This is a genomic window from Aquimarina sp. Aq78 (assembly GCF_900299525.1).
Lineage (GTDB): Bacteria > Bacteroidota > Bacteroidia > Flavobacteriales > Flavobacteriaceae > Aquimarina.
The window spans coordinates 57672-288357 of sequence record NZ_OMKA01000031.1; the positions used below are offsets into that span (position 1 = coordinate 57672).

At 33.7% G+C, this 230686-nt stretch carries 204 protein-coding genes, 2 tRNA genes and 2 riboswitches (1 of these 208 running past the window's edge); of the genes, 122 read left to right on the top strand and 84 right to left on the bottom strand.

The features are described from left to right. Positions 1–367: 367 nt before the first annotated feature. A complete protein-coding gene (locus tag DG435_RS23365) occupies positions 368–1108 on the bottom strand; it encodes a hypothetical protein (RefSeq protein ID WP_106790685.1) in 741 nt (246 codons plus the stop codon). A 1-nt stretch (position 1109) separates the two neighbouring features. Then, complete coding sequence (locus tag DG435_RS23370) at positions 1110–1694, bottom strand: RNA polymerase sigma factor (RefSeq protein ID WP_106790686.1); 585 nt, start codon at positions 1692–1694, stop codon at positions 1110–1112. Positions 1695–1832: 138 nt separating this feature from the next. Here DG435_RS23370 and DG435_RS23375 point away from each other — a divergent pair, with 138 nt between their 5' ends. From DG435_RS23375 to DG435_RS23385, 3 genes are all read left to right on the top strand, one after another. Further along, positions 1833–2510, top strand: a complete 678-nt coding sequence (locus DG435_RS23375) for a glycerophosphodiester phosphodiesterase family protein (RefSeq protein ID WP_106790687.1) — start codon at positions 1833–1835, stop codon at positions 2508–2510. Continuing rightward, the gene (locus DG435_RS23380) at positions 2507–3718 is read left to right on the top strand and encodes an NAD(P)/FAD-dependent oxidoreductase (RefSeq protein WP_106790688.1); all 1212 of its coding nucleotides are present in this window, start codon (positions 2507–2509) and stop codon (positions 3716–3718) included. Before DG435_RS23375 ends, DG435_RS23380 begins: the two co-directional genes overlap by 4 nt. 164 nt (positions 3719–3882) lie before the next feature. After that, entirely contained in the window at positions 3883–4671 is a 789-nt protein-coding gene (locus DG435_RS23385; protein WP_106790689.1) for a hypothetical protein, read from the top strand. Between the two features lie 82 nt (positions 4672–4753). On the opposite strand, the gene DG435_RS23390 is transcribed toward DG435_RS23385, so the two are convergent. Both DG435_RS23390 and DG435_RS23395 read right to left on the bottom strand, forming a co-directional pair. Next, complete coding sequence (locus DG435_RS23390; protein ID WP_024772465.1) at positions 4754–5323, bottom strand: TetR/AcrR family transcriptional regulator; 570 nt, start codon at positions 5321–5323, stop codon at positions 4754–4756. A 26-nt stretch (positions 5324–5349) separates the two neighbouring features. Next, complete coding sequence (locus DG435_RS23395; RefSeq protein ID WP_106790690.1) at positions 5350–5823, bottom strand: TspO/MBR family protein; 474 nt, start codon at positions 5821–5823, stop codon at positions 5350–5352. Positions 5824–6106: 283 nt separating this feature from the next. Here DG435_RS23395 and DG435_RS23400 point away from each other — a divergent pair, with 283 nt between their 5' ends. From DG435_RS23400 to DG435_RS23410, 3 genes are all read left to right on the top strand, one after another. Continuing rightward, entirely contained in the window at positions 6107–7192 is a 1086-nt protein-coding gene (locus DG435_RS23400) for a diphosphomevalonate/mevalonate 3,5-bisphosphate decarboxylase family protein (RefSeq protein ID WP_159025408.1), read from the top strand. 149 nt (positions 7193–7341) lie between these two features. After that, positions 7342–8277, top strand: a complete 936-nt coding sequence (locus DG435_RS23405; RefSeq protein WP_106790691.1) for a mevalonate kinase — start codon at positions 7342–7344, stop codon at positions 8275–8277. A gap of 12 nt (positions 8278–8289) precedes the next feature. Next, a complete protein-coding gene (locus tag DG435_RS23410) occupies positions 8290–9198 on the top strand; it encodes a geranylgeranylglycerol-phosphate geranylgeranyltransferase (protein WP_106790692.1) in 909 nt (302 codons plus the stop codon). A 57-nt stretch (positions 9199–9255) separates the two neighbouring features. Here the strand turns inward: DG435_RS23410 and DG435_RS23415 are convergent, their stop codons facing one another. Beyond that, positions 9256–9600 carry a hypothetical protein gene (locus tag DG435_RS23415; RefSeq protein ID WP_106790693.1) on the bottom strand — a complete coding sequence of 115 codons (345 nt, stop codon included), beginning with the start codon at positions 9598–9600 and terminating at the stop codon, positions 9256–9258. Positions 9601–10053: 453 nt separating this feature from the next. Here DG435_RS23415 and DG435_RS23420 point away from each other — a divergent pair, with 453 nt between their 5' ends. Together DG435_RS23420 and DG435_RS23425 are read left to right on the top strand one after the other, a co-directional pair. Continuing rightward, positions 10054–11007 carry a carbon-nitrogen hydrolase family protein gene (locus tag DG435_RS23420; RefSeq protein WP_106790694.1) on the top strand — a complete coding sequence of 318 codons (954 nt, stop codon included), beginning with the start codon at positions 10054–10056 and terminating at the stop codon, positions 11005–11007. A 51-nt stretch (positions 11008–11058) separates the two neighbouring features. Next, positions 11059–11943 (top strand): pseudouridine synthase, encoded by an 885-nt coding sequence (locus DG435_RS23425; protein ID WP_106790695.1) that lies wholly within the window; start codon positions 11059–11061, stop codon positions 11941–11943. Positions 11944–11955: 12 nt separating this feature from the next. On the opposite strand, the gene DG435_RS23430 is transcribed toward DG435_RS23425, so the two are convergent. The 8 genes from DG435_RS23430 to DG435_RS23465 form a co-directional block, all read right to left on the bottom strand. Continuing rightward, positions 11956–12783 carry an alpha/beta hydrolase gene (locus tag DG435_RS23430; RefSeq protein ID WP_106790696.1) on the bottom strand — a complete coding sequence of 276 codons (828 nt, stop codon included), beginning with the start codon at positions 12781–12783 and terminating at the stop codon, positions 11956–11958. Positions 12784–12796: 13 nt separating this feature from the next. After that, complete coding sequence (locus tag DG435_RS23435; RefSeq protein ID WP_369872391.1) at positions 12797–14086, bottom strand: mannosyltransferase; 1290 nt, start codon at positions 14084–14086, stop codon at positions 12797–12799. Between the two features lie 107 nt (positions 14087–14193). Next, complete coding sequence (locus DG435_RS23440) at positions 14194–15666, bottom strand: cellulose synthase family protein (protein ID WP_106790698.1); 1473 nt, start codon at positions 15664–15666, stop codon at positions 14194–14196. After that, positions 15666–16358, bottom strand: a complete 693-nt coding sequence (locus DG435_RS23445; RefSeq protein WP_106790699.1) for a glycosyltransferase family 2 protein — start codon at positions 16356–16358, stop codon at positions 15666–15668. The genes DG435_RS23440 and DG435_RS23445 overlap by 1 nt, the downstream gene beginning before the upstream one ends. Then, complete coding sequence (locus tag DG435_RS23450; RefSeq protein WP_159025409.1) at positions 16359–16841, bottom strand: toxin-antitoxin system YwqK family antitoxin; 483 nt, start codon at positions 16839–16841, stop codon at positions 16359–16361. It lies immediately after the preceding gene. Between the two features lie 153 nt (positions 16842–16994). Further along, entirely contained in the window at positions 16995–18596 is a 1602-nt protein-coding gene (locus DG435_RS23455) for a 4Fe-4S dicluster domain-containing protein (protein ID WP_106790701.1), read from the bottom strand. 78 nt (positions 18597–18674) lie between these two features. Continuing rightward, positions 18675–19976 (bottom strand): NAD(P)/FAD-dependent oxidoreductase, encoded by a 1302-nt coding sequence (locus DG435_RS23460; RefSeq protein WP_106790702.1) that lies wholly within the window; start codon positions 19974–19976, stop codon positions 18675–18677. Between the two features lie 277 nt (positions 19977–20253). Then, entirely contained in the window at positions 20254–21783 is a 1530-nt protein-coding gene (locus DG435_RS23465; RefSeq protein WP_159025410.1) for a T9SS type A sorting domain-containing protein, read from the bottom strand. Between the two features lie 251 nt (positions 21784–22034). On the opposite strand from DG435_RS23465, the gene DG435_RS23470 reads away from it, so the two are divergent. The 4 genes from DG435_RS23470 (at position 22035) to DG435_RS23485 (ending at position 26068) form a co-directional block, all read left to right on the top strand. Next, positions 22035–22745, top strand: coding sequence for a DUF547 domain-containing protein (locus DG435_RS23470; RefSeq protein WP_106790704.1), 711 nt, complete (start codon positions 22035–22037; stop codon positions 22743–22745). Positions 22746–22851: 106 nt separating this feature from the next. Next, positions 22852–23766 (top strand): hypothetical protein, encoded by a 915-nt coding sequence (locus tag DG435_RS23475; protein WP_106790705.1) that lies wholly within the window; start codon positions 22852–22854, stop codon positions 23764–23766. Positions 23767–23810: 44 nt separating this feature from the next. Continuing rightward, a complete protein-coding gene (locus DG435_RS23480) occupies positions 23811–24812 on the top strand; it encodes a glycoside hydrolase (RefSeq protein WP_106790706.1) in 1002 nt (333 codons plus the stop codon). Continuing rightward, the gene (locus tag DG435_RS23485) at positions 24809–26068 is read left to right on the top strand and encodes an FtsQ-type POTRA domain-containing protein (RefSeq protein WP_106790707.1); all 1260 of its coding nucleotides are present in this window, start codon (positions 24809–24811) and stop codon (positions 26066–26068) included. The genes DG435_RS23480 and DG435_RS23485 overlap by 4 nt, the downstream gene beginning before the upstream one ends. Before the next feature lie 79 nt (positions 26069–26147). On the opposite strand, the gene DG435_RS23490 is transcribed toward DG435_RS23485, so the two are convergent. Beyond that, positions 26148–26342, bottom strand: a complete 195-nt coding sequence (locus tag DG435_RS23490) for a hypothetical protein (RefSeq protein ID WP_106790708.1) — start codon at positions 26340–26342, stop codon at positions 26148–26150. 314 nt (positions 26343–26656) lie between these two features. Between DG435_RS23490 and DG435_RS23495 the strand changes: the two genes are divergently transcribed. Together DG435_RS23495 and DG435_RS23500 are read left to right on the top strand one after the other, a co-directional pair. Further along, complete coding sequence (locus tag DG435_RS23495; RefSeq protein ID WP_199852605.1) at positions 26657–27070, top strand: nuclear transport factor 2 family protein; 414 nt, start codon at positions 26657–26659, stop codon at positions 27068–27070. Between the two features lie 173 nt (positions 27071–27243). Further along, positions 27244–28221: an alpha/beta fold hydrolase gene (locus tag DG435_RS23500; protein ID WP_106790710.1), complete on the top strand. Its 978-nt coding sequence runs from the start codon at positions 27244–27246 to the stop codon at positions 28219–28221. Positions 28222–28293: 72 nt separating this feature from the next. Here the strand turns inward: DG435_RS23500 and DG435_RS23505 are convergent, their stop codons facing one another. The 12 genes from DG435_RS23505 to DG435_RS23560 all read right to left on the bottom strand — a co-directional run bounded on the left by DG435_RS23505 (position 28294) and on the right by DG435_RS23560 (position 40242). Next, entirely contained in the window at positions 28294–29004 is a 711-nt protein-coding gene (locus tag DG435_RS23505) for a TIGR04283 family arsenosugar biosynthesis glycosyltransferase (protein ID WP_234387016.1), read from the bottom strand. A gap of 248 nt (positions 29005–29252) precedes the next feature. Beyond that, positions 29253–30002, bottom strand: coding sequence for a DUF547 domain-containing protein (locus DG435_RS23510; RefSeq protein ID WP_106790712.1), 750 nt, complete (start codon positions 30000–30002; stop codon positions 29253–29255). 378 nt (positions 30003–30380) lie between these two features. Continuing rightward, positions 30381–31289 carry a DUF547 domain-containing protein gene (locus DG435_RS23515; protein WP_106790713.1) on the bottom strand — a complete coding sequence of 303 codons (909 nt, stop codon included), beginning with the start codon at positions 31287–31289 and terminating at the stop codon, positions 30381–30383. Between the two features lie 203 nt (positions 31290–31492). Beyond that, complete coding sequence (locus DG435_RS23520; RefSeq protein WP_106790714.1) at positions 31493–32998, bottom strand: hypothetical protein; 1506 nt, start codon at positions 32996–32998, stop codon at positions 31493–31495. A 181-nt stretch (positions 32999–33179) separates the two neighbouring features. Then, a complete protein-coding gene (locus DG435_RS23525; RefSeq protein WP_106790715.1) occupies positions 33180–34298 on the bottom strand; it encodes a histidinol-phosphate transaminase in 1119 nt (372 codons plus the stop codon). 135 nt (positions 34299–34433) lie between these two features. Next, on the bottom strand, positions 34434–35552 hold the full coding sequence (locus DG435_RS23530; RefSeq protein ID WP_106790716.1) for an inorganic phosphate transporter: 1119 nt from the start codon (positions 35550–35552) through the stop codon (positions 34434–34436). A gap of 150 nt (positions 35553–35702) precedes the next feature. Then, complete coding sequence (gene arsM / locus DG435_RS23535; protein ID WP_106790717.1) at positions 35703–36671, bottom strand: arsenosugar biosynthesis arsenite methyltransferase ArsM; 969 nt, start codon at positions 36669–36671, stop codon at positions 35703–35705. A 97-nt stretch (positions 36672–36768) separates the two neighbouring features. Then, positions 36769–37581: a purine-nucleoside phosphorylase gene (locus DG435_RS23540; protein ID WP_106790718.1), complete on the bottom strand. Its 813-nt coding sequence runs from the start codon at positions 37579–37581 to the stop codon at positions 36769–36771. A gap of 9 nt (positions 37582–37590) precedes the next feature. Further along, on the bottom strand, positions 37591–38196 hold the full coding sequence (locus DG435_RS23545) for a TIGR04282 family arsenosugar biosynthesis glycosyltransferase (protein WP_234387017.1): 606 nt from the start codon (positions 38194–38196) through the stop codon (positions 37591–37593). 1 nt (position 38197) lies between these two features. Further along, a complete protein-coding gene (locus DG435_RS23550) occupies positions 38198–38689 on the bottom strand; it encodes a rhodanese-like domain-containing protein (RefSeq protein ID WP_106790720.1) in 492 nt (163 codons plus the stop codon). An 18-nt stretch (positions 38690–38707) separates the two neighbouring features. Then, positions 38708–39775, bottom strand: coding sequence for an arsenosugar biosynthesis radical SAM (seleno)protein ArsS (gene arsS, locus DG435_RS23555; protein WP_106790721.1), 1068 nt, complete (start codon positions 39773–39775; stop codon positions 38708–38710). A gap of 131 nt (positions 39776–39906) precedes the next feature. After that, positions 39907–40242, bottom strand: coding sequence for an arsenosugar biosynthesis-associated peroxidase-like protein (locus DG435_RS23560; protein ID WP_024771685.1), 336 nt, complete (start codon positions 40240–40242; stop codon positions 39907–39909). A 281-nt stretch (positions 40243–40523) separates the two neighbouring features. On the opposite strand from DG435_RS23560, the gene DG435_RS23565 reads away from it, so the two are divergent. Then, a complete protein-coding gene (locus tag DG435_RS23565; protein WP_106790722.1) occupies positions 40524–41534 on the top strand; it encodes a LacI family DNA-binding transcriptional regulator in 1011 nt (336 codons plus the stop codon). Positions 41535–41568: 34 nt separating this feature from the next. Next, positions 41569–43272, top strand: a complete 1704-nt coding sequence (locus DG435_RS23570) for a glycerol-3-phosphate dehydrogenase/oxidase (protein ID WP_234387018.1) — start codon at positions 41569–41571, stop codon at positions 43270–43272. Between the two features lie 6 nt (positions 43273–43278). Here the strand turns inward: DG435_RS23570 and DG435_RS23575 are convergent, their stop codons facing one another. After that, a complete protein-coding gene (locus tag DG435_RS23575) occupies positions 43279–44160 on the bottom strand; it encodes a phosphatase PAP2 family protein (RefSeq protein ID WP_106790723.1) in 882 nt (293 codons plus the stop codon). A 98-nt stretch (positions 44161–44258) separates the two neighbouring features. Next, positions 44259–45143: an AraC family transcriptional regulator gene (locus DG435_RS23580; protein ID WP_106790724.1), complete on the bottom strand. Its 885-nt coding sequence runs from the start codon at positions 45141–45143 to the stop codon at positions 44259–44261. 95 nt (positions 45144–45238) lie between these two features. Here DG435_RS23580 and DG435_RS23585 point away from each other — a divergent pair, with 95 nt between their 5' ends. From DG435_RS23585 to DG435_RS23640, 12 genes are all read left to right on the top strand, one after another. Beyond that, the gene (locus DG435_RS23585) at positions 45239–45652 is read left to right on the top strand and encodes a DUF983 domain-containing protein (protein ID WP_106790725.1); all 414 of its coding nucleotides are present in this window, start codon (positions 45239–45241) and stop codon (positions 45650–45652) included. Between the two features lie 11 nt (positions 45653–45663). Continuing rightward, on the top strand, positions 45664–46488 hold the full coding sequence (locus DG435_RS23590) for an AraC family transcriptional regulator (protein ID WP_106790726.1): 825 nt from the start codon (positions 45664–45666) through the stop codon (positions 46486–46488). Positions 46489–46589: 101 nt separating this feature from the next. After that, positions 46590–47321 (top strand): isochorismatase family protein, encoded by a 732-nt coding sequence (locus tag DG435_RS23595; protein WP_106790727.1) that lies wholly within the window; start codon positions 46590–46592, stop codon positions 47319–47321. A gap of 179 nt (positions 47322–47500) precedes the next feature. Next, positions 47501–48604 (top strand): AraC family transcriptional regulator, encoded by a 1104-nt coding sequence (locus DG435_RS23600; protein ID WP_106790728.1) that lies wholly within the window; start codon positions 47501–47503, stop codon positions 48602–48604. Positions 48605–48685: 81 nt separating this feature from the next. Further along, positions 48686–51094, top strand: a complete 2409-nt coding sequence (locus tag DG435_RS23605) for a TonB-dependent receptor (RefSeq protein ID WP_106790729.1) — start codon at positions 48686–48688, stop codon at positions 51092–51094. A 5-nt stretch (positions 51095–51099) separates the two neighbouring features. Then, on the top strand, positions 51100–51972 hold the full coding sequence (locus DG435_RS23610; RefSeq protein ID WP_106790730.1) for a DUF4249 family protein: 873 nt from the start codon (positions 51100–51102) through the stop codon (positions 51970–51972). Positions 51973–52072: 100 nt separating this feature from the next. Beyond that, positions 52073–52681 carry an alpha/beta hydrolase gene (locus DG435_RS23615; protein WP_106790731.1) on the top strand — a complete coding sequence of 203 codons (609 nt, stop codon included), beginning with the start codon at positions 52073–52075 and terminating at the stop codon, positions 52679–52681. Positions 52682–52687: 6 nt separating this feature from the next. After that, the gene (locus tag DG435_RS23620) at positions 52688–53563 is read left to right on the top strand and encodes a hypothetical protein (RefSeq protein WP_159025411.1); all 876 of its coding nucleotides are present in this window, start codon (positions 52688–52690) and stop codon (positions 53561–53563) included. 102 nt (positions 53564–53665) lie between these two features. Then, entirely contained in the window at positions 53666–54841 is a 1176-nt protein-coding gene (locus tag DG435_RS23625; protein WP_159025412.1) for a S41 family peptidase, read from the top strand. Positions 54842–55052: 211 nt separating this feature from the next. Next, a complete protein-coding gene (locus DG435_RS23630) occupies positions 55053–55748 on the top strand; it encodes an intradiol ring-cleavage dioxygenase (RefSeq protein WP_106790876.1) in 696 nt (231 codons plus the stop codon). A gap of 140 nt (positions 55749–55888) precedes the next feature. Beyond that, positions 55889–57637, top strand: coding sequence for a helix-turn-helix domain-containing protein (locus DG435_RS23635; protein ID WP_106790734.1), 1749 nt, complete (start codon positions 55889–55891; stop codon positions 57635–57637). A gap of 140 nt (positions 57638–57777) precedes the next feature. Beyond that, a complete protein-coding gene (locus DG435_RS23640; protein WP_106790735.1) occupies positions 57778–58908 on the top strand; it encodes a T9SS type A sorting domain-containing protein in 1131 nt (376 codons plus the stop codon). A 155-nt stretch (positions 58909–59063) separates the two neighbouring features. Here the strand turns inward: DG435_RS23640 and DG435_RS25745 are convergent, their stop codons facing one another. From DG435_RS25745 to DG435_RS23645, 3 genes are all read right to left on the bottom strand, one after another. After that, the gene (locus tag DG435_RS25745; protein ID WP_159025413.1) at positions 59064–59237 is read right to left on the bottom strand and encodes a hypothetical protein; all 174 of its coding nucleotides are present in this window, start codon (positions 59235–59237) and stop codon (positions 59064–59066) included. 58 nt (positions 59238–59295) lie between these two features. Continuing rightward, complete coding sequence (locus tag DG435_RS25750; RefSeq protein ID WP_159025414.1) at positions 59296–59469, bottom strand: hypothetical protein; 174 nt, start codon at positions 59467–59469, stop codon at positions 59296–59298. 318 nt (positions 59470–59787) lie between these two features. Then, complete coding sequence (locus DG435_RS23645; RefSeq protein ID WP_074407250.1) at positions 59788–60360, bottom strand: hypothetical protein; 573 nt, start codon at positions 60358–60360, stop codon at positions 59788–59790. 336 nt (positions 60361–60696) lie between these two features. Here DG435_RS23645 and DG435_RS23650 point away from each other — a divergent pair, with 336 nt between their 5' ends. Together DG435_RS23650 and DG435_RS25755 are read left to right on the top strand one after the other, a co-directional pair. Beyond that, positions 60697–62397, top strand: coding sequence for a response regulator transcription factor (locus DG435_RS23650; RefSeq protein WP_106790736.1), 1701 nt, complete (start codon positions 60697–60699; stop codon positions 62395–62397). Between the two features lie 129 nt (positions 62398–62526). Next, positions 62527–62703: a hypothetical protein gene (locus DG435_RS25755; RefSeq protein WP_159025415.1), complete on the top strand. Its 177-nt coding sequence runs from the start codon at positions 62527–62529 to the stop codon at positions 62701–62703. A gap of 56 nt (positions 62704–62759) precedes the next feature. Here the strand turns inward: DG435_RS25755 and DG435_RS23655 are convergent. Then, a tRNA-Phe gene (locus DG435_RS23655) sits at positions 62760–62832 on the bottom strand. A gap of 98 nt (positions 62833–62930) precedes the next feature. On the opposite strand from DG435_RS23655, the gene DG435_RS23660 reads away from it, so the two are divergent. From DG435_RS23660 to DG435_RS23695, 8 genes are all read left to right on the top strand, one after another. Beyond that, complete coding sequence (locus DG435_RS23660; RefSeq protein ID WP_106790737.1) at positions 62931–63662, top strand: type III pantothenate kinase; 732 nt, start codon at positions 62931–62933, stop codon at positions 63660–63662. After that, positions 63659–64903, top strand: coding sequence for a hypothetical protein (locus DG435_RS23665; protein ID WP_106790738.1), 1245 nt, complete (start codon positions 63659–63661; stop codon positions 64901–64903). The genes DG435_RS23660 and DG435_RS23665 overlap by 4 nt, the downstream gene beginning before the upstream one ends. A 20-nt stretch (positions 64904–64923) precedes the next feature. After that, positions 64924–66294 (top strand): M48 family metallopeptidase, encoded by a 1371-nt coding sequence (locus tag DG435_RS23670; RefSeq protein ID WP_106790739.1) that lies wholly within the window; start codon positions 64924–64926, stop codon positions 66292–66294. Between the two features lie 26 nt (positions 66295–66320). After that, the gene (gene lptC, locus DG435_RS23675) at positions 66321–66851 is read left to right on the top strand and encodes an LPS export ABC transporter periplasmic protein LptC (RefSeq protein ID WP_106790877.1); all 531 of its coding nucleotides are present in this window, start codon (positions 66321–66323) and stop codon (positions 66849–66851) included. A 9-nt stretch (positions 66852–66860) separates the two neighbouring features. Further along, on the top strand, positions 66861–67055 hold the full coding sequence (locus DG435_RS23680) for a hypothetical protein (RefSeq protein WP_369872392.1): 195 nt from the start codon (positions 66861–66863) through the stop codon (positions 67053–67055). Between the two features lie 3 nt (positions 67056–67058). After that, on the top strand, positions 67059–68327 hold the full coding sequence (locus DG435_RS23685) for a hemolysin family protein (RefSeq protein ID WP_106790741.1): 1269 nt from the start codon (positions 67059–67061) through the stop codon (positions 68325–68327). Between the two features lie 13 nt (positions 68328–68340). Beyond that, the gene (locus DG435_RS23690; RefSeq protein WP_106790742.1) at positions 68341–69033 is read left to right on the top strand and encodes a lysoplasmalogenase; all 693 of its coding nucleotides are present in this window, start codon (positions 68341–68343) and stop codon (positions 69031–69033) included. Positions 69034–69179: 146 nt separating this feature from the next. Further along, complete coding sequence (locus DG435_RS23695) at positions 69180–71306, top strand: peptidylprolyl isomerase (RefSeq protein WP_106790743.1); 2127 nt, start codon at positions 69180–69182, stop codon at positions 71304–71306. A gap of 88 nt (positions 71307–71394) precedes the next feature. Here DG435_RS23695 and galE read toward each other — a convergent pair whose 3' ends face one another. Both galE and DG435_RS23705 read right to left on the bottom strand, forming a co-directional pair. Then, positions 71395–72411: a UDP-glucose 4-epimerase GalE gene (gene galE / locus DG435_RS23700; RefSeq protein WP_106790744.1), complete on the bottom strand. Its 1017-nt coding sequence runs from the start codon at positions 72409–72411 to the stop codon at positions 71395–71397. Positions 72412–72453: 42 nt separating this feature from the next. After that, complete coding sequence (locus tag DG435_RS23705) at positions 72454–72909, bottom strand: GAF domain-containing protein (RefSeq protein ID WP_106790745.1); 456 nt, start codon at positions 72907–72909, stop codon at positions 72454–72456. A gap of 195 nt (positions 72910–73104) precedes the next feature. On the opposite strand from DG435_RS23705, the gene DG435_RS23710 reads away from it, so the two are divergent. Together DG435_RS23710 and DG435_RS23715 are read left to right on the top strand one after the other, a co-directional pair. Next, on the top strand, positions 73105–73659 hold the full coding sequence (locus DG435_RS23710) for a DUF3347 domain-containing protein (RefSeq protein ID WP_159025416.1): 555 nt from the start codon (positions 73105–73107) through the stop codon (positions 73657–73659). Between the two features lie 194 nt (positions 73660–73853). Beyond that, positions 73854–74618, top strand: coding sequence for a M15 family metallopeptidase (locus DG435_RS23715; RefSeq protein WP_234387019.1), 765 nt, complete (start codon positions 73854–73856; stop codon positions 74616–74618). A 102-nt stretch (positions 74619–74720) separates the two neighbouring features. On the opposite strand, the gene aceA is transcribed toward DG435_RS23715, so the two are convergent. Continuing rightward, entirely contained in the window at positions 74721–75998 is a 1278-nt protein-coding gene (aceA, locus tag DG435_RS23720) for an isocitrate lyase (protein ID WP_106790747.1), read from the bottom strand. A 32-nt stretch (positions 75999–76030) separates the two neighbouring features. Beyond that, entirely contained in the window at positions 76031–77629 is a 1599-nt protein-coding gene (gene aceB, locus DG435_RS23725) for a malate synthase A (RefSeq protein ID WP_106790748.1), read from the bottom strand. Between the two features lie 192 nt (positions 77630–77821). On the opposite strand from aceB, the gene DG435_RS23730 reads away from it, so the two are divergent. Next, positions 77822–79321, top strand: coding sequence for a helix-turn-helix domain-containing protein (locus DG435_RS23730; RefSeq protein WP_234387020.1), 1500 nt, complete (start codon positions 77822–77824; stop codon positions 79319–79321). Between the two features lie 129 nt (positions 79322–79450). Here the strand turns inward: DG435_RS23730 and groL are convergent, their stop codons facing one another. From groL to miaB, 7 genes are all read right to left on the bottom strand, one after another. After that, entirely contained in the window at positions 79451–81088 is a 1638-nt protein-coding gene (gene groL, locus DG435_RS23735; RefSeq protein WP_106790749.1) for a chaperonin GroEL, read from the bottom strand. A 122-nt stretch (positions 81089–81210) separates the two neighbouring features. Then, entirely contained in the window at positions 81211–81486 is a 276-nt protein-coding gene (gene groES, locus DG435_RS23740) for a co-chaperone GroES (RefSeq protein WP_024771712.1), read from the bottom strand. A 155-nt stretch (positions 81487–81641) separates the two neighbouring features. Further along, positions 81642–81971, bottom strand: coding sequence for a preprotein translocase subunit SecG (secG, locus tag DG435_RS23745; protein WP_106790750.1), 330 nt, complete (start codon positions 81969–81971; stop codon positions 81642–81644). A 7-nt stretch (positions 81972–81978) separates the two neighbouring features. Beyond that, on the bottom strand, positions 81979–82935 hold the full coding sequence (locus tag DG435_RS23750; protein ID WP_106790751.1) for a hypothetical protein: 957 nt from the start codon (positions 82933–82935) through the stop codon (positions 81979–81981). 51 nt (positions 82936–82986) lie between these two features. Next, positions 82987–83493 carry an LptE family protein gene (locus tag DG435_RS23755; RefSeq protein WP_024771715.1) on the bottom strand — a complete coding sequence of 169 codons (507 nt, stop codon included), beginning with the start codon at positions 83491–83493 and terminating at the stop codon, positions 82987–82989. A gap of 5 nt (positions 83494–83498) precedes the next feature. Beyond that, on the bottom strand, positions 83499–84764 hold the full coding sequence (locus DG435_RS23760; RefSeq protein ID WP_106790752.1) for a sigma-54 dependent transcriptional regulator: 1266 nt from the start codon (positions 84762–84764) through the stop codon (positions 83499–83501). Between the two features lie 48 nt (positions 84765–84812). Continuing rightward, positions 84813–86258 carry a tRNA (N6-isopentenyl adenosine(37)-C2)-methylthiotransferase MiaB gene (miaB, locus tag DG435_RS23765; protein WP_106790753.1) on the bottom strand — a complete coding sequence of 482 codons (1446 nt, stop codon included), beginning with the start codon at positions 86256–86258 and terminating at the stop codon, positions 84813–84815. 134 nt (positions 86259–86392) lie between these two features. Between miaB and DG435_RS23770 the strand changes: the two genes are divergently transcribed. The 8 genes from DG435_RS23770 (at position 86393) to DG435_RS23805 (ending at position 96917) form a co-directional block, all read left to right on the top strand. Further along, positions 86393–87181 (top strand): hypothetical protein, encoded by a 789-nt coding sequence (locus DG435_RS23770; protein WP_106790754.1) that lies wholly within the window; start codon positions 86393–86395, stop codon positions 87179–87181. A 108-nt stretch (positions 87182–87289) separates the two neighbouring features. Beyond that, entirely contained in the window at positions 87290–89791 is a 2502-nt protein-coding gene (gene topA / locus DG435_RS23775; RefSeq protein ID WP_106790755.1) for a type I DNA topoisomerase, read from the top strand. Positions 89792–89799: 8 nt separating this feature from the next. Next, positions 89800–90963 carry a formimidoylglutamase gene (locus DG435_RS23780; protein ID WP_106790756.1) on the top strand — a complete coding sequence of 388 codons (1164 nt, stop codon included), beginning with the start codon at positions 89800–89802 and terminating at the stop codon, positions 90961–90963. 110 nt (positions 90964–91073) lie between these two features. Then, positions 91074–92447, top strand: a complete 1374-nt coding sequence (gene gldK, locus DG435_RS23785; RefSeq protein WP_106790757.1) for a gliding motility lipoprotein GldK — start codon at positions 91074–91076, stop codon at positions 92445–92447. Between the two features lie 78 nt (positions 92448–92525). Next, the gene (gene gldL, locus DG435_RS23790) at positions 92526–93152 is read left to right on the top strand and encodes a gliding motility protein GldL (protein WP_106790758.1); all 627 of its coding nucleotides are present in this window, start codon (positions 92526–92528) and stop codon (positions 93150–93152) included. Between the two features lie 52 nt (positions 93153–93204). Further along, complete coding sequence (gldM, locus tag DG435_RS23795; RefSeq protein WP_106790759.1) at positions 93205–94752, top strand: gliding motility protein GldM; 1548 nt, start codon at positions 93205–93207, stop codon at positions 94750–94752. A gap of 19 nt (positions 94753–94771) precedes the next feature. Next, the gene (gldN, locus tag DG435_RS23800; RefSeq protein ID WP_024771724.1) at positions 94772–95662 is read left to right on the top strand and encodes a gliding motility protein GldN; all 891 of its coding nucleotides are present in this window, start codon (positions 94772–94774) and stop codon (positions 95660–95662) included. Positions 95663–95870: 208 nt separating this feature from the next. Then, a complete protein-coding gene (locus tag DG435_RS23805) occupies positions 95871–96917 on the top strand; it encodes an FAD-binding oxidoreductase (RefSeq protein WP_106790760.1) in 1047 nt (348 codons plus the stop codon). Here DG435_RS23805 and DG435_RS23810 read toward each other — a convergent pair. Continuing rightward, positions 96912–97298 carry a DUF983 domain-containing protein gene (locus DG435_RS23810; protein WP_106790761.1) on the bottom strand — a complete coding sequence of 129 codons (387 nt, stop codon included), beginning with the start codon at positions 97296–97298 and terminating at the stop codon, positions 96912–96914. The two genes, DG435_RS23805 and DG435_RS23810, sit on opposite strands and share 6 nt — an antisense overlap. 57 nt (positions 97299–97355) lie before the next feature. Here DG435_RS23810 and DG435_RS23815 point away from each other — a divergent pair, with 57 nt between their 5' ends. The 6 genes from DG435_RS23815 to DG435_RS23840 all read left to right on the top strand — a co-directional run bounded on the left by DG435_RS23815 (position 97356) and on the right by DG435_RS23840 (position 106173). Then, positions 97356–99278: an ABC-F family ATP-binding cassette domain-containing protein gene (locus DG435_RS23815; protein ID WP_106790762.1), complete on the top strand. Its 1923-nt coding sequence runs from the start codon at positions 97356–97358 to the stop codon at positions 99276–99278. Positions 99279–99446: 168 nt separating this feature from the next. Then, positions 99447–100613: an efflux RND transporter periplasmic adaptor subunit gene (locus tag DG435_RS23820; protein WP_106790763.1), complete on the top strand. Its 1167-nt coding sequence runs from the start codon at positions 99447–99449 to the stop codon at positions 100611–100613. Between the two features lie 2 nt (positions 100614–100615). After that, positions 100616–103843, top strand: coding sequence for an efflux RND transporter permease subunit (locus DG435_RS23825; protein ID WP_106790764.1), 3228 nt, complete (start codon positions 100616–100618; stop codon positions 103841–103843). Then, on the top strand, positions 103815–105185 hold the full coding sequence (locus DG435_RS23830) for a TolC family protein (protein ID WP_234387021.1): 1371 nt from the start codon (positions 103815–103817) through the stop codon (positions 105183–105185). Before DG435_RS23825 ends, DG435_RS23830 begins: the two co-directional genes overlap by 29 nt. Positions 105186–105727: 542 nt before the next feature. After that, a complete protein-coding gene (locus DG435_RS23835; RefSeq protein WP_106790766.1) occupies positions 105728–105910 on the top strand; it encodes a CPXCG motif-containing cysteine-rich protein in 183 nt (60 codons plus the stop codon). 190 nt (positions 105911–106100) lie between these two features. Continuing rightward, positions 106101–106173: transfer RNA gene (locus DG435_RS23840), tRNA-Met, on the top strand. Between the two features lie 196 nt (positions 106174–106369). On the opposite strand, the gene folE is transcribed toward DG435_RS23840, so the two are convergent. Both folE and DG435_RS23850 read right to left on the bottom strand, forming a co-directional pair. Continuing rightward, positions 106370–107032, bottom strand: coding sequence for a GTP cyclohydrolase I FolE (gene folE / locus DG435_RS23845; RefSeq protein ID WP_106790767.1), 663 nt, complete (start codon positions 107030–107032; stop codon positions 106370–106372). A 10-nt stretch (positions 107033–107042) separates the two neighbouring features. Then, entirely contained in the window at positions 107043–107447 is a 405-nt protein-coding gene (locus tag DG435_RS23850; protein WP_255409700.1) for a MerC domain-containing protein, read from the bottom strand. A gap of 100 nt (positions 107448–107547) precedes the next feature. On the opposite strand from DG435_RS23850, the gene DG435_RS23855 reads away from it, so the two are divergent. Genes DG435_RS23855 through DG435_RS23865 form a run of 3 tightly spaced genes read left to right on the top strand, consistent with a single transcriptional unit; the run spans position 107548 to position 109815 of the window. Beyond that, positions 107548–108180 carry an ATP-binding cassette domain-containing protein gene (locus tag DG435_RS23855; protein ID WP_106790768.1) on the top strand — a complete coding sequence of 211 codons (633 nt, stop codon included), beginning with the start codon at positions 107548–107550 and terminating at the stop codon, positions 108178–108180. Between the two features lie 41 nt (positions 108181–108221). After that, a complete protein-coding gene (locus DG435_RS23860) occupies positions 108222–109379 on the top strand; it encodes an FtsX-like permease family protein (protein ID WP_159025417.1) in 1158 nt (385 codons plus the stop codon). Continuing rightward, positions 109372–109815, top strand: coding sequence for a hypothetical protein (locus DG435_RS23865; protein WP_234387022.1), 444 nt, complete (start codon positions 109372–109374; stop codon positions 109813–109815). Before DG435_RS23860 ends, DG435_RS23865 begins: the two co-directional genes overlap by 8 nt. A 97-nt stretch (positions 109816–109912) precedes the next feature. On the opposite strand, the gene DG435_RS23870 is transcribed toward DG435_RS23865, so the two are convergent. The 11 genes from DG435_RS23870 to DG435_RS23920 all read right to left on the bottom strand — a co-directional run bounded on the left by DG435_RS23870 (position 109913) and on the right by DG435_RS23920 (position 120977). Then, complete coding sequence (locus DG435_RS23870; RefSeq protein ID WP_106790770.1) at positions 109913–110995, bottom strand: DUF563 domain-containing protein; 1083 nt, start codon at positions 110993–110995, stop codon at positions 109913–109915. Positions 110996–111183: 188 nt separating this feature from the next. Next, entirely contained in the window at positions 111184–112002 is an 819-nt protein-coding gene (locus tag DG435_RS23875) for a hypothetical protein (RefSeq protein ID WP_199852607.1), read from the bottom strand. Between the two features lie 12 nt (positions 112003–112014). Beyond that, positions 112015–112968 carry a DUF5829 family protein gene (locus DG435_RS23880; protein ID WP_159025418.1) on the bottom strand — a complete coding sequence of 318 codons (954 nt, stop codon included), beginning with the start codon at positions 112966–112968 and terminating at the stop codon, positions 112015–112017. A gap of 48 nt (positions 112969–113016) precedes the next feature. Then, positions 113017–114429, bottom strand: a complete 1413-nt coding sequence (locus DG435_RS23885; protein ID WP_106790773.1) for an alkaline phosphatase — start codon at positions 114427–114429, stop codon at positions 113017–113019. 254 nt (positions 114430–114683) lie between these two features. Further along, positions 114684–115172: a hypothetical protein gene (locus tag DG435_RS23890; protein WP_159025419.1), complete on the bottom strand. Its 489-nt coding sequence runs from the start codon at positions 115170–115172 to the stop codon at positions 114684–114686. A gap of 47 nt (positions 115173–115219) precedes the next feature. Next, positions 115220–115693, bottom strand: a complete 474-nt coding sequence (locus DG435_RS23895) for a hypothetical protein (RefSeq protein ID WP_106790775.1) — start codon at positions 115691–115693, stop codon at positions 115220–115222. Between the two features lie 36 nt (positions 115694–115729). Beyond that, positions 115730–117154, bottom strand: a complete 1425-nt coding sequence (locus tag DG435_RS23900; protein ID WP_106790776.1) for a DUF3526 domain-containing protein — start codon at positions 117152–117154, stop codon at positions 115730–115732. A gap of 2 nt (positions 117155–117156) precedes the next feature. Next, positions 117157–118563: a DUF3526 domain-containing protein gene (locus DG435_RS23905; RefSeq protein ID WP_106790777.1), complete on the bottom strand. Its 1407-nt coding sequence runs from the start codon at positions 118561–118563 to the stop codon at positions 117157–117159. Beyond that, positions 118560–119276, bottom strand: a complete 717-nt coding sequence (locus DG435_RS23910) for an ABC transporter ATP-binding protein (RefSeq protein ID WP_106790778.1) — start codon at positions 119274–119276, stop codon at positions 118560–118562. Before DG435_RS23910 ends, DG435_RS23905 begins: the two co-directional genes overlap by 4 nt. Positions 119277–119287: 11 nt before the next feature. Next, positions 119288–120505, bottom strand: a complete 1218-nt coding sequence (locus tag DG435_RS23915) for a GTP-binding protein (protein WP_106790779.1) — start codon at positions 120503–120505, stop codon at positions 119288–119290. 157 nt (positions 120506–120662) lie between these two features. Further along, positions 120663–120977, bottom strand: a complete 315-nt coding sequence (locus DG435_RS23920; protein ID WP_106790780.1) for a hypothetical protein — start codon at positions 120975–120977, stop codon at positions 120663–120665. Positions 120978–121548: 571 nt separating this feature from the next. On the opposite strand from DG435_RS23920, the gene DG435_RS23925 reads away from it, so the two are divergent. Next, complete coding sequence (locus DG435_RS23925; protein ID WP_106790781.1) at positions 121549–122043, top strand: hypothetical protein; 495 nt, start codon at positions 121549–121551, stop codon at positions 122041–122043. Positions 122044–122189: 146 nt separating this feature from the next. On the opposite strand, the gene DG435_RS23930 is transcribed toward DG435_RS23925, so the two are convergent. The 10 genes from DG435_RS23930 to DG435_RS23975 form a co-directional block, all read right to left on the bottom strand. Then, positions 122190–123212: a hypothetical protein gene (locus DG435_RS23930; RefSeq protein WP_106790782.1), complete on the bottom strand. Its 1023-nt coding sequence runs from the start codon at positions 123210–123212 to the stop codon at positions 122190–122192. Positions 123213–123270: 58 nt separating this feature from the next. Next, on the bottom strand, positions 123271–123798 hold the full coding sequence (locus DG435_RS23935; RefSeq protein WP_106790783.1) for a hypothetical protein: 528 nt from the start codon (positions 123796–123798) through the stop codon (positions 123271–123273). 70 nt (positions 123799–123868) lie between these two features. Beyond that, positions 123869–124921, bottom strand: coding sequence for an ArsO family NAD(P)H-dependent flavin-containing monooxygenase (locus DG435_RS23940; RefSeq protein ID WP_106790784.1), 1053 nt, complete (start codon positions 124919–124921; stop codon positions 123869–123871). A 12-nt stretch (positions 124922–124933) separates the two neighbouring features. Next, positions 124934–125113 carry a hypothetical protein gene (locus tag DG435_RS23945; RefSeq protein WP_106790785.1) on the bottom strand — a complete coding sequence of 60 codons (180 nt, stop codon included), beginning with the start codon at positions 125111–125113 and terminating at the stop codon, positions 124934–124936. A gap of 56 nt (positions 125114–125169) precedes the next feature. Continuing rightward, positions 125170–125709 (bottom strand): sigma-70 family RNA polymerase sigma factor, encoded by a 540-nt coding sequence (locus DG435_RS23950; protein ID WP_106790786.1) that lies wholly within the window; start codon positions 125707–125709, stop codon positions 125170–125172. Beyond that, entirely contained in the window at positions 125681–126862 is a 1182-nt protein-coding gene (locus DG435_RS23955; RefSeq protein ID WP_106790787.1) for an MFS transporter, read from the bottom strand. Before DG435_RS23955 ends, DG435_RS23950 begins: the two co-directional genes overlap by 29 nt. Next, complete coding sequence (locus DG435_RS23960; protein WP_159025420.1) at positions 126853–127038, bottom strand: hypothetical protein; 186 nt, start codon at positions 127036–127038, stop codon at positions 126853–126855. The genes DG435_RS23955 and DG435_RS23960 overlap by 10 nt, the downstream gene beginning before the upstream one ends. An 85-nt stretch (positions 127039–127123) precedes the next feature. Beyond that, positions 127124–128488 (bottom strand): NAD(P)-binding domain-containing protein, encoded by a 1365-nt coding sequence (locus DG435_RS23965; protein WP_199852609.1) that lies wholly within the window; start codon positions 128486–128488, stop codon positions 127124–127126. Between the two features lie 141 nt (positions 128489–128629). Next, complete coding sequence (locus tag DG435_RS23970; protein ID WP_106790789.1) at positions 128630–129337, bottom strand: LytTR family DNA-binding domain-containing protein; 708 nt, start codon at positions 129335–129337, stop codon at positions 128630–128632. After that, complete coding sequence (locus tag DG435_RS23975; protein WP_106790790.1) at positions 129337–130416, bottom strand: sensor histidine kinase; 1080 nt, start codon at positions 130414–130416, stop codon at positions 129337–129339. Before DG435_RS23975 ends, DG435_RS23970 begins: the two co-directional genes overlap by 1 nt. Positions 130417–130556: 140 nt before the next feature. Here DG435_RS23975 and DG435_RS23980 point away from each other — a divergent pair, with 140 nt between their 5' ends. The 33 genes from DG435_RS23980 to bluB all read left to right on the top strand — a co-directional run bounded on the left by DG435_RS23980 (position 130557) and on the right by bluB (position 177370). Then, positions 130557–132827, top strand: a complete 2271-nt coding sequence (locus DG435_RS23980; RefSeq protein WP_106790791.1) for a GH92 family glycosyl hydrolase — start codon at positions 130557–130559, stop codon at positions 132825–132827. 10 nt (positions 132828–132837) lie between these two features. After that, positions 132838–134661 carry a sodium:solute symporter family protein gene (locus DG435_RS23985; protein ID WP_106790792.1) on the top strand — a complete coding sequence of 608 codons (1824 nt, stop codon included), beginning with the start codon at positions 132838–132840 and terminating at the stop codon, positions 134659–134661. A 39-nt stretch (positions 134662–134700) separates the two neighbouring features. Next, positions 134701–135669, top strand: coding sequence for a glycoside hydrolase family 130 protein (locus DG435_RS23990; RefSeq protein WP_106790793.1), 969 nt, complete (start codon positions 134701–134703; stop codon positions 135667–135669). 11 nt (positions 135670–135680) lie between these two features. Then, on the top strand, positions 135681–136784 hold the full coding sequence (locus DG435_RS23995; RefSeq protein ID WP_106790794.1) for a carbohydrate-binding family 9-like protein: 1104 nt from the start codon (positions 135681–135683) through the stop codon (positions 136782–136784). 1 nt (position 136785) lies between these two features. Then, positions 136786–137889: a putative glycoside hydrolase gene (locus DG435_RS24000; RefSeq protein WP_106790883.1), complete on the top strand. Its 1104-nt coding sequence runs from the start codon at positions 136786–136788 to the stop codon at positions 137887–137889. A gap of 57 nt (positions 137890–137946) precedes the next feature. Beyond that, positions 137947–140199: a GH92 family glycosyl hydrolase gene (locus DG435_RS24005; protein ID WP_106790795.1), complete on the top strand. Its 2253-nt coding sequence runs from the start codon at positions 137947–137949 to the stop codon at positions 140197–140199. An 8-nt stretch (positions 140200–140207) separates the two neighbouring features. Then, on the top strand, positions 140208–141218 hold the full coding sequence (locus tag DG435_RS24010) for an isoaspartyl peptidase/L-asparaginase family protein (RefSeq protein WP_106790884.1): 1011 nt from the start codon (positions 140208–140210) through the stop codon (positions 141216–141218). A gap of 91 nt (positions 141219–141309) precedes the next feature. Beyond that, positions 141310–143631 carry a family 20 glycosylhydrolase gene (locus tag DG435_RS24015; RefSeq protein WP_369872393.1) on the top strand — a complete coding sequence of 774 codons (2322 nt, stop codon included), beginning with the start codon at positions 141310–141312 and terminating at the stop codon, positions 143629–143631. A gap of 18 nt (positions 143632–143649) precedes the next feature. Continuing rightward, positions 143650–145002 carry an alpha-L-fucosidase gene (locus tag DG435_RS24020; protein ID WP_106790797.1) on the top strand — a complete coding sequence of 451 codons (1353 nt, stop codon included), beginning with the start codon at positions 143650–143652 and terminating at the stop codon, positions 145000–145002. A 43-nt stretch (positions 145003–145045) separates the two neighbouring features. Continuing rightward, positions 145046–147382: a GH92 family glycosyl hydrolase gene (locus DG435_RS24025; RefSeq protein ID WP_106790798.1), complete on the top strand. Its 2337-nt coding sequence runs from the start codon at positions 145046–145048 to the stop codon at positions 147380–147382. A gap of 64 nt (positions 147383–147446) precedes the next feature. Further along, the gene (locus tag DG435_RS24030) at positions 147447–149753 is read left to right on the top strand and encodes a GH92 family glycosyl hydrolase (protein ID WP_106790799.1); all 2307 of its coding nucleotides are present in this window, start codon (positions 147447–147449) and stop codon (positions 149751–149753) included. A gap of 374 nt (positions 149754–150127) precedes the next feature. Continuing rightward, on the top strand, positions 150128–153241 hold the full coding sequence (locus DG435_RS24035) for a SusC/RagA family TonB-linked outer membrane protein (RefSeq protein WP_106790800.1): 3114 nt from the start codon (positions 150128–150130) through the stop codon (positions 153239–153241). Between the two features lie 117 nt (positions 153242–153358). Continuing rightward, positions 153359–155260, top strand: a complete 1902-nt coding sequence (locus DG435_RS24040) for a SusD/RagB family nutrient-binding outer membrane lipoprotein (RefSeq protein ID WP_106790801.1) — start codon at positions 153359–153361, stop codon at positions 155258–155260. Positions 155261–155551: 291 nt separating this feature from the next. After that, positions 155552–156988 (top strand): MFS transporter, encoded by a 1437-nt coding sequence (locus DG435_RS24045; protein WP_106790802.1) that lies wholly within the window; start codon positions 155552–155554, stop codon positions 156986–156988. A 10-nt stretch (positions 156989–156998) separates the two neighbouring features. Beyond that, positions 156999–157898, top strand: coding sequence for an ROK family protein (locus tag DG435_RS24050; protein WP_106790803.1), 900 nt, complete (start codon positions 156999–157001; stop codon positions 157896–157898). A gap of 190 nt (positions 157899–158088) precedes the next feature. Further along, positions 158089–160032, top strand: a complete 1944-nt coding sequence (gene nagB / locus DG435_RS24055; RefSeq protein WP_106790804.1) for a glucosamine-6-phosphate deaminase — start codon at positions 158089–158091, stop codon at positions 160030–160032. A gap of 57 nt (positions 160033–160089) precedes the next feature. After that, positions 160090–160917 (top strand): endonuclease/exonuclease/phosphatase family protein, encoded by an 828-nt coding sequence (locus DG435_RS24060; RefSeq protein WP_106790805.1) that lies wholly within the window; start codon positions 160090–160092, stop codon positions 160915–160917. Positions 160918–161681: 764 nt separating this feature from the next. Continuing rightward, a complete protein-coding gene (locus tag DG435_RS24065) occupies positions 161682–161921 on the top strand; it encodes a hypothetical protein (protein WP_106790806.1) in 240 nt (79 codons plus the stop codon). Between the two features lie 582 nt (positions 161922–162503). After that, positions 162504–162659, top strand: coding sequence for a hypothetical protein (locus DG435_RS25760; RefSeq protein WP_159025421.1), 156 nt, complete (start codon positions 162504–162506; stop codon positions 162657–162659). A gap of 32 nt (positions 162660–162691) precedes the next feature. Then, complete coding sequence (locus DG435_RS24070; RefSeq protein WP_106790808.1) at positions 162692–164671, top strand: sensor histidine kinase; 1980 nt, start codon at positions 162692–162694, stop codon at positions 164669–164671. Between the two features lie 253 nt (positions 164672–164924). Further along, the gene (locus DG435_RS24075) at positions 164925–166880 is read left to right on the top strand and encodes a tetratricopeptide repeat-containing sensor histidine kinase (RefSeq protein WP_106790809.1); all 1956 of its coding nucleotides are present in this window, start codon (positions 164925–164927) and stop codon (positions 166878–166880) included. A 12-nt stretch (positions 166881–166892) separates the two neighbouring features. Beyond that, positions 166893–167561, top strand: coding sequence for a response regulator transcription factor (locus DG435_RS24080; protein ID WP_106790810.1), 669 nt, complete (start codon positions 166893–166895; stop codon positions 167559–167561). A 287-nt stretch (positions 167562–167848) separates the two neighbouring features. Next, positions 167849–168418: an RNA polymerase sigma factor gene (locus DG435_RS24085; RefSeq protein ID WP_106790811.1), complete on the top strand. Its 570-nt coding sequence runs from the start codon at positions 167849–167851 to the stop codon at positions 168416–168418. A 96-nt stretch (positions 168419–168514) separates the two neighbouring features. After that, complete coding sequence (locus DG435_RS24090; protein ID WP_106790812.1) at positions 168515–169183, top strand: TetR/AcrR family transcriptional regulator; 669 nt, start codon at positions 168515–168517, stop codon at positions 169181–169183. Next, complete coding sequence (locus DG435_RS24095; RefSeq protein WP_159025422.1) at positions 169183–169524, top strand: hypothetical protein; 342 nt, start codon at positions 169183–169185, stop codon at positions 169522–169524. The genes DG435_RS24090 and DG435_RS24095 overlap by 1 nt, the downstream gene beginning before the upstream one ends. A gap of 149 nt (positions 169525–169673) precedes the next feature. Next, positions 169674–171269 carry a SulP family inorganic anion transporter gene (locus DG435_RS24100; protein ID WP_106790885.1) on the top strand — a complete coding sequence of 532 codons (1596 nt, stop codon included), beginning with the start codon at positions 169674–169676 and terminating at the stop codon, positions 171267–171269. A gap of 11 nt (positions 171270–171280) precedes the next feature. After that, positions 171281–172129 carry a universal stress protein gene (locus tag DG435_RS24105; RefSeq protein ID WP_106790814.1) on the top strand — a complete coding sequence of 283 codons (849 nt, stop codon included), beginning with the start codon at positions 171281–171283 and terminating at the stop codon, positions 172127–172129. A 5-nt stretch (positions 172130–172134) separates the two neighbouring features. After that, positions 172135–172761, top strand: coding sequence for a carbonic anhydrase family protein (locus DG435_RS24110; RefSeq protein ID WP_106790886.1), 627 nt, complete (start codon positions 172135–172137; stop codon positions 172759–172761). 174 nt (positions 172762–172935) lie between these two features. Continuing rightward, positions 172936–174027 carry a cobalamin biosynthesis protein CobW gene (gene cobW / locus DG435_RS24115; protein WP_106790815.1) on the top strand — a complete coding sequence of 364 codons (1092 nt, stop codon included), beginning with the start codon at positions 172936–172938 and terminating at the stop codon, positions 174025–174027. 45 nt (positions 174028–174072) lie between these two features. Continuing rightward, on the top strand, positions 174073–174657 hold the full coding sequence (locus DG435_RS24120) for a cob(I)yrinic acid a,c-diamide adenosyltransferase (RefSeq protein ID WP_106790816.1): 585 nt from the start codon (positions 174073–174075) through the stop codon (positions 174655–174657). Positions 174658–174662: 5 nt separating this feature from the next. After that, positions 174663–175355, top strand: a complete 693-nt coding sequence (gene cobI, locus DG435_RS24125) for a precorrin-2 C(20)-methyltransferase (protein ID WP_159025423.1) — start codon at positions 174663–174665, stop codon at positions 175353–175355. Further along, positions 175352–176707 carry a precorrin-3B C(17)-methyltransferase gene (cobJ, locus tag DG435_RS24130; protein WP_106790818.1) on the top strand — a complete coding sequence of 452 codons (1356 nt, stop codon included), beginning with the start codon at positions 175352–175354 and terminating at the stop codon, positions 176705–176707. Before cobI ends, cobJ begins: the two co-directional genes overlap by 4 nt. A gap of 6 nt (positions 176708–176713) precedes the next feature. After that, positions 176714–177370 carry a 5,6-dimethylbenzimidazole synthase gene (bluB, locus tag DG435_RS24135; protein WP_106790819.1) on the top strand — a complete coding sequence of 219 codons (657 nt, stop codon included), beginning with the start codon at positions 176714–176716 and terminating at the stop codon, positions 177368–177370. A gap of 142 nt (positions 177371–177512) precedes the next feature. Here bluB and DG435_RS24140 read toward each other — a convergent pair whose 3' ends face one another. After that, positions 177513–178976: a PepSY-associated TM helix domain-containing protein gene (locus DG435_RS24140; protein WP_106790820.1), complete on the bottom strand. Its 1464-nt coding sequence runs from the start codon at positions 178974–178976 to the stop codon at positions 177513–177515. A 103-nt stretch (positions 178977–179079) separates the two neighbouring features. Continuing rightward, positions 179080–181419: a TonB-dependent receptor gene (locus tag DG435_RS24145; protein WP_106790821.1), complete on the bottom strand. Its 2340-nt coding sequence runs from the start codon at positions 181417–181419 to the stop codon at positions 179080–179082. Between the two features lie 103 nt (positions 181420–181522). After that, positions 181523–181713, bottom strand: a riboswitch (cobalamin riboswitch). A 202-nt stretch (positions 181714–181915) separates the two neighbouring features. On the opposite strand from DG435_RS24145, the gene cbiE reads away from it, so the two are divergent. From cbiE to DG435_RS24265, 23 genes are all read left to right on the top strand, one after another. Then, complete coding sequence (gene cbiE, locus DG435_RS24150) at positions 181916–183112, top strand: precorrin-6y C5,15-methyltransferase (decarboxylating) subunit CbiE (RefSeq protein WP_106790822.1); 1197 nt, start codon at positions 181916–181918, stop codon at positions 183110–183112. 123 nt (positions 183113–183235) lie between these two features. Beyond that, entirely contained in the window at positions 183236–183559 is a 324-nt protein-coding gene (locus tag DG435_RS24155; protein WP_106790823.1) for a hypothetical protein, read from the top strand. Between the two features lie 174 nt (positions 183560–183733). Next, positions 183734–184741 carry an NAD(P)-dependent oxidoreductase gene (locus tag DG435_RS24160; protein ID WP_106790824.1) on the top strand — a complete coding sequence of 336 codons (1008 nt, stop codon included), beginning with the start codon at positions 183734–183736 and terminating at the stop codon, positions 184739–184741. Next, positions 184738–185751: a glycosyltransferase family 2 protein gene (locus DG435_RS24165; RefSeq protein ID WP_106790825.1), complete on the top strand. Its 1014-nt coding sequence runs from the start codon at positions 184738–184740 to the stop codon at positions 185749–185751. Before DG435_RS24160 ends, DG435_RS24165 begins: the two co-directional genes overlap by 4 nt. Positions 185752–185845: 94 nt before the next feature. Then, positions 185846–187702: a precorrin-4 C(11)-methyltransferase gene (cobM, locus tag DG435_RS24170; RefSeq protein ID WP_106790826.1), complete on the top strand. Its 1857-nt coding sequence runs from the start codon at positions 185846–185848 to the stop codon at positions 187700–187702. Continuing rightward, positions 187699–188433: a precorrin-6A/cobalt-precorrin-6A reductase gene (locus DG435_RS24175; protein WP_106790827.1), complete on the top strand. Its 735-nt coding sequence runs from the start codon at positions 187699–187701 to the stop codon at positions 188431–188433. Before cobM ends, DG435_RS24175 begins: the two co-directional genes overlap by 4 nt. Positions 188434–188656: 223 nt before the next feature. Next, positions 188657–189754: a cobalt-precorrin-5B (C(1))-methyltransferase gene (locus tag DG435_RS24180; protein ID WP_106790828.1), complete on the top strand. Its 1098-nt coding sequence runs from the start codon at positions 188657–188659 to the stop codon at positions 189752–189754. Further along, on the top strand, positions 189751–190464 hold the full coding sequence (locus DG435_RS24185) for a hypothetical protein (protein WP_106790829.1): 714 nt from the start codon (positions 189751–189753) through the stop codon (positions 190462–190464). The genes DG435_RS24180 and DG435_RS24185 overlap by 4 nt, the downstream gene beginning before the upstream one ends. 67 nt (positions 190465–190531) lie before the next feature. Then, positions 190532–190984, top strand: coding sequence for a tRNA (cytidine(34)-2'-O)-methyltransferase (locus tag DG435_RS24190; protein WP_106790830.1), 453 nt, complete (start codon positions 190532–190534; stop codon positions 190982–190984). Positions 190985–191041: 57 nt separating this feature from the next. Continuing rightward, a complete protein-coding gene (locus DG435_RS24195; protein WP_106790831.1) occupies positions 191042–192706 on the top strand; it encodes a VWA domain-containing protein in 1665 nt (554 codons plus the stop codon). Between the two features lie 26 nt (positions 192707–192732). Beyond that, positions 192733–194028 (top strand): cobyrinate a,c-diamide synthase, encoded by a 1296-nt coding sequence (locus tag DG435_RS24200; protein ID WP_106790832.1) that lies wholly within the window; start codon positions 192733–192735, stop codon positions 194026–194028. Next, positions 194019–197765: a cobaltochelatase subunit CobN gene (gene cobN / locus DG435_RS24205; protein ID WP_106790833.1), complete on the top strand. Its 3747-nt coding sequence runs from the start codon at positions 194019–194021 to the stop codon at positions 197763–197765. The genes DG435_RS24200 and cobN overlap by 10 nt, the downstream gene beginning before the upstream one ends. Positions 197766–197915: 150 nt before the next feature. Continuing rightward, on the top strand, positions 197916–198578 hold the full coding sequence (locus DG435_RS24210) for a hypothetical protein (protein ID WP_106790834.1): 663 nt from the start codon (positions 197916–197918) through the stop codon (positions 198576–198578). A 263-nt stretch (positions 198579–198841) separates the two neighbouring features. Further along, positions 198842–199282: a hypothetical protein gene (locus tag DG435_RS24215; RefSeq protein WP_106790835.1), complete on the top strand. Its 441-nt coding sequence runs from the start codon at positions 198842–198844 to the stop codon at positions 199280–199282. Positions 199283–199556: 274 nt separating this feature from the next. After that, positions 199557–200372 carry a helix-turn-helix domain-containing protein gene (locus DG435_RS24220; protein WP_106790836.1) on the top strand — a complete coding sequence of 272 codons (816 nt, stop codon included), beginning with the start codon at positions 199557–199559 and terminating at the stop codon, positions 200370–200372. 75 nt (positions 200373–200447) lie between these two features. Continuing rightward, the gene (locus DG435_RS24225) at positions 200448–200945 is read left to right on the top strand and encodes a VOC family protein (protein WP_234387025.1); all 498 of its coding nucleotides are present in this window, start codon (positions 200448–200450) and stop codon (positions 200943–200945) included. 162 nt (positions 200946–201107) lie between these two features. Then, positions 201108–201536 (top strand): hypothetical protein, encoded by a 429-nt coding sequence (locus DG435_RS24230; protein ID WP_106790837.1) that lies wholly within the window; start codon positions 201108–201110, stop codon positions 201534–201536. Positions 201537–201728: 192 nt separating this feature from the next. Beyond that, positions 201729–202484: a hypothetical protein gene (locus DG435_RS24240; RefSeq protein WP_106790838.1), complete on the top strand. Its 756-nt coding sequence runs from the start codon at positions 201729–201731 to the stop codon at positions 202482–202484. A gap of 190 nt (positions 202485–202674) precedes the next feature. After that, positions 202675–204000, top strand: coding sequence for a dicarboxylate/amino acid:cation symporter (locus DG435_RS24245; protein WP_106790839.1), 1326 nt, complete (start codon positions 202675–202677; stop codon positions 203998–204000). Between the two features lie 57 nt (positions 204001–204057). Further along, on the top strand, positions 204058–204639 hold the full coding sequence (locus DG435_RS24250; protein ID WP_106790840.1) for a fibrobacter succinogenes major paralogous domain-containing protein: 582 nt from the start codon (positions 204058–204060) through the stop codon (positions 204637–204639). 191 nt (positions 204640–204830) lie between these two features. Continuing rightward, a complete protein-coding gene (locus DG435_RS24255) occupies positions 204831–205376 on the top strand; it encodes an RNA polymerase sigma factor (protein ID WP_106790841.1) in 546 nt (181 codons plus the stop codon). Beyond that, positions 205373–205789, top strand: a complete 417-nt coding sequence (locus DG435_RS24260) for a hypothetical protein (RefSeq protein WP_106790842.1) — start codon at positions 205373–205375, stop codon at positions 205787–205789. Before DG435_RS24255 ends, DG435_RS24260 begins: the two co-directional genes overlap by 4 nt. 14 nt (positions 205790–205803) lie before the next feature. Continuing rightward, positions 205804–206022 (top strand): hypothetical protein, encoded by a 219-nt coding sequence (locus DG435_RS24265; protein ID WP_106790843.1) that lies wholly within the window; start codon positions 205804–205806, stop codon positions 206020–206022. A 136-nt stretch (positions 206023–206158) separates the two neighbouring features. Here the strand turns inward: DG435_RS24265 and DG435_RS24270 are convergent, their stop codons facing one another. Continuing rightward, entirely contained in the window at positions 206159–207025 is an 867-nt protein-coding gene (locus DG435_RS24270; RefSeq protein WP_106790844.1) for a winged helix-turn-helix domain-containing protein, read from the bottom strand. A 181-nt stretch (positions 207026–207206) separates the two neighbouring features. Here DG435_RS24270 and DG435_RS24275 point away from each other — a divergent pair, with 181 nt between their 5' ends. The 5 genes from DG435_RS24275 to DG435_RS24295 all read left to right on the top strand — a co-directional run bounded on the left by DG435_RS24275 (position 207207) and on the right by DG435_RS24295 (position 212571). Beyond that, a complete protein-coding gene (locus DG435_RS24275; RefSeq protein ID WP_106790845.1) occupies positions 207207–207812 on the top strand; it encodes a hypothetical protein in 606 nt (201 codons plus the stop codon). A gap of 175 nt (positions 207813–207987) precedes the next feature. Further along, the gene (locus DG435_RS24280) at positions 207988–209055 is read left to right on the top strand and encodes an AraC family transcriptional regulator (RefSeq protein ID WP_106790846.1); all 1068 of its coding nucleotides are present in this window, start codon (positions 207988–207990) and stop codon (positions 209053–209055) included. Between the two features lie 63 nt (positions 209056–209118). Beyond that, positions 209119–210267 (top strand): NAD-dependent epimerase/dehydratase family protein, encoded by a 1149-nt coding sequence (locus tag DG435_RS24285; protein ID WP_106790847.1) that lies wholly within the window; start codon positions 209119–209121, stop codon positions 210265–210267. Positions 210268–210770: 503 nt separating this feature from the next. Further along, positions 210771–211898 carry an AraC family transcriptional regulator gene (locus DG435_RS24290; RefSeq protein ID WP_106790848.1) on the top strand — a complete coding sequence of 376 codons (1128 nt, stop codon included), beginning with the start codon at positions 210771–210773 and terminating at the stop codon, positions 211896–211898. 103 nt (positions 211899–212001) lie between these two features. Next, entirely contained in the window at positions 212002–212571 is a 570-nt protein-coding gene (locus tag DG435_RS24295; protein ID WP_106790849.1) for a hypothetical protein, read from the top strand. 84 nt (positions 212572–212655) lie between these two features. Here DG435_RS24295 and DG435_RS24300 read toward each other — a convergent pair whose 3' ends face one another. From DG435_RS24300 to DG435_RS24345, 11 genes are all read right to left on the bottom strand, one after another. Continuing rightward, positions 212656–213105, bottom strand: coding sequence for a hypothetical protein (locus DG435_RS24300; protein WP_106790850.1), 450 nt, complete (start codon positions 213103–213105; stop codon positions 212656–212658). A gap of 1 nt (position 213106) precedes the next feature. After that, positions 213107–213703, bottom strand: coding sequence for a superoxide dismutase (locus DG435_RS24305; RefSeq protein WP_106790851.1), 597 nt, complete (start codon positions 213701–213703; stop codon positions 213107–213109). A gap of 3 nt (positions 213704–213706) precedes the next feature. Further along, positions 213707–213883 carry a hypothetical protein gene (locus tag DG435_RS25765; RefSeq protein ID WP_159025424.1) on the bottom strand — a complete coding sequence of 59 codons (177 nt, stop codon included), beginning with the start codon at positions 213881–213883 and terminating at the stop codon, positions 213707–213709. A 343-nt stretch (positions 213884–214226) separates the two neighbouring features. Further along, positions 214227–215165, bottom strand: a complete 939-nt coding sequence (locus DG435_RS24310; protein WP_106790852.1) for a sirohydrochlorin chelatase — start codon at positions 215163–215165, stop codon at positions 214227–214229. A 168-nt stretch (positions 215166–215333) separates the two neighbouring features. Continuing rightward, positions 215334–216056, bottom strand: coding sequence for a uroporphyrinogen-III C-methyltransferase (gene cobA / locus DG435_RS24315; protein ID WP_024771433.1), 723 nt, complete (start codon positions 216054–216056; stop codon positions 215334–215336). Between the two features lie 41 nt (positions 216057–216097). Continuing rightward, the gene (locus DG435_RS24320) at positions 216098–216913 is read right to left on the bottom strand and encodes an NAD(P)-binding domain-containing protein (RefSeq protein ID WP_106790853.1); all 816 of its coding nucleotides are present in this window, start codon (positions 216911–216913) and stop codon (positions 216098–216100) included. Further along, positions 216900–217721: a ferredoxin gene (locus DG435_RS24325; RefSeq protein ID WP_106790854.1), complete on the bottom strand. Its 822-nt coding sequence runs from the start codon at positions 217719–217721 to the stop codon at positions 216900–216902. Before DG435_RS24325 ends, DG435_RS24320 begins: the two co-directional genes overlap by 14 nt. Before the next feature lie 99 nt (positions 217722–217820). After that, positions 217821–218009, bottom strand: a riboswitch (cobalamin riboswitch). 12 nt (positions 218010–218021) lie between these two features. After that, positions 218022–218546, bottom strand: a complete 525-nt coding sequence (locus tag DG435_RS24330) for an AAA family ATPase (protein WP_106790855.1) — start codon at positions 218544–218546, stop codon at positions 218022–218024. Continuing rightward, positions 218546–219472 carry an adenosylcobinamide-phosphate synthase CbiB gene (gene cbiB / locus DG435_RS24335; protein ID WP_106790856.1) on the bottom strand — a complete coding sequence of 309 codons (927 nt, stop codon included), beginning with the start codon at positions 219470–219472 and terminating at the stop codon, positions 218546–218548. Before cbiB ends, DG435_RS24330 begins: the two co-directional genes overlap by 1 nt. After that, entirely contained in the window at positions 219454–220476 is a 1023-nt protein-coding gene (locus DG435_RS24340; protein WP_106790857.1) for a histidinol-phosphate transaminase, read from the bottom strand. Before DG435_RS24340 ends, cbiB begins: the two co-directional genes overlap by 19 nt. After that, positions 220473–221915: a cobyric acid synthase gene (locus DG435_RS24345; RefSeq protein ID WP_234387026.1), complete on the bottom strand. Its 1443-nt coding sequence runs from the start codon at positions 221913–221915 to the stop codon at positions 220473–220475. Before DG435_RS24345 ends, DG435_RS24340 begins: the two co-directional genes overlap by 4 nt. 192 nt (positions 221916–222107) lie before the next feature. Between DG435_RS24345 and DG435_RS24350 the strand changes: the two genes are divergently transcribed. Next, positions 222108–223733 carry a tetratricopeptide repeat protein gene (locus tag DG435_RS24350; protein ID WP_106790859.1) on the top strand — a complete coding sequence of 542 codons (1626 nt, stop codon included), beginning with the start codon at positions 222108–222110 and terminating at the stop codon, positions 223731–223733. Positions 223734–223929: 196 nt separating this feature from the next. Here DG435_RS24350 and DG435_RS24355 read toward each other — a convergent pair whose 3' ends face one another. The 3 genes from DG435_RS24355 to DG435_RS24365 all read right to left on the bottom strand — a co-directional run bounded on the left by DG435_RS24355 (position 223930) and on the right by DG435_RS24365 (position 228158). After that, entirely contained in the window at positions 223930–226596 is a 2667-nt protein-coding gene (locus DG435_RS24355) for a TonB-dependent receptor (RefSeq protein ID WP_106790860.1), read from the bottom strand. Between the two features lie 17 nt (positions 226597–226613). Further along, positions 226614–227519 carry a FecR family protein gene (locus tag DG435_RS24360; protein ID WP_106790861.1) on the bottom strand — a complete coding sequence of 302 codons (906 nt, stop codon included), beginning with the start codon at positions 227517–227519 and terminating at the stop codon, positions 226614–226616. 117 nt (positions 227520–227636) lie between these two features. Next, positions 227637–228158: an RNA polymerase sigma factor gene (locus tag DG435_RS24365; protein WP_106790862.1), complete on the bottom strand. Its 522-nt coding sequence runs from the start codon at positions 228156–228158 to the stop codon at positions 227637–227639. A gap of 600 nt (positions 228159–228758) precedes the next feature. On the opposite strand from DG435_RS24365, the gene DG435_RS24370 reads away from it, so the two are divergent. Continuing rightward, positions 228759–230686: the 5' portion of a T9SS type A sorting domain-containing protein gene (locus DG435_RS24370; protein ID WP_106790863.1), read on the top strand. 1303 nt of this gene lie beyond the right edge of the window; only the first 1928 of its 3231 coding nucleotides appear in the window; the start codon lies at positions 228759–228761; its stop codon lies off the right edge, out of view.

Consider the following 230686-nt stretch of genomic DNA (forward strand, 5'->3'; position numbering starts at 1 on the left):
AACGTGTTTGATGATAACATTCATAATTGTTTCTTTAGAGTGAAGATTGAATTATTAGATTAATCAATATATATGGGGTTCATATATTTATGTCACGACATATCATTTTGTTACCTCACATACCTTATTTTTTTATAGGTAAGATTCTTAGAGTTTGATTAGTGCTAAATATTTTATTTTGAAGACTATAGTTGTGAGTGTGGTATGTCAAAAAAACAAGTGTTTCGACATCTCGTTGCGAGAAGGATGAGATATAAAAAGATTAGGTTTTATAGGGTTATACTAACCTTATTTCAGTGTCCTTTTGAGGTCTGTAAAGTCTAGTTTTAGGTGAATATAGATAAATAGGTAGTGCTGCAAATAATCTCTATTTTTTTTCTAAGGCTGTAAGTAGTCTTGTAGCTTTATCTTTATATGCTCCGTTATAGGTAATGATTTCTTTAAGCAGTGGAATGCTTTTTTCAGGAGTGTTTAATTTTAAATAAGTGAGTGATAAATACCATTTGGCAATTTCATAATACTTACCACTACTTTTAATATCTTTAAACAAAGAAGCCGCTTTTTCTTCCTGATCAATATTTAAATAACTATTGCCCAGATATAATTGTAGTTGGCTATCTAAATTTGGATGTTTTTCCAATACAACAGCTACAGAATCATAAGCGCCTTTAGCATAATTTTTTATAATGCTGTGCATTTCATTATTGGTATTACCTCGCATTGCATCTTCTACAGGAAAGGGCTCATAATAAACACCATATAAATCTTGAGTATTATGCTGATTGGTATATGTATACCAGAATAGCATTCCTACACCCAATAGTATTGCAATAGATGCTGCAATTTTCCAATAGGAAGGAGAAGATACCGGAGCAGGAGGATGGCTCTGTTCTTCTTTGATAGTAGCACTGATTTGCATTAATTTTTCTTTAAAATCCAAAGTATCCTTATCACTTAAGGTTTTATGCAAAACTCTGTGTTTTTCAACTTCTTCTTGCAGTTCTGGATTAGCAATTAATTCTTTTTCAAAAGCTATTGCTTCTTCTTTAGGTAACGTATGTGCAAGATACCCTTCTATTTTTTCGAATATTTCTGGAGTTCTTTCCATACTATGATCCTTTTTCAGGGTTTAGTTGTAATTCGAGATAAGCATGATCCTTTTCGATCATTTCGATTAAGTATCGTTTACATTCGAATTTTTTCTTTCGGGTATATCCTTCAGAATATCCAGTGATACGTGCAATATCTTTCATACTGTTTCCTTGAAAAATTAAGCTCAGTACTTCACGACATGCATCACTTAGTTTTAGGAAATGTTTACGATAGACATGCTCTCGTTCTTTATGTTCTATGTCTTGGATAACTGTAGGGGTAATTATTTCTGCATCCTCAGGTAATTTTTCGGTGATGATCATTTTTTTGTTTTTTCGTAATCTGTTTCTCCACATATTTTTACAAATTCCATAAAAATAGGTTCGTAATGAAGAATGTAAATCCAGAGAATCTGTTTTTAATTTCTGATATACCAAAATCAAAGCATCCTGAAACACATCTTCTGCATCTTCTTCATTACCTGAGTTTTGTAGAATATATTGCCTTATGTAAGGTAGGTTTTTTCTATAAAACGTAGTAATGATAACCTCATTTCCGGCGACGATGCCTTCCAGAATTTTGCGATCCTCGGTAGTATTCATAGGTTCATGTACTATAATAACAGATTGTTACCTTTGGGTGATGTTAAGTTGTTGTAAAAATAACAATTTTAGTTTCTTTGGGAATAATAGAATAACATATAATTAAGAATATAAAATTATAAATAAAAAGGCTAACTCATGAAAATATTCGGACATCGTGGCGCGGCTGGCTTAGTTGCCGAAAACACATTAGAATCTATCACCGAAGCTTTGCAGTATAAGGTAGATGGTATCGAGATTGATGTGCATTGTTGTAAAAGTGGAGAATTGGTAGTTATCCACGATGAAACCTTAAATAGAACCACCAATGGAGCAGGAAATGTGTCAGAATATACTTTGAAGGAGTTGCAACAGTTTGAAACAAAAGAAGGGTTTACAATACCGACATTGCGCGAAGTGCTGGATGTGATTAATGGGCAATGTGAACTTAATATAGAATTGAAAGGCAAAAAGACTGTCCTGCCTATCATTAGATTACTAGAAGAATATATCGAAAATACAGATTGGGAATACGATCATTTTATAATTTCTAGCTTTGATCATTCACAGTTATTCGAACTAAAAGCAATTACCACTAATTTTAAGATAGGTGTGCTAAGCGAAGTAAATACGATTGAAGTTTTATCTATAGCAGAAGCATTAGAAGCATTTTCTATACATCCTCCAATTTTCTCACTAACCCAGGATGAGGTGAATCTTGCAAAAGACCAGGGATACAAGATATATGTATGGACCGTAAATACAGAAACGCAAATGGAACAATCAAAATCATGTAAAGTTGAGGGTATCATCACAGATTTTCCGAATTTTGCATGATGGATTATGATTTAATAATTGTTGGCGGTGGTGCAGCTGGTTTTTTTACAGCTATTAATGTGGCAGAAAATGACCCAAAACTAAAAATAGCTATTCTAGAACGAGGAAAAGAAGTGTTGTCCAAAGTTCGTGTATCTGGTGGTGGACGATGCAATGTAACTCATGCAGAATTTATCCCTAATGAGTTAAGCAAAAACTACCCCAGAGGAGAAAAAGAACTCAAAGGACCTTTTCATACTTTTATGACAGGTGATACGATGGATTGGTTTGATCGTCGTGGAATAGAACTTAAGATAGAGGATGATGGCAGAATATTTCCGGTTTCAGATTCTTCAGAAACGATTATCAATTGTTTTTTGTCAGAGGCAAAACGATGTGGAGTTGAAATTTTAAAAAACCATGCGGTTAAAAATTTCTATCAAAAAGATGAACAATGGTTCGTAGAAACCAGTCAGGGAAATTTTGTTACTACAACACTAATGATTGCTACCGGGAGTAATCCAAAAATCTGGAAAATAGTTCAGGATTTAGGACATCAGACTGTCGATGCGGTTCCTTCACTATTTACCTTTAATAGTAAAGACCCAAGAATTGTGAATCTGCCTGGTGTAGTAACAAATGCCTCAGTACAGGTTAAGTATTCAAAATTATCGAGTGAGGGCCCATTGTTAATTACACATTGGGGGATGAGTGGCCCGGCAATTTTAAAACTTTCGGCCTGGGGAGCTATAGAACTCAATGCATGCCAGTATAATTTTGAAATCATAGTGAATTGGCTTCAGAACTATTCACAGCAGGAAATTTTTGAGGAACTTAAAGTGCTCAAAGATCAACATCCAAAACAGCAAATCTATAAATACACTCAATTTGAATTACCAAAAAGACTTTGGCAGAGTTTAATTTTGGCTTCGGAAATAAAAAATGATACCCGTTGGGCCGACGTGAGTAAAATTCAGCTTAAAACACTGTCAGAACAGCTTACTCAGGGAGTTTTTAAAGTAAAAGGGAAAAGTACATTTAAAGAAGAATTTGTAACTGCAGGTGGAATTGATCTTAAAGAAGTTAATTTTAAAACTTTTGAAAGTAAGAAGTGTCAGAATTTATATTTTGCAGGAGAGGTATTAAATATAGATGCTATCACAGGAGGGTTTAATTTTCAGAATGCATGGACCGGAGCTTTTATTGCAGCAAAAGCGATAACATCCTGATAGTTTTCCGAAAAAAAATGAGGTATACTGCTACTATTAGGAACCCAAAAACAGTAATTAAACTATTGGAATTAAGTAATTTGAGTTAGAGAATAGTGTGTTATTATTAGCGATCGTGAGTAATTTTTCGTATCTTAATAAAGTTTAACTAATACCCCATCACTATGAAAAAAATTACTTTTATTCTTACCCTTATATTTTTATTTAGTAGTGTTTACTCAGTCAAAGCATTTAGTGAAAAAGATCCCATAAAAAAGTTATTGGTGGATTATATAAATAAAATGAATGCATTAACTCAGGGAACCCAAAAAGAAGATGTACTGGATTTATTTGACGAAAAATACAGAGGAAATACTGTGTACGTTAATCTATCAGGAACATTAGTGAGAAAAAACTATACTAAAAAAGATGTCTCTGTTCAATTAAGTGATATTATTGATGATGATAATTATCAATTTAGATTAACCATAGATAAAATAGTTTTCCAAAGTCAGAAAGAAAGAGCAGGAACTATTTCTGCAGTTATCAATTTTGAATCATTTGTCGATAAAAAACTCGCCGAAAAAGGAACCATGCTAATGGATGTGGTTGCTATACGGATTAATGGCGGATGGAAGATTGTACAAAATAATATGGTTCGGGTCTCTGAAGCAAAAGATATAGGAGAATGTGTTTGCTATTTTTATGAGAAAGGCACTACTAAGTTTATTGCTGAGGTATATTTCCCGTCTGGACTCGAATATAGCCAGGAGCTTAATGCTTTTCAAGTTATGGTCAAAGACAAAAAGCGCATTGTTAAATCTGATAGTAAAGAGTATTATTGGAATATAAATACAGGAAAACTTACCTATAAAGGAGGGTTAATCGGGCAAACGAGTAACTCTCGAAAAGCAGTGGAATTTGTACTTAAGAACCGATATAAAGAATCTTGTGTAAATATTGTATTTAATTGAATTTAGTAAAAATACTAAGTTAAACACATCCTGCTGAAAAGCGGGATGTGTTTTTTATACTAATTTTATCTATTAATTTGTATTAAATAATTGTTTGATCCTTCAAAAAACCTCTCCAGGAGATCTCAATAGCTTGATTGATATGTTTTTCTTGTAATTTTACTTGCTCATTCTCATGAATCTTTACTAATGATACCACATTACCAAAGAAGAGCTCTTCCATAATCAGGGTGTTATAAGATTTAAACATCTTTTGTTTTACCCCTTTTTTAAAATAGCTTTCGATTTCACCATAGTATTGCCTTGCTTTATCCTTTAAGGATTGAGGAATTTCTGGAGAACGTGCAATCTGTTCAGAAAATATAAAAGCAAGAGGGTTATTGACAAAATAATAAAATAGATTGAGCCACATCACAGTAAATTGTTTCTTTATATCGTCTTCTGGAATATTACGCATGACGACCGTACCAAAATCCTGGGTAAGCATCAAATAGAGTTCTGTAATAATCTCTTCTTTGTTTTTGAAATGGTGATATACTGTTCCGTTTGCTACGCCCGATTCTTTAATAATTTGAGAAAGAGAAGTGGCATGGATGCCTTGTTTAGTTATTAATTCTAGAGTAGTCTGTAAGACTATTGCTTTTTTACTCATAAAAAATCATATTCCTTATTCCTGGTTTAATTTAGTTGCCATATGCCAAAATTTAATGCAGTCGCAAAAGCAACCCAAACAACATAAGGGATAAGTAGGTAGGCAGCGGTAGAATTTACTACGGTAAACCATTTAATGGTAAACAGCAATAGGATAAATAGGGCAATTATATCCAGTAATGCAATCAACGGGTTTTGTAATCCAAAGAAAAAAATAGACCACGCAGCATTGAGTAACAATTGAAACCCAAAGTGATATAACGCAGTTTTTACCCATTTATGATAAAAGCCTTTGCTCCAAACAATTCCAGCTGCAATTCCCATCATAATATACAGCAGAACCCACATTGGTCCAAAAATCCAATTTGGCGGAGTAAAAGAAGGTTTGTTTAAAGCAGCATACCAAGTATTAACAGAGGTTTGAGTAGCAATACTACTCAAAAAACCGATTAAACCACATATCAATACCGCAATACCAATCCGAAATAACTTTTTTTTCATTGAAACAAGTTAGCACAGTACTAAAATAGCAATTTATTTTTACTACCAATGCGCTTAAACCTGCTTTATGCATTAGAACTTTGTGATGAAACTTAAAAGCACATTACAGACTCGTGTTTTCTTAGTTTTTGTATTACCTCATTATGGGTAAATCCAGATTAAATTAAAAAACAAAGTGAAGCGATAATGTTTGAAATAATTTTGATCTATACTAGATTTTCTAATGCATAAGACGGGTTAAAATATACGATACACTTATCTTTGCTCAAAATCATTGCATACTATGACGGATTATCCAGAATTTACCTCACCTATAGTTTCAAATTTACCTGAAGAAGGTATGGTAACTTGCACCTCACCCAGTAATATTGCTTTAGTTAAGTATTGGGGTAAAAGACCAGTGCAATTGCCAGAAAATGCATCGATTAGTTTTACGCTGGATAATTGTAAAACAACAACCAGTTTAACGTATAAAAGACGAGATAGTGTAGAGGAAGGTTTTGATTTTGAACTCTTTTTTGAAGGAAAACCTAAACCAGATTTTAAACCTAAGATCCAAAGTTTTTTTGAAAGGATTCAAGAATATCTCCCTTTCCTCAAACTATATACATTCAGAATAGAAACCAGTAACACATTTCCGCATAGTAGTGGGATTGCATCATCAGCTAGTGGGATGAGTGCACTGGCATATTGCCTGATGCAGTTAGAAAAAAAGATAAACCCAGGTATTTCGGATTCAGAATACCTTCAGAAATCTTCATTTTTGGCTCGTTTGGGTTCGGGGAGTGCATGTCGAAGTATAGAAGGGCCTGTTACCGTTTGGGGAGAACATCCAGATCTAAGTGGAAGTAATGATGCGTATGCAATACCATTTCCGTTTCCTGTGCATCAAAATTTTGATGACTATCAGGATACAATTTTGTTAATTGATAAAGGAGAAAAACAAGTAAGTAGTACTGTTGGTCATAATTTAATGCACGGTCATCCCTTTGCAGCAAAACGATTTGAACAAGCAACTGGTAATATTGCTAAATTAAAAGAAACATTAATTTCGGGAGATTTAGATGCTTTTATCACGGTAGTAGAAAGTGAAGCATTGACACTACATGCAATGATGATGACTTCTTTACCTTATTTTATATTAATGAAACCTAATACGTTATCTGTAATTCATAAAATTTGGGAGTATCGTGAAACAACAGGGTCTAAAGTTTGTTTTACGTTGGATGCTGGAGCAAATGTTCATGTTTTATATCCAAATACAGAAAAAAATCAAGTTTTAGATTTCATTACCAACGAGTTAGTTGCGTATTGTCAGAATGGGCAGTATATTTGCGACAAAATAGGATTAGGTGCAAAAATAGTGTAACTTTATCCTAGTAAGGCGACAAATTAGATATAACTATTTATAGAGATCATGAAATCGACTCGGTTAAAAAAATCGTTAACCATACAAGGTAATGATTATTGTAATCGTCAAAGATTTCATTTAACCTCTAGAACAATATATATAAATAGATGAAAGGACCGTTATTTTATTCTAAAATACTTTTGTTTGGAGAATATGGTATTATTAAAGACTCTAAAGGTCTTTCTATACCATATAATTTTTTTAAAGGTGCATTAAAAGTGTCAGAAACACCTGATGAAGAGGCTGTACAATCAAATGAAAACCTTAAGAATTTTGTAACCTATCTTGAAGAAATTCAGGATAAAGGAGTCGTAAAGTTTGATTTCGAGAAGCTTCATTCTGATATCAATTCTGGGATGTATTTTGATAGTAGTATTCCTCAGGGATATGGAGTTGGTAGTAGTGGCGCATTAGTAGCCGCTATTTATGATAAATATGCAGCTAACAAAATTACAGTATTAGAAAATCTTACCCGGGATAAATTATTAAAACTCAAAGAGATTTTTGGACTTATGGAATCTTTCTTTCACGGAAAGAGTTCTGGTCTGGATCCATTAAATAGTTACCTTAGTCTACCTATTCTTATTCATTCTAAAGACAATATTGAGCCGGCAGGAATTCCTTCGCAAAGTGTAGAGAATAAAAAAGGTGCCGTTTTCTTATTAGATAGTGGCATTGTTGGTGAAACTGCACCAATGGTTAGTATTTTTATGGAAAACATGAAGCAAGAAGGTTTTCGTAGTATGCTCAAAAATCAGTTTGTAAAATATACAGACGCTTGTGTAGATGATTTCTTAAAAGGAGATGTTAAATCCCTGTTCTTTAATATAAAAGAGCTTTCTCATGTGGTTTTGGATAATTTTAAGCCAATGATACCAAAGCAATTTCATACATTATGGAAACATGGTATAGAAACTAATGACTACTATCTTAAGCTATGTGGCTCTGGAGGCGGTGGTTATATTTTAGGATTTACACAAGATTTTGACAAAGCACAGGCTTCGCTTAAGGATTATAAGTTAGAGGTAGTATACAATTTTTAATAAGCATTTGTTATGCTTACCAGAAAAAACAAACTCATTTTTCTCAAGTTATTGAGTTTATTTTCTGTCGTTAGAGGATATAACATCTTGATTATTGTATTTGCACAATATCTTACCTCAATATTTATTTTAGCACCTCAGATCAGATTACGACATGTTCTTCTGGATCCCAATTTATTTGTTATTGTATTAGCTTCTGCTGGTGTGATTGCGGCGGGGTATATCATTAATAATTTTTATGATAAAGAAAAAGATCTAATTAATAGACCACAAAAGACCATGCTGGATCGATTAGTGAGTCAACGTACTAAACTTACAGGGTATTTTGTCCTTAATTTTCTTTCTGTAGTATGTGCCAGTTATGTTTCTTTTCGGGCAGTTGTTTTTTTTTCTTTATATATTTTTGGGATATGGTTCTATTCCCATAAGCTAAAGAAGTTTCCAATAATAGGAAATATTATTGCTTCTCTATTAGCAATAACCCCATTTTTTGCTGTATTCATTTATTATAAAAACTTTGATGAGGTTATTTTTGTTCATGCAACATTTTTGTTTTTGATGTTGATCATGAGAGAAATGATTAAAGATTTAGGAAATTTAAGAGGAGACCTGGCCCAGAATTATAAAACGATACCTATTGTGTATGGTGAATTAGTCTCAAAAAGAATAGTAAGTGTTTTGGTTTTGGCTTCTTGTGTTCCTATTTATTTACTGCTCACTCGATATGAGATAGGGTTTATGTACTTGTATTTTTATGCATGTATTGTACTTCTTTTTGCATTTTTATTTGGTATATGGAGATCAGAAGGAAGAACACATTATGTTTGGTTGCATAATATTTTAAAACTCATTATTGTTGCAGGAACATTTAGTATTATCTTGATTGATGTACATATGATCCTAGATAGAATTCTTTGGTAAAAAAAAGCAGCTGTAAATTCATACAACTGCTTTCTTAATAATGTATAGGCAGAAAGTTTATACTCCTTCTGGCTTTAAAATTTTTAAAGAAATCTTAAATACTTTATTTCCTATGTTTGCTATTTTTGAATCTACTTTTTTGTAGTTCAATCTTGATTTTACGAAACTTTTTACATTAAGATCTTCTGAATCTACGGTTAAAACGACAATCTCTCCTTCACCATTTAAAGTAAATTCGATATTTGCTTTAAGTTGTTGTTTGTCTAATTTGATTTCTGGACTCTCTAAAAGAGTTGCAATTTGCTTTCTTAATTGTTGTTCTGAATTAATAGGATTGTTTGAGGCAAAAATTTGCGTTGATCCTAATACGAATACTGCGAATAAAATTGTTAACTTTTTCATTTTTTTATGTTTTAAGATTTGAGTTTAAACTTTTTATTTGTTTTAATTGTACAGGACAAATGTAGAGTCGAATACTCCATTATTTTTGTTTTTCGTTTTATTAGAATGTATTACAATGATTACGATTATGTTAAAAGGGACATGTTTTAACGTAAATTAAACTTTGCAGAATAAATACTTTTTATATGTTTACTTTTTAGGAATGGATATAAAATTGGTTATAGAATAGTGAATCCTTAGTTTTTGTATCATTATAGTGCCAATTTTTAGGTTTTTAGTAGAGTTCTAATGTTACCATAAGGTTAAAATAAGGTTTTACCATATTACTTTTCTGACATTTAATGTGTTGTAAATCAATTTTTTATATGTTAACTGTTTGTTAGTCGTATGTTGGCAATCTCTTAAAAACACGTGATCATTAAGAATAAAAATTTATATCATTAATACATTTTCATGAAAAATCAATTACTAACAGTTGCATTGGCCCAAATCTCTCCGGTTTGGTTAGATAAAATGGCTACAATTAAAAAAATTGAAAATTCTATTACTGAGGCAGCTTCTAAGAAAGCAGAGCTTATCGTTTTTGGAGAATCGTTGTTACCAGGTTATCCGTTTTGGGTATCACTAACAGATGGCGCAAAATTCGACAGTAAGATTCAAAAAGAAATTCATGCGCATTATGCCCAGAATTCGATTGTTATCGAAAATGGAGATTTGGATACCATATGCGAACTTGCTGCCAAATATAATATTGCAATTTATTTAGGAATTATTGAACGACCAATGGATCGGGGAGGACATAGTTTATATGCATCATTGGTATATATTGATCAAACGGGAGAGATTAGATCTGTACACCGTAAATTACAACCAACATATGAAGAACGATTAACCTGGGCCCCGGGAGATGGTAATGGATTGTTGGTACACCCATTAAAGGCTTTTACTGTTGGAGGATTAAACTGTTGGGAGAATTGGATGCCTTTACCCAGAGCTGCATTATATGGTCAGGGAGAAAACTTACACGTATCGGTATGGCCGGGGAGTGATTATAACACCAAAGATATCACTCGTTTTATTGCCAGAGAATCTCGTTCATATGTGATTTCGGTTTCTAGTTTGATGCGAACGGAAGATTTTCCTAAATCTACTCCACATTTGGATGAGATTTTAAAGAAAGCGCCTGATGTTTTAGGTAATGGTGGCTCATGTATTGCCGGTCCCGATGGAGAATGGGTGATGGAACCTGTAGTAAATCAAGAAGGACTCTTAATCGAAACCTTAGATTTTAACAGGGTATTACAAGAGCGTCAGAATTTTGATCCTGTTGGACATTATTCGAGACCAGATGTGACCCAGTTACATGTAAATCGAAAGCGTCAAAGTACAGTTAGGTTTGATGAATAATAGTTGTTGTACCTATGCTTTAAACAATTATCTTTGCACAAAATTTAAGATATGAGTCGTGGAGATAATTCTGGTAAAGGGAAAACTAGCAGAAAACAGGAAGGAAAAGGAAAGAGCAAGTCAAATGCAAATGATAAAGGTAAATCTAATTATGGAAATAAACCTTATGTGAGGGGTAAGGCATTAGCAAAAAAAGCTAGTAATGCAGCACCAAAAAAACTCTCTGATTCTGATGAGATAAGGCTTAATAAATATGTAGCTAATTCTGGGGTTTGCTCCAGAAGAGATGCCGACTTGTATATTAAAACAGGAAGCGTATGGGTAAATGGTAAGCCCATTACCGAAATGGGATATAAAGTAAAACTTACCGATGAAGTTAAGTTTGATGGACGACTCATTACTCCTCATAAAAAAGAATATGTGCTTCTTAATAAGCCTAAAGGTTTCGTAACCAGCACTAGTCCCGAAAAAACTAAAACGGTAATGGATCTAGTAGCAAATGCATCTAAATCTGTGTTAAAACCGATAGGTAGACTAGAAAGAAATACAACTGGGTTATTACTCTTTACCAATGATGTAGATTTAGAAAAGAAACTAACACATCATAAAAGTGGAGTTCGTAAAATATTTCATGTAGAATTAGAACGTAATCTAAAATTTGAAGATCTTCAAAAGATAGAGAAAGGAATCAAATTAGAAGAAGGTTTTATAAATGTAGATGAAATCTCTTATATAGAAGGTGCTTCTAAAAATGAAATTGGGATTCAGTTACAATCTGCTAAAAATGGAATTATCCATAAACTATTCGAACACCTTAATTACAGTGTTGTGAAATTAGATAGAGTAATCTTTGCAGGATTAACCAAAAAAGATTTACCTCGTGGCCACTGGAGAATACTTACAGAACAAGAAGTGATTAACCTTAGGATGATGTAAAGAATTTACAATTTAATACTGCTCTAACAAACCTTTTAGCTCATCGTAGTATTGCTTTGTGATATAGATACCATTATGACCAGCACCCTTGATCATTGTATGTTTGATTTTATCTGGATATAATGCTTCTAGTCGTTTAGAGTTTTCTTCTGGTTTGATTAGAAAGTCATGAGTGCCATGAAAGATTCGAATAGGACAGGTAACATCTTTTAAGAATTTATAGGAAGGAATCTCATAATTGATAAGCATTTTTGGCACCGGAGCAATACTTGCTATAAAATCATTCCAGGCATAGTATGGGGCTTCCAGTATAAGGAGTTTTGGGTTGTTTTTTGCTGCAGTATAGGCGGCAAACCCCGTTCCTAGAGAAAACCCTAAAACAATAATGTTTTTTTCATCATATCGTGTTTTTGCATAGTTATAGACTTTTTGGGCATCGTTATATAGTTCTGATTCTTCTTCGTAAAAACTATCACTTTTTCCATATCCTCTGTAATCGACAAATAGAATGTCAAATTTGTTTTCTGTGTATAAAGAAGCACGTCTCCCCCATTCATGAATTGCTCCGGCATTACCATGAAAATATAAAATAAGACCTTTACTGGTAGTATCTGTTTTAAAAAGCAATGCATTAAGAGTAATATCTTTTTCTACTTGAATATTGATCTCTTCAAAAGGCTGGTCAAAAGAATATACATAGTTTTTTTCCAAAATTTTTGGGTTAAAGAAAAAACGCTCTTGTCTTAGATATAAAAACAGGTATCCAGAAAGAATCAGGATAACAATAAATACTATAAATCTTGCAAATCTACGACCTATTTTCCTGAAATTAATTTTCAAAATTGATATGCTTTTATGAGTTGTTTTTTAATGTATTATGGATTCTATTTCGATAGGCCTTTACAATCTCTATACTAAAGATAGTAAAAACAAAAAGATACTCAAGCCCTACCATCCATAGGTTTTCTTTAAAATCAGGATGAAGATACGCGGTGTAGCTAAAAATAACGACAAAAGACCAAATAATCGGAAATCTGTAATTTGTAAATACACAAAGTGATAGCGGAACAGCTATATACCAGGGATGTACCGTAGTCGATAAGAAATAGTAGATACAAATACCTAAAAGCATACCTGTAATTAGTTGTAGAGTGCTTCGATTGTTTCTAAAGAAGGTTAGGGCTAAAAGAAACACTATGACTATCAGGGGTAAAATTTTACCAGTAGTCTCAATGATATTCCACCCTACAACTTGATATCCAATCCAACGAATAATAAAGTAAATACTGGCATTAAATTCGAAAGTCTGAAACCAAAGGGTAATTGTTTTGCTAAAATTAGCTAAGAATTCTCCAGATAAGAAAGGAGCAAAAATTAGAAGGCATGTACCTATAATTATACTATAAAAACCAATTAGTTTTGGTAGCCCAATAGTAAAACTGGATTTATTGACCCCTTTTTGTTTATCAAGAATAAATTTCTGAAAAAATAAAGGTAAAAATAATAGAGGGATTAGTTTCACCGAAACAGAAAGTGCCAGGACAACCGCAGCCCAGTACCAATAGCCTTTATGTAAAAGATATAATGACCATATGATAAAAAATACCATAACAGCTTCAAAATGAAGGTTACCTGTAAGTTCTATAATGATAAAAGGATTAAGAATATACCAGAAGATTCTTTCCTTGGGTAGATTAAATGATTGTAATAACTTTCTTCCGAAGAAAAATGTACCGATATCTGCTAAGATGATAAGTACTCTAAATACCATTGCAGACCCTAAAATACTTTTACTGGCAAACAAGGATGCGATAAAGTAACAAAACTGACTTACGGGAGGGTAATTAGTATAATGACTTCCGTTAAGTGTTCCCATGCCAGTATATAATTCCTGTGCTTGCGCAATTGGAGCATCTCCTTGTGCTATCCATACCTCGGGAAGAGATAAATAAGGATTAAAACCTTCTAAGAGCATACGCCCATCCCATATAAATCGATAAAAATCCTGGGATAAATTGGGTATGGCAAATAAAAAGACCACCCGAAATAATAATGCAGTAATGGCCAGTAGTTTCCAATTACCAGGGTTGAGTTGAATGATTTTATAAGAAACAAAAAATAGGGCAGTCCAAAGACTGATCATTTTAATAAAATCTGTTCGCTCTAACTGATAAGAAAAACTCCAGTAAAAAAGTAAGCCAGCAACAATAAGGAGGATGGAAAATCGATTATATTTCCATTGCTGAAACATTAAAATTTAGATGTTACAGATTTAAAGAATACAAATCCAAATCCAAGAAATAACATGATGTGAAACAAGAATAGTCCAAAATCCTGAAGTTCAAAAGCACTGTATAAAGCAAAACCAAAATATCCCATAAGTAATGCTTCTATAATAGTGTTTCCAGAAATATTTTTGTTAATATATTTATTTTCTTTCCAGGAACCTTTGAACGACTCGATATTAAATTTTGGAGTACGTATAAATTCACTTTTTTTCCCAAAATGACCTTCAAGAACTGCCATAGAATTATGAACAGAGAAGCCCATTGCAATAGAGAAAAAAGTAAAGAACATTTTTATGTATTCCATAAAATTCCAGAACCCTTTACCATGAATCTTTTTAAAAGTAAACCAGTAGCAAAAGAAAAATATAACAGTACTTAAGGCAAAAAATGCAATGACATTAAAATACCAGCTAAATAATGGATTACTATTTTTAATATACATTACCGGAACACTTAATACAGCAACCAATAATACTAATAAGAACATACTACTGTTCAATAAGTGAAAAAAGCTATGAAACTTGGTTTTAAAAGGAACGGTTTTGTCTTTAAGCATTTTCCAGTACAACTTCTGAAAATTCTCTGCAGCACCTTTATTCCACCTAAATTGTTGTGATCTGGCCGCACTAATAACTACAGGTAATTCTGCTGGAGTCTCTACTTCTTCAAGATATTTAAACTTCCACTTTTTTAATTGTGCTCTATAACTTAAGTCCAGATCTTCGGTTAATGTATCTCCTTGCCAGTTTCCGGCATCTTCAATACAAGTCTTTCTCCAAACACCAGCTGTACCATTAAAATTAATAAAGTGATCCTTATAATTACGACCTACCTGCTCCATAGTAAAATGAAAATCCAAAGCAAATGCCTGAATTTTGGTAAGCATTGAGTAATCTCTATTAATATGTCCCCATCGGGTTTGTACTACACCTATATTTTGATCTTTAAAATATGGGATAGTTTGCAGTAGCCAATTCTTACCAGGTAAAAAATCTGCATCAAAAATGGCTATATATTCACCTTTGGCAACTTTAAGTCCTTCTTTTAGTGCTCCGGCTTTAAATCCGGTTCGATCTTCACGGCAAATGTGTTGTATGTCTAAACCTGTTTGTTGTAGCTTTTCTATATGTGCAGCAGTAGTAATAACAGACTCATCTGTAGAATCATCCAATACTTGGATCTCTAATTTATCTTTTGGATAATCAAGTTCGGCAATGTTATCCAATAAACGATCCATTACATATAATTCATTATATACTGGTAACTGAACAGTAACATGCGGAATTTCTTCTTTTTTAGAAAAATCAAAAGTAGGTGAATTATCGGCTTGCTTTCGAGACTTCAGGTAGTTAAAAAGTAGATTCAGCTGCGCCAGACTATACATAAATATGATTAGTAAGGCTAGTGTGTAGGTTATGATGATAGCAATATCCATTACGTAAAGCTATATTTAAAAATCCAACTTAAAATCTTAACGCCTGCAAATATAGCACCTTTTATGGTTCCTGAAACTTTTGAGACACCAATTCTCTTTTTGTAATGCACCGGGACTTCGGTATAGTTATAACGTTTCTTTAACACTTTTAATTGCATTTCTACAGTCCACCCATAGGTTTTATCGATCATCTCAAGGGCTAATAGTTTATCATACTTAATGGCTCTAAAAGGCCCGAGATCTGTGAATTTTGCACCAAAAAAAAGTTTCATTAATCCTGTCGCCAACCAGTTTCCGAAAATTTGAGGAGATGTCATAGAACCTGCTTCCCGTAGATGTTTGACTCTAGATCCAATAACTAAATCCATATTTTGATCTATAATAGGTGCAACTATTTGAGTAAGCTCAGCAGGATAATCACTATAATCACCATCTAAAAATACGATGATATCTGGTTTAACATCTTTTGATGCTATATATTCCATTCCTTTCAGACATGCATAACCATATCCTTTTTGCTTTTCTTTTAGCACGGTGGCTCCTGCTTTTTTTGCAACATTTTCGGTTTGATCTGTAGAATTATTGTTCACCACAATAACCTCAGAAACGATATCCGGAATTTCTTTGATTACATGTGCTATGGAATCTTCTTCGTTAAAAGCAGGTATGATTACGTTTATAATAGGAGGCATTTATAAGGAAGCGTTAGGATTGTCTCTTTTAAAACTAAAAATATCAGTCCACTCACCGGTTTTCTTATCATTGATATAGCGTTCGGCTTTAAAAAGTTTGTTGTTTTTATACAATAGACAGTATCCTTCTTTTTTGTTATTTTTATATTGATATTTTCGAGTTATTTCGGCTGCAATATCGTAAATAATCCACCATTTCTCGGCTTTATCGTTTACAAAATGCCCTTCTTTCAACAATTTACTGTTTTCTGAATAAAAATACCAGTATCCATTTTTTTTGTTATTTCTGAAATGTCCTTCTTTTGATACTTTTCCATTAGGATGATAAAAATGCCAAAAATCTACCTTGTACTCTCCTGATTTCCACCCTTCAGCTTTAAGTATACCATTAGTATAATATTCATAATGATATTCTTTTTGAGCTATGATTTGATTTCCAGAAAAGGAAAACATAACTAAAAGGATACAAAGCTTTTGAATCATGGTTACAGTTTTATATGAACTCTTAGACGAAAACAAATATTCATACTAACATTTTTTTTAATTATTTGATTAAAAAAAGCCATATCAGAGTTGGATTCTAGATATGGCTTTTATTGTGTATAGTATATATTCTAACTCAATTTGATTTGAGAATTACTTTTTATTTACAAAATCCATCAAATCTACATCGTTACCTAGTAAAATTTCATTAGAATTGATACGGCCGTCTAATGTATCATTCTCTAGTTTTAGTACTCCACGTGGGCAAACTGCAGAACAAACTCCGCAACCTACACAGCTGGATCGCACTATATTTTCACCTTTTTGGGCATATGCACGTACATCAATTCCCATTTCGCAATAGGTAGAGCAATTCCCACAAGATATACATTGCCCCCCATTGGTGGTAATTCTAAATTTAGAAAATAAACGTTGTTGAAACCCAAGAATTGCAGCCATAGGACAACCAAATCTACACCATGCCCGGTTACCCAAAATAGGGTAGAAACCAGTACCGATAACACCAGAAAATATAGAACCAATATATAGTCCGTATGCAGATCTAAGGCTTCCGGATTTAATAAAAAACACTTCGTTTGTAGTACCGGTATAATGCATTACCAGGAATGAAATTATGATAACAAAGTATCCAATCGCACCGTATCTGGCATCTTTACCTAACTCTTTTCTTTTAAAAATCATCACGACAGAAAAAACAAGAGTCAGGATAGTGGCTGCCCCGGCAAGGAAAGTACCTCGGGTTAACCAGTATTTATTTGGATCACTACCCAGATATGTATATATCATGGCCATAGTCATCACTACAGAAAAGACTAAAACGGTATGGATTAACCAACGTTCTAGTTTCCAGGCACTCAATTTTTTACTGGATAATTGTCTGAAAGAATCTCCCGCAGTTTCTGCTAGTCCACCACAACCACAAACCCAGGAACAGTACCATCTTTTTCCAAATTTGTAGGTTAAAATAGGACTGATTACAAATATAGTGACCACCCCAAAAATTAGCATCCCCAGACCAAGGTTTTGGGATGATAAAAGACCATCAAGAGACCATCCATCAAATAGATAATAATTAAGAGGCCACATACTTTTTAAATCGTAATAAGGAAGATTGTAGTCTGGACTAGTATTTAATCTTGCCATAAACTCTGGAATCAGAAATGCAAATCCAAGTTGAAAAAACATCACCGAAACAGTTCGTATCTGCTGATAACGATTGTGTCTGTATTTTAGAATAAATTTATATCCAAAAGCAATAATGGCAATAGTATATAACGTTCCGTATACAAACCATTGGCTTGCAGGGTTGCCACTTAAAATTCTACTTAGAGGATCGAATAAAGCTACTAATCCTGTATTGGCTTCACCATTAGTACCTAACCCGAGTAGTTCTGCATAAAAATATAATACAATATAAAAAGCGGTTAGCCCTACACCCGTGAGCCATCCCAAAATACCTCGAGATGAGATAGATTTAAACCAGACTCCATCATTTTTGATTCCTTCTAGCTTTTTTAAGTATATATCGTTTGCAAACAATATGGTACCTGCTGTAATTAATACTAGAGAAAGAGTTAAAAACACTCCCTGATTCGGGAAATTAGTATTAAAAATGGCAAGAGCCAAAATAAAGAGTCCAACCAAGCCTATGGCTAGAGCTATTTTTTGCTGTATTGAAACCCCTTTGGTATTAGGATTTGCAAGAGACATGCTATGATCTAATTTGTTACTCATCGTATATATTTTAGTCGGACTTCACAAGAAATATTAAAACAAGTTTAGTACAAGCCTGTGAGGTCTATAATTTATTTTTTAAGTGGTTTGAAGCTGTGATTTTTTATAAGCTGAAAGAATATCAGACTCATAGACCGAATAGAATTCTGGATCAAAATTGGCTTCTGCAAGATGCTGCATCACATAATTCACATCTCTTTTTTCTGTAAGCCAACGATCAAAAACTTCGTGACGCATTCTGATTCCAAATGTATTGATACCTAAAAACTCTGCGGTTTCTTTATGATAGGATACTGTAATACATTTGGTATCATCCTCATGTATCCAATGAAACTGCTGTTCGTATTCTTGTGCTCTTCCAAATACCCAACCATAAGTTTGATATTCGATATCAAGAAATTTTGCACTATTAAACCAATGTCCTGGTTTGTATTCGGTTTTGTTTCCGCAGATAGTCTGTGCTAGTGTTTCTCCCATCATACGGCCGGTATACCAAACGGCTTCAATAGGACGTCGATTCCCTATGGCTTCGTGTTGTTCTGCACAATCACCAATAGCATAAATGTTGGGGATATTGGTTTCGAGAAATCTATTCACTTTTACACCTCGACCTAGTTCGATACCAGAATCTTTTAAGAAATCTACATTGGGAGACACACCTGGTGTTAATCCAACAACATTACAATCAATGACTTCTCCTGTTTCTTGCACGACTACAGCTTTGACTTTGCCGTTATCATCAGCAACTATTTCTTTTAAGTTTACACCTAATCTAAGGTCTATATGATGATTTTGGATATGTCTATTAATCATTCCGCTTTCACCAGCAGGTAAGACAGCATCCCAAAAGCTATTTTCGCGTACCAAAAATGTAACCGGAATATTACGAGAATGAAGCATTTCTGCCAATTCTATACCGATTAATCCTCCTCCAACAATTACAGCACGGTTACATACTTTATTATTGGGGGCGTGTTTTTCTAGATTTTCAAGGTCTTGTTTATGATACATACCCATCACTCCATCAAGATCCTGACCTGGCCAACCAAATTTATTGGGTTTAGAACCTACTGCAATAATAAGTTTATCATATGCCATAACTTCTCCACTCGCAAATACAAGCTCATTAGCCTGGTGATTAACTTCGGAAACAAAACCATTTTTAAGTTCGATTCTGTTTTTCTCCCAAAACCAGTTTTCATAAGGTTGAGTATGTTCGAATTTCATATGTCCCATATAAATATACATAAGAGCAGTACGCGAAAAGAAATATTCGGTCTCGGCAGAAATGATAGTGATTTTTTTGTCAGACATTTTACGTATATGCCTGGCAGCAGTAACTCCCGAAATTCCATTTCCAATAATTGCAATGTGTTCCATAAATGATAATTGTAGGTTGTCAATATTTACTAAGAAGTGAACACTTCGGTCAGTAAGTCGTATATAAATATAAGAACTTAAATAGCTGGATTAATTTAGAATGAATCTAAAAACCGATGATTTTGTAAGGGTCGCTGCTTTATATCGAACAGGAGGGATGTGTTTATGGTACCATAAAAAACTGCCTGAGAAAAAGCTTCTCAGGCAGTTTTATTTTTTTTGTTTACCCTAGGTTTTATACCAAATTGAATTTGGTATTAGTACTTCTGGATATTTTTTATTGCTTTACTATTTTACGAGTAATCACTCGATCCTTGGTTATTATTTTTATAGTATACACTCCTGTTTTGTAGGCACTCATATCAATAGAAACTACGCCTTTGTTATCTGTGATACGTTTTTGGGTACTACTTCTCCCATTGTTTAATGCTGTTAAGGCTATAGTAACAGGTGATTTTTCTACTTGACCAGTTTGTATGTACAGTATATTTTGAACTGGATTAGGATAGGTTATGATCTTTTTTTGATTAAGCCCTTCTTTTTTTGCTGTTCTGGAAATAGCTCTGGATTTTTCTGGACAAAATTCTGTTTTTGGATCTTTTAACCACGTAGCTCCATTTGTTGGATGTCCTACTATACAATCAATAGAATTTTGTCGAGCATCCATATAGTTTAATTTACTATTATTAGATGCTATTAGACTTGTTAATTTATTTCTAAAACAATTTAATGCCCCCAATTTGATATTCTTACTTACATCTAGACTCTTTAATTCATTATTAGAACAATTTAAGTATTCCAATTTGGTATTCTTACTTACGTTTAGGCTTGTTAATTTATTGGTAGAACAATATAATGTCTTCAATTTGGTATTCTTACTTAAGTTTAAACTGGTTAGTTTACTGGTAGCACAATATAACTCCTTCAATTTGGTATTTTTGCTCACGTTTAGACTAGTTAGATTATTTCTGCCACATGCTAATCGCTCCAAAGAAGTATTTTTGCTTACGTCTAGACTGGTTAGATTATTATCATAAGCATCTAAGGTTGTCAATTTAGTATTCTTACTTGTGTTTAAGTTTTTTAATTTATTATTATAAGCATATAAGTATATCAATTTAGTGCTCTTACTTATGTTTAAGCTTTTTAATTCATTACTATGACAATTTAATTGCTCTAATTTAGTACTGTTACTTATATCTAATTGTGTTAGTTTATTATTTTCACAATACAACGTTTTTAATTCTTTTTGCCTGCTTAGTTTTAGTTCGGTTATCTTATTATTACGACAATTCAATTCCAGTAATTTCCTACTATTAGGTAAAAACAACTTGTTTAACTTATTGTTACTACAATATAATGCGATCAAATCACGACTAAGTATTGTTAGTGATTCTAGTTTGTTGTAGCTACATCCTATACTTTTTAATTTGATGTTTTTGCTAAGATCTAAATTGGTTACTTTATAGTTCTTATAGAAAAATAATGTTTTTAATTTGGTGTTTTTGCTAAGATCGAGTTCTCTGATACTAGTTTTGCTAACCGATAAGCCTGTAATATTTTTAAAAGCATCTATACCAATAAGATTAGATATTGGACCACCAGAAACTCTTATATGACCTGTATACGCTTGAGCTTCACTAACTTCTATTTTGCCATTGTTGTTGGTATCAATATTGTGATTTCGTAATAATGCTTGTTTAAATTTAGTATCAGGAATAATAACTTCCTGTGCTTGTAATGAAAGGGTAAGGGTTACTAATGCAATACAGCTACATACCCATTTTTTTTGTGTTAATACGATCATGATTTTGGTTTTTTTGTTGAACGACGAATTTAGATAGGTGGGTGACGATGTATGTCCTGATTCCTTGATTATAAAAGAATCAGGACACATTGAGATCTATGATCTGGGAGCTATGTAGAAAAATAAAATCTAAAATTGTTTGTAAGTTGATGATTTGCCATTCGACTGAATGCCCATTACCAAGGTAAATTTTAACAATTTAAAATACGATAAATTCAGTTTTTTGATGGAACTGATCAATAAGGTAAAGGATGAAAAAAATAACAATGCTATTAGTTCTTCTCTCAATTCAATTTGGGTTTTCGCAAAGTAATACAGCGTTTTTTACTAAAGCAGATAGCTTTTTTAAAACCTATGTATCTAACGGAAGAATTGATTATAAAACCATTAAAAAAGACCCATCTTCGTTAGAAGAATTATTAAGAATAGCTGCAAATGTAAAGGTTACTACGAGTGATGCTAAGACCTATCAGGCTTTTTATATCAACGCGTATAACTTGGCAGTAATAAAAGGGATAGTAGATAAATACCCAACAAAATCACCATTAGATATTAAAGGTTTTTTTGATAAAACCACCTATACATTAGGAGGTAAAAAAACAACACTTAATGATCTGGAAAATAAGATCCTTCGTAAAAATTTCCCAAAAGAAGCTCGATTTCACTTTGTGTTAGTTTGTGCAGGTCTAGGTTGTCCACCGATTATACCTTCGGCATATAAGCCTTCAACATTAGAAGATCAATTACAACGCCAAACGGTAAAAGCTTTAAATAACCCTAATTTTATTAAAGTGAAGGGTAATAAAGTACGGCTATCACAAATTTTTGAATGGTATAAGGGAGATTTTACTCAGAATGGATCAGAGGTGGATTTTGTAAATAAATTCCGAAAAGAGAAAATTCCGGCAAAAGCCAAAGTATCATATTACTCCTATGATTGGAGCTTAAATCAAGTTAAATAATCACAATTATTTCAACATAATCTTTAACAATAAATAAGAATTTTTATCAAAGTTTTTTATATCAAAGCTACTTTGAAAGAGGATACTTATGTAAAAAAAAGCAATAATGAAAACCAAAAGAATACTAATAACAACAATAAGTCTTTTTATTCTGACTATAGGGTTTGCACAGGACGAGGATTCGGGAAAGTCAAATATTCAGGAGTTTACACCTTCAAAACTTTTAAAGAAAGGACAATGGGATATCAAGTTTTTTAATAGCATATATACGCAAACGGAACAAACCGACTCGGGATCTAAATCGGTAACTATAGATAGACAAACTTTTTTTACAAATACTACTGAAATATTTACTGGGATTAGTAAAAATTCTAGAGTGAATGTTGGACTTATTTTTCAGGTAAGAGCAAATACTTATGGAGGAGCAGGAGCATTAGAGGTACTGAGTTTTAAAGATAATACTACGGATGCCAGAAGTGGGCTTACTACAATTGCACCGTCAATAAGAATACAGCCTTTTAAAAATGTAGCAAACTTTTCTTTTACCAGTTCGTTTTTCATCCCTGTGTTTGAAGATGTTCCAAATGCACCTTATTTAGATAAAAGAAGTTTTTTCTGGGAGACTAAGTTTTTCTATGATAAAACTTTTGGGGGTAATAAATGGCAGATTTTTACAGAAGCAGATTTAGGATATAATTTTGGAGAAAAGTCAGTAGATGCTGATCCAACTAGTGAAAATATATCAGAACGATTCGCAAATAATAGTTTGTTTGTGCCATTAAGTGCTTTTTTAAGTTATTTCCCAAGCTCAAAATCTACAATTTTTGTAAATGCTCAACAGGCTTTTTTGTTTGATTTAGGAAATGATTTTGATCAGGATTATACGCAGTTAGGATTTGGTGGTAAATATCAACTTACTGAAGTTCTTAACTTAGAAGCATCCTTCGGTAAGATTGTTAGAGGAAATAATTTTCAAGGATTAGGGCAAACATTTAGTTTAGGTTTAAGAGCGTTATTCTAGAATACTAGTATAAAAATTGTATTTTCAGCAGTAAAAAAAAGAGCATGAAAAATATTTTTCTACTGTTGTTAGCCTTTATTTTTTGTACGTGTTCTGGACAGGGACCTAAGATTAATGGAGTTAGTTTTGTAGGTTCTCCAGAGGAGATTACCTCTGCAGAGATTGATCCTGTTGTAGAAGTCAATGCCAATTGGGCTGCAGTGATGCCTTTTGGGTTTATAAAAAATTTAGAGACTCCCACTGTAGTTTTTAATATCGAAAGACAATGGTGGGGAGAGCGAAGAGACGGAGCCAAAAAAACAATTGAATTACTGCATAATAGAGAAATTAAGGTGATGCTAAAACCTCAAATTTGGGTGTGGAGAGGAGAGTTTACAGGTAATATCAGTATGAAATCTGAGGAAGACTGGAAAACACTCGAAAAATCATACGAAGATTTTATATTACTCTATGCAATATTGGCAGAAGAGATGCAGGTTCCTATACTTTGTATTGGTACGGAGTTGCATACGTTTGTTCAGAAAAGACCTGAGTTTTGGAATCATTTGATTACCAAAATACGATCGGTATATAAAGGAAAATTAACCTATGCAGAAAACTGGGATCAGTTTGATAAAGCACCTTTTTGGGATCAACTGGATTATATAGGTGTAGATGCTTATTTTCCAATTTCTCATAGTAAAACGCCAACGGTAGAAGAGTTTAAGAAAGGATGGCAAAAACATAAAAGTGATATTATCACATTACAAACTAAAATAAAGAAACCTGTTTTATTTACAGAATATGGCTATCGAAGTGTTCATTTTACAGGAAAAGAACCTTGGGATTCTAGTCGTATCGATGGTAAAGTTGATCTCGATGGGCAAAATAATGCATTGACGGCTTTGTATCAGGAATTTTGGAATGAACCTTGGTTTGCTGGTGGATTTCTTTGGAAATGGTACCATAATCACAATAAAGTTGGAGGAGAGCGTAATAATCGATTTACTATACAAAATAAACCTTCAGAACAACTAATAAAAGAGTTTTACTCAACAAACAAATGAATTTTTCTCGAATTGTTTTCATCATATTTTTTACTACTTGTTTTGCCTTTGGGCAAAATAAAGTAGTTTCCGAAATACGTATACAAGGAAATAAAAAGACCAAAACCTCGGCTATCACAAAACTCACCAATATTGAGCAAGGAAAAGCCCTGGATTCTTTACAGATCGAGGCAGATATTAAAAGATTAAAAAGGTTACCTTCTATTGCACATGCCTATTATCAGGTGTATGAAAAAGAAGAAGGCTATGAGGTAGTTTATGGGATAGAAGAAAATTTTACGATCATCCCTTCTGCCAATCTCTATACGACCAATAATGATGAGTTTGCCTTTAGAGTGGGATTATATGAGTTTAATTTATTTGGCCAAAATATAGTTCTGGGAGGATTGTATCAAAATGATATTTATAGTTCGTATGGAGCAAATCTAAGAGCACCATTTTTATTTAGTAAGAAATTAGGAATAGCCTTTAATTATAGTAACCTCACTACCGAAGAACCGGTGTTTCTAGAAAATGGTACTGCAGATTATAAGTATAACAATACCTCGTATGAAGTATTAGGGTTATATCAATTTAATCTTCAGAATCGAATCGAGTTGGGTGTGAATTACTTTAATGAAGATTATACATACAAACGTGGTGCCACTGAAGCAGGAATACCACAAGATTTTGATGTTAATAAGCTATTGTATAAGCTAATATACGAATACGATAATCTGGATTATGATTACCAATATGTATCGGGATTTAAAAGCACATTAAATGCACAATACGTGGTGAGTACCGAAAACGTCTTACCCGATTTTCTTATTGGGTGGAACGATTTTTTATACCATAAAAGAATAGGTAAAAAAGGAAATTGGTCTTCCAGATTACGATTAGGGTTAGCAAGCAATGATGATTCTCCATTTGCACCGTTTGCAGTAGATAATAACCTTAATATTAGAGGAGTTGGCAACACTATTGATCGAGGAACTGGGGTGATTGTCCTTAATACCGAATATAGACACACATTGTATGAAAAAGATTGGTTTGTGTTGCAAAGCAATGTCTTTGTAGATGGAGGAAGTTGGCGTAATCCCGGAGGAGATTTTGGAGATTTTGGAGATTCTCAAAATTTCAGAATATATCCAGGTGTAGGTTTACGTTTTATGCATAAACGAATTTTTAATGCCATTTTTAGAATCGATTATGGGCATGGAGTTACAGACGATGCTACCAAAGGATTTGTATTTGGGATTGGGCAGTATTTTTAATAATCTAGGCTTATCCAATATAGAAAAGGGCTTGACTTTAAATAAACCAAACCCTATTACTTAGTGGGATTAGTAGTTACTAAAAATCATCTAAGCATTGATGCACTAATGGAGACCCCATACAACAACCATTGAATAATGAACCACCACCACAAAAGGTACATATTTCAGGAGGATATGTTTGGCAATTTCCTGCTCGACCTCCATTAACAGATTGTTGCTCATCTTTACTTAATTTTTGAGCACCATTTAAATTCAAAATGTTTTTTAACATAATTAAGGTTTTAAAAATATAATTTTCCCTGAACAGTTAAAGACATTCAGGTTTATGTCTATTCTTGCAAGAATTTTTTTAATGCTAGTATAGGCTGAAGTTTTAGTTTATTAGTTTTTAAAAGAAGTGAATTTCTGATTAAAAATCGCCTTTTTGTACCCATACGCACCTATTCGTTAAAAAGAAGTTAATTAATTACCGAACGTTTGGTAAAAAACTATATGTTTCTATATTTGCACTCGTATTAGAAGTGAGATACGAAGTTTAAACAGGTTCAATTACTGAAAATAATAAACACCAAAACCCGAATTATTATGGAACAGAAATTTCCGTTACCTCCGTTTTCAGAAGAAACGGCAAAACAAAAAGTACAAATGGCAGAAGATGCCTGGAATACAAAAGACCCAGAAAAAGTTAGCATGGCCTATACTATTGATAGCGAGTGGAGAAACAGAGATCATTTTTTGAAAGGAAGAGATAAAATCGTTGCGTTTCTTACCCAGAAATGGGAAAAAGAACTCACCTATACATTAAAGAAAGAGTACTGGGCACATACAGATAATCGTATAGCAGTAAGATTTGAATATGAGTATGAGAATGAAACAGGAGATTGGTATAGAGCATACGGAAATGAAATGTGGGAATTTGACGTAAATGGTTTAATGAAAAAGAGATATGCAAGTATCAATGATATTGCTATAACCAAAGGAGAGAGAAAGTATATTTAGAAATTACCACGGTAAGAAACAAAATAGATCTTGGTGGGTTATCTAAACAAACATAGAATTCGTTAAAATATAACAGAAAAGAAAAAATAGTAAGGTTACTATTTTTTTATATAATAATATTACCGAACGTTCGGTAATAAAAATTGAATTACTAACATTACACTTTTAGAATCATGAGAACAATAAAAATCACATTAGGAATTGCAGTACTTGCAATGATTACACTAACAATGTATTCATTTACTAAGAATTTAGAAACGGAAAACAAGGATACTAAATCACGACATACATCAACACTATATAAAACTGTTGAAGTAAATGGATTGGATATATTTTACAGAGAAGCAGGGGCAAAAAATAGGCCTACCATTCTATTATTGCATGGATACCCTACATCATCCCATATGTTTAGAAACCTGATTGTAGATCTGGCAGATGATTATCATATTTTAGCACCGGATTACCCAGGGTACGGAAGATCAGAACAACCATTACTATCCGAATTTGACTATACTTTTGATAATATGGCTACTATTATTGAAGGCTTTTTGGCTACACTAAAAGTGAAGAAGTTTAGTATATATCTTATGGACTATGGTGCTCCTGTAGGGTTTAGAATTGCGTCTAAATACCCTAATCGTATAGAGTCACTAATCATTCAAAATGGTAACGCTTACAATGAAGGTATTGGTGAATTTTGGAATCCTCTTAAAGCATATTGGAATGACCCATCGGTTAAAAATGGTAAGGCTTTAGAAGGTTTTCATAAGATAGAAGGATTAAAGTGGCAATATACCCAAGGTGTTCAGGAGGTTAATAAGATTAGTCCTGATAATTGGGAAATTGATTTACAGCATTTAACACGAAAAGAGAATAATGAGATTCAACTGGCTATGTTTTATGATTACAGAACTAATATTCCATTATACCCTAAATGGCAAAAATACTTACGAGATTATCAACCACCCACATTAATTGTTTGGGGTAAAAATGATCATATTTTTCCAGCCGAAGGTGCATATCCTTATAAGAAAGATTTAAAAAATATAGAATTTCATTTATTAGATACTGGGCATTTTGCATTAGAAGAAAAAGGAGACGAAATTGCAAATTATATGCTTAGTTTTTTAAAGAAAAACAATATTAGATAAGATATTTTAGTAATTAATAAACGGTTCCTTCTATACATATAAAAGGAATCGTTTCTTTGTAAAATACTGTGATCAGGAAACAACCTTTTCTTTATAGTACCGATATAAATCTTCAGAAGAGGCTCCCATCCATTTTCGCATATGAATATTTAAAAAATGATATTGTAAACGCCATACACCAATCTCTTCATAACGTCTTGCAGAAGTAATCACATGTTTGGGGATGATTACAAACTGGTTTATAGCAAAAAGACGATCTACCAAATCATTATCTTCATAAACAATAAAAGACTCATCATAACCATCAATTTCCCGAAACAGAGCTGTGGTTATAAATTGACTTTGATCACCACCTCGACATCGCTTACTTTTAAACTGTGTTAACCATCCAAGAAATTGCAACCACCAATGATTAGAATCAAATTTCATTCTGAAACAGCCTGCATTATTTCCTTTCTTAACCTCTGCTATAATATCAGTATCAAAACCTTTGGGAGGAAAAGAATCCGCATGAAGAAAGTACAGAATATCACCTTTTGCAGTATTACCACCTGTATTTAGTTGTTTGGCTCGACCTTTTTTTGATGAAAGAAGCTTAATCAAAATTGATTCGTTCTTTGCTACAGTATTTACAATATCTTGAGAACCGTCGACACTACCGCCATCTACAATGATAATTTCTTTTATATTTTCTTTAGTATCACAAGATTTAATTAAGTGAGAAATCAGACGGCTAATTGTTTCTGCCTCATTTAATATGGGGATAATAATGGATATTTTCAATTTTACTAAGAATTCGATTATACTGTAAATTTACTCATTTAACCTGCATTATGCATTAGAACTTCGTTATGAGGCTTGAAACTACTAGAAAATATGACATTTTCTTAGTTTTAGCATAGCATCGCTACGGTTAAATTGAAAAATGTAGTGCAACGGTATATTTTGAAGTAGTTTCAATACGTAATAGATTTTCTAATGTATAATGCGGGTTTAAGCTCCATTCATATTCTTTATTTACCTTTTGTTTTCTAATCTAGTACAACTGCTGCAGGATAATCTTTTGATTGCTCATTTAGTTTCCAATCGTATTCTTTATACCCTTTTTTTGATTGTTTGTCAATTTTTATTGCAGCGTATCTGTTAATAAAATCCTTAACATCACCACCATTTACTTTAAAATCCCTTTTGTACCAGGTAAATATTTTCGAAACTATTACTTTGTCTTTTGTAATTGTATTTCGGGTAGGATCATTAATAAACTTTTCAGTTTGACTATCCAGAGCGGTATTAAGGTTGTCAGCAGTATATGCTCTGTTCCATACCACGGGACAAGAAATCGATGCACAGTTGATTGCAAAGTGAATTCTGGGGTCACCAAATTTTCTTAAAATTTTGTGTTCTAACTCACCTAAACTATACCATACTCCATCAATTTTGAAGAATTTTTTCCCCCAGGGATCTTCAAGATCTTTAATGCTTTTTAGAGGGTAGCTATCTATGACAAGTTTTATAGTATAGGCATTGTATGCATTGATCCAATACGCTAATTTCTCTTCTCTTGTCCAATTTTCTTGAGGTGGATTTTCAGAAAGTTGTTTAAAGTATCGATATAATTGAGAGCTGTCTCTCATAAATCCGTTATAATCTACTTTTCCATCATCAGATACATTTAGGAGTAATGCTTGATCCCAAAGGATGTGATCAAAACTGTTTTGTGATTGAATCTGATTTAAAGATAATATGGCAAATAGCACTAATATAATTTTTGGAGCTTTCATTTTTTTAGGTTTTAGATGGTTATTATTTAATTTTTATTAACTCTTCTTTTAAAATCTATGGTTTTAGTAGAGAATCAGGAAATGAACTTACAGGTAAAGTTTAGTTTCAGCTGATTTTTGGATTAATAATCAGGTATGCGAAGTATAGGGTAAGCAGGGAGTTTCTAATTGGATAAACGATGATAACTATTTGATTATTAGTACTTAATGACGGTAGTGATTTCCTGGATTAATAAAAATTTATGCTAATATTAGACATATTTTTTTTAGGTTAACTTTAACTTTTTATAGAGCCGTAATTAGCTACTTATTTACTCTAAAATTTTATAATAGAACAAAAAGTCAGATGAGAAATGGGTGAAATACTATAGTATTTAGTTATTCATTTAAGCTCCAATTGTATTTTTTGAAGCTCTTTTTTGCATTAGTATTAATAGTAATTTTGGAGTATTTATTTAAAAAATGAATTAAAGAACCTTCGGTTTTAAAATCTTTTGCAAACCAGGTAAATATTTTAGAAAGTTGAACACTATTAGAAGTTATTGTATTTCGTTTAGTATCATTGATAAAGTCAATAGTTAATTTTTCTAACTCCTGATCTACATTTTGAGGTGTGAACGCTTTGTTTAATAACCGAGGGCAAGAAATAGAGGCACAATTGATACCAAAATGAATCCTGGGATCCCCCATTTTTCGTAAAATTCTATGTTCTATATCATTAAGAGTATACCATTTGTTTCCTAGTTTAAAAAAACGCAAATCCCATGGATCCTTAATGTCTTTGATGCTTTTTAAAGGATAATTATCGAGGATTAATTTTATGGTAAATGCATTATATACATTCATCCAATATGCTAATGTATCAGATTTGTTCCAGTTTTCTGTAGGGGTATTTTTACGTAATACTTCTAGATAAGATTTTAGTGCACGATGATCTTGTTTAAAACCGATATAATCCACAGTACCATTAGCAGAGACGTGTTTCTGTAGCAAATCATTCCATGATTGATGATTAAATGCTTTGAGGATATCAACTTTTGGATCTTCTTTTATTGTAACTGTTTCCTTTTGTTGTGCAGCCTCCTCAACTTCTTCTTCCTCTTCTGGTTCTACTTTTTCAATCGATGTATCTGGTGCTTTTTCCTCTATTGGAACAGTAACTTTAGGAGAATTCACCTTTTTTTCAGTTGTTTTAGGCTCATCGGGAGTAGTATTTTGAATGGCTTTTTTACTTCCGCCGCAGGCAACAAAAAAACAAATTAGGGCGATAAAAAATAGGTTGTTCATTAGATAGACACTTTTTAATTTAACTAAGATACATTTCCTGTTGGATAAAACTTGGAGTAAGATGAAGATTCTCTGAAAAACTAAACGTCAAGATGAGTTCATTTTTTATTTTGAAATTTGCCAATTCAAGTACTTCGATTTTAGGAGAAACACTTGAATTGACGCTTTTTAACTTAACTCTATCAAAATAGAATTATAGATGATCAATCTGTATGAATCTCTAAAGGGTCTACCAAATTATCTGTAGTATCATCATTAGGATTTGTTCTAACATAGAATCCATAATCGGCTTCTACACCATGTACATTTGGAATTTCCATAATACCTTTCTTTAATAATCTACCCAATTCTTCGGGATGAAGTCGATATCCACTAGCCAGGTTAATCATTCCTACCGAAGAACCGTGAGCGCCTTCTATTTCGAATACATCATGTTCTACATTAGCTATTTGATCACGATTGAGTCCTGAAAAAGCAAGAATACTATGTGTGTAATGCCCATTAAGAACCCAGGAATCTTGCCCAAAATCCATAAAAGGAACTTCATCTTCTCCAGAAAGTCCTCCAACGTTACCAATCATATCTTGCAGTGCTTCGCCAACTTCTTCTCTAAAAGCTCCTCTTACAAGATCAGGTGCCTCGTCTGCCTCACTGATTTTTGGAGCAATTAAAGTAGCATCAAGTATCCAGCCAATAGGCCCTAAAACGAATAAAAATGCTCTCAACAGTTTGATATACCAAGGGATATCTACATCAACATCAATTCCGCTGGTAAATACATTTACAAATCCATCATGCCAGCGAATAGAGCCTTTTACATTGTAGAATTTTCTAAAAAATAAGAGTAAAACCCCATCCCATTCTATAGTTGCTCCCGATTTTTCGGCCTCACCACTTATCTGAATTCCTAAATCATGCATACTCATTTGCATAGCATTTATAGTGGCTCCTTCGATACTTTCTCCTACTTTTTCTTCTGCTTTTTTGGCTAATACAGTGTCCATAGCATCTCTGGATATAATAATTTGGATCCCGGTATTTTCTGGAACAATAGAATGGTTTTCAGGCATCTGGGCGGATTCCCCAGGTAATGCCAATGTGGCAATTAATGCAGGAGTAGTGTCCAACATCGTACTATCGTTTACTTGAGGGTTTTGCGGTTGTCCCGGCGGAAATCCAACCTGTACATGTTCTATTTGTGAGACAGCCCCCAGATAGAAATCGGTATTCCAAGTGGATCTGTTAGGGATTTCATCTTCTTCAAAGACAGAACCTTCTATTCCTCCGATTAGCGAATTATAAATAGGAATATCCATATTTTGTAAAATATCATCGATTAAACCAGTAGCAAATGTACCTACAAGTCCGCCGATATCTTCTGGGGTAGCTTCTTCTACCTCTTCAACAGATAATGCTGCAACGGGAGATGAACCAGAAACACTTCTTACAAAAGGTCTAAGTTTCATCCAAATATCAAATGGAGAAGCATCAGAATCTCCATTCTTAAACTCACCGGTAATATGCAAACCTAGCCTGGCATTGTTAGTGGCAGGTTCTCTGACCTCTACTGTTGGTTCATTGATTTGAATTTGAATATCTCCAAATTCAAATGATGAAGGAATAACTTCTGTAGCATATAAATGAGTAACAATCCCCTTAATAATATCTACGTTGATACCGACCGCAATTTTTACTTCTCCTAAGTCCATATTCGTTTTTTTTTTTTTGTTAATATTGGAACTTAAAATAAAGTATTATATAAATAGTGATCAAGGGGTAAAAGACTAATGTTTAATGGGTTAATAGACTATTTGTAGTGTGTTATGCGATTTGTTTCTTTAAAAATGATGGCTATAAATGTTAGCATCTAGTTTATAATGATACTGTGTGCTATTCATAAAGACTGGCTAACGCCTGGTTGAAAAGTGTGACCTCTTCGATAGTTCCTGTACTTATTCTACACCAATCAAAGAAAGGAGGAAATGGTCGACCAATTAAAACTCCTTTTTCTAACATTTCTTTATGCAATGTGCGTATATCTTTTCCAGATTTGAAGAAGATAAAGTTGGTATGTGATTTTACGTAAGGGAGTTTAAAAGTATCCAGAGTTTTATAAATCATATCTTTTGCTTCCCGAGTTTTTTGTAGGCTAAAGTTATAAAACTCTTTGTCATTCAATGCTTCTTTAGCTGCGGCGATAGCAGGAACATTACTATAGGCCACCATATTTCTTCGAAGTTTTTCTGCTAAAGCTGGTTTTGCAATAAGATAACCAATACGAAGACCCGCCATACCATATACTTTTGAAAATGTTCTGGATACGATGACATCTTTTTCTTGTTTTACGAGTTCGACCATCGAAGGATAATTAGAATCTTCGATATAGTCATAATAAGCTTCATCACTAAATAAAATAGTCTTATTACTTATAGTATCACAAAAATCTATTAACTTTTTTGAAGGGAGAACAGTAGAAGTTGGATTATTGGGGTTGCAGAGAAAAACTAGTTTTGTTTTTGAAGAAATTCGTTTTTCGATCTCGGCCATATCGTATCCTTTATCGTCACCTACAGGGACCCAATTCACTTCTGCTCCCCATTGCTTAGCATAGGTCATCATTGCCAGAAAAGTAGGCTTTCCTGCAATAATTTCTCCTCCATTTGCAGCAAAAGTAAGCCCGGTGATTTTTAGCCCTTCTGTAGAACCACCGCAGATGATAATATGATCTTTGGTTACTCCTTCTTTTTGAGCTAAAATTGTGGCTAATTCATCGGCATATGCATATGGGTATCTACAGCTATGATCAAAAGCAGTTATTATAGCTTTTCTTACCTTTTCTGAAGGGCCATAAGGATTCTCATTAGAACTTAATCGTATACGTTTTGATAGCGGTCTGGGGTTGAATGTATTGATTTCTTCTAATGTTAGAGCATTAGTGATACCTAGACCTCCTAATAATGCAAAACTCCCTCCCAGCGAAGTAGATTTTAACCATTGTCTTCTATCCATGATATTTTATCTTTAAAATGATTTGCTTTCTAAAGATAACAATTTATTGACTTTAAAGTCTTTACGGATTTAAGAATTATGATTTAGAAATGTAACATATGGATTTAATCAAACTTCATAAATTTTGAAATTCGATTATACTATATTTTGAAGCAACTTAAATAATAATCCGCTAGCAATAGCTGCTATTGGAAGTGTGAGTACCCAGGATAATAATATTTTAGAAATCATCTTTGGATTTGCTTTTTTGGTTACGGTGCCAATTCCAAATATAGAGCCAACAGATACATGTGTTGTAGAAACGGGTAAGCCATGAATACTTGCTGTAGTTACTAATAGACCAGTGATCATGTTAGCGGTAAACCCTTGACCAGAATTCATAGGAGTGATTTTTTTACTCATAATAACACCAACTTTTTTGGCATTTATAAGTCCTCCTAATGCCATGGTTATAGCAACAGCAATCATCCCCCACTTAATATCCAAAGCATTAATGATCAATAGTAACCCTACAATCTTAGGAGTATCATTAAGTCCTCGTGCAAAACTAACAATCCCAGCACTTAGGTAATGTAAACTGTCTAATATTTTCTGTGAATTAATACCTAATAATTTTCCATTATAGGTCTCTACTTTGGTGTGATGGATAGAAGCTGTAATCTTGGGTTCTGCGGCAACTGTATTCATATGATGTGCAGAAACTGTTATCGCTTCTGCTTCTTGCTTTTTATCGATATAGATACCACTGTTTTTTGTAATATTTAGTTTTTTCCTGATATATCTAAAAATGATATATAATAATAAACTTAATATAGCTGCCATTAATGGACTTACAATAAGAGGAACTAAAAACGTTTTTCCAAGTTTTGCAAAATTAAACTCGGTACCAATGGCCATTACTCCGGCGCCAAAAAGAGCACCTACAAGGCTATGAGTTGTTGATATTGGCATTCCTATTTTTGTGGCAATAAATACGGTAAAAGCAGCTCCAAGAGCAATAGAGATTGCAAAAATTGGCATCTGGATTAATTCATTAGGAACCAGTCCTTTTCCAGAAAAGTTTTTTACCAGTTCTTCTGCTAAAAAGATAGCAGCAACAGAACCTGAGAATGTTGTTATTGTAGCCCAATTTATTGCTTTTTTGTAATTAGTAGTTCCGCTTCCGAATAGTGTGGCAACGCCTTTAAAATTATCATTTGCACCATTACTATACGCCAAAAAACAAGCAGCAATAAAAAGAAGAATCAATATCATTGGGATGTATGTAGTTAAGAATTAATTGTCCATAATCCGACGTATTGTTTTGGGTTACCTTACAGTATTCATAAAAGAAAACAAAAAAAAGAAGCCGAAGGCAAATACTTGTCTTCGACTTCTCAGGTTATAGTTAATTAGCCCTCGCTTTTAACAGCACCCACCTCCATCATAATGGTAGGTAGATTCGCTAATAAATATATCATCTCTGTTTAAATCAGCTATGGCACTAGCAGTTTTATCGCATATTGCTATGGGTTGATTCTTAAGTAATACGTGGCCTTTTTTATCATCAAAATAATCTTCGTCTCCAAAGTATATAGCCGCTTTTCCTGTAAATACACAGGGACCATCTTTTGGCATTGGGTCTTTGATTGCAGCTACTTCTATAGACTCAATGTAGATCAATTCATCGGTATCATAATGTTTTGGATCCAAAATTCTATAAGGTTTACGCGCTCTGATTTCTATAGTACCAAAACCTACATCGGTTAACGCTTTTACATATTCTGCAATAGGTAAACTTCCGCTTAAGCATAAAGCTCTTAATCGCTCGTCATTACGCAATGTATCATTCATCGGTTGCTCACAAGTTGGATCACTCATAACCAATCTTCCATGTGGTTTTAATACACGATACATTTCTTCGATTGCTTTTCGAAGATCATCGGCTTTAAAAATATTAAACAAACAATTTTGTGCAGCAACATCAATACTGTTATCTTCTACAGGAAGATTAAGAGCATCTCCATACCTTAGATCAACGAACTCACTTTTAAACCAGTCATTTTGAACTTCAGCTTCTTCAAAATTCTTACGAGAAGCTTCCAACATTTCATTAACAACATCAATTCCTATAACACCACCTTTTTGACGAGAAAAATATGAAAATTGTAATAATTCCATTCCACCTCCAACACCTACATATAAGGTTTTTGGAGAATTAGTCAAATCACGTGCATTTACCGTACTACCACAGCCATAATTCATTTCCTGCATAATTTTAGGAATCTTAAGCCCTGGTAGTTCCCAGATTGGGTTAGTAGTACAGCATAAACCTACATCTGGAGTTAATGCTGCTTCTTTATACACATCGTGAGTGGTATTTAAGTAGCTCATATATTAATTTTTGTCTTTCCAATTAGGATGGAAATATAAGTTATTTTGGGTTATAATCAGTTTTGTCGAAAAGCGAGGAAAAAACTTTCACTGCTACTTACAATGATTTTATTAATTCTTTAAATAATAGGATCATTTCTGGCTCTGCTTTTCCTGCCATTGCAATAATTTCATCGATATTGATCGGTTTTAAATTATCGGGATCACATTCGTCAGTAAGAACGGAAACAGCTGCTACAGATAGATCCAGATGATTAGCTACAATCACTTCGGGAACGGTACTCATTCCTACTGCATCGGCACCGATAATTTTAAGATAACGATACTCTGCACGAGTTTCGAGTTGAGGTCCTACTACAGACGCATATACTCCTTTATGAAGGTTGATTTTATTATCTCTGGCTATAGATTCAAGTTTTGCACTTATATTTACATCATAAGGAGCACTCATATCTGTAAAACGACTTCCTAACTGTTCTACACCTTTAAAAGCCAGAGGTGAACTTCCTTGTAAATTAATATGATCATCGATAAGCATTAATTCTCCTTTTTTGAAATCGAGATTAACAGCTCCAGAAGCATTAGAAACTAATAAAGTTTTGATTCCTAGTTTGTGCATGATACGTACCGGGTAGGTAACATCCTGAAGCGAATATCCTTCGTAAAGATGAAAACGCCCTTGCATGACTATTACATTTTTACCTTCTAGTTTTCCATAAATTAATTTTCCTTTATGAAATTCTACAGTAGCTGTTGGGAAATTTGGAATATGATTATAACTTACTTCTTTAATGATATCTATTTCATTAATTAATTGTCCTAATCCAGTTCCTAGTATGATTCCTATTTCAGGGTTTTCAAAGCCTTTTTTCTGAAGGAATTCTGTGGTTTCTTCGATGTATTTGATCATATTGTTTTGTTAGCTTAGAAATTTTTGAAAAACAGCAATGTCTTTAATATCTTCATAATAATCAATATCATTGCGTTCTTCCAATAATTTTAGGTTTTCTTTTTGAATATTGTTTAGTGTATCCTTAAGAACAGTTTCTGTTCCCCAGGTTTTGTTTTTAAAAACTTGTGAATTTAAGGATTTCATTCCAAATAAATAGTATCCTCCATCTTCTGCAGGGCCAATTACATACTCATGAGATGTCAAAGCCAGAAATGCATTTTCTATATCTTTTTGGGTTAAATCGTACATATCACTTCCGATAATGATAATGTTTTGATATCCATTAGCAAAACCTGCTGCAAAAGCATACTCCATTCGCTGTCCCAAATCATCTCCAATCTGCTGCTTTTTGGTATAAATCTCTGGATTCCAATAGTCATTATCTCTTATTTGTACAGAATAATGAACTTCTTTATGAACTTCTACATTTTTAGTAATTTCAACTGTATGTTGTAGTAGGAATTTATAAATATCCAAAGCTGGCTGATCTCCAATAGTGGCTGCCAGTCTGGTTTTACATTTACCCAATTCTGGATTTCGGGTAAAGATTAGAAGTAGATTTTTTTCTTTCAATTCAAGGCGTTTTTTTTTCTTTATGTAACCATTTACTCCATTCTTCAGAATAGGTATGGACTTCATCTGTTAATTCTTCTTTAGAATTTAGAATAGGGAGGCCTTTATTTTTCCATTCAAAAATACCACCATACAAATTATAAACATTGATATATCCAGCTTTTTTTAGCTGTTCTGAGATATCTTCTGATCGAATGCCAATACTGCAATAAACGACTATATGAGAATCTTTTGAGATATGTTGTTGTGTAATAGATTCTATTTTGAAATAATCATACCCAACATGAATTGCTTCTTTTAAATGACTTATCTGATATTCTTTTTTCTCTCTTGCATCGAATACTAATACTGTATCCTGAATGGCTTTTAATGTTGAAACTGAAATATAAGGAATACTTTCGTTATTGTATTGATGTAGCAATTCATCTAATGAATTCTGAGCACTAGCTATAATTGAAAAAAATAATGATATTGAAAGTATAAAAATCTTCATTTAGAATCTCAAGAAATATTAAGCTACTGTTCCCTGGCAACTACTTCCTGCTCCCGCCGTACATCCATAACAATGTTGCGAAATGATAATATTTCTGTCCTGAAGTAATTCTTCGTTATATTCACTTATATGTTTTACTTTACTTGCTACTTTAAGATCTAGCATCTGATTAAAATCACAATCATATAACCACCCATCCCAACTTATAGAGATGGTATTAGTACACATTATATTTGCTACCGCATCTGGATTATACGCTTCTACCAAGGCATACATATAATCTTCATAATTTTCTGAAGCGATTAGGTAATCCAAAAACCTACTAATGGGTAAATTGGTAATGGCAAAAAGATTATGAAATTGGATATTGAAATCTTCTAACAATGCCTTTTTAAAATCTTTCTCCATTGATGCCTGATCTCCCGGTAAAAATGCTCCCGAAGGATTGTATACCAAATCTAACCTCAAGCTACTGTCGGGCATACCGTATCCTCTGTCATTAAGCTCCTGAAGTGCTTTTATAGACTTGTCAAAAACACCATTACCACGTTGCTTATCTGTTTTTCCTCTGGTCCAGTGAGGCATAGAAGAGACTACATGTACGTTATGTTTTTTGAAAAAATCAGGAAGGTCATGGTATTTTTTATTTGCTCTAATTATAGTAAGATTACTACGCACAATAAAATCTTTGATTCCTGCTTTACTTGCTTCTTCTACAAACCATCTAAAGTTAGGATTCATTTCTGGAGCTCCTCCGGTTAAGTCTAAGGTATGCGCACCAGTTTTTTTAATAACATCCAAGCATTGTTGCATGGTTTCTCTGGTCATAATTTCTTTACGATCGGGGCCTGCATCCACATGACAATGTTCACAAACCTGATTGCACATATACCCTACATTAATCTGTAAAATTTCAAGCTTATTGGGGCGCAAGGTAGTATGACCAATTTCTGCTATTTTATCAGCAAATCTGGGGAGTTCACCACTAGCAAAAATACCATTATTCAGGATTTCTAATTGCCTGTTAGCATTTGCTAACTGATCATTTCGCTTATGTAAAGATTGTTTTGTTTTAGCTTCTGACATCTTCCGTTCTTGGATTATATTTCTTTTGGGACTTATCTAATTTGGATTGATCTTTTTTGATTTCACTTAGTTCAAAAACAAGCCAGGATAAGTGGCTTATAAATTTTTGTTCCTGGTAAGACCAAATCTACTTACATAGAAAGCTTATCATATTTGTTCATCATCTGTACTCCATGAACCAAAGTGGCACCACTTTCTATAGCAGCACCAGCATGTACAGCCTCCATCATTTCTTCTTTTGTAATCCCTCGTTGTAGCCCATCTTTGGTATAAGCATCTATACAGTAAGGGCATTTCACAACATGAGAAACAGCAAGTGCAATTAATGATTTTTCTCGGGCACTTAGTGCTCCTTCTTCAAAGACCTTACCGTAGTAATCAAAGAATTTGGTGCCTAATTCTTCACTCCATTCAGTGATTTTTCCAAATTTTCTTAAGTCGGCAGGATCATAATATGTTTTTGACATATGGGATTGTTTTTTTTGAGTTACAGACATGCAATATTATGTCGTTGATGGTATGTTATACTTACATTAGAAATTATTTATTTCTTTAAAAAGTATGTAAATTCTTAAAGATATGTAAGATAAAAAACCCTAATTAATAAATGAACTATTTTTTTGGCAAAAATATAGGAATTACACTACAAACTAATCACGATATTAATATTACGTTAAGAAAAAAGCTTAATTTAGGCGTTGAAGTTCGACAGTTCTTCTTTTAATACTATGAAGCCAAAATTGAAGCTATGAGGAAAAAAGTAACCTTAAAACAACTTGCCAGAGAATTAAATCTTTCTATTTCTACAGTTTCAAAATCGTTAAAAAACGACTCAGAGATTAGTCAAAAGACAATTACCAGAGTACATGAACTTGCAGATTTTTATAACTATAAACCAAATGCACTGGCGGTAAGTTTAAAGAGTAATAAAACCAAAACTATTGGAGTAATATTACCCGAAATTCTCAATCATTTTTTTGCAAAAGTCCTTAATGGAATTGAACAGGAAGCTTCAGAAAATGGATACAAAATTGTGACTTGTATTACAAATGAGTCTTATAAAAAAGAAGTAGAATATGTAGAGATGTTAAACTATAGTAGCGTTGATGGTTTTATAGTATCACTAAGTCATGAAACACAAGTTCTTAATGAATTCGAACATTTTAAAGAACTAAAAAGAGATAATGTGCCCATAGTAATGTTTGATAGAGTGACAGAAGAGATCGAATGTGATAAAGTGATTGTAGATGATAAACAAGCTTCAAAAACAGCGGCGAAATATCTTATTGATACTGGTTGTAAAAAGATAGCCGTAATTACAACAATTGGAGGCCTAAGCGTAGCTAAGTTACGTTTAGAAGGGGCAAGAGAAGCTATAGGTGTTAATGATCCAGTATCCTTAATAGAATTGGTAGTGAAGGATTCTAATACTAATGAACAAGAAATAGAGAAATTTCTTAAGAACAATGATATTGATGCGGTTCTTGGATTAGATGAGACGGCTGCTGCTATTACTATAAATATGTCACATAAGTTAGGATACAAAATTCCTGAGGATATTTCGGTTATTGGATTTACCGATGGTTTGTTGTCTAAATATTCGTACCCAAAACTTACAACTGTTTCTCAACATGCCGAGGACTTAGGAGTAAAAGCTGCTCAGATTTTAGTGAACCAACTGGATGATTTTGTTGAAAATTATAAGACAAATACCGAGATCGTCAAAACATCTTTAATTTTAAGAGATTCTACCCATTAAAATATAAGCAGAGGCAAACATCTAAACAATTATAGTGAACAAAGATAAGGGTGTCGCAAAAGAAGAAAATTCGATTAGATTTTCAGTTTTAGATCGTGATATGCAGTTGCGAAATGCAAAAAACGAAACGTACGATCTTGTTGTGATCGGAGGAGGAGTTACAGGAGCAGGAACTGCTTTAGATGCTGCTTCTAGAGGTTTAAAGGTGTGCCTGGTAGAGAAAAATGATTTTGCCTCGGGTACCAGTAATAAATCTACTAAACTTATTCATGGAGGACTTAGGTATCTAAAACAAATGGAAATAGGCCTGGTTAAAGAATCAGGAAGTGAACGGGCAATAGTACATAAATTAGCTCCACATTTGGTGATGCCAGAAAAGATGTTACTTCCCATTATCGAAGGGGGCACGTATGGTAAGATTATGGCATCTATAGGATTAAAAATCTATGATTTTTTGGCTAATGTAGAAGGTGATGATAAACGAAAAATGCTTAGCGCACAAGAGACATTAAATAAAGAACCTTTACTTAGTAAAGAAGGACTTACAGGAGGAGGGTATTATGCAGAATATAGGACAGATGATGCAAGACTTACTATAGAGTTACTAAAAAAGGCAGCTTCTTTTGGTGCTAATAGTATCAATTATTGTGAAATGACTTCTTTTAATTATGATGAAGAAGGTAAGATTAGAAGCCTAAAATGCACAGATCATAATACGAAGAAAAGTTTTTCAATTCGATCTAGAAATTATGTTTCGGCAGCAGGACCTTGGGTAGATTTGCTACGAGAAAAAGATCACTCGATGAGTAGTAAGCATTTACATTTAACCAAAGGTGTTCATCTTGTTTTCTCAAGAGAACGGTTTCCTCTTACACAATCTATTTACTTTGATGTCCCAGACGGAAGGATGATTTTTGCGATCCCTCGAGGAAGAGCAACTTATGTAGGAACTACAGATACAAATTATAATGCAAACCTTAATCGGGTAGTTGCTACAAAAGAAGATGCAGGATATTTGCTGAAAGCTGTAAATCATATGTTTCCAGGTTTGAAACTTACCAGAGATGATATTGAGTCGAATTGGGCAGGAATACGACCTTTGATTCATGAGGATGGTAAAGACCCTTCAGAATTATCTAGAAAAGACGAAATCTTTGTGTCAAAAACAGGATTGATTTCTATAGCAGGAGGAAAACTTACCGGATATCGTAAAATGGCACAACGTGTAATCGATACGGTACTTAAAACCATGAGTGATAAAACGAGCAGTAAGTTTTCTGAATCACATACCCAGAAAATACCGCTAACCAGTACACCTCTTAAAGACACCGAAGAAGTACATGCATACCAGCATAAGATTACCCAACAACTCAAAGCTTTAAAAATAGAGGATTCCTATTATGGTTGGTACCTTACTTCGACTTATGGCAAACAAGCAGATATCATTATTGGTAAGGTAAATTATTTTCTTAATGATGAGGTAGCAGAACGATTGATACGGGCAGAGCTATGGTATTGTGTGCATTACGAAATGACTAATAGCTTAGCAGATTTCTTTGTGAGAAGAACAGGAAGACTCTATTTTGATATTAATAGTGTTCATAAATATCGATTATTGATTCAAGAAGATATTGTTGAATATTTAAACTGGGATGAAATTCGTATCGAAACCGAAAACAGATATCTTGATTTGTTATTACAGGATGCTACTACTTATTATGAAAAAGAATTTGTGTAAAATAGGTTAAAACCTACCAACAACGCCTATTTGCCCTACACCTACTCGTAAATTCCATCGAATTTTTTGTTTTTTAGAGCCAAAAGCATAACGTTTATCCTTCTTTAGATAATTATCAACACTGTCAACAATAAATACACTCATTACTAACCCAAGTGTTACGTCGGTCAACCAATGTGCACCATCCCACAATCGCGAAACTGGAGTGATCAGGCCTAGAGCATAAATTCCACCCTTCACAAATAAGTTATCAAATTGTTTAGCAAATGCATGTGCTGTAGTAAACGCCAAAATTGCATGCCCAGAGGGAAAGGAGTGATATCCAGCTTCATTAGACCAAAAACGGAAACTTAAGTTTCCTTCACCTTCTAGTGGTCGTGCACGACCCACAGCAGTTTTACCTAATGTTTGAAGAAGTCCTCCTGCAGTTGCAGATGCAATAAGAAGAACGCCAGTTCGTCTGATTTTTTCATTTTTTGTAATAAGTCCTAAAGCATAAACGCTAGTCGTTAAACCATAGTTTAATAGAGGTTTCCCAAATCTAAAACCAGCTTCTTTTATAAGATCAGGAACCCCATCTCCTTGTTTTGTGAATACCTCGTCGGCAGGCTCATCTACTGCCAAAAGAATAGCATTCCCGGCGATAACTCCACCAAAGGTTAGCCAGTCTTTTTCTTTCCACCTTAATGGACTTGTGTAAACATGTTTTACACCACCATAAACAGACACACCATCATGCTTTATCATTTGCCAGGTGGTCATTTTATGTTGAGTGTCTAGTGTGTCACTAACATTTTGAGAATCTTGCACATCTTGAGAATCCTGAGAATGAATTGTGAAAGTAGAAATAAGTAAAATGCAGATTAACAGAGTTTTAGTGGGCGTCATAGTAGAAATTTGCTATGCAAAAATAGTAACTTATTCATAATAATCATATGACCAGAACTATTTAAACAAAAAAAGAGTTGTGATGCAAGGATAAAAACTTAAGTTTTTTGTAGATACATTTTTTGAAATTGAGAAGGAGACATACCGCTTTTTTGTTTAAATAATTTTGAAAAATGAGAATAATCATCATACCCTAAATCCCAGGCGATCTCTGTTAAATTATTTTCAGAATATAAAATTTGTCTTTTAGCTTCCAGAATAACTCTTTCTAAAATAAGATCTGTTGTCGTTTTTCCGACGGTCTCTTTACATATTCGATTTAGATGCTTTACACTTATATTCATAGTTTCTGCATATGCAATAGCAGATTTTTCCCTCTTATATTTTTCCTCAATCAATTGCTCAAACTTATGTAGTTTCATCGTAAGATTTTTAGAGTTTATCAGATCTTCAAAATTATCCTTTAGAACAAGACGTGATAATTCTATATAAATTAAATCAATAAGATTAACTAGTTTCTGTTTTTTTAATAATGCGTTAGATCGAGATTCATTTAAAATAGAAACAAAAAGAGGCTCAATCAATACCTGTGTTTTTTTATCCAGATAGATACAGGGAGAGTTTTGATTTGAGAAAAAAAACGGAAATATAGAAAGGTTTTTATTTTGACATATTGCTTCATAAAATTCTTTAGAATGAAAAATAATATACCCTTTACCTTTTGTAGTAAATTTCCAAAAATGTGTCTGGCCAGGCCTTAAAAGAAAAACACTACCGGGTTTAATTTGATAGGATTCAAAATCAATTTCGTGAACTCCTGTTCCTTCAATAAACAAAACAGAAAGATAAAAATTATGCTTGTGTGGATGTGATATTATATCTCGATTATTTAATAAATGAGTTGTAAAGTCATTTGCATAAAAATTTTCAATGCTTCCGGTATCGTGAAATTGTGTAATATCTAAAATAGGAAGATTCGTCATATGTCAATAATGTCTTAATTATACAAATAAAAGTGTAAATAATAAAATATACAAATGCTGAAATATCTATATTTTGCAGTAAAAATAATAGTTTTATGAAAACTGTGGTAAATATCTTAAAGGGAAAATGTTCAAAGTGTGAAGAAGGAGATATTTTTATTAAAAAAAGAGGGGTGTTCGCATTGCAATTGCCTAAAATGAATGAGAAATGTCCACATTGCAATCATAAATTTTTGATTGAACCAGGTTACTTTTACGGAGCAATGTATGTGAGTTATGGTTTAACTGTTGCCGAAGGGATTGCAATTTATTTGTTAAGCAGTTTTTTTATAACAAAGCCAATTCACTTCTTTATTATTTTATCTGTCAGTGCAATATTGCTGAGTACTACAAACTATAAATATGCCAGAATATTTTGGATATATTTGTTTACCAGAAAAACAAAAAAAGAGTCAGAATTAACTAATTTAGTTGTTCAAGAAGGTACAAAAGAAACAGAATTACCGTAACTATACTTTATATGATATTTTTAGGAAACATAAAGGAGTATCTTCAATTAGAAACAATCAATAGTCAAAATAGTAAAATACTAAATGAAACTATAGAAAGTAGTTTGACTATTCTGTGGTTTGAATCAGATCAAAATGAACTCATAATTGATGGAAAGAAGCAAGTATTCTCTAAGAATGAAATTGTTTTCTTAACAGAGTTTCACAATGTAGTAATCAAAAATATTGAATGTATTAGATTTTTAAGATTTAATAGGCCTTTCTATTGTATTCTAGATCATGATACAGAAGTAGGTTGTAAGGGTATTTTATTCTTTGGAGCATCACAATTACCAATCATTCAAATTCCAGACGAAGAATTAGACAAATTTGAGACGTTATGGAAAATGTTTACTATAGAGATGCAATCTAATGATAGTTTGCAAATAGAGATGTTGCAAATGATGCTTAAACGATACTTGATTCTATGTGCCAGAATTTATAAGTCAAAAGAGAATTTTCCCAATGAAAAAGCAGATTCTGATATTGTAAGAGAGTTTAATTTTTTGGTAGAACAACACTTCAAGACAAAGCATCATGTATCTGAGTATGCCGAGTTGTTGTACAAGTCTCCAAAGACATTGTCTAATATTTTTTCAAAGATGGGTTCCAAAACGCCTTTGCAATATATACAAGATCGTAAAATGCTGGAAGCAAGAAGACTTTTGCATTATACAAATATGCAGATAAAAGAAATCGCTTATGAAATCGGATATGAGGACGTACAGGCATTCAGTAGATTTTTTAAAAATCAGGAAGGGATTTCTCCTTCAGAATTCAAAGGAAAAGTAAGCTAGGAAAAATTGCCAACACTTCGGGAATAGTTACCTAACAAGAACCTGCTTCTCTACACCATCTTTGCATTGTCAAATTGAGTATTAATCTAAAGAATAAGACAATGAAAAATTTAGTAATAATAGTAACTTTAATCATATCAGGTCTAACAAGTGTGTATGCACAATTACCTGATCCCGGATTTACTGTAGATCAAAATACAGCAATCGTAATTACAGATCCCCAAAACGATTTTTTAAGCCCTAATGGTGTAACCTGGGGAGTAGTAGGAGAAAGTGTTACCGCAAATAATACTGTTGATAATATCGAAGCATTATTTAAGGTAGCCCAACAAAAAAACATTACTGTTTTTGTTTCTCCACATTATTATTATCCTCATGATCATACCTGGAAAATAGAAGGAGCATTAGAAGCATTAATGCATAAAATCAATATGTTTGATAGAAAAGATGCATTATCTACAGAAGGTTTTGAAGGTTCTGGAGCAGACTGGTTGGATAAATACAAAAAATACATTAAAAAGGATAATGTGATTGTAACAAGCCCTCACAAAGTATATGGACCAGAATCCAACGATTTGGCTTTACAATTACGCAAACATGGGTATAGTAAAGTAATATTGGCAGGTATGTCTGCAAACCTTTGTACAGAATCCCATATGAGAGATCTTATTGAATCTGGTTTTGATGTTGCTGTAGTAAAAGATGCAACCGCAGGAGCTATTTTGCCAGGTCTAAATGCTTATGAGGCAGCAGTAGTAAACTTTCAAATGATAGCTAGTCATGTTTTTACAACCAAAGATATCGTTAAAGAAATAGGTGCTTCTAAGCAATAAACTGTAGGATTATAAAAAAAAATGAAATGTGATTATTTCATGATTGATGATTGATTTTTTATGATAGAAACGCTTGTGAATGATTATTCGCAAGCGTTTATTTTTTTAAAAGAGTTTTATTATTAGAAAACAAATGGTGGTTCTTTAAAATCTTATCAAATAATTCTTACTTTGGATGTATGAATATAGAGCTATCTTTTTTCTCAATTTTAGAGCTTCTTACATTTTCTGGGGCTTTGATGTTGGGGCTTCTCTTTTTTACTATGAAATCTGCTAATAAAAAAGCCAATATTTTTTTAGGAGTATTTCTTTGGATTTTCTCGTTGAGTATTTTTGTCGATTTACTGGATTATGAAATAGAAGAGGGTGATATATTTGATCGCATTCTTTTTCTTATTTCTTTATGTATCGCTCCATTATTATACATGTATACTTATCAAACGATAAATAGACCTTATGTAAAAATGCTAACTTATGTGTTCATTCCTCTGTTTTTGGTGTATTTGATTATTCTTTTCATTATTAACACTGAAGAAGTTTTTTGGATTATCGATTTAATCGAATATGTAATTGAAATTATATTGTTCGTGCTGATTTTGAAAAAATTACGAGAACTTAAATCAGAATTAAATGATTTCTATTCAGAATTAGAAAATAAGAGACTATCCTGGATAAAGACTATCATTTATATTAGTTTTGCGTTTATAGTATTTGATTTTGTAGAAGGTTTTATAGGTTTTGAAGAAGAAATGATAGATCCATATCTTGATTCGATTTCGATAGTGCTTTCATTCATATTGGTGTATTGGATCGCCTACAATGGGTTCTCTCAATCAGAAATATTTAAAACGCATCTTTTTGTACGTGATTCAGAAAATCAATTTCTTGAATCCTTAAAAGAGGATACTATTAGTAACTATGAAATATGTCCCGAAGATCAGAAACGTTTTGAAGAAGTTACAATAATCATCGAAGAAGAAAAATTGTATGCAAATTCTGAATTAAATCTACGAACACTCTCCGAATCTCTTCAAATAAAAGAAAAGGAACTCTCCAAACTCATAAATATTCATGCTAAAACTAATTTTTATCATTTTATTAATAGTTTTCGGGTAGCAGAATTCAAAAGGTTAGTACAAACTCCAATGGCTCAACAGTTATCGATTTTAGGGATAGCTCAAGAAGCAGGTTTTTCTTCTAAATCAACATTTTATAATACCTTCAAGACTCTAGAAGGTGTGACCCCCAAACAGTATGAGCTGTCGCTAAAAAAGTCCGAATAGAAGCAGCCGGACTTGTTGAGTGAAACTATGCCTGGATAGGGGCGTTATTTTGTATGTACCTAATTTTTATACATACAATTTATGAAAAACCTCTTTTTAATTTTCACCCTTTTTTCTTCCTTTTATACGTTACAGGCCCAGTCTCATAGTATTAGTGGATCTATTAAAGATAGCACTACAGGAGAGACACTATTGGGAGCTACAATCTATGATAAGCAATCAGGGAAAGGAGCTGTAACCAATGAATATGGATTCTTTTCTTTAACTCTTAAAGAAGGAGAACATATGTTGATTATTTCTTATCTCGGTTATGAGGATATCATTCAAAATATTGATCTAACGGGAAGTAAAAAAATAAACATCGAATTAAAGCCGATCAGCAATAATTTGGATGAAGTTGTTATAACAACCAATACAAATAACAAAAGTCAGACAGGAAACATTATTGCTGGTTCTATAAATCTGAAACCTCAGGATATAAAAAAACTACCAGCTTTATTAGGAGAACCAGATGTAACCAGAGCTATGCTTACACAAGCAGGAGTGTCTTCTGTAGGAGAAGGGACGTCAGGTTTTAATGTAAGAGGAGGTAATATTGATCAAAATTTGATTCTTCTGGACGAAGCACCCATCTATAACTCTTCGCATGTATGGGGATTCTTTTCCATTTTTAATTCGGATGCGATAAAAGATATGAAATTATACAAAGGAGGGATTCCTGCAAGATATGGAGGTAGAGCTTCTTCGGTATTAGATATTAGACAGCGAGAAGGAAGTAATAAACAATTTAAAGGAGAAGGAGGACTAGGTCTCTTGTTTTCAAGATTAACTCTCGAAGGGCCTATTAAAAAAGATAAACTAAGTTATTTAGTCTCTGGTAGGCGTTCCTATTTTGATTTAGCATTCCCGCTTATAAAAAGTTTAAAAGGAAATAAAGTGTATTTCTATGATTTAAATGCTAAACTCTCTTGGGATATCAACGAAAAAAACAAACTATTCGCCTCTGGATATTTTGGAGCCGATGTGATGAAACTAAAATTTGATGATACCGATGAGGATCAACAAAACACCCAACAAAATACTAATGAAAGTATAAATTTTGCCTGGAAAAACAGTACAGCAACAATACGATGGAATCACATTTTTTCTGAAAGATTATTTATGAATTTATCAGGAGTCTTCAGTCGTTATAATTACTCATTGTCATCAGAAAACAGTAGTGGTGGGCCTGCCGGATCGGCTAGTAATTTTACCTGGAAATCGGCTGTAGAAAATTGGATACTTAAACCCGATTTTACATTCTTTCAGAATACAGATACCAAAATTCGCTTTGGGGTAAATAGTACATTATATCGTTTTACCCCTGCAAAGATTACAGGAAATGATACTTCTATAAATACAGTGAACTTTGGAACAGAAAAAGGTCTGGAAATAGCACCTTATGTTTCTTATGAAAAGAAATTAAATAAGTTTTCTGCAAATATAGGTCTCCGATATTCCTGGTTCGGAAACTTAGGACCGAATAAAGTATCCTTTTATGATACACAGGTACCACAAACTGTGAGTAGTATTACAGGGTCACGTAGTTATAAAAGCAATGAAGTGATTAAAAATTATCATGGTTTTGAACCTCGATTAGCGCTTAAATATGATCTTAATAATAGGAAAGCTATAAAATTGGGATACAACAGGATGTTTCAATATATACATCTAATTTCTAATAGTTACTCTACGCTACCCTTTGATATTTGGAAACCTGCAGGATATCATATAAAACCTTTAGAAGTGAATCAGATTTCTGCCGGATATGCTTATGATACCCCTAACAGGAAATATAACTTTTCTGTAGAAGGATACTACAAGACTTTTAAAAACCTGGTAGAATATAAAAATGGGGCAGATTTGTTTTTGAATGAAAACTTAGAAACTCAGCTATTAACTGCAAAAGGATATTCTTATGGCTTAGAATTAAGTGGGTATAAAACAAAAGGAAAGCTCACAGGAAATGCTAATTATACGTATTCGGTAACCAAAAGAAAGACTACAAGTTCATTTAATTCTGAGAATATTAATAGCGGAAATTATTATCCTTCTAATTACGATCGTCCTCATATTTTTAATATCACCTCTAATTATGAGTTGTCCAAAAAATGGAGTGTCGGAGCTTTTTTTACATATCAAACGGGTAGACCCACAACTTATGCAACAGGTAAGTTTGAGGTGGGCGGAAACCAATTTTTCACCTACTCAGATAGGAACGCATTTCGACTAAAGCCTACCCATAGACTAGATATTTCTTTTACATATACACCTAAAAAGAAAGCAAATAGAAGGTGGAGTGGTAGTTGGGTATTTGGAGTCTACAACGTATACAGCCATAAAAACCCGTTTTCGGTGTATTCTTCGGTGAGAAATAATCAGTTAAAAACATTTCAATATTCTGTAATCGGTGCACCAGTACCTTTTATAACCTATAATTTTAAATTTTAAGTAAGATGAAAAGTATATATATAAAAATCATAGCAAGTAGTTTACTTATACTTTGTATTTCTAGTTGTACCAAAGAAATAAGTGTTGATGTACCTCATGAGCCTCAGACTATCATTTTTGGATCTATTTCTAATGAGATTGCTCCGGTTTCGATACGCATTCAACAATCGGTTCCTTTGCAGGATTCTTCAACTTCAAAACCTGTAAATGATGCTTCGGTATCGTTGTATGCAAAGGATACTTCGGGAAATACCAATCTAGTTACAGATGATTTTGTGATTGATCAAGGCGTCTATACTTCAGCTCAATCTATTTCGACTACAATAGGTCATTCGTATTGGATAGAAGTGCGATTAAATGATGGAACTCTATTTAAATCAAAAGAAGAACTGTTAAAACCTGTTGTTCCTATTAGCAATACAAAAATTAAAAATGGAGATATTTTAGAGATAGAGTTTAGTGACCCAGGTAACGATACTAACTTTTATAAGTTTACTGTAGCGTTATTTAATGAAGGGCAATTAGTCTCATCTAATACATCACAATCTAATGATGTAGTATTTGATGGTAAAGAAAGCGCATCTGTAGAAGTTGATTTATTTAGGTTGCAGGAAGACGATGAGGATATCGCAATCATATATAATGAAATACGAGTCACGTTTTGTAATATCAATTTCGACTCTTACCAGTTTTACTTAAACCAAAGTTTACAATTAGAAGCAAATGATAGTGAAAGCTCTGGAGACCCAAGTCAATTGTTTGCAACTCCTCCTGTAAATCTTGTAGGAAATATTACGAACTCTAGCTCAAATAAAGTTGTTCTAGGTAATTTCACAGTAAATGCCATAAGTGCTATAAACCAACCTAGTAGTAATTAAAAAAGTCCAGATAGAAGCATTCGGACTTGTTAGATGGAATAATTTTTAGGGTTTAGCGTCATTTAGATGTTGTAGATATAAACGATAAAATTTTAGAATTATGAAAATGAAAAGAAATCAACTTATCATCCTGTTTTTAATCTCCATAAGCTTTTTAGCATGTACTAATGATGATGATAACAATGTAGCACAAAGCGATTTTGGAATCTTTAAATCAATAAATGAAACGACTGCAGAAATGAATGGTACGATAACAAGTAGTACCCCTGCCCATTTTAATAATTTACTGGCAAAATACCCCAAATTGAAAAGGATAAATATGTTGGATTGTCCTGGATCTTCGGATGATGATGCTAATTTGGTCGTTTCCAAAAAAATGCATGATAGTGGTATAGAATTTCATTTATCTGCTCGTTCGGTCATTGCTTCTGGAGCTGTAGATATGTATGTCGGAGGGATAAAAAGAACACGCGAACAAGGGAGTCGCATCGGAGTACATTCCTGGGGAGCTGCTCCCGGAGAACCAATAGCTACTTCATACCCTGTAGGTCATGCTGTGCATTTACCATATATCAATTATTACAAGTCGGTAGGATTTACGCAGAAAGAAGCAGAAGATTTTTATTATTTCACTATTAAAGCTGCTCCGGCAGAAAGCGTACACTGGATGACTGAAGAAGAGATAACCCAATATAAAATAACAAAATAATAAAGTATGAAAAACCATTTTAAAATATTAAATATGTTAGTGGTAGCCTGCACTATTTTAAATTGTGTAGCCTGCTCAAATGATGATGATATTGCAACAATACCAATAACAGGAACAATTAATCCTGGGAATGACCCAAATTTTAAAATTGTAGAAAATACAGATACGGGCTTTGGGGCATTTAACAGAAAAGTTATGGTTTTTGACATTCCAATTTATGCGGTAACTGCGGTAGAAGATGTTAAACTATTGCATGCTGCTAATTTAATGGCTCAGTATTTAGATAATGATGAAGATGGTTCGATTGATAATACAACAATCCACAATTCGATGAAATCTAACAAAGCTTTTTTATTTATGTGGAAAACAGAAGCAGATAGAGATAATTTTAATCCCCCTAATGGATTTGAAGTGGGACAAGATTTAGGTGCAGACGAAACCGTACCAACATGGCATACAAATGGGCATACGGGATCATTTGATGCTGCTTTAGAAGAAGTATGGCACATTGTTACTAATGGCGGTCATGAAAGAGCCTATCCTAATGTTTTTAGTTCTCAATCTGGATCAGAAATCAGTAAAGCAATGGATATTGCTCGAGGGGGTAACTTTCAATCTCCACCAGCTACCTATCCAGCCAATGCCTGGTATACTTATGATGATACCACTTGTGATTATAATTGCCAGGTCGGCGAATATTTATATTGGATAATGAGTTCTATGCTCGGTGCACAAGAAAATAGATTAGGTGAAATTGATAACGAATGGAGATTAAACACCAGAGCCAAAGTAGAAGCAACAGATACAAAAGCCTGGGCAATATTTACAAATCCAACATATAAAATGCCGGCAAAACTACCAGACGGTACTTATAAAAGATAATAGACCCTATTAACGAATATACTTAGTTTTTAAGTACAACTCTGATAAATAGAAATGCTTAAAAAGTGTACTTGGTTTTTAAACTTATAAAAGAAAATAATGATGAAAAATATATTTAAGACACCGTTATTGTATTTTTTACTGGTATTGGTTATTGGTTCTTGTAGTAAAGATGATGATGCCACAATAACAGATGGTAATAGTACTTTAATAGAACAACAAAAGATATTTAAAGAACTTTGGGATATCTATGATAGGCATTATCCTCTAATGCATAGAAAAAATATAAACTGGCAGAATGTGTATGATACATATTACCCAAAAATCACTACTACAGCTTCTGACAACCAGTTGTTTGGGGTTTTTGAAACGATAATGGGTACTGTTGTTAAAGATGGGCATAGTAGTTTAACTTTTAATACCAGTCAAGAAGCAGGATTTGAACCAGAATTTGATAGAAATATTCAAAATATGATCCAAGACAATACTGCTGGTAAAGTGAATATTGTTTCGAGTAGTGCCAACAATCCATATTTGTCGTATGGTACTGTAACAAGCGATTCTAATATCGGATATATCAATTCAAAAAATTTTGAACCTGTAAATGAAAATGACAGTGAGTTCAATAATTTTAAAGCTATTGTTGATGAGGCATTAACAGCATTGCAAAATAAAACAGGGGTTATTATAGATGTTCGTACTAATGGAGGTGGGCAAGGGCCATTTGCTTACTATTTGGCAGGTAGATTTTTTGCAAACAATACTCCGATAGAATTAATACGTCAACGTATAAAAACATCTACAGGAAGTACAGTGGCTTCTCTTGGTGAATGGGCAACAAAGGAGTTTGAAGGATATCCAGATGCTAGAGTAGAAGGTGGGTTTGTAGCAGGAGTTTTTCCAGAAGATAACACTATTGTTGCTTCGGGATCATTTCAATTTACCAAAAAAGTAGCGGTATTGACTTCAAAAGGAACTGCAAGTGCAGCAGAGTATTTTACGGCTGCAATGAAAACTCAGGCTCAGGTTAGGACAATAGGAAGTACGACTTTCGGAATCTTTGCCGGGAGCGATATTTTTACTTTAACTAATGGAGGAGGCAAATGGAAAACTCGGGTTTCAACTCACGATGTAGAGGTTAAGTATAACGGTGTTTTTCAGTCCTTTGAAGGTATTGGGATTCTGCCGGATGAACTGTCTATCCCGACTGCAGTGCAAGTAGCAAATGGAGATGATATTCATCTAAATGCTGCTGTAAGGTATATTAATAATAAATAGGGTAAAATAAACTTTGGTTGTTGTTTATATATAACATTTAAATGTATTTCAGTCTTTTGAGTGAGTGTGCGTTCTTTTATATAAGTTTTTGCGCTATCAACAGATATGTAATTTTAAAGAAAAGATATTTTATGAATTAATAAAGTGTTGTGGGGTGTTTCTGTGTTATAGTAATATGATTACGCCCCTGCAACCACAAATTATAAATATGATGGATAGAAAGAAATTTTTAAAAAATGGTGTGGCAGGAATAGGTTCTATTATAGCAATCCCAACGTTAATAACATCTTGTAATAAAGATGATGATGCAGGAGGAGGTGCTGTAGATGCTGGAGCGTGTATAGTCTCCCCGGTAGAGACAGCAGGGCCGTTTCCAATTAAAACACCGGCAGATTTGGTAAAAGAGAATATAATTGGTGATCGTACAGGAATTCCATTAAAAATAACAATACAGGTGCAAAATGTGAATAGTAACTGTGAACCATTAGTAGGTGCTTTTGTGGATATTTGGCAATGTGATGCAAAAGGGAATTATTCTGAATATTCTGGTCAGTTAGATGGGGATTTTACAAGTCAAAAATTCCTAAGAGGACGACAAACCACAGATGCCAATGGTAATGCTTCGTTTATAAGTATATATCCAGGATGGTATCCTGGTAGAGCTCCTCATCTTCACTTAGAAATTTTGAAATCATCAGGAGAATCATTGCTGATTACTCAAGTTGCTTTTCCAGAAAATATTTCTAAAGCAGTATATGCTACTACGAATTACAAAGGGGATTTTGATACTTCAAATGCTCAGGACGGCATATTTTCGGGTGACATTAATCGTAGTATAGCGAATTCTGTAACAGGAAATATAACCAATGGATATACCCTTACGGAGACGATAAAAGTATCAGGATGAATTTGAAATGCTAGAAGTTTTTAGTTTTTGTTGTAAAAATGGCTTTGCTGTATTTTTTTGATGAATTTAGATTAGTCTACTCTTTTAATATTTTTTTAATATTTTTAAAATATAAATCTTAGGGAGTTTATATAAACATCATGCAAAAATTACAGCTAATAATTCTTGGTCATGTCATCTTTTTTTGCATGATCACTTCAGGACAGAATAAAGATTCAACAGCTACACTATTTGATATAGACGATTCAATCTATCAGATGCCTGTAAAAGAAGTTAAAATGCTGATTTATAAAGCTTACGGTTCTGATAAAGATTTAGCTTTGCAATATAGTATTGGTTTTTTAGAACAAGGAATACATCAGGAAAACTACGATATACAACAGTATGCTAGTATGTATATAAGCTATATTTACTATAATAAATCAAAGTATAGGAAAGCACTAACATATACTGAAATATCGATAGAAGCAGCTACCAAAATTGAAGATTCTCTTAAATTGGTAGATAGCTATATTCTTCAGGGAGGAATTTATATGAGGTTGGCTAATTATAATGAATCTCTTAAGTCTTATCTGAAAGCCGAAAAAATAGCTATTGATAAAGGTTTAAAAAACAAAGAATTAATTTGTATAGCTAATATTGGCTTTGTTAGAATTGAATTAAAGCGATATTCTGATGCTTTAGAAGTGCTGGAGAAGGTTATATCAAAATTAGAAAAAGAAGAGTATAGAGATACAAAAAAGCAATTTGAGCATACATATATTAGGGTCATTTTGTCTAAAGGGCTTTGCCTGAAAGAACTCAATAGATTGGACGAGGCTTTACTCACATATCAAGAAGGTACCGAGTTGGCAAATACGTATGACTTGAAGAATATAAAAGGGAATTTTTATATTAATACTGGAGATGTTTTTTATGAAAAAGGAGAATATCATAAAGCCTTAGGATATCTAAATGAAGGTAAAAAAATATTGAGGAGTGTACAGTCTTCAAATTTTTCAAATATTTTATTAGCAGAATTTTATAGTGCACGTTGTCTTTTCAAGTTAGAAAAACTTAAAGAGGCATTGGATTTATTGATATATAACTTTAGTGTAATCAAAGAAAATAATATCCAAAAAACGGATAAGCTGCATGAAATGTATGAATTAGCTATTCATATAGTAGAACAACTAGAAGATAGAAATTTAATAGTATCGCTTAATAAAGATTATAGAGAAACATTTAGTAAGATTAGTGAAGATCAGCTTAAAGCCAGAGATGTGCTTTATAATCGAGATATTTCAAAACTTAAAATAGATAATAAATCATTAGTGGCCAGATACGATAAAAAGAAGTATACTACTACAATAGCTATTGGTATTGCTTCTATTTTATTGCTTGTATTGGTGTTTATGTTTTTTAGATTTAAAATAAAATCAAAAGAGAATGAAAAGCGCTTTCAAAAACTTGCGAAAAGTATTAAAGAAAAATCCTTTGATGATCACCAGAAAACTATAAAAAAAGATAGTATTAAAGATGAAAAAGTGAATAGTATTCTCGAGGAATTAAATAAGTTACAGGATTCACTTTTTTTTCTTTCCGAAGACTGTAACTTGTATACTACTGCAAAAAAAATAAACACCAATACAACATACCTCTCTAAGACGATAAATACATATAAAAAACAATCATTCAACCAATATCTGAATGAATTGAGAATCCATCATGTGATTTTAAAATTACATGATAATGCAAAATTCAGATCTTATACAATAGAAGCTATCGCTCAGGAAGTAGGGTATAAAAGTAGTAACACATTTGTTAAAGCATTTAAAGATAAAACAAATTTAAACCCTTCCTTTTATATAAAGTGTCTTGATAAAAGTGAAAACTTTCAAAGCACTTAAGTGTAATTGTATAAGAGTTGTCATATTTTTTAAAAACCTCAAATTTATAAATTTGAGGACAAGGATGATAGCTTTACAGAGAATACCCAATACTTTTGAAGTTCAAGAATCAATTTGTAATTCTTTAAAAACAAAATATTATGATCAAAAAGGTACTTTTTTTTCTCATACTTTTATTTACATTAACCATTCAAGGGCAAGGTCAATCTGGCTCTGGCTTCGATTATTTAATAGAAATTAATATTGATATAGTAGACGCAGAAACATATACGTTATATGTATCTAATCCTATATCCGATGAATTATATCGTAATGAATATGTAGGATTTAAGTTTATAATATGTAATGAGAACAATATAACCCCACCGTATTTTAAGGTACGATATGATTTTTTTAATCAAAATTCGAGAGCATCAGTTGTACATATTGATGGGGCGCAAGATCCTATAATAACCATTCCGCCTCCTCCAACAAGAACACCTTCTACTGCCAATTGTTATGAGTTTATTCCAGATCATCATTACCTTCAATTTAATCTAATTAGTAATGATTATGCTTTAGAAATGACTTCAGAATACTTTTGGAGTAATTTACCCGACCCAAAATATTATCCAATTACAAGCTCTATATATAAAGAGATTATTGTTAAAGACCCTGCACCTGACCTTGAGGTGTTTCCGGTTAATGCTGAGTTAATTATTGGTGATGGTATTTTTGGGCAAATGCAATCTACTTGTGTTGTTAGTAATGTTGGTAAGAAAATTTCACCTCAGACTGTGATCAATTATTATATTTCTACAGATACTATTATTGATAAACAAGATATTTTTTTAAGTAGTAGAGAGATTTCTTCTTTAGAACCAGCACAAAGTCAGGAAGTAAGAATTGGGTATCGTCATTTACAAAATAATATAAAACCAGAAGTTGAATACTATCTGTTATACAGTTTAGATCCAGGCAATATGATATTAGAATTGAATGAATCGAATAATATTTCATACATGCCTCTTTCTGGTAATAAGCGTTTACAAAAATCGATACAATTGTACCCTAATCCTGCTAGGAATAAAATATCAATCTCTGAGATCCCAGAAAAGATACAGATATATGATATGTATGGTTTGTTAATTGGGGAGAAAAAATATAGCGATAGGGATTCTAATATGAAAACAGTATATACACATGATATTTCAAAATTTAACTCTGGTATGTATTATTTCCATATCTACAGGGGTAAACAAAGGATTATTAAAACTTTTGTCAAAGAATAATTTTTTACCTTCATTAGGTTAGAATTTAACATCTTTTAAAAAAACAAAAAGAATATTGTTGTAAAATATTGATTATAAAACGGTTGATGTAATGTGTGAAAAATGGGGTTTAATTTTTTAAACCCCATTTTTTAAATAAACGTTATAATTTGTGTTTACTTTATCATCTCAAAGCAACGTCCAGTAGCACTACAGCTACCGCCACATGTTCTAATACATTCGTAGTATTCTTCTCCGTACATTTCATCGTGATCACCAGCTTTTAAAGATTTTTTTTCTTTATGGTTTAATTGTTGAACTCCTTCTAAATTTAAAATGTTTTGTAACATAATGTGTTTTCTAAGTTAAACTTGATTTATAAAATTTTTGATATTAATTCTTTATGTGTTATAGCGCAAAATAATCCTTGCCATCTTTTCCTTTTAGTACAAAATAATCCTTGCCATCTTTTCCTTTCAGAACAAAATATGTTCTACCATCATCACCCCCTCTAATAGTACTTAAGTCATTTTCTTTTTTTAATACCTGTACTCCTTTTAAATTTGAAATGTTTTGTAACATAATGTCTTTTTTTAATTAAACTTGATTTATACATTTTGAAGCTGATGAGTTGCTTCGATATAAAAGTAGTTGAAACGATGGTTCGGTTTGTTTAGCACTTCATCAGATTTATAAATTTGAGGATTTATAAATTTTATAAAGAGCTTGGGTTGCTTTTGTATCAACAAAAAAGAGGTATAATTGAAGTTATAAAAACAAAAAACCCAAACATCTGTTTGGGTTTTTCATGGCGTAATTCCTTCAGATAAATATCAACATGTATTTTACTCACAAACTCAAAATGATTTTTGAAGGCACCTTTTCTTATCGATTATATTTTTAATACACCCAGCCAGTTACTCCTTCATATTTATATCCGGCGTTAATACCTTCAGAATAATTTTTGGTATACAGGTGATCAGAATGTTGAGTGTTGTAAAAACGATAGAGTTTTTTTCTTCCGTTACCTGGTTTTTTATGTATTAAAACAAGTCGGGAAACATCTTTCCAACCTTTACTGATTAAAGTTAAAATTTCGGTAGGGCTAGTTGTTAAAACGAAATCTATTTTTCTCGGATGTAACAAAAAGTATAGCTCGTTATATGTATTAAAATCGATTTCCCGGCGAGATCTGGCTACGTCGGTCCTAAAGGAAACCCCTTCTCTACGGCCTATTCCAATACCTTGACCTCCTTGTGTTTTATAGGTATGAAGAGATGCAGATCCCCCGCTATAATATCGATACACATTTTGAGAACTCAAAGCCCTTGATTTTGTATTGATATTGTTTTCAGTTGTATTAGAAACTTGCTCTAGAGGTAACTCTTCATTTTCTGACTCACAAGAAGTCAATAGTAAACATATTGCAAAAGTCAAATTTAAAATTGAAACTAAGAATTTGGTTTTTTTCATGGTTTTAAGAGTTTTAAAAATTAGTATTTGATGAAATTAGTTTTAAGATTGGTATGTATTCATCCCCTACAGAATTCAAAAATATGACGATGAGTACATGAAATACAAAGTAATATTCTTGATATTTATAAATTTAAACCGATACTTTGTGTATGTTGTAAGAGTTTGGTTTTTGCTATTGTATATCAAACTATGTGTTGAATAAATTATTCACATTGTTTTTTTTGGTAGTTTTATTTCGTATTATTTTTTATGTCATTCACTTATATATTGAATTAAAAGATATGGTTTTCGAATTCTGTTGAGCAGTTTTCAAGAACTATAAAAATCACTTTAATGATCAGGAAGTATTCATTTTTAGGTTATCTGCTAATTTTATTTGTTTTTGCGCAGCAATTACGCGGACAGGTTAAAAGGCCTAATGGTGCTCAGGATTCACTAGATTTTGATGAATTAAAAGAGATAATTGCAGAGCAACAAGAAGACTCCCTAAAATTAAAAATAGCACAGGGCTCTCTCGATAAAGCCATAAATCGATTAGATACATTGCGTATGGCCGATGCATATTATTTTTTATCCAAACTAAGTCGTTCTAATCAATTACGTTATGCAGATAGTCTTATTGTAATTACCAAGAATAAAAATTATGAAAGATATCCGGCATTGGGTTATTTACGCAAGGGTAATGTGCGTTATGAAGAAGGAAACTATAAAGAGGCTTTAGAACTTTATCTCATAGCCTCAAAATCTGCAAAAGAAAATGGGAATGAGCTGTTATATCTAAAGTTGAAATTTAATATAGGATTATTAAAAAATACAGCTGGAGAAAGGGAAGAAGCTCAAGCTATTTTTTTGGAGTATTTAAGCTTTTTAGATCAAAACCCTAAATTTAAAACCTCAAGTACGTATAATAGAGTGCTATTTGCTCTTACTGATTCATACATTTATAGTAATCAATTTAAACTGGCCGAAGATTATATTGATAAAGGAATTCGGGAAGCATTAAAAACAAATGATATATCTATATATTCTAATTTTGTTGTGTATTCGGGGATGTATGAATATTTCTCTAAAAACTACAATCAGGCAATTGACAGCCTTGAAAAAGGAAAAAATTTAATACAAAAGTCTGATGAGGTAAAAACAAGAATTGCTATCTGTGATTATTATATTGCGCGTTCATATCAGGATCAGGGTATGGCAGAGCAGAGTATACAATATTTTAGAAATGTAGATCGTATTCTCAAAGAAACTGAAGATGTTATTCCCGAATTAATAGATACATATGATTATTTGATTGCTGATTCTAAATCAAAAAAAAATCTTGAAAAACAAATTGAATATATCAATACACTATTAAGATTAGATAGCATAAGACATGCTAATCAAATATATTTAACCAAAAACATTAACGAGAGATACGATACTGTAGAATTAATTTCTGAAAAAGAAAAATTAATAGATCAGTTGCAACGCGATAAATTCTTAAAAGAAGAAACCATAACTATTCTAATTGTATTTCTTGTTGTTTTGATCATACTTGCTACATATGGTTTTCGAAAAAGCTATGTAAATAAAAAACGTTTTTTAAGATTACTTGAAGATCAAAAAACCAAAGAGCATAATCTACTAGATTTTGTTGATATCAATACTAATATTTCAAAAAAAGAAGATATAGATATCCCAAAAGATGTTGTCGAAACGGTATTAAAAAAGCTTCATAATTTTGAGAATTCGGTTAAATTTTCTAAAAAACATTATACGCTTAACTCATTAGCCAAAGAGCTAAATACAAATAGCGCATATTTATCAAAGATTATAAATGTGTATAAAAATGTGAACTTTGCAAATTATCTCAATAATCTGAGAATTGATTTTGCGGTAGATGAACTTGCCTCTAATAAATCATTACGTTCCTATACGATCAAGGCCATTGCAGAAGAGGTAGGATTTAAAAATGCACAATCGTTTTCTTCTGCGTTCTATAAAAAAACAGGCATTTATCCATCTTACTTCATTAAACATTTAGAGATTTAAAGTAAAGGCTTATAGTGTCTACTTCAATGTTTTTATACCTTAAATTTATAAATATCAACTAGTATGTCATATTAAGAGTTAGTTAAAAGCTATATTTTTAATATTAAGAACACACAAACCGAAATTGTTATGAAAACAAATAAGAAAATAAAATCATTTAAGTTAGAAAAGATAAAAATTACCAAATTGGTGAATGCAAATACAATCAAAGGAGGTGATAGTATACCGCCTGCCTCACAAAGGTTGTGTAATACAGAGAAGAAGTGTTTCACGATACTAACAAAAACAGTTCCCGTAGAGGAATAAGGTGTTTTTTAATGATATATAATAAAAAACCCGAACATTTGTTCGGGTTTTTAAGGTGGTGCCTCCAGGAATCGAACCAGGGACACAAGGATTTTCAGTCCTTTGCTCTACCAACTGAGCTAAGGCACCTTGCTGTAAGCGGATGCAAATATAGAACGCTTTTTTTAATACACAAAAGAAAAAATTAAAAAAATCGTTTTGTACTTTTGCGACTTACAAAATAAAGTATGAATCTCATTATTGATGTAGGGAATACATATACCAAAATAGGAGTTTTTGAAAAATCAAAAATTATCTATAAAAATAAGATTGAACAACATTGTTTTAAAGAGGCAATCCAAAAAATCAAAGAAGAATACCCTTTGATCACCGATGCCATCCTTTCTTCAGTATCTACTATAGAAGAGAATCATATAACAGATGTTAAAAGTTTGTATAACACGCTTATATTAGATCACCTGGTAGAAATGCCATTTAAGAACCTGTATGAGACCCCATCCACACTAGGAATAGATCGATTGGCTTTGGTGGCAGCAGCTGTAAATCAATTTCCTAATAAGGATGTATTGGTAATTGATGCAGGAACTTGTATAACATATGATTTTAAAAACAAAAAAGAAGAGTATCTTGGTGGCGCAATTGGACCAGGTGTGCGACTAAGATATGAGAGTCTTCATAATTATACAGCAAAACTACCACTGTTGCAGGTAACTGATCCAAAAAATTATATAGGAAACAGTACAGAAGAGGCAATACATTCGGGAGTAGTTTTTGGAATTTTGCATGAAATTAATGGAGTAATTGAAGAATATTGCAACATTTATACTGATTTAACAGTTATTTTAACTGGTGGAGATGCACATTTTTTGTCTAAAAGATTAAAAAATAGCATATTTGCCACTTCTAATTTTTTGTTGGAGGGATTAAACCACATTTTAGCTTTTAATAATAGTAAATGATAAAGAAGATTTTAGTGATCATATTGGTACACGTTGCCATAATATCTTACGCTCAGGAAGGGACTTCGTCTCCGTATTCTTTTTATGGGATAGGGATTCCGAAGTTCAAAGGAACAGTAGAAAACAGATCGATGGGGGGATTGAGTATATATACAGATAGTATTCATTTAAATCTTCAAAACCCCGCATCTTTTGGAGATTTGAGACTTACAACATATACGGTAGGAGCATCATATCGTAGATATCAAATTAGTAATACCAATCAATCATCATCAGGAGAGAATGCCTCATTAGATTATTTGGCTATTGGTATTCCTGCTGGTAAATTTGGCTTTGGCTTTGGAGTTATTCCTCTTACCTCTGTAGGATATGAACTCAATAGTGTTAAAGACGATGGAAGTGAGCTTCGATTTACCGGAAGTGGAGGATTAAATAAGGTCTTTTTGGCAACAGGGTTCAAAGTTAACAAGAATCTGAGCGTAGGTATAGATTTAAATTATAACTTTGGGAATATTGAAAATAAGACAATATTACGAAGACCGGGTGTTCAATTTGATACCAGAGAAATAAATAATTCAGATTTATCATCTTTTAGTTTGTCTTTTGGGGTGACATACAAAACTATGATCACAGAGAAACTAGAATTAGTTGCTTCTGCAGTATCAACACCTTCTTTTGAATTAACAACAGATAGTACAAGAGAGCTTGCTACGATTGTTATTGATAATAGTGGTAGAGAAGGAGTTGTAGAAAGACAAGATGTTGCTGTAGAAGACAAAGAAATAGATCTTCCCGCCGAATTTAAGTTTGGTGCTGGGATTGGAGAACCCAAAAAGTGGTTTGCAGGCGCAGAGTATATATATATGGATTCTGGAAAATTTACTAATCTTGCATCTAACCAGGATAATGTTGTATATGAAAACGCTTCAAAATTCAAAGCAGGAGGGTATTATATTCCTAATTATAATTCGTTAACAGGTTATTTTAGCAGGGTGGTATACCGCGCTGGATTTCGTTATGAAGAGACAGGGTTAAATATTAATAACGGTTCGATTAATGAGTTTGGCATATCTTTTGGAGTAGGCCTACCAGTTGGTAGATTATTCTCGAATACTAATATAGGTTTTGAGTATGGTCAACGGGGAACAACAAATTTTGGGCTGGTTAAAGAAGAGTTTTTTAATATCTCTTTAAGTTTATCATTAAATGATAAATGGTTCAGAAAAATAAAATTTAATTAAATACAATAATTACTACAGCTATGAATACTAAAGTTTTATTTATAATAGCAACAGGATTAGTTTTAAGTACTACGAAAGTAAGTGCTCAGGCTACAGACTGTGCAACTACAGCATCCATCGCTTATGAGCATGCTAAGGTGAAGAATTATACTGCTGCAGAGGAGCCTCTGTGGAAAGTGAGAAAAGAATGTCCTACATACAGCGTTGCAACATATCAATTTGGACAAAAATTGTTAGTAGCTAAGTATAAAAAAGCTTCTGCTGCAGAGAAATCTGGTCTTGCAAATGAAATAATTAAACTGTGGAAGGAACGTTTTCAGTATTTCCCGGCAAAAACTAAAATTGGTGATATGCATTCTGATATAGGTCAGTTAATGTATGATAATAAAATCGGAACCAAAGAAAATCAGTTTTTAGAGTTTGATAAAGCATATACAAAAGATAAGAAAAACTTTAAAAGACCTAAGAAATTATATACCTATTTCTCTCTTTTTGTAGATCTTCATGGTGAAGGAAAAAAAGAACTTCAAGGAGTTTTTGATCTATATGATGATATTACAGAAAAGATAGAAAATGAAGAAAGTAGATTGGCAGGAATAATTGCAGGACTTACAGAAAAGGAAGAAGCAGGAACTACATTGTCGTCTAAAGAAAAAAGAAAACTAAAAAATTCTGGAATCAACTTAACTGCTTTTAGTAAAGTAAAAGCAGGGATTAATCAGAAACTTGGAGAGTTGGCTGATTGTAAAAATCTAATACCTCTTTATACTGGGCAGTTTGAGTCTAAAAAAACAGATGTTAGCTGGTTAAAAGGTGCTGCAGGAAGAATGTCGGGAAAAGACTGTACAGGAGATCCATTATTCTTTAAACTGGTTGAGGCTTTACATAAAGCTGAGCCATCAGCAAAAACAGCATATTATTTAGGGATCTTAGCGCAAAAAGATAGAAAAATGACTACAGCAAGGAAATACTATGACCAAGCTGCAGAAATGGAAGAAAAACCTAGAGATAAAGCTAAAGTATATTTCAAAATTGCAGAAATGCTTAAAAAGCAGGGAGCAAAGGGTAAAGCTAGATCCTATTATAGAAAAACGCTTAAGCATAGACCATCTATGGGAGTTTGTTATCTTAGAATTGCAAGTATGATAGCAAGTAGTGCAAATAGTTGTGGAGCTGATGTGTTTAGCAAAAGAGCGGTATATTGGTTGGCAGAAAACTATGCTAGAAGAGCAGGGAAAGTAGATCCAAGTTTAAGATCTACCGCAAATAAGTTTGCAGCTAACTATCATGCTAAAGCACCAACAAAAACTGATATCTTTAATAACCCAGAAAAAAAATCTATAAGTATTGGATGCTGGATTGGTGAAACGGTTAGAGTGCCAAAGCTATAATGCAGAATAAAAAAATATATACAATAATGAACATTGTCACAGCATTTGCTGTGACAATGTTTTTTTCATGTCAATCAACATCAAAAAATGATCTGGGAGATATAGGTATAGAAGACGCTCCTATTGCAGAGGGGTATGAGATAAATCTTAAATATACAGATTCAGGAAGGCTTACAGCAATACTTAAAACATCAAAAATATTAGATTATTCTAACAAATCTTTTGTGTATCATGAATTCCCAGAAGGTATCGTGTTAGATATCATTGATAAAGAAGGAAAGGTAAGTGTAGTTACTTCAGATTATGCAATTTCTTACCAGCAAACAGGGCTAATCGATATGAGAGGTAATGTAGATATACGAACTGCTGATAGTACCCATTTACAAGCCAAGCAGTTATATTGGGATCAAAATATTAATTGGATATTCACAGATCAACCCTATAAAAGTTATTTGCCAGATGGGACAATTAATGAAGCAGATGGTTTTGATGCTAATCAGGATTTTACTATCTTGAATTCAAGAATAAATGATGGGGTAATGTTTATAGAGGAGTAATCCAGTACTATGATGAAAGTATTTAGATTTTTTGAATATGCCTACTTGGCTATTATGTGTTTTTTTATTTACGAAGCATATGTAGAGTGGGGACAAGAAGGCGGAAGAAGTATACTTTATATTTTCTTTGCAATCGCTGCAATTTTTATGTTTTTCTTTAAAAGAAACTTTAGAAAACGATTTGATGCCAATAACAAAGACTAATTCATGGAATTACATATCATTGTTATTATTCTTTCTCTTATTCTTTCAGCTTTTTTTTCAGGAATGGAAATAGCCTATGTTTCTTCTAATAAAATACATATAGAGATTGAGAAAAAACAAGGAGGATTTATCTCAAATATCCTGGCTCGCTTAACAAAAAAACCTTCCAAATTTATTGCAACAATGCTCGTTGGTAATAATGTAGCATTGGTTATATATGGGTTTTATATGGGCGAAATATTGATGAAAGTTATAGCAGGATATTTTCCTGAAATAGCAGGCAGTATTACTTTGTTACTACAAACAACTATTTCAACTTTAGTGATTCTAATTACGGCAGAATTTTTACCCAAAGTGTTCTTTCAGATTTATTCTAATACATTGCTTAAAGCCTTTTCGTTTCCAGCATATATCTTTTATGTTGTATTTACACCTATTTCATCATTTGTAATTTGGGTTTCTGATTTTGTGCTGAAAAAATTTTTGAAAACAGACGGAGATCAAGTTCAACTTGCTTTTAGTAAAACAGAACTGGGGGATTATATAAATGAGCAAATGGAAACTATCGAAGAGCATGATGAAATTGATAGCGAAATCCAGATTTTTCAGAATGCTTTGGATTTTTCAGATGTTAAGTCAAGAGAGGTAATGGTTCCCAGAACAGAGATAATAGGAGTAGAAAAATTACAATCAATAGAAGAAGTAAGTACCTTATTTATAGATACAGGTCTGTCAAAAATAATTGTTTATAATAATACTGTAGACGATATTATTGGGTATGTACATTCTTTTGAATTATTTAAAAAACCTAAATCGTTAAGGGCAATTCTTCTACCAGTGGTTTTTGTTCCTGAAACAATGTTTGTTAAAGATGTACTGAATCTTCTGACCAAAAAACATAAAAGTATAGCTGTAGTGATCGATGAGTATGGAGGCACCAGTGGTATTATTACTGTAGAAGATATTGTAGAAGAGCTTTTTGGTGAGATTGAAGACGAGCATGATTCTATAGCGCTTATCGAAGAACAATTATCAGAAAATGACTATCGATTTTCTGCAAGAATAGAAGTAGATCATATCAACGAGTCTTATAAATTAGACCTTCCGGAAGATGAAAACTATGAAACATTGGGAGGGATGATTGTAAACCATACCGAAGAAATCCCTCAGCAAGGTGAAGAGGTAAAAATAGACGGTTTCAAAATTAAAATTATAGAAACTTCTAATACTAAAATTGAGATTGTAGAATTGCATGTGATACCAGAGGATTAATAATACAGTTGCGATGAGCACAAAAACACGAAATCAGGGGATTGTAGTATTTATTATAGTTTATATCATTATTGTGATATGTGACTTGGTTTGTAGTAGTAATGATGCATATTCGAACCTTAGAGGCATTACAAAGCCTTCAATTCTGGGTTCATTAATCACCTTTTTTTTAATACATAGAAAAGGCCTTGGTATTTCTATATTTAGATTAATGATATTGGCCTTGTTGTTTTCTTTGGCCGGAGATGTACTGCTTTTATTTGTCATACAATCTCAACTTTTCTTTATTGCAGGTTTAGTTATGTTTTTGTTGGCACATGTAATGTATATTTTGGTCTTTCTTAAAAAACATAATAAGCATAAAAAAAATAAAGTTTTTCTTATACTAACAGTTGCTTATGGTGTGGGCTTGTTTTATTTGTTATATCCAGGGCTAGGAGATATGTTAATCCCGGTGATGGTGTATATGGTAGTTATTTTGTTAATGTCAAATGCATCGTATCTAAGAGAGAAGCGTGTCTCTCAGGTGAGTTATCTCATGGTTTTTATAGGCTCTTTATTTTTTATGGTTTCTGACAGCATTTTAGCGGTTACAATGTTTTACCAGCCTTTGCCTATGAGTAACATATGGATTATGACTACGTATGCGACAGCTCAGCTTTTGATAGTTTTAGGTGTTTTAAGACAAAAAAACCAAATTTTTTAAAGTAATAAAAGTACGTAAAAACCGGACTATTGTATATTAAGAACCGAAAGAGTTAAAACTTCATAAGACTTTCAGTTTTTTAATTGGTATTATTACAATAAAATGGTACTTTCGCCCACTATATTTTGAATAAATTATAAAATACCATGGCAGTTTTAAATAAAATCAGACAGCGTTCGGTTTTTCTAATCGTAATCATTGCACTAGCACTTTTCTCTTTTGTTTTAGCAGATTTGATTCGTAATGGAGGAGCCATTTCCCAGAAAGCTGAAAATACGATTGCAACAATAAACGGAAAAGATATTGATCGAACTGAGTTTGCTAGAAAAGTAGAACTAGCATCAAGAAGTTTTGGAGGAGGAACATCAAGCATCCAGGCAGTAAATTATGTATGGAATCAAGAATTGAGAGAAACAGTTTTTGAAGAGCAATTCGAAGAGCTAAATATTAGAGTAGGAGAAGATCAGGTAAACCAATTGTTAGAAGAATCATTAGCAAGTAACCCTACGTTTCTAAATGAAGCAGGAGTTTTTGATAAAGCCAAAATGCAAGAGTATGTAGCTAATGTAAAAGCTACTTCGCCACAAGCATATCAACAATGGTTAGATTTTGAAGTTTCTGTAAGTAAAGGTGCTAGAGAGCAAACTTATCTTAATATGATCAAAGCTGGAGTTGGATCTACACTTAAAGAAGGAGAGCTGGCTTATAAAATGGAAAACGACAATGTGGATATCAAATATGTACAGCTTCCGTTTTCTAGTATTGAAGATACAGAAGTAGAAGTGACTGATGCAGAAATTAAAGCGTATATCGATGCTCATAAAGATCAATATAAAGCAGAAGCTTCAAGAAGTATACGTTATGTGTTGTTTAATGAAGTTCCTAGCGAAGAAGATGAGAATCAGGTAAAAGCAGAAGTAGCTGCATTATTAGATGATAAAGTAGAGTTTAATGAAGCAACCAAAACGAATGACTCGATTTTGGGATTCAAAAATATTGATGTAAAAGACGCAGAAGAGTTTGTAAATCAAAATTCTGCGGTAAAGTTTGATGGGGGATTTAAGTTTAAAAAAGATTTACCAACTACAGAGGCAGATACAATTTATAACCTTGGTATAGGAGATGTATATGGTCCTTATAAAGATGGAGATTATATTAAAATTTCAAAAGTAGTTGCACAAAAGCAAATACCAGACTCGGTTAAAGCAAGTCATATTTTGGTTTCTTGGGCTGGATTAGGTACTGCCGGTGATACAAAACGAACCAAAGAAGAAGCAAAGACCTTAGCAGATAGTATTATTGCAGTAACCCAGGCGGATAATACAAAATTCTCAGCGCTGGCAACACAATTCTCTGCAGATACTTCTAGTAAAGATAAAGGAGGAGATCTTGGGTATTTCTCACCAGGCAGAATGGTTCCTGCTTTTAATGATTATTGTTTCGAAAATAAAACTGGAGATCAGGGAATTATAGAAACACAATTTGGATATCATATTATAAATATAGAAGATCAAAAAAATGAGCAGAAAGCTATAAAAGTAGCTACAGTAGCTCAAAAAGTTGAACCAAGTGAAAAAACTATCAATGCTATTTTTACTGAAACAACCAAATTTCAGATTTCAGCTAGAGATAAAGATTTTGAGGAAGTTTCTAAAGAAAATGAATTAGCTGTACGACCAGTAAATAAAATCAAAGAACTAGATGAAAACATTCCTGGGTTAGGAGCTAGAAGAGCAATTGTGCAATGGGCTTTTAACGAGGAGTCTAAAGTTGGTGAAATAAAACGCTTTGATATTCCTGAAGGTTATGCAGTAGTTCAATTAACTGAAAAAGAAGATGAGGGATCAATGAAAGTTGAAGATGCGGGTTTAACCATAAAACCAATCTTGGTTAAAGAAAAGAAGGCAGAAAAATTAAAAAGTAAAATTTCTGGTAGTGCACTTGATGCAATCGCTCAAAGTCAAGGGCAAACTGTAAAAGTTGCTTCTGCATTGACTATGAAAACTCCAACTATTAGTGGAGCGGGAACTGAACCAAAAGTAGTAGGAACAGCCTTTGCGTTAGAATCAGGAAAGATGTCCGGTCCTATTGTTGGTAATAATGGAGTGTATGTTATAGAAGTAACTAAGAAAACACCAGCCAGTGGTTTAGATACATATATGAGCTATGCATCACAAGTTTCTAAAACTCAAACAGGAGCAGTTAATACTAAAGTTTTTGAAGCACTTAAAGAAGCTGCAGAAATAGAAGATAAGAGATCTAAATTCTACTAGAAGATATAGTAGATTGATATAATACAATAAAAAATCCTGAAGAACTATTCTTCAGGATTTTTTATTGTATCAGTTCTAATTTTTGTTTCTAACTTCTAACCTTTTGTTCCCATTTCCAGGCAGAAGTAAGAGAATCGTCTAAACTACTTTTTGCTTTCCACCCTAGTTCATTATTTGCTTTAGTGGTATCTGCATAGGCTGCTGTGATATCGCCTTCTCTTCTTTCTACAATTTTATAATTTAATTTTTCCTTAGATACTTTTTCAAAAGATTGTATCACTTCAAGAACAGAACTTCCTGTTCCAGTGCCCACATTAAACACTTCGTAATTAGATGCATTCTTACCTTCTAGCAATCGCTGTAAGGCTACTACATGAGCTTTTGCAAGATCTACGACATGTATATAGTCTCTAATACAGGTTCCGTCTGATGTAGGGTAATCATCACCAAACACAGACAATTGCTCTCTTAGCCCTATTGCGGTTTGTGTAATAAAAGGAATCAGGTTTTGAGGAACTCCAATAGGTAGTTCTCCGATTTCTGCCGAAGGATGCGCTCCAATTGGATTAAAATAACGTAAAGCAATAGCTTTTAAGGCTGGGTGTACTTTACAGGTGTCTCTTATAATCTCTTCTCCAATCTGTTTTGTGTTTCCGTAAGGAGATTCTGCTGTTTTAACCGGAGCATTTTCTGTGATTGGTAACTCATCTGCTTGGCCATATACAGTGCAGGAAGAACTAAAAATAAAACTAGCCGATGCTTTATCAGCTAATTGTTGAAGGATATACACCAGAGTCGATAAATTATTCTCATAGTATAATAAAGGTTTTTCTACGCTTTCACCTACGGCTTTTGATGCTGCAAAATGAATAACCCCTTCTATGTCATTATGACGTTTAAAGAACTCTTGAACCTTATCCTTTTCTCTAAGATCAAATTTTTCAAAAACAAGATCTTTTCCTGTGATTTCACAAATTCCTTTAATCACATCGGGTGATGAATTCGAACAATTGTCAATAATAACAACTTCATACCCTTTGTTTTGTAACTCTACAACGGTGTGAGAACCAATAAACCCCAATCCCCCCGTGACTAAGATTTTCATATGTAAAATGATTTAATATTTGCACCAACGAAGGAACAATAATTAAAGGATTTTAGCAACTTCTTGATTTACAAATTCTAAAAATCGCTCATCTTTTTCTGTAAATGGATCTGAGCTCTCAGAGTCAATATCAATCTGGCCGATATTTTCTCCGTTCTTGAATAGAGGGATTACAATTTCGGATTTAACAGTTAGACTGCATGCGATATAATTATTTTGTGCTTGCACATCCGGAACCACAAAATTCTCATTAGAAATAGCAACCTGACCACAGATTCCTTTTCCAAAGGGAATGATATCGTGATCTGTTTTTTCGCCAACATATGTGCGTAGTTTTAACTCTTCTTTATCCTCGTTTTTAAAATAAAAACCAACCCAATCATAGTGGTCTATATTTTCTTTAAGTAGTTTGCAAATCATATACAATCTATCTGTGACAGATTCATCATTATCTTTAAGTATATGAGTGATCTGGGGTTTTAAATCTTCAAAAAGCATTCCTGTACAATTTTTCCCGGCAAAAATATCTAAAAAAATTATAAAAGCCTCTTATTTAGAATGGTATTGTTTTGTTAAAAAATCTTTCAAAAAATAAAAATGCATTGGTGATTGTTTTATATATAGAGTATTTTTGGTGCTTTAACAGTAAAGAAACTAGATTAATTTTTAGTGTATAATTACATATATAGTGTTTTGAAAACAACAGGAAGATTTTTTGTAGTATTAGTGTTTATGGCGCTAGCGGCCATATCTTGTAATAAAGACAAGAAGCCCGAATCGGTTATTATTGATGAAGGTGTAAATGAAACTGTCGATTATAATAAGACAGATTCTAGATCAGAAGTTAAGTTTTCTGATGTGAAAATTCAAAAAATATATGATTTGTATTTATCTGTAAAGGCTGCTCTGGTAAATTCTAAGAGTGGTGTTGTACAAGCAGAAACAAAAAAATTAGAAGCTGTTATTGAAGACTCAGAAGAGAATATGCAGCTTAAAGCAGTTTCAAAACTCATTTCACTAACCAAAGACATTAAAAAACAACGTGATTTTTTTGTTACACTAACTAGTGAGGTAGAAAAACTAGTTGGTAACGCTGAAATTACATCGGGAGAAGTGTATAAGCAGTTTTGTCCTATGGCATTTGATGGAAAAGGAGGGTATTGGTTATCTGATTCTAAAGAGGTTAGAAATCCATATTATGGAAAAGAGATGCTTGTCTGCGGAAGTGTAGAAAAGACGTTTAAATAACAGGTTAATTCGTGTTGTTGTAATATAAAATATAAAAAATATTTTGTCTATAGAGAAGTAAGAAAATACTTATAATAGAAATATTGATTATATTTAAAGAAATCAAGTACGTTAATAAACTTAATTTTGAGGGAAATTTGAGATATTAAAAACGTACTGGATTAGTATTGTAATTGGGATAAAACAAAAAGGATATGATTGAGAAAAAATTAATCTTGTTGATTTTTTCTGTACTCTTTTTTTCCTGTAGTGAAGCAAAGATAGTCCCTGGACCTACAGTCCGGACGATTGCTCTTATAGAAAAATCTAAAGCACTACAGTTACGAGGAAAAAAAGTAGAACAGAGTATGCTCAGAAAAAAAGATTCGATAGTAATGCTTATCGGGGGACCGAGTATAGAAGTCACTTCGAATGATAAAGATTTTGTAAACATAGAAAGCATGTCTAATGAATTTATTTTGGACATGAAATATGCTACTTCTGATAATTTTTTAAAAGAAAAAGTATATTCTTGTGCCAAATGCTTTGTTAGAAAAGATGTAGCAGAAGCACTGATAAAGGTGAACAATGATTTACTTGCTCAAGGGTATAGAATACAATTCTTCGACTGCTATCGTCCATATAGTGTGCAGAAAAAAATGTGGAAGATTTTTCCTAATCCTGGGTATGTTGCAGATCCTAAGGGAGGATCAGTACATAATAGAGGAGCAGCTGTAGATATTACTTTAGTCAGATCAGCAGGTGGGCATGTTGATATGGGTACAGATTTTGACCATTTTGGAAAAAAAGCACATCATTCTTACAGCTCGCTTTCACAAACGGTACTTGGACATCGTAAGCTATTAAGGGAGGCTATGGAGAAGCATGGCTTTAAGACTATAAGAACAGAATGGTGGCACTATAATTTTAAAGGAAATACAAAGTATAAAATATCAGATTTTAGATGGAAATGTGATTAATACTTGAGGTGGGTAATGACTAAAAAAAAACGACACTCACCTTAATGAATGCCGTTTTTAGAGCATAATAATTGTAAAAATCGGAAAAATCATGCTTTATATTTAAAACTGCTCGACTTCTGTACTACCTTCCATAGCAACAGTCGAAGCTTTACCTGCAGTTACTGTATTTTGTACAGCGTCAAAGTAAGTAGTGCCTACAAACCCTTGATGTTTTACTGCGCGAAATCCATCTTTTTGTAGTGCAAATTCCCTTTCTTGTAATTCAGAATAGCCTGCCATTCCTCTTTCTTTATATGCTTTAGATAATTCAAACATACTTGTGTTTAATGCATGAAATCCTGCAAGAGTAATAAATTGAAATTTATATCCCATAGCAGCTAACTCTTCTCTAAATGTTTCCATTTCTGAAACAGAAAGCTTTGCGGCCCAGTTAAAAGAAGGAGAACAATTATACGCCAGCATTTGATCTGGATATTTAGCATGGATAGCTTCAGCAAATTTACGAGCTTGTTCTAAATCTGGATTACTGGTTTCCATCCAGATTAGATCTGCATATGGCGCATATGATAGCCCTCTGTCTATACCTTGCTCTATTCCGTTATTTACATGAAAGAAACCTTCATCTGTACGTTCTCCTGTAACAAACTTTCTGTCACGCTCGTCTACATCACTGGTTAATAAATTAGCTGCATCGGCATCGGTACGTGCAATAATAACCGCTGGTACTCCCATTACATCTGCAGCAAGACGAGCTGCTACTAATTTGTTGATTGCCTCTTGAGTAGGGACTAATACTTTTCCGCCAAGATGTCCACACTTTTTTGCAGAACTTAATTGATCCTCAAAATGAACTCCACTGGCACCCGACTCAATCATAGATTTCATCAATTCAAAAGCATTTAGGTTTCCTCCAAAACCAGCTTCGGCATCTGCTACGATAGGAACTAAATAATCCTTTTTGTTTTCTTCGCCATTTACTACTTGTATTTGATCTGCTCTTAGCAAAGCGTTATTGATTCTCTTTACTACTTGGGGAACACTATTAACAGGATATAGAGATTGATCTGGATACATTTGTCCTGCAAGATTAGCATCGGCAGCTACCTGCCATCCGCTTAAATATATAGCTTCTAATCCAGCTTCTACTTCCTGTACTGCCTGATTACCTGTTAGCGCACCTAATCCCGCTATAAACCCCTGTGTTTTTAGTTTCATCCATAGTTTTTCCGAACCTTGTTTGGCTACGCTATGTTCGATTTTGTATGATCCTTGTAATTTTACTACTTCTTCGGCAGTATACGGACGTTCTACATTTTTCCATCTTGGATTTGTAGTCCAATCGATAATCAATTCTTCTATTCTTTGTTCTGTGTTCATGACTTATTGATTTTACTATATATTGATTTATTTTATATGTATTGATATGCTCTATTAGTGAGGAATTCCTCAAACTCATCAGATGTTACCAGTTTTTCGAAAATCTGGATGGCATTTTGATAATTCTCGGTTTCGAAGAGTGAACTTCCTACCTGCTTTTTAATTACCTGAAGTTCATCTTTAAAAAGAGTATTAAATAACGAGTTATTGAGTGTCCTGCCGTCATCTAAAGTCACTTCCTGTTGTAACCATTGCCATATTTGAGTTCTGCTAATTTCTGCAGTAGCTGCATCTTCCATTAGGTGGTATAATGCTACTGCTCCATTACCTCCTAACCAGGTTGCGATATAATGAATTCCTACATTAATATTTTGACGTATTCCTTTTTCGGTAATAGTACCTTTTGGGATCGCTAAAAGATCATTTTCGGTAATGTTTATATCATCACGTTTAACATCCATTTGATTAGGGTTTGGCATATGAGTGTCAAATACACGCATTGCCAATGCTACCAGCCCTGGATGTGCTACCCATGTACCGTCATGACCGTTTTTTACTTCTCGTTCTTTATCGGCTTGTACTTTGGTATAAGCAATTGCATTTCTGTCCTCGTCTTCTTTAATCGGGATTTGTGCAGCCATACCACCTATGGCCAGGATATTTCTTTTGTGACATCTTTGAATTACCAGCTTGCTATATGCATCCATAAAAGGGCTGGTCATTGTTACTTGAGCACGATCTGGAACTACGAAGCCTGGATGATTTCTTAATTTTTTAATGTAACTGAAAATATAATCCCATCTCCCGCAATTCAATCCAACAATATGATCTTTTAATGCATAGATAATTTCATCGAGCTGAAAACTTGCTGTAATAGTTTCTACCAAAACAGTCACTTTTACTGTTCCGTGTTCCATGCCTAAATATTCTTCAGAAAAATCAATCACATCATTCCACCATATAGCTTCGGTAAAATGCTCTAGTTTAGGAATGTAATAATAAGGTCCAGTACCGTTTTCTTTAAGCTGTTCATTGTTATGAAACAGATACAAAGCAAAATCAAATAGAGAAGCGGATATCTCTTCTCCTTTTGTTAAAAGATGTTTTTCGGTAAGATGTAAACCTCTGGGTCTTACAATTAATGTAGCTGTTTTTTCATTGAGCTTATAGGTTTTGTCTCTTTTTGGGTTATAAAACGAAATAGTTTTGTTAACCGCATCTTTCAAGTTTTTTTGCCCTTGAAGACAGTTTTCCCAAAGGGGGGCATTGCTGTCCTCGAAGTCGGCCATAAATGTTTTGGCGCCAGAATTTAAGGCGTTAATTACCATTTTTCTGTCAACAGGTCCTGTGATTTCGACTCTTCGATCTTGTAGGTCCATAGGGATCGGTGCAGCTGCCCATTCGCTATTGCGAATTTCCTTGGTGTTTTCTGGAAAAGAAGGGTGAGTTCCCAGGTCAAATAGTTGTTGTTGGCTTTCGCGGTTTTTTAAAAGGACTAATCGTCTTTCATTAAAACGATTTTGTAAGGCTTCTAAAAAGATCAGGGCTCCATCGGTCAATATTTCGGGATGGTAGTTTTTAACTTCTTTGGTGAAGCTAATTTTCTGACTAAGGTTTGTTTGAATTTCCATCTGTTTAAAAATTTAAATGACTGGTTAATCTATTGATATAATGCGCCTGTCAATGATGATTTTTCTTAATGCCCATTATGGGCTTCCATGACTAATATCGTTTGAGTGAACAATATTATAAAAAAGTTTTTTACAAAACAAGCGAACGTTCGCTAAATGTGAACTTTTTGTTTTTTCGAGAATTACGCAAAAATGGTTACTTTTGAACTTATGGCAATAGCAGAAGAATATATTAGATTGATTTTTGGCCTGAAAATCAAGCAGATACGAACAGATAAGGATTTGTCTCTTTTTGGACTATCGAAGTTATGTGGACTTTCTAAATCGTATTTAAACGAAATAGAAAAAGGAAAAAAGTACCCTAAGACAGATAAAATTATCAAACTTGCTGAGACATTTGATGTTCCTTATGATAATTTGGTTTCTCTAAAATTGGATAAAAACCTGGCACCTATTGGTGAAATTTTGCAATCTGGTATATTAGATGAGATTCCGTTAGAATTGTTCGGGATACAGCAAAGCGATTTAATTGATATTATAGCGAATGCACCATCAAAAGTTAATGCATTTATAAGTACGATTATTGAAATTGCACAGCATTATAATATGAGCAGAGAAGGTTTTTATCTGGCTTCATTGCGATCTTATCAAGAGGCACATAATAACTTTTTTAAGGATCTTGAAGATAAGGTTGTACGATGTGCAAACTCATATCAGTTGGATTTAAGCGGAAAAATTACTTCGGCTGATTTAGAAGATATTCTTAAAGAAGAATATGGATATACGATTAATGCTGCCGGGATTCCTAAACAGGAAGAATTGGATAACCTGAGATCGGTATTTGTACCATCTACTAAAACACTTCTGTTATCAGATCGAGTAGATGAGGCTCAAAAAACTTTTATTTATGCTAAGGAGCTGGGGTATCAATATCTGGAAATTATCGAAAGACCTTATACCTTTTCATGGATAAAGTATGATAATTTTGAAGAAGTACTGCATAATTTTTACGCGTCATACTTTGCTGGTGCCTTAATTATTCCCAGAGCTCATTTGAAAGAACATCTTAAAGAGTTATTTTTAATGAAACGATTTTCTGAGAAAGCTTTTCACAAGATTATGAAATTGTACAACGCTTCTCCGGAATCCTTTTATCAACGTCTTACTAATGTATTGCCAAAAGATTTTGGTATGCAAAATGTATTCTTTCTTCGGTTTACTCATAAACTGGGAGCAGAGAAGTTTAATTTGGTTAAAGAACTGCACATCACACATCAACAGCAACCTCATGCTAATGAGGTAAATGAACATTACTGTAGACGATGGATGGCTATAAAGATTTTACAGCATACAGCTACTGAAGATTTGGATTACGCGTTTAATATCCAAATCTCTGATTATGTAGATACAGACCAGCAATACCTGGTATTTACTTCGGCAACAAAGGATCCTTTTAGAAAAGACTATTACCGTAGTATTGGAATTGGATTTTTAAAGTCTTCTACTCTAGAGAAAAAAATCAATTTTGTTAATGATACAAAAATATTAAAAGAAAAAGTAGGAGTTACTTGCGAATCATGTTCACTAGTAGATTGTGAAGTTAGGATGGCTCCACCAAAGCAATTATTAGCTAAGGAGAAACATAAAAAGACGGCAGAGTTGGTAGAAGGTATTATGAAACAATATTCTTAGTGTTAGATAAGTTTAAAGACTGCCTTTTGGATAAAAGAAAACCCCATCCTGAATTTTCAGAATAGGGTTTTGTATTCTTAACAAATTATATTCAAAAACTTGCTAAATATTTTTGCTGTTGTCGGACGACTACATCATTCCTGGCATACCTCCGCCCATTGGTGGCATTGCGCCTCCGGCTGGAACATCTTCTTTAATGTCTATTAGTGCACATTCTGTAGTAAGGATCATACCTGATACAGAAGCTGCATTTTCAAGAGCTATACGTGTTACTTTTTTAGGATCGATGATCCCTGCTTTTAGCATGTCTACATAATCTTCAGATTTGGCATCATATCCAAAATTATCTTTACCTTCAAGAACTTTAGAAATTACTACAGATCCTTCGCCTCCAGCATTTTCTACAATAGTTCTAAGTGGTGATTCGATTGCACGGTTTACAATTTGTACACCTGTAGCCTCATCAGCATTCTCGGTTTTTACTTTGTCTAACACAGCTTTAGCTCTTACCAAGGCAACGCCACCACCGGCAACAATACCTTCTTCTACAGCAGCACGAGTAGCATGAAGTGCATCATCTACACGATCTTTCTTTTCTTTCATCTCTACTTCAGAAGCAGCACCTACATATAGTACGGCAACACCACCAGCTAACTTTGCTAAACGCTCTTGTAGCTTCTCTTTGTCATAATCAGAAGTAGTAGTTTCTATTTGTGCTTTGATTTGATTTACTCTGTTTTTGATTAAATCTTCTCCGCCAGCACCATTAACTACAGTAGTGTTATCCTTATCAATAGCCACTTTTTCAGCAGTACCTAAGTGTTCAATAGTGGTATTTTCTAATGTAAAACCGCGCTCTTCAGAAATTACAGTACCTCCTGTTAGGATAGCAATATCTTCTAACATTGCTTTACGTCTGTCTCCAAAACCTGGAGCTTTTACAGCTGCAATTTTAAGTGCTCCACGTAGTTTATTTACTACAAGTGTTGCTAATGCTTCTCCATCTACATCTTCTGCGATGATTAAAAGTGGTTTTCCAGTTTGAGCAACAGGCTCTAAGACAGGAAGAAGGTCTTTCATAGCAGAAATCTTCTTGTCATAAAGTAAGATGTATGGTGTTTCCAGATCAGCTGTCATTTTTTCGCTGTTGGTCACAAAGTATGGAGAAAGATATCCTCTGTCAAATTGCATTCCTTCTACGATATCTACAGTGGTATCTGTTCCTTTTGCTTCTTCTACTGTGATTACTCCTTCTTTGCCAACTTTCTCAAAAGCTTTGGCAATAAGGTCTCCAATAGTTTCATCATTGTTAGCAGAAATAGCTGCTACTTGTTTGATTTTATCAGAAGAGTCACCTACTTCTTTTGTTTGTTTTGAAAGATCTTCTGTGATCGCTTTTACAGCTTTATCAATACCACGCTTAAGATCCATTGGATTTGCACCAGCTGCTACATTTTTAAGTCCTTCTTTTACGATAGCTTGTGCTAGTACTGTTGCTGTAGTAGTACCATCTCCTGCAAGATCATTAGTCTTAGAAGCTACTTCTTTTACCATTTGTGCTCCCATATTCTCAAGAGCATCCTCAAGTTCAACTTCTTTAGCTACAGAAACACCATCTTTGGTTACTGTAGGAGCTCCGAAAGATTTGCTGATAATTACATTACGCCCTTTAGGCCCTAAAGTTACTTTTACCGCATTAGCTAATGCATCTACACCACGTTTGATACCGTCACGTGCTTCTATGTCAAATTTTATGTCTTTTGCCATAATTAATTTTTTAAAAAATTAAAATCCAAATCTCAACATTCAAAATTTCCAGAATATCTTAATGAAATTTATTGAATAAAGTAGTGGATTTGTTTTTTTGTGATTTTTAAATTGATACTTTCTTATACGATAGCAAGGATATCATCCTCACGCATGATTAAATAATCCTTTCCATCTAATTTTAATTCGGTACCAGAATATTTACCGTAAAGTACGGTATCACCAACTTTAACAGTCATGTCGTGATCTTTTTTACCGCCACCTACAGCAGCTACTTTACCTTTTTGTTGTTTTTCCTGGGCTGAGTCAGGAATAAATAATCCTGATGCTGTCTGCGTCTCTGCGGGAAGTGGCTCTACAACCACGCGGTCTGAAAGAGGTTTGATGTTTACTCCCATTATGATTTGTTGTTTTTTTTGTTAAAATTAAAATGAAATCTTCGATGCTTCTTATTTCAGAAATTATGCCAGTGGGGTGATACTGACAAATTGAAACAAAAAATGCCGACTATATGACAAGTCGACATTTTTGTTATTGTTTTTTTAAAAAGATGTTATTGTTTGTCATCTTTTCCTGTTGCTGGAGGAGTTACAGGAGTTTCCACCTGAACATCTTCAGTGTTAACTTTTGATTCTGGAATAGAACTTCCACCCATTAAATCTATATTAGATAGTAGGATTAGTACCAGTAATAGAGTAGCTAAAGTCCAGGTACTCTTGTCTAAGAAATCTGTAGTCTTTTTTACACCACCTAGTTGTTGTGTTCCACCACCACCAAAAGAAGAAGATAATCCACCTCCTTTAGGGTTCTGTACCATAATTACTATTACCAGTAAAAAAGATACGATAACGATTAGTATTAAAAATATTGAAAACGTTGTCATTATATTGTTATTTATTTTCTTGTAATTTTTTTATCGCTCGAATTTGGTCTGCAAAGAAACCACTTTTTTCGGGATTTTTCAAAATTAATATGTTATAAGCCTGAATTGCTTTTTTATAATTTTTTTGAACCAAATATACTCTGGCCAAAGTTTCTGTCATTAATTCGTCTGAAGGAACCAGGTTTCCCTTAGCTAGATTGCGTGCAGGAGTATTTTTGTTAGCAGGTTGTATCTTAGGATTATTAGTGATAAACTCATCAATTAGATCGAATTTATGTTTTTGATCTAATGATTTGACGTGCTTTTTTTCTTCAATTTCAGGAATTGGAGCCTTGATTTCCTGGTTAGAATCTCTATCTATTGGATTTAAAGAGGTTAATTTTAACCATTCAGCAAAAGAATGCGTTTCTTTTTTATTAAAATCCAGAGGTTTGTCAATTTGTAAAGCTTCTTCTGGAGTTTTGTTTTTGTCTTGAGTGTTTTTTGATTGATCTTTTTCTGTTAAATCAGGAGTTGCAGACTCAGTAATTTCGACTTGTTTGTAAGAACTGATTTCTTTTCTTTTAGAAAACAAAGTAGGATCCAAAACATCTTCTGCTTCTTCCATTTTCATTCTTACAGCATCATTCATATCCATTCTGGGGAGTGTTTTAATCTCTTCAGGATCGATAACTTTTATGTCGGACTTATGTTTCTTTTTTACTTCTTCGGGATTATTACTTTCTTTAAAAAGATCAGAAGTAATAAAATCAAATAACACACTGCGATCTGTAGTATATGCTGCAGTGGTTTTTAATTCCTGATTATATCTAAAACTTTCCTCATCCTTCAGGGATTTTAATACCAATGATCTTGCCGACTGAAAATAAGGAAATGTCCTTGTTATTTTTTCAAGGGATTTTGCCTGCTCCTTATTTAATTGGGCAGGATTTTGAAGCAAATATGAAAACTCTTTAATATTCAATTCGTACTAATTATTTATTATTCAACTTTTTGATAATAATAGCTATTGTTTTTACCACCTGGCAAGCGTGGCGTTAAACATATCTTGTGTGATCCTTTCAAAAATTACATCCAAAGCCTGATCTCTTATTGTATTTTCTGATGAAGAAGCGGGGTAATCAAAGAAAAAAGAAAAACGTTGTTCCAGATCTTGAGTAGGGTCTTTTGTGTCATAAAACCTCATGTTTACTGCGATAGTTAACCGGTTTTGAGCAGCTGTTATATTTGATGTTGCTGTATTTGGAGAAACATAATCTTGTACGATTTCTCCTTCGTATATAATATCTCCTCCAGAAGTGGATAGGCTAAGATTAGTTTGATTAAGGATTAAATCTTGTAGCTGATTGGTAAAGGTTTGATCGGCTCCAGGAAAAATTCTCGGGGATTGATTTTGGAAAAAATTAACTTGAAATGTCTTTGTGTCGGGAGAAATATTTGTTCCGGTAAAGGAATATGCTCCACATCCCTGAAACAAAATTATTACAATTAGTATCGCTGCTATATGTTTTAATGTTCTCATCAATGTTATAAATCGTATTGTTTTATTTTTCTGTACAAGGTGCGTTCACTAATCCCTAATTCTTCTGCTGCTGCTTTGCGTTTACCTCTATGACGTTCTAAAGACTTTTTAATCAATTCCAGTTCTTTATCATGCAATGATAATGTTTCTTCTTCTTCGATTTCTTCAGCAAAATGATATTTATCATCTTCTTGTCTCTGGATTGCAATTTGAGATGGTATTTCGAGCACTTCAGACGTTGTTGCCGGTCTTGTAGGCTCTTCAAAATGTGTTTCTTCTTTCTTCTCTTGGTAAATTTTCTGAATTAACCCTTCGTTATCTTTTTGTACTTGTTGCGTATTACCACTTTGCATTAGCTCCATGGTTAGTTTTTTGAGATCATTAAGATCACTTTTCATATCAAAAAGCACTTTATACAATATCTCTCTTTCGTTACTGAAATCACTTTCTTTTTTATCTGCAGAAATTACTGCGGGTAAATTACTTCCGATATTTGGTAAATACCCATGTAATGTAGCTCCTGTTATTGTTCTGTTTTGTTCAAGGACTGAAATTTGCTCTGCAATGTTGCGCAATTGCCTGATATTACCACTCCATCGATGTTTTTCTAGCAGGATAACTGCATCTTCACTTAGACGAATTGTAGGCATCTTGTATTTGGTAGCAAAGTCAGAAGCAAATTTTCTAAATAGTAAATGAATATCTTCTTTGCGATTTCTTAGTGGGGGTAAAAGGATTTCTACTGTACTAAGACGATAGTAGAGATCTTCTCTAAACTTGCCTTTTTTAATGGCTTCAAACATATTAACGTTGGTAGCCGCTACAATACGAACATCTGTTTTTTGAACTTTTGATGATCCTACTTTAATAAATTCACCATTCTCTAATACTCTTAATAAACGTACTTGTGTAGTTAGCGGTAATTCTCCTACTTCGTCTAGAAATATAGTTCCGCCATCGGCTACTTCAAAATAACCATTTCGAGTTTGTGTAGCTCCTGTAAAAGCTCCTTTTTCATGCCCAAAAAGTTCGCTGTCTATTGTACCTTCTGGTATTGCTCCACAGTTTACGGCAATGTATTTACCATGTTTACGATGAGATAGAGAGTGTATGATTTTAGGAATACTTTCTTTACCTACACCACTTTCTCCGGTCACTAAAACCGAAATATCGGTTGGGGCTACCTGGATCGCTTTTTCCACGGCACGGTTTAACTTAGGATCGTTTCCTATGATTCCGAATCGTTGTTTTATGGCTTGAATTGATTCCATTTATGGAGTTTGTTTTTTTTTGTTTTAATTGTATGTCTACAGTTGTAATTAATTATTCTCAGAATATCCAATCGCTTCACCAAGTAAAGTTGCGCTGGTGCACTCATCTATACGAACCATTACAAAATCACCAATTTGATATTCTCCTTTTGGAAATATAGCTACAATATTTTTTGTAGTTCTCCCGCTCCAATGTTGATCAGATTTTTTAGATTCTTTTTCAATTAATACTTCAAAAGTTTGCCCTAGATAGCTCTGATGTCTATATGCACAGTGTGTTCGTTGTAATGCAATAACTTCTGCCAGTCTTCGTTTTTTTACATCTTCAGGAATATCATCTTCTAATTTACGCTCGGCAAGTGTCCCTGGTCTTTCAGAATAAGCATACATATATCCATGTTCATATTTTACATATTCTAATAGAGATAATGTATCTTGATGATCCTCTTCTGTTTCTGTAGGGAAACCGATAATCATATCTTGGGTAATTGCGCAATCTGGGATTATTTTTTTAATATTATCAATCAGATCCATATACTCTTGTCGAGTGTGTAAGCGATTCATTTCCTTAAGAATACGATCACTTCCGCTTTGTATAGGAAGATGGATATGCTTACAAATATTTTTATGTTTTGCCATAATCTCTATCACATCTAATGTCATATCCTGAGGATTAGATGTAGAAAAACGAATGCGTAATTTTGGATATCTCTCGGCTGCCATATCCAGTAATTTGGTAAAATCTACTGCTGTAGCTTTTTGAAAGTCACTAGCGTTGCCAAAATCTTTTTTCAGACCACCACCATACCATAAATAGCTATCTACATTTTGCCCTAATAAAGTGATTTCTTTAAAATTTTTAGATACCAGATCATCTATTTCTTTTAAGATACTTTGGGGGTCCCGACTACGTTCTCTGCCTCTGGTAAATGGTACTACGCAAAATGTACACATATTGTCGCAACCACGGGTAATAGATACAAAGGCAGATACTCCATTGCTTTGTAAGCGAACAGGTGCAATATCACCATAAGTTTCTTCTTTAGAGAGGACAACATTAACAGCGTTGCGTCCTGTATCTACTTCTTCGATCAGGTTGGGTAGATCTTTATAAGCGTCAGGTCCAACGACAAGATCAACTATTTTTTCTTCTTCTAGGAATTTGCTTTTTAGACGCTCTGCCATACAACCAAGAACCCCAACTTTCATTTTTGGGTTGATTCTTTTTACGGCATTATACTTTTCTAGTCTTTTTCTAACTGTTTGCTCAGCTTTTTCTCTAATAGAACACGTGTTTACTAATACCAAATCAGCATCTTCAAGATTCTGTGTGGTATTAAAACCTTGTTTAGCCAGAATGGAAGCGACAATTTCACTATCACTAAAATTCATCTGGCAACCGTAACTTTCTATAAAAAGCTTACGTTTATTTTCTTTGTTCTGATCAAGAGCAAGTGACTGTCCCTGTATACTTTCGTCAATAATCTTCTCCATAAAAATAATTCCTTATCGATTGGGGTCAAATAGTGTGCAAAGATACTTTTTAATACGATTTATGACAAAGTGGCAGGGGATTATTTTCTAAAAAATCTATATTTGATAACTTTCAACCCATAAATGTAGATGTAATGACAAATAAACTCTTTGAGAAAATAGAAAACAGTAAGCCTTTGGATTTTGGTGATATTTTTAATAAAAGTATTGAGCTTTTTAAAAAAGTATGGCTTCAGGGGTTTGTACACTTGCTTATTTCGCTATTGATTATGCTTCCTTTATTTTTTGTGATGTATATTCCTATTATTGCTCTTGCAGGTTTGTCAGGATTCGAAAGTAGTTATGGCGGATATGGTGACTACGGGTATCCTAGTGAAGAGCTATCTGTAGGTCTAATGTTTTTGTTTATTATATTGGTTTTGATTATAACTATGATTGCTTCTGCACTTCAATTTGGGATTACAGCACATTTTTATAGGGTCTGTAAACAGGTAGATTTAGGTTTGCCAGAGACATCTTCATATTTTATGTTTCTTAAGGGGAAATATTTAGGAAAAGTGTTTGCATTAGCAATAGCAACATTTGGAATAGCGATTTTGGCTGCAATGTTATGCTACCTTCCGATTTTTTATGTAATGGTTCCTTTACAATTATTAGGAGTTATATTTGCCTTTCATCCCGAGTATAGCGCTTCAGATCTTATAAAAGCTAGCTTTAAACTGGGTAATAAAATTTGGGGTATCTCATTCGGTTTAATAATAGTAGCGTCTATTTTATCTCAACTAGTTGGTATGGTATTATGCTTTGTGGGAATATTTTTTACAGCCTCTTTTGTTTTTATGCCAATCTACTTTATATATAAGGATGCATTAGGTTTTGAAGATGACGAATTTGAAAACGAAGAAACATTATTTGTGAAATAAAAAATAAGAAACCTGCTGATTGGCAGGTTTTTTTTAAACTAATTTTTTTGATAAAGAATCTTGATATCAAAAAATTGATATACTTTTGTCGTCAGAAATTAAAGGACTATGGCTAAGAATTTAGTGATTGTGGAGTCGCCTGCTAAGGCCAAAACAATAGAGAAGTTTCTTGGAAAAGATTATACAGTTGCATCCAGTTTTGGACATATTGCAGATTTACCTTCCAAAGAATTAGGGGTTGATGTCGAAGGGGATTTTAAGCCCAAGTATATCGTCTCCAAAGATAAGAAGGATGTCGTAAAAAAGCTGAAAGATCTTTCTAAGAATGCTGATATGGTATGGTTGGCAAGTGATGAGGACCGAGAGGGAGAGGCTATTGCATGGCACCTTGCAGAGACTCTTAAATTAGATAAAGATAGAACGCGTCGTATCGTTTTTCATGAGATCACTAAAAATGCTATTCTTAAAGCGATAGAGAATCCTCGATCTATAGATTATAACCTTGTAAATGCACAACAAGCCAGACGTGTTTTGGACCGTTTGGTTGGATATGAGCTGTCTCCTGTATTATGGAGAAAAGTAAAAGGAGGGTTGTCTGCGGGAAGAGTGCAATCAGTTTCAGTACGATTGATAGTAGAACGAGAGCGTGATATTTTAGGTTTTAAACCAGAAGCTTCATATAGAATTGATGCAGAGTTTTCTAATCAAGCGGGTAAATCTTTTAAAGCTAAGCTTCCTAAAAATTTTAAAACAAAAGAAGAGGCAGAGACATTTTTGAAGAAGAACCTTGGTGCATCGTTTAAGGTGGCAGATCTTTCTACAAAACCAGCAAAAAAATCACCAGCTCCGCCATTTACAACATCAACTTTGCAACAGGAAGCCTCGAGAAAATTGTACTTCTCTGTGAGTAAAACGATGACGATGGCGCAACGATTGTATGAAGCAGGTTTGATTACATATATGAGAACAGATAGTGTTAATCTATCTACAGAAGCTCAAAATGGTGCAAAGGCAGAAATTGATTCAGCCTACGGTAATGAGTATAGTAATCCAAGACAATATAAAGGAAAATCTAAAGGAGCACAAGAAGCTCACGAAGCGATACGTCCTACAGATTTTTCTAGACATAGTGTAAATGTCGATTATGATCAACAGCGTTTATATGAATTGATTTGGAAACGAGCTATTGCTTCGCAAATGAGTGATGCCAGATTAGAAAGAACTAATGTAAAGATTGATGCTAATACACATAAAGAGCAATTTACTGCCAATGGCGAGGTTATAAAGTTTGAAGGCTTTCTGAAAGTATATTTAGAAGGTAATGATGACGAGGATGAAGAGCAAGAAGGAATCCTTCCTGCAATGAAAGTGCAAGAAAGCTTGTTTAATAATTATATTTCTGCAACAGAAAGATTTACAAGAGCACCAGGACGATATACAGAAGCCTCATTGGTTAAAAAACTAGAAGAACTAGGAATAGGAAGACCATCAACATATGCTCCTACGATTTCTACAATTCAAAATAGGAATTATGTAGAAAAAGGATCTAAAGAAGGAGAGGTTCGTAATTATATTCAGATGATTCTCTCTGGAGATTCTGTCAATGAGAAAAAACTATCTGAAAAAGTTGGTAGTGATAAAGGAAAATTGATTCCAACCGATGTAGGGATGGTAGTAAATGATTTTCTGGTAAATCATTTTGCTTCAATTCTTGATTATAATTTTACAGCAAAAGTAGAGCGGGATTTTGATGAAATAGCAGAGGGTCAGGAAGATTGGACTCATGTGATGAAAGAATTTTATCAAGAGTTTCATCCAAGAGTAGAGGATGTATCACAGAATGCAGAACGAGAAGTAGGAGAGCGTATTCTGGGAGAAGATCCGACTACTGGTAAAGTAGTTAGTGTGCGATTAGGTAAATTTGGACCAATGGTTCAGATTGGTACTGCCGATGATGAAGATAAGCCAAAATTTGCTAGTTTGCTTCCTGGTCAGACATTAAGTGGTGTTACTTTTGAAGAAGCAATGGATTTGTTTCAGTTGCCAAAAGAACTTGGTGAATATAAAGGAGAAACTATTGTAGTTAATAATGGTCGTTTTGGGCCTTATGTCCGTTTTGGCGAAAAATTTGTTTCCTTAGAAAAAGGAGAAGATCCATTAGGTACTTCTCTAGATAGAGCTATCGAATTAATTGATGCTAAAGAAAAAGCCGATGCTCCTATATATGTATATGAAACCCTTCCTGTTCAAAAAGGTAAAGGTCGATTCGGGCCCTTTATTAAGTGGAACGGAATGTTTATCAATGTAAATAAAAAGTATGATTTTGATAATCTATCTGATGATGATATTGTGTCACTTATAGAGGAAAAGAAACAAAAAGAAATTGATAAGGTTATTCATAATTGGGAAGAAGAAGGAATTCGGGTTGAAAAAGCCAGATGGGGTCGCAGTAATATTATAAAAGGCAAAGTTAAAATTGAACTACCTAAAACTGTTGATGCTACAAAGTTGACGCTGGATAAAGTAAAAGATCTTATAGAGAAAAATGCTCCCAAGAAAAAAACTGCAGCAAAAAAGAAAACTACAAAAAAGACCACTAAAAAGAAATAAACCAATATATGTCTTTCGAATTTCTTGTACCAGTTAGTGATTTAGTTGCCGCTCATACTAAGTTGCTTTCTGAACATGCATTAGGAAATCAAATTAAAATTCATACAACAGCTGATGGAGTACCGGATCTGAAAAAAATAGATGTCGCTATTCTCGGTATTCGAGAAAATAGAAATGACATTAATTTTTTAGGTGAAAGCTTAAGTTTTGATACTATTCGTAAATCATTGTACGAGCTTTATCCCGGAAACTGGAGCACTAACATGGTAGATCTTGGAGATATTGCTCCAGGTAACGAAGTTAGTGACACTTACTACTTAGTGCAAGAGGTATTATCTGCATTACTTGTAAAAAATATTATCCCCATCATTATAGGAGGTAGTCAAGATCTAGTCTATGCACAATATAGATCATTCGATATTTTAGAGCGAATGGTGAATTTGGTTAATGTGGATAGTAAATTTGATTTAGGAAATTCTTCTAAACCTATTGCTAATACTTCGTTTGTAGGTAAGATTATTGTAGAACAACCGTATAATTTGTTTAACTATAGTAATATAGGATATCAAACATATTTTAATACTCAGGAAGAAATTGATTTGATAGAGAAATTATATTTTGATGCGTATCGTTTGGGAGAAGTTATTTCAGATGTAACTATTGTGGAGCCCATTATGCGAGATGCCGATATTGTTTCTGTAGATTTAGGAGTTGTGAATTCTACAAGTTTAAGTGGGCATACTGCTTCTCCTAATGGTTTTGATGGTCGCGAAATTTGTGCGATTTCGAGATATGCAGGGATTAGTGATAAGGTAAAAAGTTTTGGGATTTATGAATTTAAAAATTTCAAAAACGAAGAAACGGCCTCTTTATTGATCGCTCAGATGATCTGGTATTTTGTAGAAGGAATCAATTACAGATCTAATGAAGTTAATATTAAAAATTTAAAAACTACACTACATTATAATGTGCCAATAGAAGACGAAATTTTGTCTTTTTATAAGAGTGTTATGACCGGAAGATGGTGGATAGAAATACCATTTATTTCGTCTGGTAATAATAAATTGAAAAGACATACGTTATTACCTTGCACATACAACGATTATGAGCGAGCTTGTAATCAAGAAATACCTGAAAGATGGTATAAGGCAAAACAAAAAAACGAAGTTTAACATTTTTATTAGGTCGATTTAAGGTTTTTTTTAGAAAAAAATTGTTTTTCTGGAAATAAATAAATAGGTTTACGTCCTTAAATCTAGAAGATCTTAACCTAAAACACGTTATGAAGAAATTTGTATCACTCTTTGCTATTTTAGCAATGCTCTACAGTTGTGGTGGTGGAAACCGAGGAGAACTGGTAGGAGCACAAGGAAAAAAATGGCACCCGCAGAAACCATATGGCATGGCCCTCATCCCCGGAGGTTCGTTCATTATGGGTAAGTCGGACGATGATAAAGCAGCACTTGCAAATGCCCCTACAAGGATGGTTACGGTTCGTTCTTTCTACATGGATGAAACCGAAATTACCAATAGCGAGTATAGACAATTTGTAACTTGGGTTCGCGATTCTGTTATTAGAATGAGACTTGCGATAATGGCTGATGAATTAGGCAAAGCCCCAGGAGATGATGGTATTGGAGAATTTGCATTCCTAGATGCTGATACCGAGAATATGTCTGTCTACGAAAAATATATGTACGATAACTATAGTGGTACAGGAGAAACTGGCTACGAAGGTAGAAGACTTAATAAAGATATGGATATCGAATGGGATGTAGATGATTATCCCGATGAGTTTTATGCCGAAGTTATGGATACTATGTATATTCCTCTTGAAGAATCTTATAATGGTAGACGTACTTTAGATGTAAGTAAATTCGAATTCAGATTTACATGGATGGATATCCAGGCTGCAGCACGTGCTAGAAAAGGTGGAAGAAAAGATTTTGTAAAAGAAGAAGTTATAAAAGTATATCCTGATACTACAGTTTGGATCAAGGATTTTAATTATTCATATAATGAGCCTATGCACAATGATTATTTTTGGCATAGTGCATACGATGACTACCCGGTGGTTGGTGTTTCTTGGGAACAAGCTAGAGCCTTCTGTCGTTGGAGAACTATTGAGAAAAATACCTTTCAAAAGAAAAAAGGTAAAGAATTCGTGAATTACTTCAGACTGCCTACAGAAGCAGAATGGGAGTATGCCGCTAGAGGAGGCCTTGAGTCAGCTACGTATCCATGGGGAGGCCCATATGCGTTAAATGATAGAGGTTGCTTCTTAGCAAACTTTAAGCCTCTTAGAGGAAATTACGCAGCAGATAACTTTTTATATACTGTAGAAGCCAAAACATTCGACCCTAATGATTATAACCTATATAACATGGCCGGTAATGTTTCTGAGTGGGTACAGTCGTCTTATGATCCCGCAGCTTACGAGTATGTATCATCAATGAATCCAAATGTCAATGATGATGAAAATAAACGTAAAGTTGTTCGTGGAGGATCCTGGAAAGATGTTGCTTACTTCCTACAGGTAAGTACCAGAGATTACGAATACGCAGATTCTGCGAGGAGTTTTATCGGATTTAGAACAGTTCAGGACTACATGGGTACTGAATCGACTGGAGAAGCTAATACTCAAAATCAAAACTAAGTCCCAAAATTTTCTATCAACTTAATTACTAACCCTTTTTTAAAACTTAAGATTTAAAAAAAACAAAACAAATTTATTATGGCAAATTCAAAAGCAAGCAAGAAATTAATGAACATGGTCTACGGTCTGGGAGCAGCCGTTGTAATATTAGGTGCACTTTTTAAAATTATGCACTGGACATTTGGTAACGAAATGCTTATCATTGGTTTGATTACTGAAGCATTAGTATTTACTGTTTCTGCATTCGAACCTGTAGATAGTGATCTAGATTGGTCTCTAGTATATCCTGAATTAGCAGGAGGGAACAAAAAAGATAAAAAAGAAAAAGAAACTCCAGAAGGATTATTATCTCAAAAATTAGATGATATGCTTAAGGAAGCTAGACTTGATACTGGCCTTATGAGTAGTCTTGGTGAAAGTATCCGTAATTTTGAAGGAGCAGCAAGAAACCTTGGCCCTACGACAGATGCTATTGCAGGAACTAAAAAATATAGTGAAGAGATGGCAAGTGCTGCGTCGCATCTTGAGTCTTTAAATAGCTTATATAAAGTTCAGTTAGAATCTTCTTCACGTCAAGCAGAAGCTAACCAAGCTATAGCTGATAATGCGGCTAGACTTAAAGATCAGATGGAGAGCCTTACTAGTAACCTTTCTTCTCTTAATGGAGTATATGGTGGTATGTTAACTGCAATGAACAGAAGTTAACATTTTTATTAATCAAAATATAGTATAATAACTACCAAAATCTAAGAAGAATATGGCAGGAGGAAAATTATCCCCAAGGCAGAAGATGATTAACCTGATGTACTTGGTTTTCATCGCGATGATGGCATTAAATATGTCAAAAGAAGTATTAACTGCATTTGGTTTGATGTCAGAAAAATTGACAGAATCAAATGAGTTAGCTACCCAACGAAATACTGGATTTATGGCAGGTCTGGCCGAAAAGGTTTCAGAACAGCCAGAAAAATATACCCCATTAAAAGAAAAAGCAGATCAGATTAGTGTGTTATCTAATGAATTTAATGCATATCTAGATCAACTTAAAGCCGAATTGGTTGACGATAGAGATGATCCTACTGATTATGAAACTATGGATAGGCCAGATAAGCTAGATCAAAAGTTTTTTGAAGGTGGTAAAGTTACTGCCGGAGCTCAGGAGTTTTTAGATAAAATTGCAAAGTATAGAGATGGTGTATCTGCAGCAATCAAAGAAGTGAAAGAAGTTGATGCTTCTGTTGCTGATGATGTGATTAAAACCTTTTCTACTAGTGATGTAAAAGACAGATCTGGAGTAAATAAAAAATGGTTAAATTATAGTTTTGAAGGATTTCCTTTAGTTGCTTCTTTAACTAAGCTTACTCAAATGCAAGCTGATGTTAAAACAACAGAAAGTAAAGTGCTTTCAGCTTTATTAGCTGGACAACAAGCTTCTGAACTTTCTTTTAGTAACTATGAAGCAATCGTAGTTGCAGATAAAACTGCCTTCTTTAGTGGAGAGAGTTTTAAAGGAAGAATCGTTCTTGGACGTTTTGATGCTACGCTTAAGCCAACCAAAGTAATGGTTAATGGTAAAGAGCAAACAGAAGTTACAAACGGACAAATCATGTTAGATTTTCCAGCAGGAAATGTTGGAGAAAGAGATGTGGCTGGAGAACTTCAATTTAAAGAAGGAGATTCTACTGTAACAATCCCTATTAAGAGTTCATATACTGTTATCCCTAGACCAAATTCTGCTGTGATTTCTGCAGATAAAATGAATGTGGTATATCGTGGAGTTAATAACCCAATGACAATTTCTATTCCTGGTGTACCAGCTGTAAATGCTTCTGCCCCTGGACTAAGAAAAATTGGAGGAGCAGGAAAATATATGATGAATGTTACTGCTGTAAAAGCTCGTGAAGTTAATATCAAAGTTAGTGGTAAACTAGCAAATGGTACTACAGTAAGTGATAGTAAGAAATTTAGAATTAAAGGTATACCAAGACCTGTAGGAACAGTACGTGGTGAAGATGGAGCAATCAAAATGGCAAGAAATGCCTTAGAAATTTCATCTGTAGGTGCAATTCTACCAGATTTTGACTTTGATATTAAATTAAAAGTTACTGGATTTAAATTTAAAGTAGAAGGACAGCCAACAGTAAGTGTTCCTGGAGGTAGACTTAATTCTAAAGCAAAATCAGCTTTGCGTAAAGCAAAAAGAGGTTCTTCTGTTCAGATTATTGATATAAAAGCGCGGTTGGCTAATAGCTCTGGATATAAGTTGAAAAAAATATCTCCGGTTATTATTGAGTTAACGAATTAAAAAATAAACTTACGTAGTTATGAATTTGAGAAATTTTGTATTAACCGTTTTTGGTCTATTGATTTCTTCTCTTTCTTTCGGACAGGCAAATGTTTTAAATGCCAACAATCCTGATGAGATAGGAAAGAAAACTCAAGAACAGATTTTATATGACAATGATCGTCCTTTAGAGTACGGATATGTAGATAAACGTGATGTATTGTGGGCAAAAACAACTTGGGAAACTATTGACCTTGATGAGCGAATAAATTTCCCATTGTACTATCCTATTGATACGTTTAATATTGGTGCTAATCGTCGTTCTTTATATGATGTATTGGTAACGAATATCAAAAATGGAAAAATCAAGAATATTTATTCAGATTCATATTTTACTGAGACACGTACTTTTGAAGATCTTCAATCTACAATGTCTAAAATAGATACTACCGATTTAGGATTTGAGCAATATAATGCAGGAGAACAAGTAGATCCTCAATACATTAATAGAAGAGATATTACTTCTGCAGATATTTCAGAATACAAAATAAGAGGATATTGGTATTTTGATAAAAGATTAGGAGAATTAAGATACAGATTGCTTGGATTAGCACCTGTAGCTCCCGATGTTAACTTTATCGATGATGATGAGCCAGATATGGTTGCATTATTCTGGATATGGTATCCTGATGCTAGAGAAATATTTCATAATGCAATGGCATTTAATAGAAAAAATACATCCATGCCGTTTACATATGATCATATTCTTAATGCAAGACGCTTTAATTCTGTGATTTACAAAGAAGATAATATTCAGGGTGACCGCGAAATTAAGGATTACGTTATTGATAACGCCTTAATGCAACTACTTGAAAGTGAAAGAATTAAAGAGAGTATCCGAAATTTTGAAATGGATATGTGGAGTTATTAATGACTTTAGTATTCTTCAATAAATAATAAATAAAACGCCCAACTTTAGTTGGGCGTTTTGTTATTTTTGAACTATGCTAACATGAGTTCGAGGTAATAAAATCACTTTATCTGACGATTTTTTATTAATCGGATTCTTATTTCATACTCACGTTTTATTATTAAGTTATTGACATTGAATATTTTTAATTGCATAAATTCAGAAGTGAATGGTATTAGATTATATTGTTGTAGGATTGGGGTTATCGGGGTTATCTTTTGTTGAAGAATTAGAAAATCATAATAAATCATATATGGTTTATGAAGACTCTTCACAGAAATCATCAAGAGTAGCAGGAGGTCTGTATAATCCTATAATTTTAAAGCGTTTTACCATGGCTTGGCAAGCCTCTGAGCAAATTGAAACAGCTGTCTCTTTTTATAAAAATGTAGAAACCAAACTCAAAAAAACGTTGGTTTCAGAACTCCCAATATTACGCAGATTTAATGCTGTTGAGGAGCAAAACAATTGGTTTGAAGCTTGTGATAAACCAGTTTTAGGAAAGTTCCTTTCTTCAGAATTAATTCGAAATACGAATCCAGCTTTAGATATCCCATTTCATTATGGAAAAGTAAAACATACGGGAAAGATTAATATTGGCAATATGCTGTCTGCCTATGCAAAAAACCTTAAAGAAAACAATACTCTAAACAATGAATCTTTTGAGTATGATAAAATAATCATAGAAGAAGATTGTATTCAATATAAAGATATAAAATGTAAGCATATTGTATTTTCTGAAGGTTTTGGAATAAAGAAGAATCCATTTTTTAATGAGTTACCACTATATGGTAATAAAGGCGAGTATATAATTATTAAGTCTAAAGAGCTTAAACTGCAGGAAGCGATAAAATCTTCAATTTTTATTATTCCTCTGGGGGATGATTTGTATAAAGTAGGTGCAACGTATAACAATCAGGATACATCTCCAGAAATAACAAGTATTGCCAGAGAAGAATTACAAAAGAAACTGGAAAAGTTTTTAAAAGCACCCTATGAGGTGGTAGATCAGGTAGCGGGGATACGGCCTACGGTAAGAGATCGAAGACCTTTGATAGGGACACATAACAAGTATGCTAATATGCATATTTTAAATGGTATGGGTAGTAGAGGGATACTTCTGGCCCCTACTATGGCAAAGGTGTTATACAACCATATAGAAAAAGGAATTTCTTTGGATAAGGAAATAGATTGTAACCGGTATAGTAACCTATGAAGAATGTTCTTCTTTTTTGTAATGCATAAAAAAGTTAATCCAGATATTTCGGGACAATCTTAAAATAACAGGTAAAAAAGCAATCATTGTTCCAGAAATTATAAGAAAAGTCGGAATTAGACCCAACTTAAAAATGAGGTTACTAATCACAAAAGCTGCTACTGCAAAAGCAATCCCTACAGGATAACTTACATACATAGCTCCATAAAAAAAAGAAGGCTCTATTTTATATTTAGTGCCACAATGACTACAGCGTTCCTGCATTTTTAAGGTTTGACTTAATTTATACGGGTTAGATTCCTTGTACATACTTTCTTCCTGGCATACGGGGCAACTACCAGTTATAATACTATAAATTTTTGTTCCTTTTAAGAAGTTCATTAGCGTTTTTATTCTAACGCAAAATTAATCATCTTTGCACAAAATATTCAAAAGCAGATGTTAAACATACATAACTTATCGATTTCGTTTGGAGGGGAGTACCTTTTTGAAGAAATAAGCTTCAGATTAAATGCAGGAGATCGAGTTGGGTTGATAGGAAAGAATGGTGCAGGAAAGTCTACCATGCTTAAGATTTTGTCTAAAGAGCAAGAACCAGATTCTGGTCAGATTGCTATGGATAAAGAGGTGAAGATTGGTTTTTTAAAGCAAGATATAGATTTTGTATTAGGACGTACAGTCCTAGACGAAGCCTATGAAGCGTTTATAGAAATTAAGAAAGCAGAACGAGATATTGATGCAATCAATGCTCAGCTGGCAGAACGCACAGATTATGAAAGTGAAAACTACAACCAGCTAATTACCGATTTAAGCGATCTTACACATCATTATGAAATCCTGGGTGGGTATAACTATCAAGGAGAAACAGAAAGGGTTTTACAAGGCCTTGGATTTGCTCGTGAAGATTTTAATAAGCTTACAGATACATTCTCTGGTGGATGGCGTATGAGAATCGAACTAGCAAAGTTGTTATTACAGAACAACGATATTTTACTATTAGATGAGCCCACAAACCACTTGGATATAGAATCAATTATCTGGCTAGAGAATTTTTTAAAAAATTATGCCGGAGTAGTAGTTATTGTTTCGCATGATAAAATGTTTCTGGATAATGTAACCAACAGAACTATAGAAATCTCTTTGGGACGTATCTATGATTATAACAAACCTTATTCTAAATATTTGGTGCTTCGTAAAGAAATAAGAGAGCAACAACTGGCTACACAAAAGAATCAATCTAAGCAGATAGAACAGACCGAAAAGCTGATCGAGAAGTTTAGAGCCAAAGCTTCTAAAGCTTCTATGGCACAATCTTTAATTAAGAAATTGGATAAGATTGATAGAATAGAAGTAGATGAAGATGATAATGCAGTAATGAATATTAGTTTTCCTATACATGTACAACCAGGAAAAGTAGTTATTGAAGCCGATAGTGTAGGCAAAAGTTATGGTGATAAAGAAATCCTTAAAGATATTGATTTACTGGTAGAGAGAGGATCTAAAATAGCATTTGTAGGTCAGAATGGTCAGGGTAAATCAACATTGGCTAAGATTATCATTGATGAAATTGCATATACAGGAGAGTTTAAGTTAGGTCATAATGTTCAGATAGGATATTTTGCTCAGAATCAGTCAGAATATCTGGATGGAGAATTGACTGTTCATGACACTATGATTCATGCAGCCGATGAAAAAACACGAACCAAGGTTCGTGATATGTTAGGATCCTTCTTGTTTAGAGGTGATGAAGTGGATAAAAAGGTAAAAGTACTTTCTGGAGGAGAGAGAAACCGATTAGCACTATGTAAGATGCTCTTACAGCCTTTTAATGTATTGGTGATGGATGAACCAACAAACCACCTGGACATCAAATCTAAAAATGTATTAAAAGAAGCTTTGAAAAATTTTGATGGAACTCTGATTTTGGTATCACATGATAGAGATTTTCTACAAGGATTAAGTAATACCGTTTATGAATTTAAGAATAAAAAGATAAAAGAATATCTAGGAGATATAAATTTCTATTTAGAAGAAAAAAGAATTAATGATCTTAGGGATATAGAAAAGAAAGATAAACAAGAGAAAATAGCTTCTGATACCAAAGAAACGGCAAAGCAATCCTATCAGGATCAGAAAAAAGTGAAATCACTTAGTAATAAGTTGAGTAATATAGAATCTAAAATCAATAAACTCGAAAGAGAAATTAAAGAAATTGATGTAGAACTGGCGATCAATTACGATCAAACTATTGCGCAGCCCAACTTTTTTGATAATTACCAGGCAAAAAAAGATCTCCTGTCTTCTCTAATGGAAGATTGGGAAACATTACAAGAAGAAATGGATGCATTAAACGATGTATAACGAGTTGTTTATTTTCTCTACTACTTTTATTATCATAACTCTATCGTTAAGCCTATTTATAGTGTAAAAATCTCTCGTATTAACTTTTATGAGTTCTTTAACTGCATCCCAAAGGTGTGGTTGATAGTTTTGTAGCGATTCTACAAAAAGTGTGGTTACAGATATACTATGAGAAAAATTATACTTTCAATCCTTGGGATACTTTTGATTGTGGCAGCTTATTTTGGTGCCAGAACGATAATAGACAGTAAAAAAAGATTTAGGCCCAAACCTGCAAAAGTGATAAAAACTGTTTTTGTAGATACGGTAAAAAACAAAACTATTCCTATACAAATTGCAGCAAATGGTAATTTAACTGCAAAAAGAAGATTAGAACTGTACGCAGAGGTTCAGGGGATTTTTAAAGGAGGAACTCACTTATTTAAAACCGGCCAAAAATATCAAAGAGGGCAAGCATTGATAAGAATTGATGCATCAGAATATTATGCTAGTGTGCAATCTGCCAAGAGTAATTTGTACAATCTGGTAACCTCTATTATGCCGGATTTGCGACTGGATTATCCAGATATTTATGAAAAATGGCAAGGATATCTCAATACCTTTGACATGAGTAAAGCCACACCAAAACTGCCAGAAGTTACTTCAGAAAAAGAAAAATATTTTATAACAGGAAGAAATATTTATACCACCTATTACAATGTAAAAAACCTGGAGCAGCGATTGGCAAAATATACCATCTCAGCCCCTTTTAATGGGGTGCTTACCGAAGCTCTGGTCACCGAGGGAACTTTAATTCGCCAGGGGCAAAAATTAGGAGAGTACATCGATACCAAAGTATATGAAATGCAGGTTGCTATCGGGAAGGAATATGGAGACCTGCTTCGTGTTGGAGAATCGGTAGAACTTTCTAACCTTAATAAAACAAAGACATATACAGGAAAGGTGTCCAGAATTAATAGTAGTGTTAATCAGGCCACCCAGACCATCACAACTTTTATCGAAGTAGCAGATCCTTCTCTTAGAGAAGGTATGTACCTCGAAGCCAATCTTGATGCTAAGAAAGAAGAAAATGCTATCGAAATTGAAAGAGGACTGCTTCAGGAAGGTGATAAGATTTTTGTGGTAAGAGATAGTATTCTTGATATTATAGATGTGCAACCAGTATATTTTTCTGATAAAAAAGTAGTGCTTAAGGGAATTCCTGAAGAGACCATAATTTTATCCAAAAGTGTTCCGGGAGCATATGCAGGAATGCTGATTAAGATCTACCAGGAAAAGAAAGAAAATAATAATGTGCATAGTGATAGTTCTGCTAGTACAGCTAAAAAACAATAGTGATGCGTAAAATTATTGCTTTTTTTATTAAATATCACGTAGCGGTAAATGTGATTGTACTTGCATTTTTTGCATTTGGAGTTGTAGGAGCACTATCTCTAAAATCTTCTTTTTTTCCACTAATTGATTCCAAAAATATCACTGTAAATATTATATACCCAGGAGCTTCACCATTAGAAGTAGAAGAAGGGATTGTACTTAAGATAGAGGATAACTTAAAAGGGCTGGATGGAGTAGAGCGTGTAACCTCAACTTCGAGAGAAAATAATGGAACTATAAATGTTGAAATCGAAAAAGGAAAGAACATCGATTTCATGCTGTTAGAAGTAAAAAATGCAGTAGATCGAGTACCATCATTTCCAACGGGTATGGAACCTTTGGTAGTCGCAAAACAAGAAGCAATTCGACCGACCATCAATTTTTCTATAAGCGGAGATAATATACCATTGGTTACTCTCAAAGAGATTGCAAGACAGGTAGAAAATGATCTTCGTGGGATAGAAGGGATTTCCCAAATTTCTGTGAGTGGCTATCCTGCAGAAGAAATTGAAATAGCCATAAATGAAAAAAACCTATTAGCATATAACCTTAGTTTTAGTGAAGTAGCGCAAGCAGTAAGTAGAGCCAATATTCTAACTACTGGAGGGACCATAAAAACAGACGCAGAAGAATATCTAATCAGAGCAAATAATCGTTCGTATTACGGTAATGAGCTTTCTAACCTGATCGTACGTGCAGATGCTTCAGGAAGTGTGATACGCCTTAAAGATGTAGCAGAGATACGTGATCGTTTTTCAGAAACCGCGAATGCTACCTATTTTAATGGAGATTTGGCTGTTAATGTCGAAATCACAAGCACAAATACAGAAGACCTTATTTCTTCAGCAGAAAAAGCAAAAGAGTATATAGCAGAATTTAATCAGAAGTATAATAACGTACAACTTAATGTGATTAGTGACCGATCTATTACATTGGTACAACGTACAGAACTTCTTACAGAAAATGCTATTATCGGAATGTTGCTGGTACTCACTTTTTTATCCTTATTTCTTAATACACGTTTGGCATTTTGGGTTGCTTTTGGGCTTCCTGTAGCCTTTTTGGGGATGTTTATTTTTGCAGGAACATTTGATGTAACTATAAATGTATTATCCCTTTTCGGAATGATCATCGTAATTGGGATTCTGGTAGATGATGGTATTGTAATCGCAGAAAATATCTATCAACATTACGAAAAAGGAAAAACCCCGGTACAGGCTGCCATAGATGGCACTATGGAAGTAATACCACCCATTATCTCTGCTATTATTACTACAATACTTGCTTTTGGTATTTTCCTGTTTTTAGATGGTCGTATAGGAGAATTTTTTGGAGAAGTTTCTGTAGTTGTAATTCTCACATTAACAGTTTCTTTGATCGAAGCTTTGATTATTCTACCGGCCCATTTAGCACATTCCAAAGCGCTTAAGCCACAAGATTCAAAACCTAAAACGGGGATTGGACAACTATTTGCAAAATTACGATATATCAATACGTTTGGAGATGCTATTATGCGATGGTTGCGAGATAAAATTTATAGCCCGGCATTACGCTTTTCATTGCAAAATAAACTCTTTACGTTTTCGCTTTTTATTGTCCTTCTTGTTCTAACTATAGGTACCGTAGGAGGAGGAATCGTTCGAACTTCTTTTTTCCCTCAGATAGCAAGTGATCGAATATCAATCAATCTGGCAATGCCCAACGGAACCAATGAAAAGATAACGGATAGTATCATCTCTTTGATAGCAGAAAAAGCCTGGGAAACTAATGAAGAACTAACAGAACAGTATTTAAAAGGGCCTGAATATGCGGGTAAGAAATTATTCAAAAATGTGATTACCAATATAGGTCCCGGATCGTCTTCGGCTTCACTAGTCGTTAATTTACTACCAGGAGAAGAACGTCCCGATGCGGTAGGGTCGGCTATGGTTACCGATCTTATTAGTAAAAAAATGGGAGAAGTAGCTGGTGTAGAAAGCCTTGTGTATGGTAGTGGAGGTAACTTTGGAGGAAGACCGGTTTCAGTTTCATTATTAGGGAATAATATAGCAGAGCTGAAAGCTGCTAAAGCTGAGTTAAAAGGAGCATTAGTTAATAATTCATTACTGAAAGATGTTACAGATAATGACCCTGCAGGAATTAAAGAGATTCGCATAGAATTAAAAGAAAACGCATATTTACTGGGGTTAAACCTTCGGGATATTATGACGCAGGTTCGTGCAGGATTTTTCGGGGTGCAGGCACAACGTTTCCAACGTGGGCAGGATGAAATTAGAGTTTGGGTTCGATATGATCGGGATAATCGTTCTTCGATATCTAATCTTGATGACATGCGTATTACTACAATTAGTGGAGAACGAGTACCACTTAATGAAATTGCAACGTATAGCATAGAAAGAGGTGATGTAGCAGTTAACCATCTCGAAGGGCGTCGTGAAATACAGATTTCTGCAGATTTAAAAGATGCAGAAACTACCAGTGCAACAGATATATTACAAGAAATTCGTACGGTGACTATGCCAGAGATTATTTCTAAATATCCAACGGTAACACCATCTTATGAAGGACAAAATAGAGAAGCAGGTAAGCTTTTGGGATCTTTAAGACCTGTGGGGCTTACCGTACTTGCATTGATTTATATAACCATTGCATTTACGTTTAGAAGCTATAGTCAACCATTATTACTTCTGTTACTTATTCCATTAAGTTTACCAGCAGTGGCTTTAGGACATTGGGCGCATAATTTTCCTATCAATATATTATCCATGTTGGGTATTATTGCTCTTATAGGAATTATGGTTAATGATGGCTTGGTACTTATTGGCAAGTTTAATAGTAATCTTCGAGAGGGGTTGAGTTTTGATGAATCAATTTATCAGGCAGGAAGATCACGTTTTCGGGCTATTTTTCTTACCTCACTTACTACTATTGCCGGGTTAGCTCCTCTATTATTAGAAAAGAGCAGGCAAGCGCAATTTTTAAAACCTATGGCTATTTCTATTGCTTATGGGATCGGTTTTGCGACCGTATTAACCCTACTACTGTTACCGTTATTTTTATCGTTTAGTAACAATGTGAAAGTAGGAATCAAGTGGTTAGTTACCGGAAACAAGATTACCAAAGAAGAAGTAGAACGCGCCATTAAAGAACAAAAAGAAGAGAATGAAGAGCATCATGAATTGCAAGAGTAGTAGCATACTAAAATTAGTGTTCTTTCTGTTTTTGATTTCTGGAAATGTAATCAGTCAGCAATTAACAAAGCAGGAAGCTATACGACTTACCTTAGAAAATAACTTTGGGATATTAATTGCTACCAATAACATAGCGGTAGCAAAAAACAATAAAGGAGTTCTTAATTCTGGATATCTACCTACGTTAACTGGTAATGCAGGAGCGAATTATCAATCTGCCAGTAGCACAACATCTTTTGGAGGAGCGATAAACCCCAATACGGGAGAGCCTCGTTCTGATATTGAAATTGAAGATGCAGAAACGCAACGGTATAATGCAGGGTTAAATCTTAATTATACGTTATTTGATGGTTTGGGGCGTTTTTATAATTATAAGAGATTAAAAGAGCAATATAATCTTACAGAATTACAGGCGAGGGAGACTATAGAAACTACGATTTTGCAATTATTCTCTGTATATTATGAAGTAGCCAGGTTGTCTGAAAATAAAGAGATTCTCGAAGAAACACTTCGTATTTCGAAAGAACGTATTTTAAGATCTAATTACCAGTTTGAGTACGGTCAGAATACAAAACTTAATGTACTTAATGCAGAAGTTGATGTTGCTAATGATAGTATTAATTTACTAAATACAAGGCAACAATTAATAAATACAAAAAGAGATCTGAATGTAATTTTGGATAATGACTTAACATATGAATTTGAGGTAGATACGATTATAAAATTTATCCCAAAACTGGAGTTAGAGGAGTATCTATCAAAATCGACAGAGAATAACATAACGCTTTTACAAAATGAAAGTAATATTCGAATTAGCGATTATGATATCAAAGTAAGTAAATCTGGATATTTACCTAGCATAGGATTAACAGGATCATATGGCTGGAATGAAAATCGAAATCCACCTTCAGCATTCTTTCCTGGTAATGTTTCAGATACCTACACACTAGGGGCGGGAGTAAGTCTTACATGGAACCTCTTTGATGGGGGCAATACGATCACAAGAGTAAAAAATGCTAAAATAGCGTTGGATAACCAGGAAATTATAAAAAGCCAAATAGAGAAAGAGGTAAAAAGAGATATTGCCAATGCACTAGGAAATTATGAGAACCGTTTGAATGTATTTGAGATTCAGCAGCAGAATGTAATCACGAATCAAAATAATTTTGAGCGTTCGCAAGAGCGTTTTAAACTGGGGCAAATTACCTCTATAGAATTCAGGCAAGCGCAGATCAACCTGATTTTGGCAGAAACCAATAAGAATTCGGCAAAATACGATGCTAAAATTGCAGAACTTCAGCTATTACAGTTAACAGGACAACTACTTAATATAGAATTTTAACGCGCTACCTTCGAGCTAATGATATAACAAGCAATGTGATACGAAAACGGATCACTCTGAGCCTGCCGAAGAACTAAGGTTACTTCGAGTAATTTTTTGAAGAAAAATTGTATCGAGAAGTAATTATAGATATAAGTTTTTCTTGTCTAGTCATTATACTATAGCAGGTATTTTTATCCAAATACTAAGTTATGATCTCTTCTCTAATGCTAAAAAATTAAGAGTTTTTAATATAGAGGGGGTACTTCATAAGTACCCCCTCCCACTTATAGAAGTAGGGACCCCCTACTTCAAACAGAGGATGGTCCTCTCTCAGAGCTCGGTACCACCTCTCTTTTTACTAGGCTTGTCTTCTGTTTGAAGTACCTCTCGGGGACTTCAGAGGTGGGTATGTGTTGTATTGCAACAAGATACCCCCACTATAGTAAGTACCCCCCACTTATATAAGTACCTTTTTGATGGTTTTATAAGGTTTATTAATAAAAACTGTTAAAATCAAACTCTTGATCACACAAAAGAATAAGAGGTATTATATTTAGTTTATGTTCGAACACTATTTTCAATGTCCATATTGTTGGGAGGAAATATCAATGCTTCTGGATCCTTCTGTACCGTATCAGGCATATGTTGAAGACTGTGAAGTATGTTGTAATCCTATAGAGTTGCATCCACGATTTGAGGATCAGGAATTAGTATCTTTTGAGGTATTGAATCTCGAACAATAACGATAAATAGCTTACTTCAAGGCGGTTATAATATTTTTACTTTTTTTTAATAAAAATAGTGTTGTTTAAATTAAAAATGGTTGTATATTTGCACTCCGATTGCAACAAAGGATTTTAAAGATCTAAGTAGTCGAGAGTTCTTTATAAAATGACATTTACAAATCAGATTTCTGATTTACATAATATACATCGCGGGATAGAGCAGTAGGCAGCTCGTCGGGCTCATAACCCGAAGGTCACAGGTTCGAGTCCTGTTCCCGCTACGAAGAAAAAGCTTCACAGAAATGTGAGGCTTTTTTTATTGGCAACATTTTAGGTAGAGTACCCAAGGGAGCTAAATACAAGTATACTATATATTGGATCTTTTATCTATGTTACATCTAGAAAATTCTATACTGCTATTTCACGGTGTTATAGGGAAAGTTTGAAATCGAAGGATGTATTAACCAATGAAAAAGATTACTCATTATTTTTTTTAATAATTCCCAAAAACTCATTTCGTAGAGAAGGTTCTGTAAATTGACCTCCATACTCAATCGTAGTGGTAAAACTACTTTTATCTTTAATTCCTCTGGAGGAAACACATAAGTGTTTAGCATTTACTACGACAATAACATCCTTGGTTTCTAAAGTTTGTTGTAAGTCTTTTAGGATTTGCAGGCATAATCTTTCTTGAACTTGAGGGCGATGTGAATAATAATCGACTAGCCTGTTAATTTTTGACAATCCTATTACCTTGTTTTTTGGAATATACCCTACATGTGCAGTACCAACTATTGGCAAAAAATGATGCTCACAGGAAGAATCAATAGTAATATTATGTTCTACTAACATTTTTTGATACCCATACTTATTATCAAAAGTTGAAATTTTTGGGCGATTTTTAGGGCTTAAACCATAAAAAAGTTCTTTTACATACATCTTGGCTACTCTGTACGGAGTTCCTGAAAGACTATCATCTGTTAAATCGAGTCCCAACTCTTTCATTATTTCAGAGAAGTGATGTTGAATGTTTTTGATTTTTTCATTATCCGATTTTTCAAAGGCATCCTCTCGCAAAGGAGTTTCTATAGTATTAGAAATATGTGCGTCTCCTATCAATTCTATTTTCTTTCTATTCATTTTACTGGTACTAATTGGTTTTACAGCATTTTTGTTTGCATTGACAGTATTTTAGATTGTAGAAATGTAAAACCACTAATAATAGAGATGCTACAAAAATGAGCGCTTCTGGTAAATAAATTAAGGGAAATTTTTCATTTAGAACAATACCGAATAACAGTAGCCAACTTATCCAAAAAGCATATTTCATTTTGGGTTTTGAAGTGGTTTTAACAGATCTATGGACCGCTATAAAAGAAAATCCTAAAAAAATAATGTCTAAAGACTTCCACCAAGTGGGATGTACATCTTGTAGCAGCACCGAACCAGTATGAGCGATAAAAAGAAATGGAGTGATTAAGCAATGTGCCAAACATAAGCTACTTGCTACAATTCCTATAGTATCTGAGTTATTACGTATGTGAGATATGTTCAAAAGAAAATGTATTTATTTATGTTAGGCAAAGATAGTATTATTTTGTAAATGCAACTTTGTTGCTTTAGTAATATTTACTTATTTTTGGAAAAATCATTTTATGATACGAACCAAATCTCTTCAGTTTGCCTATAGCGATACAAAAAATCGTACTTTTTGTTTTCCAGATATTGATTTGCCTGCGAAAGAAGATATATTGATTTTAGGACCTTCAGGTGTTGGTAAAACGACATTATTACATCTTTTGGCAGGTCTTTTACCTCCTAAAGAAGGAGATGTTTTTATTGCCAATACTTGTTTAAATAAACTTACGCGAAAGCAATTAGACTGTTTCATAGGACAAAATATTGGGCTAATTTTTCAACGCGCTTATTTTATCAAATCTTTATCCTTACTTGAGAATTTAACACTACGTGAGCGACTTTCCAAAAAGAAAAGTGATCGTTATCGAAGAGAAGAATTAATCACGCAGTTAGGACTCTCAGATCTTCAAAGCAAAAGAGTGTATCAATTAAGTGAAGGACAACAACAGCGACTCTCGATTGCCTTAGGGGTTATACATAAACCTAAAGTTATATTAGCAGATGAACCTACATCTAACCTGGATGATACGAATTGTGAAAAAGTTATTTCTCTACTGAAAAAAGAAGCTCAAATCTGTAAAAGTAATTTAGTGATCATAACTCATGATAAAAGAGTGAAATCACATTTTGATAATCATATAATTTTATAAAATTGTTATACCTGGCTTACAAAAATCTGATTTCTAAACCTTTGAATACTATTTTGAGTATTTTGCTATTGTTGTTAAGTATTTCGCTAGCAACTTTTGTTTTGCAAGTAAGAAATCAACTTAACCAACATTTAGAAAATAATACTAAACCATTTGATATGGTTATTGGTGCTAAAGGAAGTCCGCTACAACTTGTGTTGTCTTCTGTTTTACACATTGATGACCCTACTGGTAATATACCATTAGACGAAGCCTTAAAAATTGCTAGAAATCCTATGGTTAAAGAAATGATACCTGTTTCTTATGGAGATAATTATAGAGGATATAGAGTTTTAGGTACGTCAAATGAGTATTTGGCTAAGTATGATGCAACTTTGCAAGAAGGGAGGTTATATGAAAACCCTTTTGAGGTAGTTATTGGAAATGATGTAGCAGAAAAAATTAATCTACAAATAGGAGATACTTTTACCAGTGCCCATGGTTTAGCCGAAAATGGATTAGAAACTCATGATGAGAAACCTTTTATCGTTACTGGAGTATTAAAACCAACAGGAGCGATTATTGATCACCTTATCATTACTAATTTGCAAAGTATTTGGGAAGTACATGAACATAACGATGAACACAATCATCATGAAGAAGAGCACGAAGAACCAAGAGAAATAACCTCTTTACTAGTTAAATTTAGAAATCCTTTTGGGGCTTTGCAAATGTCTAGATTTATTAATGAAAAAACAACAATGCAAGCGGCACTCCCCAAATTTGAAATCGAGCGATTAATGAGGTTTTTAGGAATTGGATTTCGTACAATTAATGGTATTGCTATTGCAATACTGCTGGTAGCTGGCCTTAGTATATTTATTAACTTAATAAAAACGGTAAGAGAAAGAAAACAAGAGTTGGCCTTGTTACGTACCTATGGGGCCAACACTTTTCAGTTGATAAAATTGGTCTTTCTGGAAGCACTTTTTTTATCCCTATTAGGATCCATTTTAGGGTGGTTTTTAGGGAGAATAAGTATCTGGTTTTTTTCAGTTTTTACAGAAAATATATATGGATACCATTTTGTATTTAGCTTTCCTACCAATAAAGAACTACTCATATTAATACTAGTGATTCTAACCACCTTCCTGGCAGCAATTCTGGCCTCATTACCTTTATTTAAATTAAATGTTTCTAAAACAATATCTGATGCATAAAATAGTCTTTCTAATCCTGTTTTTTACAGTAACTAAATTCAATCTATTTTCTCAAGAAAAATTAACTTGGCGCGATTTGGCCGATGTAAAATTTTATAATGTTTACAGTGCAAAGTATGATGATATCTTTCTAAAACCAAGATTCGGGCCTATTATAAAGTCATACCAAGGTGCTCAAATTCAAATTAAGGGTTACTTTTTAGATTTTTCTATTGAAGAAGATGAATTTTATTTGATTTCTAAAAACCCTAAGTCTTCCTGTTTTTTTTGTGGTGCAGCAGGTCCAGAAAGTATTGTTGAAGTTGTTTTTAAACAAAAACCAAAGTATAAAACAGATCAAATTGTAGAGGTTACTGGTATTCTTGAACTTAATACAGATGATGTAGATCACTGTAATTATATATTGAAAGAGGCGACGGGTAGGTTGATAAATTAAAAAAAATAGTAACTTAAGTAAATGGTCTAAACCAATCTCTTGTAGTGTTTACAGTCTTGGTTTTTTAGACTTGGTTAAGTCTTTCCTGTCAAAATTATTATTTAAGCCATGTCATTAATTTATTCAAGAAAACATCCGGAGGCATATAAAAATTACTCTTAAAAATGATAGATGTTGAAGTAATGGTCTGCTCATTATCTGTAGTTGGTAAACCCCTGATACAACTATAACTGTGTGAAAATTGTGATGCCAACCAATAGTAAACGGCTTTATAAAAGTTTCCTGGAAATAATTCAAGTATTTTAACATGCTTATTTTTGCAATATATCATATTCATCAACCCAGCACCATGTAATCCGATAATATGAGTAGCATTGGTAAATAACTTAACTTGTTCTGCAATGGTAAAGTTCTGAGCGTCGATTATTTTAAAATTATTGTTTTGAGCAATGCTTTCAATTTCTAAGGAATTTACTAAACCTCTTCCGTAGACTCCTCGGCGGGTAATAAATATTTTATCAGGAGAAGCAACAGTGTTTTCTTCGTAAGACAATTCATCAAGCAATGGGCGAAAATTTTCATGTTTGCAGGTTATATTTTGAACAAAATAAGTAGCATCTTCAATTTCATAATATTCATTTTTAGCCTGAAATGTCCAATTACGATTGAAGAATTTTGGGCATAACATGTTAAATTGCTGAAAGAAAATACTTGATCTTAATTCTTCAGATACAATAACAGGAATGTCTCGTGATACGTTTAAACGATCAAGTAGTGCTAATCGTCCAACAAAATCATTTAGAAAATGAAAATAGTTCGTGTAATTTTCTGATAACAAAACAGCCTTGTTTAGCTGTACTCTCTTTTGCCGAAAATAATGAGTTTTTGTAATAGTTGGTTTGAACTGGTTAAGCACAAATTGAGCATAAGGGTAAGATTCTGCAATCAACCGAAAATTTTCTGAAAGAGCCCACCCAAAAGTAGGCTCTATAATGCATTTTTCTGTATAAACATATAGAAATTCCTGTTGTTCAACACTAGCCTCTTTTATCATTTGGGTGTTAATTACCGATTCAAATTGATCATATTTCAAATCATCAAACGGCTTGGTTAACACTTGATGTTGTATGTATTTAGACATAACACGCTTAGGTAGAAATTCAAGGGTTGGATTTTCCATGTGATTATTTAATTACATTGTTTCACTTTTTGGTAACTGTAAAAAAATAAATGATAACGTTTTTCATTACCATTAAAAGTCTCGACGTTTAAGAAACGTAAATAGGTCTTTATTCAAATGCGATAATTTTGCATTTCTAAACTAGGAATATCAATGATTTACCCATTCTCCAACAGGTAGCCGTGTTATTATTCTTTTAATAGCACAGTACGAGTAACTTCATTGAAAGGACCAGGAATCAGTGCTCCGGTTTCATCCAACAATTCTAATTGAATACTAACTTCTCCCATTGGAAGCCCTTTGATAATCTGTGGGGCCCATTCTGTAATGATAAATTCTTGACCATTAATAGTAGCACGAACTTTATGCCCATCTTCAGAAAGAGTGGTGTTCAACACAAAAAAATCAAGTAATAAATTCTCAGCATCCTTACCGCTATATTCTCCCTTAGGACGACTGTAGATAAGGGTTGGAGCTTTCATATCTAACCCTAGAGAATCTTGGGGATTGGTACCAACCATAAGTTTTCTAACCACCACCGAGTTTGTATTTTTAACCGATTCATGGTACGAACGGCTTAAAAAAGCAACCAAATGATGCACACCATCGGGGATTTCTTTTTTAAAACGCGGTTCGTAATGCGCTGAGTAGGGCTGATTATCCAAAATAAAATGAATATGTTGTCCTTTGCCCGAATTTGCCAACTTTAGAGAATTTGGCCCCTGGGTTTGAGCACCTAATTCATAATTCTCTAAATTAAACGCAAAATCCATATCACCTCCCTGAGAGATTTTTACGGTTTCGGGTAAACCCAAAGTAAGCGTAGCATCTTTGTAGACCGGAGAGTTTTCTAATTTTTCTATGGTGATCGATTGTTGAATTTCTATAGACTCTTCAACAGATGGGTTTGCAATTTCTTCTTCTGTAACATTTTTCTTTTGTTGTTTACACCCTATTAATGTAATAGATAAGGATAGGATTAGGGTTGTTAAATAGTAAGTTTTCATTTTTATCTGATTTTAAAAGTTATTTTTATGAAGATTATCAAAATTCCATATAGATTCTTTCCCTTTGTTGACGATGATGACATTTCCCAGATTAGTTACACTATCGTCAGATCTATTTAAATGACATCGTATCTGGGTGATTTGGCTATATTCAACCTCATTAGATGTCGTAATTTTTATAATTATATCTCCTCCATCAATACTAAGCATGTGGCCATCTTTTTCTAATAGTTTGCATCCCAGATGATATAATTCTTGTGTAATACGGATGTAATCATCAGTTGTACAAGTCATTGCAATCGATTTTATACCGTTAAAAAGCTTTTGGTTTACGTAGTTAGGCTTTAAAAATGCTTCACGCGAATAAAAAGGATGATGCTTTTGGTAAAGACTATCAAGAAAAATAGGATTATAAAAAGCATACCAGGTATGTAAAGCAGTACCAGGGCTAGGGGTATAAAATGCTTTGAACCAAGTTTCCTTTTGTTTACTTAATTCCATATCTACAGTTTTTGTAGCATTAAGAAACCGAGTGTTTTCTACTTTTAGCTTTGGTTTAACGCCTAAATGAAAATGTTCATCATCATTCTCTAGAGTAAAACCTATGCCACTTTTCCCAACAGGTTCGTTGAATATATTGTTAGGCCCTAAAATTTCAATATAATGTTTATGTCCTCTTAGATAGCACATAGGTGTATCATTATCTATTGGTGCAAAAGAAGGAAGCCCTTTATCTAATGCTCCATAAATTTTGCTCCATTCAGTGTCCTTTGTTAAACTAGAATATGAGAGACTATCCAGAACTATATATAAATGATTCAACATTATCGCAGAAACATGTTTGCCAAAGGCCACATCAATCTTTTCTCGATCAATTATAGATGGGGCGTCTTTTTTTTGCACTTGATCTTTACAGGAAACTGAAAGCATCAAAAGAAAAACATAAAGAGCGATTCGGTTAAACATGATTAAAACTGTATTAGAAGTTACCTTATTGATGATTTGTTTTTTGCCTTAAAATGTATTCTCAACCTCTGCTGCCTCTAACATAAGATAGTGTAGGTCTGTATTTTTTATAAAAGGTTTCAATAAATGGTTTCCCGGACCAAATAGCGCCAATTCTACATAATCTGCGGAGTGGTGCATACTGATCCAGCCTACAGAATTGTGCTTTTTTTGGATTTCAGCCAAAACTCTAAACGGTAAACTTTTAGGATTGTACAGGCCTTCTTCCCTATTAAGAGTGTCATAATAGCTCAATAATAGTTTGGCATCTTCATTAGATAAACCAAATCCATTGGCATACTCCACGCGTTCTCGAACTTGATTTGGCGACGTTTCTTTCCCTATCCCATTCAGGATCCATTCATTGGTATGTTTGTAGTTTTGAATGGAATCAAACTGTTGGTTGGCATTGGATCCATAAATCACCCCGGGGTTGGCATTGCCATGGTCAGTGGTAATGATGACCAGAGTTTCGGTATCCCGTTCCGCAAAATCGATAGCCACTTTAATTGCATCGTCAAAGGCTACTTGGTCATAGATCAGTCCAGCAATATCGTTACCGTGGGCCGCCCAATCTACTTTTCCTGCTTCTACCTGTAACACAAAACCTTCTTGATGTTCCTTTAAGGCATTTATCGCCTTTTGTGTCATTTCTGCAAGAGTAGGGACACTTTCTAAGAGTTCCCGGTTACTCTCCCTATCTTTGGTATAAGGAAGCCCATTATCGGTAAAAACACCCAAAAGAGGCTTGTTATTTGGAGCCATTAACATTTCATTACGGTTTTGAACTACATGGTAGCCCTTCTCCATAAAGGCTTGGTACATATCTTTTTTGTCCTTCCGCTTTTCTGTTGAAAAGTAATTATTCCCGCCTCCCATTAACAGGTCAAAACCCTGTTCGAGATATTTTTCGGCAATCAAGGCTTGGTCATTCCTTGATTTTTGGTTGATACAAAAACCGGCCGGTGTAGCATGGGTTATGGGTACAGTAGTAACACACCCGGCTTTTTTACCTGCCATCTTGAATTTTTGCCAAATAGGAAGGTGAGGTTCGCCATTAACACCAATATTAATACCTCCGTTTCTGATTCGTGCCCCACCGCCCCAAGACGAACTTGCCGCAGCAGAATCAGTTACGATGGAGCTGGCAGAGGCCATATCCATCAAAGCACGTGATACTTTGTTTTCTTTATAAAGTTGTAACCAATTACTGCCTTTTCCAGTTTTTCGATCAAGATAGAGATCCGTCATATTCAAGGTACCTGTACTCATACCATCACTAACGAGCATGATGATGTTTTTGGCCTTTTTGTTTTTCCGAACCCGATCCCATTGAGCGGCCTTAATAGACTCATATGGAGATAATATTGCTGCACCAAGGGCAGTAAGCGTTCCGTTTCTAAAAAAATGCCTTCGGTTCATTGCGATATGATATTATTTTGTTTAAGCTTTATTTTCATTGATTTTAAATTTCAGTTTTAGATTTTCTATTTTCAATGACTTAAGTTCAAAAAAGTCGGGTTTATCTAATTTCTCATCAATATCCAATACCTATCATCGAAATAATGATAGGTATTTGGAAGCAGGAAGTTGTCTATCTCGTTTTGTATAGCAAAGAGAATCTTCATCCAAAGGAAAAAGACTAAAAACATGAGTTTTTCATTTCATATCGTTTTTTAATTAGTCATCATCCCATCAAATAATTTTGCTCTATTTAAAACATCTCCAGTAGTTGTAAAGCTTTTATTGGAAGGTTCATAAACAAGATTATCTACACCTATCCCATTACGTAGCAATCCTACCCCTAAAACTTTAGTATTAAGAAGACGTTCTCTTTGCTGGTCTAGGTGTTCGCCTATAATCATTCTCGATTTTAAGAAAGCGCCTTTCTGTCGTTCTATCCTGGGAGCAATACCAGTTTTCAATTGCGCCAAAGATCGCTCTACAGGAAGGAGCATTGGCGTTTGCCAATCGAGCAATGCCCCTTGGTAGAAATCCCCATCAGCCTTGGCAACCAATGTGATATAATCTATTCCCTCTTTCCTTATTAGTTTATAAAGGTTATATTGAGTAGGCTCATCAAACTCAAGAACAACCCCCAGGGCGGTGTAAAAAAAAGAATTCCCTTTATACCTTTCCCTGATCACGGGTTCTATAAAATCCATAGGGCAAACCAGAAAAAGGGTTTTTTCTTGCCGTTTACCGAAAAAAATCATACCGATGCCCCAGGATTATAAGGTAAAGAGGAATGATGAACGTCTATCTTTAATTTCCCAGAAGAATCAAGAGTATAGCCAAAGGTATATTCAACCTTGACCTCTTGCCCATCTAGGTCAGTAAAGTAATAGTTGCCCATGGCCAAAGCTCTTTTTTCTTCGAGTATCATAACCTCGTTTTCAAAACGTACCTTGGTCCAGGGTTGAATAGCAAAACCTCCATCCTCTGGATATTGATCGTTTCCTGCAATAAAATACGAAAGTGCTCCTTCCTTATCAGGTCTAAATTGAATGATCGATGTTTTGGTAGGCTTGAACAGGACCTTTTTTTTATCAAAAGCATAGCGTTCATCCAGAAAATTGCTTGTAAAACGCTCACATTCCTCTCTTTGATCTTTTTTAGCACCGATCTCGACAACTCCGTTGCCCCATTCCATTTGTGCTTTTTGTACTTCTTCTTTAGTAATCATTATTATTGTTGTATTTAAAAATTGAACATTATTTTCTTAATTGAGTATGCCTTTTGTTTTTAGACGCTTGGAGCTGAAAATTCCAAAGCCAAAAAGGACGGCAGATATCAGATAAAGCGTTAAAGCGACTGGAACCAATTGATATGAGGCTGGGCTATATTGAAACTTTGGTAATGTAGTATAGTCCTTTTGTGTAAACTCTTTATTATTGTAAAGAAGGGGTACAAAATATTCCCGCCAATTTCCTGCAAAGGCCATGACCTGTTTTCGGTAACTTTCGTAGTCTTCTGTAGAAGTTCCTGCCAAATGGTTGAATGACTCCTGAACAGTGATTGCCGGAGATATCCATTTGAATTTATCCATCCAGTCTTGTTGTTTTCTCAATTGGTTCTCAAAAGAGCTTACTACGGGTTCTAATTCTTCTTTGACCAACTGTTGCGAAGCCATATACCTGTGCCAAAAAGACCTCCTTTGAGAAGTGTCATTAATCGCATACTCTGGGTGGTCACGTAGATAATTGTCAAGGATTTCGTCCTGTTTTTTGGTGATTTCTGCTTTCACTTCACGCATCTCATTGACCATAAGGGTACGCGATGGCATAGGATAAAGGGTACTTCCTAGTTGATTTAATACAGAAGGAACCAGTAACACAAACAATACCCAAAGCCCGAGCATAGCTACCGCATTTTTGGCCGAACTGCCTACCCATAGGTTGACCAAAAAAGCTAAAGTAAACCAAAAGAGCATATATCCCAATACCAAAGTAAGTAGCCCTAAAACTAGATTCCTTTGACTTAGGATGTCAATACCGATAATAAGAAAAACAAGCATTAAAGCTGCAATGACCAAAACCGACATCCAGAAGAAACGCAATCCCAGTTTTTGCATTACCCAATTGGGAATACCAATGGGTTGTGCGGCCAGTAATCGGAGGGCACCACTTTCTTTCTCGGCAGAAAGCACGTTATAGGAAAAAGCAATGATCAAAAGAGGAAGTAGATAGACAATCACAAACGCCAAGTCAAAACTGCCGAACAACAATTGCACAGGACTGGTCATTTCGGTAAAATTTAGGGCAAAATCATCGCCTGTTGCCGTTGGTTTTACAAAATGAGTAAAAAGATCTGCCTGGCCCGTTGATACAAATGCCATAGGCTGGGGATCCATGGTGGCTACACGGGGATGATAATTTCCTACAGCCATTGGGCTTGTGGGTAGAGTCCACCGAGAAGCACTTACTTCCATCCCACGTTGTACCGAGTCGAGAAGTTTTAACATTTCGGCATCACTTTCCCGTAATTCTTCTTGTGCCTTTACAATGACATTTTTACGCTTGTCTACTTTTTGTTTTCCATTAAAGACAGAAAAACCGAAGAGAAGCAATAATATCAAACTCAAGAGCTGTATCCATCGGCTACGGAGCAACAGCTTTAATTCATATTTAAAATTGTAACTGAACATACTTATAAATTTTTAGGAATGAAAAAAAGAAATCCAAAAGAGCCTAAGAACCAAAGTCCTATGACCATAAGGTTGGAAGTGTTTTGCTCTAGAATGGTTCCAAGTTGAGGAGGAGTGTAGTCAAAGTCAGGTAGCTGTTCCCAGGTTTCGGCATCTGCTTGGTATCCCCAATTGCCATATTCTGAGTTTTTAGCAAAATTACCATTCAAAAATTCTTGAGTAGCGATGCGATAGTCCTCTGCAGCATCGGAAAAATCCCAATGTGTGGCATAATCGGTCTGGGCAATGGCCATACTCAAAAATCGGGTAGGAAGATAAGGGGAGAGAAGTGCCAAATTCCTGTATACATCCGACTGCTGCTCATATTGATTCTTGAGATGATTATAGTGTTTTAGATAGATCTTTGCCTGGTGTTCCTCGCCTTTTTGCATTCTATAGGCATCATAGTTAAAGGGAAGCTTAGATAAGCTATCCACACCGTATTCTTTCAATATTCTTTCCTCTAGAAGTTTGGCCTCCTTGTTCCAGGGATTATGACCATCGAGCCCGGATTTTTTGTCTTTTAAGACATTGGCAGTAAATTCTTGTCGTGTTGGGTAAGGATACTTGTTTTCGGCAAAGTTACTCGCCGCTTTTGGTGCTGCCAAACAGGCGATGATCCAAATACATAGGGACACTACGAGCGAGATACCTGATTTTTTAGTTTTGATAGAAATCAACAGTACCAAGTTGATAAAGATAATATAGTAAACTACATATACCACAAACAATGAGAACAATGATTCCCATTTGAACACCCCAAAATCTTGCAAATTGGATAATAGGATACCTGCCACCAAGAACAGAATAGCCGTAATCAACAATATAGGAAAGAAAAGTGCCATCCATTTTCCCCAGATCCATTTCCATTGGGAAATGCCCTGACTCTTGAGCAATGTTAAGGTACCCATTTCACGTTCTTTGGTGAAACCGTTATAACCCAGAAGAACAATGAGCAGGGGAATGATGAAAAGTAACATAAAATCTGGTGTCAAATCTCCAAAGCGAGCGAGACCTGTTTGATCTGCTGCTGCGCTGAATTGTGCTTCGTTGCGTTTATGAGCTTCCAGAAAAATAGAGGTACCTGTATATTTATCTACACCTTGGTCTACTAATGAAAGAGGATATTTAGGTTTAAAGGCATAAGTACCATAATGTGCTGCAGAATGTGGGTTCTTTTTACCTTGATTGTCCCAAACCTCACGTTCTGCCGTTTTAGCAGTCGAGTACTGTGCGTTTACATTTTGGTATTGTTGAGCACTGATCCATACCGCCACACTTAATAAAAAGAATACGATAATTAAAGAGATGCGAACGCGACCGTCACGCAACAATTCCTTGGTTTCCTTAAGAAAAGTTTTTGTTATCATGATAATATTTCTTTATAGTCCATGGTATCGAGATATACCTTTTCTAACTCGGCAAGGGAAATATCGTCTGACACAAATTGTTGCCGTAATTTGCCATCTTTCATGATACCTATATGAGTGGCTACTTCCTTGGCATGAAAAAGGTCGTGTGTTGCCATCAGAGTGGCTATACCCTTTGACTTTAACTTACGCAACAGCAATCCGAACTCATTGCTGGCCTTGGGATCAAGACCAGAAGTGGGTTCATCCAACAGCAGGACTTTGGCATCTTTGGCCAAGGCGATAGCGACTCCTACTTTTTGACGCATACCTTTAGAAAACGCGGCGATACGTTTGTCAAAGGCTTCCGTTTGTAGTCCCGCTTCTTCCAAAAAACCTTTTAATTCTTTTGTCGAAAGCTTCTTTCCTGCTATTCCAGAAAAATAATCGAGATTTTCCAAAGCAGTTAAGCTTGGGTAAAGCATCAGATTCTCTGGGATGTAAGCTAGGAAACGCTTGGTTGCCTTGGGATTTTCCTGTACGTCTATTTGGTTAATAGAGGCATTGCCCGAGGTTGGTGTCGTAAAACCTAGTAAGAGGTTGATTGTTGTAGTCTTTCCGGCACCATTAGCTCCTAGAAGGCAATATATTTCACCTTCTTTGATTTGAAGGTTCAATTGGTTCAGAGCAACGTGTTCACTGTATTTCTTTGTAAGATTGTTAATATTGATCATAATACTATTATTTATACGTTTGAATCTTGATAGCTTGGGATGGGCCAATTGTCGATATTAGAGAATTCTCCTGTTTTCCAGCCTAGTATCTCCTCATCGGTAAGCAAGCATTTTTCAAGTTGCTGGGTTATCGTGGTAACATCGAGATGCTGCCCAATAAAGACCAGTTCTATCTTTCGATCTCCGAAAGGGATTATCCAATCTGACTCTATTGATTTTTGGTTATCCAGAAAGGAAGGGTAGTTGATTCGTTCTGCAAATGACATAGACGCCCACCATACTCCAGCAGGGTCAATTTTTGTAGAACCTCCTGCTGTACTCCAGATTAAGGCTTGATTACTGCGAGATGCCAACCAAAACAGACCTTTACTTCGAATAATGTTTGAAGGGAAATGGTTAGAAACATAGTCAAGGAACCGTTCTGGATGAAACGGTTTTTTATTACGGAATACGAAGGAACCAATACCATATTCTTCGGTTTCAGGTGTGTGTTCATTTTCAAGTTCTCGTATCCAACCTGCAGAATTTTCAGCTTCTTCAAAGTTAAACAACCCTGTATTGATAATTTCCTGTAATGCTATTTGTGAATTTTTGGTAGAAAATATTCTGGCTCCTGGATTTAATTTATGGAGAATATCATACACATTTTTTGATTCTTGTTCGGTAATCAGATCTACTTTATTGAGTAAAATCACGTTTGCAAATTCTATTTGATCGGTAAGTAAATTTACAATCGTACGGTCATCGTTTTCAATATTAGTAAGTTGTCTATCCGATAGATATTGGGCACTGGAAAAATCTTTCAAAAAATTATATGCATCTACTACAGTAACCATAGTATCGACATAACTGAAGCGACTTAGGTCGATACTACCGTCTTCACTGGCAAAACTAAAGGTCTGAGCCACAGGAATAGGTTCTGAAATACCTGTACTCTCAATAATTAGATAGTCAAACCTGTTTTCCTTAGCTAATTTTTCGACTTCAATCATCAGGTCTTCTCGAAGGGTGCAGCAAATACAGCCATTGCTCATTTCTACGAGGCGTTCCTCTGTTCGAGAAAGGGTGTTTTCATTTTGTACGAGCTGGCTATCTATATTGACCTCACTCATATCATTGACAATCACGGCAACTTTTAACCCTTCTTTATTATGTAGAATATGGTTAAGCAATGTAGTCTTGCCTGCACCGAGGAAACCACTCAATACAGTAACTGGTAATTTTCTCATGATTAAAAAAAATTAAATATTAAAAATGTTTGGAGAAAATTTTCTGGCTAACAGGAAAGGGTATTTGATCTTTTGTATAAACTATGATATGGTTTATAAAACCATATAGTTATAAGTATCAACATGCAAAAAGAAAATTTTCAAAAATAAAACGCAACTACCCTAAATATTTGGGTGGAGGTTTATTGTAGATGCTTTTAGGTAGTGTAATACAGTATTGCGATGTTTCGTAACAAAAATTGGTTTTGTACTCTTGGAAATCTATCGCAGGTTTTTGTTCTACTTCTACAAATGTATTATCTGTAAAAGGAGTGAGTTTATATGATACTGCGATAATTTCACACAACTCACAATGTATTTGATCATCGTCATCAGAAAAATGAGAAATAGCATGTACATTAACAATTCTAAGAAATAGAAAAGCGGATAGAAAAAAAAGAGTAATTATATTTTTCCAAATGTTCATTCTCATTTGCCAAATATAGTAATTAATTGGATTCTTAAATCTTAAGATATTTATAAGGAATAAACTTTGGCAAAAATTTTGGATTCATAATCATGTTCCTTCACAGAAATGTGAGGCTTTTTTTGTTGGCAACATTTTAATTAGGACTCGACAGGACGAGAAGTTTATCCTGAACAAGGAACGAGTCGAAGGGAGTCCTGTTTCCAGTACTAGAAATGACAAGGGTTTTAAGAAATTGAAGTCCTTTTTCACATTTGCCTCATATAGTCAATAACATTTGATTCAATCCTTGAAGTACTATTTGGATTATATAGGAGCTGACCGAATTGATTTCTTAAATGAACAGACTCCCAAATCTTTCCATCTTGAATCACACCCACACGAAAATTAGAAAACATCTAAATCAAAATAAGGAAAAACACCCATAAAACAAGGGTTTTTACATATAAATTAGAGAAAGTCATGTGCTACTTTTGAATTGTAATATTACAACTCAAAAGTAGTGGAGATCTGAATCACTAAAAAAACGGGGCGTTACCGAAAAGCCAAAAGAGTAGGAATAATTAAATATAATAAAATGGACACTTTAACAGCAGAAAAGAATAAATTTCATCCTTCTAATGCAGCTATAAAGGAAGCAACTCGAAATGCGTTCAACAAGATTGATTTTGTAGATAAAGATGGCGCAGAAAACTTTTTGACTAAATTAGAGGGGTCGGTACCAGCACCACTTGGAGCAAAGGCTTCATTAATTTTTGCAGGTATTTACGGTAACGTTACCGTTGAGCCTACGTCAGGAGGTTATGAAAACTGGAAGTTTGACGAATCATTTTGGGGTGCTGGAGCAGTAGGAGGGTCTTCTATTGGTTTTATGTACACAGCGTATGATAATTGGAATGCTTTCTTTAAAAATGTAACTTCATTCCACGTTCAAAGTTTTGCTTCCGGCGGCGGTATTTTACAAGTAAACTTTTTTATTAGCAATGGGACACCAGTTGGCCAATTTAATGGAGCAATGGCTGGAGCAGGTGCAGTTGAAGGAGGTGCTTCTGGAAAATGGAAAAAAGTATAAAACAATAGACAAACTGGAGGAATTATTTCCTCCAGTCTGTTTTGCTACTTAACATATATTCTCTAAAAAAACAGATGGAAATCATGCTTTTTTTGGATAAAAATGAAGTACTTACACTTATTTGTTTACGAATGTTTCTTATGATGTCAAGGTTTTTGTATAACCCCGACAACAATACGTTCAACAATACGTTTTGCCGTAGTTAATGTAGACAAATCAGAATTAACATTTCCGTCTTGCCCAGAATGATGTCCATGACCAATGAGTTCCATTAAATAGTATTTCTTGTCATCATTCATATCAATAAATGTTTCAAAAATAATAGATGGTTGTCCTAATTGGCCTGTTCCGTTATGAAAAGTTCCATCCTCAGGGAAGTCATATTCAGAGTAGTATTCATTATCATCAAAAGCGACATTGATTTCAATTTTTAGTTTGAACTTTGATAAGTTTTTAACAGAAGATAATAGTTTAAAGTTATCAAGAATAGTAGCTCCTGTTATGGCATCGGGTAAAGGATTGTTGCTTGGTGGAACATATAAACCATCGGGATACTGTACATCGCGTTTGTACGACCAAACTGGTAAGGCATTTACGCGTCTATAATCTCCAGAAGCATCTTTATTTTCATCAAAATTTTTGAAATTATCTTTACTACGCCCTCCAAAAAACAAGCCTTTTGCAGTTGCTTTTGATACAAATAATGTTTCAATATAATTACTATTCTCATCTTCTAACCATACCGCCATTTGTGGATGCCAATAATGTTCTGAACGCAATAAATCGATTGTTAATTGAATATCATTAGCCATATTCATTTCTACAATTTGGTAGCTAGTAAGATTCAATTCTTTTTTAGAGATTGCCTTTTGTGTAGCACCAAAATCCATCAATTCTGTAAAGGGTGTTACTTGGTAAGACGCTCCTATAAAAAACAAAAAACTGATGAATAATATTAATACGATGGGTTTTCCTTTGGTATATATTTTTATGGAACGAAAATTATTTTTTAAATGAAATACTATCCCTAAAGAAAATAACAATCCGAATATAGTGTGCAACGTAGCTACTACTCTTGAATATTCTTTAAAATACGATAGAACTCCTGTACTTAATAAGACAATAAAACTTATTGCTATGGATAGACTTATGATTTTTCTATAATTCATTTGAAATCGAGTGTCAAAAGAATCCTCGTCAGATACGTCGAGGACTCTCTTAATTGGACTATAGTAGTTTTTTAAGTACTTCTATTCTATTATCTAAATATGTAATTTGTTTTGCCTTATTTTCAGGAAGTGTAAAAACTAAAGGCATAAATTGAGTTTTGTTAGCAAAATCTTTCTCTATAATGTTAAGTTCTCTGGCAATAATTTTTAAACTCTCGTCATCTGATTTACCTACAATTTGGTGAATGTCATATGAGCGTGTCTCAAACACTGGTTTTTTAGATTGTTCCATTTCAGACTTAAGCGCAATAAGATTATTCCTTAAATTAGAAATAATTTTTGCTTCTCCAAACTTAGTTTTTGCTCCACGACAACTTGAGGGTGAGCAGCCAGATGTAGTTTTAGCTGTATCTGATGCTGCTATACAAGAAGCAGATTTTTTATCGTCTTTGTGATTCTTTGTACAGGTAGCTTTATCATGTTTTTTACTACCGCAACACGAAGATTGAGCTATTACATTTGTACTAAATAATGTAAAGAAGCTTAGTAGAGCTGTTAATACCGTAGATTTTAAATTTAATTTCATTGTTATCATTTTAAAATTAACATTTGTTCTTAATTACTGAGACGAAGCAATTTTAAAATGATGCAAAAATTTACTTTTTATGTATAACTGCCGATATTTCTTTAACGGTTTGTCTTGCTGTTTTACCTACACCATAAATGGTGGCTGATGCAAAACCGGTCCAACTACCATAACCAACCAGCCAAAGCATAGGTTCCTTTGTCGAACGTGTGTATTGGGTTTTAATACGATTGTTTTCGATGATATTAAGGGATTGTAAATGATCTAAATTTGCTTTAAAACCGGTGCACCAAATCACAGTATCAAATTCTTCTTTGGTTCCGTTTTCCCAAATAACTCCTTTTTCATAAAAGGAAGCGAAAGGACGTTTGGCATGCAATACATCTCTGGTTCGGGCTTCTTTTACGCTTTCTACCATAACAATATTTGACAAAGAAATATTAACGCTTTTGTCTTTTTCTTGCTTGGGTTTTCCTAAAAATTGTTGAGTAGCGGCGTTAAATAGATAACGCCCGTCTATATCATCCGGTAAAAAATGAGGTTCTTCTAATGTTACCCATTGTGTTTGTGCTATTTTTGAAACTTCAGCTAAAATTTGTGCGCCAGAATTTCCTCCACCAATGATCAATACTTTTTTACCAACAAGGTCTTCAGAGTTTTTATAGTGTAAAGAGTGCAGTTGTTTTCCTTGAAACAATTCCTGATTTGGGTATTGTGGAATAAAAGGTTGTTGTGCTGTACCTGTCGCACTGACCATGGTTGTACTATGAAAAATTCCTTGATTAGTTTCGACTATGAAAAGATCATCGTTTTTAATTACCGAAATTACTTTTGTATTTCGCAAAATCGGAAACTCATAACGTTTCTCATAAGCATCCAGATAATAGATGAACTCTTTTTTGGTTGGATACTCATGTTTACTTTTTGGCATAGCCCAACCAGACAATGAGCTATATTCTGTTGGCGAAAATAATTTGAGGTTATCCCAGGTTTGTAACCAAGAACCTCCGGATTTATCTTTGTCATCCAGAATTAGATAGTCTAATTTTTGTCGACGTAAAAAATAAGCTACCGAAAGCCCTGCTTGCCCACCGCCAATTACAAGAGTATCATACACTTTCATCTATAGCTGTTTTTATTTGGTAGAATATACCACTAACTTATTTATCCATTCTTCCCCTTTGGTATATGTAGCAATGGTTGCAAAAGTGGAAAACGCATCGCCATGATTTAGGTACATAGATGCTAACATGCCGGGGTTACTCTTAGTAAAGTGATGTTCATAATTACCGTATAGTGTATCAAATAAATTCATATAATTGATTTACCTCTATAGACGCAGTACATGAGAAATGATGCAAATGGTTAGTATTAACAAGATGATTTTTTATTACATCCGGTTTTTGAGTCGAAATCCAAAATACTTCCTTTTCCGCCTTGTAAAATAGTACAACAACCTTCAAACAATTCTTTAAGTTTTTTTCTTCCACGTTGAATTTTAGAGCGTACCGTAACATAGTTCATATTAAGCTGTTCGGCGATCTCTTTTTGCGGTATTTCTTTTATCTCGGATAAGATCATTAATTCTCGATACTCTTCTGGTAATTGATTGACAAAAGAATGTACACATTTACCAAGCGCTATCCCAGCATCATTATCGGTGTCATAATCGAAGAAGGTATCTTCTTCAATAGTATTTGTTTGTAATTGTTTTTTACGATAATAATCGGTGATCGTATTTTTGGCTATGGTATATACCCAACTTTTAAGATTTTCGACACCATTACTATTTGATTTGGATAATTTCAAAAATACATCTTGGGTTAAATCTTCGGCGTCTTCCTGATTGCGAACACGCTTTTTAACGTAGCCTAATAATGGATTATATAGTTGAAGGACTTGACTTTGCATTTTTTATAGAGAAATTGATGAATAAAATTGTTCCTGTTATACACAAAGATAAATATAGGTTTTGTATTCCAATAAACTCAATGGCGTAGATTCCGATAAATGCACCAACGGCAGCACCTATATCCCACCATGTGCTTACACTAGAAATTGCCTGTAAGGAATTATCTTTATTTTGTTGGTTATTTATAGCAATAAGAGGCGAAAAAGTAACCACAATTGTATTAAATAAAAAAGCTAGAATAATGCCCAAAATAGTATTATCGAATGCAATCAATGCCATTGCTAATAGACAAATACTAATTGAAATTGAAAATAAGAATAATGGTCGAAAACGTATGGCGAGAACTCCTCCAATTATAGAAAACAACAAAGCAAACAATCGTTTTAATAACAAATAAAACGCCACATAAACAAGTAATTCACTTGAATTGACCATGTTTCCAGATAATAAATGTGATAGAGATACTACCAAAATACCATCTATTGAAACAGATACTATAAATACCAACAAGTTGATGTCATTTGGATAAAAAGTGAGGCTTGTTTTTACTACTTCGTTTTTTGCTTCGGGTTCAATTTTTGGTAATGAATACGCTAAAAGTATACCTAACAAACTGATTAAAGCTATGCTAAATAGCCCATTTTGAATACCAAATTCACCTATGACTATTGGGCCAAACCATAGTACAAATAATGCTCCTAATGATTTGATGCTTTGCGATAATCCGAACGCTAAACCAGATTTTTCTTTAGCTTGTGAAGCATAGCTTAACGTAGATATTTTTAATCCAGAATAACTTAGTCCCCAAAAAATTCTTGCCATTAAAAAAGAAATTAAACCTAATTTCAATCCATATATAAAAGTGGTTAGTGTGGCAAGCGTTGCAGTGATGATTAGCATTTTTCGAATTCCGATTTGGTGTACCCAATTTGCAATAGATGTGTTTGCAATAATTCTTACGAAACGGTTTACCGATAACAACACACCAATAAAAAATACTGAAAACCCTAATTCTTTACCATAAATGGGAAGTACGGGATATAAAACGGCATCACCTAACCCTGCAAAAGCCATGACCCCACTAGCACGCAAAGCCCCTCGAAATGAGGAGCTTTGTTCTTTGCGAATAGGCGGGCTTTTGGTTAGCAACATCCTGTTTTTTCAATATTTATTTCTTTACTCTCATTTTTATCACAACATGATGATCCATCGGTAGGTTGCTCACAACAAGAGTTTTGTGCAGATTGTACTTGTACCGATGTAGATTCACAGCATCCGCTAGCTTGTTGTACTGTTTCTACTTGATTGTTTGTATTTCTCGTTTTCATAATTATAAATTTTAATATTTCTATTTTGTTATGTATTGTTTTCATTCTTTAAGACGGAAAACTTTTATAATGATGCACATTTTTTTTAATTGCATCCTGATGTTCCGCAATTCGAACTTGTAGATTCTATTCCTTCCAAAGCTGATTCTGCAGAACAGCAATTACCAGTAGTACCCTCTTTTTCATTGGTTGCAAAATCGGTACTACATACTCCAGTTTCTGGTAAATTAAGTTCTACTCGTTCTGCAGCTTCTTTATCACCTGCCAAATAAGAGATAACCGATCGTACTTGTTCATAACCCGTTGTCATTAAAAAAGTAGGTGCTCTACCATAACTTTTAGACCCTACGATGTAAAAATCTTTTTCTGGATGGCGGAGCTCTTTTTCTCCGTGTGGTCTCACTGTTCCACAACTATGAATATTTGGATCAATTAATTCTGCAAGATCAAAAACTGATTCTAGTGAGGCATCTAAGTCTGTTCGTACCTCACGAATCATTTCTAAATTAGGTCGTGAACCTGTATTACTTATTATTTCGTCTATTTGGTTAATGGTTTCTATTTCGCCATTTAGATCACCGATAATTTGTATACCATTTTCTTTTTTGGTTAGTTTTAAGATGTGAAAAGGAGTATAGACGTTTAGTTTTCCGCTATTGACCAATTGTTCAATACGAACACCAAGAGCACCTCTCGCTTCTAGCGCATCCTCTTGTTTGCCGCCATACACTTTTTTCATAGTATCTTTTCTCAATACCCAGTTGAGTTGTGTTTGTGGATAATCTTTTTGAATATCTGCTAAATCTAATAAAGCATTAATAGCAGAATGCCCTCCTCCTACAACAACTATATTTTTGTTTTTGTACTGTTCTAAATGATCTTTCTTGACATTAGGAATTCCATAAAAAATATGCTCATTTAGTTCTTGTTCTCCTTCGGCAAATACACCACCAGAACCAATTGGATTGGGTTGATTCCAGGTTCCTGTAGCGTCAATAACCGCTTTTGCTTCATAATAATTAGTAGTGCCATTTTTTTCTACTTTAATCGAGAATGGTTTGTCTTCTCTCCCCGAGGTTTTCATTTTATCCAGACCTTTTCTTCCAATAGAAAGTACTTTACTGTTCAAATGAATGTGTGATTTAATCTGAGGTAAATTTGCTAATGGACGAAAATATTGCTCTACCAACTCTTGTCCTGTTGGTAATTCATTTTCATCAGGAGCTATCCAATCGGTTTGTTGTAATAATTCTTTCGCAGCTCGATCTATGTTATATTTCCAGGGAGAAAACACACGAACATGACTCCAGGAGAGCATATTTTGTCCAACAGAGCTTCCTGCTTCAAATACAATGAAAGGAAGATTATGTGTTAATAAATGTGCAGCTGCAGCTAACCCTACTGGGCCAGCACCTATTATTGCTATGGGTAAATTATTGTTTTGCATCATTTTAGAATTTGTATTCACCTCTTAAGACGACAACTTTAAAAAATGATGCAGAGTACTATAAATAAAATTTTAAGTAATTAAGGTTAGGGCATAAAAAATGACCGTGTTTTACCATTTTATATATGAGATTTAATCGAGTCATTACATTTTAAAAATAACACTTCTTACCTCATTTAAATAACTTCTTCCAATTGGATATCGATTATTTGCAATCTCTATACTATTACCTTCAATAGATTCTATTTTATCAATTGATATGGTATAAGATCTGTGAATTCTAATAAACTTATCAGAGGGTAAATCATCTGTGAAATTGCTTAAAGTTTGATGCACAATATAGTTACTTGATAACGTATTTACTTTAATATAATCACCAAGGCTTTCGATAGATAATATTTCATCCAGATATATTTTTTGTATCTTTTTTTTATCGATTTTCAAAAAGATATAAGCTCTTTTAGAAGGAGTTGTAACATTATCTTTTTCTTGATAACCTTTTATTTTGAAAGCTTTGTTTATGCCCATAATGAACCTATGAAAAGAGATTGGTTTTACCAAATAGTCTACTACCTCCAATTCATAACTTTCTACTGCAAATTCTTCATGGGCAGTAGTGATTATAGTGAGTGGTTTTTGATGTATACTTTTTAATAGATTTAACCCATCTAAAAGAGGCATATTAATGTCTAAAAAAAGAAGATCTATCTCATTATTTCTTAAATAATCAATACTCTCGGTTGCGTCGTTGAATGAGGCTAAAAAAATCAATCCTTTTGTTTGATCAACATAGTTTTTTATAACATTAATAGCCAATGGTTCATCATCTATTATAACACATTTTAAATCCATTATACTTTAATTTTTAATTCAACAATATATTGATTGTTATTTTCACTAATGATTAGATTATATTCATCAGGTTTATAACCTAACTCAAGCCTCTTTTTTACGTTTCCTATTCCAATACCCCCAGAAAAGGAATCAATTTTGTTTTTATTATTTTTTGCAGGAATTGGATTAGTAATTTTAAAATACAGAAAGCCCTCTATTATGTTAAAAGAGATATTAATTTCGATTTCTCCAACATTTTTATTAGCACCGTGCTTAAATGCATTTTCTACAAATGATAAAAGTAGCATAGGTGCAATTTTTTTACCTTCGATTTCCCCAGAAACAGTCACATTTATTTTTAGAGAATCTCCGTACCTGATTCTTTCTAAATCTAAATAGTTTTGAAGACATATAATTTCTTTACTAAGACATTGTCTTTTTTGATTAGTCTCATGCAATAAATACCGCATTAATTCAGATAACTTTAATATAGTTTTTGGAGTTTTGTCTGATTTTTCTACAGAAAGAGAGTATATGTTATTTAAAGTATTAAAAAAGAAATGAGGAGACATTTGAGCCCTAAGAAAGCGTAATTCTGTTTCTAATTGTAATTTTTCTATCTCAATTAATTTTTTATGTTCTCTAAGCTTATCCAAGGTTACTTTAATAGCAGAAACAAAAGACACAACATAAAGCTCCCCCAGCATCATTTCTATAGTATAATTTAAGGTCAATTCATTGGTTACTTCAGGACCTTCTGGCCAAACATTATGGTTAACAAGAAAATAAGTAAAATAAAATTTTGCCAGGACCATTGTGAAAAGAGATGTGAGTAATAAGAATATGTATATCAAATACTTACGTTTGTCTACGAATTTTGGCATTAAGTAATATATGTTGAAATAACTTAAAGACATATGTATAATAAACCCTAGAATAGTGGTTTTTAAAGAATAGGCATAATCGTTAAAGTAACTACCCCATTTAAAGGTGGTAAATAGAAAATATACGAGCCAGAATATAACATGATGTTTTGCCGTTATAGTATAATTATTCCCAGATGTTATATTAAGTACGTTTTTTATTTTTTGCAGCATATTTCCCCAAATTTTATGACGTTTAACTAAGTTGCTTTGTTATTGATCTAAAATTATTCTTTTAACCATAAGTTTTGTAAATATTTATGTCATTACTTGCTCTTCCTGTAGAACAATGATAAAAAAATAAATGTAAATAGATGAAAATACTTCGCAATATTAAATTAGTAGTAATAGCAATATTGATTACTTTTTCGTGTAAGAAAGAACATGATAATGAGGGTAGTATAAAAGCAGAAAGTAGTACTGTAATTGAGTTTGTAAACCCTTTTATTGGTACAGGGGGGCATGGTCATACTTATCCAGGAGCAACAGTACCATTTGGTATGGTACAGGTAAGCCCGGATAATGGTATTTCAGAATGGGATTGGTGCTCTGGGTACCACTATTCAGATTCTTTAACTATAGGTTTTAGTCATTTACACCTTAGTGGTACAGGGATTGGAGATCTTAATGATATTAGATTGATGCCAATTAATAAAAAAGTAGATTTATCTACTTCTTTCAATACAAGAGACGAAATACCTTTTAAGTCTAAATATTCTCACGATAAAGAAAAAGCTGTACCTGGATATTATAATGTGTTTTTAGAAGATTTTAATATTAATGCAGAATTAACTTCTACCGTTAGAACAGCTTTTCATAGATACGAATATAAAGAGGGAGACACACAATCTGTAGTATTAGATTTAGGGTATGCTATTAATTGGGATAAAACTTTAGAATCACAAATACATATTGAAGATAAATTTACAGTTTCAGGATATAGAAATAGTACTGGATGGGCAAAAAATCAAAAAGTATTTTTTGTGATGAAATTCTCTAAAGCCATCAATAACTATGATTTGTATACCGATACCAAAAAAACTGAAAATGTTAATTCTATTAAAGGTGTAAAGTCATCGGCGCAGTTGTTTTTTAACGAGGGAAATAAAAATCAATTACAGGTAAAAGTAGGAGTTTCTTCGGTCAGTGTTGAAAATGCAAAAAACAATATTTCTGAATATAAAAATAAATTTGAATTTGATAAAACCGTAGAAAAAGCCAATGCATCTTGGCAAAATGTACTATCTAAAATAGAAGTAGATACTAAAAACGATTCGTTAAAAACCATTTTTTATACCGCATTATACCATGCTCAAGTAGCACCGGTAACGTATAGTGATAAGGATGGAGCGTTTAGAAAAGAAAATGATAGTATTGTTTTTACAAAGAATTATACTGCATACTCTACACTTTCTCTTTGGGATACCTTTAGAGCAGAGCACCCATTACTAATATTCTTAGAGCCAAATAAAGTTTCTGATATCGTAAATTCTATGTTAGCATATTATGAAAATAATAAGATATTACCTGTATGGACTTTATATGCTAATGAAACCAATACTATGACCGGGTATCACTCTGTTTCTGTGATTGCCGAAGCATATCTAAAAGGCATCAAAGGCTTTGATATCGAAAAAGCATATGAAGCGATGAAAACCACTATGATGCAAGATGAAAGGGGGTTGGAGTATTATAAAAAATACGGTTACATCCCGTATAATTTGCTAGACGAATCTGTTACTATTACATTAGAATATGCCTATAATGACTGGTGCGTTGCACAAGTTGCTAAAACTCTAGGGAAAGAAGAGGATTATGAGTATTTTCTAAAACGATCCAAAGCATTTGTACATCTCTTTGATGCAAAGACTGGATTTATGAGAGGAAAATCCGAGGATGGCAAAAAATGGCACGAGCCATTTGATCCCAAATTTTCTGCTCATAGAGTGCATGCCGATTATACAGAAGGAAATGCGTGGCAACATAGTTGGTTTGTGCCTCATGATGTTGAGAGATTGATACAATTATTTGGAGATCAAACTACCTTTGTAGCAAAGCTCGAACAACTATTTACTGAAGATTCTGAAATTACCGGAGATAATATTTCTGCAGATATTACAGGTCTTATAGGACAATATGCACATGGTAATGAACCTAGTCATCATATTGCCTATATGTTTAATAAAGCTAATGCCCCCTGGAAAACTCAATATTGGGTAAGTCAAATATTAAAAACTCAATATAATACAACACCTAATGGATTAAGTGGTAATGAGGATTGTGGGCAAATGTCGGCTTGGTATGTCTTTAGTTCTTTAGGAATTTATCCAATGAACCCTGCATCAGGAGAATACCAAATTGGAAGTCCGATTTTTGAGAAAGCTACTTTAAAATTATCAGATGATCTTAGTTTTAGTATAGAAGCCAAGAACGTTTCAGATAAAAATATATACATCCAATCTGCAACCTTAAACGGAAAAGAATTTAATCGATCATATATTACACATCAGGAAATAACAGAAGGAGGAACATTGCATTTCGTAATGGGAGCATCTCCTAACAAAAACTGGGGTGTACAGAAATAACCAACTCTAAATGAACCTAGCTACCGTAGATATTGTAATAATTCTATGTTATATTATTATTACTCTTCTTTTTGGATTTTATGTTGCTAAGAAAGCATCAAAAGATATGAAATCGTATTTCCTGGGCGGAAATGAAATCCCCTGGTATTATCTCGGGCTGTCAAATGCTTCAGGGATGTTTGATGTTTCTGGTACCATGTGGACCGTTACTATTCTTTTTGTTTATGGTATGAAAAGTGCCTGGCTTCCATGGTTATGGCCCGTATGGAATCAGGTTTTTATTATGATTTTTATGGCTGCGTGGTTACGAAGGTCAAATGTGATGACAGGAGCACAGTGGATAACCTATAGATTTGGATCTGCTATGGGTGCTAAATTATCTCATATCATAGTAACAATATTTGCTGTTATTAGCACTTTAGGTTTTATAGCCTACTTTTTTGAAGGAATTGGTAAATTTGCAATTGTATTTTTTCCTTGGGACTTATCTATAGACCTTGGATTTCTTGTAATAGCTTCAGAGCAATCTTATGCTTTGGTAATTATTGGCATAACTACTCTATACACTTTAAAAGGAGGAATGTATAGTGTAGTAGGAACAGAAGTCATTCAGTTTATAATTATGACCATTTCATGTTTGGTTATTGGATATATTGCTTTTACCACTGTTACAGCAGAACAAATTGCCATCGCCACGCCAGAAAACTGGAATAATTTATTTTTTGATATGAAATTGGATTTGGATTGGACCGGATATATCGATAGTGTAAACGAAAAGATAGAGAAAGATGGGTTTTCTTTGTTTGGTTTCCTATTTATGATGATGATCTTTAAAGGCATTTTTGCCAGCCTTGCAGGCCCTGTTCCCAGCTATGATATGCAACGTGTTTTGTCTACTAAAAATGAAGCCGAGGCCTCCAAAATGAGTGCTTTTACAATTATTGTTCTTTTCGTCCCCAGGTATTTAATGATCACAGGTTTTGCTGTACTCGGTTTGGTATATTTAGGACCAGAATTACAACAAGCAGGTATAGATGTAGATTTTGAAACTATATTACCAGTGGCCATTCATCGCTTTGTTCCAATAGGTTTTAAAGGGTTATTGCTGGCAGGTTTATTAGCCGCTTTTATGGGAACGTTTGCAGCATTTATAAACGCTGCGCCAGCATATATAGTTAATGACATTTACAAGAAATATATCAACCCAAAAGCATCAAATAAAACATATATTAAGTATAGTTATTTATCATCTATTCTCATCGTATTAGTAGGGGTGATTGGTGGTTTTTTTGCATCATCTATTAATGAATTAACTATATGGTTAACCTCAGCTTTGTATGGAGGATATGCAGCAGCAAATGTTTTAAAGTGGGTATGGTGGAGATTTAATTCTTATGGGTATTTTGGAGGAATGCTGGCAGGACTTATTGCAGCAACAATAGTACCTGGAATTTTTCCGGATACAACCGCCATTTACTTATTTCCAGGTATCCTATTGATGTCTTTTATTGGATGCTTTTTAGGAGTAATATTAGGAAAACGAGATGATATAGAGGTGTTAAAAAACTTTTATAGAACCACTAAGCCCTGGGGATGGTGGAAACCAGTTATTGATGCAATACAAAAAGAAGATCCTGATTTTTTACCTAATAAAAACTTCTGGAGAGATATGTTTAATTGCGGTATTGGGATTATTTGGCAAATGACCTTTGTTCTGGTGCCTATGTATTTAATTATAAAAGAATATTATAGCTTGGCTTTTGCGATAGTATTAATGATTATTACATCGGTAATATTAAAGAGAACATGGTATGATAAACTTAAGACAAAATAATATTTTTTGAAAAGTAGTAATATGTATACTAGAAATACGATGAAAAAAGAAATACCATGGCAGGATAAACCTGAAGGATGCACTGATGCTATTTGGAGGTATTCTGCAAATCCCATAATCTCTAGAGACGCTATACCCACTTCTAATAGTATATTTAATAGTGCTGTTGTGCCATATAATGATGGTTATGCAGGAGTGTTTAGATGTGACAATAAAGCTGTGCAGATGAATATTTTTGCAGGATTTAGTCATAACGGGATTGATTGGAAAATTAATGAAGAGCCTATTATCATGGAAGCAGGAAATACAGAAATGATAGATTCTGATTACAAGTATGATCCTCGAGTTACTTTTATTGAAGACAGATATTGGATTACATGGTGTAATGGGTATTATGGCCCCACTATTGGAATTGCTTATACTTTTAACTTCAAAGAATTTTTTCAATGTGAAAATGCATTTTTACCCTTCAATAGAAATGGAGTATTATTTCCAGAAAAGATCAATGGTAAATATGCAATGTTAAGCCGCCCAAGTGATAATGGGCATACCGCTTTTGGTGATATATTTATTAGTTATAGTCCGGATATGAAATATTGGGGAGAACATAGAAACGTAATGCAGGCAACCCCTTTTGAAGACAGTGCCTGGCAATGCACTAAGATAGGAGCAGGTTCTGTGCCTTTCCTTACAGGTGAAGGGTGGTTGATGTTTTATCATGGGGTAATAAATACATGTAATGGATTCAGATATGCTATGGGAGCTGCTATTTTGGACAAGAGTAGCCCGGATAAGGTAAAGTACAGGACAAAACCATACCTTTTAACACCTTCTGTGACTTATGAACAAATAGGAGATGTTCCTAATGTGATATTTCCTTGTGCAACTCTACAAGATATCAAGCAAGATAAAGTAGCTATTTATTATGGAGCAGCAGATACCGTGGTTGCATTGGCTTTTGGAAGGATAAGTGAAATTATTAAGTTTACTAAAGAAAATTCATTATAAAGTAGGTTAAAATGAAATTGAAACTTTTTCAAAATAGAATCAATAAAATACTTTGTATCATAGTATTAATTTTGAGTAAAGCAACTATTGTTTATGGGCAAAGTGTTGAAAATGAGATATCCCCAAAATCTTATATCGCGCATTATACCAAAGAATCGATAGATATAGATGGATCTGCCTTAGAATCTTCCTGGGGTAAAGCAAAATCCACAGAGTTTTTTATAGATATTGAAGGAAGCAAAATCCCAAAATATAAAACTACTGTAAAAATGCTTTGGGATGATGAGTATTTCTACTTTTTGGCAGAAATGAAAGAACCTCATGTATGGGGTAACCTTAAACAAAGAGACACTATTATTTTTTACAATAATGATTTCGAAATTTTTATCGATCCCGATAATGACACTCATAATTATTATGAATTTGAAGTTAATGCATTAAATACACTGTGGGATTTGTTTATTACAAAACCATATAGAGAAGGAACCCCAGTATTAAACGATTGGGATGCTAATGGATTTAAATCTTCAGTCAAAGTAAACGGAACCATAAATAACCCAAATGATACCGATAAAGGATGGGTACTAGAAATAGCTATTCCGTTTAAAGTGTTTAGAACCTCATATTATCACAAAAATATTCCAAAAGATAAGTTTTGGAGAGTTAATTTTTCCAGAGTGAATTGGGATTTTGAACTTCAGAATAATAAATACTCCAGAAAGCGAGATGATAATGGAAAATTTAAACCAGAATACAATTGGGTTTGGTCTCCTATCGGTGTAATTAATATGCACCAACCCGAAGATTGGGGATATGTATATTTTTCCTCAAAAGAAGTAGGAGAAAATGATGATTTTAGAATTCCTGAAGATGAAAAAGTAAAACGATTGTTGTATCAATTATATAGAAAACAAAAGGAATATTTTAAAAAGAATACCCGCTGGGCAAAAACTTTTAAAGAACTAGAAGCCAATGATCTGTTGGTTGATGGAAATAAAGTTGTTAAAACCATAGAAAATCATCAAACAGGTTGGAATATAACAGTTGTAAGCCCAGATACAAAACACCTGTTTATTATTAAAGAAGATGGTAAAATTATCCAAAAAGAAGATTGATATGAAGATGCTCAAAATTATACTCTTATGTACTGTATTTATTAGTGTTAGCTGTAAAACTGAAAAAGAGGAAGAAATCGTAAAAGAAGTTGTAGAAGAAGTAAAGACAACATCATTTAAATACTGGACCTGGATTACTGCGAACCCCTCAAAATCAAATGATGAATATAGAGAAGAGTTCAAAAAATATAAAGAAAATGGCATAGACGCAGTATTGATAAATACTTTGGCTAACCCCGAAGTTTTAAAAAAAATAGCACCTTTAGCTACACAAGCTGGTTTAGAAGTTCATGCCTGGATGTTTACTATGAATCGGCCTGGGGATGAAGTAGCCTTAAAACATCCAGAGTGGTATGCCGTGAGTAGAGAAGGTAAATCGTGTCACGATACCCGGCCATATGTAGATTATTATCAGTGGTTATGTCCTACCAGAGAAGAATCCAGAGCACATATTTTGGGATTAGTAGAAGAACTGGCAAAGGTTGAAGGTATAACCAGTGTACATCTCGATTATATTCGATATCCAGATATCTATTTGCCTATAGGGTTATTACCAAAATATAACTTAGTACAAGATGAAGAGCTGCCAGAATTTGATTTTTGTTATTGTGATGTATGTATAAAAACTTTTGAAGAAGAACATCATAAAAACCCAAAAGAAGCTAAAAATGTTGCGATAGATATAGAGTGGAAACAATTTAGATTAAACCAGATAAAAAGAGTGGTCGATGAGGCTTATGAAATTGCTCATAAATATGATAAAAAGTTAACCGCAGCTGTGTTTCCATATCCCGAAATGGCAGATCATATGGTTAGACAACGATGGGATAAATGGGATGTAGATGAAGTATTACCTATGATTTATCACAACTTTTATAACGAAGAGGTAGATTGGATTGGTTTTGCTACCAAACAAGGAGTTAATGATCTGCAAGGAAAGCAAACTAAATTGCATACAGGAATATATCTTCCTCCTATGAGTGCAGATGATGTATCAAAAGCTATACAATTAGCAAAAGATAATGGAGCGTCAGGGATTTCATTTTTTGATGGAAATGCGATAACAGAAGAGCAATTAGAGGCAATTAGAAAATCAAAAAAGTAATCCGATATACGAACTTAATAGGTTATCAAAATCTGTGAGGTCTTATTCATACCAAAAATGAAAAAAATATTCTATTCACATATTATTCTTTTACTATTGTTTTGGTCTTGCAATCAAGAGAAGGTTTCAGTAAACCTACCCGAACAATCATTAACTTCTTATGTGAATACATTTATAGGAACAGATGGTCCCGGCAATACATACCCGGGAGCAACACTCCCATTTGGGATGGTACAGTTGAGTCCGGATATAGGAATTCCCGGATGGGATAGAATTGCAGGATACTACTATAAAGACTCTATCATTAGCGGTTTTTCTCATACACATCTTACCGGGACCGGAGCTGGAGATTTATATGATATTTTGGTAATGCCCACAAATAGCAGGTTTTCAAAAAAAATAAAAGAAAACAACTATAAACCATTCTCTACATACAGTCATGATAAAGAATTTGCTACACCAGGATATTATACTGTAGATTTATTAGATTATGGGATTAAAGCAGAACTTACAGCAACCAATAGAGTAGGTATACATAGATATACCTTTCCTAAAGATACTGCAACAGCAATACATGTGGATCTGGGATATGCTATAAACTGGGATAAACCTACTGATACTTACATTGAAAAAGTAGATGACAAAACGATTCAGGGATATCGGATGTCTACTGGATGGGCAAAAGATCAACGAGTCTATTTTGTAATGCAGTTTTCAAAGCCTTTTACGACATATCAAGTGTTTAAAAATGAAGAACTAACTACACTTCCCGTTCAAGGAACAAATACAAAAATTATACTGCATTATAACACAGAAGAAAATGAACAGGTTATCATTAAAACCGGGTTGTCTACAGCTAGTATTAAGGGAGCTCAAGAATCACTAAATACAGAAGCTCCTGACTTCGATTTTGATCACTATATTAGAAAAGCGCAAGCCATTTGGGAACGTGAATTACAAAAGATTCACATTACGACTACAGATAAGGATAAGAAGAGTATTTTTTATACAATGATGTATCAATCTATGTTGGCCCCAACATTATTAAGTGATCCTGACGGAAATTATAAAGGAGCAAACGATTCTATTGTAAATGTCAAAGGATTTAATCGTTATGATACATTTTCGTTATGGGATACCTTTAGAGCAGCACACCCTTTATATACAATAATTCAGCAAGAAAGAGTTCCTGATATGATCCAATCCATACTGGCGCATTATAAGGAGACAGGAGTGTTACCAGTATGGTCCATGCAAGGGAATGAAACCAATATGATGATAGGATATCATGCCGTTCCGGTTATTGTTGATGCATATTTCAAAGGTTTTCAATTTGATGCCAAATTAGCTTATAAAGCATGCAAAGAAAGTGCTATGGTAGATGATAGGCAAATAGATATTTATAAGAATTTAGGGTATATCCCAGTAGGAGAACATCATGAAAATTGGTCTGTTTCTAAAACGCTGGAGTATGCCTATGATGACTGGTGTATAGCCATGTTTGCAAAAGATTTAGGGAAAGAAGAGGAGTATGCATATTTTATGAAACGTTCTGAGAATTGGAAAAGTTTATACAATGATAAAAATAACTGGATTCAACCCAGAGATACTTTAGGAAAATTTATAGCACCCTTTAGTCCAAAAGAATATACACCTTTTTATTGTGAAAGTAACGCCTGGCAATACTATTGGTTTGTACCGCAAGATATACATGGGTTGATTAAAAAAACAGGAGGAAAAGAACGATTTACACAAAAGTTAGATTCTATGTTTTCTTATGATCCCAAACCAGGAGATAAACTACCCATTTTTAGTACAGGAATGATAGGGCAATATGCACATGGTAATGAACCAAGTCACCATGTAGCGTATCTATACAATTACGTAAATCAACCTTCAAAAACTCAAGAATTAACCCATAAGATTTTAGAAGGGCAGTACAAAAATGAACCCAATGGACATTGCGGGAACGAAGATTGTGGACAGATGTCATCCTGGTACATATTTAGTTCCCTTGGGCTTTATCCTGTAAACCCTGCACAAGGAGTGTATCATATTACAGCACCGATATTTAAACAAACCAAAATACAGCTTCCAGAAGGGAAAACATTTTTAATTACGGCTAAAAACCTATCTAAAGAGAATAGATATATAAAGAACATAAGATTAAATGGAGAGCTACTTGATCGTATGTATATAACACATAAAGAAATTGTAAATGGAGGATTTCTCGAATTTGAAATGAGTAATTCTCCAAATGATGAAGCCTTTAAAAACTCATCCTTACCAGAAGTAAATAAAATATATTGATTATGAGAATTAACACTAAGTATTGCTACGTATCACTTTTTTTAATACTAACAACTTTTGGTTGTAAAACAAATGAAAAAGAAGGAGAAACAGCTGTCATTAAGGAAGAAAAAGAAATTAAAAAGAGTGTAAAACCCATAGTTATTTCGACCTGGAATCATGGTATTGCAGCCAATGATGAGGCATGGAAAATATTAAGTAAAGGAGGGAATGCATTGGATGCAGTAGAACAAGGAGTACGGGTAACAGAAGCAGATCCAAAAAACCAAAGTGTTGGGATAGGAGGGTTTCCTGATAGAGAAGGTAATGTCACTTTGGATGCTTGTATAATGGATCATAATAGCAATTGCGGAGCCGTATCTTTTTTGCAACATATCAAACACCCTATTTCTGTAGCTCGAAAAGTAATGGAAGAAACACCACATGTTATGTTAACCGGTCAGGGAGCATTGCAATTTGCATTAAATCAAGGGTTTGAAAAAGAAAACTTATTAACTCCAGAAACCAAAAAAGCATACGAAGAATGGTTACAAAAATCTGATTATAAGCCGGTAATAAATATCGAAAACCATGATACGATAAGTATGCTGGCTCTAGATGAGGATGGAAATATATCAGGAGCGTGTACAACCAGTGGTGCGGCCTGGAAAATGCATGGAAGAGTGGGAGATTCTCCAATAATTGGAGCCGGTTTATTTCTGGATAATGAAGTTGGAGCAGCTGCAGCAACAGGTTTAGGTGAAGCTGTGATACGTACTGCAGGAAGTGCTATGGTAGTAGAATTAATGCGTCAAGGGAAATCCCCTGCAGAAGCATGTAAAGAAATAGTAGAGAGAATTTATAAAGTACATAAAAACCATAAAGATCTTGAATACCTTCAGGTTGGATTTATTGCATTAAATAAAAATGGAGAATATGGTGGGTACAGCCTTAGGTCAGGTTTTAATTATGCCGTAAATGATATAGAAAAAGGAAATAGATTAGAAGATGCTCCGTTTAAAATGGCTTGGGAAAATTAGAAATGAAGGTGGTTTTAGATAATACTAGCCCAGGTCGATTAAAGATAAGTATAACAAGGTGTTCAGATTAAATCAACACAAAAACCATATTATGATGAAACAACTCACAATATTCATAGCCATTCTATTGGTATTAGGTTGTAAAACCAATGAAAAGAGAATATATACAGAGGAGGATATTAAAATCATTCCTAAACCAGAAATGATTAAAATTAATCCTGGAGTATTCGAATTTAATGAAAATACTAAGTTTTTTATTTCAAATAATATATCCAAAGAACCGATTCATGCCTTAAAAGAGAACTTTAAAACAGCAGCAGGATGGGATTTAATGATAACAGAAGAACAGCCCAAAAAGAATTATGTAGTCTTTACAATTGACAAAACCAGTAAACCAGAAGCATATGAGCTTAAGATAGATAACAATCGTATAGAAATCAAGGCAAATAGTCCATCAGGTTTTTCATATGCAATACAAACAATACGTCAATTATTACCTCCCGAGATAGAAAGCAAAGCTAAATTAGAAAATAAAACCTGGGAAATTCCGAATGTAGAAATTAAAGATACCCCTCGTTTTAAATGGAGAGGATTAATGTTAGATATCTCTCGTCATTTTTTTGATAAAGAATACATCAAGGAGGTAATTGATGGTTTAGCTATGCATAAGATGAATGTGTTACACCTGCATCTGGTTGATGATCAGGGATGGCGAATAGAAATAAAAAAATACCCAAAACTCACCGAGATAGGGGCATGGAGAGTAGATCAGGAGAATTTACATTGGAATGCCAGACTACCTGTGAAATCAGAAGATAAAGGTACTTATGGAGGTTTTTTGACTCAAGAAGAATTAAAAGAAATAGTTCAATATGCACAATCTAGAAATGTAGAGGTTATACCCGAAATAGAAATGCCCGCTCACATATCTAGTGCGATTGCCGCATACCCACATTTATCATGTTTTGAAAATCCAATAGGAGTACCCTCAGGTGGAGTTTGGCCAATTACAGATATATATTGTGCAGGAAAAGAAAGTACGTTTACTTTTTTAGAAGATGTATTAGTTGAGGTTATGGAAATATTTCCTTCAAAATATATACACATAGGTGGGGATGAGGCGACTAAAACTAATTGGGAGAAATGCCAGCATTGCCAGAAACGAATAACAGAAAAAGGATTGCAAAACGAAGAAGAATTACAGAGCTATTTTGTAAAACGAATGGAGAAATTTATAAATTCTCATGGTAAGAAATTAGTAGGTTGGGATGAGATTTTGGAAGGAGGATTAGCTCCTGATGCTACTGTAATGAGTTGGAGAGGCGTAAAAGGAGGACTAGAAGCTGCAGCACAAGGACATGATGTAGTCATGACACCTGGAACTCATTGCTATTTTGATCATTATCAAGGACCACAAAATGAAGAACCATTAGCAATAGGTGGATACACACCATTAAGTAAAGTATATCAATTTGATCCTGTAGTAGATTCAATGACAGAAGAAGAAGCTGAGCATGTGCTTGGTGGGCAAGCAAACTTATGGTCAGAGTATATCTCCACAGAAGAACACTCCCAGTATATGATTTACCCAAGATTAGCAGCCTTGTCAGAAGCAGTATGGAGTGCTAAAAATCAAAAAAATTGGGATGATTTTTCAAAAAGAATTACCAGTATGTTTCAACGGTATGAATATTTAGGAATTAATTATGCTAAAAGCTCTTATTTAATACGACCAGAAGTCGAAACAAATTTAGAAAAGAAATCAGTTTCATTAACACTACAAAGCGAATACATTAATGCAGATATACGATATGTATTGAATAATAATAGATTAGAGGATACTCCTGTTAAATATGAGAAACCAATTATATTAACCCAAACTACAATAGTTAAGGCATCAATATTTAAAGAGAACAAACCGATTGGTAAAGTATTTCAGGACACCATTGTATTTCATAAAGGAGTAGTCAGTAATGTAGTGTATACTATTCCTTATAGTGATCGATATACGGGAACAGGAAAATCTACATTGGTAAATACTCTAAGAGGAACCAAAAATTTTCAGGATGGGCAATGGCAGGCATGGTTAAAGGATGATATGGAAGTGATCATAGATCTTAAAAAAGAAGATACCATAAATCAGGTAATTGTTGGATCAATGGAACATCAAGGCCCGGGAATATATTTCCCGGTAGCAATAGAAGTTTTTACAGGAATAGACGGAAAAGACTTTAAAAAAGTAGGAGAAGTAAAACGATCCTATGCGGCTAATTCTATTATTGAATTAAAAGACTTTAAAATTAATTTAGAAAAGCATGTTGCAAGATTTATTAAAGTGAAAATAGCAAATTTAAAAGAAAACCCAAGAGGAGGAGATACCTGGTTATTTATAGATGAAATTTTAATTAATTGATATTTTAAGGTGAATCAGATGAAATATATAAGAACGATTTGCATGCTTGTTTTGTTGATTACAGGAAATCTGATAGTTGCACAAAACGAAAAGCCAACAGAAAAAGAACGATTATCCTGGTTTGAAGATGCCAAACTAGGAATATTCATTCACTGGGGATATTATGGCGTGAATGGAATAGCAGAATCCTGGTCATTATATCACAAAAAAATCTCATATGAAGAGTATATGAAGCAGGGCAATGGATTTACAGCTAAACAATATGACCCTGTAAAATGGGCTAAACTGTTTAAGAAAATTGGAGCGAGATATTCTGTAATGACTACCAAACACCATGATGGAATAGCTTTATGGGATACCAAATACAGTGATCTAAATGTTAAAGAAAAAACACCTGCTAATAGAGATTTAATAGCTCCTTATGTAGAAGCACTTAGGAATGAAGGATTAAAAGTAGGATTATACTATTCTTTATGTGATTGGTCACACCCTGATTATGATGTTGTATTCCCAAGGCCTGATACTAAAAATGATTACCCTCAAAAAGGATTGGAGAACCTAACAAGATGGGAACGTTTTGTTAGATTTTACAAAGGACAATTAAAAGAACTAAGTAATCGATATCAACCAGATTTATATTGGTTTGATGGAGATTGGGAAAAATCAAGTGAAGAATGGAGAGCGCAATCATTAAAAGACTCATTACTATCCTGGAACCCTAAAACTATTGTAAATTCTCGCTTAAAAACATATGGAGATTATAGTACTCCAGAACAAGGGATTCCTGTGGTAAGGCCAAAAGGTCCTTGGGAATTTTGTATGACCATGAATGATAATTGGGGGTATTTTCCTTCGGATACGAACTATAAGCCTTTCTCCCAGATTATAAGAACCTTTGTTGAGGTAATAGCTTCAGGAGGAAACTTACTGCTTAATATTGGAATGAAACCAGACGGAACAATTCCTAAAGAACAAGAAGAACGATTAGAAGTACTAGGAAATTGGATTAATACTCATAAAAAAGTTGTTTTTGGCACTAAAGCAGGATTGCCATATGGTCACTTTTATGGCCCTACACTACTAAGTAAGGATACTACAAAATTGTATTTATGCCTGTTTGATGAGCCTAAAAATTATATCTCTTTAAAAGGAATTCAGAATAAAATAAAATCAATTAAAGTAGTCGGAAAAGAACAAGAATTAACTTTTGTTCGAAACGGAGGAGCGTCCTGGAACAATATTCCGGGAATTGTAAGAATAGAAGTCCCTAAAAATGAAAACTTAAATACCTATGTAACTGTTTTGGAAGTAGAATTAGAAGGAGAATTGAAGTTGTATAGAGGTCATGGAAATGCTGTAGAATTGAATTAACAATAGGTGATATAGCAGGTTAATACATAAAAAGAAGTAAAAGATGAAAGGTAGACTAATATGGAGTTGTTTGATGGTGATATCAATACTATCCTGTAAAGAACAAAATATAGAAAAGACAGAGAGTAAAGAAACCGTTCTAACACAAAGTTTGGTAGATTATGTGAACCCATTAATGGGAACCGACTCAGCTTTTGACTTATCTAATGGTAATACCTACCCTGCAATTGCAACTCCCTGGGCAATGAATTTCTGGACACCCATGACTTCAAAAATGGGAGATGGATGGACTTATAAATATGATGAGAACAAAATAAGAGGAATAAAACAAACGCATCAACCAAGCCCTTGGATCAACGATTACGCAGCATTTTCAGTGATGGCTGTAACAGGAGATCTCAAGTATAAAGAAGATGAAAGAGCCTCCTGGTTTTCTCATAAAGCAGAAACCGTAAAACCATATCATTACAAGGTGTATTTAGCAGATTATGATGTGGTAACCGAAGTTACACCTACAGAGCGAGCAGCACATTTTAAATTTACATTTCCCGAAGCTGAACAATCCTATATTTTGCTGGATGCCTTTTTTAAAGGTTCTATGGTGAAAATTATTCCAGAAGAACGTAAGATAATTGGGTATTGTAGAAATAATAGTGGAGGTGTTCCAGATAATTTTTATAATTATTTTGTAGCCGAATTTGATAAAGATTTTGAAATAAATCATACCTGGGGAGATGGCTGGAAATTAGTAGAAAATTCAAAAGAAAATGAAGGGGAGCATGTGGGTGCTATAATAGGTTTTGAAACTAAAAAAGGAGAAATGATACATGTAAAAGTAGCATCATCCTTTATTAGTCCAGAACAAGCACAATTAAATTTAAACCGGGAAATAGGAAACGATACATTCCAACAAACTCAAATAAAGGCCAAAAAGGCTTGGGAAAAAGAGTTAAGCAGAATTAAGATAGAAGATGATAATTTAGATCATATTAAAACTTTTTATTCCTGTCTATATAGAGTGTTACTTTTTCCAAGGAAATTCTATGAATTCAATGAAAAGAACGAGGTGGTACACTATAGTCCATATAATGGGAAAGTGCTACCAGGTTATATGTTTACGGATAATGGATTTTGGGATACCTTTAGAGCAGTATTCCCATTTTTCAATATGATGTACCCAGAATTGAATAGTCATATAATGGAAGGGTTGGCCAATACATATAAAGAATCGGGATGGCTTCCCGAATGGGCTAGCCCTGGACATAGAGATTGTATGATTGGCTCTAATTCAACACCAATAATAGCAGACGCATTTTTAAAAGAAATTCCTAACATAGACATAGAAACTTTATTCGAAGCGATCCTAAAAAATGCAACAACATCAGAAGGACGTCCATTGTCTAATGGTAAGGAAATACGTTCTGTAGGAAGAGAAGGAATAACATATTATAATAAACTTGGATATGTTCCTTATGATGTTAACATCAATGAAAATGCAGCAAGAACATTAGAATATGCATATGCCGATTTTACCATTGCTAAAATGGCAGAAAAATTAGGAAAAAAAGAGATCGCAAAAACATTCTATGAACGATCCAAAAATTATAAAAATTTGTTTGATCCTACTACCAAACTGATGAGAGGAAAGAATGAAGATGGTAGTTTTCAATCTCCTTTTAACCCTTTAAAATGGGGAGATGCCTTTACTGAAGGTAATAGTTTGCATTATACATGGTCTGTTTTTCATGACATAGAAGGTTTGATTGAGCTAATGGGAGGGAAACCTGAATTCGAAAAGCAGCTGGATCATGTGTTTAATATGCCGCCCGAATTCGACGCTTCTTACTACGGGTTTACAATTCATGAAATTAGAGAAATGCAAATTGTAAATATGGGGAACTATGCTCATGGTAATCAACCTATCCAACATATGATTTACCTCTATAATTATGCTAATGCTGCGTATAAAACTCAAGAAAAAATACGTGAAGTGTTAACTAAGCTATATTCGGCAACACCAGATGGGTATTGTGGAGATGAGGATAATGGACAAACCTCTGCCTGGTATGTTTTTAGTGCATTAGGGTTTTATCCGGTTACCCCGGGAGTAAACCAATATGTAATAGGAAGTCCATTGTTTAAGAAAGCTGTAATTACATTAGAAAATGGAAATGAATTTGTAATCAATGCTCTAGAAAATAATCAAGAAAATGTTTATATCCAGTCCGTTTCATTAAACGGAAAAGCATATCAGAATAGTTATTTGAATTATGAAGTAATTCAGCAAGGCGGATATTTAGATTTCAAAATGGCTAATACCCCAAATAAAGATTGGGCAAACTCAAGTGAAGAAGTGCCATATTCTTTAAGTAAGGAATAGTTTTAATTATAAAAGAGACCTTCATGGATTACATCTCGAAGGCGTTATATAAAGATTAGAGAAGATGAATAGTATTGTTTTTAAAAAGACGTATTTTTTGAAGCTATGGGTAATAATTATAGTATTGTTTTTCTCTTGCCAAGAGAAGACTAAAGTAGAAAATACAAAAGAAAATAATACATCTAAAAAGTTGTCAATTGATTTTACAGAGTATGTAAATCCGTTTATCGGAACCTCAAACTTTGGAACAACCAATCCAGGACCGATTGCAGTAAGAGGAATGGCAAGTGTCTCCCCTTTTAATGTAGCAGGACAACAAAATCTTCCTTTAGAAAAAGATAGTCGTTGGTTTTCTACACCTTATGTTCACGAAAATAATTATTTAACAGGTTTTAGTCATGTAAACCTTAGTGGGGTAGGATGTCCAGAATTAGGGGTGATCCTCGCAATGCCAACCACAGGAGTAATCCAAACCGACCATTCTTTATATGGGAGCACTTATTCTAATGAAATTGCAAAAGTAGGTTACTATTCTAATGTATTGGATAAATATAATATTAAAGTAGAGACAACAGCTACAACCAGAACAGGAATAAGCAAATATACTTTCCCAAGAGGAGAATCTAATATAGTACTCAATCTGGGATTAGGGCTTACGAATGAACAGGGAGGAATGATCAAAATAGTATCTTCAACAGAAATAGAAGGAATACGTTCTGTAGGATCATTTTGTTATTATAAACCAGAAGAAGCATATCCGGTATATTTCGTAGCTCGATTTTCAAGACCAGCAGACGAATTTGGAGTGTGGAAAAAACCAAAGAAATACAAGGGAGTTGAAGCACAGTGGATGGGGTATAATGGAAAAGAAAGAATAAAGAAAGGATACACAAAAGAGGTAGTAGGAGATAGTATTGGAGGATATATGAAGTATCATTTTGAAGCCTCTACACAAGTAGAAATGAAAGTAGGAATCTCGTATGTAAGTATTGAGAATGCCAGAGAAAATTTAGAAAAAGAAACTTCAGGTAAAACTTTTGATCAAATTCGACAAGAAACCAAGGAAAACTGGAATCAATACTTGTCAAAAATTGAAGTAGAAGGAGGGAAAAAAGAGGATAAAATAAAATTCTATACGGCCCTATATCATACACTTATACATCCAAATACCTTGAATGATATAAATGGAGAATACCCTAAAATGAAAACCAGGGAAACTTTAAAAACAAAAGGAACCAGATATACTGTTTTTTCACTATGGGATACCTATAGGAATTTACATCAGTTAATGAGCTTGGTATACCCAAAACAACAATCAGATATGATCAAGAGTATGTTGCAGATTTATGATGAAACAGGGTGGTTACCCAAGTGGGAGTTAAATGCTACAGAAACAACAACCATGGTTGGAGATCCGGCAGGAATCATAATTGCTGATACGTATCTCAGGGGAATTAAGGATTTTGATGTTGAAAAAGCATATAAAGCTATGCTTAAAAGTGCAGATCAATTACAGAATAACCCACTGCGTCCTGGTATCAAAGACTATATCGAAAAAGGATATCTCACCACAAAAACAACTAATAGTGGATCAGTATCTACCACACAAGAATATAATATTACAGATTTTGCTATAGCACAGCTAGCTAAAGAACTGGGAAAAGAAGAAGATCACTTACGTTTTTCAAACCGATCATTAACATACAGGAATCTTTTTGATAAAGAATTCAATTTATTACGACCTAAAAATGATGATGGAAACTGGTTATCTCCATATAACCCTGATACCGGAGCTAATTTTGTAAAAAATCCTGGATTTATAGAAGGAAATGCCTGGCAATATACTTTTATGGTTCCACACGATATCTCGGGATTAAAAAAACTTATGGGAGGTGATCAACCATTTTTAGAACAATTACAGAAGGTTTTTGACAATAAGCAATACGACATGGCTAATGAGCCAGATATAGCATATCCTTTCTTGTTTAATTATATAAAAGGGGAAGAATGGAGAACACAAAAAATAGTCAATGAACTCTTGGAAATGCATTATAAAAATACTCCGGATGGGTTGCCAGGAAATGATGACACAGGTACCATGTCTACTTGGGCTATATTTTCGATGATGGGGATATATCCAGTTTCACCTGCCCAACCCATATATACGTTTTGTACTCCAAAGTTTGAAAAAATTACAATTCATTTAGATACAGAATATTATAAAAATGATGAGATCGTAATCACCTCTACTACCCTTGAAAAAGAAGCTTTTATAGATGCAGTTATGGTAAATGATAAAGAGTATCAGGATTATTTTATCTCACATCAGGAATTAATTAGCAAAGGAAGATTACAGTTTGTTTTGAAATAGAAGAGATTTAAACTTTTTTGATTCTGGCAAAAAATAATTGTTTTTGATCAATTAAAGTACTTTTTGCACTTCATAGTAAAGATAAACTAACTTACTATTTGATATAAAACATGAAAAATATTAATTCAATTTGGTTTTTATATCATTGGATAATGATCATATTAAATATAGAAATAACTGCATGAGAAACTATAACATGAAAATGGTATGATTTGAAAACGGTTGATTTGTCAATATCTACAAAATTTTATGAATCAATTCGATGTTATCTACCCTTTTTGAGTTGTCATTGATCGAAAAATTTATATAAAAATTAGCATTAAAGTAACATTTGTACTGTCGATATAGAAATAAATTAACTAAAAGAAGATAGTATGATTGATAAATTACTGATTTTTTTAACAATTGCGTTGTGTTTGTCAAGTAATATAACATTAGCACAAAGTAAAAAAACCGTTTCTGGTATTGTAACGGGTGAAGACGGGGTACCACTAGTTGGGGTGAATGTAATTGAAAAAGGAACATCTAATGGTACATCAACAGATTTTGATGGGAATTATACTGTTGTAGTTTCGGATCCATCGGGTATATTAATATTTTCTTCTCTTGGATTTGAAGAAAAGGAAATACCTATAAATGGGCAATCCGAAATTAAAGTATCATTAATTGGAGATACTGAGCAATTAGGCGAAGTTGTTGTTACAGCTTTGGGAATTAAAAGAGCGAGAAAATCTCTAGGGTATTCTGTGCAAGAAGTAAAAGGTGCTGATGTGTTAGAAGCAAGAGAGAATAATTTGGCAAACTCAATTTCTGGTAAAGTAGCCGGACTTCAAATTGTAAGAGGGAGTAATGGCCCAGCAGGTTCTTCAAAAATTGTATTAAGAGGAAATAGCTCTCTTACAGGAGACAACCAACCATTAATTGTAGTTGACGGAATACCAATGAACAATTTTACAGGAGCTACCGAAAATGATTTTTTTAACCCCTCACAAGATTTAGGAAATGGTTTAGGAGATTTAAACCCAGAAGATATAGAAAGCATTTCTGTGTTAAAAGGAGGAGCTGCCGCAGCATTGTACGGGTCACGTGCCGGGAATGGTGTAATACTAATTACAACGAAGACGGGAAAATCAAGACAAGGATTAGGGATAACATTTTCTGCAACTACAGGATTTCAAAGTATATTTTTAAAACCAGAAATTCAAAACTCTTTCGGACAAGGAGGGAATGGAATTTTTGAAAACCAATCGGTTTCAAGTTGGGGACCAAAAATTGAAGGACAATCAGTAGAGGATTGGGAAGGGAAACAAGTTGCGTTAAAAGCGCATGATAATTTAGACCATTATTATAACGGAGGATTTAATCAGACGTATAGTATTTCATTTCAGCAGCAGGTTACTGATGCTACATCGGTTTATTCTTCGATAAACTTTTTAAATGATGATAGTAATATCCCGGGAGCTACTCTCGAAAGACTAAACTTATTAACAAGAGCAGTATCTAAATTTGGTAAAGAAAATAAATGGACTACAGATGTTAAAGTACAATATACCAACTTAAAAGCAGAAAACAGGCCGTTAAATGGAACAAATATCAGTAACCCCTATCGTACGGTAGCTCTATTGCCAAGATCATTGAATATTGCAGAATTTGAAATGCATACAGATCAATCAAATACTATGAGATGGTATTTGGATACTAATGCAGTAAACCCATATTGGTTAACAGAGAAGAATTTAAGTGAAGATTCGAGGGATCGCTTTTTATTAAATGGCTCATTAAAGTATGAAATGACCGAATGGTTAAGTGCTGAGATTAAAGCAGGCGCCGATTTGTATACTACTAATACAGAGTCTAAATTGTATTCTGGTAGTCCTCTTTCTACTACTGGGAGATATTCTTTAGGAAAAAATACATTTATAGAAAAAAATTATAGTGCTTTACTTACGGCTTCAAAGAATAATATTGTTGGAGAGTTTGGCGGTGTATTGACTTTAGGAGGAAATTTAATGTCAAATAGAGTTAGTGGATTAAGTTCTAATTCTGGAGATCTTGAAGTTCCAAATTTATTTTCATTAAATAATGGAATAAATAATGCGACTATAGAACAAATTTTTAGTGAAAAAAAGATTAATTCTCTATATGGTTCATTACAACTAAATTATGGAGGTTATTTCTTTATTGAAGCAACTGGTCGTAATGATTGGTCCTCTACATTAAGCAAAGCGAATCGATCATTTTTCTATCCATCTATAAGTACCTCTTTAGTGTTTACAGAAATGTTTAATGAACTACCAGAGTGGTTAAATTTTAGTAAAATTAGAGCTTCATATGCTTCAGTAGGAAATGATCTAGATGCATATAAACTCTACAATTTTTATACAATAGGGAGCGATCCCAATGATAATACAACGGCTACTAGTGGTGATGTCTTATTTAACTCTGATGTAAAAAATGAATTGATTAAAACGTTAGAAGTTGGGTTTGAAGGGCGATTTTTTAATAGTCGCTTAGCTATTGATTTTGCGTGGTATAAATCTAATGCTACTAATCAATTAATAGAGCTTCCTCTAGATCCATTAAGTGGTTTTAATTCTGAAATTATTAATGCAGGTGATATACAAAATGAAGGGTATGAATTAGGGATAAGTGGAAAAATACTTGATAACCTGAAAGGATTTTCATGGGATACTAATCTTAATTATTCAACCAATAAAAATACGATACAGGAACTCACAGATGAGGTCACAAAATATCGTTTGGGAGGATTTGATAATTTATCGATCCTAGCATTTAAAGGAGGAGGTTATGGCGAAATATGGGGAACCAAATATAGAAGAGTAGAAGATCCATCTGATGTAAATTTTGGTAAAATAATTGTTGATGGAGATGGATTGCCTTTGGCAACCGAAGAGAGCTTCAATTTGGGAAATCAACAACCAGATGCTATGATTGGATTTTCCAACACATTTACTTATAAAAATATATCCCTTGGATTCTTGATAGATGCTCGTTTAGGAGGAGAAATCTTTTCAGGAACGAATCTAGCGCTACAAGAAACCGGTAGTGCTGCTGTTACAGTAGTAAATGGGGAGAGAGAAGATATTTTGGTTGATGGAGTAGTAGATGATGGTAGTGGTAATTTTACAACAAATACAGTAGCTGTTTCTCCTGAGAATTATTGGACAGCAATTACAGGTAGATCTGGTAATTTAGGGATAAATGAAGCTAATATTTATGATGCTACGAATATTCGATTAAGAAATGTAAACTTAAGGTATTCTCTTCCATCTAAATGGCTAGAAAAAATAGAAATTCAAAAGATGACATTAGGAATTTCTGCTAACAATGTTTGGATGATTAAAAGTCATTTAAATGGTGTTGATCCAGAATCAGTTTATGCAACCTCAACTAATGCTACAGGTTTTGAAAGCCTTTCATCTCCAACAACACGTAGTATAATTTTGAATGTATCGGTAAGTTTTTAAAAAATTAATGTAGTTGAATATAATTATGAAATGAACCAGAACAATCAAGTTACTTCCTAACTGAAATGTTTAATGGTGAATTCCATCTGATAATTAGAAAAAAATAAATTTAAACAGATGAAAAAAATATTAAAAAAAACAGCTTTGCTTTTGAGCTTGTTGATGTTTTCATGTTCAGATTTTGAAGAAATCAATGTAGACCCTATAGCAGCTAATGAAGATCAAGTGCAGATAGAATATTTTATAAATAATTCTATTGGAGAAGCGCAACAAGACCCACATATTGCAGAACGAGTTTTTGTATTGTATTGGAAAGATGCAGGACGAATGGATAGAATTGGAACATTATCTGAAGGATTTCAAAATGATGGATGGACTAGTGACTATTATAACAGATATGTTTCTAAATGGTTAAATGATATTAATTCTGGAATTAAAATAGCAGATGTTCATATCAATTCTGGAATAGACAAAGAATATACTGCTAATTTGAAGCAAGTCGCAAGAATTTGGAGAGCGTATGTTATGAGTGAAATGAGTGACAATTTTGGACCTATCCCTATTCAGGGTTTTCAAGGAGAAAACCCCGAATATAATAGTGTAAAAGATGTGTATTATTACCTTTTGTCTGAGCTGAAAGAGGCCGCAGCAGAATTAGATGTCTCAATTATTAATCCAAGTGGATTAGAGAAACTTGACCCTGCGTATGGATATGATTATACCAAATGGAGGAAATATGCTAATTCATTAAGAATGCGTTTGGCGATGAGATTATCTGAAGTAGATCCTTCTAAAGCACAACAGGAGTTTGAAGATGCGGTGAGTGACGTGTATATAGCATCTTTAGCAGATAATTTTGAGGTTCAGGAAGTAGATGGGTGGAATTCTTATACTGGAGTAATGACTAGACAATGGAACAACCAGTATTTATCTCCGACTCTTAATAATTTAATGATCGGTTTAGGAGGTATAACATCTCAGGATTTATTGCCAGTAGATAAACATACGAATATAAAACCAGCTAATTATATCGGATTAAAATTTGAAGATCATTTTACAACAATGACCAATGATCCTTCTGCGGGTTTTTGGTTTGATGGATTACACAGTAGTATAGACCCGAGAGCGTATGCGATGTATAAAATCCCTGGAGATTTTGATGATCCAGATTTTAATACATACCCTTCTTGGTCTGATGCTGCAACTACAACTAAGAGAGATTTACTTGATGATACAGACAATGTTGTTGTTGAAATAGATGCTGCATTTACCTGGAATGCTCCGACTACCGGTGATTGGGGAGCTAAAGGTTCAAAAAATGGATTACGATATGCGGGTACATTACCACGTTTATCGAATAAGTATAGAGATAGTGCTGCCGAACGTATATTTTTTGCTTCATGGGAGTCTTATTTCTTAATTGCCGAGGCTGCTGTAAGAGGGTGGAACGTCCCAATGAGTGGTCAGGCAGCTTATGAACAAGGAATTAACGAGAGTTTTACTCATTTAAATGTTTCTTCACATGTAAGCTCATATTTAAGTTCTCAAGATTATAATAGAGTGGGAACCTCTGTAAGTTGGGGACATGTTATAGAGCCACCTACAAGTATCTCGATGAATTATATCGATGGCTATACAAGTACCCCGGGATCAGTTAGTGTTAACTATCCAGAGAACACAATTTACAAATCTGGTACTGTAAAAAATGACCTATTAACCAAAATTATTACACAAAAGTATATTGCCCAAACACCATGGTTACCCCTAGAAGCATGGAGTGATCATAGAAGATTAGGTTTACCATTCTTTGAAAACCCGGCCGTTGAAAATCTATTACCAGATTTACCAGCATTAAATAGTGGTAATTTCATGACTAATAGTGTGAAGTTTTATGGACAAAGGCTAAAATATCCTTCTGATTTCCCTAATAATGTACCAAATGGATATCAACAAGCTGTTAATCATTTGGGAGGAGATGATACTGTACATACTCCTTTATGGTGGGCTAAACAAGAATAAAACTATTGGTTTGAATGTATTTCTCATAGTGTGATTTTTTTGATAGCAATAACTAGCCCTCCTATATAAAAGGAGGGTTTTTAAAGAAGTTTTTTTTGCTCTATAACTTAATGAATTGTTTGAAAATGATCGGTTGAGGAAACATTAATTAGTACGATAAAAACAGAAAAATGAATAAGTGAATTTGAAAAATCTAAGAACTTATTTAGATAAGATTTTGTCAATTAAAACAGCATAGGGTTTTATCGAGTTTTTTCATAACCCATTTTATAAACAACAATTATCAATAGTATGCCAATATTGTCAAGTTACAAACCCACAAAATCAGAAAGACAAAACAATTACAATAAACCCTTTTTTGCGATTATTTTTTTGTTTTTTTTATGGGGGTTTATTACGGTTATGAATGATGTGTTAATTCCTCATTTAAAGGCAGTTTTCGAACTTAGTTATTTTCAGGCTGCATTAATACAGTTTGCTTTTTTTGGAGCCTTTTTTATCATTTCTCTTATTTATTTTATTACTTCAGTAAGTATAGGAGATCCCATTTCTAAAATAGGATATAAAAACGGAATTATTATAGGACTTATATTGTGTGGAATTGGTTGCTGCCTTTTTTACCCTGCAGCTAGTTATCAACGATATGCTATATTTTTGGGAGCTTTGTTTGTTCTTGCTTCGGGAGTAACAATTTTACAAATTACAGCCAACCCATATGCGGCTATACTAGGGAAACCAGAAACTGCACCAAGTAGACTTAATCTGGCACAGGGGTTCAACTCTTTTGGTACTACATTAGCTCCAATTGTAGGTGCAATACTTCTATATAAGGTATTCTCTGATGGCGAAATCACAGTAGATTCTTTAAAGATGCCATATCTAATATATGGAAGCCTGTTTTTTGTATTAGCCATTATCATAAAATTTGTGAAGCTACCATCTTTTATCAATAACGAAAAAATTGAAAAAGGACTTGGAGTATTAAAATTTAGGCATGTTGTTTTGGGAATGTTTGCTATCTTTTTTTACGTGGGTGGCGAAGTATCTATTGGAAGTTTTTTAATAAATTTCTTTGGCTTGGAAACCGTTATGGGAATGAAAGAAGCCGAGGCAGGAGTATTTTTATCGTACTATTGGGGAGGTGCTATGATTGGAAGATTTTTGGGATCGGTGTCTATGAGTGGAATCACTAGCACAAGAAAAAAATACCTCCTAATGGCTTTGTTATCGGTGCTTTTCTTTTTTGTTCTTTATTTTATTACTGCAATAAAGATTGAGGCTGGTACATTTTCACTACAATTTTTATCATTCTCCAAGATATGGTTATTTGTGGTTTTTCTAATTAGTAACTATTTGTTTTTTCTAATAGGAGGCACTAAACCGTCAAAAGTATTAACCTTATTTGTGGGAATAATTATAGTATTATTATTGGTCATGATCTTGTGTAATGGGGAGATCGCTTTTTGGAGTGCAATTGCAATAGGAGCATTTAACTCAATCTTATGGTCAAACATATTTACTCTAGCGATAAAAGATTTGGGAAAGTATACAAGTCAGGCATCCTCATTATTGGTAATGATGATAGTTGGAGGAGCATTAATACCATTATTACAAGGTGTAGTAGCAGATTATATAGGAATTAAATTATCTTTTTTTATACCTGTAATATGCTATGGATATTTAATTTTCTACGGTTTGGTTGGATACAAAGTAAAAAACACACTTTAAAAATATAAAAATGGTTCTAGGAGTAGATATTGGAGGTAGTCATATCACTGTAGCTAGTATAGATAAAAATGTACCGAACCAAGTACAGAATATCTATACAATGAAAATAAGTAATGCTTCCAGTTTGGATCTAATATTAGATAGCTGGATTGGGATTATAGAAATGGCTATTGATAATTTAGGAAATAAAAAACTGAAAGGAATTGGCATAGCTATGCCTGGTCCTTTTGATTATGAGAGAGGAGTTTTTCCCGACAAAGGAGAAAACAAATTTGTGATGCTAAGCAATCTTAATCTTAAAGATTACATTATCAGGAAATTGAACTTGAAACCCTCTGTTTCTGTCCGGTTTTATAATGATGCAGCCTGTTTTGGAATAGGAGAAGCTTGGGTAGGAGAATTGGTTCCTTATAATAAAACGATTGCAATTACATTAGGAACAGGTCTGGGAGCTACTTTTTTACATAAAGGGATTCCTGTATTAGAAGGAAAAGGAGTTCCACCATATGGGGAGTTGTATCATTTGCCATTCGGAAATGACATTGCAGACACTAGTTTTTCTACTGTATGGTTTAAAAAACGATATAAAGAACTTACAAATAAAGAAATAACAGGAGTTAAAGAACTGATTAGATTTGAAAAAGAAAATACTATAACTGCACAAATTTTTAAAGAGTTTTCAGAGAATTTGGCAATTTTTTTAGCTCCTTGGTTACAAAGTTTTGAAGCAGAGGCAATAGTAATTGGAGGTAATATTAGTAACGCCTGGGTATTTTTTATAGAAGGTTTAATCCAAACATTTAAAAAACTCGATATAACCATACCTATTTACAAAAGTACACTTAGGGAGAGTGCAGCTTTGATAGGTGCAGCCAGGTTAATAGATAATGACTTCTTTAATGAGTTATAATGATGATGAAGCGTTGGTGTATAAGCATAAAAGTATAGTTCAGGGATAACAAGAAATTTTAAATTTATTACATAATAGATTTCATTACATAGACTTTAAGTTGTGTTGACATACTATCATTATATTCAATATTGATAAGAGTAAATACAATTGTTTTTATTATAAAATCTAGTATCAATTACAAATTATTATGATTACTAAAGTTGAATTAAAGAGTTTTAAAGACATTAGCTACAAAGAAGCCGGAATTTATGAGAACACTAAGTTTGAAAAAATTCACAATGTTATATTCAAAAACTCGGAGTATGCGTCTATAGTAATTGCGCAAGAAATAGCCACGTTAATAAAAGAAAAACAAGCAAAACAAAACTATTGTGTTTTGGGATTAGCTACTGGCTCATCTCCTATTAAAGTTTACGAAGAATTAGTTCGACTTCATAAAGAGGAAAATCTAAGCTTTGCAAACGTGATAGTATTTAATTTGGATGAATACTATCCTATGGAAAGAACTAATGTGCAAAGCTATCATTACTTCATGTATGAACACCTATTTAATCATATAGATATCTTACCAGAAAATATCCATATACCAGATGGTATGGTTTCACAAAAAGACCTTCATCAATACTGTATGGATTATGAACTAAAAATAAATGCAGTAGGAGGTTTAGATTTTCAGTTATTAGGAATAGGAAGAACGGGGCATATTGGATTTAACGAACCTGGTTCACATCCAAATTCAGGAACACGAATTATCACATTAAATCATGTAACCAGATCTGACGCTGCTGAAGCTTTTTTTGGTATAGCAAATGTGCCGAAAAGGGCCATTACCATGGGAATAGGAACCATAAAGAAAGCTAAACGAATAGTGATTATGGCCTTAGGCCATAAAAAGGCACCCGTTGTAAAAGAAGCAGTAGAAGGAGCGATAAAATCTGATATTCCTGCGTCGTATCTACAAGAACATAAAAATACCACTTTTGTATTAGATCAGGAAGCAGCAGGAGAATTGACTAGAATTAAAACTCCTTGGTTAGTAGAGTCTTGTATATGGGATGAGAAAATCAAGAATAAGTCAATTGCATGGTTAAGTCAGAAAGTACAAAAACCAATACTGAAACTTACAGATAAAGATTATAATGATAACGGAATGTCTGGATTGTTGGCTGAAAAAGGGTTGGCCTATGGTCTTAATATCAGTATGTTCAATAAATTACAGGCCACTATTACTGGATGGCCTGGTGGTAAGCCAAATGCAGATGATACTAACCGACCAGAACGTAACATACCTCATAAAAAAAGAGTTTTAATCCTTAGTCCACATCCTGATGACGATGTCATTTCAATGGGAGGTACTTTTCTTCGCTTGATCGAACAAAAGCATGAGGTACACGTGGCATATCAAACCTCGGGGAATATTGCAGTATCTGACGAAGAAGCTATTAAATATGCAGAGGTTGTTAAAAGTATGTCATTAGAAAATGTAGGAAGTGTAAATATTGATGCTATCATTGCCGAACTTAAAAAGAAAAAAGAAAATACAATTGATGCTATAGCAATTAGAACGCTTAAAGGATTAATAAGAAGAGTAGAATCATTAGGAGCAACTCGTTTCCTGGGATTACCTGATACCCATGTGAGTTTTTTGGATTTACCATTTTATGAGACCGGAACGGTAAAGAAAAAGCCATATGATCAGAAAGATATAGCCATTCTTACAAAGTTAATAAGAGATATAAAACCACATCAAATATATGCTGCAGGAGATTTGGCAGACCCTCATGGGACTCATAAAGTCTGCTTAGATATACTGTTTAAAGTAATAGAAGATATCAAAAAAGAAGAGTGTATGAAAGACTGTTGGGTATGGTTGTATCGTGGGGCATGGCAGGAATGGGATATTCATGATATCGAAATGGCTGTTCCTCTAAGTCCTGATGAAGTACTAAAAAAACGAAAAGCAATATTTTTTCATCAATCTCAAAAAGATAATGTGATGTTTCAAGGAGATGATGCCAGAGAGTTTTGGGTAAGAGCAGAAGAGCGCAATAAAGATACTGCAAAAAAATACCATCAATTAGGATTGACAGATTACGCCGGGATAGAAGCTTTTAAAAGGTATTATTTTTAAATCAACAACACTAAATTATTATAGAGCCTAGCGTTGATAATAATCAAACAAAAATAGATGATGAAAAATTTAAAATTGATTGTTCTATTAACACTAGTTACTTTGAGTCTCAATGCTCAAAAATCTGTAATGTCTTACAACATAAGATATAACAACCCTAACGATAACGAAAATTGGTGGGAGAATAGAAAGCAAGAAGTCGTACAGATGATACAATACTATTCTCCCGATATTTTAGGAATTCAGGAAGGATTAAACGATCAGGTAAAATATGTAGACACTATGTTAACAAATTATAGTTTTGTAGGTGTAGGTAGAGGGGATGGACACCAAGCAGGAGAATATGCTGCTCTGTTTTTTAATATCAATACTATTGAGTTGATAGAAACTAAAACATTTTGGCTTTCAGAAAAAACAGATACAGTATCTATTGGTTGGGATGCCTCAATGGAGCGAATTGTGACCTATGGTCAATTTAGAGATAAATCTACTAGGGATACTATTCATGTCTTCAATTGTCATTATGACCACCTTGGAGAGATAGCAAGGGAGAATTCTTCTAAATTAGTACTTAGACTAATTAAAAAAATGAAAATAGAAAATGAACGTATTGCAGTAATTGGCGATTTAAACTGTTTACCAAATACAAGACCTATTCAAATATTGAAAACCAAATTAGAAGATTCATTTGAGAGTAGTAAAACTAGTCCATACGGGCCAATAGGAACTTTTAATGGTTTCAATTCTGAAAAAAAGATTATCTCGAGAATAGATTACATCCTGATCAAAAATATAGTAGTGAATAGTTATTCTAATATTGATGATAGAAGAAGGAACAACCTATTACTCTCTGATCATTTACCCGTCTTCATTAGAATAGAATAAGATACTTTACTAATTTTGATCATTATCAGTATCGAATTCATGTTCAAATACATATATTTGCGCACTAATTTTGGAAAATACTACTAAAATCGTTATCTTTTATATAACAAAATGAAACAGAATAGTATACATATGGCATTAAAATTGCGGTTTAATCTAGGTGATTATCGATGGATTAATAAGGAATCTCTACAGGAGAGGACGCTATGTAACTATTTTAATCATTTTTTGAAGTGATATAAATTAGAAAACAATATAAAATAGCAAGCGTCCAAGAAATTGGACGCTTTTTTTATTGCAATTTTTTTGATGAAAACTATATCAAAAACATAAAATCTGGTCGAAATGATAAAACCGATGGAAAGCAATAGTATGAAAACAGACTTAAATAGTAATATGTTATAAAACAATCTAAAAGAAAATAAGTAAAATTTTAAACGAATGTATAAAAGCTAATTAGCACATAGAGAATAAGTGGTTGGAAAGCAAGTATCAGGTAGTTAGACGATTGCCCAAATAACCAAAATCTGTTGTAAAACGGACAGGGATTTCTTTGTTTAATTTTAAATATAAACTACTGATAATCAATAATTTAATATTGAAAAATAGTTGCAGGATCCTAAAAATATTCGTATCTTTGTATCTCAATACAAACACTATATTATTTGTTCAGTTTTAGAAAAATAATACTAATTGACTACGCAAAAAGAATACGTATTCATGCTGAACATTTGTATACTAATTAATAACCAAAAAATAAAACAATGAAGTATAATCAAAATTCTAAAAAAGGGCAGGAGGACAGAAACCATCTGTTTACCGATGCATTCGGATGTGTCCTTGGAATGGGCTTATATACTTCGGTTGTTAACCCTCTTCCAAAAGTGATTACCGAATCATTAGGTGGCGAAAGACTGGAAGGAACACTTCAATTTATAAGTAAAAACTTCCGTGAAGTAGTAATCAAAGGCAGTTACACTCCTTGTAAAGAATTCGTTTCGTAAACTTTATAAGAGTACATGATAATTCGTATAAGTGATTGAGTTTGTCTCCCGGGATAAACTAAACAATAGTAAGAAAAACATTGATTTCCATTCGAGCAATGAACACACCATATTGGCAAGTGCAAATATGATCAACCGAGTAGGATAATCAATCTAGTATCTAACGATGTAAAATCTCTTATGAGTTAATTACATACTCTAACTGTTACCGACATTACCAACCAGTATTTTCTATAACAATGTAGGATTTTTTTAGAGCTATATATAGTTTTTGGGATAAAGAACCTGAAAACCAAGTATATCTAAAAAATCAATATCCACAGTATATGTATGCTTAACAAATTGTTGGGTATACAACTGGATTGCATAGAAAATACCGAAAACTGACCCACCGAAAACATCCAGACTACAGTTTGCCGCTACCCAAAAGGGGAAAGTAGGGTATCGCGACTGTATAGGATCACACTTTCCCAAAAACCGATCGATAATTTCCCATAGGCAATAGGTATGTAGCAACATACTGATCTGGGGTTGATACCTATGGGCGTACCCTAAACTTTGGAAAAACAAAAAATTTAACACATGAAAACTTTAAGATACATACTATTAGCTATACTCCTAGGAGTCAACATTGTTTCTTGTACGCCGGATGATAGCGTTAAAGAAAACGAAACCTTACAAACTGAGGTATTAAGTACTAGTGGAGATGATGAGGTATTAGAAGATGATGAGATTTAATCTTAATCATTATAATTTAGTACTTTTGAGGGATGAAACGGTATACGTTTACGTCCCTCTTCTTTTTATGTATAGTAACAGGTATTCTCTTCAATTCTTGTAATTATAATGTTACCAATGATTCGACTTCTTCTCAGATAATCAAACAGATCGATTCTTTACATACCTATTATGATATTGCTTTCAAGAAATCCAATGCTAAAGAGAAAAAATTTGAAGCTATGGATAATTTTTTACAAGGAGCCAGGAAGCTGGAAATTGATTCGTTACAATTTAAAGGCCTCTCTTTGTATACCAAACTGCTTAATAAATATAAAGGCCCTGAAAAAGCGATTGAACAATCTTATGTGTTATTGCAGCTTGCTCAACAGAATATGGATAGTGTTTATATAGGAAAAGCATTGTATAGATTAGGACTTTATAATAAAAAACTTGATAACTATTTGGAGGCTTTTAGGTATTATAATCAATCTTTTAAGGTTCACAGAAACCTTAAGGATAGTATCAATGCAGGGAAATGCTTAAAGGCAATGTCTAGTATTCAGATTGGTTTAGGAGATCATAATGCTGGTAAAACAACCGCTACAGATGGTTTGAAATTCTTAGAGAATTCTTCTGATTATCGAACAATGGCTGGACTACATCAAAATATTTCTATAACATTTAAAGAACTGGGAAATTATAATCAAGCTCTTTTATGGAATAATAAAATCATGGATGTGATTAAAGATTCTATTGCAAAAAAGAAAATAGGAATAGGCAATCTACCTATTTTTAAAAACACTCGAGCAAATATTTTGGCAGAGCAAAAAAAATATCAGAAAAGTATCGGTATTTTACAATCTTTACTAAAAAATGAGGGTGTAATAAAAAAACAAACACGGTATGCGCAAATTCTAAATAATCTGGGCTATATAAAATTTCTTCAAAATCCTAAGAATGTAGAAAGTGAAACTATGCTATTGGAAGCGCATAAAATAAGGTCACAAAAAAACAACGTAGTTGGTTTATTTAATAGTAGCATACATCTTGCTAAATATTATAGAAATAAAGACTTAGGAAAAGCAAAATATCATGCTTATGAGGCCTACCAAAGTATAAAAGATTTTGGCGACTACGAAGGGTTGTTAGAAGTGCTGACTTTGATTACCGAACTGGATCCAGAGTCTTTAGAAAACCATCAACGTTTTAAAGAAGCTAGTCTTAAACTCATGCAACTTCGAAAAAAGACGCGGGAAATCTATGCGCCTACCCGATTCGAGAATGAAAACTTACTAAAGGAGAACGCAGAAAAAAACAGAAAAATATCAGAGGTTCGTAACGAAAATACGATTTACCTGCTTGGGATATTACTATTGGTTACAGGGATTGGATTTATAGTCTATTTTTTTAGACAACAAATGCATTACCTTAATCAACAAAATAAAATAATACAGTTTGAAGCCAGTTACGAAACTGAAACTCGTATTTCTAAACAATTGCATGATGAGTTAGGGAATGATATTTTTCAGATAATGATGCAATATCAAAATGATCCGCATGATTCCCACATTAAAGATAAACTCAATACTACCTATCTCAAAGCACGTGATATCTCGCGTGAAAACAATGAGTTCGAGACTGGGGAGGCCTATCCAGAAGAATTGAATAATATGCTACAAAACTATACCCAAAATGGGATTCAGTTAATTGCCATAGGGTTTGATAGGATCGATTGGGATGAGATGGATAAAACCATAAAAATAACGGTATACAGAGTACTACAGGAATTGATGACCAATATGCAGAAACATAGTCAAGCCAGCCTGGTTAAATTAAGGTTTTCTAACCCTAATGATACACTCACGATTAACTATTCTGATAATGGTGTAGGGGTAACAGAAGAGCATATGCAATCCAAAAATGGACTTCGAAATACAGAAAACCGTATTCGGGCTATACGAGGAACACTTATCTTTGACTCAGAAAAAGGCAAAGGCTTTAAAGCCGAAATACAAATCCCTAATTCCTAATCAATTTAGTAGGCACTTACTCTTTATTTCTACAAAGTATCGTTATTTTTATAACCTGAATTCGACGTAAGAAAATTTACGTCAGTCAGAGTGATTTTCGACAGAAAATTGTATCGAAGACAAGTAAATTTTCATGGAAAGCCTAATTTCGATACAATTTTTCTCCATTTCATTATGAAAAACCACTCAATTTGACGGCTTTTTTAAACTAAAATCTTACATCGAACTCAGGTTTATAGATAAAATACGATTCATGCTTCGAAGTTTTTTCAATATCATTTGTATATCACTTTTTCTTTGTTTGGTTTCTTGTGATGATCAAAATCAAACGGATAAGGATATAAAGATTATATCTGATCAAATTGATTCTTATATTGAAAAAGCTAATGATAAGAATAGAACATATCTGCAAAGAAAAAATAGTTTAGAAAAGGCGTATGGTATTTGCGCTACACTTGATAACGATTCTTTTAAAATAAGTAGACTTCAAAACATTTCTTATGAGTATTATGATTTAAAAGATTTAAGGAGTTATAAATTAATGAATGAAGAGGCCTTAAGTTTGGCCCATACAATTGAAGATTCCTTAAATATGGCAAAATCATATTTTTGTTTAGGGATTTATTATAGAAACTCTAAACCTGATGTTGCTTTTAAAAATTTTCACGAAGCTGAAAAAATATATGCTTTAATGTTAAAAAATGGAAAGAATTTGAATACTATTTCGTTCGATTATGGTAAAGTACTAATTGACTTAGCTCATATTTTAAGAAAGGCAAAAGATTATACTAAAAGTGAATCTTTAACTATTAAAGCAATAAAAAGTTTTGAAGAAGCCGAGAATGATCGGTACATTCCTTTGTGTTATACTAATTTAGGAATTATAGCAAAGCACCAAGAACAATATAATGATGCTATTGATTACTATCTAAAAGCTATTGAATATGCTAAAGGAACTGATAAAGAGGTATCACAGATTTTAACATCTTTTAATAATATTGGGACAACATATAAATCTGAAAAAAAATATGAAAAAGCAAAGGAATATTATCATAAAGGATTGTCATATACAAAGTTTCTAAGTGAAAATCCTAAACGACATTCTAGGTTGTTAGATAATTTAGCTTATGTTAATTTTTTATCCAAGGATACCACGGATGTTCCTGATCTTTTTTATAAAACATTAAAAATAAGAGATAGTATAGATGATCAATCTGGTATTGCAACCAATACCTTACATCTGGCAGAATACTATCAATTTATACAAAAAGATAGTATCGCTAAGTTATATGCAGAACGATCGCGTGATGCATCATTAGAATTACAAAATAATGAAGAATTATTACAGAGTTATAAATTATTGTCAGAAATATCGGGCGGTAATCAGGGTTTAGAATATGCAAATAAATATATACAACTCAATGATAGTTTAGTAAAAGAAGAAAGAATGTACAGAGATAAGTTTGCTAGAATTCGATTCGAAACAGACCAAAAAGAACAGCAAATCATTGAAGTTGAAAATAAAAATACAATCTATCTTCTGGGGATTTTATTACTACTTACAGGAATCAGTTTTGCTTTATACTTTTTTAAACAACGGACTAGATATCTAGCACATCAAAATAAAATAGTACAGTTTGAAGCCAGTTACGAAACAGAAACTCGTATTTCTAAACAATTGCATGATGAGCTGGGGAATGATATTTTTCAGGTAATGATGCAATATCAAAATGATCCCCATGACTCCCAAATTAAAGATAAACTCAATACCACTTATCTCAAAGCACGCGATATCTCACGTGAAAACAATGAATTCGAAACTGGGGAGACCTATCCAGAAGAATTGAATAATATGCTAAAAAACTATACCCAAAACGGGATTCAGTTAATTGCCATAGGGTTTGATAGGATCGATTGGGATGAGATGGATAAAACCATAAAAATAACGGTATACAGAGTACTACAGGAATTGATGACCAATATGCAGAAACATAGTCAAGCCAGCCTGGTTAAATTGAGGTTTTCTAACCCTAATGATACACTCACAATTAGCTATTCTGATAATGGTGTGGGGGTCACAGAAGAACATGTACAATCCAAAAATGGACTTCGAAATACAGAAAACCGTATTCGAGCTATACGAGGAACACTTATCTTTGACTCAGAAAAAGGCAAAGGCTTTAAAGCCGAAATACAAATCCCTAATTAAAAAGTTAGCAAGATGTTTATGAAAGTATTGGTGGCAGAAGACTATGAAATTGCGAATCAAGGCATTATAAAAGTACTAAATGATAAAATTGGAATCCACAATATTGAGGAAGCTAAATATTGTGATGATGCCTATCTCAAATTTAGAAAAGCACATAATGACCAGGAAGTATTTGAATTATTGATCACAGACCTTTCGTTTAGAGAAGATCATAAGATCCAAACCAGAACCTCAGGTATCGAACTCATAAAAGATATCAGAAGCATACAACCAGATATCAAAGTGATTGTATATTCTCAGGAAAACAGACCAGACAAAATCAATATGCTATTCGAAAAACTTAACATCAATGGATATGTCTGTAAAGGTCAGCATGCGATAAAAGAATTAGTAGCGTGCGTGGATGGTGTGTATCAAGGTAATACGGTATGGCCACCAGAATTAGCTAATAATTCTGCTGCTAATACGATGATTCATTTAGATGATTTGGATATGATACTGTTAGAAGAATTATCAAAAGGATTTACTAAAAAAGAAATCAGAACCAAGCTTAAAAAACAAAACATATCTCCAAACGGTGAAAGTGCTATCGACAAAAGAGTAAGCAAACTTTTTGATGACTTTAAAGCCAAAAACACCACTCATCTGGTAGCTATTGTAAAGGATTTAGGAATATTATAGAGACCTTAAACATTATCTGATTTCTAACAGATAAAGAAAAAAATACGATACATCTTCAAAAGCAGTCTAATATATTTTTTTGCAAAAAAAACAGATCACATTACAGAAATCTGTATTGACATATGACGTAGTCAATTTATGTTTGTATCATAAAAGCAAGTGAGCGATACATGATAATGAGCTTATACCATTTGTTGTTTTAATTTACTGAAAAAGAACATTTTATCCCGGTAAATTTAAAAGATAAACGGTATTACCTAAATCCTAAAAGATACAAACTCACTATAATGATGGATAACGATCAAATAATCATAGCTGGAATCATTAATGGGGATGAGAAAATACTAACATGTTTTTATAAAGAAAATATACGATACATTCAGGGATATATTCTTCGCAATAATGGAAATCCTGAAGATGTAGAAGATGTTTTTCAGGATGCATTAGTTGTGCTATATCAGAAGTTACGATCAGGTCTTTTAGAACTAAGAGTACCGATAAAAACCTATTTCTATGGGATTTGCAAAAACCTGTGGAGAAATCGATTAAAGAAAAAGAAAAAACTAATTCTCGATGATGGGTGGTATCGTTTTGAAGAAGAGACAAGTGAACCCTTAATAACAGATATTGAAAATCAAGAACGCGAACATCTCTATAGAAAACACTTTCAAAAATTAAGTACAGAGAATAAGAAACTATTATCTCTCTTTTTTGAAGGACGATCAATGAAAGAAATTTCGAAAATCATAGGGCATTCTGAAGGATATACCAGAAAAAAGAAATTCGAAGCCAAAAAGAAATTATTAAAAATGATCGAAAAAGATCCAATGTATAATGAACTAAAAGCTGTATGTTAATTTAGATCAGAGATACTGCCAGAACCAATACCTTCACAAAAAATAGTTAAACTACTTTTATTTAATAGTAATACTTTCATATCTTTGTTTTTCTAAATGGAAGGTTTACCTATACATATAACAATTAATCCGGAGTTATACACTAAAAACCCTGAATCCTCTGATCTGGGGAAGAAAATTGTGCATACTAGTATCGAGATGATAAATGATTTAGGCTTTGAGTCTTTCACATTTAGAAAGCTGGGAGTTGCTATAGGGTCTAATGAAAGTTCGATTTATCGTTATTTTGAAAGTAAACATGCATTGTTGGTATACTTGATCAATTGGTATTGGAGTTGGATTGAGTACAAATTGGTTTTTGCAACGACAAACATTACCTCTGCAAAAGATAGATTGAACACCGCTATAACCTTGCTTACAGAGGAAGTAAAAGAAGACAACTCTTTTACTTTTATTAATGAAGTGCTACTTAATAAAATTATCATTTCAGAATCTGCTAAAGCTTATTATACCAAAGATATAGACGAAGAAAATAAAAAAGGATTCTATAAAACTTATAAAAGAGTTGTACAAAGAGTGAGCGATATGGTTTTGGAGATAAATCCAAAATTTGAGTTTCCACATATGCTCATTTCAACAGTGATTGAGGGAGCACATCATCAACGCTATTTTTCTCAACATCTTCCTTCCTTAACCGATGTTGAAGAAGGAAAAAATAATGTAGTGAGATTTTATACTGATTTAGTACAAAAAACTGTGGTGTGATGAGGTTATTCTGTAATAACATATTTAGTTTTATAAAGTATAGCTCATTTATCGTTGTGTTTGTGAGTATGCTGTTACAGCCAATAGTAAGAACTATTGAACTTTTTGCTAATGATGATATCGAATTAGTTGAGATAGATTGGGAAGAAGATTCTGAGGAAGATTCTGATGAAGAAGAAAAACAAGAAGATGATTGTAAGGATGGAAAAAATGAATTTAAAATTTTAAATTCTCAAGATCGTCATTTTATCTATGCTTCAGAATGTTTTTGTTATCAGGTACTACAACCTCATTATGATTTTGCTCTCGAAATTCCCATCCCACCTCCCGAACAGGTGTAATTAAATTAGGATTCTACTTAACCTGAATTCTTACCGCATTTTAATCAGGTTCCATTACTATGGAACTCATCAATTTACATAATAACATTATTAATTGATCAATGTTTTTTTGCCCAATGGGGTATGGCATTTTTCAAACCAAAATAGCTATGAATAATCCAAATTTATTTAAAAACTTTAAGGCTGATATTCCAGCCAGTATTGTCGTATTTTTTGTGGCCTTACCTTTATGTTTAGGTATCGCTTTAGCCAGTGGAGCTCCTCTGTTTTCTGGTCTGATTTCAGGTATCGTAGGAGGTATCGTAGTGGGAGCCATGAGTGGATCTCAAATAGGTGTTAGTGGCCCAGCAGCTGGGCTTGCAGCAATTGTATTAACCGCTATTGGTGCATTGGGAGGTTATCAAAACTTCCTTTTGGCAGTCGTTTTGGGCGGTGTGATACAATTGGCATTTGGTTTTCTGAAAGCAGGAATTATTGGATATTATTTTCCATCATCTGTCATTAAAGGAATGCTTACAGGAATAGGTATCATTATCATACTTAAACAAATCCCTCATTTCTTTGGGTATGACGCAAATCCAGAAGGTGATTTTGCATTCTTCCAGATAGATGGAGAAAATACGTTTTCAGGGATTTTAAGCGCAATTAATGCGATTAGTCCTGGAGCTACCTTAATAGCAGTTATCGGTCTTGGGATTCTTCTTTTATGGAGTAATGTACTTTCGAAAAAAGGAAAAGTATTTAAGCTTATTCAAGGGCCTTTGGTAGCAGTTGCTGTTGGGATTATATACTTTGTAGTAACAGCAGGAAATAGTACCTGGGGAATCTCTTCAGAACATCTTGTAAGTGTGCCTGTACCAGAGGATGCATCTTCGTTTTTAGCACAATTTAGTTTTCCAAATTTTGGAGTCATTACCAACCCGCAAATATGGGTAACTGCGTTTACTATTGCTTTAGTGGCCAGTTTAGAAACCTTATTGTGCGTAGAGGCAACCGATAAACTAGATCCTCGTAAACGAGTAACACCTACCAATCGCGAATTACTGGCGCAGGGTACAGGAAACATTATTTCTGGACTTATAGGAGGGTTACCGATTACCCAAGTGATTGTTCGTAGTTCGGCAAACATCCAATCAGGAGGTAAGTCTAAAATGGCGGCAATCTTACATGGATTTTTGTTGTTGATTTCTGTAATTTTAATACCAAAACTTTTAAATAAGATTCCATTATCTGTATTAGCTGCAATTCTTCTTATCGTTGGGTATAAACTTGCAAAACCAGGATTATTTAAAACTATGTATCGATTAGGTTGGAAACAATTTGTTCCGTTTATAGTTACGGTTACTGGTATTGTATTTACAGACCTTTTGGTAGGGATAGGACTAGGTTTATCAGTAGGTGTTGTAGTTATTTTGATTAAGAGTTTTCAGAATTCACATTTCTTACATATCGAAGATAAAAGTAACGGCAAGCATAAAATAAAGATGACATTAGCAGAAGAAGTAACATTCTTCAATAAAGGAGCTATTCTTAAAGAACTAGACAGCCTTCCAAGAGATACTTATTTAGAACTTGATGTTCGAAAAACAAGGTATTTAGACAACGATATTGTCGAAATTCTTGAAGACTTTTCCGAAAAAGCAAGAAATAGGAATATCGATATCCAACTTATTTCGGAAAGAGGTACTATAGAAAATCCAGATAGCTTTATTCAATTCTTTAAACTACGCCCTAAAAGCGCTTAAAATACAAACTTATGAAAAATAGTATGTTAGAATCAAAATACAGGCTATTGGTATTAATTGATCAAACCAAGTCCTCATACACGGCTTTACGTAATGCTGTAAACTTGGCAAAGGTTATAGATGCAGGAATTGAGGTTTTTTATGTAAAACCACCTTTGCAGGTTGTTCGATATGATAACCAAATAGCCGTAATGAGAACATTAGGCGAAGAAAGAATTGCTTCAAAAAAGGCAATGCGAAAATTGGTCGATACTATATCCGATATAGAAAATATTCCTATCATTTACAGTTTTACTTTTGGAAATGTTATTACTGAAATACAAAATCACATTACCAAAACACAGCCAGATGTTGTTGTTATTGGTAAACGAAAACCTAAAATGGTGAATTTTTTGGGAGATGGATTGACATCTTATTTATTGAAACATCACAAAGGTGAGATTCTTATTTCAGGAAGTGATAAAAACCTTACTTCTTATCATGATGTGTCTCTTGGTTTTCTTGATGATATATCGTTAAATAATGAAGTTGAAATTATTCAGGATTTAAAAAAACGTACTCATAAACCTTTTAAGCTGTTTAAAATTAAGAAAACAGATTCCCAGCTTAAAAAGCCAATAACTTTTTCAAAACCTAAAGAACAATCTAATGTAGCAAATACAGTAATCTTTGAATTTGAAGAAGGAATGGATAATAGTGGTAGTGTCTCAAAATACATTGAAAAAAATAAATTGGGACTGCTTTGTGTAAAAAGAGAAACCAAACAAAAGTTAAGCAAATCAATTGGTCTCAATGATAAAGCTCAACAAACTATAAATAAAACAAATGTGCCAGTGCTTATACTGGCTAATAAAAAATAATTATGATGAAAGCACATACAAAAGAAACGCAAGATGCAATGACACCAAACAGTGCATTAAAGACCCTTGTAGAAGGAAATCAACGTTTTCAAAATAATTTGAAGGCAGATCGAAATTTATTACAACAGGTAACCCAGACTGCCAATGGTCAATTTCCTTTCGCAACTATATTGAGTTGTATCGATTCTCGGGTATCGTCAGAATTAATTTTTGATCAGGGTCTGGGCGATGTTTTTAGTATACGAATCGCAGGAAATTTTGTAAACGAGGATATCTTAGGTAGTATGGAATTTGCTTGTAAATTAGCAGGAACAAAACTATTGGTGATCTTGGGACATACTGCCTGTGGTGCCGTTAAAGGAGCATGTGATCATGCCAGACTTGGAAATTTAACCACCTTAATAAACAAAATAGAACCAGCAGTTGAAGCAGTTAAAGAACCAAAAGATGATGCATTGAGAAACTCAAAAAATATCGATTTTGTAAATGAGGTAGCAGAAAAAAATGTAATCATGACTATTGATAATATTCGCTCTTCAAGTGAGGTACTCGCCGAGATGGAAAACAATGGAGAAATAAAAATAATTGGCGGAATGTATGATATTAAAACTGGTGGAGTAAAATTCTTTTAAATATGAAATCAAAAACCAGAATGTTATAAAATGATAATGTTAATTATTTTATAACATTCTGGTTTTTGTGAAATTCAGTATCTAATGATAATCTTACACAAACATATCATAATTTGTTTTTTCCTTTAAGCTATAATAGATAGTTTTGCTTAGAATCATTTTTGATAAGAACATATGGCTTTAAACACACAAAAAATACCTGTAACGATTATTACAGGATTTCTGGGATCTGGTAAAACGACTTTGATACATCAAATTGCTAAAAATGCAAACGGCAGACGATTAGCAATAATCGTTAATGAATTTGGAGAATTAGGAATGGATGGAGAAATTCTGAAAGGTAATGATTGTGGATGTGAAGAAGAGAATATATTAGAATTGAGTAATGGGTGTCTTTGTTGCACGGTACAGGAGGAATTTTTACCCACCATGCTTCAATTGATGGAGCGTAAACAGGATATTGATCATATTATTATAGAAACTTCAGGGTTAGCATTGCCTAAACCATTATTAAAAGCTTTTAACTGGCCTGATTTGAAACCACAAATCACTGTAGATGCTGTGATTACTGTTGTCGATTGTGTAGGACAGGCCACCGGAGAAATATGTGACCGTGATAAAGTACAGTCTCAACGATTAGATGATGAAAATCTGGATCACGAATCTTCTATCGAAGAGTTATTTGAAGATCAGCTGTCTTGTGCAGATTTGATTATAATGACCAAATCAGATTTAATCAATACAGAAGAATATAATCAAGTCAGAGATATTATCCAGAATCGTGTTGGTGGCAACATCAAGTTGATTTCCGCAGTAAAAGGTAATATCCCTGCCGATGTATTATTAGGAATTGATGCTAAAGCCGAAGATCATGTAGATGATAAGCATTCTCACCACGAAGAACACCATCATCATCACCATGATGAGGATGGACATCATCATCACGACCACGATCATGATGACTCGATTAATTCTATTGTGATAGAAATTAAAGTACCTCATACTCCAGAAACTCTAATCAAAAATTTAAAGACACTAGTAGCAGAACACCATATCTACAGGATTAAAGGAATTATCCATGTGCCTGGTAAACCAATGCGTATGATTGTTCAGGGAGTAGCAGATCGATTTGAAAACTATTTTGATAGAAAATGGATCGATGGAGAAATCAAGGCAACTCGATTAGTGATTATAGGAGAAGAACTTGAAGAGCAAAAGATTCAAGAGGTATTAGAAGAAAAATTGATGGTAGGAGAAGGAGTATAACTATTCATTTGCATGATTTCAGTATTAATTTAAAATTTTAATCCCTTGAAAATATACACACGTAAAGGAGATACAGGTAAGACTGGAGTCTTTGGAGGAAAAAGAGAATTTAAAGATTCAGCACGTATAGAATGTAATGGAGCTTTAGACGAAGCGAATTCTACTATTGGATTACTACGTGCAAAAATAGGTAATGACCATGAGTGGCAGCCAAATCTTCATAAAATTCAAAAAGATCTTATGGATATGATGTCACATCTCGCAAGGCCATCGGATTCTAAAAAAGAAAATCCTAACCCCAAACCTAAAGACGGGGCGGATTTTTGTGAACAATGGATGGATGAGATGGAAGCCAATATTAGTTCTCCGTCTGACTATTTTTTATTACCTGGAGGGAATGAAATTTCAGCATTATGTCACGTGTGCAGAACGCAAATCAGAAGAGGTGAACGTAGATTAGTTACCTTAATGCACGAAGATCCAGAATCTGTAGAAGAATATGTGGTTGCATATATTAATAGATTATCAGACTTACTCTTCACCATGGCTAGAGCAGAAATGGATAAAGCCGGGGTTGCAGAAGAAAAATGGCAGTTGTTTTTATATAAAAGAAAAAAGAAAAGAATATAACGGTTTTGCATACAATTTATGGAATAGCTTTAGGACCTGGAGATCCAGAACTTCTTACGCTTAAAGCATTACGAATATTAAAAGAAGTCGATCTTATCTTTTATCCGGGGTCTATTACAAAAGATCAAAAAAAGAGCTTTGTGTATCCTATTTTACAATATCACGGATTAGAGCATAAAGAACTGAAAGGTTTTTTCCTAAATATGTCATATGACCGCAAAAAGGCTTCAGAAACATATGCAGCAACGGTAAAAGACATTGAAGAAGCCTGTCGTTCTGGAAAAAAAACAGCGATTGTATGCGAAGGTGATATTAGCTTATATGCTTCTTTTTCGTATATATTAGCAGAGCTTCAAGAGTTGCAATTACCAGTATCTTTGGTACCGGGAATCAATTCTTTTTCGTTGGGAGCATCGCAACATCAAATACCATTAAGTTTACTTAACGATAAAATTGCGATCGTTCCAAGAGCAAAAAATATTGAAGAAATCTCTAAATATTTTTTAGAATTTGATACCGTGATATTAATGAAAATACGCTCTGGATGGAATGATTTTCAGTTAGAATTAGTACAGAAAGATTGGAAATGTTATTATTGTGAACGTTTAGGAACCAATCAAGAATATATAACAACAGATTTAACCACTCTGACCAATAGAGAAATTCCATATTTCTCTTTATTAATTATCAAACAATGATCAAAGTTGTAGGGCTAGGTCCCGGGCATTCAGATTATATCATTCCGATGGCTACACAGGCAATTTCAGAAGCTTCAGTAATCATAGGATATCACTATTATTTTCAATTTATACAACATTTAGTACGTCCTGATGCCTTATGTATAGGTAAAGAATTAAGCGAAGAAGAAAAAAGAGCAGAAATTGCAATACAACATGCCTTAGAAGGAGAACAGGTTGTTGTTATTGGCTCGGGCGATGCCAGTATATATGCAATGGCATCTATTGTATACCAAAAAGTTGCAGAACAAAAATTAGATATTCCTGTAGAGACAGTACCGGGAATTTCGGCCTTTATTACTGCCGGCAGTAAATTAGGAGCTGTATTAGGACATGATTTTTGTTGTATCTCATTATCTGATTTGATGACTCCATGGACCACAATCGAGAAACGTATCCATGCTGCGGCTATGGGAGATTTTGTGACAGGATTATATAATCCAAAAAGTAAAAAACGGTATTGGCAGCTTCAGACCTTAAAAAATATCTATCTGCAATACCGCTCTGCAACAACCCCTGTAGCAATATGTAAGCAATTAGGGAGAGTAGAAGAAGAGATAAAAATTACCACTTTAGGAGATTTAGATGTCAATGAAGTTGATATGTTTTGTGTGGTGTTGATAGGAAATAGTCAGACCTTTAGATATAAAGATCATCTCATTACTCCAAGAGGATATTTAAACAGAAAACCAGAAACTGGTGTAGAAATACAACAAGCTAGTTTTAATGAGATATTAAATAATATTCCGCCAAATACATTAGCAAAAGACACTTTATGGGCGGCTATACGATGTATTCATACTTCTGGTGATTTTGAATATATAAATTACCTGGAAACTTCTAAACAGGCAATTGCTACCTGGCATGATTATCTTAAAAATGGAGGAACTATCGTTACCGATGTAACTATGGTAGCTGCAGGAGTTACAAAAGCGTATACCACTAAATATGGCAATCAGGTAATTTGTTTGCTAAACGACAAAGAATCTCTTCAGCTTGCCGAAAAAGAAGGATTAACACGGACACAGGCGGGAATAAAACTTGCTGCAAAAAAATATCCCGATGCATTATTTGTTATCGGAAATGCACCGACAGCATTAATTGAGATTGCAGATCAGATTCAAGCCGGAATATTATCTCCAACAGGAGTTGTTGGAGCACCAGTAGGGTTTATCAATGTAATTGAGTCTAAAGAACGATTAAAAACAATATCTCATATTCCATATGCGTTAATTACCGAAAAACGGGGAGGTAGTAATTTTGCAGCGGCCATAATTAATGCAGCATTTACTCTAGAAGAAGCTAAATTATAAAAACAAATGAAAGAGCATCCGCAACGTATATTTGATGATAAAGAACAAGCATTGCTCGAAGAGATAATCGCGCATCGCAGGGATGTCCGAGGGAATCGATTTTTAAATACTCCCATATCTAAGGAGTCAATTGATAGGATCATAGAAGCCGCATTGGCAGCTCCTTCGGTAGGGTTTTCACAGCCCTGGGAATTTGTATTGATCCGGGATCAAAAAACGAAGCAAGCTGTAAAAGAAACTTTTTCTGAAGAAACAGCACGTGCTGCACAACAATTTACAGACGAAAAGCAAAAAGAATACATCAAGCTTAAACTAGAAGGAATTTTAGAATCCCCTTTAAATATGGCAGTGTTTTATAAACCTGCAGAAGGCCCTGTTTTGGGACAAACAAGTATGCCTAATATGGGTAAATACAGTGTGGTTTGTGCGATACAAAATATGTGGCTCATGGCACGGTCCTTAAATATAGGAATGGGATGGGTGAGTATTTTGGATCCAGAAAAAGTAAAACAAGTACTTGGAGCTCCAGAAAAAAACCAATTAATAGGGTATTTGTGCTTTGGGTATACCGATATGTTTTATAACCAACCCGAATTAGAACTAAAAAAATGGGATCGTAAGAAACTTCAAAAAGAAGTGGTGATTGAAGAAAAATATAAATAATTGGGGATGTTACTACACTTCGTTTTTAGTAAAAAAATTGCTCTGGTTGAGGTTTGTGAATTTTATCATTTTTATTACACAGAAATTACTACAACCAAATTGAAAAGTAATAGATATATTAATAATATTCTACCGTAAAACTTTATTTTTTAGATTTCTTCTCCTTCCTTTTTACCCTTTTTCTATTTTTTCTTTTAATGAATTTAACCCCTAATCCAGTTGCCGAAAAACTAAGTACTGTACCTCCTGTTAATAAAATAAAAAGAACAATATCCCATAAAGGCCTGTTCCATGCCAGAAATGAGAAATCTAAACTATGTAAACCGTGATAAATCCAGCGTTGAATTTTGTTTTTTGTAGCACATTTATATACCACTCTAGTTGTTTTTGGGTTGATATAATAGGTTATATCTTTAATGGTTTTAATTCTAATTATGGGTAAATCTTTATCATTATGTCGACTATAATAATAATTGTCATATTCTTTTAGGAGAATACTTTCTTTCACTTCATTTTCGGGAGAAAAAGAATTTACAACTTTTTGATAGTTATCTATGCTTAAAGAAGGGTTAGCGTTATATAAACTATATAAAGAACTTGTATTTTGAAAAAAAACCTGGGCGTAAACATTATTTTGAAAAAAAATGAAACTTATTTCTTTAAATTTCTTTTGTTCTAACAGATTTAGAAAACTACTCCAACTATCCTCATTATAGTAATTTATAGTATGTTTTTGCATTTGCCATTTTAGAATTTCTTCTTTTTGTAATTGTGTACTAGGAGTCCATCCAAAAGGGGTCATACTCATCCATCCGCTAAAAATCCAGGTACATACAAATACCCCAAAAACCAATCCAAAATAATAATGATAATTGTACCATTTGTTTTTGAATCTTTTAAACTTGGCATTTGGTTTCTTTTTGTATCTCACTAACCCTGTAATTATACCCGTAATTACCATGATGAATCCTAATGCGGCTAACCATGTTACCAGTTGTGTCCATAATGTATTATGAATTCTAATATCCTTAAAATAAATCCAATGAGGAATAGCACCCAACCACGACCAAAATCTTTCAGAACTGGTATTCATAGCAAGTAGCTCTCCCGTTACTGATGAGATATAAACCAACGTATTGTTTTCATCCTCAAATTCAATTTTAAAAATGGGCATATGTGGCAAATACTTTGTTCTTGGAATCCATTGGTCTAGCTCTGCTAATATTTGGATAGTAGAATTAGCTATTATTCCTGTGTTTTTTGTTGCGATTTTTAGCGCTATCTCTTTTGTTAGGATTACTTTTTGTCCATTATCTGCATATTTGGAAAAAATTCCCCCCTGATCTGTAATCAAATGAAAAACAGGTCTATTGAGAACATAATTCAGTCTAAGTTGGGATATCTCGTCAATAGTATCATTTTTAAAAACAGTTTTAGGGGATAATACCTCAGTATTTACAGAACTAGAAAGCATTTCTATTCTTTCAGTTTCACTTAGATTTGGAAAACTTTGATACATCATAACAAAGCCCGATAAAAACCAAATTAAAAATAAAGCACAAAAAAAAGTGCCAAGCCAATGATGTAAAGAAATAATCTTTTTCATCTGTTTTTACAATATTTCAGTGGATAAATTGTAGATTTTATTAAAGTAATGGAAAATGTACCGATAGTTAGATTACATCGATACATTCTCCTTTTAAGTTTGTTTAAAACTTATATGCCAAACTTAATTTATAATTTCTTCCCTGGCCAGGAAAAAACTGATTTGAATAGATCGCATCGGTAAAATAAAGTGTATCGCCAATATTATTTATGTTTAATCCTATTCTAACTTTTTTTGCTTGATAATAAAGAGTTCCATCTATGGTCGTATACGATGGTAATGTATATGTATTGCTTGAATTGGTATAGTTTTTATCTACGTAATTTAGCCCTAATCCAGCTCCCAAACCTTGCAAATACCCTTTTTGAAATTCATAATTTCCCCAAAAATTAATAGAATTTTTAGGAGCATATGGTAACCTGTTTCCTGCTGGTATAGTCTGTAACGTTTTATTATAATCTCTAATTTTGGCATCTACGAAAGCATATCCTGCTTTAATATAAAATCCTTCAAAAGGTTTTGATTCAATATCTAATTCTATCCCTTTAGAATCTGCAGAACCTATTTGCTGGTAATCATCGACACTTGTTTTTTCTACGATATTATTTTTTAACATAAAATAAGCTGAAAGTGTAGCAGTAAACAGATCATTTTTTTGAAACTTGACTCCTAATTCATTTTGAAAACCTGTTTCAGTGTCAAATACTTTTCCATCCGGAGTTACTCTTCTTGATGGTTTAAAATAGTTTGAATATGAAGCAAAAATGCTAATCATATCTTTAACCGGTTGGTAAACAATACCTGCCCGATATGAGAAAGAAGATGAAGGGATTTCTGTACGAACTCCAGAAGTAATTAAGGCCCTGTTATTATCAATGATATCTCTATAATAAGTTCCGGTAAATGTATCATAACGCAGTCCTATTAGCGCTTTAAATTTATCAGAAAATTTAATCCAATCTTGTAAATAAAATGCGTATACTACCTCTTTTTTTATATCAACTTTATTATCTATTGTTTCAATATACCCTTGGTTTAAAGTAGGATTTTGTACAGAAATAGTTGTAAAAGTTCCTGGACCGATTACTTCTCCTCTAAAAGTCTTGCGGTCTAAAATACTGACAGAATTTCCTAGTAATACCTTATGTTCTATCACATTTGTTTTGAATTTATAACTTAAATCTAATTGATTTTGTAGGGTTTTGGTCTGATGATTAAAATAAAACGGGAAAGCTCTGGAGATAGAATCTTTAGTTGGATTTAACTCTAAAAACTCTGTAGAAAGATAGTTTATATCGTCATTTGAATACGATAAGAGATTAGATAATTTCAAATTAGAATTAAAATCATGTGAGTATTTTATTTGATAATCAAGACGTTTGTGTTTTAAATAATCTTGCGGATCGTTGTATCTGGTCTCTGGATCCATTCCTGGGATAACAGAGCTGTCTTCATTTACAGGAATTCCCGTATCAGTATCATATACATCTTTATTAGCCTGAAAGTAAAAGGCTAATTTATCATTTGTCGAAGGGGTATAATCTAACATTAAAGATCCATTATTGGTCGCGATACCATAATCTCTCCACCCTTTGGTACGTGTCATTCCTATATCTACTCTATAACGTAATTTATCTGAAACTGGACCACCAATACCACCTTCAAGATTATAAGTGTCATAACTACCATAAGTGGCTTTAAAATTAGCTTTTTGTTTATGTGTAGGTTTTTTGCGGACTATATTTATAATTCCTCCTAATGCCGAATGACCATATAAAACCCCCGCAGGGCCTTTAAGTACTTCTATTCTTTCCACATTTGCTAGATTCGTTGAAGGTGCACTGGTAGATATGTTGTGCCGTTCATCTCTAACACCATCAACTAGCATAACAAAATTATTAAATCCTCTAATTCTAAAAGTTTGGAAACCTCCATACCTATTTATAGGCCTTACACCTGTAACACTTTTAACCGCATCTCCTATATCAAAAACATTACGTTGTTGCATAATCTCTCCATTAATACTGTTGGTAGTTACAGGGATGTCTATATTTTTAATTCCTAATTTGTTAACATTTAGTATTTCCTTATTGGTTTTATTGTTTCCTCCATTAATAAATACCTCTTCTAATCCAGTAATGTTTTTTTTAAGGGCTACATTTAAAATGAGAGATTCACTATCCAAAATAATATTTTTAGTAATTTGTTGATAGCTAACGGCAGAGAACGAAATATTGTAATTCCCTTTTTCTAATGAGATTGAATATTTTCCTTCTTCATCTGTAATTGTTTCGTGATTTGTCTGTTGTATATAAACAGATACATTAGAAATTCCTTTTCCAGAAATTTGACTTTTTACAGTTCCAGTAATTGTAATGTTTGATTGTGCATAGGTCATGAAACCCCATAACAATAAGACACTGCATAATACTAATTTTTTCATTTTTTAAATAGAGATTAAGCAGGGAAAAATGCAGAAATAAATAAAGACTACCTTTTAGGTTAAAGACAGTTATTATTATTTTCACTCTTTACCCGAGAGTTAATAATTATTTAGATTTTATGGCAGGTCTCCTGACTTAATTCGGTAATTACCTCCTTCCCATAGCCTTTGCTACAGTGGTTTTATGGTACTACTTTTTTGTGAATCTTACAGTTGCGGGAACAGTTTTGGAGTCTCACCAAATTCCCTTTTAATTTTCACCATAGGTGAAAAACCATTTATCGGGCGCAAATATAGTTTTTTTGCTGTTGGATCAAATTGAAAGTGATGTGTTTTCATTTATAATAACTGAATATTTTTTGCTCTAACACTAAACAATTGTAAATGAGAGAAAGGATATGGTTTTAGAGAGGAGTGATAAATATTTTGATTTCTATAAACTTTAACTTCGTAGCTTTGTTGATTCAATAAGAATATATACAACATCAATAGCACTATGATCTTCCATATTATAGGTATCGGAAATAAAACCCCGGATTTTACAACAGAACAACAACAAAGTATTCTGGATACCCTTGTTTTTAGTGGAGGAAAACGTCATTATGAATTGGTGAAAGACTATCTTCCCAAAAACCATCAATGGATAGCTATTCAATCTCCGATGTCTCAGGTATTCGAGGCATATGAAAAAGCGACAGTACCAATTATTGTTTTTGCTTCCGGAAATCCACTGTTTTATGGATTTTCGAATACATTAAAAAATAAATATCCAGATGCAAAAATCATAACAACTCCCTATTTTAGTTCGATTCAATTATTGGCTAATGCAATGCATTTGAATAGTAACCAGTTAGAAACCGTAAGTGTGCATGGAAGAAGCTGGAAAGCATTAGATACTATCTTAATCCAACAAAAAGAAAGTATAGGAGTGCTTACAGATGCAGAAAAAACTCCAGCTACCATTGCAAAAAGACTTTTGGAGTATGGATATGATAATTATAAAATTATTGTAGGGGAAGACATAGAAGGAGAACGGGAAAAATTTCAGAAATTATCTTTATTGGAAGCTTCAACAATGAAGTTTCATTCACTGAATTGTGTTATACTAAAAAAAACAGCGCATCGTCAAATTGATTTTGGGATAAAGGATGCTGATTTTAAAGGCTTACCTGGCAGGCCTAAGATGATTACCAAAATGCCTATTCGATTAATGGCCTTGCATTATTTAGATATTCTTAATGTTGATATAGTATGGGATATCGGCTTTTGTACTGGATCTGTTAGTATAGAAGCTAAATTAAAGAACCCAGATATAGCTGTAGTTGCTTTCGAAAAAAGGCCAGAATGTGAAGCAATTATGATAGAAAATCAGAAATGTTTTGGGGTTCCTGGTATTCAGGTAGTAATGGGAGATTTTTTTGAACACGATCTTACTCAGTTTACAAAGCCTGAAGCAATTTTTATTGGTGGTCACGGCGGTAAATTAGAAGAACTTTTTCTGAAGATTGCTCCAATTTTACAACTTGAAACCTGTATAGTAATCAATGCTGTCAAAGAAAGTTCGGTACAAGCTTTTAAAGCAGGTTGCAACAAAATAGGGTATACTATCGTAGAAGAATCCAAACTGTCACTTGATGAATACAATCCAATTACGTTGCTTAAAGCAATAAAATTAAGATCTAAAATCAAATAGGGACCCAATTTTTTATTCAGTATCTGGTTTGCTCGTTTTTAATCAAATTCACGGTTTCCAGTGTGTTCTTCACTTCATATAGTGTATACTTTTGTAACTAAGTATTAGGAAAAGAACATGATTATGAAAAAAAATAAACTACTTAGTTTACTGATGATTGGTGCCGCTGTTCTATATTCTTTTAGAAAGGATGGTGATATGTTCAAACTTGACATCAAAAAAATAGAAATAGAAACAGAGGTAGAAGAAACTAGCAGTGTTATAAGTACTATTTCTTCTGAAAAATTACTTACAAATAATCTTATTGTAGAAGTTATAGATACTAAAAACATTCCATTATCGAATGAAGGTTATTGTTCAGGATCAGACACAGAAGACTTGATCGAATCACTTCCAAATACCCGCATAACACCATTTCTGATATTGGATTATCGTTATAGGCTTTAGAATCATTAGGGTCTGTTTGTAAAGCCTGTTATATAGAGAGTGTAAACAACAACAAGTTTGTATCAAGCTCTATTATAAATCTTGAAAATAATTCATTTTAAACAAAATCTGTCCCATATATGATCAATTTATGTAGGTTTGCCAAATAAAACGAGCATTAAAAAATTTCAACGCGTGAAAATAACTTCACTTGTAACTGGCGGAGCGGGATTTATAGGTTCGCATGTGGTCAATCATTTACTAAAACAAAATCACCAGGTTATAGTTTTAGATGATCTTTCCGGAGGAGATAAAGAAAATATAAACTCAGCAGCACTATTTTATGAAGGTTCGATACTAGATGTTACCTTAATAAATACTCTTTTTGATAAGTATAAGTTCACCTATGTCTATCATTTGGCTGCTTATGCAGCTGAAGGATTAAGTCATTTTATTAGAAATTTCAACTACCAGAATAACCTGATTGGTAGTGTTAATTTGATTAACGCATCGGTAGTTCATGAAGTGAAATGTTTTGTTTTTACCTCTTCTATTGCAGTCTATGGAACAAATACATTGCCATTGGTAGAAACACAATTTCCGCAACCAGAAGATCCTTATGGAATAGCAAAGTACGCAGTAGAATTAGATCTGATAAATGCACAGAAGATGTTTGGTATGGATTATATTATTTTCAGACCTCATAATGTATACGGAAGACACCAAAATATAGGAGATAAATATCGTAATGTCGTTGGGATATTTATGAATCAGATTCTTGAAAATAAACCGTTAACCATTTTTGGAGATGGTAAGCAAACAAGAGCTTTTACGCATATCGATGATATTGCACCTTATATTGCTAGTTCGGTAACGATACCTGAAGCACATAATACGGTTTTTAATATAGGAAATGATGCAGTATACTCTGTAAAAGAATTGGCAATAGCAGTAAGTAATGCAATGCAATCAGAACTAGCTATAGAACAACTAGAAAAACGGGAGGAAGTGACTCATGCCTATGCTAATCATTCAAAATTTGATACTGTTTTTAATCCCAAAAAACATATAGATTTAGAAACTGGGCTTTTAGAAATGGCCAAATGGGTAAAGACTCATGGGGCGCGTTCTAGTAAAGAATTCCAAAACATTGAAATAACAAAAAAGCTGCCGAATTCCTGGAAAAAACCTTTAAAGCAATGACAAATCAACCACTAGTTACTATTATAATGGCTGTTAAAGATACGGCCCCTTATTTGCGGGATTGCTTAGATTCTATTCTGGCACAAACATATCAAAATTGGGAACTTATTGCTGTAAATGATCACTCATCAGATGATAGCCCAAAAATTTTGCAGGAATATGCTACAAAAGACTCGAGAATCCGATTTTTTAATAGTGATAGACCTAAATTAATCCCAACATTACAAGTGGGATATGCCGAAACCAAAGGAACATTGATCAACAGAATGGATTCTGATGATAAAATGCCAGCGTATAAAATAGAAGTACTTGTAGAAGAATGGAGTAAATACGGAAAAGGAACTGTGATTGCAGGAGGAACTGAGCATTTTGTAGACGAAGGTGTTGTGGGTGATGGGTTTCTTAAATACGAAAAATGGCTTAATGAAGTTGCCAGAACAAGTACTCACTATCAAGAGATTTATAGAGAATGTGTTATCCCGTCTCATTGTTGGTTACTACACAAAGAAGATTTTGATGCTGCAGGTGCTTTTGATCCAATTATATACCCAGAAGATTACGACCTCTGTTTCAGATTTTACAGATTAGGTTTAACTGTTGTAGGGATTGATAAAATTCTGCATCACTGGAGGGATCGATCTGATAGAATTTCACGTACCTGGGAGGAATACAAAGACAATAGATATTTTGACCTTAAACTACGCTTTTTCTATGAATTGGATAGAGATAAAACGCGACCTTTAGTACTATGGGGCGCAGGGAAAAACGGTAAAGATATGGCCAAACTCTTACAATCTTATACTGATAGATTTCATTGGGTATGTGATAATGAGAGAAAAATAGGAAAGGATATTTACGGGGTACGATTAGAGCATTATGATGATATTAAAACACTCGAGGATGCTCAGATCATTATTGTAGTAGCATCTCCAACAGGGAAAAAAGAAATAGAAGAATTACTCCTCTTATGGGATAAAAAACCGGTTGTTGATTTTTGGTTTTTTGCATGACAAGTATTTATAATCTTAATAAACATTTTTTAAGACGTTAATAACCTAATATCTTTGTATCGTAGGAGAATTTAATAGCTTTTTCAAAAAATACATGTCAGAACACACCATAAAAGTTGCAATACTCTGTTTTACAGATCAGGGATTGTCTATTGCTAAAACCTTGCAAAAAGAATTTTACCGCTCTAAGCTGTTTACAACAAGAACAGTAGAGGTTAGTAAAGATATAAAGCAAATCAATTCGGTATCAGAATTGATAGAAGATTCATTTCATAACTATGATGCATGGATTTTTGTAGGGGCATTAGGGATTTGCGTGCGTAGTATCGCTGCACATATTAAAGATAAGACAAGTGACCCTGCTGTGATTAATGTTGATGATCAGGGTAAATTTGTACAAGCCGTACTTAGCGGTCATATTGGTAAAGCCAATACACTCACAACTCAAATCAGTAGAATTCTTAATGCACAAGCTGTGTTATCTACATCTAGTGATTTGCAAAACCTATGGGCACTGGATACGTTGGCAGAAGCCTATGAATGGAAAATGAAAAGTTCTATTTCTACAAATGAGATTATATCCTTGTTTGTGAATAGAAAACCTACAGCATTAGTGCTAAAAGTTAAGAATAAAGGAGTTCAACACCTGGAGAAAACCTGTCCGGATTTTGTAGACATTTATTATGATCAGAAAGATTTTGAACATAGCGACTATGAATTAATACTATATGTGGGTTATGAGCTTATCACAACAGAGACTCCTCTTTTTTCTTTCTACCCTCCTTGTGTGGCATTAGGTAGTGGGTGCGCAAAAGGTATAGAGCCTCAACTACTTTTGAAAGGATTAGAATCTGCATTAGAAGAACAGCATATCGCGATAGAAAGTATCTACGCTATTGGATCTGCAACTATTAAGAATGAGGAACAAGCATATCTTGATTTTGCAGCGTATTATAATATTCCTTTTATTACCTATACTGGTGAAGAACTTAATACTATTACAGTTGCCAACCCTTCAGAAGTTGTAAAGGAAAAAGTAGGTGTTTATGGCGTTTCTGAAGCCGCTGCGGCATTAACAGCAGGTCAATCAACGTGGCTGGTTGAAAAAACAAAAGCGCTCACGCCGTCTGGTAAGAAATTTACCTACGCATTAAGCTTGTCGGCCAGATATGAGCGTAAAGCAAGTATTGCAATTGTGGGTGCTGGATCGGGAGATCCAGAATTATTGACCTTAAAAGGGCAGTATATTCTAGAAAATGCTGATTGTATTTTATATGCCGGGAGTTTGGTGCCAGAAGCTTTGACGCATATGGCAAAAGAAGGCGCATTGGTGCGTAATTCTGCATCGATGACCTTAGAAGAGCAAATAATGATCATTGATCAATATTATGAACAAGGGAAATCTGTTGTGCGCTTGCATTCTGGAGATCCTTCTATATATGGAGCGATACAGGAGCAGATGACTATTTTTGACGAAAAAGGATACGATTATTATATCGTTCCGGGAATTTCCTCATTTCAGGCAGCTGCTGCATATCTCAAATCAGAATTTACTATTCCCGAAGTGGCACAAACTATTATTCTTACCCGAGGAGAGGGAAATACACCAATGCCAGAGCACGAAAAAATTGCTGATATGGCAAAATTAAGAGCTACCATGTGTATTTTTTTAAGTGTTGGTATAGCTAAAAAAATACAAGCACAACTTCTGGAACATTATCCAGAAAATACACCATTAGCGATACTATACCGTGTAAGTTGGGAAGATGAAGAAGTATGGACGGGTACCCTTTCTGAACTAACTACTATCATCAAAAAAAATAAGCTAACTCGCACTGTTCTTATTGTAGTGGGTGAAGCCGTAGGTGCCCGTAAAAACAGATCGTGGTTATATGATGATAAATGGCATCATATCTTTAGAAAAAAAGGAAAAGAAATTCAATCTTCATGATACTCGTTTTTGGAGGCACTACGGAAGGGAAACAAGTCGCCAAAATATTGGATGAACTAGAATATCCGTATTACTATTCAACCAAAACAAAAGTGAATTATGAAGGAAAAGGAACTCCGATTCATGGAGTATTGACACGTTCTCTATTAGAAACTTTTTGTAAGAAACATGGGATTACACATATTGTTAATGCTTCTCACCCTTTTGCGGTACAATTGCATCAAATGATTTCTGATATTTCGATCACACTACCTTTGATACGTTTTCAAAGACAGTTCTCTCCCAGAATACTGGATCAAAAAGTATCTTATGTAGATAGTTTTGAAGAGGCGATACGTTATTTTAATAAAAACAACTATAGTTCATTATTAGCACTTTCGGGAGTGCAAACCATTACAAAATTACGACCTTACTGGGAAGAACACCTCACCTGGTTTCGTATTTTAGATCGAGATAGCTCCAGGGCGATTGCCGATGAGGCGGGATTTCCAAAAACAAAGTTATTATTTGGATACCCTCAATCTAAAGCAGCCGAAACGGAGTTGTTTGCCAAACTATCTCCAGCTGTAATTTTTACTAAAGAAAGTGGAAGTAATGGAAAACTGGAAGAAAAAATAGCTGCGGCTCAAGCCTTACATATCCCGATAGTCATTCTCAAAAAACCAAAAGTTTCTAATCGATATCTTTGTATCGATACCAAAGCTGCGTTAATTGAAATAATAAGTAGATAGAGATGAATTAAAGATTTCTTTAATAGCTGTGTTTTGCGTGAAGGATAGTAGTGAAAACCCCGCAGTATTGTCTTGCTGAGCCTGTCGAAGGCCTGACCTGAGCTTGTCGAAGGATAGACAATGCGAGGAGTTGTAACGAATAGCCTGACCCAAAGGGACACGCCAAGAGAAAAGACAATGGTTTATGAAAAGAGAATCGGATCAAACCAACAATCAATAAGTATTGAGCGAATTACAAGACATACCAGATAAACCATTACGAAAAGGGTATACCACAGGAGCCTGCGCCACGGCCTGCGTTAAAGCTGCATTATGGAGTTTAGTCACCCAACAGGAAATTACTGAGACTCAAGTGCAATTGCCTATAGGTGAAATCGCTACATTTCGAGTTCAACTCAATAAATTAACACAAAAGGAAGCTACATATTCAACAATAAAAGATGCGGGTGATGATCCTGATGTAACCCATAATGCAGAGATCATGGCTACTGTATCTCTTAATGATACTGGAGATATTCTTTTTAAAAGAGGAAAAGGAGTGGGACTAGTTACCTTACCGGGATTAGAAATACCTGTTGGAGAACCAGCAATTAATCCAGTCCCCAGAGATATGATGCGTATTGTTTGTAAAAAGATAGTATCAGACCATTATCTCGAGAAACATGGAGTAACCATTACCATATCTGTAAAAAACGGAGAAGAGCTTGCTAAAAGAACATTGAATAGCCGTTTAGGGATATTGCATGGAATTTCAATATTAGGAACTACCGGTATTGTTACTCCGTTTTCTGCCGCTTCTTATATTGCTAGTATTCAACAAGGGATTGATGTTGCCGTAGCAAATGGTATGACAGAACTATTAATAAATTCTGGAGCGCGTAGTGAGAAAATGTTGAGGTCTATATTTCCTAGTATTTCAGAAGTATCCTGTATACATTACGGAAACTGGATACAGGAAACTTTCGAAAAAATTCATCAATCTCCTCAAATAACCAAGGTATCTATGGGGATTATGTTAGGAAAAGCAGCAAAATTAGCACAAGGCAGAACGAATACACATAGTGGAAAAACAACATGGGATAAAGATTTTATATATCAACTGGCTATATCTGCAGGATACCCAGAGGAAATTGCTAACAAAGTTTTAGCATTAAATATGGCAGGACGTCTTCGGGAAATTTTTACTTTTACAGCTCAGGAAAATTTTTATCAAAAACTAATACAAGAATGCCATTATCATTGTCAGAAAATAGCACCAAATGTAACGATTGCTATGTATTTGATTAATAACGATGGAACTCACATATCATATACTATATGAACATCATGAATCTTGCCCGCCCTTTGATAGCAGGGGTTTTACATTCTTTTGAACCGGATCATATGTCTGCAGTATCGGTACTTGCGGCAGAGAATGCCATTCAAAAAAAGAAAGTGTCTTTTAAGACTGCCTTTACAGCATCTCAATGGGCATTAGGACATTCGGTAACTTTGCTGATGTTTGGAGGGATTGCTTTGGTATTTAGAGCAGCCTTACATGCTTTTGTAGAGAGTATCTCTTTCTGGGCAGAATTTTCTGTCGGTCCAATTATGATTTGGTTAGGCGTAATGGCCATTCGAAGAAATCATAAGATTAATGAGATGATGGCAGATCATAAAAAAATAGAAGCACATGAGCATGCGGCTAGTAATCCTATTCATCTACATGGAAAAAGAGGTGAAGAAATTGCTATGAATCCTATTAACAGGTCGTTTTGGATAGGGATGCTACATGGATTGGCAGGTACAGGAGGTGCGCTAACCTCGGCACTAATTATTAGTGCAGATACTATCTCTGATGCCATCCTGATATTAATAGTAGAATCTATTGGGATTATCTTTTCTATGGCAGTATATAGTTATGTACTGATCTTTACCATGAGCCGTTTTATAGAGCGTAATATGTCTATATTTAAATGGATGAATGGTGTTATTGGTATCATTTCTATACTAGTAGGGCTTCTCGTATTACAAAGTGTACTTTTTGAATAACCTTAAGTATACTAGTTACTGGCATATATTGCTTATAAACGATTGAAGAGCGTAGACATAATAAAGAATGGCATATAATATTGTACTTGTAGAACCAGAAATTCCCATGAATACGGGTAATATTGGTAGACTTAGTTTAGCATCGGGATCAAATCTACATTTGGTGAAACCATTTGGATTTGAATTAAGTGATTCGAGATTAAAAAGAGCTGGGTTGGATTATTGGAAACACATCTCGGTACATATGTATGATAGTATAGATGAGTTTTATGCTGTAAATAAAGGTAAAAACATGGTATATCTATCGAGCCATGCAGAAAAAGACTACTGTTCTATACCTTATGAAGATGATCTATTTTTTGTCTTTGGAAAAGAATCTACTGGTTTGCCAAAAACTATAACAGAAAAATATCCGGATCAACTCTATAAAATACCAATTTACAGTGATAAGGTAAGAAGTTTAAACTTAGCCAATGCAGTGAGTATTGTAGTCTATGAAGGGATAAGAAATATTAAATAAATAGATCTTAGCTACATTGTAGAATTCCGTATTTTTACCAATCATACAAAAATACAGATGAAACCAAAATATACCTATCCTTTTACTGCCATCCCCGATCAGGAAGATCTAAAATTATGTTTGTTACTCAATCTGGTAGATCCAAGTATAGGAGGAGTGTTGGCAACCGGTGATAAAGGTACTGCCAAAACCACTATGGTAAGAGGGCTGAGTCAGTTGATGGGAGAAGATTTTCCATTTGTTAACTTACCTATTGGTGCTACCGAAGACCGGGTATTAGGGAGTATTAATCTAGAGGCATTGATTAACCAGAAAACTACGATTGTAGATAAAGGATTACTAGCACAGGCACATCACGGATTTTTGTATATCGATGAAGTAAATCTCCTCAATGATTACCTGATGGATGTATTATTAGACGCTTCGGCAACAGGAGGGTATCATTTGGAACGTGAAGGAATCTCGCAATGGATGGATAGTCGTTTTTGTCTGGTAGGAACAATGAATCCCGAAGAAGGATCCTTACGACCACAGTTATTAGATCGATTTGGATTAAGTGTTACCATCGAGACTCCTAAAGAAATGAAGACACGTACAAAAATTGCAATGCAGCGTCTTAGTTTTGATAGTGATCCAATAGCATTTTATAAACAATTTCAAGAAGAAGAACAGCGGGTTAAGCATCAGGTGATTTTGGCCCAAAAGAGACTTAATGATGTAATTATTCCAGAATCGATACAAGAGCAGTGTGCAGCATTAACTATTGCCAATCAGGTAGAAGGAATGCGTGCAGATATCTTACTTTTAAAAACAGCAAGAGCATATGCAGCATTTTATGATGAGAAACAGGTAACTGCAGCGATGGTAGATAGTATAACACCTTTTGTATTACAACATCGTGCAAAAGAGTATACACCTCCAACAGATCAAAATAAAGAAAACTCATCTGATACAGAGAACCATACACCCCAGGAAGAAAGTGTACCTCAAAACGGACAAAATAATACAGCATTTCAATTGCCGAAAGCTGTACAACAAGGATTGAAATTTTCGGCTTCAAAAGCGACCAAAAAACAGGAAATCCTATTAGATACCGCACAGAAATTATATTCGGTATCACACCCGGCAGAACGACAACAAGAAATATCAGTATTGCAATCTGTACAACAATACCTGAAGACGGGGAAATTTACAACGGTATATAAACAAGCAACACAGAAAGCTATAGCACGAATTATATTTTTGGTTGATACCAGTGCGTCTATGGCACTAGATCAGCAAATGGCATATTTAAAAGGAATCATAGAGAAAACAATTATGTCATATCCTCTGCAAAAAATCCAGTATGCTATAGTTGGCTTACAGGATACTACAGCAAAAATTATCCAGGAATTTACGGCCAATACCCAGGAAATTTCAAATATAAATCACCAATTAAAAACAGGAGGAAAGACGAATTTGGGAGCTGCTTTTTTTAAAGTATATGAATTGCTGCGATCTGTAAATACACAAACAGTACAATTGTTTGTTTTTACAGATGGAAAAATAAATGCAGGAGCAGAAAATCCATTTCAATATGCAATCACCGCGTATAAAAAATACCTGGCGAGGATTCAAAAAGCTACTGTTATTGATACCGAAACAGGGTTTGTAAGATTAGGTAAGGCCAAGCAATTAGCACAACAGCTAAAGTTGAATTATACTACAGTTTCTGATTTCTAAAAGCACGGTGATCTAAACAAAACCATATGTCCAAAGCATTTTTAATAGCTGCTCCGTGGAGTAATTCGGGAAAAACAACACTTACACTAGGGATGTCTCGTTGGTTTAGTAACCAGGGAAATACTGTGCAAACTTTTAAATGCGGACCCGACTATATTGATACGATTCATCACAGTACTGCTGCTCGAAAATCAGCCGTGAATTTAGATACAGTAATGATGCCCGAGGAACATGTGAATACTGTTTTTGAACGGTATAGCGCGTCTGCCGATATCAGTATTGTAGAAGGAGTAATGGGATTGTTTGATGGTGCAGTAAAGGATCAGGGAAGCTCGGCAGCGATAGCTAAATTGTTGGATATTCCGGTAATTTTGGTGGTTAATGCAAGTGCTATGGCATATACGATTGCTCCAATCTTACACGGGTTAAAAACTTTTGACCCCGAAGTTAAGATCGCAGGTGTTATTTTTAATTTTATAAAAACAGTATCACATTATGCCTTCCTTAAAGAAGCATGTGATACTGTAGGGATTCCATCTTTAGGATACATTCCGCCGAATGAAGAAATTGCAATTCCCTCACGTCATTTGGGATTACATATCGATGGTACTTTTGAAAATGTTATTGAAAAAGCAGCCTCACATATTGCAACACATATATCGTTACCAACACTTTTAGAATGTGCAAAAGCAGTTCCTAAAATAGATCAAGAAACTTCGGCTAGTATAACTTCAGAAAAAAAATATAGGATAGCTATAGCAAAAGATGAAGCATTTACATTTACCTATCTTCAAAATCTAAAATGGCTAGAAGCTATTGGAGAAATCCTATATTTTAGTCCGATTCATGATCAGAAACTCCCTGAAGCAGATATGATATATCTGGCAGGAGGGTATCCTGAATTATATCTTGAAATGTTATCTGATAATATCGCAATGCGAAATCAGTTAAAAAAAGCAGCAGATCGAGGAGTAAAAATCCTGGCAGAATGTGGTGGGATGATGTATCTGGGAAATACCATTATTGATGAAGAAGGTAAAGAATATGATATGGTAGGGATATTTCCGTTTAGTACTTCTATGCAAAACAAAAAATTATCTTTAGGATATCGAAAAGTAGTGTGTAATGATTTAGAAATTTGGGGGCATGAATTTCATTATTCCAAAGTAATGAATGATGATATCATACCCACTGTAGGGCAAGTATTCTCGGCAAGAGAAAAAGAAGTTGCCACAAAAATATATCAATATCAAAACGTATATGCCAGCTACATTCATTTGTACTGGGCAGCGTTAGAAGAACCTATAGACTTATGCATCTAATCGCAACCATACCTGGAGGGTGGAACCCCAATGATGATGGTATCTTTTATATCGATCAGCAACCAGGAGATATTGTATTTCTGAGTGCCGGAGATACCGAAATTCATACCTTAAATGAGGCGTATAAGGAGCTACACGAAGCCGAAGGAGATAAATTGCCTAGTTTACGAATGACCAACCTGGTATATCTCAAACAAGAATTGACAATAGATACCTATCTCGAAGAAGTATTGAGTAAAGCCAAAGTTATAGTTTGTAGTATGCTTGGAGGAATCAGTTACTACAAGTATTTGGTAGAGTCTCTAGTGAGTTTACAAGAGCAAACAGGTAATACGATATTGTTTTTACCGGCTCATGAACCTGATTTTGAGCTAATGCAATTGTCATCTGTCGATATACAAATTGTACATCAGTGTCGACAATATTTACAAGAAGGAGGAAAAGAAAATGCTGTTGCTTTATTCAATTATTTACGAACTCATTTCTTTGATATACAACTTCCGATTGTACCTGCTATAGGTATTGCAGACGTGTTTTTATATACTACAGCGTTAGGAATGACTACTCAAGAAGTTTTAGAAAATACTATAGATGCCTCTAGACCTAATGTGGCATTATTGGGATATCGTACCCATTTTCTATCTGATAATATGGAGCCGTTGCATGTGATGAGTACAGCGCTTCAGGAACGAGGAATAAATGCGTTTGTGGTTTTTGCCAGCAACTTGCGAGATCCTAAATTGTTAGATCAGGTACAAGCATTAATGACGCATAACGGGAAGCGTGATGTGCATACCATTATTAATACTACAGGGTTTACGATCAAACCCATGGATGGTTCGGCGTTTATCTTCGAAAAACTTAATATTCCCGTTTTGCAAGCCATATTTTCTACTGCTAATAAGCAAGTATGGGAAGAAGGACTCTTTGGGTTACCTCCTACAGATATTGCTATGAATATCGCCTTACCCGAAATTGACGGAAGAATTATCGGTCGTGCGGTTTCGTTTAAAAAAGAAATTAGTAAAGATGTACTTACCGATAGCTCTATTTTAAAATATGAAGCTCATATTCCTGCCTGCGATTTTATGGCAGAATTAGCTCAGCGATGGGCAGCATTACAGTATAAAAAGAATATAGATAAAAAGGTAGCGGTTATTTTACCAAATTACCCCAATAAGGACAGCCGTCTTGCAAACGGAGTAGGTCTCGATACACCCGAAAGTTGTATTGTTTTATTAGATACGCTTAAAGCGGAAGGGTATAATGTAGGAGAGCAATTACCAAAGAGTGGTACAGAGCTAATGCATTGGATTACACAGGTAACCACTAATGATGTTACGACCACGATGACCCGGCCGCATGCATTGACTTTTGATCGAGCAGATTTTGATATATGTTTTTCGGCATTATCTTCTACATTACAAGATAAGGTAACAGCGCAATGGGGGAAACCAGAAAATGATCCGTATTATACCGGCGATGGATTTATAGTATCTGGATTTTTATTGGGGAATATCTTTGTGAGTATTCAACCATCCCGAGGGTATAATCAGGACCCACAGGCAATCTACCATTCTCCTGATCTGCCACCAACCTATCAATATCTCGCCTATTATTTTTGGTTACAACAAAACTATCAGGCAGATGCAGTGATCCATTTAGGAAAACACGGAAACCTGGAGTGGTTACCCGGAAAAAGTGTATCACTAGATCCCGAAACTTGCTTTCCTGCAGCTGTATTTGGAGCATTACCACATTTTTACCCGTTTATCATTAATGACCCAGGAGAAGGAACACAGGCAAAACGACGCAATCAGGCAGTGATCATAGATCATTTAATTCCGCCGATGACCCGTGCAGAAAGTTACGGTAGTCTAATGAAGCTGGAGCATTTGGTAGATGAATATTATGAAGCAGCTACCTTAGATCCCAAACGATCACGTGTATTAGAAAAGGAAATAGCTGACCTGGTTACCCAAACCAAATTAAATGTGGATTTGGGAATCGCCTCAGACGATGTAGATGAATTATTAGTCAAATTAGATGGGTATTTGTGTGAATTAAAAGAAGCACAAATCAGAGATGGACTCCATATTTTTGGGAAAGCCCCTGTAGATGAACAGCTCATTGATTTGTTAATAGCATTGCATCGCGTACCAGGATATCAACAGGAAGGAATTACACAAGCACTAGCCAAAGATTTAGGAATCACTAAAAACATTCTTGAGGTTGCTTATACAGAATCGATGGAATTGACTATCGAAGGTGTTTTTTGTAAAACGGCAGGGCACGTGATTCAACAATTAGAAGGTATTGCAAAAAGGCAATTAATTGCATATTTAGAAAAAGACATCCTCGCCGAAGAGTATCCTTTCTTGAATCAAATAGTACGATATATAAAATCTACTACTTTAGTTGCAGTACAACAAACTACAGACGAACTTCAGTATTTATTAGGAGGTCTTAATGGATGCTATGTTCCCTCTGGGCCATCGGGAGCACCAACACGAGGTCGATTGGATTTGTTGCCTACCGGAAGAAATTTTTATTCTGTAGATGTACGTACCATTCCTACCGAAACAGCCTACCGTTTGGGAGAGAAAAGCGCACAGCTCATTATTGATCGATATTTGCAGGAAAATGGTGATTACCCCGAAACCATTGGAGTTTCGGTATGGGGAACCTCTACCATGCGTACAGGGGGAGATGATATTGCACAAGCATTTGCATTAATGGGAGTACGCCCGTTATGGAAAAATGCCAATCGCAGAGTTACTGATTTTGAGGTAATTCCCTTAATAACATTAGGAAGACCCAGAGTGGATGTTACATTACGGATCTCAGGGTTTTTTAGAGACGCATTTCCAGATGTGATCAATCTGTTTAATGCGGTGGTAACGCGTTTGGCAAATCTGGATGAACCTATAGAAGATAATCCGATTCGAAAACGATTTTTGGCAGAACAATCACAGTGGCAAGAGCAAGGATTACCACAAGAGGAAGCCTCACAACGCGCTTTATATCGTGTGTTTGGTTCTAAACCGGGAGCATACGGAGCAGGACTGCAAGCAGTAATCGATGAGAAGAACTGGCAAACCCAGGAAGATCTTGCCAACGTATATATCAATTGGAGTGGATATGCCTATGGAAATTCTAAAAAAGGAGTTTCTGCACATGAATCGTTTCAATATCGATTACAAGCGATGCAAATTGTAATGCAAAATCAGGATAACAGAGAGCATGATATTTTGGATAGTGATGATTACTATCAATTTCACGGGGGATTGGCCAATGCCGTAAAAACCGTAAAAGGTAATGAAGCTGAAATCTATTTTGGAGATCATTCCCGACCAGAAACGCCCAAGGTAAAAACACTGAAAGAAGAATTGCTAAAAGTATACCGATCACGAGTAATTAATCCCAAATGGATTGCTGGAGTACAGCGGCATGGATATAAAGGAGCTTTTGAGATGGCTGCCACTTTAGATTATCTGTTTGCCTATGATGCCACGACAAATCTAATTGATGATTTTATGTATGAAGGAATTACAGAAAGCTATTTGTTAACTCCAGAGAACAAAGAATTTATTACCCAAAATAATCCCTGGGCACTAAAAGATATGAGCGAACGCTTGTTGGAAGCCATACAACGAGGGATGTGGGCAAATCCATCTGATGAGGTTAAAGAACAATTAGAGGAGTTGTATATGGAAGGTGAAGGATTAACAGAGTAAGTATATCTTCTTTTAGGCTAACAGGTTAATGTCGTAGATCAGGTAAAAACCAGTAGATTTGTAAATAAACATACATGGAATATAAAGAACATATATCCTTTATAACATTGTTGTAGGTAATTTGAACCAACCGCCAGAAGTTAAAACCGAATGAATGAATTTTTAAAAATATTATCCCTAATTATATTGATGAATTTTGGTTGTAACGCGCAAAACAATGAACCATCTGAATTTATTCCAAAAGGATATGTAGAGTTTGACAAATATTTTGGAGACCTTAATAAAGATGGAAAAGATGACTGCGTACTTGTAATTAAGAAAACTGATACAAGTAATGTGGTTATAAATCGGTTTGACAAAACAGTTAACAGAAATAGGCGTGGAATAATTGTGTTATTTAAAAATGCGAATGGTTATCAACTTACCGATAAAAATTACAATTGTTTTTCATCCGAAAATGAAGATGGTGGAGTTTATTTCCCACCTGAATTATGGATTGAAATTAAAAATAAAAAATTGCATGTGCATTATGGACACGGCAGATACGGATATTGGGATTACACCTTCAGATTTCAAAAATCTAATTTTGAATTAATTGGATATGATTCTAGTAGTAATCGTGGTCCAATCACAAATAGAGAAACAAGCATTAACTTCTTGACAAAAAAGAAACTAATTAGAGAAAATACCAATGAGGATGCGGAAAGCGGAGATGAGATATTTAAGGAAACTTGGAGTAATATTGAAATAGAAAATCTAATCAAACTGTCTGAAATAAAAGACTTTGATGAATTAGACATGCATAATTATTGATTAAAAAACTACCTGCAACAATGGCTATAATTAATACGGGGTTTGGTGCTTAATCCAAAGTTTAGTGTTTAAAATGAAGTCCGCCAAATAGAATATTACGCGATAACGAAATGATCTATTTTGGCCTTATAAATGAAAAGGTAAAAACAAAATAAAAACTTTTGACTAAGTACTTAATCAAAAGTTTACTACTTTTAATTCCTGTACTAGCTATAGCTTAAACGTTACAGGTAATTAACGGATTGAATCAAAATACCAGATTTATGAAAAAAACAGCATTTGTACTTCTTTTGATTTCTCTATTCTGTCAAGCCCAAGAAACGGACTCTTTGAATATCTTGAAAAAAAACGACTGGCATGCATTACGATGGTTTGATAAAGATACAGTTGTTTTATTGCCAAGAGATAAGATTAAAAATGATTATGCTGACCTTGATACACTTCAAATCATCCGACAGAAAAAACAAAAGTTCTATGGAGAAAGAATTAGTTTTAGTGAAAATGGCGAATTAAAATATAGTAACAACATGTCTTGTCCTGTTGGTGAGTCAATAAAAAAAATTTACGCAATGGAATTAAAAAAGAACAAGTTGATAGTTGATTTTGAATTCACTAAGTGGCCATGGGAAAAAAATGAGGCGATTCGTCAAAAAAGAGAATTTGAAATTATTAAATGGGGTTCCGAAAGAATTATTTTAAAATAAAAACTACCTACAACGCTATATATAGCAAATAGGGCAATTAGTGTTTAATCAAAAGGTTCTTGTCTATTTGTAAAGTCACCAAATTTTTTGATTTACAACTATCCTTTTTATTTTCTATTTTGGTAGTTGTAGTCGTTCGGCCGACTTTATAAAGAAAAAGATAAAACAAAATAAAAAGTTTTGGCTAAGTACTTAACCAAAAGGTTACTACTTTTAATTTCCTTACTAACCATAGCCGAGACGTTGTGTTTCACTTAAGAAAAAGAAATAGTTCATGAATTATCAAACTTTTCAGCCTCATCCAGATTTAGAATCGCTAATTAGTTGTTATTGGACTTTGGAAGTTCCTGCAGCAGAGGATACCCAAAGACAACGAATAATTCCTGATGGCACAATCGAAATGGCATTTATACTTGGAGATGATATAAAACGATATACTACAGAAGATAATTTTATTATACAACCTCGTTCAATGGTGCTAGGACAGATCATTGACCCTTTTTATATAGAGCCAACAGGATATGTTAACACATTTGCAATTCGTTTTTATCCTTATGGTTTTGCCAATTTTGTAACTGCACCAATCAAAACATTGGCAAACAAGGAAACGCCAATAGAAATGTTATTTGGAGAAAAAACCGCCAAAAAATTAGAACAAGACATAATTCAAGCAACAGATACAAAACAAAGAATAGAGATCATCGAACTTTTTCTTCAGAATAAACTCAGTGAACAGATCACGGTCGACAATATTGTTAAAACAACCATAGATACTCTCTTATCAACAAAAGGGAGTACATCTATACGTGACATTCTTAAAAAGGATGTATCCAAAAGAAGACAACTAGAAAGAATGTTCGTAAAACAAATAGGGATCAGCCCGAAACAGTTAGGTAAAGTAATTCGGTTACAAAGCGCTCTAAAAATGTTGCTTAACGAAGAAGGAGAAAGCCTTACTAATATTGCTTATGAAAGTGAATACTATGACCAGGCGCATTTTATCAAAGACTTCAAGGAATTTACAGGAATTAGCCCAAAAGAGTTTTTAGGAAATGAAAGCATGACGCTTTCTTCAATTTTCTACAAATGAATTAAATCTGTCGCATTTTTACAATTTTGTTTCTCATTTACAGTTTAACTTTACCTCTACATTTAATTAATAAACATGAGAAGAACAATATGTAGTCTTTTTACTGCAATATTAATCTTGGGCTTTGCTGCTTGTAATAGCACAGATAAACCCGAATTAGAAAGGCAGAAAAGTGATTCAACCATAAATCAAAGTGCAAATAGCATGAAAAATTATATTTCAATTTTTGAAATTCCAGCAACAGACATTTCACGAGCAATCGAATTTTATCAGGCAATTTTGGATATTAACATTGAGAAAATGGAAATGCCAGGTATGGAAATGGGCATATTTCCATATGAAGAACAGATGGTTACTGGTGTTATTATGAAAGGAGAAGGTTTCCAACCTTCGGCAGATGGGGTGACTATATATCTAAATGGTGGAGACAACCTTCAGGTAATTCTTGATAAAGTCGAGAAAAATAGCGGTAAAATCATTGTTCCTAAAACACCTCATGCCGATGAAAGTGGATATTTCGCAATGTTTCTTGATTCAGAAGGAAATAAAATGGGGTTACATTCCCCAAACTAATTAAAGAAAAAAGCAAACGCAAAACAAGATATAAAAGCAATAGCGGTTCGGGTACAAACTCGAACTGCTTTTTGTGTTTAAATAGGTATATTGCTACTTAAAAGCAAGTGCTTTTAGACAAAACCGTTACCAATAATAGTAAACAAAAATATCAAACCGAATATGCAAATAACATTAGAATATTGGAATACTTTAGCTAACCAAACTATTCTGATAAGCTCTTTATTGAGTGGTTTTTCTATTACCGTAGTTGCTAATCTATTAGTTTCTGACAAGAAAGATAAACTAACTAATAAAATTTTAAAGTCTGCAACGTTATCTGCTGGTTGTTTTCTCGTCACTGTATTTGCAATGATGCAAATCTCAATGATGACTACACCAGGAGGTTATTTAAAGGGTGTTGTTACAAAGGATTTTTTAATTCCTAGAATAATTGGATTACTGACTTTTATGATTGGACTCTTTTCTATAACGATTATGATTTCATTATCGGGATGGACAAAATCAAAAAAAGTAGGAATATTTACAACTGCTGTTGGAATATTAACATTGCTACTAATTTTTACAACAATGACAAGAATAAGTTTTTAATCAAGGGTAATGCACTAAACAAAATTATAAACACAAAATATGAGCAGCACAAAACATCACGATGAGCGTATTGCAAAAATAACATTTGCTTTGGTGTATCCACATTATCTTGCTAAAGTCGACTTATCTTGTTGAACTGTAACGTTTTGATGTAATTGTACTCTTATATTTAACCAGTTAAATATAAACGTCATGCAAGCATCAATCAAAAACAACAAATCGCCATTTTATTCAAACTTCCTTTTTTTACTATTTCTGTTTTTCTTCTCTAGTACTATTTTTGCACAGAAAGAACAGCTTTGGTTTGGAACCTACACAGATGAGAACGGAAAAGTGCATCAAGGTAGATATAACATCATCAAGGATGGTAGAGCTTTAACTAGCATCATTCTCGCTCCATATGGAAAACCTCCAATGGAATTCATAGTTATCAAAAACGATACAGTTCAAAGATTCGTAGAGATTTCCTGGCCCAATAAGCCTAAACGAATAGCAACTCTTATTCAATATACAGATGGTTATTATGCGGGGAATTTTGAAGACGAGACAAAAATACTCCCCATGGTCATTAAAGAATTTAACTTTCAAGATGCACAACTACAAGGAAACTGGTTTAAACCTAGTGAAATTGAAGTGAAAATTATAGAGAACACGATTAAACTACTTGGGTCTACAGAAGGTTGGAATAAAAACGATAATAGAGTATGTGAATCTAATAACACCTATAGTTTATTCTGTGCACTCTATGAATCATCTATTGTTATTGATGGAGAATATCGTCATTTAAGGCCTGCGGTAAAATTTGTTAGGGATGCCATTCAAGAAAAATACCCTAAAAAATATGACCATGTTCTAGTGGATTTTAATAATGCAGCAGAAATATCTCTAAAGGAATTACATGAAATTTTAAAGTTAGCGAAGGAAAATCTGATTAATGCTATACAATAACTAGTATACAACACCAAGTATATGATCATAGCAGTAACATGATTAATCGAAGGTTCTTGTATATTTGCTATGGAGTAGAAATTATAGAAAGAAAAAGATATAAAATCAATACAGAGTCGTTGATAGCTTGGTAATATCTTGCTTTACTATACCACAAACTGCCGTTGACAAATATTTTATAAATCACACCATGCTAGAAATCAGACCTCTTAATAATTTGTCAGTCTATTTGGATCGCCTTATAAAAGGTCGTTTATGGCTTAAGGTAATTATTGGATTGATTTTAGGTGCTGGGGTTGGCATCGTAATCAACCCGTCTACTGGGCTTGTTACAGAGAATTTTAGCTTGTCATTAGCCAATTGGCTCGATTTACCAGGTCAAATATTTATGAGGTTAGTTCAAATGATTATGATCCCCCTAATATTTGCTTCTATTATTTCGGGAATTGTAGGGAACACATCTGATAATCTTAAAGCCTTTGGAATAAAGCTGTTATTGTATTTTGTTTTCACTACAGTCATCGCTATCACTATTGGTTTGATTGTCACATTCATCATGAAACCCGGGCAATATGTTTTCAAGCTGGGAGGATTTCCAAACAGCGGAGAAAAACTAATTGAAGCCAATGAACAAACGAACCTGATCGAAAACATTCCAGATACTATTTCTAAGCTCATCCCAAATAATCCACTGGAATCTATCTTAATGGGAGAAATGCTTGGTGTAGTAATATTTACCATAATAATTGGTGTTGCGATTACCCAGCTCAATCATGACACGGCAAGGCCTATCATTCGTTTTGTCGAAGCGATTCAGAAGATTTGCATGATTGTAGTCTCTTGGGCGATGATGCTCGTCCCATATGCTGTATTTGGCTTAATAGCAGCCTTGTTATCCAAAATTGGCATTGAAATATTTCTTGGTTTGGGTTACTATATGATAGTCGTTATTCTGGGTTTGACCTTCTTAATGATATTCTATTTAATAATGGTATTCGCTTTCACACGTAAGAATCCCTTGAAATTTTTAAACTTGATCCGTGAACCTCAGCTATTAGCATTTTCTACTGCTAGTTCTGCAGCTGTTATGCCGGTATCTATGAAAACAGCAGATGAAAAATTAGGGGTGTCCTCTAATATTAGTGACTTTGTTATTCCTGTTGGGGCAACGATAAATATGGATGGTACCGCTCTATTTCAATGTGTAACCACTTTATTCATGGCACAAGCTTATGGCATTGAGCTGTCGGTGATAAACTTAATATTAATAACCACTACAGTTGTAGCCGCGTCTATCGGAACGCCTGCTATTCCAGGAGGAGGTGTCATCATTCTTGCATCCGTGCTACAGAGCGCAGGAATTCCAATAGATGGACTGATTATTATTATTGGTATAGATAGAATTTTAGGAATGTTTAGAACAGCGGTTAATGTGACTGGAGACCTAACTGCGAGCGTAATTTTCAATAAATTTTATGGCTCGGATAAAAATAAAACATTTGCCAACAAAAAATAGATATCACTAAAACAAGTGACTGTTAAAACTGTTGTATTTCATTAGAAAAACTAACATATGAATAAATTATTTTATAGAATATTCCTTTTTTGTATGATCATTAGTTGCAAAAGTGAAACAACAAAATTGATTGATATTGATGGGAATCAATATTCAATAATGAAGTATGGGGAAACTTTTTGGATGACCGAAAACCTTAAAGCTAGACGAGATATAAATGGGAACAATGTAAAATATTTTTTTCCTGATAATGATTCAAGTAATGTTCAACTGTATGGGTTATTATACGATTTCGAAACTGCATGTATGGTATGCCCCCAAGGGTGGAGATTACCAAATAATAAGGATTGGGAAAAACTATTTAATTTTTCAAAAGATAATGTAGCAGGCAATTATAAAGATAAACAGTTTTGGAAAGGAGAAATAAATTCAAACAATAGTGGATTTTCTATAAGGCCTTCGGGAATAGGAAATAATGAGGAACATCCAAATAATTTTAGAGAAAACACATTGTTTTGGTCAGATTCTAAAGAAGAGGAACATTTTATTTGGACGTATATTTTGGAAAAAAGTAATAATAAAATCAGAAAAGCTTCACAACATCCAACATATGCTTTTTCTATACGATGTATTAAATAAATTAAGTGTTTAAAACACGGATTCTTATCTTTTAGTCTAAACTCTTTTTTCTACAGCACTGCTTATATAGTAGCTAATAAAAAGAAACACTCCACCATAAATTTTATTTTTTTTTAAAATATATATTGAAAAATGCAATAGATTAAAAAAGTGTCGTCTTTCTAATTGAAGACCCTTCATAAAAGGTTTTAATGAATTTGGAATCAGAAAACAGTAAAAAACTAACCGATTTTTTTGGAAGAGAATATGAATCTCTCAAGAGGTATGTGAAAACCAAAATAAGTGACACAGCCAATCGGGATGCTGAAGATATCATCCAGGATGTTGCTTTAAAATTATTTTCGGGAGCAGATCGATATGCTCCAATAAATAATGTAGCTGGTTTTGTTTACAGATCTGTAAAAAACAAAATCATTGATGTAATGCGAACTACAAAAAAAACGAATTCGGTAGACGCTGATGAAGATTTAGTAGAGCTGGCTGAGGTACTACACCAATCAACCGACAATTACACTTCGGATCAAATGATAGTAGTATTAAAAAAATGCATCGAACAGCTAAAACCAGCATATAAAGATATTATTATAGCTGTAGACTTTGAAGGGTATACATATAGAGAGATTTCGACTAAAACAGGAATTTCTATAGGAACATTAATGTCTAGAAGACATAGAGCAATTGCAGTATTATATAAAAAAATAGAAGTAGAGATTAATAAAAATAAAAATATATCATGACAAATTTTTTCACTCATAAATTCAGAAAAAAGTCACCAATAGAGATTGTAGGAATAATCATTTTTGGTGCAATTGCAATAACAGGATTAGCCATTTTATTCGGCTTTGTCATTATGTGGTTATGGAATTGGCTTATGCCCGAGATTTTTGGACTAACAACTCTTACCTATTGGCAAGCTGTGGGAGTATTTATATTGCTAAAAATATTTCTTGGAGGTTGTGGTAGTGGTAGTAGTAAAAAATCATCTAAAAACTCAAGTGATGACTGTAAAAAAGATTCGAAAACTGATTTTTCAAAATGGAAATACTATGATAAGTTTTGGAAAGAAGAAGGTGATGAATATTACAAACAATATATCGAACGACAATCAAGTCAAGTGCAAGAGGACACTTCAAAACCAGAATCAGAATAACATTAAATTTCAATATGGAATTACTAATATTTCGAACAGATATTAAATCAAAGAAAAAAGTTAAATCATTAAAACCAGTACTTAACAATCATTCAGATATTATTAAATGGTCAATTGATCTCGAAGATATAGACAATGTACTTAGAATTGAGGCTACAACAAATTTATCAGAAGTGGATGTTATTGACCTGGTACAAATACAAGGTTTCTTTATCAAAATATTGTCGGATTAAAGCGATCAGCATAAAAGGCAGTTGTAAACAATTCAGGAAATAGATTTTATAAAACGTAAGTTAGATATAAGAAAACTAGGTCAGTTCGAATGTTTTATTACATCTAACTTACGTTTAAAAAGTGAAATAATAATGCTTAAGATTTTATCTCTAACTTATATCCTATACCATGAATGTTTATTAGTTTAATCGCCTCGTCGTCTTTTAACTTTTTACGCAGTTTAGAAATATATGTGTCTAGACTTCTTCCTACGATTACGCCATTGTCTTCCCATACTTTTTTAATCAATTCATCTCGCTTAACAATTTGATTAGGATGCGCTACAAAAATCTCTAGCAGTTCACATTCTTTTTTTGAAAGACTAACTTCGACAGTTTGTTTAATCAATTTATGTTGTTCAGGATAAAACTGAAAGCTGCCTATGGATATATAGCTTGTGTCACTTTCATCATTAACATAAAGTTTCTTTCTTCTATATAAAATCAACAAAAGGAGTGTAAACACAATAAAAAGCAACCCATAGATTAACGTTTGTTTGCCGAAATCACTGGACTGAGTTTCGGTAAATCGTACTTCGATAGTATAGCAACCTTTGGGTAAAAACCTTCCGCCACAAGGAATAATATCTCTAGCAATATCATCCCTTATTAGAAAGCTATATGGAACTTCTTTATCAAAACATTGTAATACTTCAACACGATATTGCTCTGGCAATCCAGCTTTTTGAAAACTTTTTTTTACAATAGAAACCAAATCACTGGGATCAAATGAAAGCGAATTTTCAAAAGAAAGTTGATACTTTGATTTTTCTAATGCCACTATAGGTAAAACCAAAGAAGTACTATCTTGATTGGTCAACAATAATTGATTTCCAACATCACGTAATGCAATTTTCACTAGTTCTGAAAACTCATCTGTTTGCTCTTTTATGTTAGAGAACCCCATAATGAGAAAGATAATCCCAGATAAAATTCCTAATACATATATCTTTTTGTTCTCCATGCGTTACAAATAACATACAATCTTATGAGATTTTACAGTAGTTGACACTTCTTTGACACTTTTTTGACACTTTTAATTGTAGTTCGATTTAGCTTTACTAAAAATAAAAATAATATAAGGAAAATCATAAGTACGCGTATCCTTATCATCATAATAAAGAACAAATTAAAACAATCAAAAAATGAACAAATTTATAATCGTATTTATAGTACTATTAAGTGCTGGTTGTACTAAAAACAATCAGGAAGGAAATATAGAGAAAGAAACTTTCCAAATTGATCCGCTCAAAACAGCAACTGTTAGCAAAATGGATGATCCTTATGCGTTAGCGTTAAAAATCGATACCATAGATAAGGATGAGTACAGCCTCATTGTTTCGATTGATCTATATGATAAGTCCTTTTTTGTATCTCCGCACTCCAATGGTAATTTTATGGGTCGTTTCGCTCTTTCATTAAGTGAAACTAAGGACCTTGCTATGAAAGATTCAATTATAGAATTCCCAAAGGCATTAGAGAGTTATGATCCTTTTAGTGACAGACAGGTAAACTTTGTAAAACGTAATACCACCTATACCCAGAAACTCATCATTGACTCGCAAAAAGATTTTGAAGTAAGTGGTTGGATCAAATTTGTCATTGAACCACGCTGTACCATGGAAAAAATAAAATTCGTTATTTCACAACGTTCTGGAATCTTATCTGTGGAGGAACTAGATAGATCAGCTTACTTTGGGATTTTTTCGGATATGATATGTGATGTATCTGATCTAAACAAGAAAAAGTAAAAGTAAAACTTGATAAGGATGTGTAAAAACCTATTATAATTCTGAAAATAGACATAAAGAAATGTTGTACTAAGTTATTAGAGTTAAAAATTTCTTGAAATTAAAGGTGAAATCATATTATCTTTCTCTAATTTTTAATAATACCTAGTAACTTAGGCCAAAATCTATAATAAAAATGTCTAATGTATTAGTCGTAATTTTAGGAATTGGATCTATTCAAAGTATTTTATTTGCGATACTCATTGTATTGAAAAAGAAAAGAAAATCATCTGATCTAATTTTATTGACTTGGTTTTTAGTGTTTTCTGTCCATTTATTATTAGGGATAGGTAAAAGCAAATACCTAACCGATATAACCGGGATATTAATAGCAACAATTAGCTTTTTGCACGGTCCCTTTTTTCTGTTTTATACCAAATCCTTATTTAATCAATATATTACTAAAGCCAACCTTCTACATTTTTTGCCATTTGTAATTTTTACTTTTTTCAGTTTTTTTATTAGGCAGGAGTCAGAATTGTTATGGGAAATAATAATTCTAATTGCAAAACTGATTTCTTTAACTCTTTATCCATTGTACATACTATATTCCTATTATAAAACAGATAAGTTTTTTAAGACCCATAAGGCTGATAGTAGTATGCTTGAGCTCTCCTGGGTTAGAATTATTGCAATTTTATTCCTTATAAGTATAGGAATTAGTCTTATAAGATTAGCAATAGAACTTTTGGTGGGAGTAGCATATTTTGAAGTTTGGGATGTTTTACGGTATGTTATTCTCGTAACTGTGATCGGGTTTTACGGGTTGAAATATGGTATGGTATACCATCCTGAAGTACCTTTTGATGCTGCAATTGAAAAAAAGAAATATAAACATAGTCCGCTTAAAAACGATGAGATAATTATGTTTATAGATTCTATTAATCGTTTTTTCAAGGAAAATAAAACATATTTACATCCCGATTTTTCATTAGCTGTTTTGTCAGAATCTGTAAATATTCCTAAGCATCATCTTTCTCAAATCATAAATTCTGAAATGAATACTACTTTTTATGATTTGATCAATACCAAAAGAGTGGCGTATGCTATAGACAGAATAAAAGAGGGAGATGAATTAAATTTAACCTTAGAAGGCATAGGCTATGAGTGTGGGTTTAACTCTAAATCGGCTTTCTTTCACCATTTTAAAAAACATACGGGAAAAACTCCCGGGCAATTCAAAAAAGAAATAAGTACTGATTAATTAAGAAGTTCCGTTATTCTCTTACTTGCCCCCATATTTGTATTCTAACATAAGATGAATTACATGGATAAAAGAGATTTTATTAAAACTTTGGGGATAGCTTCAACCATTACTTTTTTAAACCCAATAGCTGCTTCGGGATTTAAAATGTTTGGTGATATCAATAAAAAAGTGCTTATTCTGGGAGGTAGAGGATTTTTGGGCCCTACTATTGTCGAAACATTTTTGGCCTCAGGCTATGAAGTAACATTATTGAACAGAGGGAAAACCAATCCCGAACTTTTTAAATATTTACCTGTTATCATTTGTGACCGGGAAAAAGAAAATAAAGAAGGACTTAAAAATATTGATAAAAAACATAAAGAAACCTATTGGGATGTTGTTGTAGATACATGGCAAAAGTCTCCAAAAGCTGTTTCAGATTTCCTTGAAGAGTTTAAAGGGCAATTTGGCAATTATCACTACATATCTACTATTTCGGTTTATGACAAATGGGATAAAAAGTTTATTGAAGAATCAGAGCCCTTAAATCCTCTGCCAAAATTCCCAAAAACAATAGGCGAAGATTTTAGATATGCCATAAGGAAAACATTTGCTGAAGAAGCGATTAGAGAACGGATAGATAATTTTACGATATATAGATCTCATGGGATGAAAAGTTCTAGAGTTACTCATCCAGGTAACCCAAATGAAGAGCCTTTTTGGCCGGTTAGATTTTATAGAGGAGGAGAAATACTATTACCAAATGTTCATGATCATCACATGCAGGTTACAGATGTAAAAAGTTTGGCAAACTTTATCGTTCATTGTACAGAATCAAAAATATATGGCGCATTCAATGTCGCTTCTAATCCAACCCCTTTTAAAGATTATGTGTCCTGTCTCATTCATGCTACAAGTATGCCAGAAAAACTACATTGGGTTGATGGAGATTTTCTTATAAAAAATGGGATTCTTCCCTATAAAATAATGCCTTTATGGAGGTCAAAACCTGTAGGAATGTATTATTTTAATGTTCAAAAAGCAATCAATGCAGGATTAGTAAATCGTCCTATGGTCGAAATGACATCTGATCAATTAGAAGGATACAAAAGTAGATATCCCAAAAATGACATTGCCTTTGGAGAAGTAATACAGGGAAAACAAATAAAATACTATAGCGCTGGAAAAGAAAAAGAAATTATAAAAAAATGGGTGTCCAGATCAAAATAAACCTTCTGAAAACATAAATAAAAACAACGAGTGAATACACTTATAACACCCTCTTGTCAAGAAGGGAGTGCCCCATATCGATATGGGGTCAAACCCAGCCAAAGGTAGTTCGAAGTATTACATTAATTCTTCGAGCTGATCCTTTAATGCTTCGAAGTGATAGATTAACGCTTTGAAGCCGTATAATAAGGAGTAAAAGTGGTCATTTAAAGGTTTTTTGCGATGTTTTTAGAGGTAACGACCCCAAAAAAGGTAGTTCGAACTACCTTTTTAATCCTTCTAACTACTTTGGGAGCCCTTCGAAGTAACTTGTTAGCTGTTTAGAAGTAGCACTTCGACAGCTCGAGCTAGTATTTTGATCCAATCAATCACCTTGTTTATCATAGGGAGCACCTTGATAAGGTATAGACAAGACCTATGCAAGGCCTCAGTAGATAAAAATTGCAACATTATTTTGTTTTTAACAGTCTTAATTAAAAACCAGTACTGTTCAAAAATAAGTAATGAAGCTTCTTGTAGATTTTATTTTAGTTGGTGGTGTTATTGTTATAGCAATACTGTTATTGCTATTGATAAAGTCAAAGAAGAAACAATTGTCGCAAAAAATACTAATTGTATTTTTTGCTTTTCTGGGATGTGTTATTCTATGTTTTTATGCACTGTTACATGATATTCTTTGGTTGTTTAGAACCTGTTTTATTCCCAATGATATCACTGTTTTGGTGGTAGGCCCATTATTACTTTTATATATAAAATCATTATTCTTAAAAGAAGAAAATCTGGTAAAGAATGCGCTTCCACATTTTATTCCGGCAGCATTATATATTGTTTTTATTGCTGTTCCAACATTGTTGTATGGGATGTTTAATATAGATAGATTGTCTTATATACTATCAGATTTTATATATTTTTTTATAAGAATAGGAGATTTACATTTGATATTCTACCTTATTATTTCACTGCGATTATTATCAAAATATAGGAGATTGATGAAATCTAACTATTCAAACTTAACTCGATATGATTTTAATTGGATAAGGGCTATGCTACAGGGTGCACTGTGTGTTATTAGCATTGATGTAATGCTCAAAATTTACGAATCCTTTTATGGTGATTTTGATTGGAATGCGGATTTTGTTTCTGTAATAACTATGGTCATTCTGGTTTCATATTTAGGATATTATGGGGTGAATCAATCTAAAGTGTTATTGCCAGATTTTGTATTAGAAGAAGCCCAATTCACTACCAATAAACCAAAAGATAATGCTTTACCAAGTTTTAAGAAAGAAGAATTCGAAATATTAAAAAGTAAATTAGAACTCATTTTGGCAACAAATCGTCCCTATTTAGATGAAGATTTAACTTTAGGGAAATTAGCGAATCAAATTTCTACAACAGATAAAAAACTATCTATGTTGTTAAATCAATACATGAAGACTACATTCTATGATTTAATTAATACGTATCGAATTAACATAGTAAAAGAAAAAATGCAGTCAGATTTGTATGACAATTATAGTCTATTCGGGATTGCATGTGAGTGTGGTTTTAAGTCAAGAACTAGTTTTAATAGGATTTTTAAAAAAGAAACAGGACTCTCTCCTTCGGTGTATAAAAAGCAATTTTTATAAGATAGTACCTTTTTTTAGAAAAAGAGCACCACTGCATCTATCGGTCAACCAAAGCCCTTATAAATTCATTGATTTGCTATTGAATTTATAAACCTTTAATACAATGAAAAAAATCATCTTGACTTTGGGCTTTTGTGCATTCACGTTATTTGTGAGATCTCAAAATGCTAGTGTAGAGCAATCAACATTTGGAATACAGACTGGATTTGCAGGGTTCTGGATATACAATGAGTTAAAACTATCAAATCAAATAGCATTGAGAAGTGAGTTAGGTTTTGATGCTAATAATGGAAAAAGCAATTTTTATCCAGACACAGGCTTTTTATTAACTACTGTAGTTACTCTAGAACCACGGTGGTACTATAATTTGTCTAAGCGCGAAAGCAAGTCAAAACATATAGATGGGAATAGTGGTAATTTCTTTTCTCTAAAAACTAGTTTGCATCATTCTGATTTGCTAATTGTTTTAGATAATAAAGAAGATACCAAAATAGTGACAGATCTATCTGTAGTCCCAACCTGGGGAATTAGAAGAAACATAGGAAAACATTTTAATTATGAAGCTGGAGTAGGAGTTGGGTATATTCATTATTTTTCTAAAAATGCTGGATTCTCAAAAGATAAAGGCGAAGCTGCTATAAATTTGCATTTACGTGTTGGCTATCGGTTTTAATAGATAAATAGCATAACAGAAATTACTGTTTTTGCGTATTACTAAGGCGTGAGTTCGTTAACGAACCCACGCTTTAGTAATAAATTAATGACTTTCTATTAATTGTTCTCTTAGTACAGTAAATAATGTTTCCTGTTGTTTTCTGTCTCCTCCATTTTCCTTTACAAAATTTACATAAGCAATGGTAGCTCTTTTTAATTCTGCTTTAATTTCATTTATGTTTAAGTCGTTATTACTGGATAAATGTAAAAGGTAGTAAACGACTCTTTTAAGTGTGTTTTCAGCCTCTTCATACTGTTTCAATTCTTTATAGGTATTAGCAATGTTATTGCAAGAAATGATATATATCTGTATAAATGGAATATTATCCCGAATACAATCTGACTGATTTATATTTAGTATTTCGGCCCGGTATAGAGCGTCTTTATATCCTAATAATGCTTGGTCGAGTTTACCTTTATTAAACAAAATGTTAGAAGTTGTTATTTTGGCCTTCCAATAATTTTCAATTTGATTAGTGCATAATTCGCTCATCTTATTTTAGATTTTCATTAGCAAAACTCCAGTTTACAACTTCCCAAAAACTCTCTACAAATTTTGGACGTGCATTACGATAATCTATATAATATGCATGTTCCCATACATCAAGTGTTAGGATAGGAGTTTTATTTTCAATTATAGGGGTTTGAGCATCTTTCAGGGACAGAATTTCTAATTTCCCTTCCTGGTTTTGTACAAGCCAGGTCCAGCCTGCACCAAATAATTTAATGGCACTGGTAGAGAATTGTTCTTTAAATTTTTCGAATGTTTCGAAATCTCTTTCGATAAGTTTTTTGACCTTCCCATGTGGTCTTTTTCCTTCATATGGAGATAAACAATGCCAGAAGAAACTATGATTCCAGTGTTGTGCAGCGTTATTGAAAACCAGAGTATCATTATGTTGAGACCCGTATTGAATTATTTCTTGTACCGTGACGTCTACTAATGGAGTGTCTTTTATCAATATATTTAAATTGTTTACATATGCTGCATGATGTTTTCCATAATGGTAATCAAAAGTTTCTTCTGTGATTATGGGTTCAAGTGATTTTTTATCATACGGTAGGTCTGGTAATTGTTGTGTGATCTTCATGTTTTAATTTTTGTATTTGTATCTTTTTGATTTTAAAACTTTTATTGCTTTGGTTATTTCTGTGATTTTTGATAATTCTGAAATTCCTTTTCTAATATCTTTCTGCAGAAGATTTTGATTCATGACTTCACGGTTTAACTGCCGTTTCTTCATTTCTAATAGTTCAATAACGTAGTCCATGTGTAAATGTATAATATATTAGCTATATAAAACTAAAAAAGTTAGCCTTAACTAACAAATTATATTTCACAAATATTTTTATAATATGAATAGCACTATAATTGCATATAATGATTCATGTAGAAGGGAAGAATGTTTTTATTTAGAATACTGATAATTAGTGTCTAATGAGATAAGTAAGATCTGGTAAGAGACAAAAGTGAATGGAGTTATTTCAAAACAATACTAGAGTAAATAAAGTAAAGTAGTGGCGAATTAATACTATCAAATAAGGCTTGTATTGTATGTATGCTAAGTTTGGAGTGTTATTTTCAATAGAATTATAGGAATGAATTTCAAAGATCTAGATTCCCAATACCTTCTTGATTTTGCTACCTAATGAGTTTTTTACTTCACCTGGTTTCTCATCTTCTTCAAAAAGGATACCTTTTACGTTTAAGTGATGACCTACTTGTTCTTTACCATAATCCTGTTCAAACCCTACTACTTGCTTTCGATATTTACAAAGTTGGCAGTTCATATGAGCAGTACCTGTTTTAGCTTCTTCTAAGCGTTCGTCAAATGCTTTCATCAATAATTCATCGGTACCAAAAGGGTCTGTGTAGATATATTCTAGGGTAGAAGATGTATTCATATCTGTGACATGACCATAAATACGTTCTAGTAATACTCCTGTAAAAAAGAAAAAAGGAATAACGATTGTTCGTTTAAATCCTAATTTTTCAATCATTTGTAACGATTCATCAACTTTGGGATAGGCTGTTCCGCTGTATGCTGTTGTAGCAAATCCAAATCCCATTCCTTCCCAGAGCATACTAGTTAGCTTACAGACATCGCTATTGGCATCGGGGTCAGTTGTCCCTCTACCCACAACCACCAGGCAGGTTTCTTTTCGATCTAGTTTAGATAAGGTAGCTTCTGTCTCTTCAATTCGCTTTACTGCAAGATCCAGCAAAAAGGAATTGACACCTATATGCTTTCCCATAGCAATGGTTAAATCCTTATGATAACTTTGAATGGTGTTCAATTCATATGGGATATCATTTTTTGCATGAGATCCGGCAAATAAAATAACCGGGAGTGCATATATTTTTCGAATTCCGTTTAGATACATGCGCTCTACAGCAGCTTCGTAAGTAGGATGGTTAAATTCTAAAAACCCATAATCTACTTCATAGTCACTCTCATAACGTTCTTTTAGGATACTTACTAATCGTTTAAAAGAAGTGATGGCAGCTTCTCTACGGCTTCCGTGCCCACAAAGTAATATTCCTTCTTTCATCTGTTCTTTTTTATTATTTTTTAGTTGTCAGATGGAATTCGCCATTGAACATCTCAGTTGGTATCAACTCAATTGCTATGGCTCATTTCATTGTTTTTATTTATAAATTGAATTATCGACTATAGTTAAAAATGGATTCCAGTCTGTAGAGGAATACCAAACATTAATTTACCGAATTGGATTAGCCCCAATAAGTAACACCACAGGCATTTGCAATGTACTGTTTTTGATCTGTTCTTGTATACTACCTAGTGTGCCTGTTATAATTTCCTGATTTAATCTTGATACATTAGATGCTGCATTAACAGGGATAGTATCGTCTTCGCAAACTTCTAAAAGCTTAGGAATAATCCTATGCAGGCTTTTAAGTCCCATATATATTGAGATGGTATTTCCAGCTTTAAGCATATGCGCAATCCCAGTGAGTTGCTCAAAAGAATAATCAGCTGTATGCGCCGTGCATATCAGCATGGCATTGGATTTATTTCTTTCGGTAATGGGAATATTAAAAATATTTGCGGCTGCCAGTGCTGCAGAAATTCCTGGAATCACCTCAAAAGGAACATTTTTTTCTGTTAGATATCGTGCTTCCTCAGCTGCTCTTCCGTAGACATAAGGATCACCAGATTTAAGACGAACTACTTTTTTACCTTTCTCATAATGCGTATAGAGTAATTCATTGATCTTTTGTTGACGTTCTATTTGATCAGAAGTATCTCCAAATTTACGCCCTACATATACTTTTTCTCCAATAGTATTGATCGCTAAAATAGTATCTGAAACGAGATTGTCATGAAGAATCACATCTGCTTCTTTGATAAGGCGAGATGCTTTTACGGTTAATAATTCTGGATCTCCCGGACCAGCACCTACTATGGCTACAACATTCATTTTTAAACGTTTAAATTTTTAGCAATCATTTAATGCTTGTTTCATATTAATTTTAAAGGATCAGGATGGATATAAGAATACCCTAAAAGTGTTTTACTTTTGGTATTAGAGATAATCTTATATGCTTGCTTTTCTTGTTTGATAAAAGTAGGAGGGGTAAGCCCTATTTTTTGTGCAGCAAGTGTATAGTATTCTTTTCGTATCGGATGTTGATCTGCGCAACCATTTATAATTTCTCCCCAAGCTTCTTTTTCGATAACCGCATTAATTAACCCAATACAATCTTCTCTATGGATTACATTAATAGGAACATCTCCATTTTGCACTTCTTTTTTATTAGCAAGAAATCGACCTGGTAATCGATCATCACCAATAAGACCAGATAGTCGAATAATGCTCACTCTATTTTCAAATTGTTCTTGCAATAGTCGCTCTACAGCGGCAACTGCTTTTCCTGATTCTTTTTCTGGCGCAATATTCAATGTTTCAGTTACCTCTCCATTAGTATTTTGATATACCGAAGTAGAGCTGATAAAGATTATTTTTTGAGTTTCAGAAATAAAGGGAAGTATACTTTTTATTTGATTTTGGTATATTTCTATAATATTAGAGATTCGTTTAGGAGGAAAATTGATAATGACAATTTCGCTTCCGGATACAAAATCTATATATTCTTTTTCTGAAGACTTTCCAAGTGTAAAAAAATGAGGTATAATACCTTCTGCTTTTAACTTTTCGATTTTACTTTCTGTAGTGGTAGACCCTTTTACCGTATCTCCGTTGGCAATTCGATCTATTGCCAATGGTAATCCTAACCATCCACAACCTAATATACTTATATGTTTAGACTTCTTCACTAATTCTAATGTGGTTTGGTGACATCCCCAGATAAATAGTAAGAATATGCTCCCAGGTGACTGTATCCTCTTCTTTTATCCAAAATGTGACCAGGTGTTTTCCTTTTTTATTTTTCAGGCGTATTGCCTTGGTAAAGATAGTAGATTTTTTAAGCCAGATCACTTCTGCAACACTTACTTTACGATCAGCTATCTCATCTGAAATATCTTTTGGAATTCCGGCGATAGTTAATTGTAAATGAAGGTCTTCTCCAGTAATTTTTACTTCATAATCATCGGTGTAATCTACCAGGTGAGACGATTTTATTTCAATTGAAGCTGCATCGTATTGTTGCACAGCAATAGGTTTAGGTTCTTGAAATAAGTACTTAAATAAAGGATAAAGGTGTTGATCAGAGGCAAAAGATCGAGCTACTAAGGCTTCTCCCAATTCTGTATCTGTTTTATCTTTAAAAGTAATAGGAGCAATGGTTTTTTCATTTTCGGTTAGTAAGACCGACCACCCTTCTTTATATAATAAGTATTCTTCTACCGGTTGATCTTCTTCTAAATGAGATTTTAGAATTGAAACAGCTTTATCAGGAGTCAGGTTTTTATACCAAAAATTGCCAGGTTGTACAATCCAGGTTGGTGCATCTTCACAACGACCATTACATCTCGTTTTTATAGTATGAGTAGCATCCCAAAGCCCTTTGTTACGAAGATATGCTCTGGCTTCACGTATAGCGATTTCACCTTTTGCTTTTTTGCAAGACCCTCCATCACAAAATTGAAAGGTGGTGTTTACTTTACTTAGATTTTTTCCCATAATTAAAAGAAATTAAAAACAGGAAGAGAAGTCAAAAATAGGAGTGCTTTATGTACATTCATAAAACTATTCAAGACCAACCCTTTACCCGAGAGTTAATATTATATTTTGATTTATGGCAGGTCTCCTGACTTTACATAATTATAATCGCCTTCCCATAGTTGTACTACAGTGGCCTATGGATTATAATTTTAGATACGTATTACAGTTGCGGGAACAGTTTTGGATTTTCACCAAATTCCCTTTTCATCTTTTGCTTCCAAAAGAACCGTAAATCAGCAGCGAAGATACTTTTTTTGTTTAAATAAATGATTGGATAAAATCTACACGTTTTGTTAAAGTTGTTTTAGGAACTACTTCTATTGTAAAGTTAAACCTTTGATAGACTTGTACAAGACATTGATGAATATGTAATGCTTCCTGATAAGATTGAGGACGTTGGGGATCGTTGATATAGATTTCTTCCCAAGGAGACATTAAAAATACAGTAGACGCATAATGTGTTTTGAAGGGGAAGTCCAATAGGTGTTTTGGAATAGGATGAGATTTGGCTTTTAGATAGGCAATAATATCAGGCAGTCCTCGATCTACAAATATATTTTTTTCAATAGGAAGCTGTAGTTCTCTAATCGTTTCTTGATATACTAAATTAGCAAATGCAGGAAGGTCTCCCCAAGGAGTTTTGTCACTTTTTATGTGTTGTTGTTCAAGTATTATTTTTCTCGAAATTTCAGAAAAACACTGATGTCCATTAGCTTGTAAAGCCTGGATTAAACTTGTTTTTCCTGTTCCCGGTGCTCCGGTAATGATATATCTTTTGGGCATTATAAAAAATAGTAAACCACACAAATTAAAAGGACAAATGTAAAGGTTACTTTTTGATTGATTCTTGCTACCGTTTTTATTTCCTGATCTTTCAGGATTCGATCATTCGTTCCTATAAAAGGTTTTTCAATTAGTTTTCCGTGATAGTAATTAGGTCCGCCAAATTTACAATCCAGAATCGCAGCCAGCGCAGCTTCGGGATATCCGGCATTAGGACTGGAATGTTGTTTACCATATTTTACTACAAAAGAGATTTTATGAAGTTTGCCAGTTACCAGTAACATTAAGAATGCCGTAATTCTAGCCGGGATATAGTTAACCACATCGTCTAGTTTTGCAGCAAATTTCCCAAAATTTATATACCTCTCATTTTTGTAACCAATCATAGAATCAAGAGTATTGATCATTTTGTATCCCATAGCACCGGCCACTCCAAATAATGCATAGTAGAAAAGAGGAGCAATAACTCCATCACTAAGATTCTCTGATAATGTTTCGAATACTGCTGTTTTTATTTGTTGTGGATTTAATTGGTCTGTTTCCCGACCTACAATCCATGACAGTCGTTTTCTACCTTGCTCTATTCCTTCTTGTAAAGCTGTAAAAACAGCTCGGCCTTCATCTATTAAACTTTTATTTGCTAAGGCATAGAACACAAATACAGAGGTGAACGTATAATAGGCAATGATATATGGAGAAATGAGTTTTTGAGTATAGTAAAAAAATGCAATTGTGATTGCGAGTAATCCAATGGTAAGCACCATTCCCTTTATAAAAGCAAAAGGATTTGTGTTTAGTTTCTTTTCACCAAAAGCAATACTATTCCCGAATAATCGTATGGGATGAGGAAGCCACCTGGGATCTCCCAATATCAAATCGAGAATATACCCAATCACTAAAGGAACAATTACTGTAGCGTACTCCATTGCTGTAAAGCGTGAATTAATAGTTCATTTTTCTCGGGGTTCTGACTGGCAATACGAATGTAATGACTACTCAAACCTCTGAAATTCGAAGCATCTCTGATTAACAATTGATGAGTGTGTGCTAAATAATCTTTGAGAAGAGGAGCACTGGTTGTTTCTAGTTTTACTACAAAATAATTGGTATTTGATGAGGTGACAGTAAATCCATCTAATGTATCAATTTGTTGTTGTAACTGACTACTATATCCTAGAAGTGTTGCCATATCCGGGTATAAAGCCTTATAGTTTTTAAATATGTATTTTCCTGCTTCAATTGCCATGGTATTGACACTCCACGGTATTTTAGCATGCTGTAGTTTTTTTCCTATTTCTGCACTACACAATATGTATCCTAACCTCAATCCTGGTATCGAGAATAATTTGGTTAGTGATTTTACGATAATAAGATTGGCAAATTTTTCGAGAAGCTCGACACAAGATTTGATCTTATGAGTAAACTCAATATAGGCTTCATCGACAACAAATGTTGTATCAGGAAATTCAACGATTAATTTCTCTATTTCTAAAACCGTATTGCAAAAACCATCGGGATTGTTGGGATTACAGAGAAATACGAGATCTTCCTGAAAAGAGGTATTTAGTACTTCAGAACGATCAAAGTGCTTGATTTTCATATTACTCCTTAAACAAGCATCTTCATACTCAGAAAAGGTAGGAATACCTATGGCTGCTTTTTTACCAGAAAAAAGAGGAGTTATACTATAAAAAGCTTCTGTAGCTCCGTTAGTTATTACTACTTGTGATGAATTTAATCCATGATGATCTGCTACTTGTTGCGTTAATACATCTGCATTTGGAGTTGGGTAATTAGCAATAAGAGGTAGCTGCTCTCTAAGATATGAGAGTAACTGCTCTGAAGTCCCATCATGCCAAATGTTAGAACTAAAATTTGCTTTAAATGGTATTGCGTAGCGATAGCCGTCATCACCGTGTCCGTATATCATAATATGGTATGCATTTCAGAAATAATAGAGTCTATATCAATGCTTTTTTCTAATAAAGCAGCTAACTTATCATAATTCTCTTCTTTATAGGCTTTATAATCAAAAGTTGTTTTTGTGTTGGTGAAATTTTGCAAGAGGTCTTCAATGACAGCCGAGTGATCCAGAATTCCATGAATATAGGTTCCCCAACAATTCCCCTGGATATATCCTTCTGGTTGGCCATCGATATAATTTAAGGGTTGATGATCTTCAACAGTAGTTTCTCCCATATGGATTTCATATCCCGAAATGGTTTCAGGATACGCTTTAAAAGTAAAGCTGCATTGCGTAGTAGTCTTCTCTGAAGTCAACTGCGTGGTTATTGGTAAAATACCTAACCCGGGAAGCGTTTTAATATCACTTTCGACTCCCAAGGGATCTTCTATCATTTTTCCTAGCATCTGATATCCACCGCAAATACCAATAATGTCTTTTTGTGATTTATGCGCATCTAATATCACCTTAGCAATACCTTTTTCTCTAAGAAATATAAGATCCTGAATCGTATTTTTACTACCAGGAAGTATAATAATATCAGCTTCAGATATACTTTTGGGATCATTAGAATAAAAGAGATGTGTTCTTGCATCCTTTTCTAGTACATTAAAATCGGTATAATTAGAAATATAGGGTAATAGGATCACTACGATATTCACTAATCCATTCACTATGGTTTTCTCCTTTTTCTGTAAGGCTACAGAATCTTCTTCTTCAATATAAATGTCACTGGCATAAGGTACAACTCCTAAAACAGGAATTCCGGCTAGTTTTTCTAATGTCTTTTTTCCATCTTCAAATAAAGAAATATCTCCTCTGAATTTGTTGATAATCACTCCTTTGACCAGTTTCTTTTCCCAGGGTTCCAGAAGTGCTATTGAGCCATATACACTTGCAAAAACACCTCCTTTATCAATATCGGCAATAAGATATACATCTGCTCCCGCAGCTTGTGCCATACGCATGTTTACAATATCCCGATGTTTTAGATTAAGCTCGCTAATGCTTCCTGCTCCCTCTAAAACAATAGGATTATATTTTTCCTGAAGTCGAAGAAATGCGGTTTTGGCTTCTTCAAAAAGTTGTTGTTTATTATTTCCTAAGAAGTACTCTTTAATAGTTTGATCACCAATAGGTTTGCCATGCAAAACGATTTGGGACTTATTAGCCCCAGAAGGTTTTAATAAGATCGGATTCATGTCTGTAGTGCAATCAATTTTGCATGCTTCGGCCTGTACAGCTTGCGCCCTCCCTATCTCTAATCCATCAGGAGTTACAAAACTATTAAGTGACATGTTTTGCGCCTTAAATGGGGCGGGAGCATATCCTTTTTGTTTCAGGAGTCTACAAATACCAGTAACAAGAATGCTCTTCCCAACATCTGATCCTGTTCCTACAAACATAATAGGCCGTAATTTTGTCATTCTAATGTGCGAAATGAATTGGTTTCAAAATTAGTTAAATAATCTGATGAAAAGAATTTCTGTAGTAAGCATATGAGAAAATGGTATTTCTACATTCCTCTTGAGCAATGATATTGTTTTTTTGATCAAAGCATGATATAATCTTAATTTATTCGATACTTTTATCACAATATGCGTCGTTTTTTAATTTTGCTTATAGCACTAATTGCATCATTATATTCTTTTTCACAAGAAAAAGATACACTCTTAATTCGATTATATCAAGAGGCTAAACTTGCAGACAAAGATGCTACAAAAATAGAAGCCCTTATAGCGTTAGGCACATATCAGTTAGCGCATGATTTTAGTGATGCCGAAAAACATTTGACACAAGCGTTAACCTTATTGCAAAAAAATGACAGCAAAGATCAGGTGCAACAATTAGCCACTGTTTATAAATCATTGGGAGTCGTAAACAAACGTAAAGGCAATTATCCCGAAGCGGTAAGTTACTATTTGAAGTCGAGAGCTTTTTATGAAAAGATACAGGACTTATCAAATATTGGTGATATCTACCATAATATGGCTATGGTGTATAGAGATCAGAAGGAGTATAAAAAATCAATTCAATACTTTAAGAAAACAATTGTAATCAAAGAACAGCAGCAGGAAGAAAAAGGAGTAGCTATAGGTTATAATATGATGGGAGTAGCCTACAGGCAGTCGAAACAGATGGATTCTGCATTGTATTGCTACCAAAAGGCCAAAGCTAGTTTTATAAAATTAAAAGACAAAGAAAACACGTATAGAGTTAACTCTAATCTGGCGTCCTGGTTTCATACACAAAAGGAGTACCAAAAAGCTATAGATATGTACCTAGAGAACCTGGCATATGATACAAAAACAAATCAGAGACTCTCTTTACAGCGTGTAAATTATAATATTGCTTCAAGTTATATGCAATTAAAAGCATACAAAACAGCATTAAATTATATTAATGAAGCTATAACTATAGCCAAAGAAGAAGATGCTAAATCGAGAATAGCAAAATCATATCGCAGAAGAAGTTTTATCTACAACAAGCTTGGGGACTATAAACAAGCTCTAGAAGATTATCGGTCTTATAAAAAGTATTCTGATTCTGTTTTTAATATCGAAAGTATTAAAAAGATACAGGCGTTAGAACTTAGGTATACTTTTGATCAGGAAAAACTGGCCGATAGTTTACAGTTTACTAAAGAAAAGAGTGAATTGAGATTAAAAACCGAATCTGAAAGTGCCAAAAAACAGTTGTATTTTATACTGTTGATCATTACTGTTTTGGGAGGAATAATTATAGGATATTTAATTAGAAGAATCTATAAAAACAGGGCGTTAATGGTTACTGCCGAATTAGAAAAGAACAAACAGGAATTGGCAGATTTCACAAAACAGTTGATAGAAAAAAGTAATGCTCAGGAAGCATTAACGAAAGAACTGGAAGAACTAAAATCTGAGTTTGGAGAGCAACAATCTATCAAAAATCTGGAAGAATTAACCTCTACCAGAATTTTGACCAAAGAAGATTGGTATATTTTTAGAAAGAAATTCACGACTGTACACCCTAGTTTTTTTAGTGCCATAAAAGATAAAGGGTATGATCTTACCAAATCTGAAGAACGCCTGGTGGCTATGGAAAAGTTAGGATTAGATACAAATCAGATTGCTAATATGCTTGCCATTTCTGAAGAGAGTGTAATTATGAGTCGCTATCGTTTACGTAAAAAGATTAATGCACCCAAAGGAGCTCCTATTCTTGAGTATCTTGAAGCTTTATGATGATTTAATATTTAGAACCTTAGTTCGACGTAAGCTAAAATGTTTATAGAAGCGTCAATTCGAGTGGTTTTTCGGAATGAAATGAAGAAAAACTGTATCGAGAATAGCTTTTTTTGAAGGAAAATCACTATTCTCGATACAATTCTCCTTCGTCGAATCACTCGAATTGACGGGACTTTCTTACATCGAACTCTGGTTAGAAAGATAGCCTCAATACAGCATTTGGTGTAAAACCTAAAGAAAATCGTTGAATTACCTGTTCTAAGATTAATTCAAGTTCTTCTGGTGTTGATCCGGTTGTACCTTCAACAGGAATTCCGCCATCATCTAAAGGCTTTCGTTCTGCTTTATATATTAAGTTTAAAGGTTTTACCCGGTTGTAAATATTCAAGAATGATAATCCTAACTGCCCATTTAGTTTTTTGTTACCTGATTTAATCTTAAAATCATACAATACAGAAGCATCCAACCTATGAAAATCGGGTAATCTACCACTATTAACAGCTCCAAAATGTACTACTCCTGCATTTTCGCCATCGGCATCAATTTTAATTTCGTAACTATTTACCGGAGTGCTGGGTTTTCCGGTTCTATATTGCCACCCCAGAGAGAATTGCCATTTTTTGAACTTTAAGGTATTCGAAATTCTGAAATGATGTGTAATATCATTATTTCCCGGAAATTTAAATGGAGTATCTTGTAAATTAGGAAACTGAAACTTAATATCATTATACGTATATCCAGCCCAGATTTTGTAATTATGCCATCTGTATTTTAACAAAAAATCTAAACCTTTTATTGTACTTTTTCCTTCTTCTAAGTTTTCCAAAGGATTACTAAACCCGCTGGTAAATGTAGTTAATCCATCTAATTCTTTGTAATATGCATCAACATCAATATTTAAACTTTTATAATGATACAATATCCCTCCCGAAACTTGATTACTGCTTAACAAAGGAAATTGTTCATCATCTGATAAACGCCATAATTGATTCTCTAAACGCAGTTCGGTATGATTAAATTCTACCAATTGAGAAATCGGTTGATTTCTTCTTTCGATAGCCATTTTTGCCCTAAAACGATCACTTAAAGGGTATTCCAAGTTTATACGAGGTTCGATTAAAAATTCACCCAAAGAACTATAATGCACAAACCGAACTCCGGTATTTATAAACCCCGTATTTTTAAAATTGAAGGTGTATTCACCAAATACAGCATTTTTAAGATTACTATCATCTTGCCTCGAGTTTTCTATTTCGGCATCAATAGGTTTTTCTTTACTAATAGTCACATTTAAATCAGTATACGAAAGCTCATATCCCAAGGTAAGCTGTTGAGTTTCTTTAATGGTAGAAGTAGAAATCAATTTTACGCCCAGATCTATAATATCATTTTTGCGAATATTAATTTCTTCCAGATCTAATACGCCATTCCCGGTTTCGTCTTTTAGTTCATCATTTTGATAAAAAGAATTGTATTCAGAAAAATATGCAGTGACTTTTTCTTGTTGTTTTTCGCTTGTTTTATGTTTCCAATTCAGGCTTAACCCTTTGTTTTGTGTTATTAATGAATCCACAACAAATTCTTCGCCTCCCGAGAAATCAAAATCCAAATGATTTCTGGTGTACAATCCACTAATAGAGATACTATTTTTAGTATTAGGTTTTAGTATAAGTTTGGTAGTAACATCTGTAAAAGAAAAGTCATTATTACTTGTTTCGGGATTATAATCGTCATCTGTTTCAAGGTTTAATACATTTCCATTACGATCTCTAGCTACCCCAAAGTTTGTAAATATTTTATCTTCATAACTGGTATAAGTAGGAGTTTCTACAACATCAGAATACGACCTTCTTGCAAAAGCATATACGGCAGTTTTTTCTGATAAAGGAACCTTTACATATCCGTTTACAGAAAGGCCGTCAATCTCAAAGCCACCTTCTGTTTTTTTGGGAATAAGCTCTCCGCTGGAAATATCGATAATACCAGAAATACGATCACCGTAACTAGCACTGGTACCAGATCTGAAAATGGTTGCTTTTTTGGTTGCAAAAGGATTAAACAGAGAGAACATACCGTAAAAGTATCCTGTATTGTATAATTTGATATCATCATATAACACCAAATTTTGATCGGGTGATCCACCACGAATTTGAATACCTGTTGCAGACTCATCTAAGGTCGAAATACCTGGAATTAGCTGGATACTCTGTGCTATATCCGGACTTACCAACCCGGGTAAAATGTCTAGTTTTTCTGTATCTACACTTACCGAACCATCCTTGTTTCTGTCAATTCCAGAAGTAACATACCCTAATACAACGACTTCATCAAGCGTAGAAGATTGAGGATCAAGAGCAATTGTTGTACAGGGATCTCCAATTGTAAGCGTGATGTTTTTTTCGCTATAACCGATAAAACTTATTTGTATATTTTCTGTATTCTGATTGATGTTTTCAAAACTAAAATACCCATTATCATCGGTTATAGTACCATGATCAGGAGTAATGGTTACCGTAGCAAAAGGAAGTGTTTCTTTGGTGATCGAATCAACAACATAACCACAAATCATCCTTTTTTTCGTAATAATAACCTGTTGAGAAGATACTTTTTCAAAAATAAGTCCTGTTTGCACTGCTAAGTGAGATAATAGGCCATCAATTGTTATTTCTTGTTGAGGTAGTGTAATCGTTTTAGCGATTACAACTTCCTGTGCATACGAAAAAAGTATAGGCGTTTTTGATTCTACATCGACCAATACTTGTTTTAAAGGAATATCGGTATATGCAATTGTTAATTTTTCCTGAGTATAACATACCGAGGTAATAAGAAATATAAATACAAATAGTAATCGTTGGTTCATCGATATTGTTTGTGCAATTATTGTAAAAATACAACTGTTTTGTCTTTAGAAAGAGTATAAGAAATACCCATTGGAGCTAGTGTCGATTTTAATGCTTTTTCTATATCACCGTGTAAAAAACTTCCTGTAAATAATCGAGATAGGTCAGTTTCTTCGTCCTGAAAAGTAACATTATATTGCATGCGTATCTCATCCAAAACTTCCTGTAAAGGAGCTTCTTTGAAAACACTGATGCCATTCATCCAATTAGGAAGGGTTTCTTTGTTTTTTTGATCTATTAATTCATCTTCAGAAATAATAACCCTATCATCTTTTTTTAGGATACGATGCTCTTCTGTGGCGTATTTGTCGAAGCGAACAACACCTTCAAAACAATTTAATTCAAAAGCTTTAGATCTTGTTTTAATATTAAACTTGGTACCAAGAACAGAAATTGTACCATATGTAGTTTCTACAGTAAAGCCTTCTCCTTTTTCAACTTCAAAATACCCTTCACCTTTTAAACTAACGTTGCGGTTGTTGATCCAGAAAAAACGTTTATGTTTAAGTTCTGAATCTGCGTTGAGCTGTATTTTGGAACCATCTGGTAAAGTGACAGCAAGTTTTTCTCCATAAGAAGTAGTATAGCTTTTGGTAGCATTAAATACTCCAAAAACTCCTAATACAATCGCTATAGAAGCTGCAACAGCATACCAAGTTATGTTTGGAAGTTTCTTTTTCTTACCAAAGGTTATTTTTTCTTTTGTTTTTATAAGCGATTCTCTCTTGTCAACTAGAGGCGCTTTAAATTTTTGCGCTTCATTATTGATACGATTAAATCCTTGGTATACTTTTGATTTTTTGAACTCAGATAATTCTTCTTCACTCAATTCACCGGCAACCCATCGTGCTAAAAATGTTTTATCTGATTCGTATTTTTCCATAACATTTAGAAAGAGTACAACTTTCTGTATTTAAAAGTTAAATTTGTAGCGATTGTATTACAAGAATAGTTCTCCTTTATAATTATAATACAGGCAACTACATGATTACCCTATTTTTTAAATATTAAAATCATTTCCTAGTAGTTTCCTAAGCGAAATAAAAGCATTACTCATTCTCCTTTCGACTGCTTTTACTGTAATATTAGTAATCTCAGCTATTTCTTTATATGTTTTTTTATCTATTCTGCTTAATAAAAACACCTCACGTTCTTTGGCAGACAGGTTAGCGATAGCACGTTCAAGTTTATCTTTAAACTCATTAGTCTCCATTATAAAATCCGGACTTTCGTTATTTTTATCATCTCGCGGTATGGCTTCATAACGCAATACTACTTTTTGATGCGCAAATTGATTTAGCAGTGCATTATTGCACATGGTAAAAATTAAGGATTTGGCTGTTTCGAAGATAATATCGGCACATCGTTTCCACAATTTTACAAACGCATCTTGTGTAATATCTTCTGCTTGCTGTATATCACCACATTTATAATACAGGTAGTTTCTTGCCGATTCAAAATGGGCATTGAACAAAGAATCAAAATTCTTTTCTTCACAAACAGATTTCTTTTTTTCGGGCATGAGGTCTTGAAAGTAATAAGATAATCAAAACTATTAAAAAAAGAGGAAATCTACAGGCTTTATAATAGTGTTGTTTTTTAAAATGCTGGATTTTAGGGTGTTTTGTTTTTTTTGTAGGGGTAATTGTAGAGGTGTTTTTTCATGTAGAATATAAGCTTAGATATACTTTTGTCTCGCTCAAACTTCAAAATTGTTCGATCTATTAATGATAGATCTACTTTTTATATATCCCTATTCTCAAAATGACTACCACTATAATGCTTTCTGATATTCTTCAAAAAAAATTGCAACTAAAAATAGGGTATTGAAAGACTTTGCTGTATTAGATAGTATACAGAAAATTTATGAGTACTGTTTTAATAAAAATATATACTCTTTAATCATTATGAAAAAGGCAACATATTTTATGAATACTGCAATCACCAAAAAAAGTTCATTTTCATTTTTATCAAAACTAGTGATGATCTATAAAAAATATTTTTGGATGGAAGTATGATTATAGATAAGAGTAAGCATACATCAGAGATGGAATACAAATAAGAACATATAGATACAGATTTCCTTATTAGAAAGAATATTAATTTTAATAAACCCCTTATTATGAAAAAACTACTACTATTTTTATGGATTTTTACGATACCCATTTTTAATACTCAAGCACAATGTGGCCCGGGACAGGATACTACACCACCTGTATTTGGTAGTGCCGGAGACGGTACTATGGCCAATCCATTTCGAAATTTATTACAAACCACAGTAGGTGTAGTTCCTAGCGGAAGGTATTACTTCAATTTTAATGGAGCTACTTTTCAGGGAGAACTCGATAATGATACCGATGGTGGTGGATGGTTAATGATCCTTAACTATGTACATATAGCAGGTGATAATTCTAATTTAACCATACGAAATACCGATTTACCTTTATTGGCCTCTTCTACGCTAGGTGATAACGAAGCTGGGACTGTTAATTGGGGTCATATGGGCAATGCCTTGGCAGCCGATATCGATTTTGAAGAAATTCGGTTTTATGGAGCTACAACAGCCCATAATCGTATCATCGATTTTAAAACAAGCTATACCAATGTATTAAGCTATGTAAAAACAGGTGCCGGTTCTTTTTCAGGAATAAATAATTCTACCAATTTTACAGCTTTAGCAAGTCATACCGCTAATATTCCTGCACAAGCCTTTAATACATTTACTAATCAAGGAGATTTGGCACTCACTAATTTTCCCTTTTGGAGAGGTGGCCTATTTCACTGGGGAATTAAAGGTGGAGGTAATCGTTGGGAGGTAGATGATTTTGCACAGAATACCGCCAATACAATTCACAGAGTATGGGTACGTGGCGATCTTTCTCCGACAGCTACTACATCGCTTACCATAAGTTTGGATCAAACCGGTAATGTCACTGTAGCTCCGCAAGATTTTGGACTTACTGTAACCGATAATTGTGGTACAGCAAACCTTAGTTTAAGCCAAACTGATTTTGATTGTACTGATATTGGTAGTAATACCATACAGCTAATTGCGGCAGATGATCAAAATAACTCAGTTTCGATAGATGTTACTGTTATTGTAGAAGATACTACAGGACCACAAATTAATATCACAGCAGATTTATCAATTCCGTTTGACCTGGATCCCGCTACCAATACCTTTACCTTAACACCAGCGGATTTGGGGATGACTACAACTGATAATTGTGAAGTACAAGACGTAACGATAAGTCAAACTGTTTTTGATTGTAGTGTACCTGGGGGGATAGGAATTACCATTACAGCTACCGATAGTTATGGAAATCAGAGTGTTCAAAATATAACTGTTGTGATCAACGATCCAATTCCTCCGACAGTGAATTGTGTAGCACCATTTACCCTATTTTTAGATGGAAAAGGAGAAGCAAGAATTACCGCAAATGATTTAGGGACATTTTCTGATAATTGTAATTTTCAAACATTTTTAAGTAAATCTTCCTTCACTTGTGCAGATATTGGAGATAACACAGTTACATTAACTGTTCACGATAATTTTGGAAACCTGGTAAGTTGCGATGTTGTTGTAACTGTTGATATAGCTTGTCCTACTGATATGATAGTTGATACTGACCCTGGAGCATGTGGGGCGGTCATTAACTACTCTGGATGCGGAACTTTGATCTCGGGCATGCCAAGCGGAAGCCTGTTTCCGATAGGAACGACCAATAATGTATTAGAAATTACCGATGCAAACGGAATCACAACTCGGTGTAGTTTTGACGTTACTGTAAATGATACTTCAGCACCTGTGTTTAGTACCAAAGATTTAACTTTAACGATAGTAGAGTATACCGATACAGTAACGATAGCTGCTCAAGATCTTTTGGGAGAAGATCCTTTTGCTCGCGATTATACGTTAGAAACTACGGGAACATTTGATCGTATAGATATTAGCGCTAGTGGTACTGTTGTTACTTTGGAAGATGATGAATTATCCCTGGCACCAATTGGTTTTGAGTTTGGCTTTTATGGTAATCGATACACCGAGTT

Excerpts from the sequence above, each read along its gene's own strand:
- DG435_RS23365 (WP_106790685.1), bottom strand. The coding sequence starts at position 1,108 with ATGGAAAGAACTCCAGAAATATTCGAAAAAATAGAAGGGTATCTTGCA.
- DG435_RS23370 (WP_106790686.1), bottom strand. The coding sequence starts at position 1,694 with ATGAATACTACCGAGGATCGCAAAATTCTGGAAGGCATCGTCGCCGGA.
- DG435_RS23375 (WP_106790687.1), top strand. The coding sequence starts at position 1,833 with ATGAAAATATTCGGACATCGTGGCGCGGCTGGCTTAGTTGCCGAAAAC.
- DG435_RS23380 (WP_106790688.1), top strand. The coding sequence starts at position 2,507 with ATGATGGATTATGATTTAATAATTGTTGGCGGTGGTGCAGCTGGTTTT.
- DG435_RS23385 (WP_106790689.1), top strand. The coding sequence starts at position 3,883 with ATGAAAAAAATTACTTTTATTCTTACCCTTATATTTTTATTTAGTAGT.
- DG435_RS23390 (WP_024772465.1), bottom strand. The coding sequence starts at position 5,323 with ATGAGTAAAAAAGCAATAGTCTTACAGACTACTCTAGAATTAATAACT.
- DG435_RS23395 (WP_106790690.1), bottom strand. The coding sequence starts at position 5,823 with ATGAAAAAAAAGTTATTTCGGATTGGTATTGCGGTATTGATATGTGGT.
- DG435_RS23400 (WP_159025408.1), top strand. The coding sequence starts at position 6,107 with ATGACGGATTATCCAGAATTTACCTCACCTATAGTTTCAAATTTACCT.
- DG435_RS23405 (WP_106790691.1), top strand. The coding sequence starts at position 7,342 with ATGAAAGGACCGTTATTTTATTCTAAAATACTTTTGTTTGGAGAATAT.
- DG435_RS23410 (WP_106790692.1), top strand. The coding sequence starts at position 8,290 with ATGCTTACCAGAAAAAACAAACTCATTTTTCTCAAGTTATTGAGTTTA.
- DG435_RS23415 (WP_106790693.1), bottom strand. The coding sequence starts at position 9,600 with ATGAAAAAGTTAACAATTTTATTCGCAGTATTCGTATTAGGATCAACG.
- DG435_RS23420 (WP_106790694.1), top strand. The coding sequence starts at position 10,054 with ATGAAAAATCAATTACTAACAGTTGCATTGGCCCAAATCTCTCCGGTT.
- DG435_RS23425 (WP_106790695.1), top strand. The coding sequence starts at position 11,059 with ATGAGTCGTGGAGATAATTCTGGTAAAGGGAAAACTAGCAGAAAACAG.
- DG435_RS23435 (WP_369872391.1), bottom strand. The coding sequence starts at position 14,086 with ATGATCAGTCTTTGGACTGCCCTATTTTTTGTTTCTTATAAAATCATT.
- DG435_RS23440 (WP_106790698.1), bottom strand. The coding sequence starts at position 15,666 with ATGGATATTGCTATCATCATAACCTACACACTAGCCTTACTAATCATA.
- DG435_RS23445 (WP_106790699.1), bottom strand. The coding sequence starts at position 16,358 with ATGCCTCCTATTATAAACGTAATCATACCTGCTTTTAACGAAGAAGAT.
- DG435_RS23450 (WP_159025409.1), bottom strand. The coding sequence starts at position 16,841 with ATGATTCAAAAGCTTTGTATCCTTTTAGTTATGTTTTCCTTTTCTGGA.
- DG435_RS23455 (WP_106790701.1), bottom strand. The coding sequence starts at position 18,596 with ATGAGTAACAAATTAGATCATAGCATGTCTCTTGCAAATCCTAATACC.
- DG435_RS23460 (WP_106790702.1), bottom strand. The coding sequence starts at position 19,976 with ATGGAACACATTGCAATTATTGGAAATGGAATTTCGGGAGTTACTGCT.
- DG435_RS23465 (WP_159025410.1), bottom strand. The coding sequence starts at position 21,783 with ATGATCGTATTAACACAAAAAAAATGGGTATGTAGCTGTATTGCATTA.
- DG435_RS23470 (WP_106790704.1), top strand. The coding sequence starts at position 22,035 with ATGAAAAAAATAACAATGCTATTAGTTCTTCTCTCAATTCAATTTGGG.
- DG435_RS23475 (WP_106790705.1), top strand. The coding sequence starts at position 22,852 with ATGAAAACCAAAAGAATACTAATAACAACAATAAGTCTTTTTATTCTG.
- DG435_RS23480 (WP_106790706.1), top strand. The coding sequence starts at position 23,811 with ATGAAAAATATTTTTCTACTGTTGTTAGCCTTTATTTTTTGTACGTGT.
- DG435_RS23485 (WP_106790707.1), top strand. The coding sequence starts at position 24,809 with ATGAATTTTTCTCGAATTGTTTTCATCATATTTTTTACTACTTGTTTT.
- DG435_RS23490 (WP_106790708.1), bottom strand. The coding sequence starts at position 26,342 with ATGTTAAAAAACATTTTGAATTTAAATGGTGCTCAAAAATTAAGTAAA.
- DG435_RS23495 (WP_199852605.1), top strand. The coding sequence starts at position 26,657 with ATGGAACAGAAATTTCCGTTACCTCCGTTTTCAGAAGAAACGGCAAAA.
- DG435_RS23500 (WP_106790710.1), top strand. The coding sequence starts at position 27,244 with ATGAGAACAATAAAAATCACATTAGGAATTGCAGTACTTGCAATGATT.
- DG435_RS23510 (WP_106790712.1), bottom strand. The coding sequence starts at position 30,002 with ATGAAAGCTCCAAAAATTATATTAGTGCTATTTGCCATATTATCTTTA.
- DG435_RS23515 (WP_106790713.1), bottom strand. The coding sequence starts at position 31,289 with ATGAACAACCTATTTTTTATCGCCCTAATTTGTTTTTTTGTTGCCTGC.
- DG435_RS23520 (WP_106790714.1), bottom strand. The coding sequence starts at position 32,998 with ATGGACTTAGGAGAAGTAAAAATTGCGGTCGGTATCAACGTAGATATT.
- DG435_RS23525 (WP_106790715.1), bottom strand. The coding sequence starts at position 34,298 with ATGGATAGAAGACAATGGTTAAAATCTACTTCGCTGGGAGGGAGTTTT.
- DG435_RS23530 (WP_106790716.1), bottom strand. The coding sequence starts at position 35,552 with ATGATATTGATTCTTCTTTTTATTGCTGCTTGTTTTTTGGCGTATAGT.
- arsM (WP_106790717.1), bottom strand. The coding sequence starts at position 36,671 with ATGAGCTACTTAAATACCACTCACGATGTGTATAAAGAAGCAGCATTA.
- DG435_RS23540 (WP_106790718.1), bottom strand. The coding sequence starts at position 37,581 with ATGATCAAATACATCGAAGAAACCACAGAATTCCTTCAGAAAAAAGGC.
- DG435_RS23550 (WP_106790720.1), bottom strand. The coding sequence starts at position 38,689 with ATGAAGATTTTTATACTTTCAATATCATTATTTTTTTCAATTATAGCT.
- arsS (WP_106790721.1), bottom strand. The coding sequence starts at position 39,775 with ATGTCAGAAGCTAAAACAAAACAATCTTTACATAAGCGAAATGATCAG.
- DG435_RS23560 (WP_024771685.1), bottom strand. The coding sequence starts at position 40,242 with ATGTCAAAAACATATTATGATCCTGCCGACTTAAGAAAATTTGGAAAA.
- DG435_RS23565 (WP_106790722.1), top strand. The coding sequence starts at position 40,524 with ATGAGGAAAAAAGTAACCTTAAAACAACTTGCCAGAGAATTAAATCTT.
- DG435_RS23575 (WP_106790723.1), bottom strand. The coding sequence starts at position 44,160 with ATGACGCCCACTAAAACTCTGTTAATCTGCATTTTACTTATTTCTACT.
- DG435_RS23580 (WP_106790724.1), bottom strand. The coding sequence starts at position 45,143 with ATGACGAATCTTCCTATTTTAGATATTACACAATTTCACGATACCGGA.
- DG435_RS23585 (WP_106790725.1), top strand. The coding sequence starts at position 45,239 with ATGAAAACTGTGGTAAATATCTTAAAGGGAAAATGTTCAAAGTGTGAA.
- DG435_RS23590 (WP_106790726.1), top strand. The coding sequence starts at position 45,664 with ATGATATTTTTAGGAAACATAAAGGAGTATCTTCAATTAGAAACAATC.
- DG435_RS23595 (WP_106790727.1), top strand. The coding sequence starts at position 46,590 with ATGAAAAATTTAGTAATAATAGTAACTTTAATCATATCAGGTCTAACA.
- DG435_RS23600 (WP_106790728.1), top strand. The coding sequence starts at position 47,501 with ATGAATATAGAGCTATCTTTTTTCTCAATTTTAGAGCTTCTTACATTT.
- DG435_RS23605 (WP_106790729.1), top strand. The coding sequence starts at position 48,686 with ATGAAAAACCTCTTTTTAATTTTCACCCTTTTTTCTTCCTTTTATACG.
- DG435_RS23610 (WP_106790730.1), top strand. The coding sequence starts at position 51,100 with ATGAAAAGTATATATATAAAAATCATAGCAAGTAGTTTACTTATACTT.
- DG435_RS23615 (WP_106790731.1), top strand. The coding sequence starts at position 52,073 with ATGAAAATGAAAAGAAATCAACTTATCATCCTGTTTTTAATCTCCATA.
- DG435_RS23620 (WP_159025411.1), top strand. The coding sequence starts at position 52,688 with ATGAAAAACCATTTTAAAATATTAAATATGTTAGTGGTAGCCTGCACT.
- DG435_RS23625 (WP_159025412.1), top strand. The coding sequence starts at position 53,666 with ATGAAAAATATATTTAAGACACCGTTATTGTATTTTTTACTGGTATTG.
- DG435_RS23630 (WP_106790876.1), top strand. The coding sequence starts at position 55,053 with ATGGATAGAAAGAAATTTTTAAAAAATGGTGTGGCAGGAATAGGTTCT.
- DG435_RS23635 (WP_106790734.1), top strand. The coding sequence starts at position 55,889 with ATGCAAAAATTACAGCTAATAATTCTTGGTCATGTCATCTTTTTTTGC.
- DG435_RS23640 (WP_106790735.1), top strand. The coding sequence starts at position 57,778 with ATGATCAAAAAGGTACTTTTTTTTCTCATACTTTTATTTACATTAACC.
- DG435_RS25745 (WP_159025413.1), bottom strand. The coding sequence starts at position 59,237 with ATGTTACAAAACATTTTAAATTTAGAAGGAGTTCAACAATTAAACCAT.
- DG435_RS25750 (WP_159025414.1), bottom strand. The coding sequence starts at position 59,469 with ATGTTACAAAACATTTCAAATTTAAAAGGAGTACAGGTATTAAAAAAA.
- DG435_RS23645 (WP_074407250.1), bottom strand. The coding sequence starts at position 60,360 with ATGAAAAAAACCAAATTCTTAGTTTCAATTTTAAATTTGACTTTTGCA.
- DG435_RS23650 (WP_106790736.1), top strand. The coding sequence starts at position 60,697 with ATGATCAGGAAGTATTCATTTTTAGGTTATCTGCTAATTTTATTTGTT.
- DG435_RS25755 (WP_159025415.1), top strand. The coding sequence starts at position 62,527 with ATGAAAACAAATAAGAAAATAAAATCATTTAAGTTAGAAAAGATAAAA.
- DG435_RS23660 (WP_106790737.1), top strand. The coding sequence starts at position 62,931 with ATGAATCTCATTATTGATGTAGGGAATACATATACCAAAATAGGAGTT.
- DG435_RS23665 (WP_106790738.1), top strand. The coding sequence starts at position 63,659 with ATGATAAAGAAGATTTTAGTGATCATATTGGTACACGTTGCCATAATA.
- DG435_RS23670 (WP_106790739.1), top strand. The coding sequence starts at position 64,924 with ATGAATACTAAAGTTTTATTTATAATAGCAACAGGATTAGTTTTAAGT.
- lptC (WP_106790877.1), top strand. The coding sequence starts at position 66,321 with ATGAACATTGTCACAGCATTTGCTGTGACAATGTTTTTTTCATGTCAA.
- DG435_RS23680 (WP_369872392.1), top strand. The coding sequence starts at position 66,861 with ATGATGAAAGTATTTAGATTTTTTGAATATGCCTACTTGGCTATTATG.
- DG435_RS23685 (WP_106790741.1), top strand. The coding sequence starts at position 67,059 with ATGGAATTACATATCATTGTTATTATTCTTTCTCTTATTCTTTCAGCT.
- DG435_RS23690 (WP_106790742.1), top strand. The coding sequence starts at position 68,341 with ATGAGCACAAAAACACGAAATCAGGGGATTGTAGTATTTATTATAGTT.
- DG435_RS23695 (WP_106790743.1), top strand. The coding sequence starts at position 69,180 with ATGGCAGTTTTAAATAAAATCAGACAGCGTTCGGTTTTTCTAATCGTA.
- galE (WP_106790744.1), bottom strand. The coding sequence starts at position 72,411 with ATGAAAATCTTAGTCACGGGGGGATTGGGGTTTATTGGTTCTCACACC.
- DG435_RS23705 (WP_106790745.1), bottom strand. The coding sequence starts at position 72,909 with ATGCTTTTTGAAGATTTAAAACCCCAGATCACTCATATACTTAAAGAT.
- DG435_RS23715 (WP_234387019.1), top strand. The coding sequence starts at position 73,854 with ATGATTGAGAAAAAATTAATCTTGTTGATTTTTTCTGTACTCTTTTTT.
- aceA (WP_106790747.1), bottom strand. The coding sequence starts at position 75,998 with ATGAACACAGAACAAAGAATAGAAGAATTGATTATCGATTGGACTACA.
- aceB (WP_106790748.1), bottom strand. The coding sequence starts at position 77,629 with ATGGAAATTCAAACAAACCTTAGTCAGAAAATTAGCTTCACCAAAGAA.
- DG435_RS23730 (WP_234387020.1), top strand. The coding sequence starts at position 77,822 with ATGGTTACTTTTGAACTTATGGCAATAGCAGAAGAATATATTAGATTG.
- groL (WP_106790749.1), bottom strand. The coding sequence starts at position 81,088 with ATGGCAAAAGACATAAAATTTGACATAGAAGCACGTGACGGTATCAAA.
- groES (WP_024771712.1), bottom strand. The coding sequence starts at position 81,486 with ATGGGAGTAAACATCAAACCTCTTTCAGACCGCGTGGTTGTAGAGCCA.
- secG (WP_106790750.1), bottom strand. The coding sequence starts at position 81,971 with ATGACAACGTTTTCAATATTTTTAATACTAATCGTTATCGTATCTTTT.
- DG435_RS23755 (WP_024771715.1), bottom strand. The coding sequence starts at position 83,493 with ATGAGAACATTAAAACATATAGCAGCGATACTAATTGTAATAATTTTG.
- DG435_RS23760 (WP_106790752.1), bottom strand. The coding sequence starts at position 84,764 with ATGGAATCAATTCAAGCCATAAAACAACGATTCGGAATCATAGGAAAC.
- miaB (WP_106790753.1), bottom strand. The coding sequence starts at position 86,258 with ATGGAGAAGATTATTGACGAAAGTATACAGGGACAGTCACTTGCTCTT.
- DG435_RS23770 (WP_106790754.1), top strand. The coding sequence starts at position 86,393 with ATGACAAATAAACTCTTTGAGAAAATAGAAAACAGTAAGCCTTTGGAT.
- topA (WP_106790755.1), top strand. The coding sequence starts at position 87,290 with ATGGCTAAGAATTTAGTGATTGTGGAGTCGCCTGCTAAGGCCAAAACA.
- DG435_RS23780 (WP_106790756.1), top strand. The coding sequence starts at position 89,800 with ATGTCTTTCGAATTTCTTGTACCAGTTAGTGATTTAGTTGCCGCTCAT.
- gldK (WP_106790757.1), top strand. The coding sequence starts at position 91,074 with ATGAAGAAATTTGTATCACTCTTTGCTATTTTAGCAATGCTCTACAGT.
- gldL (WP_106790758.1), top strand. The coding sequence starts at position 92,526 with ATGGCAAATTCAAAAGCAAGCAAGAAATTAATGAACATGGTCTACGGT.
- gldM (WP_106790759.1), top strand. The coding sequence starts at position 93,205 with ATGGCAGGAGGAAAATTATCCCCAAGGCAGAAGATGATTAACCTGATG.
- gldN (WP_024771724.1), top strand. The coding sequence starts at position 94,772 with ATGAATTTGAGAAATTTTGTATTAACCGTTTTTGGTCTATTGATTTCT.
- DG435_RS23805 (WP_106790760.1), top strand. The coding sequence starts at position 95,871 with ATGGTATTAGATTATATTGTTGTAGGATTGGGGTTATCGGGGTTATCT.
- DG435_RS23810 (WP_106790761.1), bottom strand. The coding sequence starts at position 97,298 with ATGAACTTCTTAAAAGGAACAAAAATTTATAGTATTATAACTGGTAGT.
- DG435_RS23815 (WP_106790762.1), top strand. The coding sequence starts at position 97,356 with ATGTTAAACATACATAACTTATCGATTTCGTTTGGAGGGGAGTACCTT.
- DG435_RS23820 (WP_106790763.1), top strand. The coding sequence starts at position 99,447 with ATGAGAAAAATTATACTTTCAATCCTTGGGATACTTTTGATTGTGGCA.
- DG435_RS23825 (WP_106790764.1), top strand. The coding sequence starts at position 100,616 with ATGCGTAAAATTATTGCTTTTTTTATTAAATATCACGTAGCGGTAAAT.
- DG435_RS23830 (WP_234387021.1), top strand. The coding sequence starts at position 103,815 with ATGAAGAGCATCATGAATTGCAAGAGTAGTAGCATACTAAAATTAGTG.
- DG435_RS23835 (WP_106790766.1), top strand. The coding sequence starts at position 105,728 with ATGTTCGAACACTATTTTCAATGTCCATATTGTTGGGAGGAAATATCA.
- folE (WP_106790767.1), bottom strand. The coding sequence starts at position 107,032 with ATGAATAGAAAGAAAATAGAATTGATAGGAGACGCACATATTTCTAAT.
- DG435_RS23855 (WP_106790768.1), top strand. The coding sequence starts at position 107,548 with ATGATACGAACCAAATCTCTTCAGTTTGCCTATAGCGATACAAAAAAT.
- DG435_RS23865 (WP_234387022.1), top strand. The coding sequence starts at position 109,372 with ATGCATAAAATAGTCTTTCTAATCCTGTTTTTTACAGTAACTAAATTC.
- DG435_RS23870 (WP_106790770.1), bottom strand. The coding sequence starts at position 110,995 with ATGGAAAATCCAACCCTTGAATTTCTACCTAAGCGTGTTATGTCTAAA.
- DG435_RS23875 (WP_199852607.1), bottom strand. The coding sequence starts at position 112,002 with ATGAAAACTTACTATTTAACAACCCTAATCCTATCCTTATCTATTACA.
- DG435_RS23880 (WP_159025418.1), bottom strand. The coding sequence starts at position 112,968 with ATGTTTAACCGAATCGCTCTTTATGTTTTTCTTTTGATGCTTTCAGTT.
- DG435_RS23885 (WP_106790773.1), bottom strand. The coding sequence starts at position 114,429 with ATGAACCGAAGGCATTTTTTTAGAAACGGAACGCTTACTGCCCTTGGT.
- DG435_RS23890 (WP_159025419.1), bottom strand. The coding sequence starts at position 115,172 with ATGGATTTTATAGAACCCGTGATCAGGGAAAGGTATAAAGGGAATTCT.
- DG435_RS23895 (WP_106790775.1), bottom strand. The coding sequence starts at position 115,693 with ATGATTACTAAAGAAGAAGTACAAAAAGCACAAATGGAATGGGGCAAC.
- DG435_RS23900 (WP_106790776.1), bottom strand. The coding sequence starts at position 117,154 with ATGTTCAGTTACAATTTTAAATATGAATTAAAGCTGTTGCTCCGTAGC.
- DG435_RS23905 (WP_106790777.1), bottom strand. The coding sequence starts at position 118,563 with ATGATAACAAAAACTTTTCTTAAGGAAACCAAGGAATTGTTGCGTGAC.
- DG435_RS23910 (WP_106790778.1), bottom strand. The coding sequence starts at position 119,276 with ATGATCAATATTAACAATCTTACAAAGAAATACAGTGAACACGTTGCT.
- DG435_RS23915 (WP_106790779.1), bottom strand. The coding sequence starts at position 120,505 with ATGAGAAAATTACCAGTTACTGTATTGAGTGGTTTCCTCGGTGCAGGC.
- DG435_RS23920 (WP_106790780.1), bottom strand. The coding sequence starts at position 120,977 with ATGAGAATGAACATTTGGAAAAATATAATTACTCTTTTTTTTCTATCC.
- DG435_RS23925 (WP_106790781.1), top strand. The coding sequence starts at position 121,549 with ATGGACACTTTAACAGCAGAAAAGAATAAATTTCATCCTTCTAATGCA.
- DG435_RS23930 (WP_106790782.1), bottom strand. The coding sequence starts at position 123,212 with ATGAATTATAGAAAAATCATAAGTCTATCCATAGCAATAAGTTTTATT.
- DG435_RS23935 (WP_106790783.1), bottom strand. The coding sequence starts at position 123,798 with ATGAAATTAAATTTAAAATCTACGGTATTAACAGCTCTACTAAGCTTC.
- DG435_RS23940 (WP_106790784.1), bottom strand. The coding sequence starts at position 124,921 with ATGAAAGTGTATGATACTCTTGTAATTGGCGGTGGGCAAGCAGGGCTT.
- DG435_RS23945 (WP_106790785.1), bottom strand. The coding sequence starts at position 125,113 with ATGAATTTATTTGATACACTATACGGTAATTATGAACATCACTTTACT.
- DG435_RS23950 (WP_106790786.1), bottom strand. The coding sequence starts at position 125,709 with ATGCAAAGTCAAGTCCTTCAACTATATAATCCATTATTAGGCTACGTT.
- DG435_RS23955 (WP_106790787.1), bottom strand. The coding sequence starts at position 126,862 with ATGTTGCTAACCAAAAGCCCGCCTATTCGCAAAGAACAAAGCTCCTCA.
- DG435_RS23960 (WP_159025420.1), bottom strand. The coding sequence starts at position 127,038 with ATGAAAACGAGAAATACAAACAATCAAGTAGAAACAGTACAACAAGCT.
- DG435_RS23965 (WP_199852609.1), bottom strand. The coding sequence starts at position 128,488 with ATGATGCAAAACAATAATTTACCCATAGCAATAATAGGTGCTGGCCCA.
- DG435_RS23970 (WP_106790789.1), bottom strand. The coding sequence starts at position 129,337 with ATGGATTTAAAATGTGTTATAATAGATGATGAACCATTGGCTATTAAT.
- DG435_RS23975 (WP_106790790.1), bottom strand. The coding sequence starts at position 130,416 with ATGCTGCAAAAAATAAAAAACGTACTTAATATAACATCTGGGAATAAT.
- DG435_RS23980 (WP_106790791.1), top strand. The coding sequence starts at position 130,557 with ATGAAAATACTTCGCAATATTAAATTAGTAGTAATAGCAATATTGATT.
- DG435_RS23985 (WP_106790792.1), top strand. The coding sequence starts at position 132,838 with ATGAACCTAGCTACCGTAGATATTGTAATAATTCTATGTTATATTATT.
- DG435_RS23990 (WP_106790793.1), top strand. The coding sequence starts at position 134,701 with ATGAAAAAAGAAATACCATGGCAGGATAAACCTGAAGGATGCACTGAT.
- DG435_RS23995 (WP_106790794.1), top strand. The coding sequence starts at position 135,681 with ATGAAATTGAAACTTTTTCAAAATAGAATCAATAAAATACTTTGTATC.
- DG435_RS24000 (WP_106790883.1), top strand. The coding sequence starts at position 136,786 with ATGAAGATGCTCAAAATTATACTCTTATGTACTGTATTTATTAGTGTT.
- DG435_RS24005 (WP_106790795.1), top strand. The coding sequence starts at position 137,947 with ATGAAAAAAATATTCTATTCACATATTATTCTTTTACTATTGTTTTGG.
- DG435_RS24015 (WP_369872393.1), top strand. The coding sequence starts at position 141,310 with ATGATGAAACAACTCACAATATTCATAGCCATTCTATTGGTATTAGGT.
- DG435_RS24020 (WP_106790797.1), top strand. The coding sequence starts at position 143,650 with ATGAAATATATAAGAACGATTTGCATGCTTGTTTTGTTGATTACAGGA.
- DG435_RS24025 (WP_106790798.1), top strand. The coding sequence starts at position 145,046 with ATGAAAGGTAGACTAATATGGAGTTGTTTGATGGTGATATCAATACTA.
- DG435_RS24030 (WP_106790799.1), top strand. The coding sequence starts at position 147,447 with ATGAATAGTATTGTTTTTAAAAAGACGTATTTTTTGAAGCTATGGGTA.
- DG435_RS24035 (WP_106790800.1), top strand. The coding sequence starts at position 150,128 with ATGATTGATAAATTACTGATTTTTTTAACAATTGCGTTGTGTTTGTCA.
- DG435_RS24040 (WP_106790801.1), top strand. The coding sequence starts at position 153,359 with ATGAAAAAAATATTAAAAAAAACAGCTTTGCTTTTGAGCTTGTTGATG.
- DG435_RS24045 (WP_106790802.1), top strand. The coding sequence starts at position 155,552 with ATGCCAATATTGTCAAGTTACAAACCCACAAAATCAGAAAGACAAAAC.
- DG435_RS24050 (WP_106790803.1), top strand. The coding sequence starts at position 156,999 with ATGGTTCTAGGAGTAGATATTGGAGGTAGTCATATCACTGTAGCTAGT.
- nagB (WP_106790804.1), top strand. The coding sequence starts at position 158,089 with ATGATTACTAAAGTTGAATTAAAGAGTTTTAAAGACATTAGCTACAAA.
- DG435_RS24060 (WP_106790805.1), top strand. The coding sequence starts at position 160,090 with ATGATGAAAAATTTAAAATTGATTGTTCTATTAACACTAGTTACTTTG.
- DG435_RS24065 (WP_106790806.1), top strand. The coding sequence starts at position 161,682 with ATGAAGTATAATCAAAATTCTAAAAAAGGGCAGGAGGACAGAAACCAT.
- DG435_RS25760 (WP_159025421.1), top strand. The coding sequence starts at position 162,504 with ATGAAAACTTTAAGATACATACTATTAGCTATACTCCTAGGAGTCAAC.
- DG435_RS24070 (WP_106790808.1), top strand. The coding sequence starts at position 162,692 with ATGAAACGGTATACGTTTACGTCCCTCTTCTTTTTATGTATAGTAACA.
- DG435_RS24075 (WP_106790809.1), top strand. The coding sequence starts at position 164,925 with ATGCTTCGAAGTTTTTTCAATATCATTTGTATATCACTTTTTCTTTGT.
- DG435_RS24080 (WP_106790810.1), top strand. The coding sequence starts at position 166,893 with ATGTTTATGAAAGTATTGGTGGCAGAAGACTATGAAATTGCGAATCAA.
- DG435_RS24085 (WP_106790811.1), top strand. The coding sequence starts at position 167,849 with ATGATGGATAACGATCAAATAATCATAGCTGGAATCATTAATGGGGAT.
- DG435_RS24090 (WP_106790812.1), top strand. The coding sequence starts at position 168,515 with ATGGAAGGTTTACCTATACATATAACAATTAATCCGGAGTTATACACT.
- DG435_RS24095 (WP_159025422.1), top strand. The coding sequence starts at position 169,183 with ATGAGGTTATTCTGTAATAACATATTTAGTTTTATAAAGTATAGCTCA.
- DG435_RS24100 (WP_106790885.1), top strand. The coding sequence starts at position 169,674 with ATGAATAATCCAAATTTATTTAAAAACTTTAAGGCTGATATTCCAGCC.
- DG435_RS24105 (WP_106790814.1), top strand. The coding sequence starts at position 171,281 with ATGAAAAATAGTATGTTAGAATCAAAATACAGGCTATTGGTATTAATT.
- DG435_RS24110 (WP_106790886.1), top strand. The coding sequence starts at position 172,135 with ATGAAAGCACATACAAAAGAAACGCAAGATGCAATGACACCAAACAGT.
- cobW (WP_106790815.1), top strand. The coding sequence starts at position 172,936 with ATGGCTTTAAACACACAAAAAATACCTGTAACGATTATTACAGGATTT.
- cobJ (WP_106790818.1), top strand. The coding sequence starts at position 175,352 with ATGATCAAAGTTGTAGGGCTAGGTCCCGGGCATTCAGATTATATCATT.
- bluB (WP_106790819.1), top strand. The coding sequence starts at position 176,714 with ATGAAAGAGCATCCGCAACGTATATTTGATGATAAAGAACAAGCATTG.
- DG435_RS24140 (WP_106790820.1), bottom strand. The coding sequence starts at position 178,976 with ATGAAAAAGATTATTTCTTTACATCATTGGCTTGGCACTTTTTTTTGT.
- DG435_RS24145 (WP_106790821.1), bottom strand. The coding sequence starts at position 181,419 with ATGAAAAAATTAGTATTATGCAGTGTCTTATTGTTATGGGGTTTCATG.
- cbiE (WP_106790822.1), top strand. The coding sequence starts at position 181,916 with ATGATCTTCCATATTATAGGTATCGGAAATAAAACCCCGGATTTTACA.
- DG435_RS24155 (WP_106790823.1), top strand. The coding sequence starts at position 183,236 with ATGAAAAAAAATAAACTACTTAGTTTACTGATGATTGGTGCCGCTGTT.
- DG435_RS24165 (WP_106790825.1), top strand. The coding sequence starts at position 184,738 with ATGACAAATCAACCACTAGTTACTATTATAATGGCTGTTAAAGATACG.
- cobM (WP_106790826.1), top strand. The coding sequence starts at position 185,846 with ATGTCAGAACACACCATAAAAGTTGCAATACTCTGTTTTACAGATCAG.
- DG435_RS24175 (WP_106790827.1), top strand. The coding sequence starts at position 187,699 with ATGATACTCGTTTTTGGAGGCACTACGGAAGGGAAACAAGTCGCCAAA.
- DG435_RS24185 (WP_106790829.1), top strand. The coding sequence starts at position 189,751 with ATGAACATCATGAATCTTGCCCGCCCTTTGATAGCAGGGGTTTTACAT.
- DG435_RS24190 (WP_106790830.1), top strand. The coding sequence starts at position 190,532 with ATGGCATATAATATTGTACTTGTAGAACCAGAAATTCCCATGAATACG.
- DG435_RS24195 (WP_106790831.1), top strand. The coding sequence starts at position 191,042 with ATGAAACCAAAATATACCTATCCTTTTACTGCCATCCCCGATCAGGAA.
- DG435_RS24200 (WP_106790832.1), top strand. The coding sequence starts at position 192,733 with ATGTCCAAAGCATTTTTAATAGCTGCTCCGTGGAGTAATTCGGGAAAA.
- cobN (WP_106790833.1), top strand. The coding sequence starts at position 194,019 with ATGCATCTAATCGCAACCATACCTGGAGGGTGGAACCCCAATGATGAT.
- DG435_RS24210 (WP_106790834.1), top strand. The coding sequence starts at position 197,916 with ATGAATGAATTTTTAAAAATATTATCCCTAATTATATTGATGAATTTT.
- DG435_RS24215 (WP_106790835.1), top strand. The coding sequence starts at position 198,842 with ATGAAAAAAACAGCATTTGTACTTCTTTTGATTTCTCTATTCTGTCAA.
- DG435_RS24220 (WP_106790836.1), top strand. The coding sequence starts at position 199,557 with ATGAATTATCAAACTTTTCAGCCTCATCCAGATTTAGAATCGCTAATT.
- DG435_RS24225 (WP_234387025.1), top strand. The coding sequence starts at position 200,448 with ATGAGAAGAACAATATGTAGTCTTTTTACTGCAATATTAATCTTGGGC.
- DG435_RS24230 (WP_106790837.1), top strand. The coding sequence starts at position 201,108 with ATGCAAATAACATTAGAATATTGGAATACTTTAGCTAACCAAACTATT.
- DG435_RS24240 (WP_106790838.1), top strand. The coding sequence starts at position 201,729 with ATGCAAGCATCAATCAAAAACAACAAATCGCCATTTTATTCAAACTTC.
- DG435_RS24245 (WP_106790839.1), top strand. The coding sequence starts at position 202,675 with ATGCTAGAAATCAGACCTCTTAATAATTTGTCAGTCTATTTGGATCGC.
- DG435_RS24250 (WP_106790840.1), top strand. The coding sequence starts at position 204,058 with ATGAATAAATTATTTTATAGAATATTCCTTTTTTGTATGATCATTAGT.
- DG435_RS24255 (WP_106790841.1), top strand. The coding sequence starts at position 204,831 with ATGAATTTGGAATCAGAAAACAGTAAAAAACTAACCGATTTTTTTGGA.
- DG435_RS24260 (WP_106790842.1), top strand. The coding sequence starts at position 205,373 with ATGACAAATTTTTTCACTCATAAATTCAGAAAAAAGTCACCAATAGAG.
- DG435_RS24265 (WP_106790843.1), top strand. The coding sequence starts at position 205,804 with ATGGAATTACTAATATTTCGAACAGATATTAAATCAAAGAAAAAAGTT.
- DG435_RS24270 (WP_106790844.1), bottom strand. The coding sequence starts at position 207,025 with ATGGAGAACAAAAAGATATATGTATTAGGAATTTTATCTGGGATTATC.
- DG435_RS24275 (WP_106790845.1), top strand. The coding sequence starts at position 207,207 with ATGAACAAATTTATAATCGTATTTATAGTACTATTAAGTGCTGGTTGT.
- DG435_RS24280 (WP_106790846.1), top strand. The coding sequence starts at position 207,988 with ATGTCTAATGTATTAGTCGTAATTTTAGGAATTGGATCTATTCAAAGT.
- DG435_RS24285 (WP_106790847.1), top strand. The coding sequence starts at position 209,119 with ATGGATAAAAGAGATTTTATTAAAACTTTGGGGATAGCTTCAACCATT.
- DG435_RS24290 (WP_106790848.1), top strand. The coding sequence starts at position 210,771 with ATGAAGCTTCTTGTAGATTTTATTTTAGTTGGTGGTGTTATTGTTATA.
- DG435_RS24295 (WP_106790849.1), top strand. The coding sequence starts at position 212,002 with ATGAAAAAAATCATCTTGACTTTGGGCTTTTGTGCATTCACGTTATTT.
- DG435_RS24300 (WP_106790850.1), bottom strand. The coding sequence starts at position 213,105 with ATGAGCGAATTATGCACTAATCAAATTGAAAATTATTGGAAGGCCAAA.
- DG435_RS24305 (WP_106790851.1), bottom strand. The coding sequence starts at position 213,703 with ATGAAGATCACACAACAATTACCAGACCTACCGTATGATAAAAAATCA.
- DG435_RS25765 (WP_159025424.1), bottom strand. The coding sequence starts at position 213,883 with ATGGACTACGTTATTGAACTATTAGAAATGAAGAAACGGCAGTTAAAC.
- DG435_RS24310 (WP_106790852.1), bottom strand. The coding sequence starts at position 215,165 with ATGAAAGAAGGAATATTACTTTGTGGGCACGGAAGCCGTAGAGAAGCT.
- cobA (WP_024771433.1), bottom strand. The coding sequence starts at position 216,056 with ATGAATGTTGTAGCCATAGTAGGTGCTGGTCCGGGAGATCCAGAATTA.
- DG435_RS24325 (WP_106790854.1), bottom strand. The coding sequence starts at position 217,721 with ATGGGAAAAAATCTAAGTAAAGTAAACACCACCTTTCAATTTTGTGAT.
- DG435_RS24330 (WP_106790855.1), bottom strand. The coding sequence starts at position 218,546 with ATGCCCAAAAGATATATCATTACCGGAGCACCGGGAACAGGAAAAACA.
- cbiB (WP_106790856.1), bottom strand. The coding sequence starts at position 219,472 with ATGGAGTACGCTACAGTAATTGTTCCTTTAGTGATTGGGTATATTCTC.
- DG435_RS24340 (WP_106790857.1), bottom strand. The coding sequence starts at position 220,476 with ATGATATACGGACACGGTGATGACGGCTATCGCTACGCAATACCATTT.
- DG435_RS24345 (WP_234387026.1), bottom strand. The coding sequence starts at position 221,915 with ATGTTTGTAGGAACAGGATCAGATGTTGGGAAGAGCATTCTTGTTACT.
- DG435_RS24350 (WP_106790859.1), top strand. The coding sequence starts at position 222,108 with ATGCGTCGTTTTTTAATTTTGCTTATAGCACTAATTGCATCATTATAT.
- DG435_RS24355 (WP_106790860.1), bottom strand. The coding sequence starts at position 226,596 with ATGAACCAACGATTACTATTTGTATTTATATTTCTTATTACCTCGGTA.
- DG435_RS24360 (WP_106790861.1), bottom strand. The coding sequence starts at position 227,519 with ATGGAAAAATACGAATCAGATAAAACATTTTTAGCACGATGGGTTGCC.
- DG435_RS24365 (WP_106790862.1), bottom strand. The coding sequence starts at position 228,158 with ATGCCCGAAAAAAAGAAATCTGTTTGTGAAGAAAAGAATTTTGATTCT.